Origin of the sequence: Veillonella sp. 3_1_44 (assembly GCF_000163715.1) — a bacterium.
Lineage (GTDB): Bacteria > Bacillota > Negativicutes > Veillonellales > Veillonellaceae > Veillonella > Veillonella parvula_A.
The window spans coordinates 57672-288357 of record NZ_GG770201.1 but is presented as its reverse complement, the minus strand read 5'-3'; the positions used below and the strand labels follow the sequence as shown (position 1 = coordinate 288357).

Annotated in this window: 199 protein-coding genes, 1 tRNA gene, 4 pseudogenes and 1 riboswitch (2 of these 205 only partly in view); of the genes and pseudogenes, 44 read left to right on the top strand and 160 right to left on the bottom strand. The window is 39.4% G+C overall.

Translation table 11 applies throughout. The annotated features are described in order from the left end of the window. A protein-coding gene (locus HMPREF0873_RS07900; protein WP_038125775.1) for a hypothetical protein crosses the window boundary here: on the top strand, nt 1–743 show its final stretch. Its footprint begins 778 nt before the window's first position; the window shows 743 of its 1521 coding nt (coding positions 779–1521); the start codon falls outside the window, past its left edge; its stop codon occupies nt 741–743. 119 nt (nt 744–862) lie between these two features. Here HMPREF0873_RS07900 and HMPREF0873_RS07895 read toward each other — a convergent pair whose 3' ends face one another. From HMPREF0873_RS07895 to HMPREF0873_RS07830, 14 genes are all read right to left on the bottom strand, one after another. After that, nucleotides 863–1975 (bottom strand): tetratricopeptide repeat protein, encoded by a 1113-nt coding sequence (locus HMPREF0873_RS07895; protein ID WP_008715374.1) that lies wholly within the window; start codon nt 1973–1975, stop codon nt 863–865. A gap of 244 nt (nt 1976–2219) precedes the next feature. Next, entirely contained in the window at nt 2220–2915 is a 696-nt protein-coding gene (locus HMPREF0873_RS07890; RefSeq protein WP_004697879.1) for an aspartate/glutamate racemase family protein, read from the bottom strand. Nucleotides 2916–3239: 324 nt separating this feature from the next. Then, a complete protein-coding gene (glmM, locus tag HMPREF0873_RS07885) occupies nt 3240–4592 on the bottom strand; it encodes a phosphoglucosamine mutase (protein WP_008602925.1) in 1353 nt (450 codons plus the stop codon). Nucleotides 4593–4778: 186 nt separating this feature from the next. Further along, on the bottom strand, nt 4779–6377 hold the full coding sequence (locus HMPREF0873_RS07880) for an NAD(P)/FAD-dependent oxidoreductase (protein WP_008715371.1): 1599 nt from the start codon (nt 6375–6377) through the stop codon (nt 4779–4781). Nucleotides 6378–6593: 216 nt separating this feature from the next. Then, nucleotides 6594–7520, bottom strand: a complete 927-nt coding sequence (locus HMPREF0873_RS07875) for a YbbR-like domain-containing protein (RefSeq protein WP_008715369.1) — start codon at nt 7518–7520, stop codon at nt 6594–6596. Then, nucleotides 7517–8329 carry a diadenylate cyclase CdaA gene (gene cdaA / locus HMPREF0873_RS07870; protein WP_004697909.1) on the bottom strand — a complete coding sequence of 271 codons (813 nt, stop codon included), beginning with the start codon at nt 8327–8329 and terminating at the stop codon, nt 7517–7519. The genes HMPREF0873_RS07875 and cdaA overlap by 4 nt, the downstream gene beginning before the upstream one ends. Nucleotides 8330–8446: 117 nt before the next feature. Continuing rightward, nucleotides 8447–8761: an XdhC family protein gene (locus tag HMPREF0873_RS07865; RefSeq protein ID WP_004693881.1), complete on the bottom strand. Its 315-nt coding sequence runs from the start codon at nt 8759–8761 to the stop codon at nt 8447–8449. Further along, nucleotides 8751–9479, bottom strand: a complete 729-nt coding sequence (locus tag HMPREF0873_RS07860; protein WP_008602931.1) for an XdhC family protein — start codon at nt 9477–9479, stop codon at nt 8751–8753. The genes HMPREF0873_RS07865 and HMPREF0873_RS07860 overlap by 11 nt, the downstream gene beginning before the upstream one ends. Further along, nucleotides 9463–10275: a selenium-dependent molybdenum cofactor biosynthesis protein YqeB gene (gene yqeB, locus HMPREF0873_RS07855; RefSeq protein ID WP_008602932.1), complete on the bottom strand. Its 813-nt coding sequence runs from the start codon at nt 10273–10275 to the stop codon at nt 9463–9465. Before yqeB ends, HMPREF0873_RS07860 begins: the two co-directional genes overlap by 17 nt. Beyond that, nucleotides 10272–10994, bottom strand: a complete 723-nt coding sequence (locus tag HMPREF0873_RS07850; protein ID WP_038125774.1) for an NTP transferase domain-containing protein — start codon at nt 10992–10994, stop codon at nt 10272–10274. The genes yqeB and HMPREF0873_RS07850 overlap by 4 nt, the downstream gene beginning before the upstream one ends. Nucleotides 10995–11000: 6 nt before the next feature. Continuing rightward, nucleotides 11001–11759 (bottom strand): selenium cofactor biosynthesis protein YqeC, encoded by a 759-nt coding sequence (gene yqeC / locus HMPREF0873_RS07845; RefSeq protein ID WP_008715366.1) that lies wholly within the window; start codon nt 11757–11759, stop codon nt 11001–11003. Between the two features lie 41 nt (nt 11760–11800). After that, nucleotides 11801–14098 carry a xanthine dehydrogenase family protein molybdopterin-binding subunit gene (locus HMPREF0873_RS07840; protein WP_008715364.1) on the bottom strand — a complete coding sequence of 766 codons (2298 nt, stop codon included), beginning with the start codon at nt 14096–14098 and terminating at the stop codon, nt 11801–11803. Further along, nucleotides 14098–14550: a (2Fe-2S)-binding protein gene (locus tag HMPREF0873_RS07835; protein ID WP_004693892.1), complete on the bottom strand. Its 453-nt coding sequence runs from the start codon at nt 14548–14550 to the stop codon at nt 14098–14100. Before HMPREF0873_RS07835 ends, HMPREF0873_RS07840 begins: the two co-directional genes overlap by 1 nt. Next, a complete protein-coding gene (locus HMPREF0873_RS07830) occupies nt 14550–15332 on the bottom strand; it encodes a xanthine dehydrogenase family protein subunit M (RefSeq protein ID WP_004693894.1) in 783 nt (260 codons plus the stop codon). Before HMPREF0873_RS07830 ends, HMPREF0873_RS07835 begins: the two co-directional genes overlap by 1 nt. A 155-nt stretch (nt 15333–15487) precedes the next feature. On the opposite strand from HMPREF0873_RS07830, the gene HMPREF0873_RS07825 reads away from it, so the two are divergent. Further along, entirely contained in the window at nt 15488–16372 is an 885-nt protein-coding gene (locus HMPREF0873_RS07825; protein WP_008715359.1) for an epoxyqueuosine reductase, read from the top strand. A 147-nt stretch (nt 16373–16519) separates the two neighbouring features. Here the strand turns inward: HMPREF0873_RS07825 and yfbR are convergent, their stop codons facing one another. The 3 genes from yfbR to HMPREF0873_RS07810 are packed head-to-tail and all read right to left on the bottom strand — an operon-like array spanning nt 16520 to nt 18948. Beyond that, a complete protein-coding gene (yfbR, locus tag HMPREF0873_RS07820) occupies nt 16520–17110 on the bottom strand; it encodes a 5'-deoxynucleotidase (RefSeq protein WP_038125773.1) in 591 nt (196 codons plus the stop codon). Between the two features lie 25 nt (nt 17111–17135). Then, nucleotides 17136–17993, bottom strand: a complete 858-nt coding sequence (locus tag HMPREF0873_RS07815) for a D-alanyl-D-alanine carboxypeptidase family protein (protein WP_050756202.1) — start codon at nt 17991–17993, stop codon at nt 17136–17138. A 25-nt stretch (nt 17994–18018) separates the two neighbouring features. Then, entirely contained in the window at nt 18019–18948 is a 930-nt protein-coding gene (locus HMPREF0873_RS07810) for a mechanosensitive ion channel family protein (protein WP_008602951.1), read from the bottom strand. A 175-nt stretch (nt 18949–19123) separates the two neighbouring features. Here HMPREF0873_RS07810 and HMPREF0873_RS07805 point away from each other — a divergent pair, with 175 nt between their 5' ends. After that, the gene (locus HMPREF0873_RS07805) at nt 19124–19900 is read left to right on the top strand and encodes an adenosylcobinamide amidohydrolase (RefSeq protein WP_004697710.1); all 777 of its coding nucleotides are present in this window, start codon (nt 19124–19126) and stop codon (nt 19898–19900) included. Nucleotides 19901–20175: 275 nt separating this feature from the next. Here the strand turns inward: HMPREF0873_RS07805 and HMPREF0873_RS07800 are convergent, their stop codons facing one another. The 3 genes from HMPREF0873_RS07800 to HMPREF0873_RS07790 all read right to left on the bottom strand — a co-directional run bounded on the left by HMPREF0873_RS07800 (nt 20176) and on the right by HMPREF0873_RS07790 (nt 23567). Beyond that, nucleotides 20176–21153 (bottom strand): asparaginase, encoded by a 978-nt coding sequence (locus HMPREF0873_RS07800; RefSeq protein ID WP_004697824.1) that lies wholly within the window; start codon nt 21151–21153, stop codon nt 20176–20178. A gap of 186 nt (nt 21154–21339) precedes the next feature. Beyond that, nucleotides 21340–22107 carry an NAD(+) synthase gene (gene nadE, locus HMPREF0873_RS07795; RefSeq protein WP_008715352.1) on the bottom strand — a complete coding sequence of 256 codons (768 nt, stop codon included), beginning with the start codon at nt 22105–22107 and terminating at the stop codon, nt 21340–21342. An 8-nt stretch (nt 22108–22115) separates the two neighbouring features. Then, entirely contained in the window at nt 22116–23567 is a 1452-nt protein-coding gene (locus HMPREF0873_RS07790) for a nicotinate phosphoribosyltransferase (RefSeq protein ID WP_008715350.1), read from the bottom strand. A gap of 301 nt (nt 23568–23868) precedes the next feature. On the opposite strand from HMPREF0873_RS07790, the gene HMPREF0873_RS07785 reads away from it, so the two are divergent. From HMPREF0873_RS07785 to HMPREF0873_RS07770, 4 genes are all read left to right on the top strand, one after another. Continuing rightward, nucleotides 23869–25317: an aminoacyl-histidine dipeptidase gene (locus HMPREF0873_RS07785; RefSeq protein WP_008715348.1), complete on the top strand. Its 1449-nt coding sequence runs from the start codon at nt 23869–23871 to the stop codon at nt 25315–25317. Between the two features lie 424 nt (nt 25318–25741). Beyond that, nucleotides 25742–26611: a GTP-binding protein gene (locus HMPREF0873_RS07780; protein WP_008602960.1), complete on the top strand. Its 870-nt coding sequence runs from the start codon at nt 25742–25744 to the stop codon at nt 26609–26611. Continuing rightward, a complete protein-coding gene (locus HMPREF0873_RS07775) occupies nt 26608–28143 on the top strand; it encodes a permease (RefSeq protein ID WP_021147704.1) in 1536 nt (511 codons plus the stop codon). The genes HMPREF0873_RS07780 and HMPREF0873_RS07775 overlap by 4 nt, the downstream gene beginning before the upstream one ends. Nucleotides 28144–28201: 58 nt before the next feature. After that, nucleotides 28202–28966: a TIGR03943 family protein gene (locus HMPREF0873_RS07770; RefSeq protein ID WP_008715346.1), complete on the top strand. Its 765-nt coding sequence runs from the start codon at nt 28202–28204 to the stop codon at nt 28964–28966. Between the two features lie 186 nt (nt 28967–29152). Here the strand turns inward: HMPREF0873_RS07770 and HMPREF0873_RS07765 are convergent, their stop codons facing one another. Further along, nucleotides 29153–29719, bottom strand: coding sequence for a biotin transporter BioY (locus HMPREF0873_RS07765; protein ID WP_008602966.1), 567 nt, complete (start codon nt 29717–29719; stop codon nt 29153–29155). 394 nt (nt 29720–30113) lie between these two features. Between HMPREF0873_RS07765 and HMPREF0873_RS07760 the strand changes: the two genes are divergently transcribed. Further along, nucleotides 30114–30701 (top strand): PepSY domain-containing protein, encoded by a 588-nt coding sequence (locus HMPREF0873_RS07760; protein ID WP_008602968.1) that lies wholly within the window; start codon nt 30114–30116, stop codon nt 30699–30701. Between the two features lie 481 nt (nt 30702–31182). Here HMPREF0873_RS07760 and HMPREF0873_RS07755 read toward each other — a convergent pair whose 3' ends face one another. The 7 genes from HMPREF0873_RS07755 to HMPREF0873_RS07725 all read right to left on the bottom strand — a co-directional run bounded on the left by HMPREF0873_RS07755 (nt 31183) and on the right by HMPREF0873_RS07725 (nt 39071). Then, on the bottom strand, nt 31183–32454 hold the full coding sequence (locus HMPREF0873_RS07755; RefSeq protein WP_008715345.1) for an O-acetylhomoserine aminocarboxypropyltransferase/cysteine synthase family protein: 1272 nt from the start codon (nt 32452–32454) through the stop codon (nt 31183–31185). Between the two features lie 289 nt (nt 32455–32743). Next, complete coding sequence (gene metA / locus HMPREF0873_RS07750; protein ID WP_004697897.1) at nt 32744–33703, bottom strand: homoserine O-succinyltransferase; 960 nt, start codon at nt 33701–33703, stop codon at nt 32744–32746. Between the two features lie 61 nt (nt 33704–33764). After that, nucleotides 33765–34949, bottom strand: coding sequence for a MalY/PatB family protein (locus tag HMPREF0873_RS07745; protein ID WP_008715341.1), 1185 nt, complete (start codon nt 34947–34949; stop codon nt 33765–33767). Nucleotides 34950–34959: 10 nt separating this feature from the next. Further along, nucleotides 34960–36093 carry a PLP-dependent aspartate aminotransferase family protein gene (locus HMPREF0873_RS07740; protein ID WP_038125772.1) on the bottom strand — a complete coding sequence of 378 codons (1134 nt, stop codon included), beginning with the start codon at nt 36091–36093 and terminating at the stop codon, nt 34960–34962. 152 nt (nt 36094–36245) lie between these two features. Continuing rightward, nucleotides 36246–36749, bottom strand: a complete 504-nt coding sequence (locus HMPREF0873_RS07735) for a hypothetical protein (protein WP_008602979.1) — start codon at nt 36747–36749, stop codon at nt 36246–36248. A gap of 59 nt (nt 36750–36808) precedes the next feature. Beyond that, entirely contained in the window at nt 36809–37213 is a 405-nt protein-coding gene (locus HMPREF0873_RS07730) for a PACE efflux transporter (RefSeq protein WP_008715339.1), read from the bottom strand. Nucleotides 37214–37604: 391 nt separating this feature from the next. Next, nucleotides 37605–39071: a DASS family sodium-coupled anion symporter gene (locus tag HMPREF0873_RS07725; protein ID WP_038125771.1), complete on the bottom strand. Its 1467-nt coding sequence runs from the start codon at nt 39069–39071 to the stop codon at nt 37605–37607. Nucleotides 39072–39281: 210 nt separating this feature from the next. Here HMPREF0873_RS07725 and HMPREF0873_RS07720 point away from each other — a divergent pair, with 210 nt between their 5' ends. Further along, nucleotides 39282–41117 carry an ABC transporter ATP-binding protein gene (locus HMPREF0873_RS07720; RefSeq protein ID WP_008715335.1) on the top strand — a complete coding sequence of 612 codons (1836 nt, stop codon included), beginning with the start codon at nt 39282–39284 and terminating at the stop codon, nt 41115–41117. Further along, on the top strand, nt 41114–42937 hold the full coding sequence (locus HMPREF0873_RS07715; protein ID WP_008715333.1) for an ABC transporter ATP-binding protein: 1824 nt from the start codon (nt 41114–41116) through the stop codon (nt 42935–42937). Before HMPREF0873_RS07720 ends, HMPREF0873_RS07715 begins: the two co-directional genes overlap by 4 nt. Nucleotides 42938–43071: 134 nt before the next feature. Here the strand turns inward: HMPREF0873_RS07715 and HMPREF0873_RS07710 are convergent, their stop codons facing one another. The 6 genes and pseudogenes from HMPREF0873_RS07710 to HMPREF0873_RS07690 all read right to left on the bottom strand — a co-directional run bounded on the left by HMPREF0873_RS07710 (nt 43072) and on the right by HMPREF0873_RS07690 (nt 47777). Next, the gene (locus HMPREF0873_RS07710; protein WP_008715332.1) at nt 43072–43896 is read right to left on the bottom strand and encodes a MetQ/NlpA family ABC transporter substrate-binding protein; all 825 of its coding nucleotides are present in this window, start codon (nt 43894–43896) and stop codon (nt 43072–43074) included. Nucleotides 43897–43950: 54 nt separating this feature from the next. Then, on the bottom strand, nt 43951–44622 hold the full coding sequence (locus tag HMPREF0873_RS07705) for a methionine ABC transporter permease (protein ID WP_004693945.1): 672 nt from the start codon (nt 44620–44622) through the stop codon (nt 43951–43953). Then, nucleotides 44622–45644, bottom strand: a complete 1023-nt coding sequence (locus HMPREF0873_RS07700) for a methionine ABC transporter ATP-binding protein (RefSeq protein ID WP_008715329.1) — start codon at nt 45642–45644, stop codon at nt 44622–44624. Before HMPREF0873_RS07700 ends, HMPREF0873_RS07705 begins: the two co-directional genes overlap by 1 nt. Nucleotides 45645–45902: 258 nt before the next feature. Beyond that, a pseudogene (locus HMPREF0873_RS07695) lies at nt 45903–46756 on the bottom strand (DMT family transporter). Between the two features lie 328 nt (nt 46757–47084). Continuing rightward, complete coding sequence (locus tag HMPREF0873_RS10085) at nt 47085–47276, bottom strand: hypothetical protein (protein WP_008715328.1); 192 nt, start codon at nt 47274–47276, stop codon at nt 47085–47087. Nucleotides 47277–47282: 6 nt separating this feature from the next. Continuing rightward, complete coding sequence (locus tag HMPREF0873_RS07690) at nt 47283–47777, bottom strand: hypothetical protein (RefSeq protein ID WP_008715326.1); 495 nt, start codon at nt 47775–47777, stop codon at nt 47283–47285. Nucleotides 47778–48130: 353 nt separating this feature from the next. Between HMPREF0873_RS07690 and pflB the strand changes: the two genes are divergently transcribed. The 3 genes from pflB to pflA all read left to right on the top strand — a co-directional run bounded on the left by pflB (nt 48131) and on the right by pflA (nt 51349). Continuing rightward, on the top strand, nt 48131–50248 hold the full coding sequence (pflB, locus tag HMPREF0873_RS07685) for a formate C-acetyltransferase (RefSeq protein ID WP_038125770.1): 2118 nt from the start codon (nt 48131–48133) through the stop codon (nt 50246–50248). Between the two features lie 75 nt (nt 50249–50323). Next, nucleotides 50324–50560: an autonomous glycyl radical cofactor GrcA3 gene (grcA3, locus tag HMPREF0873_RS07680; protein ID WP_004693956.1), complete on the top strand. Its 237-nt coding sequence runs from the start codon at nt 50324–50326 to the stop codon at nt 50558–50560. A 12-nt stretch (nt 50561–50572) separates the two neighbouring features. Beyond that, nucleotides 50573–51349 (top strand): pyruvate formate-lyase-activating protein, encoded by a 777-nt coding sequence (gene pflA, locus HMPREF0873_RS07675; protein ID WP_008715324.1) that lies wholly within the window; start codon nt 50573–50575, stop codon nt 51347–51349. Nucleotides 51350–51468: 119 nt separating this feature from the next. On the opposite strand, the gene HMPREF0873_RS07670 is transcribed toward pflA, so the two are convergent. Further along, nucleotides 51469–53364, bottom strand: a complete 1896-nt coding sequence (locus HMPREF0873_RS07670; RefSeq protein ID WP_008715323.1) for a cation-translocating P-type ATPase — start codon at nt 53362–53364, stop codon at nt 51469–51471. A gap of 200 nt (nt 53365–53564) precedes the next feature. Between HMPREF0873_RS07670 and HMPREF0873_RS07665 the strand changes: the two genes are divergently transcribed. Beyond that, nucleotides 53565–54128, top strand: coding sequence for a TetR/AcrR family transcriptional regulator (locus HMPREF0873_RS07665; protein ID WP_004697862.1), 564 nt, complete (start codon nt 53565–53567; stop codon nt 54126–54128). A gap of 33 nt (nt 54129–54161) precedes the next feature. On the opposite strand, the pseudogene HMPREF0873_RS10155 reads toward HMPREF0873_RS07665, so the two are convergent. The 4 genes and pseudogenes from HMPREF0873_RS10155 to HMPREF0873_RS07645 all read right to left on the bottom strand — a co-directional run bounded on the left by HMPREF0873_RS10155 (nt 54162) and on the right by HMPREF0873_RS07645 (nt 58892). Then, a pseudogene (locus HMPREF0873_RS10155) lies at nt 54162–55485 on the bottom strand (ISL3 family transposase). A gap of 159 nt (nt 55486–55644) precedes the next feature. Continuing rightward, the gene (merA, locus tag HMPREF0873_RS07655; protein WP_001031935.1) at nt 55645–57285 is read right to left on the bottom strand and encodes a mercury(II) reductase; all 1641 of its coding nucleotides are present in this window, start codon (nt 57283–57285) and stop codon (nt 55645–55647) included. A gap of 28 nt (nt 57286–57313) precedes the next feature. Next, on the bottom strand, nt 57314–57706 hold the full coding sequence (gene merR, locus HMPREF0873_RS07650; RefSeq protein WP_001863748.1) for an Hg(II)-responsive transcriptional regulator: 393 nt from the start codon (nt 57704–57706) through the stop codon (nt 57314–57316). Nucleotides 57707–57941: 235 nt separating this feature from the next. After that, complete coding sequence (locus HMPREF0873_RS07645; RefSeq protein ID WP_008715300.1) at nt 57942–58892, bottom strand: 2-hydroxyacid dehydrogenase; 951 nt, start codon at nt 58890–58892, stop codon at nt 57942–57944. A 359-nt stretch (nt 58893–59251) separates the two neighbouring features. Between HMPREF0873_RS07645 and alr the strand changes: the two genes are divergently transcribed. Next, on the top strand, nt 59252–60364 hold the full coding sequence (gene alr, locus HMPREF0873_RS07640; protein WP_004697849.1) for an alanine racemase: 1113 nt from the start codon (nt 59252–59254) through the stop codon (nt 60362–60364). A gap of 420 nt (nt 60365–60784) precedes the next feature. Here the strand turns inward: alr and HMPREF0873_RS07635 are convergent, their stop codons facing one another. From HMPREF0873_RS07635 to HMPREF0873_RS07625, 3 genes are all read right to left on the bottom strand, one after another. Next, entirely contained in the window at nt 60785–61063 is a 279-nt protein-coding gene (locus HMPREF0873_RS07635; protein ID WP_004693966.1) for a PepSY domain-containing protein, read from the bottom strand. A gap of 158 nt (nt 61064–61221) precedes the next feature. Beyond that, a complete protein-coding gene (locus HMPREF0873_RS07630) occupies nt 61222–61842 on the bottom strand; it encodes a hypothetical protein (protein ID WP_008715299.1) in 621 nt (206 codons plus the stop codon). Nucleotides 61843–62357: 515 nt separating this feature from the next. Next, nucleotides 62358–62921, bottom strand: coding sequence for a PepSY domain-containing protein (locus tag HMPREF0873_RS07625; RefSeq protein ID WP_012863831.1), 564 nt, complete (start codon nt 62919–62921; stop codon nt 62358–62360). Between the two features lie 160 nt (nt 62922–63081). Here HMPREF0873_RS07625 and fliB point away from each other — a divergent pair, with 160 nt between their 5' ends. Next, nucleotides 63082–63993, top strand: a complete 912-nt coding sequence (fliB, locus tag HMPREF0873_RS07620; RefSeq protein ID WP_008715298.1) for a flagellin lysine-N-methylase — start codon at nt 63082–63084, stop codon at nt 63991–63993. A 54-nt stretch (nt 63994–64047) separates the two neighbouring features. Here fliB and HMPREF0873_RS07615 read toward each other — a convergent pair whose 3' ends face one another. From HMPREF0873_RS07615 to HMPREF0873_RS07600, 4 genes are all read right to left on the bottom strand, one after another. Then, nucleotides 64048–64677: a hypothetical protein gene (locus HMPREF0873_RS07615; protein WP_008715297.1), complete on the bottom strand. Its 630-nt coding sequence runs from the start codon at nt 64675–64677 to the stop codon at nt 64048–64050. Between the two features lie 72 nt (nt 64678–64749). Next, nucleotides 64750–65433 (bottom strand): hypothetical protein, encoded by a 684-nt coding sequence (locus tag HMPREF0873_RS07610; RefSeq protein ID WP_038125768.1) that lies wholly within the window; start codon nt 65431–65433, stop codon nt 64750–64752. A gap of 238 nt (nt 65434–65671) precedes the next feature. Continuing rightward, the gene (locus tag HMPREF0873_RS07605) at nt 65672–66343 is read right to left on the bottom strand and encodes a hypothetical protein (protein WP_038125767.1); all 672 of its coding nucleotides are present in this window, start codon (nt 66341–66343) and stop codon (nt 65672–65674) included. Between the two features lie 351 nt (nt 66344–66694). Continuing rightward, nucleotides 66695–67609 (bottom strand): metal ABC transporter substrate-binding protein, encoded by a 915-nt coding sequence (locus HMPREF0873_RS07600; protein WP_008603023.1) that lies wholly within the window; start codon nt 67607–67609, stop codon nt 66695–66697. A 147-nt stretch (nt 67610–67756) separates the two neighbouring features. Between HMPREF0873_RS07600 and HMPREF0873_RS07595 the strand changes: the two genes are divergently transcribed. From HMPREF0873_RS07595 to HMPREF0873_RS07585, 3 genes are all read left to right on the top strand, one after another. Then, nucleotides 67757–68548: a metal ABC transporter ATP-binding protein gene (locus HMPREF0873_RS07595; RefSeq protein ID WP_004693986.1), complete on the top strand. Its 792-nt coding sequence runs from the start codon at nt 67757–67759 to the stop codon at nt 68546–68548. Next, nucleotides 68541–69359 carry a metal ABC transporter permease gene (locus tag HMPREF0873_RS07590; protein WP_004693987.1) on the top strand — a complete coding sequence of 273 codons (819 nt, stop codon included), beginning with the start codon at nt 68541–68543 and terminating at the stop codon, nt 69357–69359. The genes HMPREF0873_RS07595 and HMPREF0873_RS07590 overlap by 8 nt, the downstream gene beginning before the upstream one ends. A gap of 230 nt (nt 69360–69589) precedes the next feature. Next, entirely contained in the window at nt 69590–70000 is a 411-nt protein-coding gene (locus HMPREF0873_RS07585) for a Fur family transcriptional regulator (protein WP_008715294.1), read from the top strand. A gap of 81 nt (nt 70001–70081) precedes the next feature. Here the strand turns inward: HMPREF0873_RS07585 and HMPREF0873_RS07580 are convergent, their stop codons facing one another. From HMPREF0873_RS07580 to HMPREF0873_RS07565, 4 genes are all read right to left on the bottom strand, one after another. Further along, nucleotides 70082–71422 (bottom strand): anaerobic C4-dicarboxylate transporter, encoded by a 1341-nt coding sequence (locus tag HMPREF0873_RS07580; RefSeq protein ID WP_008603031.1) that lies wholly within the window; start codon nt 71420–71422, stop codon nt 70082–70084. Nucleotides 71423–71609: 187 nt separating this feature from the next. Beyond that, nucleotides 71610–72998, bottom strand: a complete 1389-nt coding sequence (gene bioA / locus HMPREF0873_RS07575; protein WP_008715292.1) for an adenosylmethionine--8-amino-7-oxononanoate transaminase — start codon at nt 72996–72998, stop codon at nt 71610–71612. Between the two features lie 201 nt (nt 72999–73199). Further along, nucleotides 73200–73952 carry a dethiobiotin synthase gene (gene bioD / locus HMPREF0873_RS07570; protein ID WP_008715290.1) on the bottom strand — a complete coding sequence of 251 codons (753 nt, stop codon included), beginning with the start codon at nt 73950–73952 and terminating at the stop codon, nt 73200–73202. Nucleotides 73953–74505: 553 nt separating this feature from the next. After that, nucleotides 74506–75051 carry a carbonic anhydrase gene (locus HMPREF0873_RS07565; RefSeq protein WP_038125766.1) on the bottom strand — a complete coding sequence of 182 codons (546 nt, stop codon included), beginning with the start codon at nt 75049–75051 and terminating at the stop codon, nt 74506–74508. A 347-nt stretch (nt 75052–75398) separates the two neighbouring features. Between HMPREF0873_RS07565 and HMPREF0873_RS07560 the strand changes: the two genes are divergently transcribed. Beyond that, nucleotides 75399–76439: a YeiH family protein gene (locus HMPREF0873_RS07560; protein ID WP_008715286.1), complete on the top strand. Its 1041-nt coding sequence runs from the start codon at nt 75399–75401 to the stop codon at nt 76437–76439. Nucleotides 76440–76574: 135 nt separating this feature from the next. After that, on the top strand, nt 76575–77189 hold the full coding sequence (locus HMPREF0873_RS07555) for a LysE/ArgO family amino acid transporter (RefSeq protein ID WP_008715283.1): 615 nt from the start codon (nt 76575–76577) through the stop codon (nt 77187–77189). Between the two features lie 140 nt (nt 77190–77329). Here HMPREF0873_RS07555 and HMPREF0873_RS07550 read toward each other — a convergent pair whose 3' ends face one another. From HMPREF0873_RS07550 to HMPREF0873_RS07505, 10 genes are all read right to left on the bottom strand, one after another. Then, a complete protein-coding gene (locus HMPREF0873_RS07550) occupies nt 77330–78214 on the bottom strand; it encodes a LysR family transcriptional regulator (RefSeq protein WP_008715281.1) in 885 nt (294 codons plus the stop codon). A 174-nt stretch (nt 78215–78388) separates the two neighbouring features. Further along, nucleotides 78389–79594: an MFS transporter gene (locus tag HMPREF0873_RS07545; protein WP_008715280.1), complete on the bottom strand. Its 1206-nt coding sequence runs from the start codon at nt 79592–79594 to the stop codon at nt 78389–78391. Nucleotides 79595–79885: 291 nt separating this feature from the next. Further along, nucleotides 79886–80491, bottom strand: a complete 606-nt coding sequence (locus tag HMPREF0873_RS07540) for a hypothetical protein (RefSeq protein ID WP_008715278.1) — start codon at nt 80489–80491, stop codon at nt 79886–79888. A gap of 119 nt (nt 80492–80610) precedes the next feature. Continuing rightward, on the bottom strand, nt 80611–81882 hold the full coding sequence (locus tag HMPREF0873_RS07535) for a putative porin (RefSeq protein WP_004697905.1): 1272 nt from the start codon (nt 81880–81882) through the stop codon (nt 80611–80613). Nucleotides 81883–82133: 251 nt separating this feature from the next. Then, nucleotides 82134–82736 (bottom strand): hypothetical protein, encoded by a 603-nt coding sequence (locus tag HMPREF0873_RS07530; RefSeq protein WP_038125765.1) that lies wholly within the window; start codon nt 82734–82736, stop codon nt 82134–82136. A 324-nt stretch (nt 82737–83060) separates the two neighbouring features. Beyond that, on the bottom strand, nt 83061–83732 hold the full coding sequence (narI, locus tag HMPREF0873_RS07525; RefSeq protein WP_004694017.1) for a respiratory nitrate reductase subunit gamma: 672 nt from the start codon (nt 83730–83732) through the stop codon (nt 83061–83063). Next, nucleotides 83729–84253, bottom strand: coding sequence for a nitrate reductase molybdenum cofactor assembly chaperone (gene narJ, locus HMPREF0873_RS07520; protein WP_038125764.1), 525 nt, complete (start codon nt 84251–84253; stop codon nt 83729–83731). Before narJ ends, narI begins: the two co-directional genes overlap by 4 nt. Beyond that, complete coding sequence (narH, locus tag HMPREF0873_RS07515; RefSeq protein ID WP_038125763.1) at nt 84246–85679, bottom strand: nitrate reductase subunit beta; 1434 nt, start codon at nt 85677–85679, stop codon at nt 84246–84248. Before narH ends, narJ begins: the two co-directional genes overlap by 8 nt. Then, entirely contained in the window at nt 85669–89346 is a 3678-nt protein-coding gene (locus HMPREF0873_RS07510) for a nitrate reductase subunit alpha (RefSeq protein WP_008715274.1), read from the bottom strand. The genes narH and HMPREF0873_RS07510 overlap by 11 nt, the downstream gene beginning before the upstream one ends. 71 nt (nt 89347–89417) lie before the next feature. After that, nucleotides 89418–90104 (bottom strand): Crp/Fnr family transcriptional regulator, encoded by a 687-nt coding sequence (locus HMPREF0873_RS07505; RefSeq protein ID WP_038125761.1) that lies wholly within the window; start codon nt 90102–90104, stop codon nt 89418–89420. A gap of 358 nt (nt 90105–90462) precedes the next feature. On the opposite strand from HMPREF0873_RS07505, the gene HMPREF0873_RS07500 reads away from it, so the two are divergent. Next, on the top strand, nt 90463–91800 hold the full coding sequence (locus tag HMPREF0873_RS07500; protein WP_008715271.1) for an MFS transporter: 1338 nt from the start codon (nt 90463–90465) through the stop codon (nt 91798–91800). Between the two features lie 592 nt (nt 91801–92392). Here the strand turns inward: HMPREF0873_RS07500 and hemQ are convergent. The 6 genes from hemQ to HMPREF0873_RS07470 form a co-directional block, all read right to left on the bottom strand. Further along, nucleotides 92393–93124, bottom strand: coding sequence for a hydrogen peroxide-dependent heme synthase (gene hemQ, locus HMPREF0873_RS07495; protein WP_038125760.1), 732 nt, complete (start codon nt 93122–93124; stop codon nt 92393–92395). Between the two features lie 229 nt (nt 93125–93353). Then, on the bottom strand, nt 93354–94970 hold the full coding sequence (gene hemG / locus HMPREF0873_RS07490) for a protoporphyrinogen oxidase (RefSeq protein ID WP_008715265.1): 1617 nt from the start codon (nt 94968–94970) through the stop codon (nt 93354–93356). Continuing rightward, nucleotides 94967–95971, bottom strand: coding sequence for a ferrochelatase (locus HMPREF0873_RS07485; protein WP_008715262.1), 1005 nt, complete (start codon nt 95969–95971; stop codon nt 94967–94969). Before HMPREF0873_RS07485 ends, hemG begins: the two co-directional genes overlap by 4 nt. 4 nt (nt 95972–95975) lie before the next feature. Continuing rightward, nucleotides 95976–97019 (bottom strand): uroporphyrinogen decarboxylase, encoded by a 1044-nt coding sequence (gene hemE, locus HMPREF0873_RS07480; protein ID WP_038125759.1) that lies wholly within the window; start codon nt 97017–97019, stop codon nt 95976–95978. Nucleotides 97020–97181: 162 nt separating this feature from the next. Then, on the bottom strand, nt 97182–100076 hold the full coding sequence (locus HMPREF0873_RS07475; RefSeq protein ID WP_038125757.1) for an AAA family ATPase: 2895 nt from the start codon (nt 100074–100076) through the stop codon (nt 97182–97184). Continuing rightward, the gene (locus HMPREF0873_RS07470) at nt 100066–101337 is read right to left on the bottom strand and encodes a DNA repair exonuclease (RefSeq protein ID WP_008715259.1); all 1272 of its coding nucleotides are present in this window, start codon (nt 101335–101337) and stop codon (nt 100066–100068) included. The genes HMPREF0873_RS07475 and HMPREF0873_RS07470 overlap by 11 nt, the downstream gene beginning before the upstream one ends. 322 nt (nt 101338–101659) lie before the next feature. Between HMPREF0873_RS07470 and bioB the strand changes: the two genes are divergently transcribed. Further along, nucleotides 101660–102688, top strand: a complete 1029-nt coding sequence (gene bioB / locus HMPREF0873_RS07465; RefSeq protein WP_004694042.1) for a biotin synthase BioB — start codon at nt 101660–101662, stop codon at nt 102686–102688. 120 nt (nt 102689–102808) lie between these two features. Here the strand turns inward: bioB and HMPREF0873_RS07460 are convergent, their stop codons facing one another. Together HMPREF0873_RS07460 and HMPREF0873_RS07455 are read right to left on the bottom strand one after the other, a co-directional pair. After that, nucleotides 102809–103171 (bottom strand): hypothetical protein, encoded by a 363-nt coding sequence (locus HMPREF0873_RS07460; RefSeq protein WP_008603073.1) that lies wholly within the window; start codon nt 103169–103171, stop codon nt 102809–102811. Nucleotides 103172–103613: 442 nt separating this feature from the next. Next, nucleotides 103614–104213 (bottom strand): TetR/AcrR family transcriptional regulator, encoded by a 600-nt coding sequence (locus HMPREF0873_RS07455; protein WP_038125756.1) that lies wholly within the window; start codon nt 104211–104213, stop codon nt 103614–103616. A 161-nt stretch (nt 104214–104374) separates the two neighbouring features. Here HMPREF0873_RS07455 and HMPREF0873_RS07450 point away from each other — a divergent pair, with 161 nt between their 5' ends. Next, a complete protein-coding gene (locus tag HMPREF0873_RS07450; RefSeq protein ID WP_008715256.1) occupies nt 104375–105160 on the top strand; it encodes an MBL fold metallo-hydrolase in 786 nt (261 codons plus the stop codon). A 169-nt stretch (nt 105161–105329) separates the two neighbouring features. On the opposite strand, the gene cooS is transcribed toward HMPREF0873_RS07450, so the two are convergent. From cooS to HMPREF0873_RS07420, 6 genes are all read right to left on the bottom strand, one after another. Next, nucleotides 105330–107495 carry an anaerobic carbon-monoxide dehydrogenase catalytic subunit gene (gene cooS, locus HMPREF0873_RS07445; protein WP_008715254.1) on the bottom strand — a complete coding sequence of 722 codons (2166 nt, stop codon included), beginning with the start codon at nt 107493–107495 and terminating at the stop codon, nt 105330–105332. 409 nt (nt 107496–107904) lie between these two features. Then, nucleotides 107905–108810 carry a LysR family transcriptional regulator gene (locus HMPREF0873_RS07440; RefSeq protein WP_004697697.1) on the bottom strand — a complete coding sequence of 302 codons (906 nt, stop codon included), beginning with the start codon at nt 108808–108810 and terminating at the stop codon, nt 107905–107907. A 231-nt stretch (nt 108811–109041) separates the two neighbouring features. Continuing rightward, the gene (locus HMPREF0873_RS07435; protein WP_008715251.1) at nt 109042–110670 is read right to left on the bottom strand and encodes a phosphoenolpyruvate carboxykinase (ATP); all 1629 of its coding nucleotides are present in this window, start codon (nt 110668–110670) and stop codon (nt 109042–109044) included. 251 nt (nt 110671–110921) lie between these two features. After that, a complete protein-coding gene (locus HMPREF0873_RS07430; protein WP_004697795.1) occupies nt 110922–112538 on the bottom strand; it encodes a PAS domain-containing protein in 1617 nt (538 codons plus the stop codon). Nucleotides 112539–112766: 228 nt separating this feature from the next. Next, on the bottom strand, nt 112767–113114 hold the full coding sequence (locus HMPREF0873_RS07425) for an energy transducer TonB (RefSeq protein WP_004697914.1): 348 nt from the start codon (nt 113112–113114) through the stop codon (nt 112767–112769). A 10-nt stretch (nt 113115–113124) separates the two neighbouring features. Next, nucleotides 113125–113502 carry an energy transducer TonB gene (locus HMPREF0873_RS07420; RefSeq protein WP_004694057.1) on the bottom strand — a complete coding sequence of 126 codons (378 nt, stop codon included), beginning with the start codon at nt 113500–113502 and terminating at the stop codon, nt 113125–113127. A 463-nt stretch (nt 113503–113965) separates the two neighbouring features. Between HMPREF0873_RS07420 and HMPREF0873_RS07415 the strand changes: the two genes are divergently transcribed. The 4 genes from HMPREF0873_RS07415 to HMPREF0873_RS07400 all read left to right on the top strand — a co-directional run bounded on the left by HMPREF0873_RS07415 (nt 113966) and on the right by HMPREF0873_RS07400 (nt 117843). Beyond that, entirely contained in the window at nt 113966–114907 is a 942-nt protein-coding gene (locus HMPREF0873_RS07415; protein WP_008715246.1) for a metal ABC transporter solute-binding protein, Zn/Mn family, read from the top strand. Between the two features lie 145 nt (nt 114908–115052). Then, nucleotides 115053–115784, top strand: a complete 732-nt coding sequence (locus HMPREF0873_RS07410) for a metal ABC transporter ATP-binding protein (RefSeq protein ID WP_004697906.1) — start codon at nt 115053–115055, stop codon at nt 115782–115784. Further along, nucleotides 115781–116746: a metal ABC transporter permease gene (locus HMPREF0873_RS07405; RefSeq protein ID WP_008715244.1), complete on the top strand. Its 966-nt coding sequence runs from the start codon at nt 115781–115783 to the stop codon at nt 116744–116746. The genes HMPREF0873_RS07410 and HMPREF0873_RS07405 overlap by 4 nt, the downstream gene beginning before the upstream one ends. Continuing rightward, complete coding sequence (locus tag HMPREF0873_RS07400) at nt 116743–117843, top strand: metal ABC transporter permease (protein WP_008715242.1); 1101 nt, start codon at nt 116743–116745, stop codon at nt 117841–117843. Before HMPREF0873_RS07405 ends, HMPREF0873_RS07400 begins: the two co-directional genes overlap by 4 nt. Nucleotides 117844–118028: 185 nt before the next feature. On the opposite strand, the gene HMPREF0873_RS07395 is transcribed toward HMPREF0873_RS07400, so the two are convergent. The 22 genes and pseudogenes from HMPREF0873_RS07395 to HMPREF0873_RS07290 form a co-directional block, all read right to left on the bottom strand. Beyond that, nucleotides 118029–118808, bottom strand: coding sequence for an ABC transporter ATP-binding protein (locus HMPREF0873_RS07395; RefSeq protein ID WP_008715240.1), 780 nt, complete (start codon nt 118806–118808; stop codon nt 118029–118031). Beyond that, a complete protein-coding gene (locus HMPREF0873_RS07390) occupies nt 118805–119854 on the bottom strand; it encodes an iron ABC transporter permease (protein ID WP_008715237.1) in 1050 nt (349 codons plus the stop codon). The genes HMPREF0873_RS07395 and HMPREF0873_RS07390 overlap by 4 nt, the downstream gene beginning before the upstream one ends. A gap of 16 nt (nt 119855–119870) precedes the next feature. Next, nucleotides 119871–121043, bottom strand: a complete 1173-nt coding sequence (locus HMPREF0873_RS07385) for an ABC transporter substrate-binding protein (RefSeq protein WP_008715235.1) — start codon at nt 121041–121043, stop codon at nt 119871–119873. A gap of 101 nt (nt 121044–121144) precedes the next feature. Next, nucleotides 121145–122320, bottom strand: coding sequence for an ABC transporter substrate-binding protein (locus HMPREF0873_RS07380; protein WP_038125755.1), 1176 nt, complete (start codon nt 122318–122320; stop codon nt 121145–121147). A 203-nt stretch (nt 122321–122523) separates the two neighbouring features. Then, nucleotides 122524–122713: riboswitch (cobalamin riboswitch) on the bottom strand. 506 nt (nt 122714–123219) lie between these two features. After that, nucleotides 123220–124128 carry a DUF4062 domain-containing protein gene (locus HMPREF0873_RS07375; RefSeq protein WP_008715231.1) on the bottom strand — a complete coding sequence of 303 codons (909 nt, stop codon included), beginning with the start codon at nt 124126–124128 and terminating at the stop codon, nt 123220–123222. Between the two features lie 52 nt (nt 124129–124180). Further along, complete coding sequence (locus HMPREF0873_RS07370; RefSeq protein ID WP_008715228.1) at nt 124181–124663, bottom strand: GNAT family N-acetyltransferase; 483 nt, start codon at nt 124661–124663, stop codon at nt 124181–124183. 193 nt (nt 124664–124856) lie between these two features. Then, a complete protein-coding gene (locus HMPREF0873_RS07365) occupies nt 124857–125276 on the bottom strand; it encodes a GNAT family N-acetyltransferase (RefSeq protein ID WP_008715226.1) in 420 nt (139 codons plus the stop codon). Nucleotides 125277–125294: 18 nt separating this feature from the next. Further along, nucleotides 125295–125492: a hypothetical protein gene (locus HMPREF0873_RS07360; protein WP_232192018.1), complete on the bottom strand. Its 198-nt coding sequence runs from the start codon at nt 125490–125492 to the stop codon at nt 125295–125297. Nucleotides 125493–125599: 107 nt separating this feature from the next. After that, a complete protein-coding gene (locus HMPREF0873_RS07355) occupies nt 125600–125923 on the bottom strand; it encodes a hypothetical protein (RefSeq protein WP_038125754.1) in 324 nt (107 codons plus the stop codon). A gap of 142 nt (nt 125924–126065) precedes the next feature. Then, on the bottom strand, nt 126066–126575 hold the full coding sequence (locus HMPREF0873_RS07350; RefSeq protein WP_008715220.1) for a hypothetical protein: 510 nt from the start codon (nt 126573–126575) through the stop codon (nt 126066–126068). A 108-nt stretch (nt 126576–126683) separates the two neighbouring features. Then, nucleotides 126684–127100 (bottom strand): hypothetical protein, encoded by a 417-nt coding sequence (locus HMPREF0873_RS07345; protein WP_008715218.1) that lies wholly within the window; start codon nt 127098–127100, stop codon nt 126684–126686. A 138-nt stretch (nt 127101–127238) separates the two neighbouring features. Then, nucleotides 127239–127454, bottom strand: a pseudogene (locus tag HMPREF0873_RS07340) (GMP synthase (glutamine-hydrolyzing)); the annotation flags it as partial. Between the two features lie 54 nt (nt 127455–127508). Further along, complete coding sequence (locus HMPREF0873_RS09820; RefSeq protein ID WP_008715215.1) at nt 127509–128561, bottom strand: hypothetical protein; 1053 nt, start codon at nt 128559–128561, stop codon at nt 127509–127511. Between the two features lie 40 nt (nt 128562–128601). After that, nucleotides 128602–128763, bottom strand: coding sequence for an N-acetyltransferase (locus tag HMPREF0873_RS07330; RefSeq protein ID WP_008715213.1), 162 nt, complete (start codon nt 128761–128763; stop codon nt 128602–128604). Between the two features lie 327 nt (nt 128764–129090). Next, the gene (locus HMPREF0873_RS09965) at nt 129091–131265 is read right to left on the bottom strand and encodes an AAA family ATPase (protein ID WP_038125753.1); all 2175 of its coding nucleotides are present in this window, start codon (nt 131263–131265) and stop codon (nt 129091–129093) included. Between the two features lie 306 nt (nt 131266–131571). Continuing rightward, nucleotides 131572–134712, bottom strand: a complete 3141-nt coding sequence (locus tag HMPREF0873_RS07320; RefSeq protein WP_008715209.1) for a type I restriction endonuclease subunit R — start codon at nt 134710–134712, stop codon at nt 131572–131574. A gap of 146 nt (nt 134713–134858) precedes the next feature. Then, on the bottom strand, nt 134859–136079 hold the full coding sequence (locus tag HMPREF0873_RS09810; protein ID WP_008715207.1) for a restriction endonuclease subunit S: 1221 nt from the start codon (nt 136077–136079) through the stop codon (nt 134859–134861). Further along, complete coding sequence (locus tag HMPREF0873_RS07310; protein ID WP_008715205.1) at nt 136069–137601, bottom strand: class I SAM-dependent DNA methyltransferase; 1533 nt, start codon at nt 137599–137601, stop codon at nt 136069–136071. The genes HMPREF0873_RS09810 and HMPREF0873_RS07310 overlap by 11 nt, the downstream gene beginning before the upstream one ends. A gap of 307 nt (nt 137602–137908) precedes the next feature. Continuing rightward, nucleotides 137909–139444, bottom strand: coding sequence for a glutamine-hydrolyzing GMP synthase (gene guaA, locus HMPREF0873_RS07305; protein WP_008715203.1), 1536 nt, complete (start codon nt 139442–139444; stop codon nt 137909–137911). Between the two features lie 261 nt (nt 139445–139705). Then, complete coding sequence (locus HMPREF0873_RS07300; protein WP_008715202.1) at nt 139706–139903, bottom strand: 4Fe-4S binding protein; 198 nt, start codon at nt 139901–139903, stop codon at nt 139706–139708. 181 nt (nt 139904–140084) lie between these two features. Continuing rightward, nucleotides 140085–141236: an HAD hydrolase family protein gene (locus HMPREF0873_RS07295; protein ID WP_008715200.1), complete on the bottom strand. Its 1152-nt coding sequence runs from the start codon at nt 141234–141236 to the stop codon at nt 140085–140087. A gap of 56 nt (nt 141237–141292) precedes the next feature. Next, nucleotides 141293–142474: an amidohydrolase gene (locus HMPREF0873_RS07290; RefSeq protein ID WP_008603147.1), complete on the bottom strand. Its 1182-nt coding sequence runs from the start codon at nt 142472–142474 to the stop codon at nt 141293–141295. Between the two features lie 173 nt (nt 142475–142647). Between HMPREF0873_RS07290 and HMPREF0873_RS07285 the strand changes: the two genes are divergently transcribed. Both HMPREF0873_RS07285 and HMPREF0873_RS07280 read left to right on the top strand, forming a co-directional pair. Continuing rightward, nucleotides 142648–143430: a basic amino acid ABC transporter substrate-binding protein gene (locus HMPREF0873_RS07285; RefSeq protein ID WP_008603148.1), complete on the top strand. Its 783-nt coding sequence runs from the start codon at nt 142648–142650 to the stop codon at nt 143428–143430. 311 nt (nt 143431–143741) lie between these two features. Then, nucleotides 143742–146114 (top strand): tetratricopeptide repeat protein, encoded by a 2373-nt coding sequence (locus HMPREF0873_RS07280; protein ID WP_038125752.1) that lies wholly within the window; start codon nt 143742–143744, stop codon nt 146112–146114. 81 nt (nt 146115–146195) lie between these two features. On the opposite strand, the gene ileS is transcribed toward HMPREF0873_RS07280, so the two are convergent. The 5 genes from ileS to HMPREF0873_RS07255 form a co-directional block, all read right to left on the bottom strand. Beyond that, complete coding sequence (gene ileS, locus HMPREF0873_RS07275) at nt 146196–149030, bottom strand: isoleucine--tRNA ligase (RefSeq protein WP_008603150.1); 2835 nt, start codon at nt 149028–149030, stop codon at nt 146196–146198. Between the two features lie 466 nt (nt 149031–149496). Next, nucleotides 149497–149880: a DUF805 domain-containing protein gene (locus tag HMPREF0873_RS07270; protein ID WP_255324101.1), complete on the bottom strand. Its 384-nt coding sequence runs from the start codon at nt 149878–149880 to the stop codon at nt 149497–149499. A 127-nt stretch (nt 149881–150007) separates the two neighbouring features. After that, the gene (locus HMPREF0873_RS07265) at nt 150008–150643 is read right to left on the bottom strand and encodes a DUF805 domain-containing protein (RefSeq protein ID WP_038125751.1); all 636 of its coding nucleotides are present in this window, start codon (nt 150641–150643) and stop codon (nt 150008–150010) included. A 218-nt stretch (nt 150644–150861) separates the two neighbouring features. After that, the gene (locus tag HMPREF0873_RS07260) at nt 150862–151431 is read right to left on the bottom strand and encodes a DUF805 domain-containing protein (protein ID WP_008603157.1); all 570 of its coding nucleotides are present in this window, start codon (nt 151429–151431) and stop codon (nt 150862–150864) included. A 3-nt stretch (nt 151432–151434) separates the two neighbouring features. Then, nucleotides 151435–152322 carry a DUF805 domain-containing protein gene (locus tag HMPREF0873_RS07255; RefSeq protein ID WP_008715195.1) on the bottom strand — a complete coding sequence of 296 codons (888 nt, stop codon included), beginning with the start codon at nt 152320–152322 and terminating at the stop codon, nt 151435–151437. Between the two features lie 173 nt (nt 152323–152495). Here HMPREF0873_RS07255 and HMPREF0873_RS07250 point away from each other — a divergent pair, with 173 nt between their 5' ends. Next, nucleotides 152496–152792, top strand: coding sequence for a hypothetical protein (locus tag HMPREF0873_RS07250; RefSeq protein ID WP_038125750.1), 297 nt, complete (start codon nt 152496–152498; stop codon nt 152790–152792). Nucleotides 152793–152933: 141 nt separating this feature from the next. Here the strand turns inward: HMPREF0873_RS07250 and trpA are convergent, their stop codons facing one another. From trpA to HMPREF0873_RS07215, 6 genes are all read right to left on the bottom strand, one after another. Further along, nucleotides 152934–153725 carry a tryptophan synthase subunit alpha gene (gene trpA, locus HMPREF0873_RS07245; RefSeq protein WP_008603162.1) on the bottom strand — a complete coding sequence of 264 codons (792 nt, stop codon included), beginning with the start codon at nt 153723–153725 and terminating at the stop codon, nt 152934–152936. Beyond that, on the bottom strand, nt 153718–154911 hold the full coding sequence (gene trpB / locus HMPREF0873_RS07240; protein WP_008603164.1) for a tryptophan synthase subunit beta: 1194 nt from the start codon (nt 154909–154911) through the stop codon (nt 153718–153720). Before trpB ends, trpA begins: the two co-directional genes overlap by 8 nt. A 42-nt stretch (nt 154912–154953) precedes the next feature. Then, nucleotides 154954–156525: an indole-3-glycerol phosphate synthase TrpC gene (gene trpC, locus HMPREF0873_RS07235; protein ID WP_008603166.1), complete on the bottom strand. Its 1572-nt coding sequence runs from the start codon at nt 156523–156525 to the stop codon at nt 154954–154956. Nucleotides 156526–156528: 3 nt separating this feature from the next. Next, nucleotides 156529–157539, bottom strand: coding sequence for an anthranilate phosphoribosyltransferase (gene trpD, locus HMPREF0873_RS07230; RefSeq protein WP_008603168.1), 1011 nt, complete (start codon nt 157537–157539; stop codon nt 156529–156531). A gap of 580 nt (nt 157540–158119) precedes the next feature. Continuing rightward, nucleotides 158120–158686 carry an aminodeoxychorismate/anthranilate synthase component II gene (locus HMPREF0873_RS07220; RefSeq protein ID WP_008715185.1) on the bottom strand — a complete coding sequence of 189 codons (567 nt, stop codon included), beginning with the start codon at nt 158684–158686 and terminating at the stop codon, nt 158120–158122. Next, nucleotides 158686–160155 carry an anthranilate synthase component I gene (locus tag HMPREF0873_RS07215; RefSeq protein WP_008715183.1) on the bottom strand — a complete coding sequence of 490 codons (1470 nt, stop codon included), beginning with the start codon at nt 160153–160155 and terminating at the stop codon, nt 158686–158688. Before HMPREF0873_RS07215 ends, HMPREF0873_RS07220 begins: the two co-directional genes overlap by 1 nt. 591 nt (nt 160156–160746) lie before the next feature. On the opposite strand from HMPREF0873_RS07215, the gene HMPREF0873_RS07210 reads away from it, so the two are divergent. Both HMPREF0873_RS07210 and HMPREF0873_RS07205 read left to right on the top strand, forming a co-directional pair. Further along, complete coding sequence (locus HMPREF0873_RS07210) at nt 160747–162975, top strand: SEL1-like repeat protein (RefSeq protein WP_008603172.1); 2229 nt, start codon at nt 160747–160749, stop codon at nt 162973–162975. Between the two features lie 12 nt (nt 162976–162987). Further along, nucleotides 162988–164166, top strand: coding sequence for an MFS transporter (locus tag HMPREF0873_RS07205; protein WP_008603175.1), 1179 nt, complete (start codon nt 162988–162990; stop codon nt 164164–164166). A gap of 199 nt (nt 164167–164365) precedes the next feature. Here HMPREF0873_RS07205 and HMPREF0873_RS07200 read toward each other — a convergent pair whose 3' ends face one another. From HMPREF0873_RS07200 to HMPREF0873_RS07190, 3 genes are read right to left on the bottom strand one after another with little or no spacing between them, the layout of a single operon-like run. After that, on the bottom strand, nt 164366–165787 hold the full coding sequence (locus HMPREF0873_RS07200; RefSeq protein WP_008715181.1) for an anion permease: 1422 nt from the start codon (nt 165785–165787) through the stop codon (nt 164366–164368). A gap of 2 nt (nt 165788–165789) precedes the next feature. Then, nucleotides 165790–166929 (bottom strand): 2-methylaconitate cis-trans isomerase PrpF family protein, encoded by a 1140-nt coding sequence (locus tag HMPREF0873_RS07195; protein ID WP_008603178.1) that lies wholly within the window; start codon nt 166927–166929, stop codon nt 165790–165792. Nucleotides 166930–166953: 24 nt separating this feature from the next. Beyond that, nucleotides 166954–169251, bottom strand: a complete 2298-nt coding sequence (locus HMPREF0873_RS07190) for a hydratase (RefSeq protein WP_008603183.1) — start codon at nt 169249–169251, stop codon at nt 166954–166956. A gap of 198 nt (nt 169252–169449) precedes the next feature. On the opposite strand from HMPREF0873_RS07190, the gene HMPREF0873_RS07185 reads away from it, so the two are divergent. After that, on the top strand, nt 169450–170319 hold the full coding sequence (locus HMPREF0873_RS07185) for a LysR family transcriptional regulator (RefSeq protein ID WP_004697870.1): 870 nt from the start codon (nt 169450–169452) through the stop codon (nt 170317–170319). A 316-nt stretch (nt 170320–170635) separates the two neighbouring features. Here HMPREF0873_RS07185 and dcuC read toward each other — a convergent pair whose 3' ends face one another. The 19 genes and pseudogenes from dcuC to HMPREF0873_RS09890 all read right to left on the bottom strand — a co-directional run bounded on the left by dcuC (nt 170636) and on the right by HMPREF0873_RS09890 (nt 190483). Next, entirely contained in the window at nt 170636–171889 is a 1254-nt protein-coding gene (dcuC, locus tag HMPREF0873_RS07180) for a C4-dicarboxylate transporter DcuC (RefSeq protein WP_004697950.1), read from the bottom strand. Between the two features lie 231 nt (nt 171890–172120). Further along, nucleotides 172121–173365, bottom strand: a complete 1245-nt coding sequence (locus HMPREF0873_RS07175; protein ID WP_008603186.1) for a M20 family metallo-hydrolase — start codon at nt 173363–173365, stop codon at nt 172121–172123. Between the two features lie 63 nt (nt 173366–173428). Next, entirely contained in the window at nt 173429–174724 is a 1296-nt protein-coding gene (locus HMPREF0873_RS07170; RefSeq protein ID WP_008603188.1) for an amidohydrolase, read from the bottom strand. A 169-nt stretch (nt 174725–174893) separates the two neighbouring features. Next, nucleotides 174894–175834: pseudogene (locus tag HMPREF0873_RS07165) on the bottom strand (DMT family transporter). Continuing rightward, nucleotides 175807–176733, bottom strand: coding sequence for a DMT family transporter (locus HMPREF0873_RS07160; RefSeq protein ID WP_008715178.1), 927 nt, complete (start codon nt 176731–176733; stop codon nt 175807–175809). Before HMPREF0873_RS07160 ends, HMPREF0873_RS07165 begins: the two are co-directional and overlap by 28 nt. 1 nt (nt 176734) lies before the next feature. After that, a complete protein-coding gene (locus tag HMPREF0873_RS07155) occupies nt 176735–177211 on the bottom strand; it encodes a YhcH/YjgK/YiaL family protein (protein WP_008603192.1) in 477 nt (158 codons plus the stop codon). A gap of 282 nt (nt 177212–177493) precedes the next feature. Beyond that, the gene (gene fusA, locus HMPREF0873_RS07150) at nt 177494–179560 is read right to left on the bottom strand and encodes an elongation factor G (protein WP_008603194.1); all 2067 of its coding nucleotides are present in this window, start codon (nt 179558–179560) and stop codon (nt 177494–177496) included. Between the two features lie 379 nt (nt 179561–179939). After that, nucleotides 179940–181058 (bottom strand): [FeFe] hydrogenase H-cluster radical SAM maturase HydE, encoded by a 1119-nt coding sequence (gene hydE / locus HMPREF0873_RS07145; protein ID WP_008603196.1) that lies wholly within the window; start codon nt 181056–181058, stop codon nt 179940–179942. Between the two features lie 4 nt (nt 181059–181062). Further along, entirely contained in the window at nt 181063–181809 is a 747-nt protein-coding gene (locus tag HMPREF0873_RS07140) for a YaaA family protein (RefSeq protein ID WP_008603198.1), read from the bottom strand. Then, nucleotides 181787–182389 (bottom strand): hypothetical protein, encoded by a 603-nt coding sequence (locus tag HMPREF0873_RS07135; protein ID WP_008603200.1) that lies wholly within the window; start codon nt 182387–182389, stop codon nt 181787–181789. Before HMPREF0873_RS07135 ends, HMPREF0873_RS07140 begins: the two co-directional genes overlap by 23 nt. Before the next feature lie 306 nt (nt 182390–182695). Beyond that, nucleotides 182696–183955 carry an Nramp family divalent metal transporter gene (locus tag HMPREF0873_RS07130; protein WP_008603201.1) on the bottom strand — a complete coding sequence of 420 codons (1260 nt, stop codon included), beginning with the start codon at nt 183953–183955 and terminating at the stop codon, nt 182696–182698. 19 nt (nt 183956–183974) lie between these two features. After that, the gene (locus HMPREF0873_RS07125) at nt 183975–184724 is read right to left on the bottom strand and encodes a hypothetical protein (RefSeq protein ID WP_008603203.1); all 750 of its coding nucleotides are present in this window, start codon (nt 184722–184724) and stop codon (nt 183975–183977) included. A 210-nt stretch (nt 184725–184934) separates the two neighbouring features. Then, a tRNA-Ser gene (locus HMPREF0873_RS07120) sits at nt 184935–185025 on the bottom strand. Nucleotides 185026–185075: 50 nt separating this feature from the next. Further along, complete coding sequence (locus HMPREF0873_RS07115) at nt 185076–185510, bottom strand: DNA starvation/stationary phase protection protein (protein WP_008603204.1); 435 nt, start codon at nt 185508–185510, stop codon at nt 185076–185078. A 396-nt stretch (nt 185511–185906) separates the two neighbouring features. Then, nucleotides 185907–186518 (bottom strand): serine O-acetyltransferase EpsC, encoded by a 612-nt coding sequence (epsC, locus tag HMPREF0873_RS07110; protein ID WP_038125748.1) that lies wholly within the window; start codon nt 186516–186518, stop codon nt 185907–185909. A gap of 159 nt (nt 186519–186677) precedes the next feature. Next, complete coding sequence (cysK, locus tag HMPREF0873_RS07105) at nt 186678–187592, bottom strand: cysteine synthase A (protein ID WP_008603208.1); 915 nt, start codon at nt 187590–187592, stop codon at nt 186678–186680. A gap of 214 nt (nt 187593–187806) precedes the next feature. Further along, nucleotides 187807–188667, bottom strand: a complete 861-nt coding sequence (locus tag HMPREF0873_RS07100; protein WP_008603210.1) for a hypothetical protein — start codon at nt 188665–188667, stop codon at nt 187807–187809. 1 nt (nt 188668) lies between these two features. Further along, complete coding sequence (gene queF / locus HMPREF0873_RS07095; RefSeq protein ID WP_004697960.1) at nt 188669–189166, bottom strand: preQ(1) synthase; 498 nt, start codon at nt 189164–189166, stop codon at nt 188669–188671. A 1086-nt stretch (nt 189167–190252) separates the two neighbouring features. Further along, nucleotides 190253–190483: a helix-turn-helix domain-containing protein gene (locus HMPREF0873_RS09890; RefSeq protein WP_255324102.1), complete on the bottom strand. Its 231-nt coding sequence runs from the start codon at nt 190481–190483 to the stop codon at nt 190253–190255. Nucleotides 190484–190616: 133 nt separating this feature from the next. On the opposite strand from HMPREF0873_RS09890, the gene HMPREF0873_RS07085 reads away from it, so the two are divergent. Then, entirely contained in the window at nt 190617–191348 is a 732-nt protein-coding gene (locus HMPREF0873_RS07085) for a copper amine oxidase N-terminal domain-containing protein (protein ID WP_038125747.1), read from the top strand. Between the two features lie 167 nt (nt 191349–191515). On the opposite strand, the gene HMPREF0873_RS07080 is transcribed toward HMPREF0873_RS07085, so the two are convergent. The 18 genes from HMPREF0873_RS07080 to HMPREF0873_RS06995 form a co-directional block, all read right to left on the bottom strand. Next, nucleotides 191516–193141, bottom strand: a complete 1626-nt coding sequence (locus HMPREF0873_RS07080) for a membrane biogenesis protein AsmA (RefSeq protein ID WP_008603217.1) — start codon at nt 193139–193141, stop codon at nt 191516–191518. 223 nt (nt 193142–193364) lie between these two features. Further along, the gene (locus tag HMPREF0873_RS07075; protein ID WP_004694192.1) at nt 193365–195197 is read right to left on the bottom strand and encodes a carbon starvation protein A; all 1833 of its coding nucleotides are present in this window, start codon (nt 195195–195197) and stop codon (nt 193365–193367) included. Nucleotides 195198–195478: 281 nt separating this feature from the next. Then, on the bottom strand, nt 195479–196105 hold the full coding sequence (gene hisH, locus HMPREF0873_RS07070; RefSeq protein ID WP_008603219.1) for an imidazole glycerol phosphate synthase subunit HisH: 627 nt from the start codon (nt 196103–196105) through the stop codon (nt 195479–195481). Nucleotides 196106–196183: 78 nt separating this feature from the next. After that, nucleotides 196184–197260: a histidinol-phosphate transaminase gene (gene hisC, locus HMPREF0873_RS07065; RefSeq protein ID WP_008603220.1), complete on the bottom strand. Its 1077-nt coding sequence runs from the start codon at nt 197258–197260 to the stop codon at nt 196184–196186. An 89-nt stretch (nt 197261–197349) separates the two neighbouring features. Further along, entirely contained in the window at nt 197350–197676 is a 327-nt protein-coding gene (gene hisE / locus HMPREF0873_RS07060; RefSeq protein ID WP_008603221.1) for a phosphoribosyl-ATP diphosphatase, read from the bottom strand. A gap of 2 nt (nt 197677–197678) precedes the next feature. Then, nucleotides 197679–197996: a phosphoribosyl-AMP cyclohydrolase gene (gene hisI / locus HMPREF0873_RS07055; RefSeq protein ID WP_004694201.1), complete on the bottom strand. Its 318-nt coding sequence runs from the start codon at nt 197994–197996 to the stop codon at nt 197679–197681. Nucleotides 197997–198201: 205 nt separating this feature from the next. Then, a complete protein-coding gene (gene hisF / locus HMPREF0873_RS07050) occupies nt 198202–198960 on the bottom strand; it encodes an imidazole glycerol phosphate synthase subunit HisF (RefSeq protein ID WP_038125746.1) in 759 nt (252 codons plus the stop codon). Between the two features lie 84 nt (nt 198961–199044). Then, entirely contained in the window at nt 199045–199767 is a 723-nt protein-coding gene (gene hisA, locus HMPREF0873_RS07045) for a 1-(5-phosphoribosyl)-5-[(5-phosphoribosylamino)methylideneamino]imidazole-4-carboxamide isomerase (RefSeq protein WP_008603223.1), read from the bottom strand. Between the two features lie 13 nt (nt 199768–199780). Beyond that, nucleotides 199781–200371 carry an imidazoleglycerol-phosphate dehydratase HisB gene (gene hisB / locus HMPREF0873_RS07040; protein WP_008603224.1) on the bottom strand — a complete coding sequence of 197 codons (591 nt, stop codon included), beginning with the start codon at nt 200369–200371 and terminating at the stop codon, nt 199781–199783. 122 nt (nt 200372–200493) lie between these two features. Beyond that, entirely contained in the window at nt 200494–201771 is a 1278-nt protein-coding gene (gene hisD, locus HMPREF0873_RS07035) for a histidinol dehydrogenase (RefSeq protein ID WP_008603225.1), read from the bottom strand. A gap of 72 nt (nt 201772–201843) precedes the next feature. Beyond that, a complete protein-coding gene (hisG, locus tag HMPREF0873_RS07030; protein WP_024062603.1) occupies nt 201844–203448 on the bottom strand; it encodes an ATP phosphoribosyltransferase in 1605 nt (534 codons plus the stop codon). A gap of 243 nt (nt 203449–203691) precedes the next feature. Further along, on the bottom strand, nt 203692–204555 hold the full coding sequence (gene hisJ, locus HMPREF0873_RS07025; RefSeq protein WP_038125744.1) for a histidinol-phosphatase HisJ: 864 nt from the start codon (nt 204553–204555) through the stop codon (nt 203692–203694). 100 nt (nt 204556–204655) lie between these two features. Further along, nucleotides 204656–205156, bottom strand: a complete 501-nt coding sequence (locus tag HMPREF0873_RS07020) for a GNAT family N-acetyltransferase (RefSeq protein WP_008603228.1) — start codon at nt 205154–205156, stop codon at nt 204656–204658. A gap of 354 nt (nt 205157–205510) precedes the next feature. After that, nucleotides 205511–206179: an energy-coupling factor transporter transmembrane protein EcfT gene (locus tag HMPREF0873_RS07015; RefSeq protein ID WP_008603229.1), complete on the bottom strand. Its 669-nt coding sequence runs from the start codon at nt 206177–206179 to the stop codon at nt 205511–205513. A 9-nt stretch (nt 206180–206188) separates the two neighbouring features. Next, nucleotides 206189–207001, bottom strand: a complete 813-nt coding sequence (locus HMPREF0873_RS07010) for an energy-coupling factor ABC transporter ATP-binding protein (RefSeq protein ID WP_024062592.1) — start codon at nt 206999–207001, stop codon at nt 206189–206191. Further along, complete coding sequence (locus HMPREF0873_RS07005) at nt 206994–208619, bottom strand: tryptophan transporter (protein ID WP_008603235.1); 1626 nt, start codon at nt 208617–208619, stop codon at nt 206994–206996. Before HMPREF0873_RS07005 ends, HMPREF0873_RS07010 begins: the two co-directional genes overlap by 8 nt. 140 nt (nt 208620–208759) lie before the next feature. After that, on the bottom strand, nt 208760–209080 hold the full coding sequence (locus HMPREF0873_RS07000) for a type II toxin-antitoxin system RelE/ParE family toxin (RefSeq protein WP_008715166.1): 321 nt from the start codon (nt 209078–209080) through the stop codon (nt 208760–208762). 2 nt (nt 209081–209082) lie between these two features. Next, the gene (locus HMPREF0873_RS06995) at nt 209083–209328 is read right to left on the bottom strand and encodes a type II toxin-antitoxin system prevent-host-death family antitoxin (protein WP_021147581.1); all 246 of its coding nucleotides are present in this window, start codon (nt 209326–209328) and stop codon (nt 209083–209085) included. Nucleotides 209329–209611: 283 nt separating this feature from the next. Between HMPREF0873_RS06995 and HMPREF0873_RS06990 the strand changes: the two genes are divergently transcribed. The 9 genes from HMPREF0873_RS06990 to rbsB all read left to right on the top strand — a co-directional run bounded on the left by HMPREF0873_RS06990 (nt 209612) and on the right by rbsB (nt 217004). Continuing rightward, nucleotides 209612–210133, top strand: a complete 522-nt coding sequence (locus HMPREF0873_RS06990) for a cysteine hydrolase family protein (RefSeq protein ID WP_008715162.1) — start codon at nt 209612–209614, stop codon at nt 210131–210133. Nucleotides 210134–210241: 108 nt separating this feature from the next. Then, nucleotides 210242–210898, top strand: coding sequence for an NAD(P)H-binding protein (locus tag HMPREF0873_RS06985; protein ID WP_004694229.1), 657 nt, complete (start codon nt 210242–210244; stop codon nt 210896–210898). Between the two features lie 237 nt (nt 210899–211135). Next, nucleotides 211136–211417: a type II toxin-antitoxin system Phd/YefM family antitoxin gene (locus HMPREF0873_RS06980; RefSeq protein WP_004694230.1), complete on the top strand. Its 282-nt coding sequence runs from the start codon at nt 211136–211138 to the stop codon at nt 211415–211417. A gap of 4 nt (nt 211418–211421) precedes the next feature. Beyond that, complete coding sequence (locus HMPREF0873_RS06975; protein WP_004694233.1) at nt 211422–211748, top strand: type II toxin-antitoxin system RelE/ParE family toxin; 327 nt, start codon at nt 211422–211424, stop codon at nt 211746–211748. A gap of 340 nt (nt 211749–212088) precedes the next feature. Further along, nucleotides 212089–212979, top strand: a complete 891-nt coding sequence (rbsK, locus tag HMPREF0873_RS06970; protein WP_004694236.1) for a ribokinase — start codon at nt 212089–212091, stop codon at nt 212977–212979. A gap of 129 nt (nt 212980–213108) precedes the next feature. Continuing rightward, complete coding sequence (gene rbsD / locus HMPREF0873_RS06965; RefSeq protein ID WP_004694238.1) at nt 213109–213522, top strand: D-ribose pyranase; 414 nt, start codon at nt 213109–213111, stop codon at nt 213520–213522. A gap of 153 nt (nt 213523–213675) precedes the next feature. Next, nucleotides 213676–215157, top strand: coding sequence for a sugar ABC transporter ATP-binding protein (locus HMPREF0873_RS06960; protein ID WP_008715160.1), 1482 nt, complete (start codon nt 213676–213678; stop codon nt 215155–215157). Next, nucleotides 215157–216092 (top strand): ABC transporter permease, encoded by a 936-nt coding sequence (locus HMPREF0873_RS06955; RefSeq protein WP_008715159.1) that lies wholly within the window; start codon nt 215157–215159, stop codon nt 216090–216092. The genes HMPREF0873_RS06960 and HMPREF0873_RS06955 overlap by 1 nt, the downstream gene beginning before the upstream one ends. Nucleotides 216093–216101: 9 nt before the next feature. Next, the gene (gene rbsB / locus HMPREF0873_RS06950; protein WP_008715158.1) at nt 216102–217004 is read left to right on the top strand and encodes a ribose ABC transporter substrate-binding protein RbsB; all 903 of its coding nucleotides are present in this window, start codon (nt 216102–216104) and stop codon (nt 217002–217004) included. 54 nt (nt 217005–217058) lie between these two features. Here rbsB and HMPREF0873_RS06945 read toward each other — a convergent pair whose 3' ends face one another. The 13 genes from HMPREF0873_RS06945 to HMPREF0873_RS06885 all read right to left on the bottom strand — a co-directional run. Then, nucleotides 217059–217457 (bottom strand): hypothetical protein, encoded by a 399-nt coding sequence (locus tag HMPREF0873_RS06945; RefSeq protein ID WP_038125741.1) that lies wholly within the window; start codon nt 217455–217457, stop codon nt 217059–217061. A gap of 199 nt (nt 217458–217656) precedes the next feature. Beyond that, on the bottom strand, nt 217657–218139 hold the full coding sequence (locus HMPREF0873_RS06940; RefSeq protein WP_008715156.1) for a GNAT family N-acetyltransferase: 483 nt from the start codon (nt 218137–218139) through the stop codon (nt 217657–217659). Between the two features lie 129 nt (nt 218140–218268). Further along, nucleotides 218269–219042: an amino acid ABC transporter ATP-binding protein gene (locus tag HMPREF0873_RS06935; RefSeq protein WP_004694249.1), complete on the bottom strand. Its 774-nt coding sequence runs from the start codon at nt 219040–219042 to the stop codon at nt 218269–218271. After that, nucleotides 219039–219755 (bottom strand): amino acid ABC transporter permease, encoded by a 717-nt coding sequence (locus HMPREF0873_RS06930; protein WP_004694252.1) that lies wholly within the window; start codon nt 219753–219755, stop codon nt 219039–219041. Before HMPREF0873_RS06930 ends, HMPREF0873_RS06935 begins: the two co-directional genes overlap by 4 nt. Nucleotides 219756–219761: 6 nt before the next feature. After that, nucleotides 219762–220478, bottom strand: a complete 717-nt coding sequence (locus HMPREF0873_RS06925) for an amino acid ABC transporter permease (RefSeq protein ID WP_004697693.1) — start codon at nt 220476–220478, stop codon at nt 219762–219764. Between the two features lie 55 nt (nt 220479–220533). After that, nucleotides 220534–221373, bottom strand: a complete 840-nt coding sequence (locus HMPREF0873_RS06920) for a transporter substrate-binding domain-containing protein (RefSeq protein WP_008715149.1) — start codon at nt 221371–221373, stop codon at nt 220534–220536. Continuing rightward, nucleotides 221366–222769, bottom strand: coding sequence for an MmgE/PrpD family protein (locus HMPREF0873_RS06915; protein ID WP_008715148.1), 1404 nt, complete (start codon nt 222767–222769; stop codon nt 221366–221368). The genes HMPREF0873_RS06920 and HMPREF0873_RS06915 overlap by 8 nt, the downstream gene beginning before the upstream one ends. Nucleotides 222770–222800: 31 nt before the next feature. Continuing rightward, on the bottom strand, nt 222801–223916 hold the full coding sequence (locus tag HMPREF0873_RS06910; protein ID WP_024062820.1) for a glutathione S-transferase C-terminal domain-containing protein: 1116 nt from the start codon (nt 223914–223916) through the stop codon (nt 222801–222803). A gap of 264 nt (nt 223917–224180) precedes the next feature. Next, the gene (pcp, locus tag HMPREF0873_RS06905) at nt 224181–224834 is read right to left on the bottom strand and encodes a pyroglutamyl-peptidase I (RefSeq protein WP_008715146.1); all 654 of its coding nucleotides are present in this window, start codon (nt 224832–224834) and stop codon (nt 224181–224183) included. Nucleotides 224835–224947: 113 nt separating this feature from the next. Beyond that, nucleotides 224948–225877, bottom strand: coding sequence for a DUF979 domain-containing protein (locus tag HMPREF0873_RS06900; protein ID WP_008715139.1), 930 nt, complete (start codon nt 225875–225877; stop codon nt 224948–224950). Between the two features lies 1 nt (nt 225878). Then, nucleotides 225879–226628: a DUF969 domain-containing protein gene (locus HMPREF0873_RS06895; RefSeq protein WP_008715137.1), complete on the bottom strand. Its 750-nt coding sequence runs from the start codon at nt 226626–226628 to the stop codon at nt 225879–225881. Nucleotides 226629–226836: 208 nt separating this feature from the next. Then, complete coding sequence (locus HMPREF0873_RS06890; protein WP_004694271.1) at nt 226837–227322, bottom strand: GNAT family N-acetyltransferase; 486 nt, start codon at nt 227320–227322, stop codon at nt 226837–226839. Nucleotides 227323–227840: 518 nt separating this feature from the next. Beyond that, nucleotides 227841–230686: the 3' portion of an ESPR-type extended signal peptide-containing protein gene (locus HMPREF0873_RS06885; protein WP_008715136.1), read on the bottom strand. Its footprint extends 2113 nt past the window's final position; 2846 of the gene's 4959 nt are visible here — the last part of the coding sequence; its start codon lies beyond the right edge, outside the window; its stop codon occupies nt 227841–227843.

Here is a 230686-nt window from a genome sequence, read left to right as displayed (position 1 = left end):
ACCTAACTATCACTACTGAAGGGGCTCACTCCGCTACACTTGCTACAGATCGCGGAGAAGGCACTATCACCGCAGAAGCAGCAAAACTCACCACATCTGGCGAAGGCAGTCCTGTTATCTACTCCACGGGTAATATTATGGTAAACAATGTCAACGGCATAGCGAATAACAGTGAAATTGGCGTCGTAGAAGGTAAAAACTCCATAACCCTTACAAACTCCAATGTAACAGGCTACAAAGATAATGGCTTCATGCTATATCAAAGCTTCTCTGGTGATGCTGAAAGCGGTATTGCTCGTCTGAAAGCAGAGAATAACACACTCACAACTCACGCTACAGGTGCGTTCCTCTATGTAAACAACACCACTGCTGAAGTAGACCTTTCTAACAATGCAATCTCTATGCCGAACACATCTACCCTAGTGAAAGCAGCTGCTGACTCCCGTTGGGGAAAAACTGGTGAGAACGGCGGTCACCTCACACTCCGCACATCTAATCAAGAACTAAGCGGTAATATTATGGCCGATTCAATCAGTACCATCGCTCTTGACATGACAAATGGATCTAGCCTTGTAGGTGCTGTAAACACAGACAATACGGCTAAAGAAGTAACAGTGAAACTCAGCAAAGACTCCAATTGGATACTCACTGGCGACAGCTATGTAAAATCCTTGAGCAACGAAGACACAACCGGCAGTAACATTCAATTGAATGGATATAAACTTGTTGTGGCTGATAAATAATATCAAAAGCACTACTCTAAATAATTGCAATTCAAAGTAGTGCTTTTAATTTGTTAAACTTACTTGTATATCAGTTTAAATATATAAATCATCTTTATATAAATCTACCAATAAGCAGATTAAAAATTATGAGTTAAACAGTCTATTAAATAGCAACCATATATTGGCCATAGTTTTAGTTCAACTGTAGGTTTAAAGTTTTCATCTTTAATTTTATGTTCCAACAAATTTAGATTTTCTAAATCATCTTCCCAACTATTGATATATTCCTGCTTTTCTTCTTCACTATCAAAGTCTTCGTCCATTTTTGCATCTTCAATGCATGTCAATATTTCATTTCGCTGCTTGTCCACTTCACGATGGAACATATCATGTTGATTCATAATCCAAAGACCAAAGTAATAAGGGCCATCACTTAAATCACAGTGCTCTTTAGCCTTTTCACATTCGTCTAAGAATAGGCTGTACTCATCTAATATAAAATAGACGTCAATGATATCAAACTCAAAAACTTCATCGTTACTTAAATGATATGCTACATCACCTCCAAGCTTAATTTGCTTCAAACGATCAAGGTCTTGCTTTTTATTACCTAAATACACATCACAATAAACAATACAAACTAGTAATTTCATTCTATTGGGATAGCTTTTTAATAACTCTTCAAAAATGGCCCTTGCTTTCTCATATTTCTTAAGCTCAAACAAACACACTGCATAGCCAAAGTTCATTTCATAATCGTTGGATACTATTCTTCCCTTTTCAAAGGCACATAAACTTTTCTTCAACGCCTCTATTGAACCCTTATCTGCATAAGAGGAAAAATGATATAAAGCCAGCCCTCTGTAAGTCTCTATATATGGAGAATCTAACTTTACAGCTGCTGATAGATAGTCATATTCTTTTATACTCCCCTCATCGTTATAATAAAAAGCCAAATTAGTGTAAATTCTCGCTTTATCAGTATCACTAAGTTCATTAGTATAAGCTTCAAGGAACCCTTCCAATAGTTCTATTGAATTTTTCTCATCCCTCAACACCTGTTCAACAGTTGCTAAAGTACAGACCACATCCACATCATTAGAATACTCACACATCAAAGTAATTAAATACGTTCTAAAACGCTCTGCGTATTGCTTTAGCACATCATAATCACTAAATATAGACGCATTATATGTAGCTTCATATTCTACTTTAAGATTTTCCCAATACTCTTTTATAGCAACTTTCATATTACACCTTTACTATCATCGAACAGGTTTTAGACCATATGTTTATAATAACATAAGTTATTACTTATATACTGTTGTACCTATAATAACGCCGCTCATATAAATTCAAACTATACAAAAAGATTTCCTTTAGCCTCTATCTAATTCTAATTGCATAAAAATAACCCTCTATTAAATATTCTAAAAATGAATAAAATATCTAATAGAGAGTTATGTTGCTTGAACAAAATAAAACCTAACTATATTATGCTCTATCAATAGAAATTAAAGCCGCATTTTTTGCATGTATCAATGTAGTATCAAATAAAGGTATATCCGTATCATCTTGTTTAATAAGTAGCCCAATTTCAGTACAGCCTAAGATAACACCTTGTACACCAGATTTTACCAAATCACCAATAATATCTAAGTATTGTTGTTTAGATTCATTAGAAATAACACCTAAACACAATTCATTATATATAATATCATTCACAAGTTCGACTTGATCTTCGTTAGGTATAACAACATGAATCCCCCGATTTTCCAAGATACATTTATAAAAATCTTGTTGCATCGTGTACTTGGTACCGAGTAGACCTACCTTTGTAATACCTGATTTTTCCAACTCTACTGCAGTCATTTCCGCAATATGAAGAAGTGGAATGTGAATATGTCTTTTTATTTCATCCGCTACTTTATGCATTGTATTCGTACATATAACAATATAATCAGCACCAGCCTTTTCTAAAGATTGAGCAGCATCGGATAAAATTTCAGCACTTCTGACCCAATCTCCATTTGCTTGACACTTTTCTATCTCTTCAAAATCGACACTATATAAAATACATTTTGCTGAATGTAAGCCGCCCAAAACTTGCTTAATAGTTTCATTCAAGACTTGGTAATACGTAATCGTACTTTCCCAGCTCATTCCCCCAATTAAACCTATTGTTTTCATAATTTCATCCTCTAAGCTTAGAATAAACCAAAATAAAAAGATTATTCATTATGATTATTCAATTTTAAATATCACTCATCTCTAAACCTCCTATATATGTTCCTGCAGCAACTTTACGTAGGACGGAGCAAAGGGACATATATAGGAGGGGATACCTTTAATATCAAATTGTAGAATGGATTCACAATTATTAAAATTCATAGGATTAATCTCAGTAAAGATGGTTCCTCGCAGTGGATTTTGCTTCGCAAAATCTTACGCTCGGAACAAAGTGATATGTGGGCTTCATCGTCGCAAGCTCCTCTGCCGCCTCACACCCTACTTTTATTCAGCCAACCCTTGTTCTCTACCGATAATATCAGCAATTTCTTGGCACAGGGATTGTAGTTCTTCTTGATTAGGACCTTCAGCCATGACACGAATGAGTGGTTCTGTCCCGGATGCACGTACCAAGACGCGACCTTCGTCACCAAGTTCTCCTTCAGCTGTTACGATAGCAGCTTTGATGAGGTCATTGTCTTCCCAGCCAGTTTTTGTAGCTACACGAACATTTACAAGAACTTGTGGGTATTTTGTCATAATGCCGGCCAATTCAGAAAGAGGTTGCTTTTTCTCCTTCATAAGAGCTGCCACTTGAACAGCTGTTAACATGCCGTCACCAGTGGTGTTGTGATCTAAAAAGATTACGTGACCAGATTGTTCACCACCAACGGAAAGATTATGTTCACGCATGTATTCCAATACATATCGATCACCAACAGCAGTGGAAACTGTTTTCATACCAAGTTCTTCTGCTGCTTTATGGAATCCAATATTACTCATAACGGTACCAACTATGGTATCACCTTTAAGTTTTCCTTCTTCTTTCAACTTAAGGGCGCATAGCAACATGATTTGATCGCCATCGAGGACTTGACCTTTTTCATCAACCAATAAACAGCGGTCAGCATCGCCATCATTAGCAATACCAAGGTCTGCATTATGTTGTTGTACGGCTACTTGTAAGCCTTCAATATGTGTGGAACCACAATGATGATTGATATTCAAACCATCTGGATTCACGTTAATATTGATGACTTTAGCCCCTAGTCCAGACAAAATTTCCGGACCTACACTGGAAGCTGCGCCATTGGCACCATCATAAACGATAGTCAACCCTTCAAGGGACGTATCGATTGTGTGACGTACAAAATGAGCATATAAATGAGCCAAGTTACTATTGAACTCAATTTTACCAATACCATCACCTGTAGGACGTGCCAATTCATTATCTGCACTTTGACGAACATATTTTTCCAATTCATCTTCCACTTCATCAGGTAATTTATAGCCATTACCATCAAAGAATTTAATGCCATTATCTGGATATGGGTTGTGGGATGCAGAAATAACAGCACCCGCATCAAAACCTTGTTGCCGTACAAGGTACGCTACTGCTGGTGTTGGGATAACGCCTGCAATTACTACATTACCACCAACAGAGCAAATGCCCGCCGCTAATGCACTTTCAAGCATAGAACCAGAAATTCGCGTATCGCGACCAATCAAGAACGTAGGGTGATCCTTTTTCTTACCAAAATGCGTTCCTGCCGCACGACCTAAATGATAGGCTAATTCCGGCGTTAAAAACTCATTAACAACACCACGTACACCATCTGTACCAAATAAACGAGCCATAATTATCCTCCTCTAAGGATTTGTGAAAGTTTCACAAGTCTATATATCTACCGTGTGTATCTTTTCAATAATTACTGTTGTGTATTATATCATAATATAGAAAGCATACCTACTATAAAGTCACATCTATATTACATAAATAGTATGAATCTATACTGTAATTCAATTCATCAGTATAATTCCCCACTAATTAGGTTTTGCGTATTTTGCCATACATAAAATGGCCGTTTCCGCACCATCAAGGGCAGCACTCATAATTCCCCCTGCATAGCCAGCCCCCTCACCCATAGGATAAAAACCTCCTACAGTAGGAGAAATGCGTTCTTCATTGCGTCCCATACGAAGCGGCGCAGAGGTACGCGTTTCAACGCCTGTCATACACACCGCAGGATCATCAAACCCTCGGATGCGACGCCCCCAGTATGGCAAGGCCCGCTCTAATACGGATGTGACGAATGATGGCAAGCAATCATGTAAATCGCAATTTACAACACCTGGCTCGTAGCTATATATACTATTTTGTACGCTAGGTGCTTGTGAAAGTCCTAAAAACTGTCCTACAGTTTGTGCAGGCGCATGGAAGTTAGAACCGCCCAACTCATAGGCCTTGCGTTCCCATTCTCGTTGAAATGCGACGCCATCTAATGGATGAGTACCAAAGTCATCTGGACCTACGTTGACTACGATAGCACTATTAGCAACACCGCTATCCCGAGCGTATAAACTCATGCCATTTACAACAACTCCACCATCTTCAGAGGCAGATGCTACTACTTGACCTCCTGGGCACATACAGAAGCTATATGCAGTACGGCCTGATTCTTTATCGTGGTATACGAGAGAATATTCTGCTGCACCGAGGCCCAAACTAGATGGTTCTACACCATATTGAGACTCATCAATTACAGACTGATCATGCTCAATACGAACACCGATAGCAAATGGTTTTGCCATCATTTCCACATTGCGTTTATAGAGCATTTCATATGTGTCACGTGCACTATGGCCTACGCCAGACAAAACAACAGTCGTATCAATACGCTCACTACCATTAACTTCAACGCCTACGATACGGTCATTTTCAATAAATAAATCCGTTACCTTAGAACCAAAGCGGACTTCACCGCCCCATTCGATGATGCGCTCACGCATGGCTTTTACCATGGTACGCAATTTATCAGTACCTACATGAGGTTTATGTTTATATAAGATTTCTTCAGGCGCACCGAACTCTACAAAGTATTTAGATATTTCATGTAAACGCGGATGGGTAATACGAGTTGTCAACTTACCATCGGAAAAAGTTCCTGCGCCGCCTTCCCCAAATTGTACGTTGGATTCAGGTTTAAATATGCCCTTTTTCCAAAATGTTTCTACATCATGACTACGTGTATCTACATCTTGACCGCGTTCAAGCACGATTGGGCGATATCCTTCACGAGCTAAGTAAAAGGCTGCCAGCATCCCCGCAGGGCCAAAGCCCATAACTACAGGACGATGAGCTAATGGTACGGACCCAAAAACAATAGGTTCTGGATCTTCTGCAGCAAATACAGATATATCCTTTTCTTTACCAAGCTTTTTCATGACTTGAGCTTCATTATGAACCTCAATGAATAGGGTATATACAAAAACAATGTTTGGCTTCTTACGGGCATCTACGGCACGTCGAACAACATGAATCGTTTCGATAGCACCACGTAACGGGGGATATTTCTTTTCTACAATACTTTTGATATCCGACTTAACCATAACAGCCACGCGGAGATTTATTATTCTAATCATATCTTTCCTATTAAAGCCTCCCTTTTAGGTGAGCCTACTTCTTTAATCTTTGACCAAAATTCTTTACCACTTGACCAGTAAGAAAATAGTCATACATCTTTATTATACAACACTACTATAAAAGCTAATATATAAATCATAAAAAGGCCCTAATAGAGAAATATTCACTCTATTAGGGTCTTTGTCGCAAGATTTCAAAGCCTCACAAAAAACTTATCATCCATTAAGTACTTTCTTTTGTATTTCTACTTTCACCCGTACCGTTGTGGTATTGCTATTAACTCCATTCGGTAATACTAAATTATAGTTACCCTGTACAGTTTCAGTAGCACCCGATACATCGATAGGTTCCGTTTGTATTTCTGTAACGGAATCAATCATTTCTTCACGACCTGTAACTGTTAGTTGCGTTGGTGTAGCAGACGTGGATTTAACTTCATAACCTTCTGCTACTGTACCAACAGTCGGAACAGTAATAGGAACCGCCTTTTCTTTACGTAATAAGTTGAGTTCGTATTGTGCTTGGCCTTGGTTTGGATTAATATGTACATCCAGTACATTACCTACCGCATCCCAAGCTTCTAAAGTACTAACAGCGCTAAAATTCTTCGTTTGACCAGCCACATTGACTTTCATCACAACCTTGCTCACTGCATTAACTTGTTGCTTACGACCAGAAACAGTTACCTCTTTCGGCACAATCGTTACCGATTTCAAAGCAATATCATCAGAGAACTTGCCGATTGGAACTATTTCAACAGGAATCGTTTTCTCTGCATATTCATCAACATTGATGATGATGTTATCTGGTTTAACCTCCACAAGATTCATCCCTGCCGGAGGCGTAAAATTAATAGTTACATTATTTTGACCTGGTTTTACACCAGATGCATCAATATAAGCCCGTAAATTATCTGATTTCATAGACATAATGGTATCACGTGGACCAGCCAGAACAACACGGACCACATCTGGTGCATCTTCTATGATATAGCCAGAATTGAGATTTTGAACCTGAACAGGTATTGTATAGGTTACTTCCATCACAGGGTTCTGATCGCGCATAATAAAGAACCACATGACGATAGCCGCTAGCAAGGATAATAATTTAGCAGGCCAATTGCGTTTCAAATGAATCATCATTTATTTGCCCTCCATTTCCACATACTAGTAATGGTTTGACGAGGGCGTTCCATAAAGGTGCGCAATGCCTCTTTAATTTGATCCTCTGGTAAATGGCGATAAATATGACCGCCATATGTATAAGAAATGGTCCCTGTTTCCTCACTGACAACGACTACAACAGCGTCAGTTTGCTCAGACAAGCCAATAGCTGCACGGTGACGTGTACCTAGTTCAGTACTCAATGTGCGGTCCTCAGTCAACGGCAACAAGCAGCCCGCTGCACGGATTCGCCCATCACGAATAATCAAGGCCCCATCATGAAGTGGTGTACTAGGAACAAAGATATTTTTAATCAACTCGCGGCTCAATACAGCATCGATAAGAATACCAGTATCTACAAAGTCATTGAGACCTACTTCACGTTCAAAAACGATAAGTGCCCCCGTATGTTCACGAGACATAACGCGAGCCGCAGCCATCACTTCATTAATGGCCATATCCATTTCTTCTTCGTTTACATTTTGTGCCTTGCTGAAAATTCGGCCACGCCCCAATTGTTCTAGAGCACGACGCAATTCTGGTTGGAATACAACGGGTAACGCAAAGAGAAGAACGGTCATACTTTGTTGCAAAATCCAGTTGATAACGTATAGATTTAACAGATGACTCAATAAATTTAAAATTGCCAACATAACGAGACCTTTTAAAAGAGAAACGGCCCGTGTATCTTTAAGCAATTTATATAAATAGTAAATACCAATAGCAACGATTATGATATCAACGATATCAAGAAGCCTAAAGGTATGTATAAGTGCGTCAATATGCATAAAAATAGCTCCTTATACAAAATAATAAGGTACAATCAATTCTTTGACTGTACCTTATATTTTAACTCATTTTGAGAGTACTGTAAATTTATAAACAAACGCTGAATGAGATTTTTATTAGATGTTTTGTGTTTCAATCCAAACATCCATTTGGCCCCCACAAACCATGCCTTCTTTAACAGCTACGTCATCATCGAGATGAACATCGATACGACGGTGAGCTTCTTTTTTATTCAAAGAGTCCACCGCACTTAGGCGGATTTCATTTTCCGCACGGCCACCGCCGATAGTACCAAAAATAGATCCATCAGGAAATACAACCATAGATGTACCAGCTTTACGAGGTGTGGATCCACAGGTATATAAAATAGTGGCTACTGCTAAGGTTTCGTTTTTACGTTCACTAAGGTATTCAATAAACTCACGATTCATGGATCACTCTACCTTTCCGCAATGAGCCGCCTTTTTTACCACGCACCACTGCCAAATATTCACTAACGATAGATAATGCAATTTCCTCAGGCGTTTGAGCTCCTAAATCTAGCCCAATAGGCGCATATACCATATCTAACTCATCTTGAGTCCATCCTTGCTCACGCAACACTTCAAAAGCGTGATGGATGCGTTTTTGGCTGCCCATAACGCCCATATAGGTAGGCAAGTACCCTCGTAATTGTTCTAAGCATATATTATCGTACTCATGAGCACGTGTCACAATGATAAAACCAGTATATTCATCAAGAGGTAAATCGTTCTTGAAGTTTTCTAAAGGCAAGCATTTACGTATGACACGTTCATCAAAGAATTCAGGAACTACATATTCTGGACGGTCATCTACGACTGTAACACGACATCCAATAAACAACAGCAAATCTGTAATAGCTCGGCTAACATGACCTGCGCCTAATACGAGAACTGACGGATCATTTTCTACAGGTTGTACGAAACACTCCATTTCGCCTACCATGCATAGAGAATTTAGCTTTGCTTTATCTACAGTAAACCCTTCAATAGGAGTTCCGTATAGAACCCTTCCATCTTCAGCATAAATAGTCTTATCCCCTTGACGAGGACCGGATAGAACAGTAACCATCACAGTAGTTTCAGTAACCTGTAGACGATCTTTCATCACATCATAAATTGTTTCCATCTAGATTCCTTTCATAATCCCAAGCGGTAACAGCCTCTAATACACCTCCACCGACAGCAAGGGATTTATCTGAAATACTATAGCAATGAGACTCTTCACAACGAGCATCCACATCAGCCAACTTAAAATGATCTGATACGATGAGCCCACTTTTTAAAATGCCTCGTAGAATACCTGTAATTTTTGCTCTTACTGGTTCTTCATCAACATAACCAATTACTTCATTAGCTTGTACAGAATCCCCAATATGACGTTTTGCTGTAAATAGTCCAGCCTTTGGAGAATGAATAACACGCTCATGAGTGTAGCCACCTACATTTCCAGGGATACCTGTATTAGGTTGAGCTGGTCCATCATAGATACAGCGACCTAATGAATGACCACGCATCGTTTCAATGACTACATCTACATCTTCTCCAGCAATAAATCCAGGGCCCACACCGATAACGAGATCTGCATCATCCCGTTTTGTACCAAGATTCTTTTTACTCAAAATAGCATCGACTACAATCTCTGGTTTTAAAGTGTCCAATAATTCCTCATATGAGCTAGTGACAACGGGGATGATTTCCTGTGCCAATGTATCCTTCACTTCACTAAGAGACACATGACGAGCAACAAAACGTTCCAAAATCATTTCTCCACGATGAACCGCATTACCGTAACATACTTCGCGGCGAATCATGGTAGGAATCGCTATTTCACTAATTACAACGGGATAGCCCGCCCGTCTCAATCTATATACAGCGCCGGAAGCAATGTCTCCGCCTCCACGCATAAGTACCAATGGTTTCATAATGCCTCACTTTCACGATGTTTCAAACGCTCAAAATCATCGGGTGTATCGATATCGTCGCCAATATCATCACTAATCCATAATTTCACGACATGGGCTTTACCATCACCATGAATAATGGTCTTACCCCCTTGATCCCCTTGAATCTGTTGTAAATAATCAAACCAATGAGAACCAAAGAGAACGGGATTTCCCGAGTGATAATTTGCCCCATAATGTGGAACGACGATAGTTTCCGGATGAAAGTTTTCATTAAATGCACGAATGACCTCGTGTACAACAGCACTCGTCAGAAGTGGTTGATCTCCTACTGAACAGAGAATACCGTCTAGCGGTATGGGTGACGTATTCATCAAATGACGTACTCCCATCGCTATGGATACTCCTTGCCCCAGTTCAGGATGGTCATTTCGAATGGCTTCAAAACCATAGTTTGTGACAATTGGTTCTAATTTCTCATGATCATCACCAGTAACCGCCACAAAAGGTAGCATACACGATACAGTAGAAGCTACCTGTCCACCCCATCCACCTTGAAGAGCCCCACAGACCGCATCTAGAACAGTCTTACCACGCCAGGGCAAGAGTTGCTTATTACATCCCATACGCTTGGATTGTCCTCCCACAAGGAGTACAATGCCAATATGCAAAGGATGACGGTCTATGGGGTCTCTCATGGGACTAAAAGCGGTGTTACAATTTGCTTTCATAATAGTCATGAGTACCTACCGACATTGAATAATGCGACGGATTTCACAACTTGCTTTATATCCATCAGCCAAAATGATAGCCGTAATATCACTATCAACAATATGATCAATAAAATCATCGATAATGCGATGTTGCACTGTTTCATAACCAGTACAGAATAGTATTTTCTTACCTTTACTGTATTGGAATAAACCTTGCCTATGCAAAACAAGATCAGCCAACATACGAGGAGTTACAATAGCCCCCATATCGCGTTTTACAATATCTTGAACCAGCTCGATATTATGTACGTGTTCATCATCTAACGGGGCCCCTAGCATTTGTAGATTCACGAGGCCAATCGTAGTCTTTGTAAGAGATGGAATGACAGGTTCGGTCATCTTAGGTGCCTTGAGCCATTTTTCCTTCGCCCCATCTGCTTCTACAACAATTTGCCAATTGGGATGTAACTTGGATAAACCATCGATGAGATCACAATCTAAGGAGTCTACTTTTGTTCCTGTAATTCCAGCGAACCACGCACCACAATAGCCACGTAAAAGTCGGTCAGTACAATACTCATCAGCTTCATTAATATTACGAGTATAAATCGGTTCATAATGAGCCACCTGAGACTCATAAAGTCGAGTCGTAGTCGTAACTACGATGGGCTGACCTTTCAGCCGTCCATATTCTACTAGTTTTGAAAGCACAGTCGTTTTACCGCCTGCCCCAACAAGGGCAACGATTCCCGGCTGAATCAATCGATTCCAATAGGATGTTTGTGATGTCATAGAACCAGGCCTCCTTAGAAAGTAAAAAGAACTAGAAATCTCTATACTTTATATTTCTCGTCCATAGCCATAAATACCTTCTCAGGTGTCATAGGTAATGTACGAATATCCGCACCAACTGCATTTTTAATGGCATGTTGGATAGCAGGGCACCCCGTATTGATGACAACCTCACCAATAGATTTAGCTCCGAAGCCACCTGTAGGCTCGTAAGATTCTACAAAGTCTGTATGTAATTCACCAATATCCTGACGGGTTGGGATTTTATAAGTCATAAGATTGTTTGTTTCCAAACGACCATTGTTGGAATAGCGTACATCTTCATATAAAGCCATGCCGATAGCTTGTACTACACCACCCTCAACTTGAACGCGAGCCAATTTAGGATTGATAACAGTACCACAATCAACGCAAGAATAGAAATGAAGAGGAATAACCTTACCTGTTTGTTTATCTACCTTCACCTCAGCAATAGATGCCATAAATGGAGGTGGGGATGTATGACTGCCCCATGTAGCAAAACCAGACAATTGCTCCGCATTAACACCAACTAATAATTTTGGTGCCAATTGATGGATATCCATTGTTTTAGCACCATCTTTTGTGGTAGCTACAACGCCGTCAAAGTCAACGTTTTCAACGTCAGTTTCAAAGAATTGAGCGAATTTAGCAATAATCTTAGTGCGCAATTCTTCTGCCGCCATCTTAGCAGCAGTACCTGTTACATAGGTTGTACTAGATGCGTAAGACCCTGGATCGAATGGTACGATATCTGTATCTGATTCAATAACAGTCATATATTCCATAGGACAGCCGATTACTTCACAGGCCATTTGAGTCAATACGGTATTAGACCCCATGCCCATATCAGAAGACCCAGTATACAATGTATAATTACCATCGTCACCAAGGCGAATTTCAACAGATGCCACATCGATATTTGCGACACCAGAGCCTTGTAATGCTAAAGCCATGCCAAGTCCACCGCGATAGCGCTCATCGATATCCCAAGAATGAGGGCGTTCATCCCAACGAGCCATTTCTTTTACGCGATTTACGGTATCTTGGAAAAGACCAGAATCAAGATATTCATCTGGAGCATATACTAAGCTTTGTTCACCTTCCGCTATTAAGTTCTTCTCACGTAACTCAGCTGGATCAATCCCCATCTTATCAGCTAACTGGTTTACTGCACATTCTAATGGCCACAATGCTTCTGTTGCACCATACCCACGGAAAGCACCACCAGGAGTTTGGTTAGTATACACACCCTCTGTACCATAATGAACAGCAGTCGCTTTGTTGTACAAAGGTACAGATTTATGTTCGCCAGCCGTTGTAGTAGTGAAGCAATGAGTTGCATGTGCACCAGCGGCTGTGATGGAGTCCATATCAATAACTTTAATAATGCCATCTTTTGTAGCACCTACACGGATTTTCCATTCACGAGCATGACGTGTAGTAGAGCAAGTTTGTGCTTCTGTACGATCGTATAAGAGATAACAAGGTTTTTTCAATGTCCACGCTACAAAGGCCGTCATAATTTCTGTACAAGCCGTTTGTTTAGAGCCGAAACCGCCGCCGATACGAGGTTTAATAACACGGACTTTTGTGGCCGGAATACCGAGTGCACGAGCGATGTGACGACGTACATGGAATACGATTTGCGTAGAGGATACGATAACTACACGACCTAGCGCATCTATATATCCAAAGCTTTGGAATGGTTCCATCGCTGTTTGGCGTGTGGCCTGGTCAAAATATGTACCTTCTGCCACGTAATCACATTTAGCAAGTTCTGCTTCCACATCTCCTACCCGTTTGTGATAGGATACGCAAATATTACGTTTGTAATCTTGACCTACAGGGATATTGTTATGAATATCATCTTCAGGATGTACTATAGTTTCATGATCGATAGCAGTGTGCATATCAAGTACAGGTTTCTGTACTTCGTATTCAACTTTGATAAGCGGCATTGCTTTAAGCGCTGTAGCTTCATCTTTTGCTACGATAAGAGCTACTTCGTCTCCAACATAGCGAACTACAGGGTCCAAAATGAGCGCATCATAAGCGGATGGCTCTGGATATGTTTGGCCTGCTAATGTGAATCGCGTATTAGGCACATCTTCATAAGTAAAAATAGCTTCTACGCCAGGAATCAATTTAGCTTTAGATGTATCAATAGATTTGATGCGCGCCTGAGCATGAGGGCTACGAAGAGCCTTAATAACGAGCGCATCTTTGGGAACAAAATCGCCAGTATAAGACGGTTTACCAGACAAAATACCTTTGGAGTCAACTTTGTCATAGGATTTTCCAATATGCTTATTCATCATTATAGGCCTCCTTCTAAGAATTTACGAACTCCTCGAAGTTGTGATTCATAACCAGTACAGCGACACAAGTTACCTATGAGGTATTCGCGAATCTCATCATCGCTAGCCTTTGGATTTTTGCGTTTCAAATTAATAGCACTCATCATCATGCCAGTTGTACAAAAACCACACTGATCTGCGCCTTCACTTGCGATACAAGCCGCTAATAATTCAGCTTCCTCTTGTAAGCCTTCTAATGTAGTAATTTTATGGCCTGGCGCACGAAATGTAGGGTATGCACAGGACAAAATAATTTCGTCATCCACCCATACAGTGCAAAGGCCACAGTTTGTAGTGTCACAGCCACAGCGGACACTGTAATAGCCAAGATTACGCAATGTATCTAGCAACATCTCATCAGTTGGCACATTAACAGTTACATTTTTGTTATTAATATTAAGTACGAGTTCCATTATTGTGCCACCTCCTTAGCTAAGCGTTGAACCATTGCTTTTACCATTTCCATGCGATATTCTTTGGACGCATGAGAGTTAGATTGATACACCAGTTCTTCAGATGCCAATTGACCTGCCTCTTTTGCGGCAGATAATCCTTTTTCTGAAAGCAAGGCACTTGCTTTAACAGCTAATTGAGGTACACCAGGTCTTGTACCGATATACAATTCAACCCCTTTTTCATCATGGCGAAGAGCACCTGTCAATAACGGGAAATCACCACGAGAAATGCGAAGGGCTTCAACAGCTACAGGTACATCTACCTTAGGGATGCGAATCTCCATGAGAATATCACGTTCTCTATATGCCATATAATCTTGCATGGACATACGACCGCCTTTGAAGGTAACGATGTCTGCATGCACTGCCAATAGCGCAGGGATGATATCAGAGAAGCCAAACTTACTTGCTACAGAACCGCCCATGGTAGCAGTATTTCTAAATTGAACGCCAAGAATCTCCTTAACGCCTTTAACTACGGCACCGCCGCAGAATTGTTGTAAAGGCTCAAAGCGTTCCACATCTCCTTGTGTCGCCATAGCGCCAATTACAAACTCCTTATCTTCTTCACGAACATAACGCAAATCAAGACTCGCCATATCAATCACTGATGGCCAAGTACGTCGTCCTAGACGCAGCCAACAGCCGCCTGCTAGCATAGGAGCAGTTTTGTTCTTTGTGGCTAATTCATAAGCCTCTTCCACCGTCTTCGGTTGTAATACTTTCATAAATGCTAACATAATCTGTCCTCTCAATGGTATACTAATACTAACAGAATTACGGTGCTAACTATAAAAATACAGTTCTCACCAAACTACAAACTTAACAAAAAACTATAAAATCTCGTGCATTTCTTATACTTTTATTTTACCAATTATTTACCACTAAATCTACGATGAAAGATATAAATTTACAGGAAATTTGCAAAGAATTACATATTTATGAATTTGGAATTGCCTCATGGCCACTACCTGAACAGGCCAAAACTATTTTATTTGAAAGCAATCCATGCCCCTTTACTACGGAAGATGTGGAGGCAAGACTACTAGGAACGACTCAGTTTATGCCCAAAAGTGCCATCGTTTGTCTATTCCCGTACCATGTACAACACAAAGGCCATGCCAATCTATCGCGCTATACATGGTCAACAGATTATCACCTGGTCATTAATGAATATTTAGAACGTCTTATTGAAAGATTACAAATAATTGATGACTCGGCTCAGTTCTCCATTCATTGTGACACCTCGCCTTTAGCAGATCGGTACATGGCCTACTTAGCAGGTCTCGGCTTTTACGGAAAGAACAACTGTTTTATCAGCCCTAAATGGGGTTCTTATGTCGTTATTGGTACGATTTTAACAACACTAGAACTCAAACCAAATGCCCCTCTTGAGCAGTCCTGTATAGGATGTAATCGTTGTATTACAGCATGCTTAGGCCAATGTTTGGGCCATGACGAATTTAAATTCGCGACTTGTAAAAGCTACTTAACTCAGAAAAAAGGAGAACTCACCGATGAAGAGGAGCAGATTCTCGCTAAAACACCACTCGTATTTGGTTGTGATGTGTGCCAAGAGGTGTGTCCTCACAACAAAGATATTCCAACTACGCCCATCCCAGAATTCCAACAGATAGAACCGTATATTAATATAGACGAACTAGAAACACTAACGAACAAAGAATTCAAAGCAAAATACGGTCATCGAGCCTTCTCGTGGCGAGGTAAAAAAATACTAATGAGAAATCAAGAGATTATAGATAGAAAAAATAAACTATAATTATTACACGATATGCTGCTAATGGTCACACAAGTAGATTGTCATTAATACTCACATAAGCAAACTGTTACTAATAGGCACATAAGTAGAAGAATCTATAATTACATAAAACTAAAAAAGACGACCTCTGGTCGTCTCTTTTAGTAATTATTTAATTTCGTAATAGTTCAACTCATCCAAACTCTTACCAAGAGCAGGGATATATAATTCAATAAACATATCTACCTCAGGCATATTTAGAGTTTTCAACTTAGCTAAGATAGAATCATGTGCCTCTTTAAACTCATCATTCCCTGCCTTGAGCTCTTTGACGCATTTCATATAGGCTGAAATTGTATCGGCAGCCTTAACGAGAGGCCATTCTGGACTAGTCTCTGCATCAACAAGTATAGGCTTATAAACAGATTGTAACCGGTCTGGCAAGGTTGATAGCATTTTTTCTTGCGCCAAAGTTTCAACCTCACCATACAGTTCACGCAACTTTGGATCAAAATACTTGATTGGTGTCGGCATATCTCCTGTAAAGATTTCACTCACCTCATGATACATAGCTATGACAGCTACCTTATTAATATCTACATTTCCACCGAAGTATTCATTTTTTATAGCTCCCAAATTGTGGGCTACCATAGCCACTTCAAGGCTATGTTCTTGAATATTTTCTATTTCCGTATTTCGCATGAGGCTCCATCGATTGATAAAGCGCATGCGTTTTAAAAATGCAAAAAATGAACTCATATATCCCCCATTACACAACAGGTCCTTAAATTACCCCACGAAGTTTAAAGCCATAATCAAGGAATTGTACCGCTTCATCCCAACGATTATCATCGTTTAACATGACTACAATCATAGTATGGCCATTACGTGTGGCAGACGCAATCAAACATTCTCCTGCTGCATTTGTAAAACCTGTTTTCAAGCCATTTGCACCAGGATATTTGTTGCGAATGAAGTGGTTTGTAGTACGAATTGTTTCTGGTGCACGGTTTTGGTACGGCACCTTATAGTAATCATTGGCAACTTTGTCACGGAACATTTGGTATTTCATGCCATATGCGGCAATCATCGCTAAATCACGAGCCGTAGAATGGTGACCCTTTTGTGTTAATCCATGAGGATTCAAGAACACACTATTCTTTGCCCCCGCTTTTGCAGCAATGCGAGTCATATCCTTAGCAAATTTATCCACAGAACCACTTACATTTTCGGCTACTACAACGGCCGCATCATTACCACTAGCAACCATCATACCTTCAAGAACACCTTCCAATGTAATCTGATCGCCTACGCGAACCCCAAGGTTTGATTCTTCCATGCTCGTTGCATAGCTACTTATAGTAGCTAATTCATCAAGCTGTGTGCCCTTTAATTCTAAGGCAGTTAACAAGGTGACCATTTTTGTAGTACTAGCTGGATGCATCCACTTATCTGGGTTCTTTGCAAATAAAATTTCTTTTGTATCTGCATCAATTAGGACTACGGCCTCACCAACAGTAGAAGGAGGTGTAATGTATGCAGCTTGAGCAACACTAGCACCTATAAATATGATTCCTATAAAAGTTATGGCCAATACCAATTTCTTATAAAACATATGAATATTCGTCGTTAAAAGTGTCATCACTCTCGTTCTACCTTCCAGTATCTTAACTTTCAAGACTATCATCTAGTGCTACATTTGTAGTAGTTGCTTTCTTTTTTGTCCCTTTAATTTCACCTGTCGATGTATCTACATTTTGAATATATACTACACGTTGAGGATATGGAATATCGATACCATATTTATCAAAGGCATCTTTTACATCAGACATGATGCTATATTGAACATCGAGAAAATCATTCGACTTAACACGAGCATAAGCAGCAATTCGTACAGAATTATCTCCAAATTCAGAAATACCTATTTCCATATTCTTCGGATTAAGGACACGTTTATCTGCTGCAAAAATATTTTTTAAGATTTTTATTGCCTCATGATGATCATTATTATAACCAATGTCAAACGTAAATGGGATAACCCGTTCTGTAGTATAAACAATGTTAGTTACAGCTTGTGATGTAAGAAGAGAGTTAGGTATGTATACATTCTTTTGATCTTTTGTAGTAATAACTGTATACATAAATTGGATTGATTTAACACTGCCGACTACATCACCCACCTGAATAACGTGACCCGCTCTAAAAGGTTTGAAGATAAGAATTAATAAACCAGATGCTAAGTTAGAAAGGTTATTCTGTAAGGCGAGACCAATACCTAAACCAAAAGCACCAAAAGCAGCTATAAAGGATGTTGTAGGAATACCGATTTGGTTTAAGCAAATCAATACTAACCCTACTAGCAAGGCATAATTAATAATTTGAGTGATAAAGCTCATTGCTGCTGAGTCATAGGAAGCTTTTGTCATAATGCGCACTGCAAAAGCTTTTACCCATTTAATAGCATATCGCCCTATCCAAAATAAAATTAGTGCTAATAAGATATTTCCAGCTTGTGCAAAAAACCAGTCCCTTATTTGAATTAATATATTAGCGTCTTTAAAAAGAAATTCAGAAACAGCACTTAAGAAATTAGCCATAGTAACCATCCATAATATAAATCTATACAATCACAAATATCTATCACAACATAATAGCAATATAATAACGGTAAATATATATGCTATAATTTTACATATGCATTTGCAATACGATAATAAAGATATTATATCGTTATATTCCATATATAACAATCATAAAACTAGGGAGACTTACATGTTCAAAAATCTATACGAAGCACCCCAAGAGCTCGCTACTGGAGGCTATGTAACTAGAGAGTTACACTCCGTTACGGTACACTTTGACGATATCCACTATTCTCTTTCGAGCGGACAATTAAATGGTGGCTATCACCATACGCTAGCGGTACGCAACCAACAGCTAACATATCAAATCGAAACAGAAAAAGATTTACCCGGTGGCTCTGTAGCCGATTATTTGGCTCAAGAATTTGAACATATTGATACTCCTGTTCATTTTAGTACAGCACTTCTCACGTCTGCCACAATGCATCTACACGCCTATGCCAAAGTTGAAGAACATGATACTATTGTGGAAACTATCGTGACTGCAGGCTATGAAAAAACGGCACATCGCGCAGGTACAGGCTATTGTTACGAAGAGCGTGATGGAGACTTCATAGTGCCAGGCACAATCAATATCCTCGTATTTACAAATAAAGCTTTAACAGATAGCGCTATGGTAAAAGCTGTTATGACAATTACCGAAGCAAAAACCGCAGCCCTTCAAGATTGGAATGTTGAAAGCGTACGCCTCCATCCGTTTATTAATGAAGATATTCCTGATGCAATTACAAAAGAACGAAAAACATCTGCCACAGGTACCTCTACAGATGGTATCATTCTCACCATTGATACAAATGGAGATATCTTAACAGATGCTGGTTCCTTTTCACTATTTGGAGACACCTTAGCCAAGGCCGTCTATGTAGGCGTACAAAGAGCACTAGAAAATGCTATCGGCGCTGAATAATCCTATTTTGTAATATACAAAAATATCTAGAATGATACCCCAAAAATTATTATTCAATACCCCACTCATATATGAAAAATATAATACAAATGAAAAACCGCACATCCTAGGCGATCGGAATGTGCGGTTTATTGCATATAAAACTGTTACATATAGTATAATTTTTGAAAATGAATATCAAATTAAAATTTGAGATATTTTCTCAAATTTTTCAAATTAATTATTAGATTCAAAGAATTATTATGTTTCATATGTTCCATGAGTATTATGTGCCTTTAATATTCATGGAAGAATTGTTGTAACTTTTTAAGATTTTTAGTTTTTGTAAGCCCTAGCATCAATAAAATACGCGCTTTTTGTGGACTTAAAGTATCACATACTAGATAGTTTGCCAGTGCATCTTGTGGCACTGCAGATACCATACCACTACCGGTACGAGAAGCACGTACCGTTGGAAACTTTGTATTCTGTGTGATTTGACGTACGTTTTGTGGGATTGTACCATGACCAAGACCTGTTAAAATTAAACCGTCAGGATTTGTAGCAACTACACTCATAGGCACCATATCATCCATACCACCATAGCAGGTCATTATAACTACACGAGGTAACTCAGACAATTTACTCACATCAAATACAGAGTCTTGAGTATGACGTCGAGTAGACACTTTATAATAGTGGGCAACACCATCTTGTACAATACCAAGATGCCCCACTAATGGACTATCAAAAGTCGCTACATTAGTAGTGTTGCATTTAGATACATCCCTTGCCCCATCAATGTAGCCATTTAATACGACTATCACACCTTTACCTACAGACGATGGTGTTCTCGCTACTTGGATAGCTTGCAATAAATTAATTGGCCCGTCTGCACTAATAGCACCTGCGGGTCTCATAGATCCAGTAATAACAATTGGCTTGTCTGTATGAACTGTCAGATTCAGAAAATATGCCGTCTCCTCCATGCTATCTGTGCCATGAGTAATAACAACACCACCGATATCATCTCGATTAACCAATTTTTGCACCAACTTAGAAAGTTCTAACCAGTGATTTACGGTAATATCGGAGCTTTCAATATTACTAAACTGAGTATATGTATAAGGACCATACGGTTTTGTACCAGGTACGGAGGCTAAGATTTTGTCAAGTCCTAACACCCCTGCCGTATAGCCTGTTAAATCAGTATTTGAAGTACCTTTTCCTGCAATAGTTCCTCCAGTACCAATCAAAGCAATTTTTGTATCCATATTACCTCCACTATAAAACTATAAAATAATTATTGTTATTAAATTTAAACTAAGTACGATTCAATAAGGCTGGTCAATAATGGCCAGCCTTATTATATTCTAAAAAATTATTTTATCTTATTTTATGGCTTCGCCCCTATAGATTCATGGATTCATCTCTATAAATCGAGATTTCTGCCTTATCAATTAAAGCTTTGGGTCAAATGATGGCATCAACTCCAATTTATGTTTATTAATTCGATTCAGATAGTCGATTCGCTCTTTTGTTGGCTGATCTTCAATTTCACCAGTTCTGATATAACGATCCAGTATAGCATAGGTAAATCCCAATTTATCCTCATCGGACTGACCACTAAGACCATCACTTGGCACCTTATCAACTAGGTGCAATGGAATATCAAGAAGTTTTCCTATTTGACGAACTTCTTCTACTACGAGTTGTGCGAGAGGGCTAAAATCACCTGCACTATCTCCGTATTTTGTAGAGTATCCTACGTAGTCTTCAGATCCATTACAAGTATTTGCTACACGAGCACCATTTGGTAAATTTTGTCCTACTGCATAGAGAGTTGCCATCCGGAGACGAGGCGGGGTATTAATGGCAGCATCTTTAGATAAATCGGTTCTCCCCGTTACAACATCATACCCCTTAGCCTGAACGATAGCATGAGTTAGCGCCTCATAGGCAGCACCAATATTGACCGTCATGTGCGGAATTCCTAAATGATTTACCACTGCCTGAGCATCATCAATATCCGATTGCACTCCATTTGGCATAAGAACACCAACTACGCGATCTGCACCGAGAGCTTCTTTGCAAAGAGCTGCCACGATAGTCGAGTCCTTACCACCTGAAATACCAACTACAGCACTACAGTTAGGACCATTTTTACCAAAATAATCTCGAATCCATTGAATGAGGGCATCCTTTGTAACTTGTGGATTTTCTAACATAGGCCCTCCTACTTTTTCCGATAAATACGGTTCAATAAATCCATCTTCAATTGATAGTAGCTAGGACTCATATCAAGGTAGTGACGATGTGGATTTTCAAAGCGTTGCTCTTCAGGCCAAATTTCATTAGCTAATTGATCTTGCACATATGCTCGAATTTCCTCTAGTGTTGGTAAGTCCACAACTAATTTACCATCCTTGATAATAAGCTGCTTCATCTCTTTAAAAGTACAATTTTCAAAATATAATTCACGCCAAGGTTGCTCAGGATCGATATAACGATATGGTTCCTCTGTATCAGGTACCTCTCTCAACAATGTTAATAGATCTGCAATCGCACGACCTTTATCATTATAAACACGATATACCTTTTTAAGACCTGGATTAGTAATTTTTTCTACACTTTCAGAAATCTTGATACGAGGTTCCCACATACCATCTTTCTCGATGCTAGCAATTTTATATACCGCACCAAATACGGGGTCACTCTTAGAGGTAATGAGGCGTTCCCCTACACCAAAAATATCAATAGGGCCACCTTGTATGAGCAAAGATGTGATTGTATACTCATCTAGACTATTAGATGCCATAATTTTACAATCTTCTAAGCCTGCATCATCTAGCATGCGCCGCGCTTTTTTCGCCAAATACGCAAGGTCACCAGAATCTAGGCGAATTCCTTTTAAGCGTTTCCCCATTGGCTCTAATACATCCTTTGCTACCTTAATAGCATTGGGCACGCCAGAGTTTAACACATCATAAGTATCAACAAGGAATACTGCATTATCTGGATACACTTCAGCATAGGCTTTGAAAGCATCGTATTCAGAGCCATAGTACATGACCCAACTATGCGCCATAGTACCGCTGACAGGAATGCCAAATTGTTGCCCTGCTAAAACGGTTGCAGTGGACTGAACACCACCAATATAAGCGGCTCTTGCACCGTATACGGCTGCGTCTACATTATGTGCACGACGAGCACCAAAGTCAGCCACAATACGCCCATCCGCAGCGCGAACGATGCGATTAGCTTTTGTGGCGATAAGAGATTGATGGTTCATCATAGTAAGCACTGCAGTTTCTATGATTTGTGCATCTATGAGAGGCGCCACAATTGTAATTACGGGTTCATTAGGATAGATGATAGAACCTTCTGGGAAGGCATATACATCACCGGTGAAAGAGAAATCTTTTAGATATTCTAAAAATTCTTCACTAAAAATACCCTGACTCCGTAAATAAGAGATATCACTTTCATCAAAGTGTAAATTTAAAATGTACTCAACGATTTGTTCAAGACCACCAAAAATAGCAAAACCGCCCTTGTCTGGATTACGTCTAAAGAAAACATCAAATGCGACGCGATCCACATTTTTTAATTTTGTAAAGTAGCCATGTGCCATAGTCATCTCATAAAAATCCATAAGCATGCTAATATTGCGGCTTTCATGTTGCATTAGTTCACCAACCTTCTAAGATCTATAGAAATTTAGTTAATTGTTATTCGTTATTCGTATACCCTCATTATACAATATTATTCCTATATAGCTAGCACCTAGCATAAGCTATCCTAATAATCCTTATTGTGATATAACTATATATATACAATAATAATTTATATAGTTCGTATGTATGAAAGAAGCTAGTCTAGACTGTAAAACAAGCGACCATTACGCTATAATATTTTATTTTATATTGTTTTAAAAGCTTTCAATAATACATACATATCTATTTTACATGAGAATGAAAGGTACCATTATGGAAACAATCGTTCAAGCAAAACGCGTATTAGAAATTTTTAAAGAAATGAGCCAAATCCCTCGTGAGTCCGGCAATGAAAAAGGCATCAGCGATTACATCGTGAACTTTGCTAAAAATTTAGGTCTTGAAGTTCATCAAGACGAAATCTTTAATGTAGTTATCAAAAAAGCTGCATCTCCAGGTTATGAAAACCGTCCATCCATCATTTTACAAGGTCATATTGATATGGTTTGTGTTAAAGACCATGACTCTAACCACGACTTCTCTAAAGATCCAATTGCTAATATCATCGAAGGCGAATGGATGCACGCAGACCATACAACATTAGGTGCTGATAATGGCATGGGTGCTGCTATGATGCTTGCTCTCCTTGAAGATGAAAACCAACAACATGGACCAATGCAATTATTATTCACTACCAACGAAGAAACTGGTATGGATGGTGCCTTTGCCATTAAAGAAGGTCAAGTAACTGGTGACTACTTACTCAACCTGGATACAGAGGTAGAACATGACTTCACCGTTAGTTGTGCTGGCGGTTGCCACGTACATGTAAAAATTCCATTGTTACGCGAAAACAATTTACCAGGCTATGATGCGGGCTTATCCATTACAGTAACCGGTCTTAAAGGGGGGCACTCCGGCATCGAAATCAACGAGCAACGAGCTAATGCAAACCAAGTACTAACCCGTGTACTCTATGATATTCAACAACAATATCCTATTAGCTTAGCGTCTTTCGAAGGTGGCGTAAAACATAATGCAATCCCGTCTAAGGCAGTAGCTGTACTATCCGTACGCTCTGAAGATGTGGCAGCCATTAAAACATTGCTCGCATACCAAGAAAAACAATACCAACACGAATATAGCGTACAGGATCCAGGCCTTACATTTGTAGTTGAAGATGTTCCTACTCCTGAAATAGTATATGCAGAAGACACAACAGAAGCACTTATTACATATATCTATCTTGCACAAGATGGGGTTCATTCTGTAAGTAAGTCTATCCCAAACCTTGTAGAAACATCTAATAATATTGCTATCGTACGTGAAAATCAACATACCATTGAAATACTCATTTCTATTCGTAGTTCCAATAGCAATAGTCTTGAATTCTTAACGAAAAAAATGATGCTTCTTGCAAAAGCACTTGGCGTAGCTGCAGAGCGTACAGGTGGATATCCAGCATGGGAATACGACAAAGGCTCAAAATTGGAAGAACAAGCGATTTCCTTGCATAACGAAATGTTCGATACACCAGCTAATGTAAATGCTATTCACGCAGGTCTCGAATGTGGTTTGTTAAAAGGCGTATTGCCAAATACACAAATGATTAGCTTTGGGCCTACTATCGTAAGTCCTCATACACCATCAGAACGCGTTCATTTACCTTCTGTTGAAAATGTATATGTGTACCTCAAAGCATTATTAGCAAAATTACAATAAAATAAATAATTACTATATTTTTGATGTATAATTTGTTATACTATAAGCAAATAACACATCAAGTTACGAGACCCATGTAATAGTGACTCTCCAACCCTCCTACAAGTAATTCAGCCATCTCTCCAACTGAATTATCTTGTAGGAGGGATTTTTTTCATAAAAATTTTTCAACTACATAAATAAATATTTATTCATACAGGAGTATTCTTTCATATATGAACAACATGGAATGCATCGTTTTATTTATAAATAATTATGAATATCAACTACATGTGCCAGTATACTCATATATAGTATATAATCTATAAATTTCAGAGAAGGCTGTTAAACTCTGATAAACTTGCTAGTTTCCATATACCCCATAGAGTATTTTCTGTGTTATCCTATAGGTGTATACTGTGTTTACATTACGCAGGAGGTATATATGATTCCAATAGTTATCATATCCGGATTTCTAGGTTCTGGAAAAACAACATTCTTACAACATATACTAAAAGAACATACATCGAAAGATAAAATTCTTATTATAGAAAACGATTTTGGTGAAACTAGCCTCGATGCTGCTAATCTTGCAAAAACAGGGGCCACAGTCCGTGAAGTAACATCTGGCTGTATTTGCTGTAGCTTACAAGGAAATTTCCAACAAGCACTACTTGATATTCTGCAAAATTACAAAATCGATATGATCTACATCGAGCCATCAGGTGTTAGCAAGCTCAGTGAAATCATCCATACTTGTAACGACGAGGACATTGCAAAATCTGCTTACATTCACGCATCAATAACGACTGTCGATGCTATGCAAGCACCAATGTTTATCAAAAATTTTGGTCTTTTCTTCAAGGATCAAATCACTCATAGTGATGCAATTTTTTTGAGCCATACAGAAGATATTCAACAGACAAGCATTACAAAACGTATGATTCGCGACCTCGCGCCACATACACCAATTCATGAAGAAGCATGGGATACCATTGGTTTGCGTGATTACATCAAGCGCCTGTATCATTGTCATGATGATCACTGCTTACACGATGAACATTTATTTATGAGTCATACCTTTAAGGATTTGCGCACCCTTAGTCTTGCACAATGGAAAACCATTTTAGAAGGCATGCCTGATACAGTGCTTCGTGCCAAAGGGATTGTACCAACCACGGAAGGTCCTCACGAACTCCAATACGGCACTCATTACTGTTCGCTTTCACCTAGTGAAACTAATGACTATAGTTTAGTCGTTATCGGCACAGATTTTAATGTACCAATGGTACATAACGAAGTGTGTCAATCATGATACCAGTTTATATCGTTACAGGGTTTATTGGATCCGGTAAAAGCACGTTCATAAACGAACAATTACAATACCGTAAAAAGCTAGGCGGTACCGCAATAATCAGCGCCGAAGAAGGCAGTGAACCTCTCATCAAAGAGCCCTTACAACTCAATGCGGATGAACTCAGTGCCATTGTTCCTAGCGATATCAAGTCTTACGAATTGATAGCCTGTAAAATCGGGGATTATTTAAAACGACTACAGCCAAAAGAGCTATGGATTGAGTGGAATGGCATGGTAAGCTTTCATCAACTAGAAGCCTTACTATATAGCGATATATTAAGCCACCTATTACAAGTAGAAAAGGTATTGTATATTTGTACCGATCAATTTGTTTCAACCATACTCCCTGGTTTAGGTAATGATGTAATGAGTCAATTGTATAGTGCAGATTGTATTATCACAGAATCCAATACACATCACGCTTTACTACGTACCTACAACGGAGAGGCTAAAATTATAACAGCTCCTACACCAGAAAAAGTAGAACAACTGTGCCGGAATTCCACATGGGGACTCATTCCTAATCTATTAGTTATTGGTATTACAACCTATATACTGTTGGTCACAGCTTTTCGCCATGACATCCCCTATTCCATTCACCAATGCTTCGCCATAATCACGGGCCTCATCATCGAGGCCATTCCATTCCTTTTATTAGGCACGGTAGGCTCAACGATTATTCGCTATTTCGTACCACAACGAGTATTACTAAAACTGTTAGGTGACCATTCTTTGAAAAGCTATGGGGCTGCTATGGTCAGTGGCTTTGCCTTGCCAATTTGTGACTGTGCCATCATCCCCTTATTCAAGGCGCTAATAGATCGAGGCATCCCTTTATCAGTAGCTCTTTTATTTATGCTCGCTAGCCCGATTATCAACCCTATCACCATTCTTTCTACATGGTATGCGTTTCCTGACAATCCCATGCTCTCCGTATGGCGTATCGTTTTAGGACTAGGTGTTGCCTTGTTAGTAGCCCTATCGTTCCGATTTTGGCCTCCAGCCACATCTATTTTGAAAGCAAGAACACCACAGAATCTTAGCTACGAAGAAATCGTTTTAGAAACAACTAAAACTAAACATATCGATAAAAAAAGATTGTTAGTCCATATGGAACGAGAGTTTTCTCAACTCTTATTCTATTTTTCCATGGCGGCAACTGTACTATCTATAGTTCAAGTGTATGGCAAGCCTTGGCTTCTCAACGCAGGATTAACCTTGCCAGAATTTACAGCCATTCCAATTTTGCTGATGTTAGCATTCTTCTTTTCAATCTGCTCTACATCAGATGCCATCATCGGTAAATCCTTGAGCACCTTATTTCCTATTAGTTCCGTAATGGGCTTTCTCATCTTAGGTCCGATGTTAGATATCAAAAACGTATATATATTAAAACAATATATGCCTACCTCATTTATCATACGATTAAGTATAACGATTGCCGTTATGTCCTATATAGCAGCATTAGTATTCAAATTCTTTCTTAGCTAATTTACAAATTTTTATAATCATTATCTCAGTTCTTAATTAATTAAAAGGAGATGATTTCATGACATTAGGACTGAAAGATCGCTTTTCTATCGTGAAAGGTCTATTGTATCTCATCTTAGGTATCTGTTGTATTTACCTCATTGTGACAGGTCGTTATTTGAACTATATTGCACCGCGTTATGAACTTTTACTAGGTATTAGTGGCGTTGCCCTTATTTTAGGTGGTCTAGCGACGATTATTTGGGCACCGTCAAAATACTACAAGCATAACTGGAAATCTATCGTTCCGATTATTATTCCTATTATGTTGCTCATCGTTCCTCCCGTTCTTGTACCCTCAACAGGCGTTCATGGTGCCACTCGTGTAAACGATGATACTAACAATTTTGACTTTACAAACGATGCTATTGGAGAGGTTGTCACTGTTAACAGTGAAAGCAAAGAGCCAGGAATTTCCAAGGACAAAAAAGAAATCGTTTTGAACTCAGACAATTTCTATCAAACCATTGTAAAAGTTGGATCTAATGCTGATCAATATAAAGACTACACAGTTTATATGACAGGCTATGTGAACCGCGAAGATAATACATTAAAATCTAACGAATTTACTATTTCTCGTATGGCTATGGCTTGTTGTATTGCTGACGTTGCCCCTATTGGCATGACAGCCTATAAAACAGATGGTGATAGCTTACAAAATGAACAATGGGTATCGATTGAAGGAAAGGTTTCTACCCGAGACTTCCACGGTCGTAAACAACCATATGTAGAGATTACAAAAATCAAATCTGCAGAACCTATTTTAGGCTATGTATACCCTTAAGAATTACATAAAAAACGAGGCTTAACGCCTCGTTTTTAATAGGAATGATTCTGTTAAATAAAATAACGTATATTTCATAATTCAATGTCTATATGAATCTACAACAGATTGACGCCTTATAATAGTTATAATAGTTATTCTAGTTATTCTAGTTATTCTAATTATAATAGTTATTAAAACGTCCTATTAGTGCTGTAATTCTTTAATAATTCTCTTGCCGAGAGATGCTGCTACAGCGCACAAGAAAATATCTGGGCCAACTGGGATTAGGAAGCAAGTAATAATGACAGCTTCCACACCAATCGGCTTACCTAAATACAGATTCATAATAAAGTATAGGTACACCATGCCAAGACCATATACAATAAATAGATTTAATATGGATCCGGCTAGCAAACGTTTAAACGATAGTGTATCCATTGTCTCTGCAATGCGTCCTACTGCATACGCACCAACCATAAAACCAATTAAATAACCAAAGGTAGGTTGCAAAATATAACTAGGACCACCACCAGATGTAAAAATAGGAACCCCAACAAGACCTAGTACAATATAAATGCCAACACTAGCGGCACCTAAACGACTACCTAAAACAATGCCCGCTAATGTAGTAAATAAGATTTGCAATGTAAACGGACAATTCGGTAATGGGACCCGTATAAAAGCACCAACCGCGATTAGCGCCACAAAGAGTGCTGTCATCGTTAACTGACGGGTGGTAATGCGAGTTTGTTTTGATACAGTAGAGCTCATGGTATACCTCCATTCATAACAGACCTAAGCAGGAATTTGTGCTATCAATGGAGAATAAAAGTCCAAGATAACACGGAAACAAACTACTAACTATCTAAATTAAAGCACTTGTATTTTTAATTGTCAACTATAATGGTTGACTTTTAGTTTACTATATAGTCTAATACTATATATACTATGTTTTTAGTACTTTTTAATTTTGACTATAGCTAATAGTTATTATCAATAGTTCATAATAACTAAAAGATATACTCATCTTCATACAAAAACCATCTAATTTCACCTTATTTTCATACAACAAGATTAAATTATACATAAGTAGATTGAGTAAAATCTACTTTCACAAAATCGTAACTAAACGAAAATTATAATTTGGTATCAGGAAGCATTGCTTATGAAAAATGTTAAGAAAGTATCCAAAGTACTATGTGCATTTGGCGTTAGTACAGTATTATTAGCAGGTGTAGTTGGTGCAGCTAGCAACCATGGTTACAACAACCATAGCAACTGGAATGGTGTTGGTAGCGTTGCTCCATCCGCACAAGCTAACTATTCTGTTGACTATATGGGCGCTGTTACAGTATTCCAACAACAATTCCCTGGCGCTACTGTAAAATCTATTTCCTATGATGCAAAACATAATCCTTACTATGAAGTAGAAGGTTATTATGGCAACCGTGAAGTAGAGCTTAAAGTAGACGAAGCATCTGGTCAAATCGTTGGTAAAGAAGTAAAAGGTTACTCCAAAGCTTCTAAAACAATTAACGTTCAAAACATCATCATTCCTGAAGTAGCTGAAACAAAAGCTATGGAAAAAGTTGGTTCTGATTTCCAAACTATGGATTGGACTGTTGAACGTGAAAACGGCAGAGTTGTATATGAATTTGATATGACAACTGGCGGCGGTAAAAATGCTGAAGTTAAAGTAGACGCTACATCCGGCAAAGTTATTAGCGCTAAAGTTAAAAACACAAAATACTAAGATTCTCATTTCATCAAGTGAAACCCTATCCTAACCCACTTAGATGACACACTACACATATAACACACATACTATACACACTGTATCCTTTGGATACACTCTCTAACACACTCTCAGAGAGTCCGTAACACTAACCACGGACTCCCTAAATCCTATCTCACACAATAGGAAAACGGTCTGTGCTCACACACCACAGACCAAACGTTACACACACTATACTCCCTTAAAGGCCTTGGATCATTAAATCCAAGGTCTTTTTATGCCCATTCTATCAAGGTTGTATTACACCTACACAACATTTCATTCTTATAAAGACAACACACACTAATAACAAAAAAGCCTCCCAGTGGGAGGCCTTTTGCATAAGTTTTATAGGTTTGATAGTTATGTGTTCTATTTCTTAAGCAAAATTCAGCTTAAGGATGTCATTTGTAAGTTTTGAAGGTTTGATCTATAGTTTTCCAAACAAGAGGTACGAAAATTATGCTTTATCTAAAGCTTGTGCCAAGTCTTCGATGATATCATCGATATTTTCAAGGCCGATGGATACACGGATCATATCTGGTGTTACGCCAGCAGATTTTTGTTGTTCTTCGTTAAGTTGTGCATGTGTTGTGGATGCAGGATGGATAACAAGAGATTTAGCATCTGCTACATTGGCAAGGTTGGAGAAGATTTCCAAGGAGTCAACAAGTTTAATACCTGCTTCTTTACCACCTTTTACACCGAATGTGAATACTGCACCAACACCTTTAGGGAAGTATTTATCAGCTAATGCTTTGTATTTGCTGTCTTCTAATTCTGGATAGCTTACCCATGCTACTTTAGGATGTTTGCTCAAGAAATCTACTACTTTACGAGCATTTTCTACGTGACGTTCTACGCGCAAGGACAATGTTTCAATACCTTGCAATATTTGCCATGCTGCAAGTGGAGTAATGCATGCACCAGTATCGCGAAGTAATTGAGCACGAATTTTTACAGTGAATGGGATTGGCAAATCACCAAATACTAAACCATTGTAGTGTTCGTCACCTTCGGAGAAGCCAGGGTATTTACCAGAACCTTTATAGTCGAATTTACCAGATTCTACAACTACGCCAGCCAATGTTGTACCGTGACCACCAAGGTATTTAGTAGCAGAGTGTACAACTACGTCAGCACCATGTTCTAATGGACGGAATAAGTATGGAGATGCAAATGTGTTATCTACGATCAAGATGATATTGTGCTTATGTGCAATATCAGCTATAGCTTGTACATCGATAAGATTAATACCAGGGTTACCAATAGATTCGATATAAACGGCTTTAGTCTTTTCATCGATAGCTGCTTCAAATTCTTCCAAATGATCCGGATTTACGAATTTAGTTTGAATCCCCAAGCGAGGCAATGTAGCAGTAAACAAATTATAAGTACCACCATACAATGTGGATGCAGCAACAATATTATCACCAGCATCTGCTACATTTAAAATAGAGTACGTAACCGCTGCAGAACCAGATGCTACTGCAATACCAGCAGCACCGCCTTCAAGTTCTGCCACTCGAGCATCTAATACATCTGTAGTAGGATTGCCAAGGCGAGAGTAAATACCACCAGGATTAGTCAATGCAAAACGACCTGCGGCTTCCTCAGCATCTTTAAATACGAAAGATGTAGTTTGATAAATCGGTACTGCACGAGAACCTGTTGGATCCACCGTATGACCAGCATGTAATTGTAATGTTTCAAATCTGTATTGTTTACTCATTATAATAACTCCTTTATATTAACTATATTTTAAGTTCGTTCTTTATGCCTAGTATAGTACTATGTTTTAAAAAATATGTCTACTATTTTTTATATTCTTTTCTCCATAACTTTAAACTATGGTGGACAAAGGAGGATAAAAGCTTTTACCAAAACCGCTAAAGCGAACTAAGTCATTTATGAGAAATAAAATCCCCTAATTACTTCCAAAGAACTAGCTCCCTTGAGAGATGTTAGAAGTAATTAGGGGTACATAGTACTATCAATAGATTAGAAATAAGTACTTACATTTAGATGTAAGCGCCTAAATTTTTATCCCGTTCAAATTTCATTTTTTGGATTTGTTCAATAATGTACGGTGTTTCTTGGTATACATAGTAGTTTAACCAGTTTGTAAATAAAAGTGTACTTACAGAGCGCCAGCGCACGATGGGACGTTGTTTCGGATCATTATCTGGGAAGTAGTTTTCAGGAACTGCAATATCCATACCTTTTTTGATATCCCGCACGTACTCACGGTTAAGTGTATCCCAATCGTATTCGGCATGACCAAATACAAAGATATGTTTATTATCTAAACTACGAACGATAGCGGCTCCTGTTGGTTCAGACCCAGCCAAGAGTTCCAAGTCACGATTTTCCTTAATTTGTTGCAACGAAACTGTGGTGTGCCGTGAGTGTGGCATCCAAAACTTTTCATCAAATCCACGCATGAGCACTGGTCGATCATTATAAATATCGTGTTCGTAAACACCAAATAATTTCTCATCCATAATCGATTTATTAATGCCAAAGTGATGATATAAGCCAGCTTGAGCACCCCAACAGATATAAAACGTAGAGTAAACATGCTCTTCGCCCCAGTTCATGATTTCTACGAGTTCAGACCAATAGTCTACCTCTTCAAAAGGCATTAACTCTACAGGAGCACCGGTAATAATCATGCCGTCAAAGAACTGGTCTTTTACTTCATCAAAGGTGCGGTAGAAGGTTTCTAAATATTGTTCATCTGTATTTTTAGCCTTACGAGATGCGGTATGCAAAAGAGTCAAATTAACTTGCAATGGGCTATTACTAAGAGCACGTAAAATCTGAGTTTCCGTCACTTCTTTAGTAGGCATCAAATTGACAAGCAAAATTTGCAAGGGTCGGATTTGTTGATTTTCCGCCCGTTCAGTATCCATAACGAAAATATTCTCTTGAGCTAATTTCGTTATGGCCGGTAAATTTTTTATTACTTTAATAGGCATAGTGTCACCTCTACATATTCTACAATTTGATAACCTAATCTAAACAATTTAAATAAGCTAATTAAAAGCCTTTAGCCTCGTAAGCACGTCTCCAAGCTTCGAGCCCTTCTTCTAATACCTTACGAGGGCAAGCGACATTAATACGTTCAAAGTCTTCCCCATCGACACCAAACATAGAACCCGTATCGAGCCATAGCTTAGCATCATTGATGATCCATTCATCTCGCTCTTTAGGGCTAAGCGGCAATTGAGAGCAGTCCAGCCACATGAGATAGGTCCCTTCAGGACGATATGCATGAATCTTTGGCATATATTTTGCTACATAGTCGATGGTGAATTGAATATTGTCTTGAATATATTCTTTCAATTCATCAAGCCAAGGAGCCCCCACTTTGTAGGCTCCTTCACAGCCAACGATCCCCATCGTATTCAACTGGCTATAACCAGCACGATCTATTTCTTTGATAAAACGGCGGCGTAAGGAATCATTGGGAATGAAAATATTACTTACTTGTAAGCCTGCAATGTTGAAGGTCTTACTAGGTGCTGTACATACAATACAGTGTTCTGCATAGCTTTCACCAAGGTCCGCAAATACCTTGTGCGTATGCCCTTTCCATACAAAATCCGCATGAATTTCATCGCTCACGATGAGCACATTGTGTTTAATACAAATATCGCCGAGGCGTTTTAACTCGTCTTCAGTCCACACGCGCCCTACTGGATTATGGGGGTTACACAAGAGGAATAATGTTATATTCTCCTCAATGATTGCACGCTCGATGCCTTCAAAATCGATAGTGTATTTTTCTTCGCCTTTGATGAGTGGCACATTGATAAGACGCCGATTGTTGTCATCAATAACCATGCTAAATGGGTAGTACACCGGTTGGTTGATGAGCACACCTTCCCCCTCCTTGGTGAAAGCTCGAACCGCCATCGCCAAAGAAAATACGATACCAGGCGTTTTAACAAGCCATTTTTGTTCTGGAGTCCAATTAAAACGTGTAGTAAACCAATTCTTTAACACATCGAAATACTCATCATCAGATTCGGTATAACCAAATACGCCATGGTTTACGCGGTCCAATAAAATTTGCTTTAATTCAGGGGGAATTTCAAAATCCATATCCGCTACCCAGAATGGTAACACATCAGCTGGTTTACCGCGCTTAACAGCAAAATCATATTTTAAAGATTTCGTGTGCGTTCTATCTAAAATTTGATCAAAGTTATATTGTCCCATAGGAACTCCTTTATTTATTAAAAGCTTGTTCCAAGTCTGCAATCAAGTCTTCTGTATCTTCAATCCCTACAGATAAACGCAACAAACGACGTGTAATACCTTTACGTTCTGCATCTTCAGGTTTTAAATCTGGATGTGTTTGCGTTACAGGATATGTCAACAAGGATTCTGTACCACCAAGACTTTCAGCGAATTGAATAAGCTTAATACCTTCTAATACTTGTTTAGCCGTTTCTTCGCTGTCTACTTCAAAGGATAGCATGCCTCCAAAGCCTGTTGTTTGAGCTTTATTGATTTCATAACCAGGATGTTCTGGAAGGCCTGGGAACAAAACTTTAGTTACTTTTGGTTGTTTTTTTAGCCATTCAGCAAGAGCAATGGCATTCTTTTGATGTTGCTCCATGCGTAGAGCCAATGTTTTTACACCGCGAATAACGAGCCAGCTATCCATAGCAGATAAACATGCACCTACGGTTTTATATGTTAAACGCAATTTTGCAGCGATTTCTTCGTCTTTTACAATAGTAAAACCAGAAATTACATCGTGATGACCACCGATGAATTTTGTACCACTATGAACAACAATATCGGCACCCAAGGTCAATGGTTTTTGGAAGTATGGGCTCAAGAAGGTATTGTCGATGATTACTAGCGCATTGCGTTCGTGAGCCAATGCACAAAGTGCACGAATATCGGTTATCTCCATCATAGGATTTGTTGGTGTTTCAATATATACAGCCTTTGTATTCGGTTTAAAAGCCGCTTTCACCGCATCAAGATCAGAAGTGCCTACATACGTAAACTCGATACCATTTTGCTCGTAAATATTCGTGAACATGCGGATAGAGCCACCATACAAATCATCACCCAAGATGATATGATCCCCAGGGGAGAATAGATGGAATACTGCGTCCACAGCTGCCATACCGGAGGAAAATGCCAATGCATCTGTACCTTCTTCAAGGCCAGCTATCAATTGTTCCAAACGGTCGCGCGTTGGATTAGACTCGCGCGAATATTGATAACCTGTTGTATCCCCCAACTTTGGATGGGAAAATGTACTAGACATATAGATTGCAGGGGAAATGGCACCAGTGCTATCTGGTTTGCCACTGCCGTGAACACATTTTGTATTAAATTTCATTCCTATCAACTCCTCATATTTGTATACAATATATTAATTATAAAAGTAGACAATGATTACGGTCAACAAAAATGGGCACTCATAGGTCTTGAGTGCCCTTAAAAGGTCATATATATTTTGAATGGGTTGTCATAACTATAAGTTAAGTTCACCTAATATTTAGTGCGTTTTGTAATAAGTAATGCCAAAATTATACCTAATGACGAAGTTACCAATTGCGGCCAACTAGATACGAAAAGCATGGTATTTACAATCTTTGGTGGAAATTGGAACAAGGAGAAGAACAAGGAATACCCTCCAAAGAGTACGCCGGCTTTTACCAAAGCAGCCACAATGATAAGCAATGCCTTTGGTTTATGTTGTAACCAGTGAGCTACGAATACATACGCAGTCGTACCAAGAGCCGTAATCAAAATAAATGGTGGCAACGGCAACATACCTTGTAAATGCGCTACTACTGGAGCAATCCAAGCGATGACGAGTCCATTCTTCCAACCATAGCGCCACGTTGCAAGCACAAATGTAGCAGATGTAATGGAACCGATGAGGAACATACTCACCTGGTTTGGAATAAATGGAAACATGAGGCGCAAGCTTTGCGCCAATAAGGCAACGGCCAACAAGAGACCTGTACCTGTAATAGATTTTGTAGACATAAGAACCTCCTACTATACGATATAGATTTTTCAAGAGGTACCTACCTCATATATTAAAACTAAGCTTCTACAAATAATAAACGTGCCCGATCATATACCCAATTATAAACATACGTATAACCTAATATGACTAATGTCATCGTTATATCTGTAACAAAGGCCATCCAAAAGCTCATATGCATCATGTACATAATAATCGGTACTGTAGCAAGCATAAACAAACCTTCAAACAACACCGCATGAACTGTACGGATTACAGGACCTCGTGCTAATCGATCACCTGGTACTAGTTTATCAAATATCCAGTTAAACACAAAATTCCAAACCATAGCCAGTAAGGAAAAAATAACCATCAAAGCAAGAGGCTGACCCTCATGAGGAACAAACTGCATCACCGACCAGCCAATCATAACACAGCCCACCTCATATAAAATCGACTGTACAACACGCTCTGTAGCAGACATAATAATAAACCACCTCCATCAGAAAACCCAAAAAAGATATTTACTATCACGTCAATATTATATTTATTTTTTTAGATTTGTCGAGTATTGCCATTTTAAGATAGAAGAAGCCGCCATATGTCTGTCCAGCGACTTGCCCGCCCGAAGTGAGTTATGCCATTTTCGGATATAAGGAAAGCCCCTCGTAGTGTTCTGTAAGCTCGACTTGCTTTTTCCAAAGTGAGTATTGCCATTTCAGGATAAAAAAGCCGCCATATGTCTGTCCAGCGACTTGCCCTCCCGAAGTGAGTTATGCCATTTTCGGATATAAGGAAAGCCCCTCGTAGCGTTCTGTAAGCTCGACTTGCAAGGGATGGAGAGCGAGCAGAATGCTACGAGGGGCACTATTTAATTATCCTAAAAGTGGCATTACGAACTGAATCCATGGAATCCCCACCACAATGAATATAGCAAGGTAGATAATCCCAAAGATAGCACCTAGTTTCCAAAATTCAGGACCTTTATTATAGCCACTAGCAAACCAAATCGGGCTATGACCAGTACCATAAGGGGTAAGAATCCCCATAATCCCCATTGGTACTAAAAGAATCAACATAACTTGAGCTGGATCAACACCAGGAATCTGAAGAATTAAAGTAGCAAACAAACCTACCATAGCTGTTACATAAGCGGTGCCAGAAGCAAAGAAGTAACGAAGTAAGCAAAATGCTAATAACAAGCCAAGAACAGCCATTGTTGGATCTAAAGAAACTAAAGAACCACCTGCAGATTTAGCAAGCCATTCCAAGAATCCTACATTTTTAAGCCCCGAAGCCATAGGCACAAGTGTGGCAAACCAAGTCAACACATTCCATGCTGGTTTGTTAGCAAGGAAATCTTGCCAAGTCATAATCTTAGTAAAAATCATCAAGATAATAACAATTAAAGCCGTTGTAGTTGGGTTGATTTTAAATGTAGAAGCACCAATCCACAATACGAGAGCCAATACAGAAATCAAGGCCATGAAGATTTCACTGCGTGTCATGGAGCCTAATTTCTTATATTCATCCTTTGCCCATGCTGCAATTTCAGGGGAACCTTTTACCTCTGGTTTGCAGAATACATACGTCAACAATGGTGTAATGATAAATAGAATAATACCTACTGGCAAGAATGCTAAGAACCATGTACCCCAGTTGGCAGCTACGATACCCGACTTAGCAGACAATTCAAGAGCCAATGGATTTGGCGCCGCACCAGTCAAGAAAATAGAACTAGATACACAAGTTGTTGCCAATGCTACCCAGTTCAAATAGGAACCAATTTTACGAGGATTCTTGTCTGGATAAGAATCGAACATCGGACAAATACTAGATACAATTGGATAAATCGTACCACCAGAACGAGCCGCATTACTAGGAATAAATGGAGCCAACACAAGGTCAGTAATAGCAATGGCATAACCAAGGCCTAAAGAGGACTTTCCAAGTTTGGCTACGAGGAACAATGCAATACGTCGACCAAGACCAGAATTTTCATAACCGATACCGATCATAAATGCTGCGAATATCAACCACACGATGGCATTAGAGAAACCGCTAAGCCCCCAGCTGATAGCTTGAGCATCCGTAATAGCCTTTGCTACACCAGTTGCTTTGTCTACAATAGGTGCTGGACCAACCTTAAATAACATAGATACGGTAACAGCAATGATACCGATAAAAGCGGGTGGGATTGGTTCTAAAATCAACCCCACCACGAGGCCTGCAAAAATACTTACATAAATCCAAGAATTTGGACTAAGGCCTTCAGGCGCACCGATGAGCCATACAAGAATAGCTACTACAAGCGGTGCGAATAATTTCCAATTCAACTTCATTAGGAACACTCCTTACTAAAAATAAAACTACAAAATTGCAAATACAGTATAGCAGAATATTTTTAGTGAAAATATAATATTCGTCATAATACTTATTGATTGATACTAAACTTTTAGTAATAGTTTTTACTAGATATTTTTGGTTTTATACAATATAATATAAACATCGAAAATTACTAATATATCGAAAGATATGTCGAAAGGATTGAAATGAAGTTAATTTCTAGTTATATAAAACCTTTATGGTTCTCTATTATCATTGTGTCACTTCTTTCGTTACTCAATGTAGCAGGCACTTTATATATACCAACCTTAACAGCTACCATCATCAATGACGGTGTCCTCCATGGTGATTTAGAGATGATTACTAACTCTAGTGCAACGATGCTTATCGTTGCACTATTAACAGTATCGTCTGCTATCCTAGGTGTTGCTATGAGCGCTCATATTTCAGCCTCTATAGGCAAAGTATTGCGCGACAATTTGGTGAAAGCTATACAAGCCTTTTCACTACGCGACTTTACACACTTTGGTACAGGCACCATACTCATGCGGACCAGTCGAGACGTTGAGAAAATTCAATCAGTTCTAGGAGAAGGTTTAAATATGATTCTCCCTATGCCTCTCATGATATGTATTGGTCTAGGACTAACCTTCTATAAGAGCTGGCAACTAGGTCTCGTCATCCTCGCTGTTATGGCATTCATGATACTGACCATAATTTTTATTGAAAGCCGCGCCTTACCTATTATTAAAGCGTTACAACTAAAACTAGATACTATTACCGATATGGTACGTGATCATATTGTGGGCATGCCTGTTATACGAGCTTTCAATAGAAGACATTACGAAAATACTAAAGAAATAGAAATTTTTACAGAAACAGCTCAACTAAATAAAAGATTACGCCAAACCTTTGCTATTGGTTTACCGACTATATTAATTCTCTTTAACATGAGTACCGTTGCTATCCTTTGGCTCGGAGGCTATAACGTAAGCATAGGTTCCCTACAAATAGGTGACATTATGGCCGTTATTGAATACGCTAACCTTATCCTCTTAAGTATGCTCATGGCTATTTTCGTCATCATAGATATACCCGAAGCTATCGTATGTTACACCCGCATTCAAGAGTTATTGGAACACGAAAACTCAGATACATTTCCTGAACCATATAATAAAAATACAAATTTAAACACCCATTATATAGTTGGCCAAGAAGATAGCAGAAAATTTGTAGATTTGGCATCGGCATCGGCATCGGCATCGGCATCGGCATCGGCAAACGATGATACTCCACTTCTGGAATTTCGCAATGTTACGTTCCGTTACGATAATGCAGAATCGCCGGCTTTAGAAAATATTTCCTTTACCGTTCATCACGGTGAAACATTGGCTATTATGGGTGACATTGGTTCTGGTAAAAGTACGATTACAAACCTAATCCCTCGCCTATTCTCCATTGAGTCTGGAGACATTCTCTTCAAAGGCAAATCCATCTATGAATGGAATGTAGATGACTTACGCTCACGCATCGGTTATGTCCCACAAAAAGCCTACTTATTTACAGGGACTGTAGAAATGAACATCCGTTACGGTGCTGCACCAAACCAAAATATTTCAGTTCAAGATATAGAAAATGCATGCCGATTATCTAAGGCGGATGAATTTATTAGTCGTCTTGAAGGTGGTTACCAATATATCGTCTCCCAAGGTGGTACTAATCTATCTGGAGGTCAACGCCAACGTCTTGCCATGGCTAGAGCGCTCGTGCGCAAACCAGATTTATTTATATTCGATGATAGTTTCTCTGCTCTCGACGGCACCACAGAGCGTGCCGTTCGCACCGTATTACACGAGGAATTGCAAAAGGACAATCGCCCCGCTCTCATCTCTGTAGAGCAAAAGGTAAGTGCTGCAAAAAAAGCAGACCACATCTTAATCATCAACAGAGGTCAAGTGGCAGGGTATGGCACTCATGATGAATTAGCTGAAAACTCTACCGTATATAAACAAATTTTAGCATCTCAGGAGGTGACAGAATGAGCCCATTACGTCGTTTCCTAATCGATTCTAAAAGCCAATGGGGTTGGCTGGCACTACTCATCTTAGCCCTTATCACAGCAGCTATGTTTGAGGTATCAGCTCCAGTATTACTTGGCAAGGTCGTAGATGCTATTATTAGCGGATTACAAACAAACCAAGACATTAATACCATATTCGCCTCTATTGATACAATCATCCTCTGGCTTATTGCCATCTATGGAGGTCATGCTTTATTCACGTACTTCGGCGAATACATGATGGCCTCCATTGGATCAAAAACAGTGCTCGCCTTGCGTACACGCATGAGTACTCACCTATACTCATTGCCTATCGAATACTTTCACGATCACCAACGTGGCGATCTTCTAAGCCGTCTAACCTCTGATTTGGATGCTGTCGCAGAAACGATAGGTGAAGGTGTGCCCGGTCTCGTATCCGCCATTATCGGAATCATCGGCGCCACTGCAATGATGCTCTGGATCAGTCCAATTTTGGGAACATCCATTATCGTCATCATACTGATTGGTATTATATGCTTAACGTGGCTATCTAAACGAGCTCGCCGCGTGTATCTTAGAAATCAGAATGCATTAGGAGCTTTCAACAGTGGCATAGAAGAAATCGTTGTAGGCAAGCCAATTATTCAAACCTTTGGTCTAGAAGAGACTACAACTCGCCAAGTAAATATACTGAATGACAATCTATTTAAAAGTATGAGAAGTGCTACTTTCACCAGTCAGCTTGTAGAGCCTCTCGTAAAATTTTTAAATCAATTTACCTATTGCCTCGTCGCTATTCAAGGCGGTCTTATGGTATTACGTGGGTCCATTTCCATTGGGGATATTCAGGCATTCTTCCTCTATGTGGGTCAGGTATCCGCCCCCCTATCTCGTAGTTCCTATATTATGACAAAATTTCAAGAAACCGCTGCAGCCTTAGGCCGTATTTATGAGGTAATTGATGTCCCATCTGAAATTGATGATGGAAAATTGACATTATCCAACAGCTCATCAAAAACTGATAGAGACGCTATTAGTACTAACACATCTATGACGGCCAATCAACCAAGTAATCAAGCTCATACGGGGACAATTGATTTTGAACATGTTGATTTTGGTTATACACCGTCCAATGTGTTTATGAAGGATATTAATATTCACATTCCAGCTGGCTCTATGGTAGCCATCGTAGGCCCTACCGGAGCTGGTAAATCTACATTAGTGAATCTCATCATGCGCTTCTATGACATTAAAAATGGTCGCATCACTATTGACGATGTAGATATTCGGGATTTGTCTCGTGAAAGCTTACATAATACGGTAGGAATGGTATTGCAAGACGCTTGGATTTTCACGGGTACTATCGCCGATAACATTGGCTACGGCAAACCAAATGCTACACGTGAAGAAATCGAGTATGTCGCAAGGCTTGCCATGGCAGATCACTTTATTCGTACATTACCCAATGGATATGATACGATGCTCAACCGAGGTGGTGATGATCTCTCCCAAGGTCAACGACAATTAATTACCATCGCTCGGGCCTTCTTAGCCGATCCTAACATTCTCATCCTCGATGAAGCAACGGCTAACGTAGATACCCGAACCGAAGTAGAGGTTCAAAAAGCGATGAACACACTCCTCAAAGGTCGAACCAGTATCGTAATCGCCCATCGCTTATCCACAATAAAAAATGCGGACTTCCTACTAGTGGTAGAAAACGGTACCATTGTAGAACAAGGGACACATGATGAACTCATGGCACTTAACGGATACTATAAAAAACTATATGAAAACTATGCTGTAGGAATGACGGTATAGAATAATAATTTTAACAATCTTACGCATGGAAATCTCCTGAGATCATTCCGTAAACGGCAAAATAACCGCTGATAAGTTACTACTTGTCAGCGGTTATTTTATTTGTGCACATATATAGTACGTTTTTCTATTAATTATTCACCTTTTGGTACAAACCATAAACCGTTATTATTTTTTTCCATGTAATCCTTAAATTCTTGAGAATGATAAGCTGCTACAATGTCTTTTGCCCATTGAGCCTCTTTGTTTTTCTCGTTTACTACAAGTTGTAATAACCATTGTGGCAATACATCTTCATTTGCCAATGCAGATTTAGGGTCAATTTTTGCATTATAAATGATAGCTCCTGTAATAACAATATAATCAAAATCAGTACGTACAGAAGGAATTGTAAGAGACTTCATTTCTGTAAATTTAAGATGTTTAGGATTTTCAATAATATCTGCTTGTGTGACTGTCGCTAAGTCTTTATTAGGATCAAGTTTAATCCAACCGATTTTTTGCAACAACGCATAGGCACGAGCCATGTTAGACGCATCATTAGGAACTGCAATAGTATCGCCATCAGCTACTTGATCTAAAGATGTCTTAGAACCACTAAAGATACCAGCTGGCACTGTTGGAATTGGGGTCAATGCTACAAGATGACCATTTTGTTTTTCGTTGAAGTTTTTCATATATGCTATATGTTGTTCAACATTAAAATCAACTTCACCATCACTCAATACTTGGTCTGCTTGTACCAAGTCAGACATATCTACACCTTTGAAGGTATAGCCTTGTTTTTCTAAAATTGGTTTTACACCTTTTTCAAACAATTCAGAATAAGGGCCTTGAGATTTACTATAGGTTAATTCTTTTTTAGCACCATTATCGCTATTATTAGAGCCGCAACCTGCGATAAAAGCTACGCTAAATACTAATGCCATACCAAGGGCAAGGAATTTTTTAAATTTCATAGTACATTCTCCTATACTTTCACAATCCATATAACTAAAATCTATTTCATCAAATTAGGAACGACGCGCACGACGTGCAAAGTAGTTACCTATTGTTTGAATAATTTGAACAAAAATAATTAAAATAACAACGGTAAATAACATCAATGGAAAGTTCAACCGTTCATAACCATAGGTAAGGGCCAAATCACCTACACCACCAGCACCAATGGCACCAGCCATAGCAGTAGCACCGATAAGACCTATGGTACCTGTTGTAATAGATAGAATAAGCGAACCCTTTGCCTCTGGTAAAAGGAAATGCCAAATCACTTCAAAATGAGAGGCCCCCATCGACTGTGCAGCCTCGATAATGCCTTTATTGACCTCTAAAATAGAGTTTTCAAAGAGTCGAGCAAGATAAGGCGCAATGAATATAACAAGCGGTACGATGGCCGCTGTTGTACCAACACGAGTACCAACAATCATCTTTGTTAATGGCAAGATAAACACCATCAAGATGATAAATGGTACAGAGCGCACGATATTAACAATTGTATTTGTTATGGTATAAACTACACTATTTTTAATGATGCCATTAGGATTTGTCACCACTAGTGTAACTGCGATAATTAGACCTAGTACGGTACCAATGAATAAAGACAGGAACACCATATATAATGTCTGTTCTGCAGCTAGTACTAACTGCGAACCGGGAACTCCAAGTTCTTGCATAAAGAAGTCCATTATAGTGTCACCTCCTGCCATTCGATGCCTTGCGCTACAAGATACTCTTTTACCTTGCCCACTTCCAGATCATCACCAATAAACTGAACAATAAAAATACCAAGTACCGTATGCTCTAATTCCGTTACCGTAGCAAATAATACACTCGTTTCTAAATCAAAGGTTTTATTAATATGATATAGCACATTATCAGTTGTATTATTTCCTAAGAAGTGCATTTTAAGTATTGTGTAAGGCCTTTTATCACAAGCCAAGGTATGTTTCACTGTAGATGGGATTTCATCAGGAATAACAGTCCTAACAAATCGTTTTGTTGTTTCATGCTTAGGTTTACTAAACACCTCAAGTACAGAACCTCTCTCGATAAGCTTCCCATGTTCCATAACTACAACGCGATTACATATCTTTTGGATTACATCTATCTCATGAGTTACGATAACGACTGTTACCCCTAGTTCACGATTAACGCGTTCTAATAATTGAAGAATAGACTCTGTTGTATCTGGATCAAGAGCACTTGTTGCTTCATCGCAAAGCAGAATTGATGGATCTGTAGCCAACGCACGAGCAATACCAACGCGCTGCTTTTGACCACCAGATAATTCTCCTGGATAGGCATTTGCTTTATCACCTAAATCAACAAAGTCTAACAAGGTTTTAACCTTGTTATCAATCTCTGATTTAGAAACTTTATTTAGAATTAATGGAATCGCCACATTATCATACACAGATTTAGCATTCAATAAATTGAACTGTTGAAATACCATGCCGATGCGCTTACGAACCTTTCTGAGCTCGTTAAAACTTAATCCATTGATATTCACACCATCTATTTCAACATGACCAGAGGTAGGTACCTCTAAAGCATTAATCATGCGTAACAGTGTAGATTTACCGGCTCCACTAAAGCCAATAATGCCAAATATGTCGCCTTTTTCTATGGTAAAGTTTACATCAGATAATGCAGTAACCTTTTGCTTATTAACATCAAACTCTTTCGTTACATTTCGTATAGCAATCACTGTACCGCCTCTTTTTTCCTTCAATTTAGTAGGAGTTAAATTTAAATTTAAAACATATCTATAAAGTATGATTTAATTATGTACTTAGATTACTACAATTTATAAGGACTGTCAAACCAAAAAGAACCTCACCAATTAAAAGGTTGAGGTTCTTTTATTATATAGCTCTTATCTTATAAGTAAGGGTTTACATCCCTATTCATCTAATTATATATTTTTTACATCAAACCAAAGCGATTCAGACACTAACAAAATAACTTATCTATATTGATTAAAAAGGTATAAAGATCCTAGTATAATAGGCGCCCCTATATAGAGCCCCATATTAGGTATTTCTCCCAATAAAAATGCTGCTACAATAGCTGCCACTATGGGAGAGATATACATAAAATTAGTTACATCAGAAACCTTTTCAGCATGTTCCAAAGCATAGCTCCAGAATACAAAACCTAACGCACTAGATAGGCCATAGCAAACTTTGCGCTAATCGGCGATACTACAATCATTTCCAGGGCATGTTCTGCAAAGGGCAATGCCATAATAGCTCCTGTAAACATAGACCACATGGCAATGGTAATAGGCTTATATCCTTTTAAACTAAGTCCACGATTTAGAATATTATACACTGCAAAGAGTATCATCCCTAACAAAGTCCACAAGGCTCCTACAGGAATAGTAAGTGCGGAATTCCATAGAATGATTATGGCTACACCAATAAAAGCCGTTATTGTAAATACCCATCCTATGGGACGAATTTTATCTTTATAAACAATCATGGCCATCAGTGCCGTCGTCATCGGCGTCAAGGCCATAATAATACTGGATGTAGCCGCTGGAATTGTGCGCAAGCCTTCATTAAAAACAACTTGGTAAAGAAAATTCCCTGTAGCACCTAACAGAATATATAGTCCCCACTCACGCCATGTTGTCGGTATATGTAGCCCTTTTACAACACCGATTACCAGCATAAGCAAAGCGCCACCCATGACCCTTGCCACAGACAATGTCAACGAATCTACTGACTGTAATGCGATTTTACTGAAAGGAAATGCAGTAGCCCACACCGCAATAGTAGCAGAAGCACCTAAAAGTGCTTTCTTTCGATTTGTCATTACCAGCCACCTTTCAACAGCATTCGCCTATACAATCTTATAATCCACTTTGATTAACGTATATTCTATCCAAATTATTTCTATCTTGATTCATTCTACCAAGATCATGTTATCTCCATGTTTTATAGCTTAATAACACTATCTCAATAGTACCATAATATACCCCTAACACTACAATAAATTAAATCATACTTTTTATTCCTATGAAGGGGATGATTTCTTCCTTATGGGTCCTACAAAATGTGTAACAAAGTCGTTGGAACAAGTAATAACGCTTTATGAAAACTATGTAGCAGATATGTCTATGTAGTTAATACAACTATTCACTTCACTTGACTATTGTAAGTTCACTATTGATTCCATTAATTTCAATTTGATTTTCTGATTCAGACACAGAAAAATCATCTACAAGATGTCCACGATTTTCAAAGAACAATTTAGTGCGAATACCTTTTTTCACCGCTTTGAAAGCATACTCGTGAGGGACATGCAGCCGAGATTTCGCCGATATCTGATTCACATCAATTCACCCCGTATAATCCGCTACATATATCTCCATTGGAGAGTTGTTATCCAGCTCTATATGACTGTTACCGCCGGCAATATAAATTTCTTTAGCCGCTCCGTCTAGCTCAAACTTTTCACTAATAATATCAAACAGCTCTAGCTTTTCACAATGGGTCGCTAGCTCCGTATCTCCCATATATTTTTCAGGCAAATTTATAAAAATCGACAAATGTTCTTTTACAAGCTTTTCAGATAAGGATTTGGAACGATTTACATCCACATCGATACGCCTTTTGATATCATCGATTTTTACTTTCACCAGTTCCGTCAAATTTTCAATAGTATCACTGACCAGTTGAACCTTTATCTTCTCACCCTCTCCAGCTCTCATTTTTACGTGATTAACAGAATCCAGTTTAATGTCGAAATGTTTTATCTCATCGATATCGTATTCTACGATACTTTCATAAGGATATCGAGGTTTAACCGCTTCTTCTGAAAGCAATTCATCCACAGAGACATTTAATACACCTGAAAGGGCCTTTAAATTTGAAATATCCGATCATACTATTGAATAATCCGCCTTCATCCTCTTTAATGAAATTTTTATTCCCTTTATTAATATTGATATGCAATTTCATATTATTATGTATACATCAAGTGAGATCACAAAAAGAAAAAACTTATATAATCCTCTATATACAAGCAAACGTCAACAATTCAGCTTATGGAATTTTATGAGATACTTCACAAAATCGCATAGTATGTATTGAAAATCTATATCATCTATTCATTGTAGAATTGCTACAAACATTGTACACTATAGGCATAGAAATCTATAGTTATATCCTTTTATGGAGGTGCAAAATGCAACATACTGCATGGAAAGATTTTAACACAGGTGTGTGGGATAAAGCCGTTGATGTACGCGACTTTATTCAAAGAAACTATATCCCCTATGAAGGGGACGATTCCTTCCTTGCTGGTCCTACAGAACGAACAACAAAATTGTGGGAACAAGTAATGAAGCTTTATGAAGAAGAACGTGAAAAAGGCGGCATGCTCGATGCTGATACTTCCGTGGCCACACACATTACTGCCCATGCGCCAGGATATATCGACAAAGAACGTGAAACAATCGTTGGTTTGCAAACTGACAAACCTTTAAAACGCGCTATGTTCCCATATGGTGGCTTGCGCACAGCAAAATCCGCTATTGAAGAATACGGCTTCAAAATGGATCCGCAAACAGAGGACTTCTTTAAGAAACATCGCAAAACTCACAATGATGGCGTATTTGATGTATATACTCCAGAAATGCGAGCTGCACGTACAGCTCACATTGTAACTGGTTTACCAGATGCGTATAGCCGTGGTCGTATTATCGGTGACTATCGTCGTATCGCTCTTTACGGTGTTGATTATCTCATTGAAGATAAAAAAGAACAATTTAGCATTACAATGGGTGACATGCTAGAAGATGTTATTCGCGACCGTGAGGAAATACAAGATCAAATCCGCTCTTTGAAAGAATTGAAAGAGATGGCAGCATCCTATGGCTATGATATTTCCAAACCAGCTAAGGATGTTCGTGAAGCTATGCAATGGATTTACTTCGGCTATCTTGGTGCTATTAAAGAGCAAAACGGTGCTGCTATGTCCATTGGTCGTAACTCCACATTCCTCGATATCTATGCGGAACGAGACCTTCGCAACGGCACATACACAGAGGAACAAATCCAAGAATTCGTAGACCATTTCATTATGAAATTGCGCATGGTTCGCTTCGCACGTATCCACGAATACAACAATTTGTTCACAGGTGACCCTGTTTGGACCACTGAATCCATCGGTGGTATGGGTACTGACGGCCGTACATTGGTTTCTAAGATGTCCTTCCGTTACCTACATACATTGACTAACCTTGGCCCTGCTCCAGAGCCAAACCTCACTGTATTATGGTCCCCTCGCATGCCTATCGGTTTCCGCCGTTTCTGTGCGAAATTATCCATTGAAACATCTTCCATTCAATACGAAAATGACGAATTGATGCGTCCTAACTCTGGTGATGACTACGCCATCGCATGTTGCGTATCCCCAATGCGTATCGGTAAAGAAATGCAATTCTTTGGTGCTCGTTCCAACTTGGCGAAATGCTTGCTTTACGCTATCAACGGTGGCGTTGACGAAAAGTTGAAGAAACAAATTGGTCCTAAATACCGCCCTATCACTTCCGAATACTTAGAATTTGACGAAGTATGGGAAAAATTCGACGACATGATGGAATGGTTGGCAGGCGTATATGTAAATGCCTTGAACATCATTCACTACATGCACGATAAATATGCTTATGAAAAACTAGAAATGGCATTGCATGACCGCAAGGTAACTCGTTGGTTTGCAACTGGTATCGCTGGTTTATCCGTAGTAGCAGACTCCTTATCCGCTATTAAATATGCTAAGGTAAAACCTATCCGTGACGAAAATGGCATCGCTGTTGATTTCGAAATCGAAGGTGACTTCCCTAAATATGGTAACGATGATGACCGTGTAGATAGCTTGGCAGCAAAGGTTGTTTCCACATTTATGAACAAGATTCGTAAACATCCTACATATCGTCAATCCGTTCCAACTATGAGCTTGTTAACAATTACTTCCAACGTAGTATATGGTACTGCTACAGGTTCTACTCCAGATGGCCGTAAAGCTGGCGAAGCTTTCGCTCCTGGCGCGAACCCAATGCACGGTCGTGATTCTCACGGTGCTGTATCCTCGTTGGCATCCGTAGCTAAAATGCCATGGCGTGATTGCTCCGATGGTATTTCTAATACCTTCTCTATCATTCCGGACGCATTAGGTAAATCTGGTGAAACATTTGTTTCCGTCAGCGATTTTGATATTGAGTTAGACCCTTCTCAATTGCCTAACAGCAATACAAACTTCGCATGCAGCGAACCAAATGTTACTATAAAGGAAGATAAATAAAATCTTCCACAGTATCGGACTGCTTTCACCGGCACCGATACGAGTGTTAGTCTTGGTTGAAAGGAGGTTATACCCATGAGCAACCAACAAGTTGATAACTTGGTAGAGTTATTGGATGGTTATTCCCAAAAGGGCGGCCATCATTTGAACGTTAACGTGTTTACTCGTGAAACATTGTTAGACGCTCAAAAACATCCTGAGTTGTACCCTCAATTGACGATTCGTGTATCCGGTTATGCGGTGCACTTCAACAAATTGACAAAACAACAACAGGACGAAGTTATTTCCCGTACATTCCATCAACGTATCTAATCGAGGTTTCCTATGACTGGACGTATTCATTCGGTTGAAACGATGGGTACGGTTGATGGTCCAGGCATGCGCATGGTGGTATTTCTTCAAGGATGCCCCATGCGCTGTGCTTATTGCCATAATCCTGATACATGGGATGAAACTAGCGATAATGCTAAATTCATGACCGTAAAGGAATTATGGGACCAGTACGAACGTAACCGCCAATTTTATACTAATGGTGGTATCACCGTCACAGGTGGGGAAGCTCTTATGCAAATCGACTTTGTTATTGAGCTTTTCACATATTTCCGTGAAAGAAACGTCCATACCTGTTTAGATACAAGTGGAATTTGTTTTGACCCCCACCAAGAGGTGGCATACCGTAAATTACTCAGTGTAACTAGTCTCGTCATCCTAGACATTAAGGAAATCGATCCAGCCAAGCATTTATGGTTAACGGGTAAACCGTTAGAGCCCATTCTCGGGTTTGCTCGATTGACGGCAGACGTGGAAGTTCCGATTTGGGTTCGTCACGTAGTAGTCCCTACGATTACAGATAATGCCGATCGTCACTATCGTCTAGGCTTTTTCCTAGGATCTCTGAAAAATTTACAAGCCGTTGACTGCTTACCATATCACGTTATGGGTACCGCCAAATATAAGGAGTTAGGTATTCCCTATCGCCTAGAGGGCATCCCCGCTGCAACGAAAGATATTGCAGCCAAAGCGACAAGAACCGTGGTGGAAGGCATCAAGGCCTATAGACGCCATTGGTGGAGTCCCATCAAAACACAACATCAATCATAATCAAGTTTGAGGATAACTACCTCCCTTGATATATATAAATATATATACCAAGACTTGATCTATGATAGCCCTAATCAATAGAGCCGCCCCCATACAACCGGGGACGGCTCTTATTGCATTTAAATAAACTTTCTATCATACAAACGGGCTGCAATGAGGACAACCAAACAGGACCCCACATTATGAACTAACGCACCGGTAGTAGGTGTCAAAACCTCAAGTAATGACAGAATAATAGCGATACAGTTAATGGCCATTGATAAAGCAATACTAAATTTAATAGTTCTAATCGTAGCATCTGATAGTCGCTTAATATAAGGAATTTTGCTAAGATCTTCACTCATCAATGCAATATCAGCTGTTTCTATGGCAATATCACTACCGATACTCCCCATTGCAATACTCACATCGGAAGTCTTCATAGCTGGTGCATCATTAATTCCATCACCAACCATACAAACCTTGTGGTGTTTTCCTTGCAACTCTTCAATAATACTCACTTTTTCTCCAGGTAAAAGCTCCGCATGTATTTCAGAAATACCTGCTTTTTTGCCAATATATGTAGCCGTTTCTTTACTATCCCCCGTAAGAAGTACTGTTTTTATAGCTAGACTAGAGATTGCAGACAACATATCTGCCGTATCTCGTCGCATTGTATCAGATAAAGTAATAATACCTATAATATGATCTTTATCTGCAATAATGATAGATACCTTTCCTTCACTTCGATATGTATTAACGTTTTGTTGAACCCTTTCATCAACAATAATATTATGTTCCTCAAGAAAACGTTCATGACCACAATATAATGTAACACCGTTTATTATGGCAATAACGCCCCTTCCTACGGACATCGTAAACGAAGTAGTATCAAGTATTTCTAAATCTTGATGTATGGCATGAGAAACGATAGCCTTGCCAATAGGATGCTCGCTCTTAGCCTCTGCAGATGCAGCTAATTGAAGAATATCGACCTCACTATAATCTGTATCAACGACCAAAATAGATTGAACCGATAACTGGCCACGTGTTAATGTGCCGGTTTTATCAAATGCCATGGTATCCACTTTTCCCATAGTTTCAAGAATTTCACCAGATTTAATAATAACGCCATGTTTAGTAGCTTGACCAATAGCGGCCATAACCGCAGTAGGTGTAGCAAGCACCAATGCACAAGGACAAAATACTACCAACACAGTAACACCGACGATAATATTTCCAGTTACTAGATAGCCTATGCAAGCAATCATCAATGCAATAGGAACCAATCGACTAGCAACAGTATCAGCTATGCGCTGAATCGGAGCCTGTTTCTGTTCCGCATTTCTAATAAGCTGAATCATTTTTTGAATAGAACTATCTTCGCCCACTTTAGTAGCTATAATATCTATGGCACCAAAACAATTAATAGTTCCACCAAATACATCATCATCAATTGTTTTATCAACAGGTATAGACTCTCCTGTCATAATGGATTGGTCTACCGTTGTTTCACCTTTAATGATTCGACCATCTACAGGTATTGTTTCGCCCGGAAGGATTCGCAAGTAATCACCACTTTGTATAGACTCTATGGAAATCATTATTTCTTTGTTATCTTGTATTTTACGACCCTTAACAGGTGCTAACGAAATTAACTTTTTTAACCCTTTTTTTGCTCGCTCGGTAGTTGATTCTTCAAGGAGAGCGCCTAAAGCCATAATAAACGCTACCTCACCAGCCGCAAATATATCTCCGATGGCAACGGCTGCAAACATAGCCATGGAAATCAATAGAGCTGATGAGATTTTACTAATTCCCTTATTATATACGATTTTTCGAATAGATAAATACACAAGAGGAAAACCACAAATAATAACGGTAACCCAAGAAGGCTCAAAAGGGAATATATTTTGAAACGGACTCTGTCCACCAAACTCCTCTATCAAATGCGGAATCCCATCAAGCAGTAAAAATAGCCCTGCTAAAATCGTCATATATAAACCAGATAATATATCATGTATTCGATGTACCATACAGCAATCCCCTTATCAGACTTTCACTATCAATATGAATTGAATTATAACTATACTTACAGTACAATAATTACGATAGCGAACACTTTGTTCACTTTAATTGTATCAACCTATGGTTTTAATACAATATATAAAACATCATATATGTTCATTACGGAACATATATGATGTTTTGTACTAAAAGTATGACAGGAGTTAATATGGATCGTAGACAGAAAAGGACTCGTAAAGCCATATTTATAGCTTTTAACGACTTATTATCTAATAAGGCATATGACAAAATCACCGTTCAGGAAATCATTAGTGCTGCAGATATTGGACGCACCACATTTTATGCTCATTTCGACACAAAAGAGGCATTACTAGAAGCCCTCTGCGAAGACTTGTTTTTACATATAAAAGATAGTATTAATCATTTACCTCATGCTCATGGTCTTTATCAACAAAGTGTTTACCCCGTCTCAGTATTTGGTCATTTATTACAACATTTACAGCAAAATGAAAATAAAATCCTCGAACTACTAGCTAGTGATAATAACGAAATCTTTTTGCGCTATTTTAGAGATCATCTAAATGAGTTGGTGCAAGGATATTTCATCAATCAAGACCGTAAAGCAAATACAAATCTACCGGATGACTTTATTATCAATCATATTTCAGGTAGTTTTGTCGAAATGGTGTTATGGTGGGTAAAAAACGGCATGAAAGAATCACCTACAAAATTAGACAATTACTTTCATGCCGTTATAGAACCTATTATATAATTAGGGTATTCGGATTTTATGGTGGAAAAGGGCTTATAAATCACCCTTCTCCAAATTCTTAATAAGTGTGGAAAAATCGACACCTAAGTTGTCTGTAATGTCGTGATCATTCACTTCATACCAATTGAAAGTATCGTATAACATAGCTTTATTGAAAGCACTTGAATTAAATCGTGGCTTACGCTTTTTATGGAGCTTCTCATTGAAAAGGATTTTGGCTCGTAAGGCATCAAACGAGTAACCTCTACCCATTCGCTCTACCTGCCTAATAATGCTGTTAATTGACTCCGTATAAGCATTAGTTAGCCTTTTATCAAAGTAGTTGAATATTTCAACATGCCAGTTGTCTACGGCTCTCACGAGGTCTTTATATGCGTCTTTAGAGTTGCTGGACATACAACGGTGTCTCCATTGACTATAACGAAGATGACCTTCATCTGGATCAGGAGTATCCCATATCCAGTAAAACTCTTCTTTGAGTTCATAGGCTTCTTTTAAAGCAGGAAGATTACCTAACCAAGTATCTAAGAGGAATGATTCACGTTCATTTAGATCGTGTTTACGCTTTAGAAGGATAAACCTTTCACGCATAAGGGTACGTCTTTCTTTTTGGCTCATATGGGCTTTCAAAGACTTTCTGACGTTATCTCTAAGGCTTGATTAGCCATTCTAACTACATGAAACTTATCTACGACAACTTTAGCGTGTGGAAGGATAGTGTTCACTGCGTCTTTGTAGGGCTTCCACATATCCATTGTGACGTACTCAATGTAAGTCCTGTCACTGATTTCTGAAAGACGTTGGATGACTGTTTCCTTGTTACGGTTAGGCTTGATGTCATAAATAGTCCTGCGTTCAATATTAGTCAATACAAGCCGAGGTCTACGGATAATATGTATCTCGTCTATCCCAAGCCACTTAGGAGTTTCAAACTGGTATTCACGTTCTTTGAGTGCCACATAGTCCTTAAAAACGTTCCTAATGGTTTTCTCGTCAACACCAACGCTTTCTGCGACTTCTACAAAGGTCTTAGACATGGATTGCTCTTGAATGGACTTTAAAAGCCTTTTGGTCATACTACGCTTTTCATCTACAGATATAGGCGTTCCCAGAAGGTAGATCCGCATTTACGACACTTGTATCGTCTACGGTTCAATTGTAAGCCCACTCGCTTTAAACGAATGGGCAAATCCATAATTAGTTGATTTCTTGAACTGTGTTTGTACAACTTGTCAAAACCACATTCAGGACAACGTTCAGGTGGTCCGACTGCTTCAACTTTAAACGTCATATCGGTTTCATTTTTTTGTGGCGGTTCTATTGTTTTAATGTCTGGTAGGGATAATAAGTCTGACATATTATTCATCCTTTATTACTCAGCGGTGTTAAGGTATCAATTATAGATTTGATGTCGAAATCATCAGTGTTAAATTATTTTTGTGACCACAAATGCACTTAGAAAATCCCTTAAAGCATTAGCTGGTTCACTTGAATAGGGAGTTGTAAAAAAGTTCCCTTAGCCTGCACAACAAGATAATTTCGAAATATCTTTATCGAACGTAAGTGCAACTAATTTTAGCCCTTCAGCCATTGTTAAATATGGTGCTAGGGTTTCTGTTAAATCTTCTATCGTTAAGCCAAATTTAACAGCTAATGATGCTGCATAGATGACATCTCCTGCATTTTCAGATACAATATGAACCCCTAATACTTTTAGTGTTTCTGCATCTGCTACTAGTTTAAATACACCGGTTGTTTCACGGTTTACAATTGCTCTTGGAACAGCATCTAAAGGTAATACAGATGTCTTCACATCATACCCTTTCTCTTTTGCTTGTTCTTCTGTTAAACCAACCGTTGCAACCGTCGGATTCGTAAACGTAACAGCAGGAACTACCGATAAATCTATTTTTTTGTTTAATCCACCAATAGCATTATCAGTAATAATTCCACCTTCATAGGCTGCTACATATACAAATTGTGGTCCTAAAGTCACATCTCCTGCTGCATAAATCTTTTCATTACTTGTTTGACCAAAATCATTGATCAGGATTTCATTATTTTTTCCAGTTTCAACACCTGCTGCACTTAAATTTAAAGAATCCGTATTTGGTTTTCTTCCAGTGGCAACAAGTAACTGATCTGATTCAATGACTTCTCTACTGCCATTTACTGTTACGTAAACCCTTTTTATCTCTCCACTTTGTTCAACACGCTCAAAAGTTGCCCCTTTGACAAGGTTTATACCCTGTTCAATTAACGCTTTTTCAACTGACTCTGAAATCTCAGGATCATACTCCTTTAAAAGTCGCTCACTTCTTTGCATAAGCGTTATTTCTGAACCTAAATGATGAAATAGTTGTCCAAGCTCCATTCCAATGTATCCTGAACCAATTACAGTTAATCGTTTTGGTATTTTCTTTAACTCAAGAAGTGTTGTACTAGTTAAATAGTCCATTTTTTCAAGTCCTGAAATTTGGGGCAACGAAGGCGATGCACCTGTTGCAATTAAAAAGCGTTTTGCAGATAACTTTGCCCCATTGACCTCAACCGTACTAGCATCAACGAATTTTGCTTCACCTTTAATTAAATCAAAATTATATTCATCAATTAAATCCATATATTTTTGATTCCGAAGTTCGCTCACCAATTTATCCTTTTGCGTGATTAAACTAGCTAAATCCACTTCTCCAGCGGATGTTTGTAAACCTATAAACGGATTGTCTTTTGATAAATGATTGATTTCCCCTGCCCTAAGAAGAGTTTTTGACGGAACACAGCCAATATTCACACAGGTTCCCCCAACCGTTCCACGCTCAATCATTCCAACTTTTGCACCGTATTCTATAGCTTTAATTGCCGAAGAAAAGGCAGCAGCACCAGAACCAATAATAAGAAGGTCATAATTGTCTTCATTAATTAACGCCACGTTTTCTAGTGATGATACTTCTTCAATTTCTCCGGCTTGGTAATTTGCTTCATCAATCGCCTTTATTGCACTTTCAACCTCAATATCATCGGGCAGTTCAAATACTGCTTCACCACGACGATAACTAGACTCAATATTTTTAGCACCTATCTTTTCAAGTGCTGATTCTACGTGTTTTTCACAACCCGTACAAGTCATTCCTGAAATGTTTACCTTAAATTTATTCATAAAAAAGCTCCTTTCGTTAATTAATCTCTCATGTTAATGTTTCTATTATTGGACACGAATGTAATTGCTTTTCATCTGGACATCGTTGTTTTAAGTCGTCTAACATAGTTTCAATTCGTTTTAAATCCTCTATTTGTTTTTGCACTTCCTTTTGTTTTTTAGAAACAAATTCGAACATATCTTGACAACGAACTTCATCTTTATCTACAACACCAAGTAATTTATAAATCTCGCTTAAAGAGAAACCAAGTTCCTGTATTCGTTTAATAAACCCAACACGCTTAACGTCATCATATGAATATATCCGATAACCAGCTTCCGTTCGGTGAGGTTCTTGTAATAAATTTTTTCGCTCGTAATATCTGATCGTTTCTTTATTAACTCCACATTTATCTGCAAACTCACTAATGCGATAAATCATCTTATTTCACCCCCTGAATATTATAAACCATGTACCATAGTACACGGTCAAGTAAATTGGACTATTTTATTTTTTCCCCAAAGTATCACTCGTATGTGATTGATACTTTTATATAATACTATTGATTATCCTAACATCCCACCAGAAAATCCGATTTAAACACCAGTTGTTTTTAAACTATTAAGAAAGTAATTCCACTATATATTCCGAAGACCCTATAATTATTAAAATTCTATCAAGATACAACATTGATTGGTTCACCCTTAAAGAAGGCTTGTACATTGTCACGAATGATTCCTACCAAGCGTTGACGTGTTTCAAGGCCTTTCCAACTCATGTGTGGAGTAATGATAACATTATCTAGGGTATAAAGAGGGCTATCCTCAACTGGTGGTTCTACCTCTTGTACATCGAGACCTGCACCTGCAATGCGTTTGGCTGCTAATGCTTTACAAAGGTCTGCTTCATTAATAAGAGGACCACGCCCCGTATTCACGATAACTGCATTAGGCTTCATCTTACCAATTGTTTCTTTATTAATAAAATGTTTAGTTTGGTCATTCAATGGGCAATGCAATGTAATATAATCACTATTTTCAAGTAATTCATCAAGACTTACATAACGAATACCATCCCCATCAGCTTTTGGTGTACGTGTATGAACCAAGATATTCATGCCAAGTGCTTTTGCTACTTTGATAACTTCCATTCCGATGTGACCAGCACCAACAACACCTAATGTTTTGCCATTCACTTCTGTATGACTCACTTGCAAATATTTTGTAAAGTTACTACGATCACCTTTAGCAAGCATACCAATTTGTTGTTGCATAGTGGACGCAAAATTAAGAATCATCATGATTACCGTATGTGCTACACGCTCTGTACTGTATGCTGGAATGTTGCACACAGTGATACCCTTTGCCTTTGCTGCATTGAGGTCGATATTATTATAGCCTGTGCCGGCTTCTACGATGAGCTTTACTGTATCTGGAAATTGTGAAAGTAACTCAGCAGTAACAGAAATCTCTTTTGTTACTACTACGCGAGCACCCTGAATGCGTTCGATAAGCTCAGTATTTGTACTGTTATCATAAACCTGTACATCATTAGATAATATGGAGAAATCTAATGCATGGTCATAATTCATTTTACTTGCGTTTACAACTACTACACGTTCACTCATGAGAACCTCCTAAACAACTAAAAAAATAAGAAAAAGTTTACTCAATTACTTTTATAGATATATATCAAATATATAAAGAATTTATCCATATAAATTATACTATTATCTATAGAATTGGTACAAATATCTATAGAATCAAAAACATCATTTGTATAAATAATACTATAATATATAGCCTAAATAACACATCTAACCATATTAATTAGTATTCTTTCACAATTATTGTATATAATATATGCAGAAGAGCTATAAAATTAAAAATATAACTAATTTTTCTGTATAAAACTTTCACAAAAGTATTGTGTAATTCCCCAAAAGTTATAAAATAAGAGTAATGTTATATAGAATTGAGGAATACCATGAGACCCACCTATTTGACCATAAATACAAGTCTCGTTCGCGAGAATTTGCGTAAAATTAAAGATAGTTTGCCTGAGTGGAGCACATCTACAGCTGTTATCAAGGCCAATGGCTACGGCCACGGCAGCGTTATGATGGGCCGTATTGCTGTGGAGGAAGGTTACGAATCCTTAGCCGTTGCTATTCCAGAAGAATCCGTACCACTTCGCAATGCAGGTATTATGGTGCCTATTTATTTATTAGGACTCACAAGGCCACAATCCTTTGAACTTGTGGCAGACACTAATTCGATTCCTGCCGTTTGTGAATCTACCGACTTGGAATCACTCAATAAAGTAGCCGATAATCACGACATGATTATTCGCGTTGCTGTTGCCGTTGATACAGGCATGCATCGCATCGGTATCAAGCCTGAGGATGCCATTGAGTTTATCAAACGCATTGAGTCCTACGAAAATTTGGAAATAGACGGATTCTTCTCCCACATGAGCAATGCTGATGCGGCGGATCAATCACACGCCCATAGCCAAACGCAAAAATTTCATCGCATGGTGGATGAAATACGAGCATTCCGTCCAGAAGCAGATTACCGTTTCTCCCTCGCCAACAGTGCAGGTCTTTTATCTGTCAAAGATAGTCTATTCACAGATGCTCGTCCTGGTATTATTCAATACGGTATCATGCCATCTCTTGATGTGCCAAATCGATTGGGCTTAAAACCTGTTTTATCCTTCCATAGTGAAGTTGTTCATGTACAACATATCCCTGCTGGCGAAGGCATTGGATATGGATCTACCTATATCACAACTGAGCCAATGACAATTGCTACTATCCCTGTAGGCTATGCGGATGGCTATCCTCGTAGTTTATCCAATCGGGGCACCGTACTGATTCATGGCACTCGTTGTCCCGTAGTAGGCCGTATTTGTATGGATCAATTCATGGTTTCTGTTCCAGATACAATCACGGTAAAGCCTGGCGATAAGGTGGTGCTTCTAGGGTCTCAAGGTCATGAAAGCATTTCTGCTTTAGAAATTGCAGCCCTTGCTTCCACAATTCCTTATGAGATCTTTTGTGGATTCTCAGAGCGCGTACCACGACAATATATTTAACCTATGTAAAATAAAGAAAGCCCGTATCACATGTAGAAGTCTACATGTGATACGGGCTTTCTTGCTCTCCTATACCCAGCGTGCTGTAAAGCAGTTACGTTCTTATTGTGAGAGAGAGTATATATACCAAGTATATAATCTTATGATTCGGAGGGAACCACAATTCATAAGGGGCCCTCTGAATGATAGACGGCATAGGAGAGAGTCAATGTTTATCTATCCAATCCAGAGGGCTGTGTGTAATTGTTTATTGTGTGTGTTGTTTATTGTGTGTGTTGTTTATTGTGTAGTGTTTTTGTGTGTTTTATGTGTTGTGTATGTGTGTGTAAGTGTACTTATGTTATGTGTGTATAGTTTTGAGTGCTTAGTGTTCGTTTTTGAAAGGGTTTACTTTACAGCGCTATAGAATAGGAGATCAACTTATTTTGCTACCGTCCCTGTTTTAGCATCCAATACAACGGATATCGGTTTATTTTGTGCATCATGGAACTCTATGGTATATAGTGATTTTCCATTTTGATTAGCAAGAGACCACGCATTAATACCAGTCGCTACCTTGCCAGACTGTACGAAAGCTGCATTAATTGCCACATGTGGAGGTATGACTGTTCCGGCATCAATAGCACTAGCTTCCATAGATGCATCATATGCTTTAGGAGTACCATCGGTTACATTACCAGTAGCCACATCTAGAGTCATAGAATGAGCACCACTAGTATTAAAACCAGCTACTTCATAGATGGCAGTTTTACCTTGAATTTTGAAGGATACATTAGTGATTTTGGAGTTTCCAAATTTACTTTCGAATTGGTCAATTAAATAATTAGCACCAACTACGAAAATACTATTTTGGTCTACTACGCCTTCTTGCTGGTTGGTTGTGCTAGGTTGTGATTTTCTACTTTTAGAGTTTTTTTTTCCTCTTTAGTAGGCTCTTCTTTATCAGCTTTTTTTTCGTCTTTCACAACTTTTACTTTAGGCGCTTTATCTACTGCAGCTTTTTTAGTATTTTTAACTTCTTTACCATGCTTCGCTACAGAATCAGATTTTTTATCACCACTGCGTACTACTCTTGGTTCACTAGGAGCTTTAGCTACAGATGCAGTTTCAATAGAAGGGACCGCTGCTGCAGGATTTTCTGTACTAGGCACTACAGTTTCTTGAGCTACTGGTGTTTTAACATCTTGTGTAGCTGTTGGAACTGGTGTAGTATTACGAACTGCTGTACCTACTTGATTAGCTTCTGCTACAGGAGCTACCGGAGTTTTAGGTGCAACTGCAGTAGTATCCACATCTGGAGCCACCGCTACAGTAGGAACTACTGGATCAGTAACTGGTTGTGCTGGAGTCGCTGTACTCGCTGTTTCTTGCGTAACAGGCATTGGAGTTACTGGTTCAGCTGCTGTTACAGCTACAGTGGCACCAAATACGCCAGCCACTGCTAAAGCAATACTACTTTTTAAAATAGATTTTTTCATATTGTCCTCCTTATTAATTCATATACATGCAACTTTACGCATGTATATTTCCAGTCAACTCAATGTCATCATGTAAGTTCCAAAACATATATCTAGCATGGACTTGTAGATATATAGTTTGGAAATTTCAGATATAGTTGAGTTTGTCTTTCGACTGGTACACATACTATCGATAGTCTATGAAGTCAAAATGTAGAAGAACCATTAAATGCTTATTTTATAGTGAGTTTAGAATGAATTTATATATAATTCCTATAAAATCCTATGGGATTTACTTTATACTTAAAAATTCCATGAATAACATGTCAAAAGCCGTTTACCCCATATATAAGGGATAAACGGCTTCAAAATACACGTGTTGATATCTAAAAATTCATATTCATGAGCAAACTTTCACAAAAAATACTTCAATACTAGTTATTTTTTTAAGAAAAACAGTATTAATCTATTTAATTATTATATTCAGAATAAAATAACTAGGCACTATTAAGATATAATAACTAGTCAATCATATATTAGTCATCAAATTTAACAGATAGCAATTTACCGTTCATTGCATCCATACGTACATGTACCTCTTTATTATCTTCTGTACCAAAGCTAACTTTGTACACGATTTTACCTTTATCATAGCGCACAGCCCATTCGTTGAGACTCACAGCTTTGCCTTTTGTTTGGGCATAAGCAAAGTTCACCACTGCTGCAGGAGGTAAAATTTCTCGTGGATCAAAAGATTTTTTCTTTAACGATTTATGGAAGTCCCCTTCGCGTTTTTCAAAGATTTGATTAGTAGCATAGATATACGTTAACTCATATTTGCCAGTTTCATCAAAACCTTCTACATCATACTTAATTTGACCTCCATCCGCATCAAAGGCGATTTCCGTAATTCCAGCATTTGGATGATTTTGGATAAAGGCATTTAATAAACCATTAGCGCCTACAATCGCCGCATGGTTGCCATCAACAACTGCCACAGTTGGCTCTACAGCTACTAAAGGGGCTGCACTTGCATTTGGCATGCCAAATGCCGCTGCCAAGGCCAATACAAGGCTACCTTTTACAAAAAATGATCTCATTGGTTCCTCCATATCTCAAACAGTTATCATAACAATATATATACAATTATACACTAAATCAACGCGGTTTATAATCTTTATTTATATAATTAGTGCATGTACCTACGCCCTATGATACAATGCACATAGATTCATTTTTGTAACTACATGTGAGCTAACTATGATTTCAATTTACCCCACTATATATCACGAATTTCAATGCAAGGCCGATCAATGCGAAAATACATGTTGTCAGCTGTGGACCATCGATATAGATGAGCCTACTGCTGAACGTTATCATTCCATGACAGGTTCTCTTGGTGAAAGCTTACGCCAAGCCATCACTGTTGATGATGAAGGCAGTCATTTTATCTTTTCTAAAGCACAACCTATGTGTCCCTTACTCAATGAAAAAGGTCTATGCAAAGTAGTTCTTGAATTAGGAGAAGAAGGACTTTGTGACACCTGTCATATGCATCCACGCTTTTATAAATACATTGAAGACTTAGAACTATGTGGCGTTGGATTATCTTGTGAAGCATCGGTTGAACTATTAGCCCAACAAGAACCAATGGACTTACTCCTCTTTACAATTGAAGATGACCATAATGAATTCAATTCTAAGGAGCGATTAACACTCCACAATATTTTTGAATTATTAGCCTTTGATTTAGATCCTAATCTATTCCAATATGCGCCAAATCCCACAAAGCAGTCTTTCAAAGAATTATTAGACCTATATAAAAAAACGGAACCCATCGATGAAAATTGGACTGCACAGGTTAATACATTATCTAGTAAACTAGACCAACTCACCGCATCCGTACAGACCTATATACAGCAAGAGGATATGAGCCTATTTAACAAAGTGTACCAATATATATTGTATCGCCAAATTGATATGCTATCAGACTATTCCTTGGAATCTATCTTGGCCTATGCAAAGGATGGTACTGACTATATACTTATAGCCAGCGCCTTAGAGGGACAACCATTAAAACAAATTGCTAGATGGTCACAACAAATCGAATACGACGAAGATAATGTGGCGCTATTATTACAACACTACGAAGCCCAACTTATTATAGAGTGAACAAAAACCGCAAGAATTTTATCTTGCGGTTTTTTTAAGTCTTATTATAATACATCATTTGAAGAGAGTATGAACAAAGCGAATCCATTGAGGTAATACAGAGACAGATAATAATGCCACAATAAAGATAACAATATAGGTTTTAATGATACCTAATTCAACATAACGTCTCATTAATTGGGCTACAATGAACACGGCATAATACTGGCTGAACATCGTAATAAGATAAGCCATATCCCCTACATATTTTTGAAGAGACAAAGAGAAAAAAATAATCCCTAGTATATGAATTAATACTAAGACAACCGTGCGAAGTGCATTTGTATAAGCTAATCCATATATATAATTGCGCAATACCCCACCATAAGTACCACGACCACCTAATAAAACAAGTAAGCGCCATATAACAAATGAACCGATGATAATTTGAAAAATTAAAAATACAGAACTTGCTAAAATACTAATTACATCAAAATGAGTTAACCCAGTAATCCGTTTAATTCCGAGCATTGGAGATATAACTTTCACCATAAACGGTAAGCTATAGGTCATTATATATAATACAATAGTAGATACGACTAGATTCAGAATGGCTCTTGTATGAGCTCCATAATTGATAATATTCTGAAAAGATTGTTCGCTAAGCTTGGTAAATAAATGCAATATATCCTTATACCATGTCATAAATGCTCCTTTTAGTTTAAAACTAGTAAAAAAGGACGAGCCATGTCTCGTCCTAGATATATCATATGTATTTTATCGAGTCAACATATAAATCCATTCAAACACGTGTACCAGCAAAAGAGCAATCAACATTAGAATCAAACCTTCATAAGGGGTCCCATTAATACATGCTCCCACAATACGTCCCATAGTTTGTAACAATAATACGGTACTTAAAACACATAGCACAATCATACAGAAGCCAATGATTGCTTGCAGTATTAATGGTACCGAAGTTAAAATCAGCATAATCCCTGCTGTAAAAGTAATCAATGCCACAACAAGTTGAGCAAATGACATGATATGCAAAATACCGGTTGTAACAGTTCGAACATAAAATTTACGCTGTTGAGCAACCGCATAAACTATAATGATACATGCCATGAAAATAACTTTTCCGATTACCCATGCAAAGCGCCCCATATTCCAAAATTCTCTAGGACTACCCATCTGTTCCAAAAAAAGTTGTATTTCATGTTGACCTACTGGAAGAGATAGCGATTCCCACCTTACTAATAACGAAGAATTGCGTATAAACGCACGTATAGCATCTAAATATACGCCTTCACCTACAATAGTAAATTGATAACATATGAGTGTTAATAGCAACATGCCTATGAGTTGCCCATAGGCAATATCAAAGTGATACATACGAGGATTATTCTCTTCAATAGGGTTTAATAAACGATAGATAAACTGCATTAAACCCACCATCATAGGTATCACCACCTTTTACACAATATACATACACAACATTTAAGTTTGAATACTATAACATACAATACACAATAAGGAACTATAAAAAATAGTTCCTTTTCATTTTCCGTTCATCATTATAACACAAAAGAGCCTATAAAAGAATGTGGTTTTACTATATTCTAATTGCGGTTCCTTTAAAAAATAAAAAAGGGGACTGTTTTGTTACAGCCCCTTTCATATTTTTCATGTTATGTAATTATCTGGAAGTAGCAAGTACTACCATACCAATCAAGACACCTAAAATGATTACAGGAATTAAACTCGTAATAATAGAAATGCCAAAAGTTGCTAAACGGGATTTATTAATTTGGCGACTCAATAATGTTAAGCATACCCAGAATGTATAAACTGCAAAAGCTATCGTTGCGAATATAATAATAGTTATCCATACAATACTACCTACTGTAGAATCAGGATGAGAGCCTAGTAGCAGCAAAAATGGCAATGATAGTAATAGGAATCCAATGAAATAAACTAGCCCCATAATCTGATTATAAGCTTGTTCATACCACATAATTTTTAACACAGACTCATATGTAGTATTGGCATCAAATTTATTAGCGACCCAAGAAAAAATAGCAGAATAAATAGCAATACCAATAAAAGCAAATAGCAAGCCAACCGCTAGACCTAATAAGCCAACCCCAGAAAGAGCTGCCGCACCAGTAAGTGCAACATTAAGTTTATCCACAAATATCATACTCAGAAAAGCCGGTAGAATATTTGAAAATACGAATGACGTCAATGCCAAAGCTACTGTAGCATAGAACCCTTTGCGACAAGATCCATGCTCTACAATCTGTGGAATACCACGTTTAAAGGGAGCTACTATAAGCTGCCAAATATCTGAATACCATTTTGTTTCCATAAATCCTCCAAAACACCTATATTTCTCTAATTGTAACACAAACTATATTTAAACCGTCATGGACAACATTATACCTCCCACACCAAAGATGAAGGATATTATGTAAAAAGAAATACCCGTTATCCAAAGATTTAGACCAAATTGCTTATAGGTAACTTGCCCCTTCAAAATAATAACTATGGTCAAGCCCTTTCATCAGCAACCCCTGATTTATTAATGATAACCATATTAGGTTTCCTTTTTATTTCATCTATTAATATATTATACTATATAATTCAAATTTTAAGACATTATTCTAACCTATTATAACACAAAAAAGCAGCCCCACTAGGGGCTGCCTTTTCGTTTATCTTATTGCAAAGATGCTGCAATTTTTGTAAGGTTTTCATCCATACGTTCTAAGTATGTTTTATTATCTTCGTTGCTTTCGATAGTATAAATAGTTTCTACCTTAGCACCTACTTCTTGTGCCAAAGTTTTGGATACTTCTGGGCTAGCCATTTCTTCTGCAAAGATAGTAGTAATATGGTTTTCTTTAGCGTATTCGATAAGTTTAGCCAATTGTGCTGCATTAGGTTCACCTTCAGCAAATACATCTTCCACACTGTTTTGTTCTAAACCAAAATCACGGCATAGGTACGCAAATGCTGCATGGCCTGTAACAAAGTTTTTATGCGGAGCTTTAGCGAATTGCTCTTCATATTTTTTAATCATTGCATCTAATTTAGCAACGTATTCAGTATAATTCTTTTCATAATAATCCTTGTTTGCTGGGTCAACTTTTACAAGGGCATCCTTGATATTTTTCACTTCAATTTTAGCATTTTTCAAAGATAACCATGCATGAGGATCTTCTGCACCATGTTCTTTAATTTCTTCTGGGTCAGTATTTTTAATAGCTTCAACACCTTCAGTAGCTACAACAGATACGAGTTTATCATTTTTAGCTGCTTCGATAGCTTGTTTTGCCCAAGGCTCCATACCAAAACCGTTATACACAAATACTTGAGCTGTTGCCAATTGTTTCATATTTTCAGGCTTCAATTCGAAATCATGTGGTTCTACGCCATCTGGTATAATAGTAGATACCTCTACCTTGTCACCACCAATAGCCTTAGTAAACTCAGCCATTGCATTAAAGCTTGTTACCACTTGGATTTTTTTACCTGCTTGTTCCTTCTGTGCATTCGGTGCATCGTTGCCACAACCTGCAAATAAAGCAGCCATCATAATACCTACAACTAACAAAATCAGTTTCTTGATCATCGTAGTCCTCCTTTGTAAAAACCTGATCGCTATGCCTATACAGAATATAAACCATTCTTTAGTTGCAGTTGCGACTCAGTTGCATTTGTAATATAGTTATAGTATAAACTTACTTAGAATTTTGTCAATCAGAAATGTGGTTTTCATATGTTATCAATAGAACATCTTTATTTTTCCTATCAAGGTCAACCGCCTTATGTGTTAAATGACCTTAATTTACATATTCACAGTGGTGATTATATATCCATCGTTGGGGATAATGGGTGTGGTAAAAGTACCTTGCTCCGTCTCATTTTAGGTTTTCTTACCCCTGTAAAGGGCTCTATCAAGCGAAGCACCAATAATATTCGGTATGTGTCTCAAAAAAATGACTTCTCTCACGCAGGATTTCCTATTACGGTAAAAGAAATCCTCGATTCCTACCGCAAACTTTTAAAGATTAAAGATAAACAGGAAGTCAATCGCGTATTAGAGCTTACCCATATGACGGAATTTAAAGACCGTCTCATCAGCAAACTTTCAGGTGGACAAGCTCAGCGTGTATCTATCGCCCGCGCCCTCATCGGTAAGCCTGACCTCATCATCCTCGATGAGCCTTCAACAGGTATCGATAGAAAAAGCCAAGAGGGCATCTATGCTCTACTTCGAAATTTGAACCAAGAGCACCATATTACGATTATCTCTGTTGAGCACAATATCGAAATGGCTCTCGCCAACTCTACCAATATCTACCATATTGCAAATGGTCAAGGTCACCTTTGCTCCCCTGAGCAATATGCTAGTGAAATCATGCACAGTACAGGTCGCAATCCAATAGATCACAAAAACTGCTCCTGTTTCACAGATGTAACAATAGAAGCTCAGGCTCAGGCTCAGGCTCAGGCTCAGGCTCAGGCTCAGGCCGATGATACCACAGTTGAGGAGGTGCGCCATGTTTAGTTATGATTTTATGCAAAATGCCTTCTTCGTAGCAATTTGTATTTCTCTTTTATGTCCATGTATTGGTATCTTCATGGTGCTACGCCGTTCCAGTATGATTGGCGATACCATGAGTCACGCATCACTAGCAGGTATTACACTAGGTTTATTAACGAATACTAATCCAATTTTAGGAGCCTTTATCTTCACTGCCATCTGCGGTGCACTCATCGAGTTCTTGCGAAAATATTTTTCACACCATCTCGATCTTATTCTTACTATCATCTTATCCCTCAGCATCGGTACAGCTATTACACTTATTAGCTCAGGCAAACTAAAGGCTAACGCAAATGTATTCTTCTTTGGTAGCATCCTAACGGTAAACGCAACCGATATGATTAGCATTGCAGTGCTCACCATTTTATCAGTATTAACGCTATACTTTTTGTATAACTCCTTACTCTACATCGCTTACGATGAAGAAGCGGCTCGTGTAGCAGGTGTTAAAGTAGATTTTATCAACTATATCTTTGCTATCTTAATGGCTGCCGCCGTATCCATTTCTATTAAAATCGTTGGTGTTCTCGTATTGAGTGCCATGATTGCACTACCAGTAGCATCTGCATTACAATTAGAAAAAGGATTTAAAATAACTTTATTATGCTCCATTGGATTTAGCTTACTTGCCATGATCATCGGACTTTTTGGATCCTACTTCCTTAACGTAGCACCTGGTGGCTTCGTGTCCCTAACATCGGTAGGTATTTTACTGGTAGTGTTAGTCATTAAAAATATTCGCACCATTATACGACGCTTTCAGTTTAGTAGATAAGCTAAAACAATAATTTATATATTTAGGCATAAATATTATAGCTAGTTAGAGTAATATAACTAGTTAGAGTCAAATAATATAGCTAGTAGATTAAAAAATATAACTAGTTAAATATAAAAATATATCTAACCAAATGCGATAGCATATTTGATATTCTATTAGCCATATAAGTCATTTAACTATACAGGTGTATAGCATGTTTAGTATTAAAATAGAATCGAAAGAGAGCTATGAATACAACAACTTGGCCAGAAGGCATAAAAAAGACCAAACAGCGCGAAGCCATTTGGTCTGTATTAACAACTACAGATAAACCCATAACTGCTATGGAAATCGCAGAGCGATTAGGCGATGGTAGCACGACATGGATGTCTACTATTTACCGTACCCTTGAGCTGTTAGAAACAAAAGATATTGTTACCCGTACAACACTCATGGGTAGCGATATGGCATATTATGAAATCACCCCTCATACACACCGCCACTATGCTGTATGTACGAGCTGTGGTGCTATGATACCACTCCATACCTGTCCTGTCGTAGAAATGCCTAAAGAACTCAGCAAAGCAGGATTTACTGTGACGGAACATCACTTAGAGATTGCTGGAATCTGTAGAAACTGTAAGGATAAAAATAAATAACAAAAAGGACGTAACACTGTAGTTACGTCCTTTAACGTTTTAGCGTATACTTTGGAATTAACCGTATTTAGCTTTCACCAATTACAGCATCAACGGAGCCACTAAGAAACCGAGTGCTACGGAGATGGCAATAGCAAGTACGCCAGGTATGAAGAACGGATGGTTAAATACGAGTTTACCAATTCGTGTAGAGCCCGTATCGTCCATTTGTACAGCCCCCAAAAGTGTTGGATATGTAGGCAATACAAAGAGTGCAGATACAGCTGCAAAGGATGCGATAATAATATAAACGGATCCTGTGTTCTCTGGTGTAATACCGAGAGCTAGAATTACAGCTGGTACCAAAGCTTGCGTAGTTGCCGCTTGACTATACAACAATGTACTTGCAAAGAAGAACGCTACCGCCAATAGGAACGGATATGCTGTTACCATGCTAGAAGCGAGCGCTTTGATTTCAGGGATATGACCTTTTACAAAGGTATCACCCAACCATGCTACGCCTAGTACACAGACACAAGCGGATAAGCCGGATTTGAATGTACTTGTATTAACAAGTTCTGCTGTATCAAGCTTACAGAAGAATGTGATAGCAGCCGCAATAATCATCATAAAGCCGATGATAGCATCATTTCGACCAAAGATAACTGGTTTAATAATACCAATGTTTTTGGAAATTGCTGTTGCGTAGAATACGATACAAATGATACCAATCAAGAAAATCAATACTGAAGTTTTTGCACCAGGTTTTAAGTGGAAATCAGTGCTTTTTTCACGAGGTGGCGCCACGTGACCTGCCGCCAAACGTTCTTGATACACTGGATCAGAAGATAAATCATTATTCGCAAAGGTAGACATGATAAATGCCGTAATCATAACCCCTACAAATGTTGTGGAAATACAGATGGCGAGCAATGTAGGATAGTTAACACCATATGGCTCAAGGAACCCACTCATAGCAACTACTGCTGCCGATACAGGACTCGCTGTGATACCAATTTGGCTTGCTACAACGGCGATAGATAATGGCACAGATGGCTTAATGTTTTCACTTTTCGCCACCTCTACGATTACTGGAATCATAGAGAATGCTGTATGACCAGTACCCGCTAGAATAGTTAAGAAATACGTAACAGTTGGTGCCAAATAGTTGATATGCTTAGGATTTTTACGCAAAATACTTTCAGCAATGCGCACCAAATAATCAAGACCGCCGGCTAACTGTAAGGCACAGATGGCTGCGATAGCAGACATGATAATCAGAATTACATCCCATGGAATCTGTCCCGGAAACATCCCCATACCAAGGCTTAACAACACAACCCCAAGGCCGCCAGCGTAACCGATGCCCATGCCACCTAGGCGAACACCGAGGAAGATGGCACCAAATAAAATAATAACTTGCATAATTACATAAATGTCCATACGATGACCTCCTTTATACATATATAGTATCATAGATATGCTAAATAATCATCGAATTTTGGCAATGTATAGTCTATAGTTTAAAATATGACGAAATTTCGATATGTTATGCAAAAAAACTACACCCCATTGCCTTAAACTACTAACAAAAGACAATAGGTGTAGCTTTTCAATAATTAATTTAGCATTATAAAATAATTGGGCGCATATCTTCAAGTATCCCCTCTTCCTCAGTTGCACGTTGGATACTTTCACCTACAATACGAACCATGTCCTCTAATTGTTCCACAGTCGATGCCAATGGAGGCATAAGGATAACCACGTCGCCAATAGGGCGGCAAATAAGACCTTGTTCACGGGCAAGGATTGCCACCTTAGCACCTACCGCATCATTTGGGCGATACGCTTCGTGGGTGGACACATCTTTTTCAAGTTCAATACCTACGATGAGACCCCGCTGACGAACCTCTTTCACATGCTTCAAAGATTTAATAGGTTCTAAGGCCTTTGTGAAAGCTTCTACTTTAGCAGGCAATTGTTCAATTACCTTTTCATCACGGAATACTTTCAAAGAAGCCAACGCAACGGCACAGGCCAAGGCATTACCAGTATAGGAGTGACCATGATAGAAGGTTTTCTTTTCTTCAAAAGTGCCGAGGAATGCATCGAATACGCGTTGTGTAGTCAATGTTGCTGCTAATGGAAGGTACCCACCAGTGATGCCTTTGGATAAGGTCATAAAATCTGGAGATACTCCTTCATGTTCGCAAGCAAAGAATTTGCCAGTTCGGCCAAAGCCAGTAGCTACTTCGTCAACGATGAGGAATACATCGTGTTGTTCTGTTAACTCACGAACCCGTTTCAAATAACCGTGAGGCATTACGAGCATGCCTGCCGCTGCTTGCACCAATGGTTCCATAACAAGAGCTGTAATTTCATCACCTTCTTCGTTAAGGATACGTTCCAATTCAGTCAACGACTCTTCAAAAGCTTTATCTCGATCTGCCAAATCTCTATACACACCAGGGCTTGGCAATGTTAATGGTTTAAATAATAGATTATGGAATACTTGGTGAAATAATTGAATACCACCTACGGATACGGTGCCTAATGTATCCCCATGATAGCCTGCATTGAGGGCGATAAACTTAGTTTTCTTAGTTTGGCCCACTTGCTGACGATATTGATATGCCATCTTAATAGCCACTTCGATAGCTGTACTGCCATCATCGGACAAAAATACTTTATCGAGGCCTTTTGGAGCAAGCTCTACAAGTTCTTTACACAATTGTGCAGACGGAGGACTTACGAGACCTAATAATGTGCTATGCGCAATTTTATCGGTTTGATCCTTCAATGCTTGGTTCAATACAGGATGGTTGTGACCATGAATATTAACCCACAACGAAGATACGCCATCGTAATACTTTTTACCGTTCTCATCGATGAGGTATACCCCCTCACCGCGTTCAATTACTACTGGCTCTTGTGCTAGCCAATCTTGCATTTGTGTAAATGGATGCCATACAAACTCGTGGTCCCATTGTGCTGCTTGTGAAAGCTGTTTTTCTGCCATTTCGTCACCTCATACTTACTAAGTTTTACAAACTATAACTCTCTATGACTATAAATAAACTATAACTATAAATAATGTAAGTTAAATTACTCTATATAATGTAAGTTAAATTACTGTGCATATCTAACTACGCCAAATTGATGTATATAACTTATGCTAAGTTTCCATCACTAATATATGCTAAAGTATCGCATCTAAACTTTATAGACCTAATACTGTGTTCCATAATTCCTTAGAATCAATAAAGGAACGAGCCCAGCCAAGTTGAACCTTGTGAATATCTGGGCCTTGGTATGGCGGTACTACAGCTACTACAGGAACACCTGCGTAACGCTCCATATCTGCCACATTTGTTTTCAACAAGAACAAATCTACAGCTGTCGTATCATTTACGATAATAGCTTTCACCTCGATACCATGCAATTTAGCATATTCGCAAGTCAAAACAGCACGATTAATTGATCCAAGACGACCATCTGCTACAACAATAGCTGGTAATTTGATATCTTTCATAAAATCCGTGAAAGTTTTATCTCCATAGAGAGGGGTCGTAATACCGCCAGCACCTTCTACAAAGGTTATGTCATAGCGACTCACTACATCTAATGTATGTTCTACAAGGCCATCATAGTCAATCTCGATACCAGCCAATTCCGCTGCAAGGCGGGGAGAAAAATCACCGGCAATAGCATAAGGATTCACTTCATGACGACGAGATTCAGGAATACCTGCCGAGCGCATCAAATGTGTCGCATCTTTACTCTCAAGGCCGATATTATAATTATCCTCATCCATCGTCACACATTCAGGGAAAGGAACTGCACTAGAAGACACAGGTTTCACCATACCAACAGCAAAGCCATCGTCTACAGCCATCGCCCCCAATAACCCTGTCACAAACGTCTTACCTACATCTGTATCTGTACCAATTATAGAAATACCTAACTGCTTCATACAAAGCTCCTCTCAAGCGAATACTTACTGCCGCATAGGTTAACTAATTTATATGATTAAGTTTACAATCTAATTACAATATACAGCGAAAAGGAATATATAGTCAACCTATTATTACTGTTCAAGTTTACGATACTATGACTCTATGGGGCCCGAATACATCGCTACATTTTAGCTAAAAAGCTGTGTCCCTAACCTCCGCGCTCCATAGTAAACTAAGTCGCACTTCGCTTAGGAACACAGCTTTTTATAACATTATCGCAGTATTAGTCCCATAGAGTCACAGACCGCTACTTTGAATACGATAATAATAGGTTGGCTATATAGAGAGCGAGAAAAGGGAATGGCTAAGCCATTCCCTTTCTCTTTTGATACAGTGAATTTTGTTTTATTGATTTATGGATAGACTCGATGGGACGAGTTCACAAATACAGTTATAAAAAGAGTGATGACTAACCGATTAGCGACTTAGCTCGCTTTGGAGCGTAGAGGTTAGTCATCACTCTTTTTTACCTAAATGTAGTTATCTAACGGGGCCCCATCGAGGCCACCGCTAAATCTCAATATAACGAAATTCGCCTGTATCAGGATCCATCATGCCCCCATAGAAACCCATCCCTTTTGGAAATAGTGGATGGTGGCGTAGGAAGTTAACTGTATAAATTACATTGTCTTCAGAGATATGGAATCGATCCATCCAGTCGATAAGGCCCGGTTCGATCATGCGAATAGCATCTTCACTGATACCTTTTGCTTTCATAGATTCCATGAATGTAGTAGCAGAAAAATCAATCATACCGCAGTTTTCATGACCGATGATTAGCACATCTTCAATTTCCATACCATAGGTAGCAACGAGCAAGCTTTGCACAATGTTATCGATAGGTTGTGTTACACTATTTCCTGCAGTTTTGATGACAATTATCTCACCTCGATTAAAGCCTAGTGCTTCTTCTAGCATACCTACTAAGCGGGTATCCATACAAGTTACGATGCCTAACTTTTTTGTAGGATGGCTTGTTAATCTTGCCTTTGGTAGCTCAGGGTGTTGTTTCACATATTCTTTATTGGTTTCAATTATTTTTGTAATATCAATCATAAGGGTCCTCACTTTATATACTCTATTCCCACCTGAAATAGATTCTATTCATTATATACACCTTATTCATCACAAAACAAGTTTAAATTACAACTTATAAATTATTATTATGAATTTTACGATTATACAAAATCTTTAACTCAATAATATCAACTCCTATCTTATAATTTGTTTTTATTTATATCAATCATATAAAAACTTCAAAAATGCGATGAATATTCTGTATAATTCTGACATATATAGTAGATTTAAAAACCCTTCCTATGGTACTATTAACACTATAGAAAGCAAACGCCACATGATACCGCATATGACGTGAACTGTATGTACAGTAAGGAGGTTTTATAATGGGTATCAATCCAAAAACGTTGCCAGGCATTTTGCTCTGTGCCATTCTCGCTATTCCTTGTTGGCTACTAGGACAGCAATTTCATCTAGTAGGTAGTCCAATCTTTGCCATCATTTTAGGTATAATTATCGGTTCTATCTTCACCTCTTGGAAACGAGAAAAAACAGGTGCTGGCATTGGATTTACATCCAAAAAGATTTTACAGTGGGCCGTTATTTTGTTGGGCTTTGGTCTTAACATTACACAGATTCTACATGTAGGTTGGATTTCTTTACCTGTCATCATTTCTACCATCGCTACATCGTTAATCGTATCCTATGTTATTTATCGATTAACCCATATTGACTCTAACTCAGCTGTTCTCATCGGTGTTGGTTCATCCATTTGTGGTGGTTCCGCTATTGCTGCAGCGGCACCAGTTATTAAAGCAGAGGATCATGATATTGCACAAGCAATCTCTGTTGTATTCTTCTTCAATGTAGTAGCCGCCTTCGTATTTCCTCAATTAGGCGACGCCATTGGACTCTCTAACATGGGCTTTGGATTGTTCGCTGGTACTGCAGTTAACGATACTTCTTCTGTAACAGCAACAGCTGCTGTATGGGATAGTATGAAAGGTACGGGCACTCAAGTTTTGGAATATGCTACTATCGTAAAGCTAACACGTACCCTAGCTATTATTCCTATATGTTTAGGCCTCGCTAGTTATCAAGTATACAAAGCCAAGAAAAATGCCTCTCAGACAGATGGTGCAAACGTTAGTATTGCTAAGATTTTCCCAAGATTCGTTTTATACTTTGTACTTTGCTCCCTTATTACAACAGCATTATCCTATGCTAATGTAGATATTCAATTCTTGAGTATCTTCAAAACAATTTCCAAATACTTTATTACAATGGCCATGGTAGCAATCGGCCTTAATACAAATATTGTAAAATTATTAAAATCCGGCGGCTCTGCCCTAGCCTTAGGCGCTTGTTGCTGGATTGCTATCTCCGCCGTAAGCCTTATGGCACAACATATGATAGGTTTATGGTAGAAAATATACATATATTGTATATTATGTTATAATTATATATGAATAGAATAGTAAGGACCCCTCCAGTAATGGAGGGGTTTCGTGCTACTATTCACCTTATTAGTACTTTATCATACCATAGTCAGGAGGGTTAATATGTACTTCTTACAAGGACTTCTTGTCGGTCTCGCTACGTTTGCCCCTGTTGGCATGCAAAACCTCTTCATTATTAATACGGCCTTGGTGCAACCTGTCCGTCGCATTATATTGACGCTAATCATACTAGCGTTTTTTGACATGAGTTTAAGTGCTGCCGCCTTCTATGGTATTGGTGCCGTTCTTGAAATGTGGCCACTCACAAAGCTCATAGTTCTCCTCTTTGGGGGCCTCCTCATTGTTTATATGGGCTTTAATATATTTAAAACTGAACCAGACATGCGCAATGTGGACACACATATTCCAATTAGAAAAATTATTGTCTCAGCCATTGCGGTATCATGGGGCAATCCTCAAGCCATTCTAGATGCGACAATGATGCTCGGTGCTTTTCAAGCTAATATTCCAAAAGAAAGCATCTACCACTTCTTCACTGGTTTCTTAGTTATGACACCAATTTGGTTTGGTTCTCTAGCTACTACAATGCATCTACTAGCTAAAAAAATTAAAATTACTCATATGGCATGGATTAACCGTTTCTGTGGTTCAGTTCTTGTCATTTATGGTATCAAATTATGTATTGATGGCTTCATGATGTTAAGAGACTTTTTGTAAGATTATACTCATAGATACAAAGAAAAGTCTAAATCACTAATACCATCATAACTATATAAGAAAAATACAAATAGATGATGTACAGAAAAAGAAAAAAGTCGTTAGCAAGTTGCTAACGACTTTTTCATTTATAATCTCATTTATAATTCTTCAAGTACCTGCCGGAACATATCTCTAAGAGCTACAATATACGAATTATTTTGATTTCGTTGCGATATAAAGTAGTAGTGGCGTTCCATAGGTTTACCATGATTCGTCAACACCTTACGTTCGATACCTGGCATAGGATCTGTTAAATATTTAAAACAATCTAATAGTAATAGCCCTTGCTGCCCTGCAACCAAGTATCGTGCTTCTTCTAACGTGCGAGCATAAGCGAAAGCACCATTATAACCTATAGCTTTGCGATAATGTTCCTCTTCAGACAAGGTATATTTCCCGCGACACAATAAAATAAGTGGTAAATCATCGATATGCTTTAGTTCTACACAATCTTCATTAGTATATCCTTGTGGTACCTCTATAAATGTAGTGGATTTATCAATTAAATGACTTTCAAAATCATCAGATAAAATTTGCCATTGATCATTAAATACTACATCTACACGACGATCACTAAGCATGCCATATAGCTCTTCATGGCTGCCGCTGTACATACGAATATCTAAATTTTTATAACGCTTTGCCATGTGAATCACAGTTTGCTGCATAGCAATCCCACTATAACGGTTCAAATAGCCAATGCGCAAACTCACCCGTGCATCTGTACCAATGCGCGTCGTTTCTACCTTAATATCATGGAACCGTTCTAATAACTTCTTACCAGATCGATATAAATATTGTCCTGCTGGTGTTAGATGAAAGCTTCGTTTCTCTCGAACCATTAATTCAACACCAAGGCTATTTTCAAGAGCCTTGATTTGCTGAGATATAGCAGATTGAGATACATATTGCTCTGTTGCAGCTTGTGTAAAACTGTTATTATCTACTACACATACAAAATACTCTAATTGTTTTAATAACATAACGATGCACTCTCATCTCTCTTACGGATTAGACAAATCAATACCTTTGAAACATTTCGCAACATACGGCCCCATATTGAAGTTTGCCATACGTTTTCTCTACATAGTATTTATAGATTCTATACATACTACTAAATATATTTAACTATGTCTAAAACGGTGAAAGCAAATCAGCTATGCCGATTGACTTTCACTGGGAATAACTAAACTACGATAAATAAACAGCGCCGCTACAAAGAATATAGCTGCTGTAGACCAAAAGACCGCCCCGTACCCAAAGGCACGAGCAATCATGCCACTAAGGACAGGCCCCAATACATTTCCCATCATGGCCACACTAGACACCGCACCAAACACGATACCTCGTCGCTCAATAGGAACCGCCTTGGATATGAGCGTATTGGCAATCGGTGTAATAAAACCCATGAAGAATCCTGCAATGGCACGGAATATGCCAAGACCCCATATACTAGGCATTATATATTGAAGTATAAACAAAGTCCCTACGGCCCATGTAGCAGTAAAAACAATACGAGGCATGGTTAAACGTTCTGTTATCTTGCCAATGGAGATTGAAGCTAAAGCACTAAACAAACCGGCGCCAAAGATGATTATACCAACAATAGTGGCTACAAACTCATCATTCATATGCATATAGTGCTTAATGTATAGTGGTAAAATGGGACCAATACCAGTAATACCAAAATTACATAAGAACAATAATCCTACCAAGAGGCGAACTCGAGGTATGACCAAAAAGGATTTAATTAGAGACAGCTGCGACTCTCTAGCATCTACCTTATGCTCAAACTGTAGATTAGGCATGAATAGATAAATTCCCAACATACAAAGCCCTGTTAAGGCTGAGAACATAACAAATGGTGCACGATAACCTAATAAGTCCGCCACCAAACCACCCATGAGTGGTCCAAAAACGAGACCCATAACCATGGAGGCTTGATATAAACCCATTGCCCAAGGTACCTTATTTTCAGGGGTTACGAGAATAATAATAGCCAATCCTATTGGAACATAGCCCCCTACCACACCTTGCAATATACGTAACATTAATAACTGCCATGGTGTTTGTGTAAAAGCACAGGCGCCAACAGTCACCATCAGGGTAAACAAGATGAACATCATCACCTTACGCGGACCAAGCTGATTAGCCTTACGCGACCAATAGGGTGCACTCAGTGCCACCATACAAGGCGTTACACCTGATACAAGGCCTGCCCACATGGCGGCTTCTCCTGGATCATGAAGACCTAGCTCAGCTAAAAATAACGGAAGAAAGGATAATACACCAATAATTGTTATACCCCCACCAACCTGTATAGTACAGATTAGGTATATAATTCGTTTCCAAGAAGAATCCATAATATCCTTCTTTCTTATTTAAAATTACCTATAAAGGTAGTAATATACATATCGATATGAGCTAAAGAATACTATAATACAAAAGAAATGTTTATAGAACAGATTTTTAATCTTACCTCAAAAGAATGCAACAGCATATATTTACATAAATCCATAGAATATATACTTATAATTCTATTGTATCGCAAACAACCTAAAAAGACCATCGCTTATACCCATAAGGGTCAGCGATGGTCTTTTTTATCGTGTGATTCTCCTACTTTTACCAAAGAAAGAGATGCCTACGATATATTATTTTTGTTTGAACATCCAATAAATATAGTAAATAACAAGCGCATAAGTCACTACGTCAAACACAGGTAAGAATGGCACCATTTTAGATAAACGTCCAAATCCATGAACATGGATATTTGCCGCAATAATAGCAACAAGATTCAAGCGATGAATCCAGATTGCTTTTCTACGAGATACAGATTTTGCCATATTCCCTACCCAAGGTGTTAAGTATAATACCGCAAAGATAAGAGCAATAAACATAGCCACAAGGGAGATATAACCACCCCAGAAGCCTAAGAAGGATTTCAAAGCTTTCAAGAAGTATACATACCAGTGTGCACATACGAGAACCACACTAACAATACCTACGATGCGATGAATTTCAAACATTTCTTTTGGATTGTATCGTTTGATAAACCATTTTGGTTTTGTTGCAATGTATGTTAATACAAGCCATGCCACATAAGGAATAAGGCCTAAATGAACCTTCCAATTGCCGAATGGTCTACCACCTGTTACATAACCATATTCCACCATCCCCATAAATATTAAGGATAAAACTGCAATCCAAATTAAAATATGGTATTTACTCTTAAACTGTTTTTTTACAACTTCTGCCATAATAAACCTCTCTATGTCTTATACAATCTACAAGTATACATCTAGTTTGGCCTAATGTAGCATGCTAATAAAACACTCTCACCCTATAGCATTCTACTTAGAACTAATTACTGATTAAATTAGAATTTAAAGTTAAGATCCGCACGATAGTAATCATTTACGCGATTACCCTCTTGTGTCTTAGCATTGAAACCGTAGTATGCATTAATGCCGATATTTTTCTCTGGTGCGTAGGATGCACCTAATTGCCATGCTTTATAGCCTTCATACCGTGTTTTCTTTAATAAATCATTAGATTCATATTTTTGTGTTTTAAATACAGGTGCATTCTTAGCTTGATCAAAGTAATCTAATCGGATAGTCCAAGAGTTCTTCTTATTAATTTTATAGTCGCCCCATTTAACGCCAACGTTCCAAATATCGGAATCACTCAAGCCAGATGCTTTTACCCACTCGCCATCAATACCGAATTTACCAATATTATACTTAGCATTAAATCCATATATATTATCGAATTCGTTATTTTTCTTGCCATTACCCATACGTACATTCGTTGTACCTACATGAGCAAACATACCACCAAAACCAAAGCGATCATTAACAGCTACATTAGCATTGATAAGACCTACATCACCATTATCAGCTTTACTAGTCTTAGCAAAACGACCTGCTGTCATGTAACCATAAGCGCCATTTAATGTAACTTTATCACCAAGCTTAGCTGTAGCGCCTACCCCATCAAAGTTAGAGCTATAAATCAAGCCACCACCAAATTTTTGAGTATAGCGACCCGCATCGACCACAACATTTTTACCGAATTTGTGTTCTACGTATGCCAAATCCCAATTAGCTTGTGCCTCTTTAGAGCTATCACCTAGCTCAATAGAACCTGATGTAATACGTGCTTTGACAGAGGTATTTTTATTAACCTTTGCGTCGAGACCTAGACGTACACGAGCTGTGATCTTATCTTCGTAATCATAACCATCGCCACCCTCTTTACCGATGTAATTGATACGAGCATCACCAGTAACTTTTACATTGCCTACGCGGTCTTCCAATTTAGCTACACGCACACCAAGTGTATTCAATTCATTGGAAAATTCATCCGCCAAGCGATTTAACATAGCTTGTTGTTCCGCATTTGCCCGATCTTGATTAGCCATACCTTTCGCAATCATTTGAGCCATTTCATAACGCGTAATATTATTTTGCCCTTTGAAAGTACCATCAGGATATCCATTGATAATACCAGCTGTAGCCAATTGATCTACTGCTTGATAAGCCCAACTATCAGAAGGAACATCAGAAAATGGGTTAACAGCAAAAGCTGTAGCCACACCCATCATGGCAGCCACTGCAAAAGCACTGGTCATTTTACGTTTAATCATACTAAACCTCACACAATAAAAATAACAAGAATAAAAATGAATAAATAATGAATCTGTGAACCTAATTATCATTATCATGTTTAACATACAGATAATAACAATTTTCATTATATGAGTAAAGAGAAAATGTATATCAATCTCATAATCATTTATGACTCAAACTGATAATATCCTATGTTAATTTACTAGAAACTATAAATGTAACGAAAAATCCCTTCTGCATGATACAGAAGGGATTCTAGTAATTCATATTATTTCTTTTTAAACATCAAGTAAATGCAGTAAAGAACGAGACCGTATGTAATGATATCAAACACTTGTAAGAATGGCACCATTTTAGAAATACGATTAAAACCATGAATATGGATATCTGCAGCAACAAGTGCTACAAGATTTAATCGATGTAACCAAATACCTACATTACGACCAGATGGTGTAACCTTTCTAAGTTTTGGAGTTAAGAACGCAAGGCCAGAGATTGTAGCAATACCAAAGGAGGTAAGAGCCACATATCCGCCCCACCAACCAAGGATGGATTTAGCCGCTTTACCAAAATAGAGATATAAATGGAATGCAATAACAGCTACAGTGGCAATACCTAATGCACGGTGTACCTTATACATGTCACCTAAATTATAGCGGCTTGTAAACCATTTAGGGCGAGTCGCTAAATAGGTCATGATGATCCATACACACCATGGCACAAGACCCGTATACACTTTATAATTACCAAAGGCACGACCACCGGCCATGTAGCCCCACTCTAATAAACCGATCATAACTAAGGAGAAAATAGCAATCCATACAAAGATATGGTAAATACTTTTTTTCTGTTTTGTTTCAACTTGATTCATCATATACCTCTCGAAAATAATACCTAAAAAATTCAATCTATATGATATAGTTTATCATTTAAATCGAATTTTGTAGATTACTTATATTAGATACATAGTATATATTATAAGAATAATTCTAAATTAAAATACCTATTATAGTCATTCTAAGCTTATTACAATGAATAAATTTCTTCTCTACAGGGAATACATTGTAATCTACTAATACAGAATCGGTAAATAAAAAGCCCCTCATAGTTGTGAGCATAAGCTTTCACCACTACAAGGGGCCATAGATTAATGAATCCTATTATATATAGGCATACAAATTAATCATCATCCTAATTATTTTTGATCCCGTTTACGATATACGATAAACGGACGTGTTAAGTAGTTGAGTGGAACACTCAAGCAGTGTACCAAACGGCTGAATGGGAAGATAATAGCCACTACCATCCAAGCCAACATGTGGAATTTAAACATGAATGGTACGCCTTCCATCAAGGATGGATCAGGCATAAAGGATAGCAAGCTACGGAACCATGGACCGATGGATACACGGTAATCAAAGAAGCCGGATGCATTAAGTAATGTACCGGCCATACCACTAAAGATAGCCAATGTTAAGAATAAATATAGCCATTTATCAAAGCCAGATGTATTTACTTTCATAGCAGGTACAGTAAAGCGGCGTTTCATCAAGAGCAAGAAACCAACGATAAAGATGATACCCGCTACAGCACCCATATACAATGCACCTTCATGGTACATATGGTCATTAATACCCATAGCTGCAGTCCAAGTTTTAGGTACTAATACACCTACTACGTGACCGCCGATAACGCATAGCAAACCAAAGTGGAACAATGGATTGGCAATACGTAATTGTTTTTTCTCTAAAAATTCACTTGATTTTGTAGTCCAGTTTCTTTCAAAGTAGAAGAAACGAACAAGTGTGCCTACGATTAAGAAGGTAAACGCAATATATGGCAAAGCGCCCCATAAAAATAGATTCATCGTGCACCGTCCTCCAATCCATTTGCAACCGACAATATGATATCAAATAAGAATGCATAGGTCAGTTTTGCTTCGATCAATCGATCCCTAATATATTCTAACTTTGGTTTACAATAATCATACACTTCACGAGCCTTTTCAGGTTCGATAACTGCACATAACTCTAAAATAGCTGGAATATAGTCAGGCATCTCCTTTGGTAAATCATAGCCATTTTCTAGAAAGAAGGCTTTATATTTAACGAGTTCCTCTGCTTGTTCCCCTGTACCTTGCAATTCGTAAGTCGATAAGTACATCGTCGTATTACGGCTGAAGTCAAAGATACGTACGTATTGGTCTTCAAAGGCCTTACGATCCGTTTCTTCAATGTAATCAAAGAACTCTAGCAATCCTTGGCGAAGCTGAGGATGCTCAACAGAGTAAGTATCCTCTTTCCATTCACCAAGTTCATTGTACCAAGATTCATCTGGATACCGAAGCAAAAAAGAAGCAATGAGAGCTATTTTTTGTGCATCATCCATTATGGCAACCCCCTGTCGGGCATGCAAAACCACGATTGTGTTGCATTTCTAAGCGACCTTCGCGAGATACATTAACATCGGATGGGATAACAAAACGATCATTATATTTAGACAAGGCTAACAATTTGTACATAGCATACATTTGCTCTTCTGTAAGATCTACTTCATGAGCGATTGCTTCATCACCTGTTTCACGGCGACGCATGTATTCACGCATATCGAGAATGCGTTGTAATACACGAGCTAAAATATCTGTATTACCAGCAGTAAACATATTAGCTAAGTATTGTACAGGCACGCGCATTTCATGTGCATCTGGCAAGTATACATCAGATGTAACACGTTGTAAGATTGGGCTGAGCGGTGGCACATACCAAACCATTGGCAATGTGCGATACTCTGGATGCAATGGCAATGCAACGCCCCATTCTTTTACAAGCTTGTAAACAGGAGATTTTTTAGCTGCTTTCAAGAATGCTTCAGAGATACCTGCTTCGCGAGCGGCTTTAATAACCTCTGGGTCATTAGGATCCAAGATCAAATCTACTGTATTTTGGTAAATTTCTTGTTCATCCTTCGTAGCTGCCATTTCTTGAACTTTGTCCATATCGTATAAAACTACACCAACATAGCGCATACGACCTACACATGTTTCAGCGCAAATTTGAGGCAAGCCATTTTCCAAACGAGGGTAACAGAATACACATTTTTCAGCTTTATTTGTTTCCCAGTTATAGAAGATTTTTTTGTATGGGCAAGATGGAACGCAATGTCTCCAACCACGGCATACATCTTGAGAAACAAGTACAACACCATCTTCATCACGCTTGTAGATAGCACCGGATGGACATGCTGCTACACATGCAGGATTCAAACAATGGTTACAAAGACGTGGTAAATAACGCATGAATACTTCTTCGTAGTCAAATACGATATCATCACCCATCTTAGCCAAATTCACATCTTCCCGTGCATGATGACCACCAGCCAAATCATCATCCCAGTTAGGGCCCCATGTTACTTCCATTTTTTGCTTTGTTAACAAAGAACGAGGACGTGCTACAGGTTGATTATTTTTACGACCGGTATGAATTAATGTTTCATAATCGTATGTCCAAGGTTCAAAGTAATCCGTAATTTCTGGTTGTTCTGGATGATAGAACAACTTCATCAATCGAGAGCCTTTAGAGCCTGTGGAAAGCGCCAAATTACCGCTTTTATCGAGAGTCCAGCCACCCTTCCATTTCTCTTGGTTTTCCCAATTACGTGGGTAACCCACGCCAGGGCGGGTTTCCACGTTATTAAAGTACATATATTCCGCGCCTTCGCGGTTCGTCCATGTATTTTTACAAGTAATAGAGCATGTATGACAGCCTAAACACTTGTCCAAATTTAGGACCATGGATACTTGAGCTTTAATCTTCAAGCCAATCCACCTCCTTCAACTTACGAGCCACAATTGTCATATCACGTTGGTTACCAGTTGGGCCATAGTAGTTAAAGCCATAGCTCAATTGACCATAACCGCCAATCATATGTGTCGGTTTCATGTAAATATGAGTTGGTGCATTGTGTGTACCACCGCGACGGTCTTTCTTAACTTGCGTACCAGGAACGTTGATGTGACGATCTTGAGAGTGATGCATATAGGAAATGCCACGAGGAATACGTGGAGATACAACTGCACGAGCTGCCACAACACCATTTTTATTGAAAGCTTCTACCCAGTCATTATCTTTAACGCCAATTTCTGCTGCATCATCTTCGTTGAGCCAAATAGTTTGGCCACCACGGAACAATGTCAACATTTGTTGGCTATCGAAGTACATACTATGTGTAGACCACTTATTATGTGGTGTTAAGTATTTCAATGTAATTTCTGGAATGCCTTTTTGTTTGTAGTCACCTTGTACTGGTTTATAGGCCAATACAGGTTTGTACAACGCCATAGCTTCACCGTAATCGCGCATCATTTCATGATCACAATAGAAGGATTGACGACCCGTTACAGTACGGAATGGTACTTTATCCTCTGTAGATGTAGTAAATGGAGAATAACGACGGTTTTTATCGTTCTTACCAGTACTTGTTACAGAGCTAATGATGAAGCGTGGTTGGCGAACCATGTCATCAAAGGTAATTTTTTCTTGTTCGCGACCTTTTGCGTTCTTTTCAAGACCAGAAAGACCTGTTTTTTCTTCCATCGCTTTCCAAGAGCGAACAGCCAATTTACCATTTGTACAAGAAGATAATGTTAATACAGCATTACAAGCTTCTTTACATTCGTAAATGCTTGGACGACCATGAGAAATAAAGTCTGGGTTATCAATTGTACCATTTTGTGCATACAATGTTTGATATTCATCAGATACATCCCAAGCCAAGCCATGGGCACCCATTTTGTTTTCGATGTTAGGTCCCAAAGCAATGTATTTTTCAAAGATTTGGCTATAGTCGCGTTTTACATGAACAAGGTTAGGCATTGTTTTACCAGGAATTGGTTCACATTCGCCTTTGCTCCAGTCGAGAACCTTACCTTCTGGTTGAGCCACTTCACCTGGGCTATCATGACCAAGAGGCAATGCTACGATATCTTCGTATTCTGTGAAGCCAGACTCTTTTGCTACGCGAGAAACTGTTTCTGCAAGGGTACGGAATGTATCCCAGTCAGATTTAGTTTCCCATGCGCAATCAACAGCTGCTTGGAATACATGTACATATGGATGCATATCAGTAGAAGACAAGTCTTCTTTTTCATACCATGTAGCTGCAGGGAATACGATATCAGAGTACAAGCCTGTAGATGCCATGCGGAAATCGATGTCGATGAGAAGGTCGAGTTTACCTGCCCCATCAGCTTCACGCCATTTGATTTCTTCTGGACGTGTAGCTGCGTCATCATCTTCTAATACTGCATTTTTAGTGCCTAATAAATGCTTCAAGAAGTATTCGTGGCCCTTAGAAGAAGAACCGATAAGGTTTGCACGCCATACAAACAAGTTGCGTGGGTGATTTTCTTTAGCTGCTGGATCTTCTACACAGAATTGTAATTCTTTATTTTTCAAAGCTTGCGCCACATATTGGTTAATTTCTGCTTCTGTACCAGCACCAGCTGCACGAGCATCGTTAATCAATTCTTGGCTGCCTTTATTGAAAGTAGGATACGATGGTAACCAACCTAAACGAGCCGCTAATACGTTATAATCACCAGGGTGACGATAACGAGGCTTAGCTAATTTAGATACGCGGTCTGCCAAGTCGATGCAATCAGAACGATATTGTTCTGTAGCAAAATAGAACCAAGATGTACTATTTTGCAAACGAGGAGCTTTACTCCAGTCGTTAGCTGTCATGATACCGCCCCAACCTTCAATAGGACGAAGTTTTTCTTGACCTACGTAGTGAGCCCAACCACCACCGTTAACACCTTCTGTACCACAGAACATGATAAGGTTCAAGATTGTACGGTAAATAATATCCGCATGATACCAGTGGTTGATACCGCCACCCATGATAATCATGGAGCGACCTTTAGTTTTTTCTGCATTGTCTGCAAATTCACGAGCTGTAGCAATAGCGATTTCTGCTTTTACGCCAGTAATTTTTTCTTGCCATGTAGGTGTGTATGGAGTGTCATCAGTGTAAGCTTTAGCCACTTCACCGCCGATACCACGGTCGATACCATAGTTAGCAAGAATGAGGTCATATACGGTAGTTACTTTTACAGGACCATCTGCAGTTTGTACCGTAATGGTAGGAATAGCACGTTCAATAACGCCTTCGTGTTCTTCATCACCAAAGTATGGCAACTTAACAACAGTCACTTCTTCGCGTTGATCAAACACGGATAGGCGAGGGTCGATTTTAGCTCCTGTATCGCGGTTTTCAAGGCGTAAGTTCCATTTTTCAGGGTTTGTGTGACGATCTCCCATTGTACCATTAGGAACAACGATTTCATTAGTTGTATCATCGATCAATACCATTTGGAAGTCAGAGCCTTCCTCTTGGCGACCTAAATCCTTAGCATTCAAGAAACGGCCTGGTTGTACAGTACCATTGATATCTTCAACGCGTACAAGGAATGGCATATCTGTAAACTCTTTAGCATACTCTTTGAAGTATGGAGTTTCCTTGTCGATGTAGTATTCTTTTAAGATTACGTGGCCCATTGCCATAGCAAGAGCCGCATCAGTACCGGCTTTTACATTGAGCCAAGCATCGGAAGAAGTTGTAGATTCCGCATAGTCAGGGGATACGGATACAACTTTAGTACCTTTGTAGCGTACCTCTGTTAAGAAATGAGCATCTGGCGTACGAGTCAACGGTACGTTAGAACCCCAAGTCATGATGTAACCAGCATTATACCAGTCACCAGATTCAGGAGTATCTGTTTGTTCACCCCAAACTTGAGGGCTAGAAGGTGGTAAATCGGCATACCAGTCATAGAAAGACAATGGTGAGCCACCCATTAAGTTAAGGAAACGAGCACCTGATGCATAGGACAACATGGACATCGCTGGAATTACAGAGAAACCTGCATTGCGGTCAGGGCCGTATGTTTTTGCTGTATATAATAAGGATGCTGCTGTAATTTCTGTCGCTTCATCCCATGTGGAGCGCACAAAGCCACCCATACCACGGGCAGACTTATATTTTTTCGCTTTTTCAGGATCTTCTACGATAGATTTCCAAGCTTCGATTGGGTTCTTAGCATTCTTCTTTGCTTCTCTCCAAAGCTCAGCCAATTCGCCACGTACATAAGGATATTTTACGCGCAAAGGGCTATAGAGATACCAAGAGAAGGTCGCACCACGAGGGCACCCACGTGGTTCGTAATCCGGCATATCATCTGGTGTTTCAGGGTAATCAGTTGCTTGATTTTCCCAAGCTACAACACCATTTTTAACATAAATGTTCCAGCTACAAGAACCAGTACAGTTTACACCATGAGTCGTACGGACTACTTTATCGTAGGACCAACGGTCACGATAAAAATTTTCCCACTCGCGACCACCATCTTCTGTGATTTGATGACCACTTGGAGATACTTCCTTCTTACGAAGAAACTTAAACTTTTGAGACAACAAGCTCATCTCGTGTCCTCCTTCAAAACTACAAAAAAATCCCTTGTGCTAGATGTGCTAACACAAGGGAGAAAATCCTGTTATTCGATATTACTAATATTAGGGTCGATACCATCAACCTCTAAATCAAGTAATCCGATTAAAGCGTCAAAATCACAGATTACTAGATGGTGTTTGTCATAGGCTACATAGCCTAACTTACGTAACTCACTTAACATGCGATTTAAACTTTCTCTTGATGTGGCAGCAAACTCAGCCAATTCTTGATTTGTTAGGGCAATATCAATAAAGATACCATCCTCGCGCTTTACACCATAACTATTGGCTAAGCGCAACAAGGTAGAATAGAATGCTCCCTTCTTGCCGTAAAGTAGCAAGTCCCGGTATTTTGCCTGTTGACGACGCATATGCAAAGTGTAGATTTTCATCATTGCAATAGCCAATGAATGGTCTTTTGCAATAGCCCCTTCCAACACATCATAGCGTATACAATAAACAGAGCAATCCTCCCGAGCAATGGCGTTGAACACATATGTTCTAGTGTTCTCCTCATACAACGGAACCTCACCAATTACATTATTCGGCCCTACTAAACGCAACGCAAAAATGTGTCCGCTAGCTTCGAACTTCTTAATGCTCATTCTACCTTTTACTACTACGTAAAAGTATTCTGCCTTGTCCCCCTCACGGAAGAGAAAATCACCTTTTTTAAGATGTAGTTCCTCACCCGGCAAAGCAAGCAATTGGTTAATTAATTTTTGATCCATACCATTATCACTCCACAGTACTTTTATAACAAAATCCATTAGTTATACTAATCTATTTATAGTAAAAGTACGTATACTATATACTTTTTCGTATATATATGATTATTATAACTTATTAATTTCAGAATATGTGTGTTTTACATCACATTCACAAAAAAAATTACACTATATAATATATCTGTGATGTAAGACATTGAAAAATATTAATGCTACAATAATTATAACGCAATTTGTAAGTAAATCGAATGCTTTCTATGGAAATTCTTTAGATTTTACTATTTATATATATATACTATATATAATCTTATATATTTTTCTTGTCTACGTGTATAGTTGTTACAGTAAGGAGAAGTTCAAAATGAACGAACTAAAAATGCCTCAAGTAGGTGCAAGCCGCAGCGAAATCGTGGCTAATTGGCAACCGGAGAATCCGGAATTTTGGGAAAAGTTTGGCAAAAAAATTGCTAAACAAAACCTCGTTATATCCACTATTGCCTTAACACTTTCATTCTGTGTTTGGTACTTATGGGCAACCATTGCGGCTCAGCTAAATAGCGCTGGATTTAACTTTACTACTGATCAATTATTTACATTGGCTGCCTTACCAGGCCTAGTAGGTGCCACATTGCGATTTGTATACACATACATGCCAGCACTGTTAGGCGGTAAAAACTGGACATTTATTTCCACAATTATCTTATTAGTTCCTGTTGTGTGGCTCGGCTTTGCTGTACAAGATACAACAACTTCTTATGCGACATTTATGATTTTAACAGCCCTTATCGGTTTAGCAGGTGCCAACTTCTCATCCTCTATGGCATACATTGGTAACTTCTTCCCTAAATCTGAAAAAGGCACAGCTCTTGGTATCAACGGTGGCGTTGGTAATCTTGGCATTTCTGTAATCTACTTCCTAGCTCCATTTGCTATGGGATCTGCGGCTTTAGGTAGTGTATTTGGTGTAACGCCAACAATTATTAAGGGCAACGCAGTATATCTAGCTAATGCAGCTTTCATGTGGGTTGTACCTCTTGTTGTTATCCTTGCATTGATGACTCGCTTCATGGATAACCTACCTCTAGAAAAACCAAATCCTAAAAACCTCGTACAAATCTTTGGTAACAAGCACACATGGGCGCTAACATTGCTCTATACATGTTCTTTCGGTGCATTCTCTGGTTACGCAGCAGCACTTGGTCTATTAGTAGGCAAAGAATTCCCTGAAATTCCATTTGCTTCTATCGCATTTGTAGGTCCACTCGTAGCAGGTGCCCTTCGTCCTGTGGGTGGTTGGTTAGCAGATAAAATCAATAGTGGTACAAAAGTTACCTTTATTAGTCTTATCGGCTTATGTGCATCAACCGCATTAATTGCAGTTGGTGTAGATATGCACAACTTCCCATTCTTCTTTGCAATGTCCGTATTAACTTTTGTATGCTGTGGTTTTGCTACCGGCGCAACATTCCGTATGATTCCACACGTATTTGGCAATCCATTGCTCTCCTCTTTAATTACAGGTTTCGTAGCCGCTGTAGCTGCATATGGTGCCTTCATTACTCCTAAAATCTTCGGCTTTGTATATTCCATGTTCGGCAATATTCACCCAGCCTTTGCTGTATTACTTGCGTTCAACCTTGTAACTGTAGCAGTATGCTACTGGTTCTATGTGCGTAAAGGTGCAAACATGAACGTATAATTTTCTGGAACAGAAAATTTACGTTCACTGAACAGTACAACAAAATATAATTCACTTTTCTATACTAAGTGATAAAAGAAACCCCGCATCTCTCCTCCATACTTATCAGGTCTGCGGCCTAGGGCCTTGACCTCGTAAGTCGGATCGATGCGGGGTTCTCTTTTATGAGAATATAGTTGCGAGTGCGATACTCATATATTGTGAATTATATTTTACGAAGTATAGTGCGTATATTAACTTTTCTCCCCTCAAAATTATAGCCTTCATTTTGAGGGGAGAAAAATGGACTGCAAGGCAGTCCATTCATTCTAATTTGACGATATATACCTTTATCTCTATAATATAAATAGATAGTCAGACGAGTAGGAACGTCAGGCGCATCTCAAAAACTAATTATCTAGGAAATGGCCTTTCTGTTTATCTAATTACACTGGGTAACGGAGGGCTATTTGCTTTTTGAGAGACCCAACCTCGCCGACTACCTTAAGAACATTATAAATCGAACGAAATATACGATACAATAAGCAGTTATTTATCGATATATATGAATTAAATAATAACAAAAAGGGACTGCAACGCAGTCCCTTTTTTATTATCCAAAGATTTCTTCTAGTAGTGCATCATCGATGATGGTACCAACGTAGAAGTCGCTGAAGATACCATATTTTGCACTGGCAACTTCAAAGCGCATATCATATACAATTTTTTTGAATTGGATGTCGTCGTTGCTGAAAATGGTAATGCCCCATTCCCAGTCGTCTAGGCCACAGCCCCCAGTAGTGAATTCAGATAATACATCCAAGTATGTTTTACCAAGTTCACCATGAGCTTTCATCAAAGCACCGCGTTCTTGCGGTGGTAACATGAACCAATTGTCATCACCTTCGCGTTTTTTACTCATATTATAAAAACAGATATATTTATCGCGAGGTACATGAGGATATAATTTTTGATTAACCTCCTCTGTATCTAACTTGGCCTTAACATAGGTGCTTACTTCTGTTACAGAAGTATAAGAATAAGTTTGCACCAACACGCTTGCAATAGCTAAACGACGGAATTTACGTTCTACTTGAGCCAAGTATTCAAGGGATGGGCCGAGAATCCATAGAATTAAATCCCCTTTTGCTCCATTACAATCATAGAATGCATAGCTACCTTCTTTAGCTTGATGTTTAGCTTCAAGGTCAGCTAAGAATGCTTTTAATTCATTGCGCGCTGCTACTTTTTCATCCTCTGTAAAACAGTTCCATGCGCTGAAATCCATGGCGAATACCATGTGTTGGCTATGCCAACCTTCTACTGTAGGGATTGCTTTTCCCATTATGATCACTCCTATCTATGGTGATTATATCAAAATAATAATGTATATCTATAATTACGGAAATCAAAAGACTCCACTTACTATTATAGCATATAGAGTCTTTTCAATTTAGTTTCTATTGAGATTTTTTATTAGTATATTCTTTAGTTAAGACTAAACTACTGCTTTTAGGCTAAGATAATCCTATGCCTCTTAATACTATACTAACTCTTTTAAGCAAGTCACTATCTTACTTGTCATTCACAAGTTTTTCTACGAGTTCTTTTGCTTGTTTTACACCATCAGGAATACCAATGCCATCAAATGGCGTACCGATGAGGTGTAAATTTGGATAATGTTCCGCCACATGTTCACGGACTGCTTTAATCCCTGCACGATGGCCTACATTATATTGCGGCATGCAGTGAATGAGACGATTGATACGTACCCATTCAGGTTTGACAGAAAAACCCATGATATGTTGAATTTCTTTGACTGCCAATTCTGAAAGTTCCTCTTCGCTGAGTCGTTCTACCACATCATTACCAGGCTTACCGATGAAGACGCGCAACACTACCTTATCATCAGGCGTAGTTTGTGGCCATTTTTGATTAAGAATGGTACACGCTGTAAGAGGTGTATTCGTGTTACGAGTAATGAGAAGACCTGATCCCTTTAAATCACCATCAAAGGTGCTTTTATCAAAAGACATGATAGCAATGGCGCAACTAGATTGCTCCATAGAACGCAAGAAATCAAAACCCGCATCATCCTTGAACCATTGAGTATATGTTGCCGGCGGCGTACTGATAATCACATGTTCTGCCGTAGATTGACAGCCACAAGAATCGTTACACGACTTCGCTACATCTATTGCATATACACCATCAACATACCGAATATCAGAAACTAGTGCACCTGTATGCAACTGTACATTACTAGGCATGGCCTCAACGATAGCGGTAATAACGCTTTCAAGGCCGCCTGTCAATTGACGGAACATACCAGATTGAGCAGCAGTACCCTTTCTACTTTCCATATCCGCTTGCGCCTTTGCAGACTGATGATTAGAACTAGTCTTTGTCACATGGCTAGAGCCGTTTACACTATTACCAGCAGAAGTATCTTGACTAGTCTTAGCTTCGTGACTTTCAAATTGACGGTCCGTCATGGTTCCTTTACCAGCTCGAGGCACATCACCTTCAGTAACAGCCCCTTTGGCGGCCTTAGAGACACCCGCTTTGGAGTGACTCATCTTAGCAGCCATCATACCTTTTACCATGTTTCCATATTTTTGTTCTACTTGAATAAAATGAGGGAATGTCGACAATAGGCTAATTTTATAAATATCGCCACCATAGATGCCAGCTAATAGAGGCTCGATGAGTTTATCCATCATTTCTTGACCTAAGTGGTATTTGAAGAAATGACCAATGGATACATCCCCATTTTCATCGAGTTGGTATGGTTTCTTAAAATAATCTAAGCCAGCACGCAATTTACCAGGCCAGGAAATGAGCGTTGCTTTCACAAAGGGCATCATTTCCGTAGGAATGCCCATGATGGAGCCGCCCGGAATTGGGTGGATAGAGCCCTTATCATATACAAAGGCTTGACCTGTTTCATTAGACACAAGGGTATCACCTAGTCCAAGATCATGCACGAGATCTGTCATTTCTGTTTTACGCCCCAAATAGGAGTCAGGACCGAGTTCCACTACGAAGTCATCCACACGTTGCGTTTGTATTTTCCCACCAAATCGTGGTGCTTGTTCGTAAAGAGTAATGGTCCATTCCGGCTTTGCATGGCCTAAATAATAAGCCGCTGTTAGCCCTGTTAAGCCACCGCCCACAATTGTTACGTTCACGAATGAATCCTTTCTATTATTGCACTCGCCATTGCTTGTAAAAATGTTTCATTACAATTTGGCATGGGTGCACGCATATATGTTGCGCCCTTTGCTTCAACGAGTTCTTTACACTCCACATCATTATCGTACAGTACCTCAACGTGATTGCTTACAAATCCAAATGGTACAAAAGCAATGCGAGTAGCACCAGTTTGTAAAGCTTCATTGATTGCATCCTCTACAGTAGGGCCCAACCATTGGCCATGAGGAGCCGCACTTTGCCATGCCACAGTCCAATTCGGTAATTTACAATATTCAGCAATCTCTTTAGCACTTTCCTCTAACGCTAACGCGTACGAATCGCCACCATGATTATTAATGAGCGGTATACTGTGAGCACTAAAAATAGCGAATACATTTTTACCGTCCGCATCTAAGACTGTGCACTCTGATTTAGCACTATCTACATACGCTGATTTAACACTTTTCACACAATCAGCGTTAATACTATCTACACATTCTGATTTATCATTATTCACACACTTTGAAACTGCTTTTACCCAGTATTCCTTAAAAGTTGGTTGATCCCACCATGAACGGATAAAGTCGAATGTCACATTATCATAGTTTGAAATGGCTGCTTGCACTTGTTTTTCATAAGCTCCAGTACCGAGAGCGGTGAAGAATGGAGCTGTTACAATAGCGATAATATGCTCCACTCCTTGCTGGACTAAGCAGTCAACCGCATTTGCAATGGATGGTTTCATATGTAAAAAACCAATAGCGGAAGGCATAGTTGGCAACAGAGTAAGCAAGGTTTTATATTGGCACTCTGCCATAGTTTGGAGCTCAATATTTTCCCATTGACCGATTGTATCATAACGCTTAGTGAGATTTGTAATCTCTGCTTCCGTTGGTACACGGCCACGACGAATGCTCGTCATATAGGGTACTAAATCATCCTTACTTAAAGGGCTACCATAAGACAGGAATAATAATCCTTTTTTTTCTACTTTCACTAATTTACCTCTCTTGAGTCCAAATCTCACGACTACGTTCATGCACATAGTCCGTTAGCCAATGAAGTTTTTTAGGATCTGCCTCTGGGAATACGCCATGACCTAAATTAAAGATATGGCGCCCATAGCGAACGCCGTCGAGCAAGATGCGATCCACTTCGCGGGCCAATGTTTTTTCGTCTCCGAACAAATACGCCGGATCTAAGTTACCTTGTACCGTTTGTGTTACGCCGCGCTCGTTTGCCATAACGATGGAACTACGCCAATCAAGGGCAATGACATCTAAAGGCAAGTGAGACCAAATAGACACCAAATGATCCGTACCAACGCCATTCATGGCCATTGGCAAATGAGGATATTTAGCTTTCACAGTCTTTATGATCCGCTCCATATGAGGGTAAATTCCTTGTTTATACTGGTCTGCATTAACAGCACCTACCCAAGAGTCAAAGATTTGAAGTGCATTAGCACCCGCTTCGGCTTGCATGGACAAGTACGCAATGGACATGTCCGCTAGTTTTGTCATCAATGCATTCCACATATCTGGAGCACCGATGAGCATACCGCGAGTCTTATTGTAATTCTTTGTTGGACCCCCTTCGATAAGGTAGGACGCAATAGTAAACGGTGCCCCGCAGAAACCAATGAGCGGCACGTCGAGCATACCAGAAGTTAATAATGTAATCGTTTTCGCAATATAATCTACCTTTGTAGGATCAAAGGTTTCTAATTTATCCACATCAGCTATAGAGCGGATAGGCGTGCTAAATACAGGCCCCACACCAGCCTTGAGCTCTACATTTACATTCATAGCCACCATGGGGCTCATAATATCTTTGTAGAGAATCGCCGCATCGACGCCGTATTCCTTAACAGGTAATTCCGTAACGCGAGCACATAGCTCAGGTTCTTTTGTAATTTCAAATAAAGTATATTTTTCTTTGATTTTGCGGTATTCCGCTTGACTACGACCAGCTTGTCGCATATACCACACAGGCGTTACACCAGGGTTCTTTCCTTGGATCATGTCCAAATATGCTGTGTTCAAGTACCCAACCCCTTTCGTTCTAAATGTATACTAACACACTTGTGTAACTAAAACAGTTACTTTAGTTACAATCACTTACATTATTTATTCTTTAATAATCCCTAATAATCCCTGTGAAAGCATATGCCTCCACAGGGATTATTATTTCATTACCACTTTGATTTAACTACGACTCAATCTATGGCAATCGATGCCCATAATAGATTGAGCCATATCATATACGGAGCGTTGACAAGTAAAGAGCCAAATCTGTTGATTTTTCCCAAGCTCAGCCAATAATTCTAAAGCACTACGTTGACGATTTTCGTCAAAGCGCACAAGAATATCGTCCAAGATAATCGGTAAGGACTCCACTTGATAAGAGAATACCTTAGCTAGGGCGAGTCGTAATGACAAGTACACTTGATCAGCTAAGCCACTAGACCAAAATTTAAGTTCTAGTCGTTCCCCATTATTGTTGATAAGTGCTACCCCTTTATTAATGCCTAGAATATCAAGCGTATACCTCTCACCAGTTAGTTTTTCAACATAAGAGGAGGCAAGCTCTAACATATGAGGTTGTTTTTCTTGTTCATACGATTGTTGAGCCTTATCCATACAATGGCTTATCAATACTTGCGTAGCCCAATCTTCGAGAGCAGACTCTAATTCACTTTGTAAAGCCTCTCGTTCTTGCAACATTTGGTGTTGCTCCTGGTCAGATCCAAGTGTACGCATTGCTTCAACGATTTGACCACGGCGCTCGTACAAGGTAGCCAATTTATCTTCAATAGAGGCTATTTCACGCTCAGAGTGAGCCAATTCATCTAACCAGTTATCTTTGTTGCCTTCTCGCAAACGACGATAGAACAGGTCTTTATTCTCCGCATCAGGAGCAAGTAAATCCAACTGTACCTGACTTTGCTTGTAAATAGTTTGCCACTGTTTATATTGGTCCTCATCGATAAGATGTTGACGATACTCGTTGGAACTTTCCATACCAGCTTTATGGAGTAATTCTTTTTGGCGAAGGAGTAGTTCTTTTTCCTTGCGGTGCCAATTATCGTATTCATTGCGGAAGCTTTTACGTTGTGCTTCCTTTTGTTCCCATACAATTTTATTTTGTTGAAAGTTCTTATATTGATTATAAATACGTTTTAATTCCGTAGGAGATACTGGTGACTCTATTCCAAGGTTATACCACAAAGCCATCGCTTGGTCTTCAATAATGCGTAGACCTTCTTTATGCTCCGCTAAACGCTTTTCATAGCCTTCTATAGTACGTAGTTGCTCATGATATTGATCATATTCATGTTTGAGACCAAAGAAATCATCTTCATCGAGACTCTTAGCCGCCCCTCGGGGTAACCAGTTTTGCCATGCTGCGAGGGCTTCATCATAAATACCTTGTAAGGTATGCCCTTCCTGAATCCAACGCTCAAGATGTGCCTCTCCTTCTAAGGATGGTACAGGGCTCACTATAGGTGTAGCAGCCTTGATCAAAGCCTCTAGCTGATGTTCTACATCAGATTTACGGGAAGATAAAATTTGTAACTCATAGTTTAATTTAGACACATCAGAGTTACCATTATGAAGCCTCCAGGTAGCATACCAGAATAGCCCCATAGATAGAATCAAGAAAATAAAACCACCTATAGTATATAATGCAGATTCAAGAACCAACAGGCCTGCTAATACTACCAATACAGCTATAACAGCACCTATACCACTAATGCGTTGTAGCCATTTTGGCAGAATTGTGGGCTGTGCGTCTGAACCATAACTATTCCGTCTAGCCTCTAGTCTAGCCTCTACTTGATCTATATCCATTAAGATACGATCTAATTCACGTTCTAAATATTCTTTTTTAGCTAATTCTTCTTCACTAAAGTTAGGTAAAGTTGCACCTTCAAGGTTCGCCGTCGGCACCTCATCGGTAGCCTCTGCAGGTTTGCGGTCTTGCCAATGTAAAAGTTGTTCTTTTGCGGTGCGCAAACGACTTGCCAAACGTTCTCCATCAAACCAATTGATGTCTTCTGCCATTGGCTCATCGTGACGCCACGCAGAATGTAAGGTGCGTGAAAACTCTAATTGTTCTCTAACCTTACGGATGTACGCATCGCCTTCTTCGCACTCACGGCGTAATTGCTCCCATTTAGCACCTTGTTGAATAAGGTCTTCAATATCTTGGCCGTAAGTTCCAAATGGGCTATCAGGACTAAAGTTAGCGGGCATCAATGCCGCTTCCTTTTCCTGCCATAATTGCATATTGTCACGAGCCCGTTTTATTTCTTCATCAAGACGTAGGAACTCATCACGACTCAAGGCGAGCTCACTATTATACTGCTGCATGTGCATACGCGCCTCTTCACTGCGACGATATGTATCCCACGCACGCAATACTACATCGATACCATCCCGATATTCCTTCCATTCTTTCAACTGATTTTGCAATTCCATTTCGGTTTGCTCCGTACTGTGAAAGACGGTTTGTAATTCCACATATTGCGCTTCATGCTCCGCCAACTGACTCAACTTTTGACGGTTTTCTTTAAGCTCATCCATCAATACATTGATGCGACGTTTACCATTCGAGGATGCTACAAGTAGGTCTGTAGCCCCTTTTTCAACATCCTTAACAGCTCCACCTAAGTGTTCTCCCCCTTCGGCGCCAAAGAATCGAGAACGAACCTCTACCTCTTGTAATACATCAAGGCCTTGTAGATCGTCTAATGTTAACGCAAATATGCGGTTATATGTTTTTTTATCGATGCCATGCCACCAATGTTGAGCCGGCTCTTCATGGATGGCAGGATGACCAGGGCTGTAAAAGTCTAACTGCTTACCCTTACGACCGATATAGTAACTTTCACCATTACGGTCCACATCAAGGGCCCCCGTCATAGGGCCATAAGCCTTATGAGTACCGCCAAATAACAAGGTGCGCATCCCTTCGAGCAAGGATGTTTTACCACTTTCATTAGGGCCATACATGAGTTGAACCCCATTGTCACCCGTGGTGAAAGACCAGTCGCGATACGGGCCAAATTCATCAAATCGTATACGTTTAATGTTCATCATTAGCCCCCATCAACACAGTAACACCTTCAATTTCACAACGTTTCAAAGCTCGTGCCAATAATTCATCACTCAATAAATCGGCATATGCGCCTAAGCGCTTAAATTCAGGACGATCAGCCATGATTTGACGCGCAGTCTGTATCGCATCCCCATCTACCATATCGTCATAAGCACGCAAGTAATCACCTACTACATCTGTTAATAAACGTCGTTCAACTAGATTAATACTAGGTCGTGTATTAGAAATAATACGGTAAGGCATAACGAATATAGATTTGCCTTTCTCTTCATTTTGAGACTCTTGCAACCATAGTTTTCGAATCTCCTCTTGCGTACATAGGCGATGTAGAGGTCCCGTTCCGGACAAAACGAGGGATAGCAAGATGTTTTTCTTATGTTGCTTTCGCAAGTTTTCTTTTTTATGCCGCAAAATCTCTAAGAAATCTGTTTCATTTTGCATGCCAGCAATATCGATTTTGATTTCCTCAAATCGAACAGCACAGGTGTCGATAAATCTCAAATCACAATGACCATTATGAGATACGGATACAAGATAACATCCTTTAGGTCCATGTTCTTTACGATGCAATCCTTGCGAATTACCCGCATAAACTACGAGAGGTTCCTCGCTAAGAACTTGAGATTTATGAATATGGCCCAATGCCCAATAATCCATGGCAGCCTCTGTTAAATCAGTTAAGTTACAAGGTCCTGTTACATTATGATTTTCAGAGCCTACACTAGAACCTACAGTACCATGCATGACAGCAAGGGAAAACTCATCCCGTTCAAAAGCTCTGTATTGACGAGCATAGTTGTCGCTTTCATTACCATGACTACAGCTGATGCCATATACGCCACCAATTTCTATATTATTAACGATGAGCGGGAAACGCTGTACCTGTTCGCTAGAAAATATATGGACATTATCTGGCATCTGCAGTTGCGCTCTCCAGCTTTCAGCAGGATCATGATTACCTTGTACCATATAAACATCAATACGATGCTCAGCCAAGCGATACATGGCGCGCACAAAACGGACTTGAGCCTCTAAATTATGGTCTTCGCTATTATAAATATCCCCAGCTATTACGACAGCATGCACATGTTCTGTAATAGCAGTATCAATAATTTTATCTAAGGCTACATAAGTGGCTTCACTTACGGCGCGATCAACGGCATTGCTAATACCTGTAGCATATTGAAAGGGTGCCCCTAAATGCAGATCACCACAGTGTATAAATCGAAACGGCTGCATCTATATCCACTCCTCCATTAATATTCCTATTATAGTTATATATAGTAATTACAATAGTTTATTATACTACAAAACCTTAAAGATAAGTTAAAAATAACTATCATTTAGCATCAAAAAGATATAGTTAAACTAAACTTCTCTTAACTATTAATAAATATAAATTATAAGATAAGCACATATTCTTTCATCATAAGATATAAATCATAATATATTTTTTGTTAACCAATTCATGCATTAAGTTGACAATTTATGCGCGAACGTTTACAATCAAATTGTCAATATATTATGTTTTTATTAAGTTAACAATTTCCTGGAGGCTATTATGGCTTTGCCAATAGATCAACAACCATCCCAAGTGGGTACATACGAAAAAATACTTACCATTGCAAACCGCATCATGAACGGTGGCGAAATTACAAAAGAAGAAGCAATCGAGCTAATTCATACTTCAGATGATGATACTATGATTCTACTCGCTATGGCTGATAAAATTCGCCAACATTTCAATGATAATTCTGTGGATGTATGCGCCATTGTTAATGCTCGATCCGGCAAATGTCCTGAAAACTGTAAATTCTGTGCTCAATCCGCACACCACAACACAGGCGTTCAGGAGTATCCTTTCATGGATGAAGAAAGCATTCTCCAAGCAGCACGTAAAGCTAAAGAGGCTGGTGCCATTCGTTTTTCCATCGTAACAAGTGGTCGTAATACTAATAACCCTGATGAATTTGATCAAATCATCCACGTATTAGGCCGTATCAAAAACGAAATTGGTCTTGAAATCTGCTGTTCCCTTGGGTTGTTAACTTACGAACAAGCACTCAAATTAAAAGAAGTTGGCGTTACTCGATACCACTCCAATATCGAAACGGCACCTAGTCACTTCCCAGATATTTGTACAACACATTCCTACGAAGACAAAATGTTTACCATAGATAATGCACAAAAAGCAGGCATCCGTGTTTGCTCTGGCGGCATTCTTGGTCTTAACGAAACATTAGAACAACGCGTAGAAATGGCGTTCGAACTTAAACGTTTACATATTGACTCCGTGCCATTAAACATTTTGAATCCTGTTAAAGGGACTCCATTTGAAAGCAACGAAGCTTTACGTCCATTGGATATCTTACGTACCTTCGCTGTATTCCGTTTCATCTTGCCAAACGCATTGATACGGACTGCAGGCGGCCGCGAAGTAAATCTACGAGACTTACAAGCTTATGCTCTAAAAGGTGGCCTAAACGGTATCATGGTTGGTGGCTACTTAACTACTGGCGGTCGTTCACCTCAAGACGATCTCCAAATGATTCAAGACTTGGAGTTGACTCGCAATACAGCTCAAGTCTAAAAACCTCATATATACCATTCTCTACATCTAGAGGATGTAGTATATAAAATATTCCCTAATGCTTTATAAATATTTTACACATAAAAAGAACCATCTAGTTTGCTGTACTAGATGGTTCTTTTATTTCCATAATAAAATATAAATGGCTTGACCATTTGTGTTCCCTGCAATAGGCTCAGGATTCTCATTAAATTCTACATTCTCATACGGCGTCCCGTCTGACATGTACGCATCTACCTTCAATGTTTCCATGGTTCGATTATATCTACTGATATAAACTTTATATCGCAATTCGTCGCCACCCAGTTCATTAACTCGCAGCCACAAAAGCGCATCGTAATCACTCTTCTGTACACTGTCATTGTCAATAAATAATTGGTTTCCTGATGCATCTGGTCCAACATAGTACCAGTCCGTTGCGTTAGTAGTCCCCCCTATACTGAGTAGCCACAAAAGTGTTAATATGGTGAATATTTTACTCATATGACTGCCCCTCTCATGCTATCGAGCTGTATATTTTATAAAAGCTTAATGTGGATAAACCTTTATAAAATATACAACTTCTCCTTTATATAATACCAAAATTGTCCCATATTTATCAACAATAATTAAAATTAATTACCATGTTTTTTACAAATATAAGAATTTTAAAGAAATTTATTAAATTTCTTCATTTTTAACTCATTTACCATTCCTATAATGATAATGTCAAATGATAGATAGAGGTAACAATTCCCTGGTTGCCGTACGTGTATTTATCTCCCGACAAGTAATACTAACCCCAAACCTACTACTTGTTTAAATACATGTTTCATTTGATATTAATACTAACACTCCCCTTACATGAAAAAAGGACTCTATACAGAGTCCTTTTTTCGTTGTCTAAAAACTTCATAGAATACTAAAACATAAGCGGGTATGAATACTATTTACTTTGTAAACCACGATAAACGAGTTCAAAAATAATTTTCTGAGCTTCTAACCACTTATCGCTCTGAGACCACTTGTATTCTTTATTAATAGCGTATAGTCCATGTACTAAAAATACAAAAACGGATACACCCACATCAAATGAAATCCCAAGTGCTTCTGCCATAACGAGCCCTTGCCGATCTTTTTCACGCCGTATAATGCGTTGTAATACATATTCTGCAATTTGCTCATCTAGAAATAAAGGTAAATACTTTTTATGTCGTATAATACGCTGACATAACGGCAGTCTATCAAAAATAGAATCGTATGCTTCTCTCAATGACACAGAATCAGAAGCAGCTGATAAGGTTTTAGCTATAGTTTGTAAATTATTATTATCTACCATTCCTGGCTTTGAATAAGCGATTGCATCATCCACTAAATCATCAACAATTTCCATAATATTACTATAGTGTAAATAAAAAGTAGAACGAGTTATACCTGACGTTTTACACAACAATGTTACTGTTACAGACTCAAAAGAATGGTTCTCTAAACAACTAAGCAACCCTTCTTTTAACAACCTACGTGTCATTTCTTTTCGAGTTATCATAAAACCTCCAATATAGACACTTTTATACAATGTGTCTATTAATAAACATAGTGTTAATTATTGTTGAGACTAGTATAACAAAACAAGGTACACTAATTCTAGAGATTACAAATAATAATCTATTCAATTAAATCAATAATAATTCAATTAAGGAGATAACTATGACACAATATACTCACATTCGAAATGCAACGGGAAAATTAACAATAAAAAACACAACATTTCTTATTGATCCATTCTTAGCACCAAAAGATACTTATCCTGGCTTTGAAGGTACATTTAACTACCAACAAAGAATGCCTATGGTTGATTTGCCTGTATCAATGGATGAGCTATTAAACGATGTAACAGCAGTAGTAGTTACACATACACATCTTGATCATTGGGATGATACTGCAGTTAAATCTATTCCAAAATCACTTCCAATTTTTGTACAAAATACAGCGGACAAAGAACTTATTACTACTCAAGGTTTTAACGATGTACGCATCATTTTTGAAAGTCTAGAGTTTAATGGTATCACATTAAGAAAAACAGGTGGCTCACACGGCACTGTAGAAATGTATGCCAATCCAGTTCTCGCACCATTAGCAGGCGATGCGATGGGCGTTATTTTTGAAGCAGCAGACGAACCAACTGTGTACCTTGTAGGCGATACAGTTTGGACAAGTGATGTAGAGAAGGCCCTCCTTCGCTTCGACCCTAACGTTATTATTATGAACACTGGATATGCTCAAATTTTAGGCTTTGAAGATAGTATTATTATGGGTACAAAAGATATTGGCCGCATGGTGGTACGTAAACCAGAGGCTAAAATTATTGCGGTTCACATGGATACAGTTAATCATACTGCAACAAGTCGTAAGGATGTGCGCAAATTTATCAAAGGCACCAACATTGAAAGCCATGTAGCAGTACCTGAAGATGGTGAAACCATCACACTTTAATAGGTCTAAAACAATTAGTACATTATACTACGGCTAATACAAGACTAGTAAAAAATCTATCCACAAACAATAAAAAACACCCTCTTAATTCTAATAGTCATAATAACTATAAGATCTATAGAGGGTGTTTTTATACTTAACTACAAATTATAATCTACCAAAGGATAAACTATTTTACTTCAGCCCAACCTAAAGCAGCACGTTTTTCATCGATATCTGCCAAGATTTTCTCAGCTACTTTAGCAGGATCCGTATTTACATACATAACAGAGCCTAAGATATCCTTAGTATCTTCTTTAAGCCATTTTGTAACGGCATCAGAACCTTGTGTAGGTGGCTCAACGCAGTGGTAAGAGTTAATCCCCATCAAGCGGAAGCCAAGAGATGCATCGATACCTTTTTCGTTAGACCATTCAGGGCTAGACATAGCAAATGGCAATTGTGGTAAATTAAGGCCGAGCTCTGCAGCAATACCACCGAAGATGCCGGAGGAACGTGCATTATCTACACATTCGCCCACATGCCATACTGGTGGTTGATCATCGCCTAAGAACTCTTGCAATGCAGGGCTACATTTTTTGTTAGCATCTGTATTGCAATAGCCAAGTTTCATCAATGGGAAGGATGCACAACCGTTTGTAAGGATGATACAGCCATTTTTAATAAGTGTATCAACGATATCTACAGTTGCCTTTTCATAGATAACGCGAGGGTTAGAACAACCTACTACGTTAACGATACCGCGAACTTTACCAGATTTTAAAGCCTCTGCCAATGGTTTGAAGGAACCATAATGTTTAACAGTGGATTCTGGAGAGAAGCCAACTTCTGCTGTGATTTCGTATGGCGGAATGAATACAGGCATACCTTTACGCAATTCATGCGCTTCAAGAGCACGATCCAAGATTTTGCGAGCCAAATCTTTTGTTTCAGCCAAGTTAGTGTGATGATGATCGTAGCCGATGTGTTCAGCACCTGGTAAACGAGCTGCATCAGACGTAGTGATAACCTTTGTGTTGAAGCAACGTGCTACGTCCATGATAGCCGGAAATACGTCTTGAACGTCAGCTACCCAGCAATCAAGAGCGCCTGTACCAAGTACAAGTTCAGCACCGATAGCATTACACAATGGAATAACATTTTCATAACGGTACATACTGGATAAGCCAGAGCAGCAGATACCGTAGAATTGAATACCTTTAGCGCCGATAGCTTTTGCTTTTTCTAAATATTCTTCAGAGGCGCCAATTGTACAAATTTGGGATACCAATGTTGGTAAATGACCATGAACAGCGATGTTAACATACCCTTTTTTCAAGGCACCGATGTTAACTTTAGATGTACGGCGACCACCTTGTCCGAACAATGCATCTGTAGCGATATCTGCTGCCACTACACCTGTGAATGTGAAAGCAAGACCACAACGCAAGAATTGTTTCATATTGCTTTCCCAATCGCCATCTGTACCTACGGTTGTACGATGATATGCATCGAAGGCTTCATTGTACGCGGAAACAGGCAAGATATCCAAGTTTTTCCAAACTTCGCGACGCTCTGCAGGAGCCATAGCTGTAATTGTTTTATATTCACCTGGCAATGCACGGCTCAAATCTTCGAGCAATACATCTGCTAAATCATTAGCCACTTCTTTCAAGGAACGACCTTCTTCAGGGATGTTGAAAGCCTTACATACAGTACGGATTTTTTCTTCCCCTAAAATTGGAATGTCCAATTGGTCATTAGCAGCAGCTTTCAAAGAAATCAAGATTTCACGAGCATGTGCACCATGTTGAGTCAAACCACCTGCAGCAGCACGTGTCATATTACGAGCTACGATGAGGTCAGCATCCGCACCGCAGACACCACGAGGACTCTTAGGTGTAATTTTACAAGGGCCCATGAAACAGATACGACAACATATACCAGCAATACCAAATGTACATTGTGGTTGTTGTTTATCAAAACGGTCAAATACTGTATCACAACCGATTTGCTCCATGCGAAGAATCATTTCGCGTACCGCAGGATCTGGTGTTTGCTCGATAACATCTTGTTTGGTAGGCCATGTTTTACGATACTCAGCAACGGCTTTCATATAGTCGTTTACGCCATGTTCATGAGGTACCCCTGGTTCATGAGTGTGTGGCACCCATTTATCCGTCGGAAGAGCCTTTGCATGACCATGGTCATAATCGTGGTCATGTTGATGATCGTGGTCGTGACCATGATGATCATGACCGCCACAGTGGCAATGATGTTCATGATTATGGTCGTGACCATGTTGTTCACCATGATTGTGTTCATGGGTATTTTTATTTTCCACATCTTTACTCATTTGAAACCTCCTAGGGGCCTACATAGGCCAACCAATAAAAACAAAAAACATATTCTACTTTTAATTCACTTTAAATCCACTACAATGATGGGTTTTAAGTCCTATCTCCTAAATATGTTTTAAATCACTTTAAGTATATTTTCTGAAAAGACATTTGTCAATTAAAATTTGAGAAATTTTTGACGCATCTATATCTAAGAATATGATAATTACTATATTTATTAAATTCGATTTTTTCAGTTTCTTTTCATAAATAAAAAGAGACTAATTCCTAAGCTTTACAGGAATTAGTCTCTTTATTTTATTGATTAATTGATTGATTTACGTATTAATTTATGTATTAATTATTAATTTATTAATATGATCCACCCCTCAGGATATGCCACCTAAATATCTTTATACCTATGCACTACAAAAATTGCTGCATGATATGTGCTACTTCAGATAAATGGAAACGTTTTGCCCGATCAGACCTTGCCACAAGAACTAATTGGCGGAAACAAAGTTTCGATGCAAGAGGATAGAATTTAACCTTATCGTCATCCCCCTTGCTATTGAGCGTGCTCGGCAAGAATGTAATACCATAATCATCTTCTACCAAGGACCGGCATGAATCTAGAGTTTCAGAGCCAATGACGGCTTTGGGCACAAAGCATTCCGCTTGGCATAAACGGTTTACCAACGTCCGTAATTTGAGTCCTTCTCTTAGCAAAATAAACGGAAATGCACCAAAGGGTGCAATTTCTCGAATTCCATCACCAGTCATGAGAGAATCTGCAATGGCTATAGCCTTCTTATTTTCCACACTAATGGCCAATAAAATCTGCTCATCTAAAACGGGATAACTTTCAAGATCCTGAGAATAAATCGGCGTTGGGAATAACCCTACATCTACTAAACCATCACAAATTTGCTGTTCCAAGAAGTGAGATTCACCCTCTACAACATGGAACTCCCAAGACGGTTCAATCTGTTGAAAGCTTTTCAATGTTTTCCCGAGCATATGATGTCCATAAAATTGAGACAAGCCGATACGCACATGATAGGCTACATCTGTGCCTTGATTAATGATAGATTGCGTTAAAGCCTCCGCCTTTAAAACTAACGGCATGCCCTCTTTTGCAATTTGTAACGCCGCAGCCGTTGGCACGACTTTTGTACGATCACGAACAAACAACGTAACTCCTAGCTCTGCTTCAATACGACGAATTCCCTGACTCAACGCCGGCTGAGAAATATATAACTTTTTAGATGCCTTAGAAAATGATGCCATCTCAACGATGGTACTAATATATTTAATGTCTTTTATGTCCATATACGAGTCCTTATAACTATGTACATATACAAGTCTTATAATAAAACATTATTTCTATTATAACTATATATTACTAAAATATACGTTACATATACATGGGGAAAATAAAAAAATACCAAGAAATTTAGTGCCTTACAAACCTAAATTTCTTGGTATGTCTTATAAGTTAAAGGAACTACATATAGTATGCGGTAAAACCGCATTCTATTACAGCCCTTTTTAATTTTTAGATTACATTAAAGATTTAAGTACATCCAATACTTCTTGAGGTAATTCGTTTTTATGACCTTTAAGTTTTTCTACATAATCATAGCGGAACTCAAAAGCTTGGTGCAATTGGTGATGATACTCGCGTACTTCGAATGGAGGTTCAAAACCAGGAACCTCTACATAAGAAAGATTTTCGTATTCACAGAACGGTTTAAATTCTAATGTACCTTCTACTAAACGCTCTAACAAATCGAGAGTAACTTCTTTAGGAATTTTATTTTCCAAGAAGAAGCCGGTGTTCATGATATAGCACTCTACACCACATTTAGAGAATAATTTTTTATAACTTTCATAGTCACGAACCAATGGATATGTACGGAATGGATTTGCATATGGTTCGATAACAAGCGCATTTGGGTCGACGTGAGCATCAAGTTTTTCTGCTGTAGAACGACGAGTCGCAAGGGTTGCCCCCATTGTAGAAGCCAATACAGGATCGGAAATCTTAAGGATTGGTGGCAATGTTTTATCTTTCATAAGCCATACAATCGCATTAACAGGTTCACCTACGTAGTTTACGCGGTTATCTGTCCAGAATTGAGATTTAATAGCACGACCATTGCTGTTTCGCACATCTTCGGCCAGTACAACCTTACGTCCATCCTCATCCATCGTTACACCTACATTTTGTAGCGTCAACAAGAATTCGTTAGCAGGATGTTCCACAGGATAATCTTGCATTTTATCGAAGTACGTAGGTTCAAGAGCAATAGAACTCAAATCCTCAGTATTGATGATATATGCATCGTCATGCAGGATAGAGATATCATAACGACCATCATGTTTTTCATGAGTCAATGTGGATTTACCGGAACCAGATAAACCGAATACACCGATAGTGTAAGATTTACCACCTTCAAGGTTGTAACGTTTCATGCCACCGTGGCAAGCAACATAGTCGAAACGATTTGCCAAGGACCACGCAAGTGTAAGTGTACCTTTTTTATGCTCTCCAAAGTAGCGCATACCAAGAATCATAGCACAGTTATGCGCAGGGTCAAAAATAGCAAGACCGCCTGGATGACCTGGTACAACATAGTCAGGATCAGAGTAAATATAGATGTCGCCTTCTGGGATCTCTACACTGTCATTGTAGAATTCTTTTACAGCTGCATCAAAGAACTTGAAGTTCATGAGCCAAGAATACAAAATAGACGCGTGATCTTTTGGAATCATCAAATGAGCACGAGCTGTGAATTTTTTATCAAGACCAACGATAGATTCTGCAGAAATCCACTCTTTATTGCGGCTATCATACACAGCATCACGTGCAATATTCGCGAGTTCAACTTCATCGATGCCCTCGTCTCCAATAATACGACGAGCTTTAGCATAACGACCTGTAGTTTTACCATCATTTGTAACAAGGACCTTTGCATCAGCTGGCAAACCTTGTTCTAATGGTTTAAATACTGGCATATCGAGGACGATAACACCTGGCTCTTCAGAGGCTAGTTGATACGCTTGTGCCACAGATGTTACAGGAGTTACATTGTTCCCATAGAATGCAGTTTCAATTGTACTGCGCATCATAGAAAATAATGGATTTGTTTTGATTTCACTTTGCTTCCAAACGCGTCTTGTCGACATAGTATCTAGATCCTCACCTTTTAATAGTTAAGCAATTTCTCTTGTAAAAGTAATGTTATATATGAAAACACTGCTTACGCAAATACTTTCATTATGTTCTATTTTACCTTGTTCAATCAAATTTGTATACATAAAACAGATGATTTATAGGAAATTAATGTATGTTTATTTTGAATTAGTGCAACACATTTGGTCAGATAAAAGAGACGAGGTCCTAAGCCCTCGCCTCTTTTCAAGGTTTAAAAGTACAATTATTTCTTATCTTTATTGATAAATGCGTCGATTTTACTAATTAGATCATCTACCTCAAAATCGCCGCGCTCTGCCATCATCTTAATTGTTGCTACCTTAGCCATTACTTTTACCATAGGTGTTTTTAATTTCTCGAATTTAGGATTTAAAGAAATCAAATGATCTACAATTTCTGGGCATTGTTTAATTAGATTAGATAATGTCGTTTTCGCATCGATATGGAATCGACCATCCGCATCAGTTGTTAACGGCTCTTCTTCTACCTCTTCTGCAGCCTCTTGAGCCAAGGATTTTTCCTTACCACCATCGCCTACAAAATCAGTTTTATCCCAAGTCAATAATGTACGGGAACCTTCGAGCTCACGGATATGAGTGCAGTCTTGCATCATTTCCAATACGCCACGGAATTTACCATTTTCATCGCGTACGGCTGTGTAAATAACATAGATGAACAAGCCTGGTTTATTGATCCAAAACTCCGCTTGGCTTTGCTCGCCAGAACGGAACTTCTCTACGATTTCCTCTACTATATGAACAGATTTCGCTGGGTGGCAATTCTTCACTTCACGACCGATAACGTTCGCGCTGCGAGGGAAAATACGATGTGGTGTATCGCTGTAGAACTTAACTAGTTCATTTTCATCTACATAGGATAAATCTACAGGGAGATGACGGAATAACAAATTAATTTGCTCTAATGTCAATTTGCCGGTGGCTACATCGAGGACTGCGTCCTTACCAACGGGCGCACCTCCAACAGGACCTACATATTTAGATAACAAACCCGCTAAATCATTTAAGAATTCATTAGATACAGCACCACCTTGAGCTGAATTATTACCATTCAATTGCGCCGCAGAATCATTAATACCTGGCACTACATATAAACCTGGCGCTTGAATAATGGCATAACCAATTTCATGGTCATTTTTACTCATCCGCACAAACTCTTCGTCGCTCAACAATTTATAAGATGTGGGCAATAAGACTTCTAATTCTTTAGAATTCAAATCACGCAATTTTGCCAATGTTTCTGGCACAGATGCTAGGAATTCTTCGTATTTATCTTCTCGAAGCAATGCATAGGATGCAGAGATAGCATCGCGCACAGCATCATCAAAGGTCCACATAATACGCGTTGGACGGTCAAAGCCGTGGTCCTCAAGCATTGGATAAAGTTGATTTTGCTTACGAGACAGATGTGTTCTCCACTCTGCTAAGGAATCAAAAACGCCGAGCCACGGATTTTTGATAAACTTCTCTTGCTTTAATAACTCATCCGCTTCTAGTGCTACCTTCTCAACAGCGTTAATTTCTTCCAAGTATGCCCATAACGGATGATTTTCAGGGTACTCATTTTCGGCACGCACCAAAACGCCATCAAATAATTCTAAGAGATCATCCATTTTCTCTAGGATTTCTTCGTCCTTGTAAACACCTTTCAAGCTTTGCTCTGCGTAGGCAAATTCATCAGGTGTACAAGTGCCTAATTTTTCTTTTAAAATGCGATTGCCCTCTTCTAAGGACAATTTACCATCCAAATAATCTTCTTTAATGGACACGATAATTCTGTAACGTTCATTATTAATATCTAGCTTTTGTTTTAATGGATTCATATGCTTATACCTCCACGGGCTAATTTATTATTACAGTTTTATTATATCATTTTGAAAGTAATTTTCAGTTGCTACAGATACAATTTTGATTAATTTTTAAGATTTACGAATCCAATATTATGAAAATGAATAACCTTACTTTATTTTTTAGAATATTTTGGCATGCAAAAACTGCACCTCGAAATTGTGTCCAATTTTTGGAGTGCAGTTCTGTATGAGTGCCTTTGATTAGTTTTTAAAATCAATATATTCAGTTTTAGAAGATGCTACAGGTTTACCATTGGAATCTGTAGCAGGACTAAATCTCCATTTAGAAATAGTATCTACAATAGCCGCATCAAGAGCACTAGAGCCACTAGATGAAACAACTTCAACGTCCCCTACAGAACCATCTTCCTTGATGGTAAAACGTATATCCGCACCATGAGCTGCTTCACCATAGGCAGCGAGCAGTGCTCGGTCAATAGGTGGTGTAGCTATAGCTACTGGTGGGTCGTATGGAGCTGCCAACACAGAAGCTACCATACTCATTACAAACAATGAACTTAATATAATACAACGCAACACTTTATTCATCGTTTTCTCCTTATTTAGCTTTCACAGCTTGCTTAGGCAGAGTAATTGTCATCCCAATAATGGATTCGTGTGCCTTTTGATCTGTGCCAATAGCAGGTGTGAATTTCCACTGTAAAATTGCTTTTTTTACTGCTTCGTCAACTGGAGCATAGCCAGAAGAACGCTCAACGAAAACATTTTTAACATTACCTTTTTTATCAATCAAGAAGCGTACGCGCATATCAGGCGCTACCGTAGCGGTTTTAGGAATCTCAGGCAACTCAGGTTTTACAATAGTAACCTCACGTGGAGATTCTAAAAACTTCGCCGCATCGGCTGTATAATCACTTACCATGCCAAAAGATGCAACAAGTACACCTGCAGCAGCGTATCGGAATAATTTATTCATAAGAAGCCTCCTTATTAACCTTTTGTCTATGCATAATATCATACTAAATAAAGATGAATATTAAAAGAATAAATTCTTATTGATAAAATTTCTCATTTATGATATATTGAATTCAAGATAACTGTCCGGACTCACATATCTAGTTGATATGACAAAAAACTACACAAAGGAGGTTCATCATGAGACGTAGAAAGCGTATTCAAATGAAGGTCATGATGGTACTTGGTATTGTTGCCCTCGTTGGGCCTAACCATCTACAAGCACTTATTCCCTAGATTATTTTGACCTTAGCAGAAGACCGTATAACTGCCACTAGCCGCTACGTTAGTAGCGGCTAGTTTTCCGTTTAAATTCAGAGAGATATTTTCCTTCTTCAAATTATTTCATTATTAGAACAAAATATGTCCCTCAAACAAAGTCATTAATGTTTTTAAATTTAGTATCTATAAAAAGGAGACTTATTATGAAATTTAATCGAATTTTATTAGTCGTCGTATCATTAGCACTTATAGTATTTGCCCTTGCAGGCTGCGGAAAAGACACAGCCCAAGATAGTCAGAAAAAACTTAATGTCGTAGCTACAACGACGATGTTAACGGATTTAGTAAAAGAAATCGGCGGTGACCATGTAACCGTTCAAGGTCTCATGGGCCCAGGTGTAGACCCTCACCTATATCAAGCGAGTGCAGGCGATGTAACAGCTATGTCTAAGGCGGATGTTGTAGTATACAACGGCATTCACTTGGAAGGTAAAATGGGCTCCATTTTCGATAATCTAACAAAGCAAAATAAAGCGACCATCCGCGTATCTGATGCCATTGATCCATCTACATTGCTCGACTTTGACGAAGAAGATGGTGTAAAAACAAAAGACCCTCATATTTGGTTTGACGTTGCTAACTGGAAGCTGGCAGCAAAAGCAGTATACGAAGGTCTTGCTAAAGCCGATCCGGCTCATAAAGAAGATTACAAAAAACGCTATGACGCATATCTTACTAAGTTAGATGAAACTGATGCGTACGTTAAAGCTCAAGCAGAATCTATTCCGAAAGAATCTCGCGTACTTGTAACAGCTCATGATGCATTCCAATACTTCGCTCGCGCATACGGCTTTGAAGTAAAAGGTTTGCAAGGTGTAAGCACTGCCACAGAAGCAGGTACACAAGATATGAATAACCTCGTTCAATTCATCGTAGACCACAAGATCAAAGCTATCTTCGTAGAGTCTTCTGTACCTCACAAAACAATTGAAGCCGTTCAAGAAGCTTCTAAAGCTAAAGGTTGGAACGTCTCCATCGGCGGCGAATTATACTCCGACTCTCTCGGCTCCGAAGGCACTGAAGGCGGTACATATATCGGCATGGTAAAAGCCAATATTGATACAATTACCAAAGCACTTAAATAATCAATTGCTAGATTTTCTTAATTAAATAAGACAAATTAAATTTACGTATACTAACTTAAATAGACTCAAATTTACTTTGTTATTGTAAGTACATGTGCTACTAGCAATATTAGCTAGTGGCACGCATTAATACAAGGAGGTTTCCATGGAATGGGCCGTTGAAGTTGAAGATATGACCGTAGCATATACGACAAAACCCGTATTATGGGACGTAGATATGAAGGTACCCATCGGTTCCTTAGCGGCCATTGTCGGCCCTAATGGGGCCGGTAAGTCCACATTATTAAAGGCCATGCTTGGTCTACTAACAGTTATCTCAGGAAGTGTAAAATTTTATATCGATCACCACTTAGCGATGGACAAAAACGATTACAAAAAAATCGCCTACGTCCCTCAAAGTGGCAGCGTAGACTGGGACTTCCCTACCACAGTACTAGATGTAGTACTCATGGGCCGTTATGGTCATCTAGGTTGGTTTAAGCGTCCTAGCAAAAAGGATAAGGAACTCGCCCTCTCCATGATTGAAAAAATGGGCATGAGCGACTATGTGGACAGACAAATTCGCCAGCTTTCAGGGGGACAACAACAACGCGTCTTCCTCGCAAGAGCTCTCGTCCAAGAGGCAGATATTTACCTCATGGACGAACCCTTCAAGGGCGTCGATAAAACCACAGAGCATGCTATTATTTCGCTTTTACAAGAAATGAAAGCTCGAGGCAAAACGGTTATCGTCGTCCACCACGATTTAAATACGGTGCCCCAATATTTCGATTGGGTAACGATGGTAAACAAACAAACTGTCGCCTATGGCCCCGTAGCAGATACATTTACGGACGAAGCTATTGAGCGCACCTACGGCAAGGGGAGGATTGTATGACCATACTCCAATCCTATACGACGCAGATGGTACTGCTTGGCACGGCTCTATTAGGCCTCGCTAGTGGTATCGCTGGCACCTTTGCGGTACTTCGCAAGGAAAGCCTCATCGGTGACGGCCTATCACATGCGGCATTACCCGGTGTGGTCATAGCCTTCTTGCTGACAGGCATCAAGGACATCGAGGTTCTCATCGCCGGTGCTGCACTTTCATCGATTACTGCGGCTTGGCTCATTACCATTACCGTAGAAAACAGCAAAATAAAATTTGATGGCGCTTTAGCCACCATACTCTCCGCCTTCTTTGGGCTCGGTATGGTATTGCTCACCTATGTACAAAGCTTAAACAATGCTGGTCAGGCGGGGCTTTCAAAATTCATATTTGGACAGGCCGCCACCATATTAGCGCGCGACGTGTACATCACATCTGCAGCGGCGCTCATCATCATCGTGTTAACCGCATTATTCTGGAAGGAGTTAAAGCTCATCTCCTTCGATGTGGAATACGCCAAAACACTACAAATTCCCGTCACTTTCACCCTTATTTTATATCGTTCACTATTGATCATGACCATTATCATCGGCATTCAATCGGTAGGCGCTATCTTGATTAGCTCCCTCCTCATTGCACCCGCCGTAGGGGCAAGACAGTGGACGAACAAACTGGGCACCATGTGTATATTAGCAGGATGTTTCGGCATGATATCCGCCATCGGCGGTACTATCTGGAGTACAGCGGTTCCAAAATTACCGACAGGTCCAGCTATCATCGTCATTTTATCGATTCTCGTATTATTGAGCCTCATCTTTGCTCCTAACAGAGGTATGCTCTGGCAGTTCCGCAAAAATAGACGGTCAAAGCACGCATTATTGTTAGAAACCACAAGAGCTCCCAAATTCAAGGCACAGCAAAGTATTTACGTAGCAGAGGACGCACAACCTCGCATAGGAGGTGCCCCATGACAGTTCATACAGAGATATTACTCATTGCCATTGCGGTGTCCATCGCATGTGCCATCCCTGGGGTCTTCCTCGTATTGCGTCGCATGTCCATGATGGCCGATGCCATTACGCACACCGTATTCCTCGGCATCGTGCTCGCTTTCTTTATGACGGAAGATTTAAACTCTCCATTTCTACTCGTCGGGGCTACCTTAGTTGGTGTAGGCACCGTATGGCTTACGGAAATGATACACAATACGGGGCTTGTCAACGAAGATGCGTCTATCGGCATCATCTTCCCGCTTCTATTCTCTATCGCCATCATTCTAGTCAGCCTATACAGCGGTAACGCTCATCTCGATGTAGATACCGCATTACTCGGCGAAATAGCCTTTGCACCCTTTGATCGATGGATTGTGAACGGCACCGATCTAGGGCCTGTATCGCTATGGATTTCTCTAGGCGTGGCACTCATCAATTTAATATTAGTCATGCTGTTCTACAAGGAATTGCAATTATCTACCTTTGATCCGCTACTAGCGGGGCTCTTCGGCTTTATGCCAGCCCTCATCCACTATGTGCTAATGACCATGGTATCCCTCACCGTTGTGGCCTCGTTCCAAGCGGTAGGCGCCATTCTCGTCATCGGCCTCATGATAGGACCTGCGGTCATCGCTTATTTATGGACGGACTCTGTGAAAGCCATGCTTACTAGCAGTATCATCATCGGTATTATCTGTGCTGTCATTGGTACGGAAGTAGCTTTCACCATGGACGTGTCCATCGCTGGTTCCATTGCAACCACCATTGGTATCGCACTGATTATCGCTGTTATCGCAACACCGAAGACAGGCTATATCGCCACATACCGTCGTCAACGTCACTTACGTCGCCATTATCGGGAAACGATGATGTTGTACCATATTTATACACATATGGATACACCTATCGCGCACGTTGAAAACGGCATTGGTACCATTCATGAGCATTTGAACTGGAGACCTGATTATACTCATCAAGCTGCTTCACAGCTAAAGAAACAAGGTCTATTATATGTGACAAATGGACACTACGTGCTTACTGATAAGGGTATAGCACAAGTTAAAGAGATTATTTAAATACAATACCAATACTTTTCCCAACAAAAAGAAGCTGAAATCAATGCTGCTCTGCAAAGATTTCAGCCTCTTTTATTTTTAACTAATAGTCTTACATCCTATTAATAACTGGATTCACGTCAATGACTATCTATAACAAATAGTACCAACACTATAATAGATCAGTGCAATCACAAAGAATCCTATTAATTAATAATAGCTTCTAATGGAATAACATGAGGTAGCCCATTGTCATCCATATAAATTTTCGTTTTAACACGGTATACATCTTCCATCATGGCTTCTGTAAAGATGTCTTTCGGCGCGCCTTGAGCATATACTGTACCCTCTTTAAGCACGATGATTTCATCTGCGAACATAGCCGCCAGATCAAGATGATGCAATGTTACGAGCGTTGTAAAATCATTTTCTTGAGTCAGTTTTTTTAGCAATGTTAACAAGTCAAATTGCTTGTGCAAATCTAAAGCACTTGTCGGTTCATCAAGAATTAAGATTTTAGGTTCTTTTACAAGGGCTTGCGCCATGAACACAAGTTGGCGTTGACCACCGCTGAGCTCCATGATGCTGCGCGATGCAAAGCGCTGTAAGTTCAACCGTTCCAATACCTCTTGTGTGGCTGCAATATCCTCATCACTTACGCGGAAGGACATGGACCCCATGCGCCCTAGCATAACGACTTCAAAAACAGATAGATTGACTTTACAGTCATTATCTTGAGACAAATAGCTCACTGTACTACTAAAATCCTTTGTAGAATATTGAGATACAGGTTTACCATTAACGGAAATCTCGCCCTTTCCTTTCAAGATACCCATGATTGTTTTTAAAAGTGTAGATTTACCAGCACCGTTAGTACCAATGAGCGCAGTCAATTTACCTGTTTTAGCAGCAAAATCAACGCCCTTTAAGATCTGTCCGTCTTCCGTAGAGGAATAACCAAAGGTTAGATTATGAACTTCAATCATTTGAAATAGCTCCTTTTCCTAGTTAATACCAACGAGAAGAAGAAAGGTACACCGATGATTGCTGTCACAATACCGATTGGGAACATCGCCCCAGGAACGAGCATCTTACTCGCAATAGATGCGAGAGACAAAATCGCCATGCCACACACTGCAGATAACGGTAAGAAATACCGTTGATCCTCACCCACAAGCATACGTGCAATATGTGGTCCTACAATACCGATAAAACCAATGGTTCCAACGAAAGAAACGGCAACGGCTGTAATGATGGAGATGAAAGCAAACACTTTTACTCGTAAGCTTTCAACATTAACACCAAGACCAGAAGCCTTTTCATCGCCTAATTTTAATGCTGTTAAACGCCAAGATTCACGCATCATAAGCGGTAGCATGATTACTAGCACGATAAGAACAATAGAGATGTTCACCCAATTTGCCTTAGCTAAACTACCCATCGTCCAGAACACGATGTTTTGAAGGGCCTCAGGAGATGCCATATATTGCATCAAGGATTGAAGCGCTTGGAACAAGAACATCATGCCGATACCGGCGAGAATCATCGTTTCAGAGGAGAAGTTCTTAATCTTATTGATGGAATAGATAAAGAAACTCGTCAAACTAGCGAATACAAAGGCGCCAAATGGAACCATAAAGACACCTAAAAACTCTAATGCACTAGCGCCTACAACAACCATGAGAGATGCACCGAAGCCAGCCCCTGCGGATATACCAAGTGTATATGGGCTAGATAACGGGTTATCAAGAATAGTCTGCATGCCAGCACCAGCAATGCCCAAAGAAGCACCTACGAGCAATGCCATAATGGCCGTCGGAAGACGAATCGACCAAATGATAACATATGCGTTTTTGGATACCTCTGCTGGGTCTGTTAATGCGAGCCATACATCACTTAACGTAAGTGATGCAGGACCTACAATAATATCGGTAACAAAACTTACCGCACAAATGATCAGACCAATGATAATAAACATGAGCTTTTTATAGCTCTGTTTTTTATAATCGTACTGATTGTTAGTTTCCGTCACTATACAAAACCCCTTTTTAGTTCAACTGCATAAACCAAACGCCACCGTAAGAGAATGGAAGGAATTTGTCATAGAATTCCTTAAGTGTGCCTTCAGGATCTACATCCTTGAATTCCTCAGGATAGAATGTTTTAGCTAAGTATTCAAATACTGCAACGTCATATACTTCACGAGGTAAACCATGGTGAGTAGAAAAAACATTTTTAGATTGAACTGCTTTCAATTCAGGCCAGCCTTGACGTTCTGTAGTGAAAGCTTTCAACAATTCTTGAGATTTAGCTTCATTTGTATCAAAACCTAAACGCATGGAAGTCGGTTTCTTAGGCCAGTAAGAACCGATGATCATGATGATATCTGGGTTTCTTTCTAAAATAAATTCTGGGTTAACAGGGCCTGCTTTTTGAACTACATCTTTTGTAATAAGGTCGCCACCAACTTGCGTTGCTAATGCGCCCCATGCTACGTTTGCACTATACGCAAAACCTAAACCTTCTGGACCTTCGTTACCTGTTTCAATGTAAACAGTTGGTTTTGGTTTATTGATTTTGCTAATGCGGTCCATCACTCGTGTTAAACGGTCAGTATAGAACTTGTTGATTTCTGCTGCACGCTCTTCTTTACCCAATGCTTTACCGATAGCTTCGATAGATTTTTGGTGATTTTCAAGCTTTTCCGCATGGTAATCGATATAGATAGTAGGAATGCCAGCTGCATCGATTTTAGGTTTGTAATCAGCTTCATATTGATCTTTGAAATATAAAGGCATGAAGATAACATCTGGGTTTAAGGAAATTACTTTTTCCACATCAAATGTTTTATCATTTACGTTACCAATGAGAGGAATTTTTTCCAACTCTGGCACTTCAGATTTGTAGCGATCCCACATATCTGTACGCAATTTGCTTAAATAAGGGTCAATACCAACAATAGTCTTAGCCACATCTTTGCCTTGCAACGCAGCCATAGTCAAGAACGCACCACCAGAAGCACTCAATTGAACTACTACGCGTTCTGCGGGCTTTTTCAACGTAACCTTTTGACCTGTTACGTCTGTAATCTCAATTTGTTTGCCAGATTGTGCCGCATCCTTTTTCGTATCTGCTGGACCACCACAAGCTGTCATAATCATGCTCACAACTAGCAGGAGCACCGTGGCAAGATAAGCCATAAATTTCTTTTTCTTAACCATAGAATACCTCGATTCCAAACTTAATAAGTTCTAATAAACACAATATATAACAGCATTTATTTGGGTTTTACATCATCAGCTCCTTCACGCACAACACAACCCTAATTCATATGCATAAACCAGATGCCACTATAAGAGAATGGCAAGAATTTGTCATAGAACTCTTTAAGTGTAGCTTCAGGATCTACATCTTTAAACTCTTCAGGATAGAAGGTTTTTGCTAAATATTCGAATACGGCTGCATCAAAGACTTCACGTGGAAGACCGTGGTGCGCAGAGTAAACTTGTTTATTTTCAACAGCTTTTAATTCGCTCCAACCTTGACGTTCTGTGGTGAAAGCTTTCAACAACGCCTGAGACGAATCTTCAGTAGCTTCAAAACCTAAACGCATAGAAGTTGGTTTCTTAGGCCAGTAAGAACCCATAATCATAATGATGTCTGGATTCTTTTCCAATACAAACTCAGGATTAATTGGAGATGACTTTTTAATAGCATCTTTTGTGATTACATCAGCACCAGCCATGGTAGCTAATGCCCCCCAAGAGTAATTGCTACTAAAGGAATTACCAAATTCTTCCGGACCATTCATACCAACTTCAAGGTAAACAGTTGGTTTTGGTTTGTTAATTTTACTAACACGGTCGAGAACTCTTGTCACACGATCCGTATAGAACTTGCTAATTTCTGCAGCTCGTTCTTCTTTACCTAAAGCCTTGCCGATGGCTTCGATGGATTTTTGATGACTTTCAAGTTTTTCAGCATGGTAGTCGATATAAATCGTTTGTACACCTGCTGCATCTAGTTTTGGTTTAGCATCGGACTCATATTGTTCTTTCAAGTCAACAGGAATGAAAATAACATCTGGGTTCAAGGAAATAACTTGCTCCACGTTAAATGTTTTATCACCGACTGTACCCACTACTGGAATCTTAGCTAACTCAGGCATTTCAGCAGTAAAGTGCTTCCACATATCCGCTCTATAATCCTGCAAAGATGTATCCATGCCGGCAATAACCTTCGGCGTATCCTTGCCCATAAGTGCGGAAATCGTAAAGAATGGACCACCGGCACCACTCCACTGTAAGACAACTCTCTCTGCTGGCTTTTTAAGCGTTACCGTACGACCTGTTACGTCTGTGATTTCGATTGGCTTGTTATTTTGCGCCGTATCTTTTTTCGTTTCGCTAGAACCTCCACATGCAGCGATGAGCATACTAACAATTAGGAGGAAAACCGTGGCTATGTAAGCCATACATTTTCTTTTCTGTTTAACCATGAAATCCCTCTCTTCTCTCAAACTAAAACTATCACTATAAGTGCACATAAAAAGCCCGTCTCCCCACGAAGAGGAAACGGGCTGTCATCTCAGTTAGACTAACTACCACGCCTAATAAGCTAGCATATAGTATGAGCTTTCAACTATGCATAGCTAGTATAAATTCATCTATATCAATCCCCATCCCTGTCTCTCGCAGGTCAATTGGCAATTGTTAATTAGGCAGTTCTCCTGGCTCCAGTTCAACGTTACTTTGCGCCTTCCCAAAAACTTCAGTGACCGAGAGCATTTCACCCTCTATGCAAAGTACCTCGCTGTTACAGTGGCGTGACCGCTTTGGCTTGTACCAAATTCTCTATTAAGTCAATAGACACCTAACCCAATCATATGTGATTTTCCTCATCGTAGCATGAGGGGCATACCATGTCAATAAACACATAGGGGTACTGCTATATACGCATAAAGCTCTACATAATATAAAAAAAAGTGCTGCACTGCTAACTTTTAGCTTCTTATCATAACAATCATTTAAGACTATCACATATTCTATAATTTCTTTTTATGGATTAATTAAACACAGAATTATCATAATCCTTTTTCTAGATATGAGATATACTCTAATACATACTAGAAAAAATAACATAAATTCCATTACCATTGAGAATACTTTTCTCACTAAGAACTCATCTAATCGTAAAACTAATATATACATTGAAATGCTTTAATTTAGATATTTACAAGCACTTTATATCATATCGTAATTACAGCCTATCAACTCGAATGCGTTTCCAGCTCAACATCTATTTAATCTTCTATTTTCAATAAATACTTTGGTATTATTTTTTATATTAAAATAATCGTTACTAGTAGAAAATATTTTCCCTATTATGATTATTAATTTATGCATTTAATTTGTTCATAATCGATTTGCCTAAATTAGTTAATCTTATATATTCAATATTATCATCTCCTACATAACATTCTATAAGTTTCAAGTGCTCAAATTTATTTTTAACAATTAGTGCATCTTGTTCTTCAACTTCATACCCAGGTTTAAAAGCACTTATTGCATTTTCAAACGCTAATACTGTTTTAACACCTGTTAACCTTAATGAAACAAATTTAAACAGTTCAGATAAATTAACTTTAATGTTATCCGTGTCAACTCTAGTACTATCAGTAAAAATATATACCTTTTCTACAAAATGTAATTCTATCAACTTATTATAAAAATTACTTTCTAATTCAGTATTTTCAGCCTCTAAACAACAATTTTTCTCACTTAAAGTTTTTAGGCTATCATTTGAGCCTCTATGCCACCCTGGTCTCTTTATCTCAGTTTTTGCACGCATAATTGAAATTGCAACCTTTGCAATTAAATCAGACATATCCTGCCACACACTTGCTAAGCGATTATTCATAGCTCTCTTTTTGAATTCTGCTAATTTACCATTTTTTATAGGATCTTTCTCTATCTTTTCAGGATCAATTTCTGCCGAATCATCTATAGAAAATACCAAAACAGGAATACCTCTCTCTATTGCATAGTTATACTCCATTTCAGTATAACTAATTCCCGTTCTTGCATTTATTGAACCATAACGACGTCCTAGAATCAAAATGTAGTAATCACAAAGATCTATAACATTTTTAATAACATTAAATTGTTCATCATCTGTAGCAACAAAGTTTTCCATACCAGCTGGAATACAATCTGCCTTTAACAATACTTGTAATACTTGTTTTCTTTCTTCGATTAAATCTTTGTACGTCGAACTTATAAAAACCTGATATTTGATACAATTCATCTTATTATCTCCTTTTTATAAAAAATAAAACCGTCAATTTAACCGCTTAAAACTAAAGTACCTTTCGCATTTGATACCATTTAGCACCGCCATGATCAGATTCCGATTCACCTTCATTTACAATGCCAAACTTGGCATAATAGGGAATCTTTTCTTTTTTACAAGTTAAAATTACGCCCTTTCGCTTTTCTTCTCTCGCCAGCTCTATGAAAGCCTCAATCAGTCTGCCCCCTACGCCATGGTTCCGATACTCAGGCATTGTATTCAGACCAAATATCATCTGCCAAGCACCATTGGGATTATGTAAGGAAGCATCTGCGAACATCTCATCCGTTAAGATTTCATCATCAGACACAAAACCATCTATAAAACCAATAGGTGTGTCTCCATCAAAGGCAATCAAAAAATGACCTGCGTAATACTTTAACCGTTCCTTAAAAGCCTCACGAGGTGCAGCCTCGGCAGGAGGAAAGCATGTTGCTTCGATATGTGTAACTACATCTAAATCTGCGGTTGTCGCTTTTCGTATTAACATATTAATATCCTTCTTTATATACTTATGTACTTATTTGCTTATATACTTATGTATTTATATATTTGTATAGAACACATTTTAAAATGAGTCGGCTAAAATAAATCATTTTTAGTATAAACGCTTTACGCCATAAAGGCTACACGTAGAGATATTACATGTAGCCTTTTTCTGCTGAACCTTATATTTACTATATTTACTTTTTCGTATACTTAGGCACATTACGATATTGCATTGGTAAGGAGTTATCTTTTATCTTAAACCCATGCTTCTCGTAAAATGGTGCATTCTTGCTATCACCAATCATAACATTGATATACAAATAAGACTTGTAAGCCTCTTTCACCATTTCAAGCAAATGACCAGCAATACCTTGGCCCCGATAATCAGGATGAACCAGCACATAATTGATGAAACACACAAGTTCACTATCGTCCATAAGGCGAATAAGACCTATTAAACGATCTCCATTCCAAGCTGTAATCACACGAGATGAATTCATTAAAGCCTTATGTAATCGATCTGGATATTTACCTACCACCCAACGAACAGACAGAAACAACTCTGCTACTTGCTGGGGCGTAAAATTCTTTTCTTCGGTATACGTAATCGCCATAAAAGCTCCTTCAAATGATTACTTTAACTTTCGCATCTCACGGATAAACGCCTCTGCCTCTTGTAGATTCTTAGGGAACTCAAAATAAATACATTCTTCATATCCACAATAAGGATTACGGAAATCATAGCCACTCAACAACAAATACTCGATAATCTTCCATTCTTTATCATTAGATTTTTTAGGAGCCTTAAACTTCTCGTTCACAAGATACATTTTACCTTTGCACGTAGGGCAGGTTTTATTTCTGTTAAACAACTCGTAGTTTGTGCCCTCCGACAAGGAGATCCTACAGTTTACACATACATTTTTATAACCCATAGTTATTTACTCCCATACGGTTTATGTTGAAAGATTTCTTTTACAATCCCTTCACCAACAATATTGCCGCCTTCCATGATAAAGAACTCAGTACCTGCTTGTATAGCAGAATAATCTACGGTTTCATATACTGGTAAAGCGTTAGCTTGAATTGGTTTATCAAAGATGACATCTTCACCATCAATAAAGTTGATACCAAGATATTCCTCAGTACCTTTTATAACAAAATGAGGATAATACATTCCTTTATTTAAATTCGGTGGAATTCTCCTCTTCTTGCTGAAGAAAGTAACTGTACAGCAAATAGTAAAATCTAAATTGCTCATCTCAGGCCTCATTCAATTACATATACCATATCACCCTTAAAGTATATCCGAGGAAAAACTAAATTGCTCTATGTTAAGATTTTCTAATCAATCTAGAACCTTTTTAAAAATTTCCTTATCTTCTAAAACTATATTATATATTTTAACCAAAAAGACTTTTATAAAGCCCTTTAATTTCTCGTGCGTATTTCACTGCACCAGGAAGATGCATTCGTTTATAGTAATCTCCTAATATTTCTGTATGATTTTTCAAAATATCAAATTCAATCATATACATAGCAATACTCGTTATAGAATATTTTCCTATCTCAAGTATAGTTGATTTATCTTCTATATCTAATTCCTCGCCTTTTGGAAATTCACCATCAGAATATTCTTCCCAAGTTTCATCACTGTATTGCCAAAAGGCTTTACTCCAAAGAATCAGTTCTTTACGATTGTATTCTATTAATTGCTCGAAAAATTGCACTAACTCTTTCTCAGAATATAACTTGCAATTAAACCCTTCTAATAAGAATTGCCTTTGATTCAATCGATTTCTTAGTTCTTGAATTTCTATACTTTGTAGTTCTTTATTAAAGTTATCAGTCCCTAATTCCTCTATAATATCTAAATATATAGGGCTATCTAAAAATTCTTTTAAAGTTTTCATATTCTTACGTCCTTACAGAATTAACTCCGTTCATAATAAAGAACTCCGTATCTCCTTTTAGAATAAAGTAATTTACAATTTCAAAAACTAACAACATATTAACTCATATTAGGCCTCATCGATTACATATACCATTTTGCCTGTAAAGTATATGTTCATTATACAGTGAACAGGATTTCCTTCAGTCCATAGCCAGCCTTGGAATGCAGCACGTCCCCAATTATAGGTCTCCGTAATGACCTCAAACTCACTTTTACTATACTCCTGTTGATACTGAGGTAACTCAATTCTTTTACCTGTGAAAGTATCTAAAATTGTACTATTAAAGACGAGAATTTCTAAATCATCAATATCACACTTCTCAAATACAATCTTAGCCTTATGAGTCTGTTCAACACCGTTCTCATAGGAAAAAATATAATCAAAGGTAAAAGTTAAATTACCATCTGCGTATTCTATTTTTTGAACCCTTGCATCATGGAGAGAATATTTGAAATACTCTCCAAAAGACCTTGTTATATTCATAGCCCCTCTATTTTCAAACAACTGTTTAAATTAAAATCTATAACTTAAAATCAGTATACCAATTTTTGTACAAAATACAAAAGCCTCCCATCAAAAGATAGGAGGCTGATTTAGCTTAGTAATAACTATAGTTATTTCTTATTCCCACTCAATTGTAGCAGGTGGTTTAGATGTAATGTCGTACACGATACGGTTGATGTGTTGTACTTCGTTTACGATACAACGGGAGATTGTGTCCAATACGTCGTAAGGGATGCACGCCCAGTCAGCAGTCATGAAGTCTGTTGTTGTTACGCCACGCAATGCCAATGTGTAATCGTATGTACGGAAGTCCCCCATAACGCCTACAGTACGTGTAGATGTTCTGTATACGTAATCGCCATAAAAGCTCCTTTATATAATTCAAAATCACCAAGAATTTAATAACGTAGTAGATTTATCAAAAGTTAACGTACATAATGTAGGATTCGTCTTATCTAGATAAGCAATAAACACTATTTTAGCAAATATCTTTTCTTTCATATCCATTGCTTTTTCGAGATCATCTTTCATATATTTACAAAATAACTCAGGAAGAGTAAATCGTGCACTAAGACTTCTAATCTCATTACCATTATTATCTATTGGTACTATAACCCATTCATCACTATTTTCACGATTGAAATGTATTGAAATGTTTTGGTGTGGATTACTTTTTAGTAACTCATTAAAAGCTGCGTCTGCAAATAAGGGAATCATATTCACACTATTTATTGTAGCTAAAAATATATATTTACCCTTAATCTTTTCCCTTAAAGATAATATTGATTGTACTAATAATCTATTGCCAATACATTCAATAGCTTGTTTATAATTCCATTCATCAGTTTCCTCTGTGTGAATTAAGTGGGAAAAGCTTCTTTTGAATGTTTTAAACAAGTTCTTTTCTATATCGTTAGTGTCGAACATTAATATATCAACAATACTCTCAATAGAGTCTGTGATATATTTATATTCACGACCTGATAAATCAATTAAATGTATCTTATGTGCAATAGCATAACGTTGTGCATCATTAGAAAATCCAGACGTTGAAAAAATCGCATAATGATAGTTATACCTAGCAAGAAATAACTCGGACAATGTCATATTTACAGTTGAATAATTAGTATTAATATCATCAAGAATTCCCACTCCCATTCTGACTTTCTCAATGCCAACTGGTCTATCTGATGAATAAAACTTAGCTTCTACAAACAACCTTAATGGATAAATAAAAGGAGGGGTGACTCTAAACGTTCCTAGCGTATCAAACTGGTGATAACCACCACGTCCTTTAACTTTTAATCCATTACGACCACAACTTTTAAATTCATCAGTATTACCAATATTCTCATCTGTAATTACTTCATATCCATTTACTTCAATTAACTTTGATAACACTACCTCTAAAAGGTATCCTCTTACTTGCTGTTTATTCATGCTAGTACGCTCCTAAGTTATAAGTGCTAAACGTATTTTGTTACAATCTCTTACTCATATAAATAACATCGTCCATAGGATTATGATAATACGGCTCGCATTCAACAAAGCCATGCTTCTTATACAAAAGGATCGCTGCTTGCAACGGTTCAATTGTATCTAGCACCATTTCTTTATATCCAGAGGCCATAGCATGGTCCATAATACATTCAATTAGACGATTATCGAGAACATAATCATGATTGATCCACTGCGTATACTCTTAAGTTAACGCATTTACTTATTTTCAATTCAGTTTGCTATCAACTATTTTAATCATATAAACACCGATGGACTAATAACGGTACTCTTCCAATCTTTATCATTAGATTTTTTTAGGTACTTTAAACTTCTCGTTAACAAAGAACATTTTACCTTTACATATGAGACAGGTTTTATTTGTATAAAATAACTCGTAATTCATACCCTCTGACAAACGAATCCGGTAATTTATACTTATATTTTTATAACTCTTATCCTTAATCACACTCTATAAATCATTTATAAATGTCAAAATATCTGATTTTTCTTTTTCCAACATATAATCAGTAATATCAATTGCTGGTTGGAAGATACTCATATTGCCTTCAAAATGATTAAATTCATTCAGCAGGGTTTTCTTCGTTGTAAGAAAAACCCTATTTTTTATATCATCTTTATTTGAACTATTTTCAGGAAAAGCTTTTGAGATTATTTGTCCAAGTTGTTTAGCTCCTCCCCTGCTTTCAGTATCTATATTATATTTTGATACCAATTTTTTCTCTATCAATAATCTTAAAAATAAGTAAGTAAAAGAATGTATTAATGTCCGATTTAATAGAGGATATTTCTCCTTATTAACAATTTCCTGTCCATCAAAGCTTTTCGCCAAAATATCATTAACATTCACTAGATAACTATTTGGAAGTATATCATCCTTATTTCCAAATAAGTCAATATAACACTTTGCTATATCAACTGTATCTGTTTTATATCCATGCATCAATTGAGTTAGTCTCTCTTTGACAGTCAGATTATTAATAACAGTTGAGTATCCACGCATAAAAGGAATTAACGAAATTAAAAATAATTCTGTGTTTCGTATATAATCAAAAATTTTTTCTCTAAATGTATTTAACAACTCATCAAGGTTAATAAGCATATCACGCTCATCAGAACGCAATGATATGAACCCATTTTCTTCTCCTTGTGTATTATTAAATAAATATAATCTAAAGCATTTTTTAAATTGCCCATCTAGAAGCCTTAGTAAGTCTATATTATGAGTTAAAATGATTCTCTTTTTATTATGTAGCATTTTAACTATTGCATAAGCTATTTTATTTTTATAAATAGAATCAAAGCTAGAAATAGGATCATCTAATATTACAATTGATTTATTAGAGTTTTTAGCTTTTAAAAATTCAAATGTTAGTGAAAGAAAATTTTGTTCGCCGGAACTTAATGGAAGGTCCTCTCGTTTAACCCCAATAAAATCTTCATTTTCCAATACAATTTTGATGTTTCTCTTATCATCTCTAATTATCTGTAGTGCCTTACTCATATTACTACTAATAATCTGCTCAATGTATAAAAAATCTTCTTCCGTAATATCTGGCTTCTGACTTATCATAGTTTGATATTCTTCATTTTTTATTTTTATGTCAGAACTTTTATAAATCTCCACTAATTCCTTTATTACTTTATTTGCAAATATATTTTTATACTCTTCTATAGATGCTTTAAGGTTTAAAACCTCATTTAAATCTCCTGTTTCAATCGCCTCTAGCATAATATCTTTTATTCTAAATGGATCTTCTTCTCTTATATCATGAATTATTTGTTCAACAATTTTTTTAGTTTTTGCATCTAATGTCTTTTTTATATCTTCTATATTTTTAGTTTTTTTATCTAACAAATTATTAGAATCAATTCCTTCTGAATCGCAAACTATACACTGTTGTTTATAATTAAAACGCGAAAGTATCCTTATTGCTTCTGTATTTTCCTCAACCTCCTTAATATGAGAATTGTTAGCCAATTTACAAGCATCTATCGATTCAATTTCAACAATAAGGGAATTATTTTCTGATAAATCAGAAATAACATAATCTAACTTTTCCTGTTCAAAATCAGGAATAGTAATTTCAGTATACTTATCTAATTCCGATATATACTTCTCAACACCAGTTTTAGAACCTTTAGATTTGTTATTCATAAAATCTTTGATTATATCTTGAATACTTGCCAAAGCAGAAAAGCACTCTATAGATTTACTACGCCCCGAAGATATATTGTAATTATTTTTTAAAATAGAAATACTAGCAACGCACAATCTATTATATTCATCATCTATATACTTCTGTAGTTCAAATTCTTTTCTTATATTATCGCCCAGCAAAAAATCTTTTGTTTCCCCTTGTATGATATTTCTGTTATTTTGATCATTAATCACAAAGAATTGCGATCCATCTGTATATGATTTATCTCCATAAGTATACTTCACATTTGTTCCAGCCTCAGATGATAAGACCTTCACCAAACTTGTCTTACCAGTTCCATTAGGACCATAAAGTACCGCAATTTGGTCTTTAGAAAAATCTATTTCATTATTTTTAACAAAATTTTGATAATCTTCTCCAAAAATATCCTTATTTTTAATTTCCTCAAAAATAATTTTTTCCATTTTATTCTCCCCAGACTGATGTATTAGAACAAACTATCCTATGTAAATGACAATATAAGAATACAAAATAACATCTCTAAATAACTATTTATATATCACGTAAAAATTCCGCCTCTTAGAATTACTCACTAAATTATATAACCTTCCTATTAATCTTTTCTACAAATAAATGCTATTCTCCTCTATCATTTATTCTAATAATTGCTTCTAATCTTCCCTTCTGTCACATTTAACTGTTTACTACAATCTACTTACAAAAAGCCAACAAAGTTAGCACTTTGTTGGCTTAAAAATTTCATACCTATCTTACTTCCCTATATTATCAGCAACCAGGGATAACGGTTTCTCTGTTGGCATCGGATAGGAATAAACTTTGTGTTCTTTTTCCATATCATAATTATCCGTCCATAACTCACATTGTGTTATTACAGTCTGAACTGCATCATCCATTCCTTCTGGAGGGTATTTATGCTTTTTCAAAAGTTTTTTTATGATCATACGCATTTTGGCTCTTGCTGATTCACGTTTTTGCCAGTCTATTGTCCTATTTTTACGAAGTGTATCCGCCAATTCTTTCGTTATAGAAATCAGTTCTTCATTTTCATAAAAGTCTTTAATAGCCTGTGGTTTAACTAATGCATCATAAAAAGCCAACTCATCTGCTGTTAATCCAAGTTTTTCCCCTTCTTGTTTATCAGCTGCAATTTGTTTTGCCAATTTTAACATCTCAGCAATAACTTCTTCATTAGTTAGCATCCCATTTAAATACGCATTGAGAGAGCGTTGCATAATTTCACTAAATTTCTCAGACTTTACTACATTCGTTCTACGATAAACAGAAACTTGGTTGGAAATTAATCTTTTCAACAATTCAATTGCAAGATTCTTTTCCTTCATATTAGCAACATCTTGCAAGAATTTAGGATCAAATAAAGAGAACTCTTCTTTAATGTCAGAGAATAAATTAATTACACCATCACTCTTAATACTATGTTTTAAAAGTTCGTTTATTCTTGCGTTCATCTCTGGTAATGAAATCTTTTTACCAACGCCAGTATTAGTAAGTCTCAAAACAAGTACACGAACAGCTTCAAAGAATGCTGCTTCAAATCTATCGTCTTCATTAACTAACGACGAACAAAGAGAGAGGGCTTGATGAAGCATAAGGGATTCTTTTACAAATACCTCCTTATCCTCTGCCCGCTCTTTATCCATAATGAAATTCACTGCACCACTAATAGTTTTAGCTCTTTCAAGATCCGTACCACTTTTAAATTTAGAATAATCATATCCATGGAATATATCACGGCATATAGACAATTTTTCTAAGAATTTAGGATATGCGACCATAGAAACATCGGTGTCACCATAATTCTTTTTATCACGAGATGTATAATCGTTCATCGCCTGCTTCAAAGCAGTAGCAATACCCACATAATCAACAATAAGCCCGCCTTCTTTATCACGGAATACACGATTAACACGAGCAATAGCTTGCATTAGATTATGTCCAGTCATAGGCTTGTAAATATACATGGTAGCAAGAGAAGGAACATCAAAACCCGTTAGCCACATATCAACTACTATAGCAATTTTTAAAGGGCTATTATTATCCTTAAATTTCTTAGCAAGTTCGTTTTTATAATGCTTATTGCCAATAATTTGTCGCCACTCTTCTGGATCATTATTACCAGAAGTCATGACTACAGCAACTTTTTCTTCCCAATTTGGTCGAAGCTCTAGAATACGTTTATAGATTTTCATGGCAATAGAGCGAGAATAGGCAACAATCATTGCCTTACCGGTAAGTAAATACGCCCTATTATTTTCATAGTGATCAAGAATATCATGCACAAGAGAATCTAGAGTATTATCATTACCAAGAATGGCTTCCATCTGCCCTAGCTCATGTTTGCTTTTCTCTATAACTTCACTATCTGCATTCAAAGACATCAAATCATATTCAGCATCAATCAACCTCAATGTGGCTTGATCAAGATTCAATCTGATAACACGACTTTCATAGTAAACAGGTCGTGTTGCACCATCTTCAACAGACTGCGTCATATCATAGATATCGATATAATCGCCAAAGACCTCCCGCGTACTACGGTCTTTTGAAGAAATAGGTGTTCCTGTAAAACCAATATATGTAGCATTAGGCAATGTATTACGAATAAGTCTGGCTGTACCAATAACGCGTTTTGCTACTTCCTCACCAGATTCATTCTTTGTAATCTTAATTTTTTCAGCAAGCCCATATTGCCCTCTATGTGCTTCATCTGCCATAACTATAATATTATGACGTTCAGATAAAGGTTCATCCGATTCCTCAAACTTTTGCATCGTAGTGAAAATAATACCATTTGCCTGTCTCCCAGCAAGTAAGGTTTTAAGATTTTCTCTACTTTCTGCTTGTAACGGCTCTTGTCGTAAAAAGTCTTTACACTTTACAAACTGACTATAGAGTTGATCATCAAGGTCATTTCTATCAGTAAGAACAACAATAGTAGGGCTATCTAGAGCCTCCTGCAACAAATGGGCATAGAATACCATTGAAAGAGACTTACCACTACCTTGAGTATGCCAAAAAACTCCACCCTTACCATCAGTAACAGTAGCGTGCTTAGTCGATTCAATAGCCTTTTTCACTGCAAAATACTGATGATATCCAGCAAGAATTTTATAGCTATTTATTCCTTCATTTGAGAAACAAATAAAGTTCTTAATAATATCAAGTAATCGTTCTTTTTGGAATATTCCCTCAAAGAATGTATCAAACTGTGCATATTGGGTATTCTCATAATTACCGTCTTTTGTTTTCCATTCCATAAAACGGTCTTCACCTGAAGTAATTGTTCCCGCTTTAGAAATCAACTGATCACTCATAACACAAATAGCATTATAAATGAACATTGATGGAATCTCTTGCATATAGTTGCGAAGCTGTCTATATGCCTCAGAAGCATCTGTTTCTTCACGAGAAGGAGACTTAAGTTCCATTAATACTATTGGTAGACCATTTAGAAATAGAATGAGATCAGGGCGTTTATTACTGTTCTCAATGAAAGTCCATTGGTTAGCTACAACAAATGAATTATTTTCAGGGTTCTTATAATCTACAAGATAAACAATTGAAGAACGTTCTTCTCCATCAACAAAATACCTTACAGGAATACCATTCTGTAAGTAGTCCATAAAGATGGCATTCTTCTGTACAAGCTCCCCATTTTCAAAGTTTTTAAGTTTAAATAATGCATCCTGAATCGCATCATTAGTTGCACCATGATTTATACGAAATAAAGAATCAATTAAAACATCTTCATAAAAGGGACTATAAAAATCTCTTTCTATATCTGGGCCATACACATATTCATACTTTAAATCATTTTGAAATAATTCAATTAATGATTTTTCATAATCTTCCTCTCGAAAAAAATTTAGCATTATTTTACTCTCCACTTATTCCTTGTTATTAGTTATTATTTGCCTCTAAAATGCTATCAGCATTTTTATATTATTATAATTACAAAAATGATTTTCACTAAAAGTAATTCTTATGATACTAAAAAACTAAACAATAATTTAGTGGCTTAAAGTTCTATGCCTGAAACATCCAGATCGCCAGCCATCAACTTAGGTAATAATGCATCTCTAATATCAACAAGTCGTGAGTTTTCTGCTTCAAGCACTTCCTGCTGCTGGAAGATTGGAGTACAAAAGGCATTGAATTTATCGATAGTCTCGTTATCGGGAATTACAACAGGGACAGATTTCATCCCTGCACCTGATATTTCCTTAAAGGTTGAACCCGAAGCCATTCCCTCGATGGTCGGCAATAAAAATCTCAGAAGATAATACATAAAAGCTGTACCAACATTTTCATTTGGAACTACCGATTTGAATCCCTGATTAGTTGTTACTTCGTTGGCAGCAATGGCAATGTACCCAATAGGTGCTCTGGAACTAAACAGAACTGTTCCAGTTGGCATTTTGATTGCACTACTCTTGGAAAATCCTAATTCTGAAATATCAATTTCACCGTGAGAAATAAATTTTGACTTGTTAAGAGATAAATCCTTTGGAGTAATCCATGCTATGCCTTTTCTGGAGTAATATTCAGGCTTTGTTTTGGATGGGGTTCCACCGGCAACAACAGTTCCAAGGTCAGAAAGCACACCCTCTTTCCATATTGGATTGACATCCTCAACAAATAATGAATGAAAAAGAGCTTCTGCTTGCTGCTCTAAATTATTGTTTATCGAAGTATTGATTTGAATTTTATCGTCAATAGGCTTTAACACATCCACAATTTTTTTTTGCATTGTCAACGATGGTACTAATACACTCATTCTTTTTATATCAGCTATCGTGACATGACCTAATCCAGTAGTTTGCTTATTACTTGCAATTTGAGTAAACCAAGGCTTAAGATATTTCATCAAGAAATAGAAATAATCCCTATCAACTATTTCCTCATTGGGAGTTACTTTAAAAATATGCTGATTCAACCAACCTTCCTGTAATTGAAACTTAAAAATATCTATAGATGTTTGCGGATTTCCAGACCAAGAAAAGAGTAAATCTTCTTTTTTTAAATGAACATCGTCTGAAAATATCTGCTTGGTATACGATGTGTTTCCACTTATACCATTATTCAGCTCAGCAATTTTTATTACAGGAACACCAGTATCCGAGAAATGGATTTTTTTGAATGCAAGTCCATTTTTCCATAAGGCTAAATCATATAGTGGATATCTTTTACCGTTCAATTTTGAATAAATATTATATAGCGTACTTTCTTCAAATCTCATATCCTATCGCCCCCAACTTCCTTCTGATTTCGTCTTCTAATTTGTGGGACTTTTCAAACATGTCTGAAAGCTCCGAAGTCAATCTTGTCATTTTTTCTTCAAATGGTTCTCCATCACCTTCTTGTTCTTCAATGCCTACATACCGCCCCGGAGTTAATAAATAATCTTGTTTTGCAATATCTTCTATTGTAGCAATAGCGGAAAAGCCTTTTTTCTCTACTAGCATTCCACTTTGAAACTCTTCAAAGGTTTTTACTAATAAATCAATATCTCCAAGGCTTCCATCTTCCTGTATCCCTTCTGTAAAATCTCTATGTTTACGATCAACCATATATCCCATTTTTCTGGCATCAATAAATAGTGTCTTTCCTTTTTGCTTTTTGCACTTAGTAATAAACCACAAAGTTACAGGGATTGTTACACTATAAAATAACTGTGTAGGTAAAGCTACTATGCCTTCAATAAGATCGTCTTCTATTATTCTTCTTCTTATTTCTCCTTCCCCTGAAGATTGTGATGATAGTGCACCATTCGCTAAAACAAGACCTATTTTCCCATTTGGACCAAGATGATGAATCATATGTTGAATCCATGCATAGTTTGCATTACCTGCAGGCGGTAAACCATATTTCCAGCGGACATCATCCTTTAGCTTTTCCTGTCCCCAATTAGAGAGATTAAACGGCGGATTTGCCATAATAAAATCGGCTTTTAATGTTTTATGTAAGTCATTAAAGAATGTATCTGCCTGATATGGACCAAAGTTTGCATCGATACCACGAATTGCCATATTCATTTTTGCCATCTTCCAAGTGTCAGCATTAGATTCTTGACCATAAACAGAGATAGTTCCTCGGTTACCACTATGAGCTTGTACAAATTTCTCACTTTGCACAAACATGCCACCACTACCACAACAAGGATCATATACACGACAATTATTAAATGGTTTTAAAATAGAGACAATAGTTTTAACGATACTTGACGGTGTATAAAACTCGCCACCCTTAGTACCTTCATAAGAGGCAAACTGAGCAATACAATATTCATATGTTCTTCCTAATAAATCCTTGCTCGCTTCGGTACCGTCCATTTTGACTTCATTAGTAAAAAGGTCAACAACTTCTCCGAGAACTCTTTTATCTAAATCAGGACTAGCATAATTCTTAGGTAACACATTTTTAAGTGTTGTATTCTCTTTTTCAATAGCTCTCATCGCATTATCAATAACAAGTCCAATTTCAGGTGTATGTGCAGCAGATGCAATTGTGCTCCACCGAGCTTCTTCTGGAACAAAGAAAATATTTTCTTCTGCATATGCATCTCTATCATTTTCAAAGCCGTCTCCTTCTTTTATAAGCTCTTCATAGCGTCTCTCAAAAGCACTCGATATGTAACGAAGAAATATTAACCCTACAATTACTTTTCGATATTCTGCAGCAGGAATATGCCCCCAAAGAACACAAGCCGCATCCCATATTTGTTTTTCAAACCCAATATCTGTATTGTTTTTTGCTGCCATAACTTATATACCATCCTCATTAAAACTTGCAAATCAAGATTGTTTTTATGAAATCCGTATAATCTAGTAAATATACTATAAATACTAATATTTTTTATTATAACATCTCAGATAATCAGAATATATCTTTAATTCATTTATTTTTCATAGTGTAATGACATATGACACTTTTATTACTGTAATCTCTAAGACTAAATATCTATTAACCAGTAAAAAATGATATAAAAAAGTCATCCAAAGATAATCTCTTTGGATGACTAAATTGTATTATATATTTTTATATGTTAGCTATATTAAGCAAACCATATTATTCCCACTCAATTGTAGCAGGTGGTTTAGATGTAATATCGTACACGATACGGTTAATGTGTTGTACTTCGTTTACGATACGACGGGAGATTGTGTCCAATACGTCGTAAGGGATGCGTGCCCAGTCAGCAGTCATAAAGTCTGTTGTCGTTACGCCACGCAATGCCAATGTGTAATCGTATGTACGGAAGTCACCCATAACGCCTACGGTACGTGTAGATGTTAATACTGCAAAGTATTGGTTAATGCTACGATCAAGGCCAGCTTTTGCAATTTCGTCACGGAAAATGTAGTCCGCATCACGTAAGATATCGAGTTTATCTTTCGTAATTTCGCCCATGACACGGATAGCAAGACCAGGACCTGGGAATGGTTGACGCCATACAAGGTAATCAGCTAAACCTAATTCAGAACCAAGTTCACGCACTTCGTCTTTGAAGAGGTTGCGCAATGGTTCGATAAGGCCTTTGAAGTCTACCACTGCAGGCAAGCCGCCAACGTTGTGGTGAGATTTAATAACTTCTGCTTCACCAGTACCGGACTCGATAACGTCAGGGTAGATTGTACCTTGTGCCAAGAAGTCAACAGAACCAATTTTACGGCCTTCGTCTTCGAATACGCGGATAAATTCTTCACCGATAGCTTTACGTTTTGCTTCTGGATCTTCAAGTCCAGCCAATTTATCTAAGAAACGTTTTTCAGCATCTACACGGATGAAATGCATGCCGGAATCTTTGAAAGCTGCTTCTACTTCGTCACCTTCGTTTTTACGCATTAAACCATGGTCAACAAAGATACAAGTCAATTGGTCGCCTACAGCTTTAGAAATAAGAGCTGCTGCAACGGAGCTATCTACACCGCCAGACAATGCCAACAATACTTTTCCGTCACCAACGGTTTTGCGGATGTCTTCAATGGCAGATTTTGCATAGTTTGCCATTGTCCATGTGCCTGTGAAGCCACATACTTCGTACAAGAAGTTGTGAAGCATTTCTTTACCATGTTCAGTGTGCAACACTTCTGCATGGTATTGCATAGCATATAGTTTACGTTCTGTATTTTGCATGGATGCAACAGGGCAATCCTTAGTATGTGCTACGATTTCAAAGCCTTCAGGAACCTTTGCTACATAGTCAACATGGGACATCCAAACAACTTGGTCTTCTTCCAAGCCTTTGAACAATGGAGATGTAGTGTCCACTTTAGTAGGTGTTTTACCGAATTCACGGTTATCCGCAGACTTAACTTCGCCACCCAATGTATGCGCCATAAATTGCATACCATAGCACATGCCAAGAATAGGAATACCAAGTTCAAAAATCTCTTTCTCAATTTTCGGAGAGTTTTCTTCATACACGCTATTAGGACCGCCTGTAAAGATGATACCTTGCGGTTTCAATTCCTTAATTTTTTCCAGCGCTTTGTTGTATGGATATACTTCGCAGTATACGTGATTTTCACGAACACGGCGCGCGATCAATTGATTATATTGACCACCAAAGTCAACAACAATTACAAATTCCTTGTTTTCCATGCCTTCCTCCATATGCATCTATTTGTGAAAGTATATTCACGATTTGTTATGCCCATACATTTCTGTACTGGGGGCGCGTTTTTCCGAACTAAACGCTAATTTTTCATTACATTTTATTATACCATAGGAAGTATAACGACTCCATATATTCCGTATGTAAATTATAAATAAGAATCCAATGTTCGGATTTCTAGTTATCACCCTTTTGGAGCCCTCCGTATGTAAGTCAATTTACTGACAATGTTGAAAGATATCTAGCTATTACTTTTTAGGGGCCTCTCGCTTATACATTTTTACAGCCCCCACAGGACAGATGGAATAGCAATCACCACAACTGATACAGCCTTTCCCAATGATAAATCGAGTCTTACCTTCGGTGATGCATTGAACAGGACAATCCTCAGCACAAGCACCGCATTTAACGCAAGTATCGTCAATATTAAACTTTAGATTTCCCATTATACATCACCTCCTATGCATTCTTTATCTGTGCCAAACTTAACATTATCTACTTTTAAATAGTAGAATTCATATTTTAAATATATAAGATCACAAACATCACGCTAGCTCAAGAATATATTCAAAATATTTTAATACAAAAACAGCTATTATAAATTTAATTCAACAACAGTTATTATAATTATTTTTTCTTATTTAATTCACTATTATACGCAATAGCGGAATAGATTGCCTTTGCCACGCCTTGGTGGTTATTGTCTGTCGTTTCGTAATGTGCCGCTTCTTTAATGTTCGGCTTGCTATTGCCCATCGCTACACTAGCGCCCGCAAAGCGTAGCATAGATAAATCGTTTTCGCTATCCCCCAGTGTCATTACCTCGTCAGGACTTAAGCCCCAATGTTTTGCCAAGGCTTCTACGGCTGTGCCCTTTGTAGTATGAGGCAAGACAAATTCTAAATTACCTTCACTAGAGAGCAGCACATCATAGAAGCGTTCACGGCCTGTACCGTCGTGGGATAGACCTTGGTATTCATCGCGTAAGTCTTGCAAGATACGTTGACGCATTGGTTCATCACCATAGAAGATTTGAATCTTCTCAGGCCCTTCGTCTAAGGATTCCATATGAGCTAACAAATCACATACCATAGTCCGCGTAGCCAAGATAAATGGACGAATATTAGGTCTAAAGAAAAAATTAGATTGCTCTATTTCACATTCAGACATCTTTACCTTTGCGGCTTCATTACCTTCTGCCAACGCATAGTGATCGTACGTTGCACCTGGCAGACGAGTGTCCCCTATACCAAAAATCTGATTTTTAGTATTAGGCAGATGATTATCCATTATGCCATGTACAGTCTTTTTATCTTCCTCAGCACGCTCGCTAGCGCATACTCCTAAGCGTTCAGGTGTAATACATCTAGACGGAGGATACATGCCAAAGATTTGGTCTTTCACATAGGCCTCTACATAGACGCCATAGGTTAATAGTTTGCGCAATAAATGTAATGCTTGTTCTTTATCAAAACTTACGTGGAATAGACTGCGGTTTTCATCCTTATCCATCACGTAAGCGCCATTGGTGCACATGAAATAGCGCAAGCACGGCAGTTTTTCAATGACATCATTCATCTCATTCCAAGCACGGCCAGAAGCAATGGCTACGCGAATGCCACTTTCACGAGCAGCACGAATCGCCTCAATAGCATCCTCAGGAATCGCCTTTGCATCATTGACCAAGGTACCATCTACATCGGATGCGATAAATCGAATGGGCTTATCCCCTGTGAGGCCTATATAATTTTTTATTTCTAATGTTTCAGTCGTGGCCATACATCCTCCTTCTGTTCCTTCTATTCCCTTTATTCTTTCTATTCCTTTTATTCCTTCTATTTAGAATTATTAAATTCGGCTACGATTTCTTCTAAAATTTCTGGGTGTTCTACCAATCGCAATACTGTGCCACCAATGATGTTTGCACCGTCGATAATGGTTTGTTCAATAGTAGGCTCTAACATAGCAGCTGCAAATTCTTTAGAATGGCACACCTTCGGCTCGCCAGCGAGGCGCAATTTAGGATGGAATGCCGCACATTGATAGCTTACATTGCCAATATCTGAGCTACCTCCAAGGGCTGCTGGACCGGGCTCAAAATCGAGGCCCATATTGGCCATTACCTCTTCGATAAGCGCTGTGCCACGATTGTTTTGATTCATATCATCATAAGGATTTCCATAAAACTCTACATCCACAGTTGTGCCTGTACAAAGGGCAGCCCCTTCAAAGATTTTTTTGATTTGCTCAGATAAACCATTCAAATACTCACGCTCCGTATGACGCACGGTAACCTCTAATTCACCGAAGGCAGGAATCACATTGGATGCGGTGCCTCCCGCAATGATCCACGTGCCGATGCGCGTTTCAGGACGCACCTGTTGGCGCATCATATCCATAGCATGGATGGCAAGTTGCACACCGTTTACCGCATTGACACCATTCCAAGGTTCTCCTGCCGCATGGGCTGGCTTACCGTGATACTTAGCGCGGAAACAGTCGAGTGCCAAGAATTGTGAGTTAGGACGCGTTTCCTCGCCGTCGAGGTGGACCATAATGGCAAAATCGTATTCTTTGAACACCCCTGCGTTACACATGTCTACCTTGCAACCCATCGCTTCTTCGTCTGGTGTGCCGATAATATCGATGTCCATGTTGAAAGCTACGCCCTCTTGTTGCATTTTATGTAGTGTCAACGCCGCTAACACACTCATAGAGCCGCTAGCAGAGTGACCGCACGCATGGCCTACCTCTGGCAGTGCATCGTATTCACATAAAATCGCCAAACGACCTTGAGGGTTATCTACTTTCACAGCAGACGCCTTAAAGGCAGTCGGCAAACCACAGAATTCATAGGTTACGTCCATGCCATATTTTTCGAGAACAGCGCCTATGGTTTTGACGGACTCAAACTCCTGACTGGAAATCTCAGGATTCTTGGCTAATGTGTAATTAATGGCAAACGCATCAGGTGCGAAGCTTTTACAAAGATCAGCAAAAGTAGTTGTAAGGGACATATTGCCTCCATGTATATAACCACATTATTGTAAAGGATTATGATACTCTACAATAAAGAATAGAAAACTCGTTTACTCTTAATTATACAATGTTATTGCCTATTGGTGTAAAATTCCGTACAATATAAACAGAAATGTATAAACCATGTATATGGATGTTTGAGGAGGATACTATGTTTAAGTTCAAAAAATTGACAGCCATCGCCCTCGTAGCGATAGCAGCAATGGGTTTATTGGCTGGTTGTGGCAATGACAAACCAAAAATGACACAACAAGAAGGTGTATTGCGTGTAGGTTCTGAAACTACATTCCCACCATTCGAATTCACTGAAGGCGACAAATACGTTGGTTTCGACGTTGATTTGTCCGAAGCAATTGCTAAAAAACTTGGTTTAAAAATGGAATTCAAATCCATGGGCTTCGATGCTTTGATTCCAGCAGTTCAATCTGGCGATATCGACATGATCGCAGCAGGCATCAACGCTACACCTGAACGTGAAAAAGCATTGGACTTCTCCGATGTATACTTCGACCAAGGCGGTTTCATCACAGTTGTTCGTAAAGACAACACAACAATCCACAACATGGATGAATTAGCAGGTAAAACTGTAGGCGCTCAAATCGGTACAATCCCGGTTGAAATGGCTCAAAAAATTCCTGGTACAACAGTAAAACAAATCGATTCTAATGCTAATATCTTCATGGAATTGAAAGCTGGTACAATCGACGGTGCTATCATCGATAATGCAGTTGCTATGTACTACCTCAAACAAGGTGCTGATCAAGACCTTAAACTTGTAGGCGAACCTACACAATCTCCGGGCACAGTGCTTGGCGTGAAAAAAGGCAACAAAGCTTTACAAGAAGCTGTTAACAAAGCTCTTAAAGAACTTAAAGAAGACGGCACTTACCAAAAAATCTACGACAAATGGTTCGGCGATTACAACAAAAAATAATATGTATTGCTAAGAACTAGGATACATAATAACCCCTCTGAAAGATTGCAGACATCACATAAAATTTGTGACAACAGATTTTCTTCAGAGGGGATTTTTTTATCATTTAAATCCAATACATGCTGAAGATTCTGTATTATGCATAGATATAGAGTAAAAATAGGCTAGTATACTATAAAAGCAGGTAACCGATAGCAGTATGATATCAATGGAGAACATACAGATATACTAGTATTTTCTCTTTTACGGTACCTCGCGTTCGTTATATAATAAATATGTATTTACTGTATACATGTATAAAAGGAGGCCTAATGGCACAGTACTTTACGGAACGCCTGCAAAAGGTCTTCCACATGATTTTTACATCCTATAATCAAAACATGGCTCAAGAAGGGTTACGTCAATTAGAGCTCATCGTCAATAATCAGCAAAATCCTAGTCAACTAAAAGATAGAGCCTTACGAAACGACAAGACAAGCCGTCTTGAAAGTGATATAGACACTAAAGAGGATGCTCTCAAGATAGCCAATGATTCAGAGGCTCGAGAGCTAGGTGATGCGTATGCCCTCTTGGCGCGCGTCTATGCAGGGCCTCGCTTTACCTGGGAAGAGTCTAACTTCCCAGAGGACAATATGCGCACTTATCAGTGCTTACACGATAGCATTCGCCGTTGTAGCCCTATCGGTACATTACAAGCCTTGCGTATCAAAGGCTCCATCACGCCTACCGTGGAGAAGGATATGCAAATCTCCTTCGACGATGCTTTCCGCATTGTCTATGACCATGCGAATCGAGGCGATGCCTATTGCCAATATGTTATAGGCAATGTCTTTTTCTGGCGCGATGATAATCGCATCGACTCCGCTGAAGCTATGCTAACACCTCCGCCCATGAGCTGGACTAAACGCATTCAAAGAAGCCTTACAGCAAACTCTGTACGGGATCGTATCGCCGCCTTACAAGGCACCGTGCCAGACGAAAAATTGCAAAAAAATGCATCTAACCTGGCGAAAGAATGGTTTAATAAGGCTCTCGACAACGGTCTTGCCATGTTCCAAGGAAACTTGCGCAATATCTATATCGACGAAGCCGACTTTTCCAATGCGCGCCGCGTCGCCAAGACTGCGGCCGAGCTTGGCAACCCTGCCATGATGCTATATACAGGCCTCGACTGCCATGAAAACGGTAAATTCGAGGATGCTTTCACGTGGTTCACTAAAGGTGCCGCCTTAGGTCAATCTGAAAGCATCGCAGAATTAGCAGATTATTACTATCATTTCTATGATGCCAAAAATTTACGTTGTACTATCCCCTATGATCCGGTAAAAGCCATAGGTCTCTACCGCCGTGCGGCAACGAAAGAGTTTAGTGATGCAGGCTACACCGCCTTACAGGCGGCCTTTGGATATATCTTTCACATAGGCCACCTTTCTCTCGACTGGGGTCTCATTGCAGACTTAACGCATATGGCGGCCACAAAAGATCGCTTTATGTTCGCCTTGCCCTATATCGGTTACATGCGAATCCACGGTTTAGGGGTGACGAAAAACATTCGCTTCGGTGTACAATCGTTACTGCGTGTCTTAGATGAGGAGCAACGAGCCTTTGAAGAGGAGAATCGCGTTCTTTTCTACGATATTACGCGCGCTTTAACACGTGTTGCCTTGGGCTATGCCTACGAAAAAGGCTATGTAACAGGCAAACCAGATTTAGATCAAGCCGTATCCTATTACGAGCAATCCCATCAATATATCTTGTCTCACAAAGCCAATTTGGATCCAGAGATAAAAGATATTCCCATCGATGACGAAGCAGAAGAACGATTAGCGGCCTTTGAAGAGGTTGATGGTCACTGGCAATACAAAGAAGGCATTGCCGAATCCACTACTACGGTGCGCCCTGCACCTGCCGCCTGGCCTCAAGATGCGGCCCGTTTATCTGTGACCATGGACGACTTCCTGTGGGATACGACTTTGTACGACTGGCAAACCATTGAAACCGCCTTAGAGTCACAGGAAGAAATGAAGCTCAGCTTTTACAATCGTTTCCTATCCATTCCAGATGTATTGCGCAATATCTTTAAGCTCGATGTAACGCGGATGCTACGAAATCATTATCAAGTAAGACTGCACGGTTATGATCCAACAGAAGGACAGGAAATCGTCTATAAGGCCCTATTCAACAAAGAAAATACCTTAAGCCTATTAAAAGAGCTTTACCATAATCGTCACTTGCCTAGCCTCGAAGAGAACTGGTCCATCGAAAAGAATGAAGAAAAGCCGACCTGGCACTATGTGCTCGATGTTGATCAACAGCCATTCTTGTTAGAGGAATACGACGATGCGAACGCTATGATTCAGACTGCCTTGCAAGGGTTGAAAGAGAAAAAATACGAACAAATTAATATTCGCACCCATGACTTTGTGGGCCCATCCTATTTTATTTTTAAAGGCAATCAGTCGACCCCATTTAGAGTGCAGCTCTATCTGAAAGAGTCGGCCCGTCACACCATCGATGACGATGGAAACCAACGAGACACGCCTGGTAAGACCTACTTATTCGAACAATATGTAGGAAATGAAGTGTCCTTAAACTATTGGATTCAAAAAACAATAAATACCTTGGAAATACCTGAGCTAGATAATTGGAAACAATTAACGGTGCCAAAGGATTTACAAACATAAAAAGACCATCCCCAGTGAACTGCACCCCAAAAATTGGACACAATTTTTGGAAGTAAAGCTCAGGAGGATGGTCTTTTTTTATTATAGTGTTTTTACAACATCGGCACAGCGTGCACAAAGTGTAGGATGTTCGCTATTTTGGCCTACTGTATCGCGGTGGATCCAGCAGCGTTCACATTTTTCGAGATTAGATGCAACAACAACTGTCGCTACGCCTGTTTCTTCGTCTTTTACAGCCTCTGCCGGTGCAGCGCCGTTCACGATGTGAGCTTCGGATACGATAACGAGTTTAGCCAAGCCTTCTTCACCAAGAGCATTCAATGCATCAAATGCAGCGCCTTCAGCGTATACCGTAACGGATGCATCCAATGGGTGACCAATTGTTTTGTCTTGACGCGCAAGTTCCAAAGCTTTTTGTACGGATGTACGCAAGTCTAACAATTGGTTCCATTTGTCAGCCAATTCTTGATTGAAGTGTTCTGGATGACCTTGTGGCCAATCTTGAAGCATAACGGATTCGCGCATACCCTCTTCTTTAGGCATGTATTTCCAAACTTCTTCTGCTGTAAAGGAAAGCACTGGAGATACCATAGCTACCAATGTTTTCAAGATTTCATACATCGCTGTTTGAGCAGAACGACGAGCTACGTTGTTTTTGCTTTCAGCATACATAGTATCTTTCATTACATCAAGATAGATGGAGCTCAAGTCTACGGTGCAGAAGTTATGAATTGCATGGTATAACATGTGGAATTCATAATTTTCGTACGCATCAGTAACCTTTTGACGCACTTCTTCTAAGCGCAACAATGCCCATTTATCGAATTCGGACATAGCTGCGTAAGCCACTTTATCAGTATTTGGATTGAAGTCATCCAAGTTGCCGAGCAAGAAGCGGAATGTATTACGGATCTTACGATATACTTCAGATAATTGTTTTACGATGTCTTTGGACAAACGTACGTCTGCTTGGTAATCCGCAGAGGATACCCACAAACGCATAACATCAGCGCCGTATACGTCGATGATGTCGCTAGGTGCCACTGTATTACCTACAGATTTGGACATCTTGCGACCTTCGCCGTCCACAACGAAGCCGTGAGTCAATACGGAATTGTATGGTGCTTTACCAGTTGTTGCCACTGCAGTTAACAAGGAAGAGTTGAACCAGCCGCGATGTTGGTCGGAACCTTCAAGGTACATAGCGCATGGTACTTCAAGATCGTTAACTTCAAGTACACCAGCCCAAGAGGAACCAGAGTCAAACCATACGTCCATGATGTCAGTTTCTTTTTTGAACTCATCATGACCGCAATGAGGACATTTGAAACCCTCTGGTAACAATTCTTTTGCACTGTGAGCCCACCATGCATCGGAGCCTTCTAGGGCTACTTTTTCTTGTAATGCTTTGATAGTATCATCGTTGATGATGTGCTCGCCACAGCTTTCACAATAGTAAATAGGAATTGGTACGCCCCAAATACGTTGACGGGAAATTACCCAGTCACCGCGGTCGCGAACCATGTTGAAAATTCGGTCGTGGCCCCATTTAGGAATCCATTGCACTTGATTGTCGATTGCATCAAGTGCTTGTTGACGATATCCATCTACAGAGGAGAACCATTGTTCTGTAGCACGGTAGATTACAGGATTTTTACAACGCCAGCAGTGAGCGTATTGGTGACGCAAGCTAGATTTGTGAAGCAATGCATTATTGTGCGCCAAGATTTTGATTACAGGCACCTCTGCATCGTGGATTTCTACACCAGCCAATGGGAATTCGGTATCGCCATAACGGTTGTCGTCTACTTGTTTTGTGTAGTTACCAGTTTCATTAACAAGAGATACGATAGGAAGTTCAGTTTTGCCTTCCTTGTTATAACGCATAACGATGTTAAAGTCATCTTCACCGTGTGCAGGAGCTGTATGTACGCAACCAGTACCTGCTTCAAGCGTTACATGGTCGCCACATAAAACAGTAGATTTACGTTCTACGAATGGATGTTTAAATTCAGCCAATTCTAAGTCTGCCCCAGAGAAGCGATTTACGATTTCATAATCTTCGATGCCGATATCTTTCATAGCTGCATCAACGAGTTCAGTAGCCATCAAGTAGTATTCTTCGCCTACTTTTACCCAGCCATATTCAAGCTCAGGGTTAACGGAGATTGCTACGTTGGCAGGCATTGTCCAAGGAGTAGTTGTCCAGATAACGGAGTATGCTTGTTTTGGATCTACGCCAGCTGGCAATGTTACCTTTTTCTCGGATACGTAAGGGAATTTTACGTAAATGGAGAAGGATTTTTTCTCAGCGTATTCGATTTCTGCTTCTGCCAATGCAGTTTCGCAGTGTGTACACCAGTATACAGTTTTAAGGCCTTTATAGATGTGGCCGCGTTTTGCCATTTCGCCGAAGATACCAAGTTGTTTTACTTCGAACTCAGGGCGCAATGTCAAATACGGACGATCCCATTCGCCTAATACACCAAAACGAATGAAGTCTTGTTTTTGTGTTTCTACACACTCCAATGCATATTCCTTACATTTATTGCGCAAGTCCAATGGAGCCATTTCATGACGGTTAAGACCTGTGTTTTTGATAACCGCATGCTCGATTGGCAAACCATGCGTATCCCAACCTGGGATATAACGCGTATAGTGACCGGTCATAGTCTTGTATTTCATGATGATGTCCTTCAACGTTTTGTTGAGGGCATGACCAATGTGCAATTTACCGTTCGCATATGGAGGGCCATCATGCAAAATGAATGGCTTTGCGTCTTTACGCAATTCCAAACGTTTTTGATAAATCTTGTTATCTTCCCAGAATTTTAAGATTTCTGGTTCGCGCTTAGGCAAATTGCCGCGCATTGGGAATTCTGTTTCAGGCAAATGTAACGTCTTACCGTAATCCATGATGTGCTCCTTTTACATAAAAAAAATCGCCCGCCCCCCGAAGGGACGGACGTCATATCCGTGGTACCACCCTACTGACTCTCGTTACTTGTGAAAGCTAACGCCACCGCATTTCTGCGATTGTCACACCATGCTAGCACATGATTGTAACACATAAGACGCAACTCATCTCTCATATTGTGAAAGCCACTTAGACATATAACGGTGTTCACCGGCGGCGTTGCCGCTTGCTCCAAAGTGATCCGCACATCTCTAGATTTCCAAACCTTTCAGCCCATGAGTTTGGTCTCTACTAAATCCGTCTGAGACATGCCGTCTTTTTCAACGCAATATTCATATAATAGATAATTATAGGACTCACGAGGGAGAATTGTCAAATACTTTATTTCTAAGTTTAACAAAACTTTTTTCCCCATTAAGCAAAAGAAAAAGCCTACTTATGTAGGCTTTATTGTAGATACAATTATTAGATTGCACTCATGAGAATTAATTCAAGAATAATAATTGCAATGCACACGTACATGAATTTACGATCCATGTCATCAGTTGGAGTTTCTTTAAGACCAGTGCGAGCAGCTTCTTCAGCAGTGACAACTTCATAGCTCATTGGAGATCCGTATTGATTATCACCTTCATCACCCTTTTGAGCAAGTAGATAAATAACATAGATAATACCAAATGGAATCAGGCTAATCAAAAGCATCCAACCACTTTTACCAATGTCATGTAGACGACGAGCAGCAAGACCAATGGAAGGTAATAAAATTGCTAGATTATATACTACAGAAATAAGCCCTACAACACTTGCTAGCGCAGTATCCATTACAAGGGCACTTAATACATTGAAGATACCAGCAATAACAAATAAATTCTACTTGAAAATATTATATCATTACTGTTGACGATTTTGAAAATCAATGTCTATATGTTTTGAGAATAACCTATGCATTATATTTCATTATAGGATACATCATAGCCTACATCGCACTAGTCATAAGTAGTTTATCTACCAAGAACCAAAGCACAAAGATAGCGCAGAATAGTCCTGCAGTTAGTCCCATAGATGGCGTAGTATCAATAAGACCTAATTCACGGGCCATTTGTTTTGTTACAACCACTTGACCTGTAGGGGAACCAAAGCGATTTGATTGGCTTTCACCAGGTAGAGCCATAAGGATCAACAGAATAATGGTCCCTACCGCCGGGATGAATCCAATAAATACAAGTCCGCCTGATCGGCCTTGATCGTGTAAGCGTCGTACTGAAACGGCCACGCCAGGAATAACCATAATCACGGACAAAAGAACAAGAATGACCAAGCCAAAACCTACGCCTACTACACTAGACAGTGGGCTAATATAGCTCAAAAAAGCACAAGTAAATAGAATGGCCACAAACAACAATTGATAGACTAACAAGAAATGCCAATATTCACTACGACTTGCACGACCATCAAAATCAGCATATTTATAAACCAAACATTGTTTAAAGTTTTCAATCAAGCCTAGATTGTATTTATCTAACGAGATTTGTGGTCTACTAACATGCCCACATTCTGGGCAGTAACAATCTGTTTTCAACACTGCATGTCCACAATAGGGACAAGATTTCATAATAAACTCCTTCTAGCTACAAACAGGAATCAGCAAAGATTACGAGGTCCTGCTGTACTTAACACATATAACAACTTAGATATTTTTTATTTATTAATATCTATATTTTTGAATTCATCTTAAATTCATTTTACTACAAAGTGTTATATTGTCTATAAAGGAGATGTTAAACTTTTATAAAATAAAATAATGAGATTGTTAATAAATACAGGTATCTATTACATGTATCCATTCCCATTAATACCATACCATAATATCTCTCTAATGATATCAGCAATAATAATAGATTGGATAATAAAGATGGCAATCCCCATCGCCCAATCTTGATGACGGGATGGAGTTTCTTCTAGTCCTGTAGCCTTGCTAACCTCAGGAGTAATAGGTGTATAGCCGGTTCTTTCACCATATGAATTCTCTCTTTCATCGCCACGACGCAATTCGTAAACGAGGAATATAAAGAAGCCTATAACAGGAATAAATGAGATTAACTGCGTCCAACCACTCCGGCCAATATCATGCATACGCCGTGTTGTGATAGCTATATTGGGAACTATAAAGAAAAGGGATACCCCTACAGTAACATTATCGATAAGCGCTTCATAATTAGGAAAGCCCAAGTTACTACATAGTAAAGCCAAAATCCCAAGTAATCCTTGTATCAACGTAACGCCTGCCACGAATCGCCAATATTCACTACGACTAGCACGACCATTAAAATTAGCATAGTTTCTAATGCCTAATTTGAAGGCATCGGTATAATTCAAATCATATATATTTATGGTTGACATAACCTAATCCTCCTCCGCGGCTTCAATAGCAACAATGCCCCAGCCTTTGCCTTCATTATGCAAACGAACTAATACGGGCTCTAGATTATCTTCAAAGGTAATGGTAAAGCCCATATAGTTTACAACAATATCATCATCTTGGTCTTGGGAAACATAGTCAAGCTGTATCGCTTTCACCTTAGGAACCTCTTCCTTAGTCATGGCTTGTTCCCATAGTTCAAAGGTACCATATCGCTCCATAGCACGAGCACTCAAATAACGATATGCACCATGATAATCCTTTTTGTTGAGGGCTTCATAATAATTACTTACCACAGTACGCCCCTCTGTTGTAGCCGTTTCACTTTGTAAAAGACGATTTGCTTGTTTCGTTAACGAACTAGGTTCCAAATTGCCATAAGCAGTCTCTTCTACCATAAAATTATGATTAATCATTGTACTACCTGCACTAGTGGCTAGGCATCCTAATACTAATATGGACACAATAAAGAGGCCCGAAACGGAACGTTTTTCCTCTAATTCATTAGATACAGGCGATGTGCGCTTACAGAATAGATACAATAATGCAAGCCAGCCTAAAATAGGAACCAATAGTAAAATCATCAACGTTGGATCATTATTAGAATCTCGTAACCGTCTTGCCATTAACATAATCTTCGGCAAGCATAACAGGATGGACAATACAAATAATACGCCGCCACCGATAGAGACAGCATAAAGAAATCCATACGGTATGTAGGTTGCAAGACCTGTAATACATATAATTAAGCCATATACAAAGGATATAGCACTTATGGTGAGCCAAAAATCGGCTGTATTGGTACGTCCCTTACTGTTCGCATAGTTTTCCACTAGCTCACGATAGAGGATTTCGTATACTCTCTGTTTCATAAAGCTCCTACTATAATCTTAGATAATATTAAATAATAAACATATATAGATATTCCTATTATACTATGATTTATCAACTTAGTTGATTCATTTTTTGTTCATGAAATCTACCTATACTACAGACATATTTCTTACAACTAAAATTCGTGCAATTAATTATGCAGGAGATAATTATGAAAGCTAAATTAATTAAAGCAGTAGCCTTGGCCAGTTTAGGTGTCTTCTTAACAGTTGGTATTAGTGCCAATGTATCCCAAGCCAAAGATTATCACTTCAAAATCGGTGAAAACCATCGCATGGTAAAAAATGATGATGGCACAGTAGATAGCAGCGATCATCCATGGTACAAAGTAAATGATAAAAAGAAAAAGCACAGAAAGTATAGAATATCTGAACGTGAAAAGCATGATAAAAATACAACAGCAAAACGCAGCGAACGACACCAACGTTCTGAATCCTCTAATGACTAAGCCTTGCGCATAATACATATTACTAGCCCTAAAAACACAAAACTAAATTAACCAACCAATGAAAAGGACGTTATACATTGTATAACGTCCTTTTGTGTTATCCCCTATATAATTTTTCCCAAGGCTATATGAGTTATTATGTTATGCGCCAGCCTTTAGAACAGCTTGTTTCATGGATTGTACGTAATCAAACAACGCTTGATCCGCATGTTCACCGTGTTCTGCCACGATTTTAACGATGGCAGAGCCTACGATAGCACCGTCGGATACGCGCGCCATAGCTTCCGCTTGTTCTGGCTTAGAGATACCAAAACCAACAGCTACCGGGATATCCGTATATTTGCGAATCATTTCAACAATGGATTTAATATCCGTCTTGATTTCACTGCGCATGCCTGTAACGCCAAGTGAGGATACACAGTATACAAAGCCTTCTGCGTCTTTCGCGATCATTTCGATGCGGTTTTCAGATGTTGGCGCAATTAAGGATACAACTTCAACACCATGCTTATGAGCCACACTAGCGAGCTCGCCTTTTTCTTCAAATGGCATGTCTGGTACGATAACACCAGAGATTCCCACCTCTTCACAGAGGGTAAAGAATTTTTCACGACCAAATACATAAATAGGATTCAAATAGGTCATGAATACGAGCGGTATAGTCACCGCATCATCACCTGTACGCAGACGACGCACCATATCGAAGATATCATTGATTTTTACGCCTGTAGATAATGCGCGTGTACTTGCTTCTTGGATAACTGGGCCTTCCGCTGTGGGATCGGAGAAAGGAATACCGATTTCCACCATGTCTGCACCGGCTTTCACCATAATGCGAATATAACGTTCTGTATTTTCAATACCGTGGTCACCAGCACTAATGAACGGGATGAATGCCTTGCCCTTTGTGAAAGCGTCTTTAATGTTACTCATGAAGATCCACCCCTCTATATTTCGCCATAGCCGCTACGTCTTTGTCACCGCGACCAGATAAACAAATAATAATGATGTCGTCCTTGCTCATAGTAGGAGCAATTTTACGTGCATGTGCCACCGCATGAGCACTTTCAATCGCAGGAATAATACCTTCCAAGCGAGATAAATATTCAAAGGCATCTACTGCTTCGTCATCTGTAACAGGCACATATTCAGCACGCCCGCTATCGTGCAAGTACGCATGTTCAGGACCGATGCCAGGGTAATCAAGACCTGCAGAAATAGAATATACTGGAGCAATTTGGCCATCTTCATCTTGGCAGAAGTAAGATTTCATACCGTGGAAAATACCAACAGACCCCTTCGCGATTGTTGCTGCATGTTCCTCTGTATCGATGCCGCGACCTGCTGCTTCACAACCGATGAGACGAACCCCTTCATCTGGAATGAAGTGATAGAACATGCCCATCGCATTGGAGCCACCGCCTACGCAAGCCATAACAGCTGTTGGCAATTTGCCTTCTGCTTCGAGGATTTGTTCACGCGCTTCACGACTGATAATAGATTGGAAATCACGAACGATCATAGGGAATGGATGAGCACCCATAACGGAGCCCAATACATAGTGCGTATCGGACATGCGGTTTGTCCATTCGCGCAACGCTTCGGAAACCGCATCTTTCAATGTACTAGTCCCTGTTGTTACTGGATGCACCTTAGCGCCTAGCAATTCCATACGATATACGTTAAGCGCCTGACGTTCACAGTCCTCTGCACCCATGTATACTTCGCATTCCATGCCCATCAATGCAGCGATAGTAGCCGTTGCCACGCCGTGTTGACCTGCGCCGGTTTCAGCAATAACGCGTGTTTTACCCATCCGTTTTGCCAATAACATTTGACCGATTACATTATTCAACTTGTGGGAACCCGTATGGTTCAAGTCTTCCCGTTTTAAATAGATTTTGGCACCCCCAAGATCCTTTGTCATACGTTCTGCATAGTATAAAAGGGATGGGCGACCTGTATATTTTTTATGTAAATCCTCAAGTTCGCGTACGAAATCAGGATCATCTTTGTACTTGTTGTACGCCTCTTCCAATTCGATGACTGCATTCATCAATGTTTCTGGCATAAATTGGCCACCAAAGGAGCCAAAATAGCCATGTCTTTGTTCACTCATATAACTTACCTTTCTATATACCATTCCTGCTAGCACGCCATACTATGGCATTGCTATTGTTCTCACAATGTTAGTGAAAGCTTTTATCTTCTCATCGTCCTTCACGCCTTCTGTTTCAATGCCGCTACTGATATCGATGCCGTACGGTCGAACCGTACGAATGGCACGCGCCACATTGGTGCTATCGATACCACCAGCCAGCATAAATGGTCGTTCAAACTCGTCTAAGCAAGACCAATCGAACACTTCCCCCGTACCTCCGCGCTCGTCTTTGTGGTACGCATCAAATAATAGCATATCCGCACTGCTATCGATCCACGCCTCTGCATCTGCAGCGCTACGGATTTGAACAGCCTTCCAAACCTCTACATTAGTACGTCCTTTTAAGGATTGGATGAAAGCTTCATCTTCATCGCCATGCAATTGCACCGCATCAAGATTTACTTCTGTGGCAATCGTAACGAGATTATCTAGCGTTTCATTGACAAAAATGCCTACCGTTTTAATAAATTCTTGATGTATAAGTGTCGGACTTATATTTTCTGTACTAGTCAGTGTCCCTTCATGCGCATCACCAGTTGCTGTTTCTTCTTGCAATGCGTTAATTATTGTTCCATCTTGTACTACATCATTACTGTATTGTTCTGCGTTTCTGTTATATCGATTTGCGTACTGTTTATGTAGTTCTTCAACTAAGGTTTTTGCTTGGTCAACAGTGACTTGACGTTTGCTTGGTGCAAATACAAGGCCCATATAATCAGGCTTTGCCTCTACTACAGCAGGGATAGTCTCCACCTTAGAGATACCGCACATCTTAATCTTAGGTGTATAGTATGTCGGTCCATAAAGATAGGCTAATTTTTCAACCTTATTAGGAGAACGCATGAAGGTTTCACCCATCAAGGCTACACCGATATTGTTATCGCGCAATACTTGAATATCCTCCGGCGTTTCAAGGCCACTTTCAGATACAAAGATTACATCGTCTTCAACGAGATTGCGCAAGCGCACACTATTTTGTACATCTACAGTGAAGTCCTTGAGGTTACGATTGTTAACTCCAATAATGCGGGCACCGCAATCGATGGCCATTTGCACTTCTGCTTCGTCATGGGCCTCTACCAAAGAGGATAAGCCAAGAGAATCAGCTAACTCACGGAACTTTGTCAGCGTAGGCACATCGAGGCATGCACAGATTAATAGGATTGCACTAGCGCCCCATACCTTTGCTTGGTAGATTTGGTATTCATCGATGATAAAGTCTTTACGAAGCACAGGAATTTTTACGGTGCTTGCAATTTCTTGCAAATATTTTTTATCACCCTTAAAGAAATCTGGCTCCGTCAAAACAGAGATAGCCGCAGCACCAGCCACTTCATATTCTTTGGCGATGTCTAAATATGGGAAGTGCTCAGCGATGATGCCTTTTGATGGAGATGCCTTTTTCACTTCACAAATGAAATTGAAATCTTGCTGACGAAGGGCCGCTTCAAAAGGAAATCCTGTATCAGATGGTAATGCTAAAGCCACTGCTTTCACAGACTCTGGAAATTCCACCTGTTTTTCTTGGGCTACCCGAATTTTGGTCGCCTCTATAATCTTATCTAAAATCAATGGTCATACCTCTTGGGTTGCTTTCACAAACTGTTCCATTGTCGCAAGCGCCTTGCCAGAGTCGATTATATGTTTCGCCTCTTCGATACCCTCTGCCAATGTAATGCCGTCTTTCGCAAGGTAAATCGCCATGCCAGCATTGAGAAGAACTGCTGTGCGTTTACCACCTTGCTCACCACCGAGAACGCGACGTGTAATCTCAGCATTTACCGTAGCATCGCCACCTTCAAGCTCAGTTTTATCAGCGTATTCGAAACCATATTCCTTAGGATCGAATTCGTAGTTTGTGAACGTCCCATTATTAATTTCACATACGTACGTTTTATTGGTAGCCGTAATCTCATCAAGGCCGTCGAAGCCATGTACCACGGCACCGCGTTTAACACCAAGATTAGCCAATACGCGAGCCAACGGTTCTACCAGAGATTTATCGTACACACCCATCAACTCCACAGTAGCACCTGCTGGATTTGCCAAAGGGCCAAGGATGTTAAACACCGTACGAACACCCAACGCCTTACGTACAGGGCCAGCATACTTCATGGCTTGGTGATATACAGGAGCAAACATAAAGCACATATTGGCTTTGTTAAGAACCGCTTCGTTTTGCTCGCCGTTAAGCTCTAATTTAGCGCCCAACGCTTCAATCAAATCTGCAGCGCCACATTTACTAGATACACTGCGGTTACCATGTTTCGCTACAGGAATACCTGCTGCAGAAATGATAAAACCAGATGTGGTAGAAATGTTGAATGTATTAGCTTCATCACCGCCAGTACCTACGATTTCTATAACAGTGCCTTCGTGAGAAACAGAACCGGCCTTTTCGCGCATAACCTCAGCAAACGCCGTAACCTCATCTACAGTAGGGCCCTTCGCTGCAAGAGCACACAAGAAACCAGCCATAGGAACCTCGGCTACATCGCCGCTCATAATCTTGTTCATTGTATCTTTAGCAAGGTCGTAGGATAAATCTTGACCATGCGTTACTGCATATAATGCGTCTTTAATCATTTTATAGCTCCTTACTTGTTGTTCATTTTCTTTGGTTCAACGTTAATAGGGCATATACCTACTTTAATGCTACATGTGATTCACGTGGACCTATGCCCTCCACTGGCCGGGTCTGACTACGGCCTGCGGCCTTCGCAGGGCCAAAGTCGGGCCTAGAACCCCGTGAACTCACATAAACACTAGAACACTTAATCTTTTATATGCCCTACTCACTGTCACACGCACAATAAAATGAACAACAATTTAATATCTCTTAAATGATCCTGCGCATTATATGGAGTAACGCACAGGTCATTTCTTTATAGGGTGGTGGGAATAGTGGTGCTTTGCACCACCTCTTTCTATATTAGAGGTTCTGATTCGCATATTTCTTTAGGAAAGTATGGCTATAGTTTACGATATGTATTGTAGAGGGGCTATTATAGGTACTGCCAAGATTGAGTTGGCAGGAAATAAGGTCTTAAGGAACGACTTGGCGGCCCCACGTAGTGGGGCATTGTCCACTTGGAGTTCCGAGAGATCTTATTTCTGCCCTATCGTTCAAGGACTTATAAATAGCCCATCGAATACACAACAGTGATTATTTTTCTAAGAAATTGCGAATCATTTGTTCCCCGTTCGGTGTCATGATGGATTCCGGATGGAATTGTACGCCGTAGATTGGGTAGTCTTTGTGTTCTACGCTCATTACTTCGCCGTCGTCTGTAACGGATGTAACGATGAGTTCGCTTGGGATTGTTTCGTCTACAATCGCCAAGGAGTGGTAGCGTGCCACTTCAAATTGTTCTGGTACGCCTTTAAGGATTTTGGATGGGTGTACTTGTTTGGCTACGCTTTGTTTACCGTGCATCACTTGTTTTGCGTAAGATACGGTGCCACCGAATACTTCACCGATGGCTTGGTGACCAAGGCATACGCCGAGAATTGGGAATTCACCTTTGCATTCGCGCAATAGGTCTTCGTATACGCCCGCATCAGCTGGTCTGCCAGGGCCTGGTGAAAGTATCACGTAATCTGGTTTCAACGCACGAATTTCTTCAACTGTTAATTCATCGCTGCGGATGACTTTAATATCTGAATCGATAGAGCCTACTAATTGGTATAAGTTAAAGGAGAAGCTATCGTAATTATCTATAAGGAGTACCATTATTCTACCTCCTGTGCATCTGTAATTGCGGAAATCATGGATTGGCCTTTGATTAAGGTTTCGTTGTATTCGCTTGCAGGAACACTATCGCGAACAATACCAGCGCCAGCTCGAACGTAAACCTTGCCACCTTTATTCATGGCCATGCGGATACCGATACATACGTCCATGTTACCGGAGAAATCGATGTAACCTACAGCGCCGCCGTATACACCGCGCGGGCTTTTTTCTAGTTCGTGTAAGATTTCGATGGCACGAATTTTAGGGGCTCCGGACAAAGTACCTGCTGGCAATGTAGCACCGATAGCATCGAGTGCATCTTTACCGTCTTGAATGTCACCGCTCACAGTAGATGTAATGTGAATAACATGGGAGAAACGTTGCAACATGTGTAACGCCTCTACTTTTACGGAACCGAATTTAGAAATTTTACCTAAGTCGTTACGACCAAGGTCAACGAGCATGTTATGTTCAGCCAACTCTTTTTCGTCATTAATGAGTTTTTCCTCAATAGCGAGGTCCTCTGCTTCGTTTTTACCGCGGCGCATAGTGCCTGCAATTGGGAAGGTATACATTTTGCCGTCCGTTAATTTTACCAATGTTTCTGGAGAGGCACCTGTAAGCTCTACATCGCCACCAGATAAATAGAACATATATGGAGATGGGTTCAACGTACGCAATACGCGGTATGCATTTAACAAGCTACCTTCAAACTCAGCTTCACGGCGGTTAGATACAACACATTGGAAGATATCCCCTTCCTTGATGTAGTGCTGTGTCTTTTTAACAACTGCTTCAAACTCATCCTTTGTAAACTCAGAGGTAAACTCTGTTTTAAGGATGCCTTTTGGAATGTCTGCCTCTTTGCCGTTTACTACGAGATCAGCTAGTGCTTTCAACTCAAGCTCAGCCTTGTTGTAGTTGCGTTCTAAATCATTTGTGCTGATGTTAGCAATCAAGTAGATTTTATTTTTGTAATGGTCAAAAGCGATTACCTTATCAAAGAGCATAAGGTCTACATCGTTTACCATCGCAGAGTTATCATCTGGCGTTGGGAAATCCAATGTTGGCTCGATATAGCGGATGTATTCACAAGCAAAGTAGCCTACAAAGCCGCCTGTGAAGGTTGGTAATTCTTCTAAGCGAGGGCTTTTGTATTGGCTCAAAATATTGCGAATTTCTGTAGCTGGGTCAGAGCATTCAAAGGTACGCGTTGTACCATCTTTGATAGTCATTTTATGGTTTTTGCAGAAGAGCTCAATCTTAGGATCATAGCCCAAGAAGGAGTAACGGCCCCAATGGTTACTATTATCCGCACTTTCAAGCAAGTACGTATGACTGCTCACTTGTTTTAATGCTTTCAACACACTAATCGGTGTGCGTACGTCGGATAAAATTTCCATATATACAGGCACGATATCGTAGCCTGGTGCGATAGCTTTCACACGGTCAAGACTAGGGAAAATCATGAGAACCTCCATCTGGCATTTGCCAATAAAAAAACTCGCCCATGACAATGTAACGTCAAGGACGAGTCTATAGTTCTATTTTTACAAGAGTATTAGAAAATACTTGTATTATGCTATAAATCGCGGTACCACCTTGTTTGAATGCAACGCATTCCCCTTTCGCAGGATACTAACATATCCCTCACGACTAACGCTCGTGTGACGTCGCACCATACTAGGAATGAAATTCATTCTTTTCCATGCGCCCTCGGTGGTCCATTTAATAAGCTGCGTACTACGGGTTCTCAGCTAATCCCGCTCTCTGTGAGTGCATTTCCTATTTTTATCTCCACCTCATCGGTTTCTTTAGGCGAGTATAAAATTATAATCTGATTATAATGTTTCTATAGAATGAAAGTCAAGGAAAATCTTAACTTTCACCTTATCCTTAGATTCATCAACCATATAATATCGCTACTTGTGATTAAATAATATATCCCTATTCACCTTAGCAAATTCAGAATATTTATATTGTTTTCCTCTAAACACTAATAGTATACTGAAATTACATATGTTGTCAGCTTCTACTGATTATTATGCGGAGGAGAGAGAATGAGTTTTTATTTTACTGATCAAATACAGCAGTCTTTCAATAAAATATTCCATCAATGTAATAAAGATATTGCTTGGGCGGGCAAGGCTGAGCTTGATGCCCTTGTGAAATTGGACGAGGAAGGTCAAAAGATTCCAGGTATCGGCGATGTGTACGCTATTTTGGCGCGCGTCTATTCTGGACCTCAGTTCACGTGGATTGAAGCAGGCTTCCCTGAGGATGACACAAAGGCGTATAGTTATTTACATACGGCTATTCGCAAAGGCAGTGCCATCGCTATTTTACAAGCTATGCGTACCTCTGGTGCCCTTACACCAACTATTGAAAAAGAGTTGCCTATGACGAAGGACCAAGCATTCCAGCGCGTCTATGAGGGCGCCCAAAAGGGTTGTTCCTACTGTGCCTACGCCATTGCCAATGTATACCAATGGGGGGATTACCACATCTTACCATCGGCTCGAAAGGTGGCTAACGAAGGTGAACCATCTACCTTTGTCCGTTTCTTAAAAAGCTTATTTGTACAAGCAGATCAACGTAGATCGACCAATAAAATAAATGCTATTGCTCAACAATGGTTGCGTAAATCTGCCGATGCAGGCCTTGTTATTGCATACCGAAACTTGCGCATTACCTATGTAGAGCAAGATAATAGGGCAATGGAAGAACAAGTCATTTTTGAAGGTGCCAAAGCAGGTTTGCCACTCATGATGTATTTAGCAGGCGATATTTGTAAGTCTCGCGGGGAGCATGAACGAGCTCTCGAATATTTTGAGCGTGGTGCGGCCATGAATAATGGCATGTGTTTGCGTGAAGCTGCCGAGTACTATGCAAAACCATGTGAGTCTAACAAAAGAATTCCTCAGAATATTCAAAAGGCCCTCAAATACTATGAGCGTGCTGCTATAAGCCCAGATTATTTAGACTTTAACGACCACGCTTATGCTACCATGCAAGCCATCATTCTTCGCACCTTGAATATCGATGGTCAGTCTCAAGACTGGTCTCGCATCGCTCACTTATTGCAACAACCAGCTATTTACACGCTCGATGCTATTTGGCCGTATCTCGCTTATGTATTTACTTTCAAAAAAGGTAATACCCCTGCTATAAGAACCGCCATAGAGTGCGTCAATCAGGCTAGCAAATGTTTCGATAGATACGGTAGTTATGACTATGCGGACCATCTATGGCAACTGGCCGCCGGCTATTGCTACGAAATTGGTGCCATTACAAAAGAACCTGATTTAGACCAAGCCGTTACGTTCTACGAGCATGCTCGTGAAAGCATCAAACGTCTCAACACAAGAAACGATAATTGGTTAGGTACTGGTGAGCCGTTGGCAATTCCTGACGAAGCCTCTGAGCGATTAGAGGCCTTTGAACTCGTTGATGGACATTATCAGTACAAAGAAGGGATAACGCAATCTTCTACAACATGTAACCCTATGCCACCTGCATGGCCGCAAAACTCTGTCGATGTATTAGAAATCTTCGAGAATTCTACTACTGGTTGGCGCACGAATAAATACGACTGGAATTTCATTCAACGGGAATGGGATACACAAAAATATCTCAGCTTTATCATCTATGATAATCGTCAATCCATAGAAAACATCATTTACGATGTGTACAGTATCGTTATGTTCCACAATGAAGACAAAAACTCTTGTACTATCTATCTATACGGCTACATTGAGGAGCCTAGCGAACTAGATGAAAACGTGGATCCTAGGGTATATGAAATAAGATACTTTAAAGAAATGTCCATTCCTGCAGGTCTCGCTTTAATTAAAGACTTCTATGATAATGCTACATTGCCTGTGATTGATGAAAGCTGGGAGAAACAGTACAAAAATACTACGCCTCCTAGAGAATATGTATTAACTTGTGACAACGATATCTTCTACCTCAATCAATATGAACTTTCCAATCAAATGATTAAGGATGCCTTAGAAGGCGTAGCCAATGGCAAGTACGATATCATTGCGGTTCGCCCATCTAACCTCGACGATCCGGGTATTAGCTACTTCATCGAGCGCGGAAAAGGTAAAAACTTACATATTTCTCTCTATATCACTATAGAAGACGACGTAGAAGATGACATCGTATATGGCTTTAAACGGGAATCTAGCAACTTAACCTCCATTAATTACTGGATCCAAGAATCTATAGCAAGCAATAAACTTCCGGACTTAAGCGATTGGGAAGAAGTTAAAAAGAAAGACTAAAGGAGGGATACTTTGGAAACGTGGAAACGAACGGTGTACATTTGCGCATTCTGCATATTCTTCATGTCCCTCGGGATTAGTCAGGTAAGCCCTATTCTCCCTCTATACTTCCATGAAATGGGCTTAAGCGATACAGGATCGATAGCACAATGGTCCGGTGCCTCCATGGGCATCACCTTCCTCATTGTCTGCTTAGCAGCTCCCTTCTGGGGCCGATTAGCAGACCGTAAGGGACGTAAGATTACCCTCATACGCTCTAGTCTTGGTATGGCTATATGTAGTATATTATTGGGCTTTCAGACTACACCAGAAGGTGTGTTCCTCGTTCGTACATTGCAAGGGTTAGTAAGCGGTTTTTACCCCGCATCGGTAACACTTATCGCGTCAGAAACACCGCAAAACCATACAGGTTGGGCTCTAGGGATTATAGGATCCTTTAGCCTTGCAGGCTCACTAGCCGGTCCGCTTGTAGGAGGGTATCTCAGTGATGTAGTAGGTATTCGAAATGACTTCTTTATCATCGGGGCCCTTATGCTTATCTCCTTTGGCTTGACGGCAATGCTGGTACATGAAAACTATGTTCCAAAGCCACTTGTTGAGAAGCAAACCTTTAGAAATCTAAAAACTCACTTACCTGAGTTTTCTAGTTTAGTCGCTTTATCTGCAACCTCCTTCCTGTATGCCATTTCGGTTACCGCCATCTCCCCCATTATGACGGTTTACATTAAAGGAATGCTACCAAGCAATACGGAAAATATAGCCTTCATATCTGGTGCTGTGTTCTCTGCCATGGGTATCGCCCAATTCTTTAGTAGCTCTCCACTCGGGAAATTAGTAGACCGTATAGGCCCTAGAAAGGTGCTCATCTACTCGATGATCTATGTAGGTCTACTCAATATACCGCAAGCCTATGTGGACTCTGTGTATGTACTTGGGTTTATCCGTTTCTTGCAAGGTTTTGGGCTAGGTGGTATGTTACCTGCGCTCAATACCTATTTAGCATCAAAAACACCTAAGGAATATACGGGACAAGTATTCTCGTACAATCAGTCTTGTTTGTCTATGGGTTACTTTCTAGGCTCCTTTGGTGGTTCCATCGTAGCCGCTCAATTTGGCTTCACAACCCTTTTCTGGGCATGTAGCCTTACCTTTATCGGCGCTGCCCTATGGGTTGCGTTAAAACTAAAGTAACGCCGTAATACAACGAAAATAGTGCAAATGCATTAAAGAAACTATATAAACAAATAAAAAGAGCTGTTCTCAGAACTCAGATGTGTACTGATTCCGAAACAGCTCTTTTATTATATTTTTTGTAAAAGTTTAGAAAATTTCACTAGCTAGGGGATGATCATTCTATATGTATAGAATAACTATTGTCTCTAGTTAGGTATTATAGGATACCGAGGATTTCCCACCATGCGTAGCCCACTGTAAGGTTTACGATGAAGCACATGATAGCGAAGATACCGCCGATAATCCACCAGCTCTTAACTGTGTTGTAACCTGCACCGAATACGATTGGAGCCGCTGCACCGCCGTAGTGAGTCAACGCACCACCGTAGGAGTTTGTAGCAGCTAGTAACAAGGACAACGCCATTGGGTTTACACCCGCTACTTTACCTACAGTAAGGAATACTGGAAGCATGGCTACAACGTACGCACTACCAGAGGCGAACAAGTAACGAACAGCGATACTGATAGCGCCGATGATAATAAGAGCCAGCATTGGGTTGTCGCCGAAGTTGAAGTGTGTGCCCATAAAGTCAGCTAGCCATTCAAAGAATTTAACCTTGGACAACGCACTGGACATACCGATGATACCACCGAACCAGATCAATGTGTTCCAAGCACCTTTGGATTCAAGCATATCTTCCCATTTGATTACGCCTGTTACAAGAGCTGCTACCATGGCTACGATAGCTACTGCTGTTGCATCAAGGGAGAATTTAATGCCAAAGCCTTGCGTCAAGATGGAAGGCAACGCCCAACCAACTAAGGCAAGGATAAAGATAGCAATAAGAGATTTCTCGCGACCAGACATAGGTCCAAGTTCTTTCAAACCTTCATCAGCAATCGCATGAGAGTCGATGTGTTGAATAGATGGTTTGTCTAAGTAGTATACCAAAGCAGGTGTAATGAGAAGCATCACAAGACCTGGTACTACGAGTGCTAATGCCCAAAGGCCCCAGTTGATATCTACGCCGAGGATTTTGTTCATGTAGTCAGCAGCCAATAAGTTTGGTGCCATTGCTGTAGCGAACATCAAGCTTGTTACCTTAGTCACCATGTATGTGTTAACCATGAGGTAAGAACCAGCTTTTTTAGCGCTTTCACCAGGCTCAGAACCTAACGCTTTTGCTACAGAGTTCATGATTGGGAACACGATACCGCCACAACGTGCTGTGTTGGAAGGTGTTACTGGAGAAATAATAAGGTCTAATAAAGCAGTTACATAGCCAAGACGCAATGTAGTGTGACCTAAGGATTTAATCAATAGGTACGCAATACGACGGCCAAGGCCTGTTTTTACGAACGCCACACTGAGGGAGAACGCAGAGAATACTAACCATACTGTGGTAGATGCATAACCAGACAATACGTTTTTCGTAGCATTCAAGAAAATTGCAGAATCTGCAATAGATAATAACAAGATAATTGGTGCTGGCCAAGGTTTAACAACAAGACCAACGATAGCCATTAAATAGAAACCTAGCAGTCGCCAAGCTCCAACGCTCAAACCTTCTGGTGGTGTAATGAACCACATTGCCAGAGGAATGGCAAACATAATTGCAATTTTAAGTAGCTTATTCATTCTTACTCTCCTTTTACATAAGCTATGCCTTTCATGATCGGTCGCGCTGTTCTAGCGACGCCCGCCTTCTCCACATGCCAACCCTTATCTTTGGTTAGGCATATTTCGAAATCAAATTTCCCTGATGGATGCGCTAAAGTAACTTGATTCGTTTCTTTAGCACGTTCGCTCACTACTTCGTTCGCCACAGTCCCCGTAATAAGCGCTGCTGTAGCTGTACAAATACCACCTGTAACAGCATACGCTTTATGCATTACAGCGAGTGCCTTTGTACGAGCCACGATGTCTATACTATTCCCCTCGATAGTTCGACCATCGCTTGCCACGTAGGTTTGTGGTGCGGACACCATGCATACCTTTGGAACTGCAGGACTAGCAGCCTCTTTCGATGGAGCAAGTCCCATCATTACAGCTGCAGTAGTGCGAATATCTTCAAGTGTATTGAGTAATACACCGCCATCCGTTTCTGTGAAAGCCGGTAACTCCGTGCCTTCATAACCAAGGTCTGTAGCCTTTACAAATACAGCTGGATTAGCTGCATCTACGAGACTGACTTGGATTGTGCGCCCATCAGCCAATGTAATTGTATCTTGTACATTGCCTGTTGGTAGTAGCTTACCCGTCTTAGAACCGCTAGGCTCCAAGAAATATAATGTAATACGAGCACCTGTACCAGGCACGCCATCGATAGCAAAATCACCGTCAATAACAGGTTTACCATCTCGTACTGGCACATGTGCTTCAATAACCTTATTTGTATTTGTGTTAAAGATACGAACCACTGTTTCTGGTTCTATGGCTTTCACAAAGCCTTCCATAATAGCAAATACCCCTGCACCAGCAGAAATATTGCCACAATTACCTTCGTAATCTACCACCGCATCAGCGATACCGACATAACCAAAGGTGTAGTCGATATCCGCATCATCGCGGTCAGAAGAATTTACGATAGCCACCTTGCTCGTCAATGGATCAGCACCACCGATACCATTAATTTGACGCGCATCGGGAGAGCCATATAAATCTAAAATCATACGATCCCGAGCAGCTTGGTCAGTTGGAAGCGTATCTTTTAACAGATACGCCCCTTTACTAGTACCGCCGCGCATATAGGTAACAGGAATTTCTTTATACCCGTTCATAACTTACTCCTTTATGTTCACCACTTACGCTTTGCTATTTGCATAGTAGTTGATGAGACAACCTGCTGCGATAATATCTTTTTCTTCATCGCTGAGGTGCCCTAAATGTAATGTGATTTCTGCTTTCTTCGCACCTCCACTGATAACATATGCTGTGTAATCATCGGAGTCAGAGAATAATTGGTCACGCACATTTGGCACATATACATAGTCGCCTACGACCATAGTTTTAGAGTCTTCTTCGCTAGTTACGAACGGTAACATGCCCCAGTTAATTACATTGCTGCGATAACGTTTTGTAGCATATTCAATAGCGATATTAGCACCGCCACCCAATACACGTTGACAGGATGCTGCTTGCTCACGAGCAGAGCCATCACCCGGACGATTAGCATATACCATGCTGGAAACAGCTGTAGACTTAGCCATATCTTCTACAGATTCTGACAAGCCAAGAGCTTGCTTAACCTCTTCGTATGCAGCGACTAACTCTACTGTACTTTCACCTTCTTGACGAGATTTTTCCCAATCGCGAACGGTTTTAGCACGACCTACATATTCAGGAACCTTACGGCTCAAGGCAAATTCAGACAATGCATATGGATCTGAACGGAAGGAAGATGTTTCACCAGATGGAATCAACTCATCCGTAGTCGTTACAGGGTCATCGATATAGGCAACTACTTTGAGCAATACATTTGGGGTCAATTCTTTAATAGCTGGCCAAGGTTTAATGGATGGTCCATAAATGAGTTCAGTATTTTTTTTAGGCTCATTGAAGCCGCTATATACTTTGCTTTCATAAGGTTTATCATCATAGTGGTAAGCTGGTACTACATCATCATAATCGATATCAGTAGCCGCAGTTAATGCACCACCGTTAATAGCAGTAGCCGCTACGGAACGGGAGTCGAGAAGTGCAACGGAAGAAATTTGTCCGTTACCAGGTTTAGAACCTTCGCGATTCGGGAAGTTTCGTGTCGCATGACGACCACTGAGTCCAGTATTGTTAGGTGTATCACCTGCACCAAAGCATGGCCCGCAGAAAGCTGTACGCACGATGGCACCAGCACTCATAAGATCTACAAGAGCACCATTTTTCATAAGTTCTAAGTAAATTGGTTGGCTAGAAGGATAAACGCTAAATGCGAAACGACCGGAACCTACGCTCTTACCGCGTACGATGTTAGCCGCTTGCATAATGTTTTCATATAAACCACCAGAGCACCCTACGATGATACCTTGATCTAAATGCAATTTGCCGTCAAAATGTTTTTCAGGCAATTGTAAAGACAAGGATTTATTATCTAATTGCTCTACCGCTTGACGTTCGATTTCTGCTAATAAATCGCGACCACCTTCGTTGATTTCTTTAATTGTATATACATTGCTTGGATGGAATGGCATAGCAATCATACTTTCCACTTCCCTAAGATTAACTTTTACTAGGCCATCATAATAAGCTACATCACCAGGGTTAAGCTCTTTGTACGCATCACCGCGACCATGAAGTGTCAAGAATTCTTTCGTTGTACTATCTGTTCTCCAAATAGTTGTAAGGCATGTAGTCTCTGTAGTCATTACATCGATGCCGTTACGGAAGTCCATGGATAAATGTTCAATACCAGGGCCTACGAATTCCATTACTTTATTTTTCACAAAGCCGTTTGCGAATACAGCTTTTTCAATAGCGAGTGCCACGTCTTGTGGACCTACGCCGTGTTTAGGTTTTCCATCGAGGTAAATAGCGATAACTTCTGGACGTTGTACATCATACGTACGGCCAAGCAATTGTTTTACAAGCTCTGGACCGCCCTCACCAATCGCCATAGTACCAAGAGCACCGTAACGAGTATGACTGTCGGAACCGAGAATCATTTTGCCACAGCCTGCCATTGTTTCACGCATATATTGGTGAATAACTGCAAGATGAGGAGGTACATACACGCCGCCGAAGCGTTGAACTGCGGATAAGCCGAATACATGGTCGTCTTCGTTAATCGTGCCCCCTACTGCTGCCAAGCTATTATGACAGTTTGTCAAAATGTAAGGAATTGGAAATTTATCAAGACCACTGGCAATCGCCGTTTGAATGATGCCAACATAGGTAATATCGTGAGATGTTAAGGCATCGAATTTGATGCGTAAATCTTGATCACCTTCATGTTGTTGGTGGTCCATTAAAATACGGTACGCCATCGTTTCCTTATAGGCGCGCTCTTTATTAAAAACTTCTTGTTGATCAAGGGCTGTACTAGAATCTGCAGGAACGATATCCGTACCGTGATATAAAAATACACCATTTGAAATTAACTTAACCATGACTTACTCCTTTATTACTTTCAGGCATGTGTAAACCTTTACAAACACTATATTTTCACCATGTTTATTGGTGAAAGTTCCATTCCTCTTACTAGTACCTAGTCTTTAGTTATATCTAATCTGTATAGCCCTAGCGTCCCCTCGTCTGTACCAACTCTATGGGATAGAGTACAATAATACATATGTAAAGGAGAGTTTATGGATACGAAAGATTGTACAATTTTAAAAACCTTAGCAGAGGAAAATAATATTACTTATGCGGCGCGTCGTCTATTTATGACGCAACCTGCATTGAGTGAGCGCATAAAAAAATTAGAAAAGGAATTTAACTGTCCCATCATCAACCGACAAACTCGTGGTGTAGAGTTTACCTATCAAGGTCAACGCCTTGTACGATACGCCGAAGATTTGCTCAATTCCTATACTTCGGTACGCCAAGAGCTATTAGCTATGGGTAGTGAACCACGCGGTACATTAAACCTAGGATGCTCAAATGTATTCGCAAAGTATCATATCCCCCATATCTTATCCACCTTTAAAGAAACCTATCCACACATCGATATCATCATGTATACTGGACTCAGCTATAAGCTGTACCACGACTTCCTCGAAGGTCACCTACATGCTGCCATCATCCGCGGTGCCCACACTTGGGCAGAGTCGAAAGAACATATCTGGTCTGAACCATTTTGTTTCTTCAACAAAACACCATGTGCTGTAGAGGATTTACCTCGCTTGCCATATATTCACTATCAGACAGATCCGAATCTACAGCAGACCATTGATGATTGGTGGTATTCCCACTACTCACAACCTCCAATGCGCACCATTGAGGTGAACGACATCGATACATGTATGAAGCTCGTCAACCAAGGACTTGGTTTTACCATCCTCACCCAAAGCTGTGGTAATGATTACCCTAACCTATTTAAGGAAACCATGAAAGCTCTTGATGGTCATATCATGACTCGGGATACGTGGATGTACACCCGTCATAGTGCCCTTGAGTCCAAGCCAGTACAGGCTTTTTACTCATTTATGAAAACATGGGCTGACACAAAGGTATAGTAACTATTCCTTTAATACATATAATATATTATGAAAATGCAATAAAAACAAATTGCGTTTTTCTTTGGTATCCATAAATATTACTTATATCTCAACTTTCAATATATGCGTAAAAATCATATAATTAGCCGCTTACATATAATCAATTGATTAGTCTCTTATATACAATCATCTTGATTACCATGCTAGTTTAAATCATATGAATTGGTGCTTTGATACAAATATATTGATTGGCTATTAAAAGTTATAACAAAGAAAACCCGTCATGATCACAACAATCATGACGGGTTTTCTTTTACAATATAGTTTTATTGAACTAGAGTAACAATAGCATGATGACTACAGTCGCAATAATACATGGGACGGCATTGCGTTTCGCCATTTCCATAGGGTTGATACCTGCAAGTCCCGCAATGATGATACCTGCTCCTGCTACAGGACTCATACTTCGACCGATACCAGCACCGATTTGAGCCATGGATCCAAGTTGCATAATACCATAACCAAAGTCTGCTGCATGCGGTGTTACAGCACCGTTAAAGGCAAGAGCTGCCGCATTACCAGAACCAGAAATAACCGCCAATAAGAACGGACCAAAGGCTGCCCCGATTTGGGCGATTTGTTGAGAGTTCTTCATTCCATCAATAAGGGCACTTGTAAGTCCAATGAGTTGCATCCCTGCTGTAAAGCATGCTGCTGCAGCCATAAGGCCCACTACATCACACATACCATCTCCAGTACCACGGAAGAACTTCTTAACAGCTTCTGCCACATTAGGACGCACGGCAATGATACCAATAGCAGTACCGATGAGCATAGATACAGGAACGGAGATTTCTGGAATCACCGCTACCTGTTTACTACCTAATACAAGTAAAACAAGAGGAATAATTGGAATGATTGCATAGAAATAATTTACTTTGAACTCTTTGCCTTCCTCTACAGTATCGTTTTTCATTACATACCCTGTATGCTCCTTCTTAACGATAGCTACAATATTAAGCAAAATAGCGGCTACTACGATACCGATAATTGCTTGCATGGAGAAGCTGGCAATAACTGTCATTACGTCTACCCCCGCCAGTTGTGCCACTTGAGGGTTAAACATAAGGCCTGGACTCAAGGAGCTGCCCCATGTGCCTAAAAAAATAGCAGAACCAGCCATTGCTGGATGTACTCCAGAACGAATGAGGGCAGGAATTAAGAGTGCACCTACAGCCGCAGCACAACCTGCCGCTGTAGGTAGTGCAATGTTGATTAAGAATGTAATAATAACGGCACCTGGGATGATGATTTTAGTCATCTTTTTAAGCCCTGCAGAAATGAAATACACCATATGCTCCGTACATTTTGTATATTCCATAACATAGCTAAAACCTAACACCGTACAGATTGTAGGCACAAGGCCTGGATTTGTAAGTTCTTTCACAAAGGCCGTCGTACCAGCGCCAAGCTGCCCACCAATAAAGCACATTAATAAGCCTGATAATAATAAAACGAGCCGCGTTTCAAACTGTTTAATAATAGCGATAAACGTCGCTACTACGATAACAATACCTGTAATAACCATAACTCTCCTATCCGTGTACATAGGATGCAAGATAGCTATATCCCCTCTATAAACACTTTACACCCAATACACAACTAACAACACTAAATACAATAATCCTATCTATGTCTTACACCTAATAGGCCTAACAATAGTAAAAGTAATCACTTAATTATATTCAGTATAATCATATAACTATATAACTACTTATCTACATAACTACATAACTACATAACTACATAAAGAAGTATATTAAACAAGCTTTGTTTCTTCCAAGCTAAGTTTTCTAAGCACCTTATCAAGCACCGCTGCACCCGTTACGATATCATCCATTTCAGCAAATTCTGCAGGATTATGACTGATGCCGTCACGGCATGGAATAAAGATCATTCCCGTCGGAACTACCTCCGCCCAATGCATCGCATCATGACCGGCACCGCTAGGCATTGTCATGTACTCCACACCAACAGACTTAACAGCCTCTTCGATTTCTCGAATCATCGCTGGGTGCATCTCCACTGGATAGTCCTGTGCAATTGTTTCAATTGTATACGATAATCCACGTTTCTCGGCAGTAATGTCAATAAATTCTTTAACAAGAGTAACTACAGAATTACGAGCTGCCTTAGATATGCTACGAATGTCTACCCCTAGCTTTACAGCACCAGGAATGACATTCATCGCCCCTGGTGTAACCTCCACAACGCCAACAGTTCCCACCACGGGTGGTTCCTCTTGCATAGATGCAATCTCCTCGATGCCGAGGATGATTTTTGAGGCTCCACATAGGGCATCATGGCGTAAATTCATCGGCGTAGCGCCACTATGATCGGCATTGCCCCGAATGGTCACATAGAATCGCTCTGGCGCTGCAATACCAGTCACAATGCCAATCGTTTTCTGTTCGTGCTCCAGTACCTTTCCTTGTTCTATATGAATTTCTGTGAAAGACTTTACAGGTCGTTTATATTCCATTGCTTCAATCCCATCGGGATTTAAGTTGCGACCTTTCAATGCTTCGTATAAGGAAATTCCTTGTTTATCTACCAATCGGTGTAAGTCTTGTAATCTTAATTCACCACGCATGGCCTTACTACCTAGTGTAGCATCCCCAAAGCGACCGGACTCTTCGCACATGAAGGATACCACAGCGATGGTATGGTCATGTTCATAACCATCGTCAATCATACTACGAATTACTTCAAGGGCAGATAACACGCCCACCACACCATCGTAATTGCCTCCATTGGGTACGCTATCTGTATGAGACCCTACCATGACAACTGGTAAATCTGGTTTCTTACCAATCTTATAGCCAATGATATTACCAAAATCGTCTATTTCAACGGATAAACCCGCATCAATCATGCGATCTATAATATATTGACGCCCCTCCCAGTCTGCATCGGTGAAAGCAAGGCGATTAATGCCCTCACCAGGTGCTGTCAATTGGGCCATAGCATCAAAATCTTTAACTAATCGCTCTCGTTGAATCATATAACACCTCACAATCCACTACATCATTTACCGACAAACTATATGGTGGCTAGTCAGTAAACCTTATTTTAAATAGTGAGCCGCAATAGTACCCAATGCGACAATACCATTTAACATATCCTCTTCATCGATATCAAAGAGTGGATTGTGATGTGGCGCTTTAATAGCAGAACCTACTACCATGTAGGTTGCTCTACCGCCGCGATCAATGACACGGTTCAAGAAGTACGCACAGTCTTCACTTCCCCCACCGCTGTAATCGAATGGAACCTCTTTAAAGATACCAAGTGGCTCCACGATAGCTTGCACCTCACGAGCTAAATCATCGCTGATGCGACCTGCAGGAGTTTCACCTTGTTTTGTGATTTCAAAGGTACAATCGTGCATTTCTGCAGCACCTTTAATGATAGTCTTTGCTCGTTCAATCATGTAGTCATTGATTTCCGTAGTAGCTCCACGAGTTTCCAGTTTAAGAACTGCCACATCAGGCGTCACATTGCGACCTGTACCGCTTTCAAAAACACCTACATTCATGCGAGAGGCCCCTTGACTATGACGAGCGATAGCTTGTAAGTTAAGCACCGCAGTACAACCTGCGAGCATTGCATTTTGTGCTTTTTCTGGAGAGCCCCCAGCATGAGCAGAATAACCGTGGAACACCGCATCAAGTTTTGTTGTCGCTAAGAAGCCATGATCGCTACATGCAAAACAATTGGATAGATTTTCATTAAACCCAATATGCATGCCGAACATCAAATCTACATCATCCACAACGCCCGCTTCCGCCATCGCTTTAGCACCGCGCACGCCTTCCTCCGCTGGTTGGAAGATGAGTTTGATAGTGCCTTTGAATTCATCCTTATGAGCAGCCAAGTATTCCGCTAAGCCTAGCCCCATCGTCATATGTGCATCATGACCACAGGCGTGCATCGCCTTATCGTGACAAGAACGGAATCCTTCCTTTGTAGGCACATGGCTATCCTCTTTAGCTTCGATAACATCGTTAGAGTCCATGTCTACACGAAATGCTACTACAGGGCCTTCGCCGCCGAACTTCATAGTTGCAACAATGGCCGTTTTACCGTAGCCCATCTTTTCTACAAGCTCAGGATTAGCACCTTCTTTGATGGCGCGATCCATAGCGGCTTTCATAACCTCATCACTAGGCAAGCCCATACGAGAATCTAAATCGAGTACATCTGCGCCTAACGCCACATCATAGCCCAAAGAAATAAGCCTATCCGCCACTTTTGCAGCAGAGCGATACTCAAGCCAAGCAGGCTCAGGGTACATATGAAAGTCGCGACGCATAGCGATTAACGCATCGCGCCGTTGTTGCACGAAATCTTTTACAGACATAAATACCTCCGTAACAAACTAATAATCACGTATATATTTACTATATGAATAGATAGGTAAATAGTCAACTAAATGGCGCATGTATACAGTATCTAAAATATACTGTATGTTATAACAAAAAACACATATACCACGAAATGATTTCTGTGATATATGTGTGCTTATCAATTTATTCTAATATTGTTTTATTCAGTTTTGTCAGTACCTCTCGTTTAATAGTTCGTTGTCTATCCCAAGCGATGATGAATACGGTGGCAAGGATACATATCATACCGAAAATACCGATAACGGTAAACTCATTCCCTAGGAGAGCCCAACCGAATAAAGCCGCAGAGATGGGTTCTAGTGATGAAAGAATGGATCCTTGTACGGCCCCAATGAGCCTTACTCCTTCCATGTAGGCATTAAAGGATACTACGGTGCCCAAAATTATGATAGCAAAGAGCCCCAATAAGGTCATACTGTCTACAACGGCTTCTGAATCAAATTGTTGGAACATGATAACAGATAAGATGCCACAGATAAACATAGCAAAGCCTACAATAGCGGTGGTGCCATATGTTTTTAATAGCTCAATAGGTTGAATGTATATACACAAATGCTAGCTGCCGATACAAGGCCCCAAAATAAAGCTTTTTCATTAAAGGATGAAATATCCAGCCCTTTTTGCATGACAATACAGATTGTGCCCACCAAAGCAAGTAGTATACAAAATAACTCTGGCGTAGATGGCTTTTTAAAATACCGTAAAAACAAATAAATAATAATCATCGTAGGCGCTACGTATTGAAGCACTGTAGCAACTCCTACCCCTGAAATGGCGATGGCTCTAAAGTATGTATATTGAGCCAAAGCGATTCCTAGTACGCCAAATATTAATAACTTGCCTATATCTTTAGGTGCTTTAAAAATAGAGAAAATACGTTTTCCCTCTCGCAGATAAGCAAGGCCAATGGTTAATATCCCTGCTACAAGCAAACGCACCTCTAGTAACCACTCTACATTAATATGCTTTGCACTTTCAAGAAATTGTACAGATGTGCCTGAAAGTCCCCAAAACAAGGCCCCCATAATGGCTAGGCTCATGCCCTTCCATTGCTTTTCTTCCATGTGCCCCTCCCGCTCTCTAATGCAATGATAACAACGGTAGCAATAATCATAGCCATACCAATTAGCCCTAATAGACTAAATTCATTTCCTAAAAAAGCCCACCCAAAGAAAGCCGCCGAAATAGGTTCAATAGATGACAAAATAGATCCTGGTACGGCCCCAATTCGTTTAACCCCTTCTAAATAGGCATTGAAAGATACTATCGTCCCGAGGAATATGACATTGAAACAACCAATAATAGTCCATGCGTCCCACACTGCATATGAATTCGGTTGATGGAATAATATAGCGGCTACAATACCACTAATGAACATCCCGAATCCCACAATAGGCAACGTGCCATATTTGTAGAGTAAATCAACAGGAGAAATACTATATACGGCTACACCGACAGCAGATAAAAGCCCCCATACGAGAACCGCCATCGGGAAGCTTTTAATAGAAAGACCATCACCATTCCCCATCAAACAAATGGTCCCCACTAAGGCAAGTATAACAGAAACCGTCTCCCCCTTGGATGGTCGTTTACCATAGCGAACCAGCAGGTAAATAATAATCATAGACGGCGCCAGATATTGTAAAACCGTTGCAATGCCAGCTCCAGCTAAAGCAATGGATCTAAAGTATGTATATTGGCATAATGCCATTCCAAATACGCCAAAAATAATGAGTCCTAGCGTATCCTTTACACTATGAAATACATTAAAGATAGAATTTCCAAATCTAAACCATGCATAAATAACAGTTAGTAAACCTGCTGTAATCAATCGCATAGTTACTAGCCATTCCAAATTCATATCTCTAAAATTGCTTAAGAACTGTACGGATGCACCTGATACACCCCATAAAACAGCGCCTAATAAAGTTATAATAACACCAATAACTTCATATTGTTTCATGCTAGTCACCGAGCAAAGATACGTGAACTTTCACAACCACCTTACGGATTTTGATGGGTTTATCGTTTACAGCAAGCAAGGGCCGATGAACATCAGAGGGGAAGAATACGGTGTAGTACCCTTCTGGGCAATGGATTTGCCCTTCATCAACCGCTTCATTAGGATAGAAATAGCAATCTCGATCTGGATAGGACTCCACAGGTTTAACGAGACCTTTATCTACGAAAAAGCCCATGTTTTCCTCGCCGCTCACCATAAATTGGATATCTACATAATTACGATGCGATTCTGGTTTTGTAGCTTCAAATAGTTTTGTTTCTACATCATCTACGTTAGCATACATCATGTCACCCTCGATGGCATGACGCCCTCCAGGCAACGCTTTCAAATCTGTGTTTTTCAAGAAATCCAAAGCGCGCACGATGGCTTTAGGATAGCCCATTTTTGTATAATCTGCGGTAATATTAGAGAAAAACATACACAATCCTTTCACAATATCTATGGATATGGCACCACAATAAACCAATTATATTACCTTTTATGTTAGCACATATATACATAAAGAACTAGCTATTCTCTTATGTAAAAGCCCTCCATACGCTACATATATGGAGGGCCTCAGTAAAATACTATTCAAATTTATGACTTACGTCAATCATTACACTATGAAATTGTTACAGTATTAAATTGTTACATTATGCAATTGTCTATTCAGTTGTAGTGATTCAAACTGTATTAAATACAGCATGTGGCCATTACCTTATTCTTGGGTTTTATGAGCAGCGATAATTTCTTCCGCTTGCTTATGTGGAACCTCTTCATAGGTATAGAACTGACGGTTAAATACGCCTTGTCCTTGTGTAATGGAGCGCAATGCAGTCACATAATCGGACATTTCAGCCAATGGTACTTGTGCTTTAACAACGGAAATACCGGTTCTTTCACTTTGTTCCATGCCTAATACACGACCTCGACGGCTATTCAAATCACCCATAATGTCGCCCATGAAAGCATCTGGTGCAAACACGTTGACTTCATAGATTGGTTCTAATAGTACTGGTTTCGCCTTAGGAATCACATCCTTGATAGCCTGTGACGTAGCTACTTTAAATGCTAACTCTGAGGAGTCTACGCTGTGGTAAGATCCATCCAAGAGTGTCACTTGCACGCCAATCATAGGATATCCTGCAATTAGGCCTTTATCTAGGGTTTCTTTGGCACCCTTTTCCACTGCTGGTATGTATTGCTTAGGTACAGCACCACCAAAAATTTTGTCTACGAATGCAAATTCGCTACCATCATATAATGGATCCACTTGAATCTTAACGTGACCATATTGACCATGACCGCCACTTTGTTTCTTATACTTAGACTCGGTTTCAGCAGAGCCTTTAATGGTTTCGCGGTATGGAATATATGGAGCCACAAGTTTAGCTTGTACGCCGTATTTACGGTCCATTTTGTTGAGGATATGCTCAAGATGTACTTCGCCCATACAATCGATTTGTAATTGGCGAGCTTCAGCATTTTTCACTACTACGCAAGTAGGATCTTCTTCTGCCACTTTAAGAACAGCACTAGCTAATTTTTCCTCCTCACCTTTTTTCACTGGCTCCATAGCCACTGTATATAGAGGTTGAGGGAAACGAATAGCATCGTATGTTACTTTAAAGTCAGGAGCCGTTAATGTATCGCCGGTCTTAGCATTGGCCAATTTCGGTATCACTACGATATCGCCAGCTTTAGCAGCAGATACAGGGATTTGTTGCTTCCCGATAAGGGTAACCATCTTGCCCCATTTTTCTTCTACACCTTGGTTTACATCATAAAGGCGATCGCCTTCTTTCAGTTCACCAGAGAAGATACGTACAAAGCTTTGTTTGCCTGCGAATGGGTCTAACAATGTTTTAAATACGAATGCAGTTAATGGTTTATCTACATGTACAACACATTGTTCGCCGGTTTCCGCATCAGTTGCGGTCATCACTTTTTTAGTTGCATCCGGCATGTAACGGATCATACGATCCAATACTTGATCTAAGCCAATACGAGATGTGGCACTGCCACACATGATTGGGCACACACGGCCACTAATCATCCCTTCACGCAAGCCTTGGCGGATTTCCTCTAAGGATAATTCTTCGCCTTCTAAATATTTTTCCAACAACTCATCGCTACCTTCAGCCGCGGCTTCTACGGTCATTTCCCGAATTTCTTGAGCCTTTTCGATAAGGTGAGCTGGTACAGCGACCTCTGTTGGTTGGCCGTCCTTATAAGTAAACGCAGTCATTTTCGCTACGTCTACAACGCCTTCAAAATCGGCACCTTCACCGATAGGAATCTGCAATGGCATAATGCCTTTGCCAAATAATTCCCGCATTCTTTCAATAGTGCCAAAGAAGTCAGCACCATCAACATCCATTTTATTGATAAATGCCATGCGAGGCATTTGTAATTCAACTGCATAATCCCATGCGCGAACTGTGTCAGTTTCTACACCAGATGTGGAGGATAGCACCATCAACATACCATCACAAGCACGCAAAGCGGCACGAACTTCGCCATGGAATTCGTTATAGCCTGGAGTGTCTATGAAGTTAACCTTATGGTCATGCCACTCACATGGCGCCATGCCCAATTGAATAGTTACATTACGTTTAATTTCTTCCGGTTCAAAGTCCATAATATGTTTATTATCTTGACCTTTACCTACGAAATCAACCGCACCAGAAGTTAACAACAAGGATTCAACAAGAGCTGTTTTGCCCGCACCATCGTGGGAAACAACAGCAACGTTTCTAATTTTATCACTACTGTACTCTTTCATTGGAATCGCCTCCTTACTGGCAAATTACGGCTTTGCTAATACATTTCGACACTACAATAGAAAAATCCTCTTTTTCTGAGAAAAATTTCTCCAAAAAGAGGATTATATAATTTTAGTATTTCTATGTAGAGCCTAAGCTTAATTAAATTATTAATATAACCTTATCGGTATAACCTATATATAGATGGGACTAGTTCTCTCACAAAGTTATAAAAAAGACGGTCTGTACTTGTGCAGCGACATCAGGAACGAGGAGCAAGCAAGTATAGACCGTCTTTTTTAATTAAGTTGTCATTATGTAACGGGGTCCCATCTATATATAGGCAATACTAGTGGTAAATATATAATTCACTAAAAGATATAGGTAAATCATAGAATACTAAAATTCTCCCGTCCGTTTACCGTAGTGTTTGGAGTCCCCATTTTGTTTCCAACCTACTGTATCACCGATGGACATTACGCGGCGCGTCAGGCAGTCTTTACATTGTTCTGCATTGTCGTCCACGCAAGGTTTATTATCATATAGCAAATATTTTGCACGGTGTTCAGGAATGGTGATGATAGGCATTAGGATATTCGCCCCAGCCGCTAAACCTTTTTCACGGCCTAGTTTATCTAGTGCTTGTAAGGCAGTAGTTGCCGCAATGTTTACGTCTTTCAAGAATAAACGAGTTAGGGCAATCATCTTGAGGCCCAGTTGAACTCGTCGCAACTTACCCTCTTCATCATCAATGCCCATTGCCAATGCTTCTTGGCCCAGAGGCGTATCATGATGCACCACATAAGGGCCCATACCGATCATGTCGATATCCATATCGCGATAGAACAAGATATCATTTACGAGATCATCTTCTGTTTGCCCAGGTAGACCAATCATAACACCTGTGCCAACTTGGAAGCCTACGCGGCGCAAACGACGTAAGCATTCTACGCGCGTCTCAAAGGAATGTAATTCATCACGAGGATGAATCTTATGGTATAAATCTGTATTGGTTGTTTCAATGCGTAATAAATAACGACTCGCACCAGCTTCACGCATGCGACGGTACGCCTCTTCGCTTTGTTCCCCTACACACATCGTTATGCCAAGAGAACCATCACCAATGGCTTTAATATCGCGAATTAAATCCACAACATAGTCCACAAAGGCATCATCACAGCGTTCACCAGATTGGAGTGTAATGGAACCATATTCATGATCGTACGCCCACTGTGCCATCTTGATGATATCTTCGCGATTCATATCAAAGCGTTCCGCCTTATCGTTTTCTCGGCGGATACCGCAGTAATTACAATTCTTAATGCATCGGTTCGAGAACTCGATGAGGCCACGATAATACGCTACAGGCTTTACGTATTTTGCCTTCACTTCGTAGGCCTTTTTATATATCAACTGCAACTGCTCTTCATCAGTTACAGACATGAGAAATCTTAGTTCCTCCTCGGTCAGCCATTCATCACCGACAAGGTCTTTTGCAAGAATGTCTTGCACTTGCAAACAATCACTTCCTTTCGTAACGAATCGTCATCGATTCGCTTGGTATGGTAATGGATTCAATGTCAGAGACACAGGTAAATCCATTAATTTCGCGCGGCAAGTCCCGCACATGTTTCACTTGTCGTGTTAAACATTCGTGAGCCATCACACCTCGACTCATTTTGGAGGACGTACTCATCTGCTTAAACGTGTTGCCCCGTAATTCCCAAAATTCAATGGTTACCACCTTTGGATGGTTCACCATTTTTGCATATTCTTTAGATGCTAGGTTTAGGATCCAATCTTCCTTGTGAAAGTATGCATCCACTGCTTCACGCCATGTATCGTATAAATTAACGCCTACCTTATCAACCATATCGAGTCGATAGTTGCGCACCCCCATATTAGGTTCAACGACACCATACAACGCGGACATCACAACGAGGTGGCTTTCACCAAAGGTCTTGGCTTCATCAGATAAGTTCAACCAGTCTAAATATTTGAAAGCAATACCATCGTAGCTTTCACAAGCGATACCTACTGGATGGGACTCAAAGTCCTGGTAAAAATCAAAGACAGCCTGTGCCTTATCAGCCTTTAGCTTTAGCGCCTTTCCAAGAGCTGCTACATCAAGAGATTGTACATGATTTATAATCTTTTTCGTGATGTTCGGCTGAAATTGGCTGTCTCGGACTGCATGATGTACTGCCTCATCATTTCTAGCAACATCGGTAATCGTTTTTGTCTTACTAGGAGAGAGGACGATTTTCATGAGATAATTCCGCCTTAATAGATTCCTCTGTCAAATTATCGATCAATTCTGGGTTCCACAACATGAGAGGCACCGCCACTACGTGGCTTGCTTTCAATTCTTTACATAATTTAATGCATTCTTTGAGATAATTAGAATCTTCATCTACAAGGTCGCATACGATAACCACGTGACGCCCTTTAAGGTTTACACCTTCATAATCGATACTTTCAGCAGATACTGTAAGCATGCCTGTTTCCAAGCGGCCTTCGCTCATGTCGTTCAAACGAGACATCAATACATGCTCAAGCATAGTAGATACAGGTGTCACTACGCGGCCTATGCCAATAAGAGCCTCAGGTTGTGCATGAACGATAACCGTTTTCTTGCGTTTATCCGTTCTGAACTCAATAAGAGCTTTTTCTAAAGCGCCAAAAAATACGAATAACTGCCAAGGATCAAAAGAGCCTGTTTGGAACATATCGATAACAGAACCATCCTCATCCATATTGAGGCGCGTCAATAACTCTTCAGCAATGTCGTTAACCACAACACTAAAATCAGATTGTATTGTCTCTTGCACTTTGATTTCCTTTGCCATTAGGGCCTCCTAGTTTTCCATATATCACACTGCTAAGGAATATCCCCAACAGATATTATATTAATCTTAATTATACTATTTTTAATTGTACCATATTTTATACCCCTCTTGGGTATTCAAAGATACGCTTTTCACATAATAGATACGTTAGCAACATGACAAAAGGACCGCCATAGCGGTCCTTTGCATTTTAATTTTGTATTCTAATGTTGTACTCTAATATTATACTCTAATATTGTACTCTAATGCTGTATTCTAATTATGATTTTATAATAAACCTTTTGGTAACTAACAAAGAATGTTCTATTAGCCTACAATCAATAAGTAGATATTCATGATCGTAACGATGATACCTATGCTCCATAAGAGAATATTTGTAAATTTACGGTTCGCGTATTCTCCCATGACCTTGCGGCTACTTGTCATGTAAAGTTGCAAGAAGATGGTGATTGGTAATTGCAAGCTCAAGAACATTTGAGAGAACAATAATGCTTGGAAGGAATCTGTAATAAACACGATCAACAATAATGCTGGAACATATGTTAGTGCCAAGCCTAATCGCGTATGGAAGTCTTTCATATCGTAAGACTCGCCAAACATTCCTGCAAAGATACTTGCCCCCGCCATACCTGCTGTAGCGGATGAGGCAAAACCTGCAAATAACAATGCTATTGCAAAAATAATACCCGCTGCGGGTCCAATGAGTGGTCGCAACAACTCTTCAGCCTGTTCAAGCTCTGTTACTTCAATACCATGAGCAAAGAAGACAGCCGCCGCCAATATAATCATGGCAGAGTTAATCATCCACCCAATCCCCATAGATAACAAAGTATCGAGGAATTCATAGCGCAACTGCCGTTTCATAATCGCTGGGTCTTGTGTATTAAACTGGCGACTTTGGATGATTTCAGAGTGTAAAAACAAGTTATGAGGCATAATTACAGCCCCTAATATACTCAAAATAACGAGCATCGATTCATTAGGTATATTAGGATCCACCCAACCGATACCAGCCGTTGCCCAATCCACGTTGACCATATTTACCTCAACGAGGTACGCCAATGCGATGAGGGATACAAAGCCAGCAATGATTCGCTCTAATTTACGATAGGAGTTCGTAATGAGCATGACCGTACAGATAAGAGCCGTCAAAATGCTGCCTATCAAGATAGGAATACCAAAGAGCATCTTCAAGGCGATAGCGGCGCCAATAAACTCAGCCAAGGCCGTCGCTGCCGCCGCAATTCCTGCCGTGCTAAGCACAAAGCGAGATGCATAACGCGGTAAGAATTCATAGGCACATTCCGACAAGCATTGACCGCGTACAATGCCTAAATGTGCCACATTATGCTGTAATAAAATGAGCATAATCGTAGATAGTGTGACTACCCACAATAATTCGTAACCATAACTGGCACCAGCTGCCAAGTTAGCAGCCCAGTTGCCCGGATCGATAAATCCAACGGTTACGATTATACCAGGTCCTATATATTTAAAGACCTCACTTACCTGCTGCTTACCATTTTGATGGACAGTAAACAACTGTTTCTTTAAAAAATCAATCATTATAACCCCTTACTAAGAGTTATAGAGTGAAGGTCATCTCCGTCTGCATACGAGCATCTGTTTTGGACTTTTTATCCTTGGAATCAGCGTAACGAATACGCACTTCATTATTTACCTTAACGCGAGAATCATCAATTTTGAATTTCTTCATTTTTTCTTTGATTTGTTCATCTGTTAAAGCGCGTTCTTCCGGTTTTGCTACTTCATCACCAGCCTTATCAAGAGCCTCTTGTTGATCCTTGGATACTTGATACATCTTACCAGATTTTTTAGCCTTTTCAGCACGCTTTTCATCTAGTTTTTGACGGCGCTCGTCAGTAACTTTTTTATCGCGAGCAATACGGTAATCCATTACATCACGCATATTTTCTTGGTAGATACGCAATGCATATTCCCGATCATTGTCGTTCATTTGCTCACGTTTTGTGACTACCTCATCGATAAGTGGCATAAGCTCATCCTTTGTGTAGCTAGCACCATCAAAAGTAAATCCGTGGGTATCTGTAATAGCACCATGTTTAATGAGTCTTTGTAACGCTGTATACGTCCAATCATTAGGCGTAATAACATCTGAGTTTACATGCTGTTGCCCTTTACTAGAACTACTAACAGTCTCTACATCAGCACTTACGCCATCCACCATAGGACGTGCACTTGGAATGGCAATACTTTCAGCATGACTAAAGCCAACAGACGCAACGAGGCATAATGTGCCAATGCCTAACGCTCGACGGATACGATTCATTTGACGTGTATGTTTTGTATTCATAAGAGTCTCCTTAAAATTACATTTTATACAATCTATTATATGAAACCCCTAGACATACGTCAACTCTATACCCTTACACACCTGTGTCATTCAATACTAATAAGGCCTTGGACTCACTCGAATCCTCACAAATTAGGCCTATATAAATAATATAATAAATTAATATATTATACAAAAAGACCCCACATCGAGTGATGTGGGGTCTTTACATGGCGGAGGATTAGGGATTCGAACCCTAGCGACGGTAACCCGCCCTAACGATTTAGCAAACCGTCCTCTTCAGCCTCTTGAGTAATCCTCCATGCTTTACTGGGTAATCATATCATACCCAATAAGGCATTGTCAATCGTCTTATTTCAGCATAGATTCGATGAACCAGATCTGTTTTACATAGTATGCAACGTGATCTTCCATCATGCTTACGAGCAAGAAATCACCTTCTTCATCAGCGGCTGCACGAATTGCTACAGCTTGATCATTCATGTATTTAAAATCTTTAAGAAGGATATCAATTACCTTTGCTTGAGGGATGTCTTCTTGACCAAGTTCTTCGATTTTAGTCAATTTTGTGTATTCTGCAGAATTTACCAATGGAAATTGACCTTGCATTTTCACATGTTCTGCTACGGCATCAAAGTATTCAAATGCTTCATCATAGATGGATTCCAAGTATTCATGGATGGATTTGAATTGCGGACCAGTTACATTGAAGTGTAAATTATGTAATTTTACATTCCATACGGAAAGATCTGCTAAATATTGATTTACTTGTTGTACGTTTTTCATAATAAAACTCCTTTTTTCACTTAATTCTCAATTATAGTTTATTCTAAAAGCAGAACAAACACAGTTGGTTTCTACGCCATCAATTCGTTTATTTAATTTATAATCAATATTGATTATGTTTATATTCTACCAATAATGATTTTCCATGTCAATACATGAGCAGATATTTTTGTATAAAAGTTTAATGAAAATATTATAACCATACTAAATCAAACTTATCCCCAATACAATACATACCAAATCTAAATCCAATAATTCGAAGAAACATGTTTCTTCGAATCATAAAAAACCCCTAACTACTAGTTAATCCAATAGTTAGAGGTTTGTATGATTCTTTGTATGATTCTTTGTATGATTCTATATTAAATATGATTATATATTAAATACGTTTCTATATTAAATATAGTATTCTATGTAATTATCAGGGATTTTTTTCTCCTCTGCTTGTGCAGCGGTTGCATTGCGACTAAGTTTACGAACATACATATTTTCTGGGTCTGTTTCAAAAATTACCATATCTTTAGGAATATCATGTTTGATAACGAGATTACAGCCAATCTTCGTGCGCGCCCCAATCGTAATATCCCCTAAGATTTTTGTACCCGTACCGATGAGTACATCATCTTCAATGGTCGGATGGCGCTTTACCTTTTTAGAAGACATCCCACCTAGTGTTACTTGATGGAACAAGGTTACATTATCGCCTACAATAGCCGTTTCACCAATAACAACCCCCATACCGTGATCAATAAAGAGGCCGCGACCAATCGTCGCACCTGGATGGATTTCAATGCCCGTTACATGACGAGAATGGAGAGCCACACGACGAGCCAAGATTGGCCACCCCGCCTTATATAAACGGTGGGCAAAGAAATGCCAGAACAAAGCCGTAATATGTGGATATGTCCATATAACCATCCATACACTTGTGGCAGCTGGGTCAGAATCCATTACGCGCTTAATATTATATTGAATTTTGCCCCATAAATCGCGCAAACCTTGCATCATAGTGACTCCATCTCAAATAACTCTACTTACATTCTACAGAAATATAGATATATCTAGTATACAACATATTTGGTCTATATTCCTATATATAAGGCTATATCTATATAGAACCTATTCTTTTATCATTCAAAATCTCGTATTTTATCTATCTAAAATCTATTATTTAACGTATTCATTATTGCCGAAGTCCAAAAGGGATAAATATTTCTCTACTCCATCAGGTGCAATAACAACGATGTTCGCCTTAGGTAATTCACGAGCCATGCGTTTTGCCGCTACAATGGCCGCCCCCGCGGAAAGACCAATAGAGATACCACTTTCACGCATAAAGGTTTGCACCTCGCTAAAAGCTTCTTCATCACTTACAGTTTGCACGCCGTCCATCAAGCTTTGGTCAAAGTTTTCAGGAATGAAACCAGCCCCAATACCTTGTATTTTGTGAGGGCCGCCCTTACCTTCGGTAATAGCAGGAGATCCCGCTGGCTCTACAGCAATGGCTTTTAGATTAGGATTATGTTCTTTCAATCGTCTTGTAACGCCTGTGAAAGTACCACCTGTACCGATACCCGCTATAAATACATCGACATTTGGCACTTGTTCTACAATTTCATTACCCGTCGTGCGGTAATGCATATCTGGATTTGCAGGATTTACGAATTGGCCCAAGGTGAAAGCATTTGGATACTTTGCTAAAATTTCATTTGCCCGCTCAAGAGCCCCCTTCATACCTGTTTCTTTTGGTGTTAAGATGAGCTGCGCCCCATACGCCTTAATAAGCTCACGGCGTTCTTTACTCATACTTTCAGGCATGATAATTACTGTTTTAATATGTAAAATAGCGCCTACCATAGCAAGAGCGATTCCCGTATTACCACTTGTGGCTTCTACAATGATGCTATCCTCATGGATGCGACCCTGCTCTTTTGCAGCCTGCAACATACCGAGTACGGCACGGTCTTTTACAGATCCACCTACATTATATTTCTCAAGCTTTACATAGATATTAGTATTTTGTAATTGATATACCGGTGTTTTACCGATAAGTTCAGTTGTTTGGTTTGTTACTATACTCATCTAATTCTCCCTCTAGCGATAGATGATAAAAATCGTCCTTAGGAACATCCCAAGGACGATATTATATTGCACCTTGTTATTCACCATACACGGGGTATAACCGTTTATGTATTCCAATTAATACAACCATACTCTAACATTTGAATCATTTCATTGTCAAGAGAATGAGAACGACTTTTAAAACCCTAAAAATACAGGAAATAACTAGCTTTATCTATTTTGTTGTAAGTGCATTAAGTACCCCATCCCATGTGATGGGTACCATTATAATGATGAGGGCCAATCCTATAAAGAAAACCGCTCCTACCAAAACTGTAAGACGAGGGATAAGATATATAGCCATGCTACTAGCTAAGTGCGATACTTTAGTTACATCATGATGTAATGCTACATGACCCCATAAGAAACCAGCAACTACATAGGTGATAATATATGGGTCGAAAATGATTAGGGTCGTCAATTCATTATCAGCATGCATAATTCGGTTAATACTCGGAGACACTAATACATTTACAAGTATAGCTAGGATTTTAAACCACACTAGGCACACGATATAAGGCCACATTGTTTTTATCGTCATTCTCAGCATATAGAGCAAACCCACCAAGCTCGCTCCAAGAAAGCCTCTTTGACTCCCCATGTACCGCTCCATCCAAGATGACTTCTGTTTACCCTCATCTACTTGGTCATAATAAAAGGATAAATCCCGTTCTCCATGAGCTAAATCAACGAGCCCTAACACTTGAAATAACACAAGCGAAAAGACTAGAATAACAACTATTTGAAAGCTTTCACTAAAGAACATGTCCATAGGATTGAAATCATGATAAACAATGTTCAAAAGATTACCATACACATCGTGAAACGCAATATATATACCATTCGTTACGAGCATATCTAACACAAATAGGAGCAACACAAACATGATATATCCGTTCCAGCGAGTCCATTTACTTTGTTCTCTTAAATGAGTGTGAGCCCCTACGATTATTGATGCAGGTTGTAAAGACAAGGTCACACCCATCATAAAACAAGTAATAAAGGATGCGACCATTGTTAAATATTCGTATGCCATATTAACGGTATGCTACGCGCTCTGGCTGCATGTCGTGGAAATGAAGGCGCTCTTTTGCCGTCTTTTCCCACTCTGTACCAGGCTTGCCGTAATTTGCGTATGGATCGATAGACAAGCCACCGCGCGGCGTAAACTTGCCCCATACCTCGATGTACTTAGGATCCATCAACTTCACAAGATCTTTCATGATAATGTTAATGCAGTCCTCGTGAAAGTCCCCATGATTGCGGAAACTAAACAGATACAACTTCAAGGACTTGGACTCAACCATTTTCTTATCTGGTACATAAGAAATGTAGATTGTGGCAAAGTCTGGTTGCCCTGTCATAGGACACAAGCTAGTGAACTCAGGACAGTTAAACTTAACGAAGTAATCATTGTCAGGATGCTTGTTATCAAACGCCTCTAACACCTGTGGTGCATAATCAGTTGGGTAATCGGTCTTGTGACCTAACATCGTTACCCCTTGTAACTCTTTTTCAGATCTGCCGGATGCCATAAGGAACCTCTTTCTATAAAATATAAATTCTGCGAAATCATTCAATATAAATAAATTATATCATACGTAGTGCTAAAAAAGTCCTCCCCCAGGTCTAGTTAAACTGTTAGTAGCAACTAATGCATCTAATAACATGCTCTCGAACATCAAATCCATAAAAACTAAAAGGACACTATGGCTCCAACCCATTCAGTAATACCGCTCACTGAAGATTAGACTATAGTGTCCTTTTTTAGATTCATATGCCTTATATTAGCATTATACGTTAATCAATAGATCCTGCTATATGTACGGTCAGCGTATCTAATAATAGGTCAAAATATATAAATATATGTATAAGGCTACTAGAAATAACCAAACATATACGCCTGCTTTAAAATTAAAATGATATTTTTCTACTTTATCACTTTCAAACTCATCATTTTTAAGCATAAAGTACATTCCAACTAAAGATATCCCCATACAAAATATCCACCAAAACAACATAGTAAATGGAGATATTAAATTACGTATGAAAAATATTCCACACCCGAGTACTAAGCTAAAAGTATAGATAATTCGAGCTAAACTAAGCTTACCTTTATGCGTAATAAGTTTGTATATGAAGAATATAATACCAAATATCATAATCAGATCTTGATACATTACTTATCTACATCCTTTTTCAAATTAAATTTAATTTCATATTTTGCGTAATTTCTAGCTTTCGTACCGACTATACCAACTACAAAAGAGCCGGCAGATCTTGCAACGTACTTTCTCAATATAGATTATATAAAAGCTACAAATCAACATTACTAAATATCTTTTCACACCTCAAATGAACGTATAAAAATGACCATAAACAAAATGCTGCTTTTAAAGAATTCGCTTACAGCCCCTTTTTTAATTATACTATCTTTCTAAACGTAGAGTTATAAAAATATCTAAACCGGATTCCACCATTAATAAATCATTTAATCTTGTCTTAAATTGTAATAAGTAATGCGACAAAATTAAATCAATTTTCTAATCTGGTGTTTTAAACTTAAGGCATTTCCTAGGTCAATTATTAATCAGCATTAGTGCTTCTGGAGACCAAGTTTGTTATAATCTGGATTTAATTAAAGCCGCTAATTGAGGTATTAAGTTTATTAGTCTTCCTTTATTAGCAGACTTACTAGTTGCTACCTGTTGTGCTTTAATCGTAGAGTATTCGTCTTTAACACGATTTAATTCTCTTACTACAGTAGAATGGTGAACACCAATTAAACTAGCAATTTTATGAACAGAGTACCTTTCTTTTCTTAAAATTTCTATTTGACTTCGTTTTTCTATAGCAAATCGATAAATTCATCCCTTCTTCTTTATTAGTTTTGTAAAATTAAAATTCATAATATAATATTCATATATCCATGTTATAGTACCCATTATGATTTATCGTTACGTTTTATACACAATGGAGGTTACCATGAAATTAAAACAACTGATTTTGTCCGGTATAGCCGTTGGGGCGCTAGCTTTCACAAGCGGAATGGTGCAACCTGCACAGGCAGCAGTCGGAGCGGAGACAGCTACAACGACACAGAGTTTAAAAAGACCTGCATCAGTAACGACACAGCATTATATCAATGTAGATGGCATATTATTAGAGCCCATAGATAATAAACCAAATGTCATCTATGTTGACGGTCAGCCACTCGTAGCGTTACGTCAAGTATCAGAAGCATTAGGTTATAAAGTATCTTGGGATGCCCCTACAAAAACGGCATTAATCGATATGAATATTGCTACCTTAGCGGTACAACCAGACTCTAAACAAGTCGTGCGCAAGGGTAAACTGCAAATCATCAACCTTGATACATCCGAATCTTTACTGCCTGCAGCACGTATGGTAGACGGAATTCTGTATGTAAGTCCGAACGTATTCAAACTCTTGTTAAATGATGTAACCATCAATAAAGACGAAATATACATCGTTCCACAACAAAGTCAATTGGCCACTGATTCAAACACGCAAAAAGGCAAACGAAACGGTATCGAAACATTTTTACCGGATCAAGGAGATAAAGTAATTCCATACGAAGAAGAGGAAACCAAAGAAAAGAAACCTCTTATTACGGTAAAACGAACTAACACCAAAACAGATACCAAAGACACAGAAAATACCGAATATGTACGCTCTAATGGATTAAACAGATAATAAAATCTTTCGTATAGCTACATATAATTTAGCACCTTATAACTAAAAGAAGGCAACTCATCACCATGATGAATTGCCTTCTTTTTTGATTTCTGCTAGTTTATTATTTCCGTTACTTTATATTATTACTTTATTGTTTCTTCTCACCCTTTACGGCTCAATACAGTTTATTGCTTACTGTTTTTTGACAGATTATCTAAACTATCTTTTGCCGTATCCATACTCCGTTTCAGATCCTTCATGGATTCTTTTATGTCCGGCGCTGTAAGCCCAGATTTGTCGATGCCTTTTGCAGAGTCAGAAGCACGCCTACTATTTTCCCTAGCTTGTTTCATATCGTCTTTAATGCGAGTCATATTTTCATCAATTTCATCAAATGACTCATCATACAGAATAAAATTACTGCCTCCGTGAGAAGTAATATTAAGGGGCCCCATCGTGAGCTGTCCATCATCGATACGCAGAGCATCCGTAGTGATAGTGGTGATTTTCGTATTTACTTTCACATCGCTAAAGGATAAATGTCGCCCTTTATTGTGAAAGTTTCCCGTAATACTTTGAATTGGAATCAGCATATAGTGCCCTTCACCAGACCAGAAGTTCCCCCATACCTCCATGTCTCGAGGTTGGCCTTCACTTTTAAAGTTCAAATTTGCCGATACAGGCACGAGGAACTCAGGAGCCTTGAGGGCTACACTACTGTCTAAATCCTTTGCTACGCCTGTAATCGTATAGGCTCGAGTGTCCAAATTATATACACCCTTAGCCTCCAATTTACCGCTGTATACATTGGCACTAACGTTTTCAAAATTCAAAATACCATCTTGGTACGTCACATCTCCTACTACATTCTCAAAGGTAAGTGCGGGGATGCGTAAAATAGGCATCGTCACACGACCTTTAGCAAAAGGACGGTTAAAATCACCTGTTACCTTTGTAAGCAAGGTCATGGCATCATGAATATTCTCACCAAAGCCTAGTGATGATGGATCCACCCCTTTCACATCAAATTGTAGATCCAGTTGAGGCATGCGATGCTTTAAAACATCCTTTAAATCTACACGACCTTTTAATACAAGACCATCCCCTATGGCGGTACCACCAAATTTGCCCGTCTCCATATCGATACGAATGGCCCTCTTACTATCAAGATCAATTTTTGAGTTTACATTCTTTATCACATAATGGCGATTTCTATTAAAGACCTCTAACTGACTATTTCTAAGTGTAATCTTAAGATCTAAATGTTGACCTTGCCAATTAAAGTTACGTACTTTCTTACCTAGTTCCTCTTGCCGTTCTTGTGTGGTCTTTTTAGGTGCTTTCGGACGAGGCTCTACCTCATTAATTGGTTTATTTACATCTGGAGATATGGGCGCGAAATCCAACCGATTATTATCGTCTAAATCAATAACTATAACCGCATCATCTAATTCAATGCCCTTGATAGCGGAGGACTTAAAATTACGTGTCACCACATCCCACATATTGACGCGGACTTTCCCACTTGGTGCATTGAGCAACTCATGCCCTTCTGGGTCCTTCCAAACAAGGCCTGTAAAAGTCAAAGTTCCCCACGGTGTAGCAGATAAACTTTCAACAGTAACCGTACCGCGCATCATAGTTTGTCGAGCCATAACCTCATTAAAAATAACGCCCATTCCACGACTAGCAATGGTTGCTAGTACAAAGACTATAATCGCTCCAATGGCAAGAAAGGCAGCAATGCCTTTTAGGCCTTTCTTATACAATTGTTTATATTTTGTCCAATAAGAACGTATATAATGTTTCATAGCCCTATTATAACATGTTCAAATCACAATATCCATGTGGTGTTGCCTGTATCAATCATATTGACCATAAGAAACTCTTTTCCATACAAAAAGCGCCTTGCTCACAGAAAACTCTGCATGCAAGGCGCCATTACCTAACTATTTTATAAAAAAGACAGCAAATTTATAGATTAAAAGTGCACCCACAAATGTGAGTGCACTTTATATATTGCAATAATCAATCTTATGCTTTTACTTCTTTACCGTATTTTACAAGGCTTTCAGCTTCGATTTCAGCTTGAGTCCGATAGTCTTGAGGAATGCTAGACAAGCGAATCCAACTACGTACGGCTTCTACCAATACGATAAGGATCATGAAGAACATAGCAGCACTAAATGCTACTAAAATCCATTTACCAGCAGGAATATAGCTGTAGAATACATTTTCATAGTCTGCAGCGATAGCCACGATAGCCATTAAGATACAAGGAATACCTGTTACCCAAGCATAGCGTTTGCGGCCAAGTCTCATAATAACTGTAGTACCTACGGCCAATGTCATGGTACCTAATAATTGGTTAGATACGCCGAATAGAGGCCAGATAATACCGATATTACCTTGTAGAACTAGGTAGCCCCACAAGATACAAATTAAAGCGGCACAACCATACACACCAGGAGCCCAGTGTTGGTCGTTGAATTTAGGATGGAAATGACCTAATAATTCTTGAAGTAAGTAACGACCTACACGAGTACCAGCATCGATTAATGTCATGATGAACAATGCTTCAAACATGATACAGAAGTGATACCAGTAACCCATCAAGTGAGCCATGTTAGGCAATCTGGAGAAGATATGAGCCATACCTACTGCAAGGGATACGGCGCCACCAGGACGGTGCATCAAGTCTTCACCAACCATTGCAGACAATGCTGGCAATTCATGGACTTGAAGGCCTAAAGCTTTGAAAGACTCAACTGTGGAGTTAATCGCAAAGTAATCATCTGGATGCAATGCAGTGGCAGCAATCAAGGCCATCATAGCGATGAAGCCTTCTGTTAACATCGCGCCATAACCGATAGGTAAAATTTCTTTTTCATTAGTAAGCATTTTAGGTGTTGTACCTGTAGCAATAACAGTATGGAAGCCAGATAACGCACCACATGCGATAGTAATGAAGATGTAAGGGAATACGGAACCTTTCAATACAGGACCGCCGCCCCAGATGTAAGGAGTTACAGCTGGCATTTGAATTTCAGGCATTACAATGATAATACCAAGAGCCAATGCACCGATTGTACCGATTTTAAGGTATGTGGACAAATAGTCACGAGGAGCAAGTAACAACCATACTGGCAATGCAGCCGCAAAGAAACCATACACAGCAAGCATAATTTCAATGGTTTGCAAGTCGTATGTGAACCAAGATGCATATTCGCTAGCCGCTACATTTGGACCGTAGATGATGGCTGCGAAGATTAAGGCTACCCCAATAATAGTCGCCTCTTGGATTTTACCAGGACGCAACCATTTCAAATAAATACCAATAAAAATAGCGATTGGAATGGTAGCAAATACGGAGAAGAATCCCCAAGGAGAGTTATGCAATGCGTTAGCTACTACTACGGCCATACCAGCAAGGGTAATGATCAATAGGAATAAGGTAGCGAGCATAGCACCAAAACCAGCAAGTTTACTGATTTCTTCACGAGCAATATCCGCAATCGATTTACCATCGTAACGAACGGAAGCAAACAAGATAACCATATCATGTACAGCACCGGCTAATACGGAACCAATTAGGATCCATAATGCCCCAGGCAAATATCCAAACTGTGCTGCGATAACAGGACCTACAAGTGGCCCTGCACCAGCAATTGCTGCAAAGTGATGACCAAAGGTTACCCATTTGTTGGTTGGCACGTAATCGTGACCATCATTGTGAACCATAGCTGGCGTTGGACGATATTGATCCAATGTCAGTACCTTAGCCGCTATAAAAGCCCCATAAAAGCGGTACGCTAAAATTAGAATACACGCGGAGGCAATAACTAAGTAAATACCATTCATAACCATATAAACACCTCCAATAATCACGTGACATGGAGTATATGAATATTACTGATAAAACTTATGTATCGTATCCATGCCACAATGGCTTCCTAAAATGTTAGTACTTACAACATTATTGTATAACTAATCAACAAGGTGTCAATTATTAATTTCTCATTTTGAAAGTTAAGTATAACTATAAAGCATAATAACGGCATTCTCTACCTATGAGATGCCGTTATTATCCTAGATATATTGGTTACTGAATGACTCATTCTTATCTGTAATAAAAGATAGCTATATCCCTATTCTCCTGCTTTCCTATAAGTTTTTGTAATAGTCCCAAATGTACGCAACAAATTTAGACCTACGACACCGCTTTTTTCAGGGTGGAATTGCATTCCATATACTCTACCTCGTTCTACAATGCCAGGTACATCGATACCATAATTTGCAGTAGATATGATATATTCAGGATCTGTATCCACATAATAGGAATGAACGAAATATGTATATTGATCATCTACATTGCTAAAAGCACTATGAGGCTGGTGTACTACATTTTTATTCCAACCCATATGAGGCACGCTAAGGCCAAGGTTGCGAGGAATTTCTTTTACCTTACCGGGAATAAGGCCTAAACCGGGCGTTGGGCCGTATTCTTCAGATTCTTCAAATAAAAGTTGCATCCCTAAACAAATACCTAATAAAGGTATTTCACGTTTTACTACTTCATAGATGACATCGACTAAACCACGTTCTTTTAGAACTGCCATCGCCGGTGCATATGCGCCTACACCTGGCAAGAGAACACTATCAGCATTTAATATAGTCGCCGAATCTGCCGTTAGCACTGCATCAATGCCAATGTAAGCTAAGGCTTTCTGGACATTGAAGGTATTCCCTGCATCATAATCTATAATGGCAATCATAATAAACTCCATTCTATAGGGTAAAACACGATAAGATTAAACAAAACGTATTACGAATTGTATGTTATTCTATACAAATCAATTCATGAAGTCTCTTAATATCTTACGCATAACATCCCCATCTTGAGGCATGGGAATCGTAAGACGTAACCATCCTTCTCGTTGACCTCGGCGCACTTGGTAACCTGATTTAAGCCAAGCATCTGCAAGACCCTCCGCATCAGGCGCTGCAAAGAAAATAAAATTAGCCTCACTCTTATAGTAGTGAATACCTAGCTCGTCAAAAAGGATTTCCCATTTTGACCGTTCCTCTGCATTTTGAGAGACCGTTCTCGCCACGAATTCTTGATCACCGAAAGCGGCTTCTGCAGCCACTTGAGATAAGGTATTCAAATTGTACGGCAAGCGAATGGTTTGCATATAATTTGCCAACTCTATAGGTGTCATCATGTAACCTACACGGTAATTGGCAAGGCCATAGGCTTTCGAGAAGGTACGCATGATAGCCACATTAGGGAATTCATCCAAGAGCGCACGTGCCGTAGGAACTGCTACGGAAGTGACAAAATCGATATACGCCTCGTCTATGATGACCAAGGTTTCCTTTGGTATAGCTGCTACAAATTTGCGGATATTTTCAACAGACTCATAGGTACCCGTTGGATTATTAGGATTACAAATCCACACGACCCGTGTCGTTTCATCTACAGCTTTCACAAGAGCAGAAAAATCATACTGTCCCGTTTCAAAATCAGCTGGCACCTCACGGATCTCAGCACCTTCCACGAGGCCATTCAAGGCATATTCCGAGAAGGCTGGCACGCTTACTACGATGGAGTCACCAGCGGTAATCAATGTTTTATTGACCATGGCGATGACCTCATCTAGACCCACGCCGATGACCAGTTGCTCAGGTTGTACCTGCCAGTAATTCGCTAATTTCATGCGCAAATCGGTGGCGTTGCCATCCGGATAGTAGTTGGCATCATTATGGGTTACATAGCTAAGGATAGCCTCCCGTACCAATGGCGATGTGCCGTATGGATTTTCATTCGCCGACAAGCGCACCAATCGCTCTACACCAAGGCGCTCTTTCACCGCTTCAGCCGACTCCTCAGGTATATAAGGTTTCAATGTGCGAATTATCTCTTTCATAGGCTATCCTTTCTATCTATTCCTTAACTCATATAACACATATGAACTCCACCAGAGCTCATATGTCCGAGCTCATAACAGGATATACATTATAAGTTTGTAATTTCTGGGCGATCCGTAGTCTTGCTAACAACCCCTTCGCGGCTCGCTAGCTCAGCTTCAATGGCTTCGTATGGGATATTTTTCTCTACTAATAACACGAGCAAGTGATATAACACGTCTGCTGTTTCGTAAATCAGCTCCTGTGGATCTTCATTTTTTGCGGCGATTACTACCTCTGTAGCCTCTTCACCAACTTTTTTCAAGATTTTATCGAGCCCTTTGTCGAATAAATAATTCGTATAAGAACCTTCCTTTGGCTGTACCTTGCGATTTTTAATAATTTCGTATAATTCGTTCAGTGTTTGCTGTGCCATGTTTAACTCCGTTCTACTTCATTAAAGAAACAGCTTGTGCGCCCTGTGTGACAGGCAGGACCTTCAGGCTTAACTTGAATGAGCAAAGTATCGCCATCACAATCTAGGGCCATGCTCACCACGTGCTGCACATTACCGCTAGTGCCACCCTTATGCCATAACTCTTCACGAGACCGAGACCAAAACCACGTTTCCCTTGTTTCTAGTGTTTTGTGAAAGCTTTCTTCGTTCATCCAAGCCACCATGAGGACGTCCTTAGTCTCCGCATCCTGCACAACCGTCGGCAACAAGCCATTTCCTTTTTCAAAATCCGGTTTCATATTCTATCCTTTATTAAAAGTAATCACCAATCTGTTATCCTATATTAGCTTGTATCTCTTTCTATTGCTATTGCTATTGCTATTTTCTGTTTATCTATCTATTGCTATTTCTATTCTGTTTATCTATAAACAAGCTATTTAACTAACTCTGAACATATAGACTAGTAAAGAACTTGCGAGAGATAATAATTTTTTTTAATCTGTTTTAGCGTACCGTAATTCCGTGAGCTCGTAGTTCTTGTTTGAGTTCAGGAATTTTAACTTCTCCGAAGTGGAATATAGATGCCGCCAGTGCACCGGTAACGCTAGTTTGCTTAAAGAGATCTACAAAATCCTCAACCTTACCTGCCCCTCCAGATGCAATGATAGGTACATTTACGACTGATTCTAGAGCCTTATATAATTCAATATCAAAGCCGGATTTTGTACCATCTTTACCCATGCTTGTCACTAACAACTCTCCTGCTCCACGATCTACGGCCTCTTTAGCCCAGTCGAGAGCTTTCCACTCTGTACGCTTGCGACCACCATGAGTGTAAGCATACCATTCACCAGTTTCTTCATCGGTTTTCACGTCGATGGCTACCACCATGCATTGATTGCCAAACTTTTGAGCCCCTTCTGTGATGAGCTCAGGATTAGCGAGAGCCGCAGAGTTCAAAGATATCTTGTCCGCACCAGCTTTCAACAAAGCCGTCATATCATCAACGCTCTTGATACCACCACCCACGGTGAGTGGCATAAATACTTGTGTGGAGATTTCTTGTACCACATCGCGCATAGTAGTCCGCGCATCAACGGTAGCCGTAATATCTAAAAATACAAGCTCATCAGCTTGTTGCTGCTCATAGGAGGCCGCAATGTCTACTGGACTGCCTACGTCTACGAGATTAACAAAGTTAACCCCTTTTTTTACGCGCCCATCATCTACATCTAGGCAAGGAATAATCCGTTTCGCTAACATAAAGCTCCTTTCCATCGAGTGTCAATCAATATATTCCATTGGTTACGGTCAATAATTAATTTGAGAACATCACAATCATTTCTATTATTTCTGCTGATTGTACTCGGCGATTTCCTCTAACGTAATAGTGCCCTCGTACAAGGCCTTACCAACGATACTATCCATAACACCTTTTTGTTCTAGGGATTTAATATCTGCTAAATTACGAACACCCCCAGAAGCAACGATGCGAGCTGTAGGAAATTCGTTTTGCAAATTTCCAAGTAACTCTTCATTGGCGCCCTGCATTGTACCGTCTCGGTCTACATCGGTAACGATGAAATACTTTGCCCCACCTTCAACCATGGCACCGATTAAATCGGTCATCGGCACGTCGGATTGGTCGAGCCAACCTTCAGCGGCGACCTTGCCATTTTTTCCATCTACACCGATAACGATGCGCTCCGCACCGTATTCAGCGATAACTTGCTTTGTAAGTTCCGGATTTTTAAGCGCTACAGATCCTAAGATAACCCGATCTACGCCCAAACTCAAATAGAGGTCAACAGCCTCTTTATCTCGGATGCCGCCTCCGATTTCAAGGATACCTGTGAAAGCTGCACGCACTGCTTTTACAATGTCTACATTTACAGGCTTGCCCGCCTTGGCACCATCTAAATCAACGAGGTGCAAGGCTCCAACCTTAGCTGCTTCATATTGTTTCGCTTGGTCTACTGGATCAGGGTTGATGACCGTCTCCTGTGCGAAGTCACCTTTATACAGGCGAACACTGCGCCCCTCTTGTAAATCTATAGCTGGAAAAATCATACATTCTCCTTTATTAAATAACTCCCTTTGTAGAGTTAACTCCTTGGATATCCGGATTGATAGTAACTGCTTTGCGCAATGCACGACCCGTTGCCTTAAACATACTTTCAATAATGTGATGTGTATTGCGACCATACAAATTGCGCACATGTAAGTTCATAGCAGCGCTCATCGCAAGAGCTTGGAAGAAGTCCTCCACCAGCTCTGTTTCAAAGTTGCCACCTAAAACCGGCGTACTCCATTCCCCTTGGAAAACGAGGTACGGGCGACCACTCAAATCGATGACAACTTGCGTCAATGCTTCATCCATAGGGACCCAAGCATCGCCATAGCGCTCGATACCAGCCTTATCGCCAAGGGCTTTCACCAAGGCCTGCCCTAAGGCAAGTCCAACGTCCTCAACTGTATGATGAGCATCCACATATGTATCTCCCTTTGCCTCTACCACAAGGCTAAAACGGCCGTGCTTCGCCAATAGCGTCAACATGTGGTCAAAGAAGCCTATTCCGGTCGAGATGGAGCTTGTTTGTGCCCCATCAAGGGTAATTTCTACTGTAATATCTGTTTCTTGAGTGGTGCGTTGCACCGTGCCTGTGCGTATCATAACGACCTCTATACTTCAAATCTATTTTTATAATCTATATTTCTAATCTATATTTTCACTGTATATTTTAAATACACATATAAATATAGATGCCAAATCTATTTTCTAATATTTTTTATAATCTATTTTTCAAATCGTACTTCGATGGCACGAGCATGCGCTTCGAGACCTTCCGTACGAGCCAATGTAGTAATGTGTTTTGCCACTTCTTCTAAACGTTCTTTTGTAAATTGTGTGAAAGATGTACGTTTCACGAAATCATATACGCCTAACGGAGACGAGAATCGCGCCGTACCACTAGTAGGCAATACGTGGTTTGTACCACCTACATAATCGCCCAACGGCTCAGACGCATAAGCGCCAAGGAATACAGAGCCTGCATTTTGAACGAGGCTCATATAGTTCATTGGATCCGGCAATTGGATTTCCAAATGCTCTGGCGCCACTTCGTTCATCACCGTGAACATGTCTTCAATGCTGTCCATAATAGCAATGTAACTGTTGTTTTCAATAGCTGGACGAGCGATGCTTTCACGAGGTAACAATTTAAGTTGACGTTCCACCTCATCAGATACGGCATTTGCTAAACTTTCACTAGTAGTCACCATAATAGCGCGTGCACGAGGATCATGTTCTGCTTGAGATAACAAGTCTGCTGCCAAATGAACTGGATTTGCGCTGTCATCGGCGATAACACCGATTTCACTTGGGCCCGCAATCATGTCGATATCGACTTGGCCAAATACTTGACGTTTCGCCGTAGCCACGTAAATATTGCCAGGACCTACAATTTTATCTACCTTTGGAATCGTTTCCGTACCATAAGCGAGGGCCGCCACACCTTGGGCACCGCCCACTTGATATACCGCATCAACGCCGGCAAGCTTTGCAGCACCTAATACGGCAGGATTAATGCCATCCTTTTGAGGCGGCGTAACCATGATGATTTCTTTTACGCCTGCAATCTTTGCGGGCAAAGCAGTCATGATAATGGTCGAAGGATACGCGGCTGTACCTCCAGGAACGTAAAGACCAACACGAGCCAAAGGAATGACCTTTTGACCACGGATGATACCCGGTGTATCCATATCCACAAAACCCTGCTCGATTTCACGGCTGTGGAATTCTGTAATATTCGCCTTTGCCTTTAATAATGCGGCTTTCAAATCATCAGATAAAGACTCATAAGCTGCGTCGATTTCCTCTTGAGGCACCTTGAAATCTTCAATGGAAACACCGTCAAATTTTTCAGAATACGATTTGAGCGCTGCATCACCGTTAGTGCGGACATCAGCAATGATATCGTACACCCGACGTTCAATCTCCATATCTGTGGTTTGCTGTGTGTAATTCCGTACGATAGCAAGCATCGCCTCTAATGATTCCTTATATATTTTCATCTGTCATCCTTCTTCCTACTTGAGCTATCCATATTGCTAGTTAAATATATGATTCACTCTACATCTTATTTATTAATTTTTATTAATTGCTTCTGAAAGCTGATCTATGAGTTTAAAAATGGTATTTCGCTTTTGTTTTAATGCTAATGGATTTGCTACTAAGCGTGTAGATATGGGCTGTAGCCAATCGAAGATTTCTAGATTGTTTTCACGCAAAGTGGTACCCGTTTCCGTAATATCTACGATAGCATCTGCTAGTCCTACAAGTGGGGCCAGCTCAACAGAGCCTTCAATCTTGATGATTTCCACATCTTGAGCTCCAAAGTACTGTTTTGTAATGGTTGGATATTTCGTACCAATTCGTTGACGACGACCTTCTTTAGGATCATAGCCCGCTAAGGACGCCAAGATGAATTGGCATTTACCCGTTTGTAAATCTAGCATTTCATAGCTCGTATCGTCTTGTTCATCGAGCACATCGCTACCGACGATGCCAAGATCAACCACGCCATTTTTCAAATACGTCGTTACATCTGGCCCCTTTGCAAGGATGATCTCCATAGAATCGCCTAAAGAGATAATGAGCTTACGCGCCTTATTATGTAATGGCTCGCAATCAACACCACATGCTTCTAGGAGTGGAATAAAATCCTTTTCTACGCGCCCCTTCGTAAGAGCGATACGCAATGTATCGTTATCTTGAGCTTTGCTTTCACCCTGCAAGGTAACATCAGTCAAGACGTCGATATTAAAAGCCATCCCTACTGCCGGCATCGGCGTACCATCAAAGCTAGATAGCAAGCCATCATAACGGCCGCCGCTGACGATGTATTGAGACACGCCGTCCACATAGCCTCTAAAAGTAAGACCTGTGTAATAGGATTGAAGTGGTTCCGTAGAAACATCAATGCGAACCCGTTGCCCCGTTGCTTCCACTTGATTTGCCATATCTACGAGATTATCTAAAATGCGCTGCGCCGCTGCAGGCAAGATAATTTGATTAAGCTCATCCTTTATATCTTGAACCGTACCAAACAAGCGAGGCCATACAGTTAAGAAAGGATATAGCGCACTATTTTTAAAGTCAGAAATCAACTCGTTATATCGTGGCAAGTATTTAGTGAATAACGCCTCTAAGAGCTCTGCCTTTTCATCATCACTGAGTCCAAGAGCATCGGTAATAGCACGAGAAAAACGAGCATCCCCAATTTCGAGCAACAAATGATTACCCAACTGAGCTTCGTTCACCTCTTTAATAATCTTGAAGCACTCTTGCTCAGCCTCAAGCCCTTCATAGCCTACCATCTCGATGCCACCTTGCGTCACTTGGTTGACATCGCCACGATGCTTTTTATTTTTCATAAATACATCGCCCAAGTAGTAGAACGTGCGAGGCAATTCAATATTTGTAGTCGCCAAGAAACGACCGATAGGCATGGTCAAATCCGGACGAATTACGACGGACACTTCAGAACTATCCATGAATTCGTACATATGTTGACCGCGCCCCATTGCATAGCCATTGAAAACATCTTTGTACTCTACGAGAGGCGTAGAGATCTTTGTGTATTGACGATTTCGACAAAGACCGAGTACATATTGACTCACATCATCCTTGCGCTCTGCTACGATCCCTATATCATCGCGGAAACCAGTAGGTAATTGCTGCTGTACCATCGTAAACATCCTTTCTATCAATTGATTCATATTATTTCTCACGCCTGTGAAAGCCATATTTCTGTACTATCATTGGGATTATGTGGCTATCCAATACACTATGAGAAAAAATTTACCTATATCGATACTTTTCTATTTTATCGCTTTAATTTATTAAAGTATGAAATCATAATATAACGGTTCTATAGAATTGTCAATAGAACCGTTAATATTTCATGTATTTACTATAATAATGATTTTATACTAGCCCCAAACGTTTTCTATATCTGCCACGCTATGTGCATCAGACCCCAATACAAATGGCACACCGATGATAGCCGCCATGCCTTGAATGAAGCGGCTTGGGTACATTTCACGACAATCTGGTTTGAAGAAGCCGCTCATGTTGTAGTCTAACTCGCGACCTTGGACGCGCATGATATGCAAAATATCGCTCACCACCTGCGCATTGCGACGATCTAAATGACGTTCAAAGCCAAAGTGATGTTGGTATTTCTTGATTAAATCAAAATGCCCTATCCGTTTAGGCGTATATTCACCGAGGTCAGCACGCACGGCTTGGCGCACTGTAGAATAATACTTGTAATATAACTCATATTGTTTTTCAATCCACGGCCCAAAGCCTTTCTCAAATTCTTCAGCACTGTAGTCTAAGCAGTAAAAGGCATTATTAACGCCTTCCATAAAGTGAACGGATAAAATATTATCATCCGTCAACGGACCATAGCGATCCAAGAACTCTTGAATGTCTGATTCAAAGCCTGGAATATAATCGACTTCAAAACCGAGAGAAATATCGATATGTGTGCCATAGGCACGTTGTAATTGACGACCCAACTCTAAGTAAGTATCAACTTCATTTAATTTCAAAGACGCTGTGTCATAGGCCTTTTTATCACCACCATATTCTGCAGCAAAAGCTGTTGGCAATGGTGCATGTTCTGTAAGGCATACCTTTTCGATACGCAACTCGATGGCCTTCTCAATCATCATCGCAGTTCGGTCCCCACTACCATGTGGACACAACTCCGTATGCACATGACCGTCCACGAGACGGCTACGATATTTACTATATCCAACGAACTGCCGTTCATCTTTCATGTTCATTCAATCACCCCTATTCGCCCTAACCCCTGGCGAATCCTTATCTATAATCTATACATCATTAGTATAACGTATTAATATTTATCTTTTACTATACTAATTATTATACCAATAATGCGTATGTTTCGGTATCCTGATATTTACCATGTTTGAATCCAACTTGAGGCGTTAAACCACAATAGGTAAAGCCAAATCGCGCGTGTAACTTGGTGCTGCCTTCATTGCCAGCCGTAATAACGGATACCACATTGTGCAATAACGGATCATTTTTTGCTATTTCTAAAATATGAGCCATCAGCTGTGTAGCGATTCCCCTACCACGATAATCTTGATGGATATAGATAGATAATTCGACGGTACTTTTGTAGGCCTCTTTAGGTCGATATGGTGAAAGCGATGCATAGCCTGCTACAATCCCATCAATGGTACCTACCACAATAGGATGGTGCTCATCGCTATGAGACTCATGCCACTCCTGCCACTCTGACAACGTGTGAGGTTCAAGATCAAGCGTGGCTACGCCGTTTACAACCTCATAGTTATAAATATCTAAACAAGGGGCTATATCACCTTTTGTAATTGGTCGTATTACTAATTCACTCATAAAGTATTCCTCAAAACTGTAGGTATCCTAAAAAATATTATTTCTATTTAACATAATATATAAAAATAGCCCACATACGCAAGAAAAAGGACGAACTATTCGTATAACATACCATTTCACTTTTATCCATCTTTTGAGGTAAGAATTACATATTTTACATCTATATCCCCAATACAACAAAACTGAGTGGTAAAAACAACGTTTTTTACCACTCAGCATATACGTTTTGAAGCATATATAAGTAAAAAGCTCTTATTTTACTTATATACTTTTATCATATTCTTTATTATGACTATTAAAGCTAATACATTTCTATAGGAGCAAAGTTATACTCTTACTTGATATATAAGAAAATTACACAATAACAAATAAAAGTATTGTAATAACAATTAAAGCACTAACAACAGTATAGTCAATTCTTTTCAATCCTACAGATGCAGCAAAGCTGTGTGTGGGACCACCGAATCCACGTAACTCCAAAGACAACGCCATTGTTTCGGATCGTCCCAAGGATTTTAGCAGCAATGGTTGGATAACAGATGCATAGGATTTGATACGCTTAATGAAGTTGCCTTCGAGAGATAAGCCGCGGCAAGCTTGCGCCTCTTGTACAGCATGGCTTTCAGCAATGAAGTCAGGCACGAAGCGCAGTGCAGCAGTGAACATAAATGCATATTCGTAAGGAATTTTGCATTGTGTTACGAGCGCTGCCGTAAGGTCTTGCAATTTTGTAGTTGCCAACAGGCCTATAAAAACAAGTGTCATAGCCAACATTCGTAAGCCGGATACAATGGCAGAGGTTACATCGCCACTGCCAAGGAATTGGATGAGTCCAAGAAATACAGCGAAGCTAGTTAATGCCAACACGGCTTTGCGTTGTTTGAATAACAAACCTGCCAAAAACAGTACACCGAGTTCTACTACGACTAATGCCAATAGCGATGCCCAGTCGCGCAACAGGATGGCCCACACGGATACAGCGAGGGTCATCAAGATTTTTGTTAACGGTACTAAACGTTCCATATGTCCCTCCTATTTTCCGCTCAACTGAGCCACTAACTTGGATTTCAATTCATCCATAGATTTGCAATAGCCTAAGGATGGTACCGCTAGTGAAAGTTCCACACTTGGCGGTTTTGTAAGGCCTAGGTCTTGCAATTCATCCGTAGATTTTTTGAATAATTCTTCTGGACTGCCGTCAAAGGCAACGGTTTGGTTGCCCATAATGATAGCACGGCTACATTCGCTAGCCATGATTTCCATATCATGGGTAATAAGAAGGATTGTGATACCTTCTGAATTAAGCTGACGCAATAGTGCTAATAGCTCTTTAGTTTCCTTACCATCTTGACCACTGGTTGGTTCGTCAAGTATGAGGATTTTAGACTGCATAGCCAGCGCAGAAGCAATGGCAACACGTTGCTTTTCACCGCGGCGCAATGTTGGAGGATAGGCTTCACGCAAATGACCGATGCCTGTGCGCGCCAATACTTCATCAACGATACGCTTCACTTCGGCTTTACTGCGCCCCAAGGACTCAGGTCCGAAGGCAACCTCTGTGGCTACGGTAGGTCTGAACATTTGGCGATCTGGCTGTTGAAATACGTAGCCGATAAATTGTCCCCGTTTAGACGGCGGCATGGACGTAATATCTCTGCCGTTATAATACATGTGGCCTTCCCTAGCCTTTTCTAGGCCGACAAGTAATCGCGTAATAGTCGTTTTGCCGCAACCATTACGACCACCGATAGCGATATATTCGCCTCCTTCGATGGTGAAAGTCACGTTTCGGAAAATATCTACGGATGGCACATAGCCAAAGCGGATGTTTTCAACCTTAAGCATGAGCTCCACCGTCCTTTCCTGGTACATCATCAACACGTTGAACTGGTTGTCTATTTTCTACTATATTAGATTGATCAACAAGATTATCTACTGTAATTCTTTGATTAGCTGGAGAGTTGCTTTTACCATGCACCTCGGTTTGAATAGCATGAGCCATTTCAATTTGGTGCAAGCCCTTGATAGCAGACTCGATGCTGAGCCAAGGTTCATCACTGTGGAAGCCGGCTTGTTCCAATTCCATATACGTAGTAAACACGGATGGCAATGCATCGACGTGAATGTTGTGCTCGTACATGTAACGAAGCGTAGTCGGTACATCGTCATCACAGGCGATAGAGCCATCTACCATGAGAGCCATGCGGTTAGCGTACGGCAATACGGCATGCAAATCATGGTCGATAACGACAACGGTGATACCGTGTTTTTGGTTCAAATCGCCTACGAGGCGATATAATTCTGCGGTCCCATCTGGATCGAGAGAGCTTGTCGGTTCGTCAAGAACAAGTACGGTTGGATTCGTAGCCAATACAGAAGCAATAGCCAAACGTTGGCGTTGACCACCAGATAAACTTGTAATCTTGCGATTTTCTAAGCCTACGAGGCCAACTTGCTTAAACACCTCTTCAGAACGAGCTTTAATAGTTTCACGGTCATAACCGCGGTTTTCCATAGCAAAGGCTACTTCTTCACGAACTGTCATCGTTACGAGCTGTGTATCGTAGTCGGCTAGAACTACACCGATATGGTTCGCTAGTTCTGGGATTTCCATTTGCGTAGTCGCATGACCATCTACGAAGACCATGCCTTCTAGCCGTCCACCATAGAATTTAGGCACCGCCCCTACCATCGCCATACAAAGGGTGCTTTTACCACAACCTGCAGGGCCTGTAACAACGAGGAAATCACCTTCATTTACATCGAGATTGATATTTTCAAGGGATGGTGTAGTCGCCTTTGGATGATAGTAATTTACGTGCTCAATGGATATTTTAGCTTGGCGCTCAGGCAAAATAGTCAAGCGACTATGATCAGATGTCAATTGATCTGCATTTGGCAACATGCCACGTTTAGAGAATAAACGTTGTGCCGGAATATACAAGATTGGTGTAATGGCACCATTCAAGGCCCCTACAATGAGTACCAATGGCCACATGCCGTACATGTACACATTATTTGGCAACCCAAGCACTTGCCACAAAATGGTAACAAAGATACCACCAGATACAACAGTTGCTAAAAAGCCAGACACGACAGGGGTTAAATCAAAACCACCAATTTTACGGAACTTCATGGACAACATAGCGCGCGTTACGAGAGCCGCCGTCAAAGCACCACCTGGCTCAGACAACAAATTGCCGTAAGGGAACGCTGATTTAGACGTCAATACATTGATGAGGGCCGCCACGAGTCCAATCCCCAAGGTTTGACTCAAACTAGGACGAGTCAATAAAATAGCTACGCAGTACGTAGCAATCGTCCAGTTCGGCGTTACCCCAGCCACACTAGGGCTCACCAAATGCAAAATCGTGCCCAATGCGAGCATCAATGTGCTAACAGTAACCCATCTAAACTGGCCACCCTGCACATGTGTGTACACAAGATCCTGAATCCGTTCCATAATAGCCTCATTTCTATAAAAATATATATGGATTTATTTTAACATTCTTCGAGAATTTGTGAAAGCCTAGAGGCTATCAAGGGACTTCAAGTAAAGTCCATAAAAAAAGCACCATCTATTAATGATAGTGCTTTTAAGAACTAATGTACTTCATCTAATAATATTCTAAGATAATTACGTCTACTGTTTAATATTCTATCAATATAGATAGTCCGATCTAAATAACGGTAAAAACTTAAATAATTATGACAAAGTAAATATCTGTATTCAATTTTACTTCCTAGATTAATCAATAATCGCTGCCCCATTTCTGGAAATATACTCAACGAATCATTCGCAGTTACTATATCCAAAACGGTTTTCTTAGCTAACTCAATATCACCGGTTTCTTCTTCTATAAAAGATTTTATTTCTAGCAAATCTTCTCGTGCTTTTGGTGCATAGCTAATTTGATTATTCATAATTAAATCCCCAATTCACTCTTTAGTTGCTCTGATGAAATCCAGCCTTGTTCTTCACCAGATTTACGACCTGTCTCTAAAGCGCCCATAAGTTTTATCGTAGCCATTAGACGTTCATAATCTTGAATATCCATAATTGCATATCGGCCTCTACCATTTTTAGTTAAGAATACGGGACTATCTATAGTAACATCACGTAAAACTTCAGAATAGTTTCGTAAATCTGAAATAGGTTTTATATTCGGCATACTATCACCTCCAGAGTACTTTAGTGATATACTACTCATTTTTCTAATATCTTATTACTATTGTAGTTAAATTATCGCGTAAATTCAACACTAAATTTTACAGCACCCTTTAAAATTACTATCAACATCTATGATACTTATATCTTCCTTTTCTTGTTATATACATATGATATAATGCGCATAGATACTTATTTACTAATAAATTGACATTTTTTATAACCGATATAATAAAATCTAATAGTTCTCACTTAAGAACAAATAATTTATTAAAAAAGGAAATATCATGGCACAAGCATTAATCGTAATCGATATTCAAGAAGGCTTAGTTAAGGAAAACCCTTACAATGCCAAAAACTTTATCTCAAATACAAAAGCAATCATTCAACATTTTAGAGATCAAAATATAGAAGTCATTTATATCAGACATTCTGAAAATGAGGGCTTATTAGCAACGGGCAGTGATAATTGGCAAATCTATCACGAATTAAAACCGCAAGAAAACGAAAAGATTTTCAATAAATATTACAATAGCATCTTCAAGGATACTGAATTAAAGGAATATTTAAACCGAAAAAATATTACCGATGTAACATTTGTAGGAATGCAAGTGGAATTTTGCATTGATACATCTGTGAAAGTAGGCTTTGAGTATGGTTATAATATCACCATCGTCGAAGATGCTATCTCAACCTTTGATAATGAGTATCTACCAGCCGGTACAATCCTATCCTTTTACAAAGAAAAGATTTGGCGGAATCGATTTGCACAGCTAAAAACAACAAATGAAATGTTAAGCATCAATTAAATTACGAAAATAATACAAAGATTTTTATAATTTTTTCTCACGTATTTGTCATATATGTATGTTAAAATTCCATTAAATATTTATGCCCGAACATAGGAGGTCTTTTTTATGTATAAGTATATTACGATTTTAGGAGCTGCGGGCCAAATAGCTCAAAAGTTGACTGCTACACTATTAACATATACAGATATGCACATTACATTATATGGTCGTCAGTTGAAAACACGTATACCTCCAGAGATTATCGACCATGAACGTGTTACAGTGATTGAAGGTTCGTTCCAAAATCCTGGTAAATTAGAACAAGCTGTAACAAATGCGGAGGTTGTATTTGTAGGTGCTATGGAGTCTGGCAGTGATATGGCTTCCATCGTGAAAGCATTGAGCCGCAAAAATATACGCCGTGTTATCGGTGTGTCCATGGCTGGACTTTCTGGTGAATTCCCTGTAGCACTTGAAAAATGGACCTTCGACAACTTACCGATTAGCTATGTTCAAGGTGAGCGCCAAGCACGCAATGTATTACGCGAATCCAACTTAAATTACACCATCTTGCGCCTCACATGGCTTTACAATGATCCAGAGAAAACCGATTACGAACTCATCCCTGAAGGGGCTCAATTCAACGATGCCCAAGTTTCACGCGAAGCTGTGGTAAAAGCCATTTTTGATATCTTACATGCTGCGGATGAAACGCCTTTCCATCGCACAAGCATCGGCGTAGGTGAACCAGGTACACACTATGACAAACCAAGCTTTCACTAATATATAAATAAATATTTTGTAAAAAAGAGAAAATACTATATACCAATACAAGACTATCTTCAATACGCTTGAAGATAGTCTTTTTATATATCATTTTATGATTAAAGTATCTAGTTAACCTCATTTGAATTAAATATCTCATATATATATTTGTATACTGCAATTATATCGTTTAAATGATATAATTACAGTATAAGAATGATGAACAAATACTTTTAAAACTATAAGGAGATAACTATGGGAATATTACGCGAAACAATTCGTCCATCCTCTGATTTACGAAATAAGTATCCTGAAATTTCTAAAACCTTACAACTTAAAGATGAGGCTGCCATTATTACTGTAAATGGTCGTGGAGATACTGTAAGTCTCGGCTATAATACATATAATATGTTAAAGTCAAAAATAGAATTATTATCCTCTCTTGTAGAAGGACAAAACGATATCATTCAAGGTCGCACCACTACACTTGATGAAGCTTTCAACAGTATCGATAAAATGCTAGATCAAATGGGGTAACTCTATGAAATCCCAACCCTACACAATCATTCCTACTGAAAAGTTCAATAAAGAGCTACATCAACAAATACTTTATATAGCTATGCAGTTTTCAAAAGAAACAGCTATACAAGTAAAAGAAAATATTCAAAATTCAATTTCAAATCTTATGAACCATCCATATATGGGGACTACACCTAAAATTAGAGCACTTAATGACAGTGACTTTCGAATGTTGATTTTAGAAAAGCTTATTATTTTCTACACAGTTGTAGAGGAAGCTAGAACTATTTATTTAATCTCTATACTTGATCAACGACAGGATTATGTAAATATACTAAACGGATTATAACATTTGAACTAAACCAGTGCTTCTTTAAAAATTAAATACCCTTCAAAGTGGTATATCCTAAATCTAATCGGTACATTTTTACTCATGTAACATAGATTTTGGGTATACCTTTTTTATTCCTACATTTTATAGATATTTATATAGATAAACTCACGTATTTACGCTATACTAATAAATGATTAATATACACTTATAGGTATGTGAAAGCAAATGCCTCTTAGATTATCAATTATATTTATATATACAGCTCGTTGTATAAAATACACAAGATTCTATGTATAAAAATAAATGATAGTCATTTTTAGTCCCAGTTAGGGCATAGGCTTATTAAGGAGTTATTATGAATCGCATTGTTGTTATTGGCAGTTGCAACATGGATATTGTAGTCCTCGCGAACAAACGCCCTACTGCAGGCGAAACAATCATGGGCAACGAATTGCACATCGCTCACGGTGGCAAGGGAGCAAACCAAGCGGTGGCTGCGGCTCATCTAGGTGCAGAGGTCACTATGGTCGGCTGTATCGGTGAAGATGCATACGGCCATATGATTATAGATAATTTAAAAGAAAATTTCATCAATACAGATTACATCGTTACGGTACCGAATACTACAACCGGTACAGCACACATTACATTAGCTGAAGGCGATAATAGCATCATCGTGATTGCAGGCGCTAATGCTAAGGTAGACCAGTCCGTAGTAGATAACGCTTGGTCTGCTATCGAGCAAGCCGATCTTGTAATGGTTCAAAACGAGATTCCTATTCCAACTATTGAATACATCGTTCGTCGTTGTCACGAGGCTAATGTGAAAGTCCTCTTAAATCCTGCTCCAGCAGCCGACCTCGATTCGGAATGGTTAGAATTAGCAACCTATATTACGCCAAACGAACACGAGTTATCTGCGCTCTACCCTAATCAATCTACAGAGGAGATTTTACTAGCTAACGAAAACAAAATCATCGTTACCCTTGGTAGCAAGGGTGTAGGATATGCCGATAACGGTGAAATTCACATTGTACCTGGCTTCAAGGTTGAGCCCGTAGATACAACAGGTGCTGGCGATACATTTAACGGTGCCTTTGCAACGGCTATCGTTAATGGTAAAAGCTTAGCCGACGCTCTACACTACGGCAATGCAGCAGCGGCCCTCTCCATCCAACGCTTGGGGGCTCAAGGTGGCATGCCAACAAAAGACGAGGTCGCTGCATTCTTAGCAGAACACGTATAGATTGAACCGGTCTTTCAATCCAAACTATACGTTCTTCAAGCAATGAATGCAACTGTCCTCTATATAACAAAGGGAGTTAATGACTAAGGCATTAAAGCCTTAGTCATCGGAATAGATAAGGAGTTATTTATGCAACGACACGGTATTTTAAATAGCCATATTGCTAAGGTTTTGGCAGATCTTGGTCACACAGATACAATTTGTATCTCTGATTGTGGCTTACCGGTACCTGAAGGGGTTCAAAAAATCGACTTAGCCTTGGATTTTGGTGTACCTAGCTTTGAGCAAGTAGTATCCATCATCGCTAAACATATGAAATCCGAAGCGATTCATGTGGCAACAGAAATTAAAGAAAATAATCCTAAGGCTTACGCCTTCTTAGAGTCTACCTTCCCATCTGATCAATACGAATGGATTGAAACGAGCCACGATGCTTTCAAAGAAGCCACGAAACAATGCAAATGCATTATTAGAACTGGTGAAACATCTCCGTATGCGAACATTATCTTACGTGCCGATTGTATTTTCAGCGATCGTCCCTAAAATAATAGATTAACCAACTAAGTTTATACGTTAAGGAACTGAACCTATAAATCAGTTTATGTAAATTAGATAGCTTAGTTTTCAAAGATTATCTAAACATCTAATCTATTACATATATCAAGAGATACTTTCATCAGTCATATAGGAGTAGTTATGGAAATTGTTATGTCAGGCATTGCGAAGGCATTTGGTACAAACCAAGTACTGCGCGATGTAAGTATTACCCTCAAGGAGGGCGAAGTTCACGCCTTGATGGGCGAAAACGGCGCCGGCAAATCTACGCTCATGAATATCCTCACCGGTATTCACAAGGCGGATGCTGGTACGATTACCATCGACGGCGTAAAGCGAACCTTCCCGAACCCGAGAGAGGCCGAGCTAAACGGTGTGGTCTTCATCCACCAAGAGCTTAACATTTGGCCAAATCTAACATTGTTAGAAAATCTATATTTAATGAGACCAAAGCGCAACAAATTTGGTATGCTCGACAAAAAGGCGATGCTCACTGAGGCTGAAAACACATGCCGCGAACTAGGCATCGAATTGCCACTCACAACAGAAGCAGGCCTTTGCTCCGTTGGTCACCAACAAATGACGGAAATTCTTCGTATCTTGATGTTAGATGCAAAGGTTGTCATCATGGACGAACCGACAGCAGCCCTCACAGAGCGTGAAACGGCGACATTGTTCAACATGATGCGCAAAATGAAAGCACGCGGCGTTGCTATCGTATATATCTCTCATCGTATGGAAGAGGTATTTAGCGAATGTGACACAATTACGGTTATGCGTGATGGTCACACAATTATCACTAAACCAACATCTGAGATTTCTGTAGACGAAGTGGTACGCCACATGGTAGGCCGTTCCATCGACGAGTTCTACCCTGCTCGCACTACAACACCGGGCGATGTGGTTATGAACGTGGATAACCTCAAACCAGAAGGTTTCGACAACGACATCTCCTTCTCCTTGCGCAAAGGCGAAATCCTCGGCGTAGCAGGTCTCATGGGTGCTGGCCGTACAGAAATTATGCGCGCCATTTTCGGTGTAGATAAACACAACGGCGGCACCGTAACAGTAAACGGCTCCGTCCTAAACTGTAAAAAACCAGAAGATGCCATCAAGGCTGGCATTGCTTTCATCACAGAAAATAGAAAGAGCGAAGGCTTGATTCTTGATTTCTCCATCGGTTCTAACATTACATTGCCTAATCTTGGCGAAATTTGCCCCTCTCATGTACTTGATAAGGGCAAACTCAATTCCTTTGCTGACGAATTGTCTAAAAAACTAGGCGTTAAAACACAATCTATTCACGAACCCGCATCATCCCTATCCGGTGGTAACCAACAAAAGGTGGTTATCGCGAAATGGGTCGGTAAAAAGCCATCTATTATCATCATGGACGAACCTACGCGCGGTATCGACATCGGCGCCAAGCGTGATATTTACGATTTAATGAACGAATTAACGAACGATGGTGTGTCCATTATCATGGTGTCCTCTGAGTTACCGGAAGTGCTCGGCATGAGCGACCGCGTTATGGTCATTCATGAAGGTCGCGTAGCAGGTATCTTGGACCGTAGCGATGCAACACCAGAATCGATTATGACATTAGCCACAGGAGGACAATAATGGACAGCAAAGCTCTACAATATGTAAAAAAATTAGGCCCCCTCATCGGCCTCATCCTATTATTTGTAATTATCTCTGTCATGAACGACAGTTTCCTTGAATTCTCTAACTTGCGTAACTTGTTGCGCCAAGTATCCATCAATGCAATTATCGCCTTCGGTATGACCTTCGTCATCTTAACTGGCGGTATCGACTTATCGGTTGGTTCCATCCTTGCCCTCTCTAGTGCAGTGATGGCAAACCTCATCGTAACTGGTACTGACCCTGTATTAGCTATCGTATTAGCCGCAGGTGCCGGCCTTGTATTGGGCGGTATTAACGGTCTCGTTATTACCTATGGCCGCGTAGCTCCATTTATCGCTACCTTGGCGACCATGACAATCTACCGTGGTGCGACGCTAGTATTCACAGACGGTAACCCAATCTCCGGTCTTACTCAAGATCCTCTATTCCACGGCTTTGGCCAAGGGGATATTGCAGGCCTTCCAGTTCCAGCGATCACAATGTTCCTAGCTTTCATCGCCCTTTGGTTCGTATTGAGCCGCACATCCTTAGGCCGTAAAACATACGCCGTAGGTGGTAGTGAAAAGGTAAGTTACATTGCTGGTATTAAGATTGACCGCGTTAAAATCTTCGTGTATGCCTTAACCGGTATGCTCTGTGGTATCGCGGGTGCAATCATCACCTCTCGTCTTAACTCTGCACAACCGACAGCAGGTGCAGGCTATGAACTTGACGCTATTGCAGCGGTGGTTCTTGGCGGCACAAGCCTTGCTGGTGGTCGTGGTCATATTGTTGGCACATTAATTGGTGCCCTCATTATCGGTACCCTCAACAACGGGTTAAATATTCTCGACGTTTCCAGTTTCTATCAACAAGTTGTAAAAGGTATTGTCATTTTATTGGCGGTTCTTGCAGACCGCAAGAAAGCCTAGGAGGTTCCTATGAAAAAACTATTGTTACTGTTGACGATGGCTATCATGGTTATCGGTCTTGTAGCAGGCTGTGGTAAAAGCGCTGATAATGGCGGCGACAAAAAATCCGGCACAATCGGCTTCTCTGTTTCCACATTGAACAACCCATTCTTCGTAACTATGAAGGAAGGCGTTGAGGCTCAAGCTAAAGCGCTTGGTCTTAAAGTTAAAATCGTTGATGCTCAAAATGACCCTGCAAAACAAGCAAACGATATTTCCGACTTACTTGAAAGCGGCGTTTCTGTATTGATCATCAACCCTGTAGACTCTGCAGCTATCTCTACTTCCGTAGAAGCAGCAAATGCTAAAAACATTCCTGTAATCACTGTTGACCGCTCTGCTGATAAAGGCAAAGTAGTAGCTCACATCGCTTCCGATAACGTAAAAGGCGGCGAAATGGCCGCTCAACTTATCGCTGAAAAAGTAGGCAAAGCTGCAAAAGTTGCAGAAATCGAAGGTATCCCTGGTGCTTCCGCCACACGTGAACGCGGCCAAGGTTTCCACAACGTAGCTGACAAAGACTTAACAGTAGTAGCAAAACAAAGTGCTGACTTCGACCGTACAAAAGGTTTAAACGTAGCAACAAACATTTTGCAAGCTAACCCTGATGTACAAGCTATCTTCGCTCATAACGACGAAATGGCATTAGGCGCTATCCAAGCAGCTAAATCCGCAGGCAAAACAATCTTCATCGTAGGCTTTGACGGTACTGCTGATGCAGACAAAGCTGTTAAAGACGGCACATTGGCTGCAACAATTGCGCAACAACCGGACCAAATGGGTAAAATCGCTATTGATACAGCTCAAAAAGTTATCAAAGGCGAAGCTGTAGAAGCTAAAATCCCTGTAGATCTTAAAGTTGTTACAAAATAATTGTAAATAGAAACTGGGTACAAAAAAGAGTCGCATCCTTTGATGCGACTCTTTTTATTTTGGCTCTCGTTCCAAAAATTCTTTGAAAAACTCAATAAACTTTGGCAAATATGTTTGATCTAAACTTTCAATTGTCATATTACATTTGTAATTATAAGTAGTACAGATAGTAACATCTATCGCCAATGCACCCTTTTGATCTAACGAGAATGTTAAGGTATCCCCTTCTCCAGTTAATACATGGGTAAAGGTTGCTTTGCCTTTACACTTCTCATACAAATCGACTAATTCTTGATAGCCTTTACGAATTCCGGACCAATCGCTAGGATCAATATAGCCAGAACAGATATTATAGCCTCGTTTAATATATACGCCAAACATACCAAATTCAGATAACTCTACATCCATATCAAAAGCTATTGTTAAATTTGGTTCATTTACGATTTCATACATACTATTCACACTCCACAAACAGTAACATTTTTATTTATTATAACATTACATGTATTAATGAAATAGTATCGATAATTTTTAAAAGCAACACTAATGCATGTAAAGTCTAGCATAACAATAACATATAAAAAATAGCGACTAGTTGGTTATCTTAACTAGTCGCTATTTGTATGGTAGGACTCCAAAATTAGAGTTCCCATTACAATATTTTCTTAAAGAATATGGTCGTATGTACCTTTCCAGGTAGTTGTGTTCGTTTATATTCTTTAAAGCCAAAGCCTTCATACATTTTGGCAAGCCATGGATGTTCTGCGGCTGTACCAAGGGTTACGGCTGGTGTTTTATATACGTTGCGCAATAGGTCTTCTGCTTCGGCGAGGACTTCACGAGCATAGCCCTGTCCCTTATGTTCAGGGGCCGTCACAAAGTGTGCAATGTGCGGATATACGTCTGGCGTAGCTTTGGGAATCCAAGGCATGCGGAATGAAATAGAGCATACTAAGGAACCATCTACGTAGAGACCAAATACAGGATATTTTAAGATCCACACCCGAGATTCTTCTGGGCTAAAGTTAATAGCATCGAAGGATATAGGGTAGTTCTTATTCTCCGCATATCCTGCAATTAACACCTCGTGATATTCAGCCGCATCATCTACGGTTAATTGTCTAAATTCTTTCATATGTACCTCGTTTAAAGCGACCTAATTCTAAAAATATTAGGTCGCCATGAATTTCTATATTACTAGGATAGCACGCATTATTATGCTCTGCATTATTTATAGAGCAGTATTTTTATAGAGCAGTACTATTTATAAAGCTGCACTATCTAGTGGCTGTTCGCTATCTAGTGTAAGGTAACGGCTCAAGAATTTGCGTGTTCGTTCTTCTGTTGGATGTTCAAGGACAACCTTAGGATCTCCTTGTTCTACGATGACGCCGCCTTCCATAAATACGACTTGGTCAGCCACTTCTTTGGCAAAGCCAATTTCGTGAGTTACGATAATCATCGTAACCTTGAGCTCTTTCGCAATCTTGCGTATAACAGCTAATACTTCACCTACGAGCTCTGGATCGAGGGCTGATGTAGGTTCGTCAAAGAGGATAACCTCTGGGTCCATCGCAAGGGCACGAGCGATGCCAATACGTTGTTGTTGACCACCGGAAAGTTGTACCGGATAGTAATCATCATAGCCTTCCATGCCTACTTCCTTGAGGAAGCGTTGTGCGATTTCACGGGCTTGAGATTTCTTCATCTTCTTAACCGTTACAAGGCCTTCCATAATATTTTCAATAACGGTCTTATTAGAGAACAAGTTATAAGATTGGAACACCATGGATGTGTTACGGCGTGCGTTTAAGATTTCCTTGTTAGACGCTTTATGGAGGTCTACAGAAATATCATTTAACTGCATTGTCCCTGCATCGGCCTTTTCAAGGAAGTTAAGCGTTCTAAGGAATGTCGTCTTACCACTACCGGATGGGCCAAGGATAACCGTTACAGACCCTGTTGGCACATGTAAGTCGATGCCCTTTAAAATTTCACGGTTCCCGAAGGATTTGTGAACTTGTTTAATATCTATCATAATGCATTACCTCGTTTATACTTGCTTGCATAGATTTCTAAACGATGGAAGATAAATTCAAATACAATCCCCATCACCCAGAATAGACCGGCCACCACGATGTAGGCCTCAAAATATTGTGAATTTTCCTCTGTATATAACTTTGCAGCGCCAAATAGTTCAATAACTGTGATGACAAATACGATACTCGTACTCTTCATGGTGTTAAGGAACTGATTTGTAAATAGTGGCAACGCAAAGACTGTAGCCTGTGGCAATACGATGCGACGGAACGCTTGGAACCAAGTCATACCGATGGCCTGAGCCGCTTCCATTTGCCCTTTCGGTACCGATTGTAAGGCAGCCCGGAAGATTTCACTCAAATAGGCTCCTGTGTGCAAGGTTAAACCTACAACGGCTACAAAGGTAGCTGGCACCTTTTCAAAGGGCACATGCACCCCTGTTTGATCCTCTAGCGCGAGGAATAGAATTGGTAAACCATAGTACACGAGGTATAAGAGAACCATGTTCGGAATACTACGGCACAATAATACATATAGGTAGCTGAGCTGACTGAGCACAGGCACTTTATTTTGTTGTAGCACGCAACTTAATAACCCTAGGATTGTACCCAAACCAACGCTGAGGAAGGTAATCATAAGGGTGACTTTCACATAAGGAATGACAGCAAAGAAGGTGCCATAAATATAGGTTGAATCGATTATATGTCCCATACGCCCCTACTCCTCACTGATCAAAATGCGTTGCGTTTCCTTGCCCGCAACGGTAAAACGTTTTTCAAGCAATCGGCCCAAGAGAGACACGATGATAATTAGAATACCATAAATGATGGCCGCATCGACGAATAGCTCAAGATAGCGCTGACTATTGCCGCCCATGAGGTCCGCCTTACGCATCATATCCACAACGCCGACGTTAAAAATGAGCGCCGTCCCTTTCAACATGCCGATAACGAGGTTCGTCAACGGTGGAATGCTCATGGTGAAAGCCTGCGGCAAGATGATGCGCACATAGCTTTGGAACTCGGTCATACCAAGACTTTTAGCGGCTTCCTTCTCACCAGGAGCCACCGCATCAATACTGGAGCGCATGATTTCAGCGCTGTAAGCTGCAATGTGCAATGTAAATACGGCGTATACGAATACGAGGCCTGGCACATTTTTCATGTTAAGCCCCATGTGGGACATGATTTCTGGTACCCCAAAGTAAATAAGGAAGAGCTGTACCAAGAACGGAGTGCCCCGCATAAAGGAGATAAATACGATAAATAATTGGTTTAATACTGGTACCTTCTTGAGGCGAATGATGGCTATGATAGAGCCCAAAATAACACCTAAGATGGCAGAAATAACGGTGATTAATACCGTTACATGCACATAATTCAAGAGCTGTGGAAACGCTTGGATCATGTAGGACACATCAAAATACTTGCCCACAGTAGCACCTCGCTTCTAGACATAATAGAATAAGGCCGCCAAGGCGGCCTATCCGTTATTTTTGTGTTGGATCGAATGTGTAATCCCCACCAAGATATTGTTCAGAAAGTTTTTTCAACGTACCATCTGCACGCATTTCTTTCATAGTTTTATCGATTTTTTCGTTTACTTGTTTCATGTCATCTGTACGTTTAGACAAGAAATAAGTTGGTACTACGGCCAATACATCGCCTACGGCTTTAAGTGGCAAGCCACGATCTTTAATGGCAGAATTAATAACGTATTCGTATTCACCGGCTGCATCAGCACGGCCTGTAGCAACAAGGTTCAACGTTTCAGCACCCGCTTTATCTGTATAGATAACCTCGATTTGAGGATTTGCTGTTTCGTTGAATTGTTTTACTAATTCGTTGAACTCAGAGGATGTGGTAACGGCGATTTTTTTGCCTTTCAAATCATCCAATTTAGAGATGTCGTTGCGATCGTTTTTAACTACTAATTTACGTGTAGAGTAGTTGTTAACCTCATTTGTGTAGTAGAATTTTGCTTCACGTGTCGGGTTGCGACGCATTTGGTTTGCAATCATGTCCACTTGGCCTGCATCCATTGCTACAAAGGCAGCATCAACGGCCATTGGCTTGAAGTTGAAGTGAAGGTCTGGATTACGACGCTCAATTTCTTTCAACAATTCTACGTCAAAACCAGTAAGGTTGCCATTATCATCTGTATAGGAATAGGGGCGAACTGTACCGCGTGTAGCTACGTTAATTACTTTAGCATCAGGATTTACCTTTGCATCCTTAGATGTATCGTCACCGCAACCAGCCACCACAAGCACGCCTAGTGCCAACGCGCCAATAGCAAATAATTTCGTCAATTTCTTTGTATTAAACATGTAAAACTCCTTCTTTTCGCAATGTTTGCAGGAATGGCTCAACCTCATCTGTATGGGTAAAAGCCTCAATGATTCTATCTATTTGGTCAGCCTTCAAGGTAAGGCCTAATTTTATGCGTATATCCTCCATAGTGAGAGGATTATTCGGTGATCCTTTCGGATTGTTCACCGTTTCTGTGAAAGTATCTCCATTTTTCAATATAACGGTTACTTTCGTAATCCGCTCTGTTTGGGATACCTTCGGTAAGTCATAAACACGCTCAATTCGTGACATATAGTCTCGTATTGATGAGTCTATGATATCTATCTTGAATAATTCATCCTGTACCGCCCCATACGCGAGAACTTGGTACACGATGTACTCTATGGAAAACTGCCCTTCTCGACCTGTTGTTGGCGATGTATAACGCAATGCCGCATCAGCACCAGGCGGGAAATGAACAGTCACTCGATCTATCTCATCCCAAAGGGAGAAATTGGGGGTGGTACATAATCTACATTGATCTTGTTCCTCTGTATCTGGTGAAAGGTAGTTGTGTTTAGACACATACGAAGAAGATGTATATAGTCTATGTGCCACGACTTCTGCCGCTTCAGCGCCACAAATAGCAGCCGAGCAATAGGGATGGACTTTCATCCACAAACCAGGATCAATGAGTTGCCCTGGTGCTAGCCAACGGCTAGCGATGTCATTTGATGTAACGGTAGTTTTACCGATAATTTTAAACCAACCCCGTTCAGGGTCAAATGGTTTTGTGCTTGTTTTAAGTGATGTATGTTGTAACAGTTCGTAAGCCCATACGCCATTGCGTGCTGCTAGTCCCGCATGGAGAGGCTTACCATCTGTACCACTTTGAAAGAACATGCCTGCCGATTGTGTGGCAGCCAAAGACAGGAGCTGAGCCAAGCTTTCACCATGAAGGCCTCGCAAAGCGCCTATAGCGGCCGCCGCCCCAATAACACCAACGGTCCCCGTAGAATGCCATCCTTGGGTCCGATGGGCAGGATTAATAAGGGAACCAATAATCCCCTCTAACTCGGCTCCGATGATATAGGCACGAAGGAAATCATGCCATGTATCATACGGCTCGAGCACTGCCAACAAAGCAGAATATAAAACAGTACTGAAATGACCTGCCAAATTTGCCTGGGCATCATCAAAATCAAGATAATGCGAAGCAAAACCATAATACAAAGCTTTATCGGCTTTAGATACGTTTTCTCCATTAGTCTCGATGAACCGAGCCAAATCTTGAACGGCCTGTTCCGTCTCAGCCGGCGCTAGAGATGCCAAATAATCTAGAAAAGCAATGCGAGCCACTGACAGGAGGTCCTCACGGTTCGTCACATCCGTTTGTTCTATGTGGTTCACAATCGTCTGTGTTACTAAATCCATGGGGCCCCCTTTCAGTTATCTATACAATCTATTATTTACCAAATTTTTCAGCACGGTCATTTGGTTCTAACCAAATGGAGTCGTCTGGACCTTTTGGAACGAGGCGTGGTAGGTCTTCAAATGGCGTATGGTCTACATAGTAGAAGCGTTTACGCATAGAGTCGAAGTCTGTAGTACCACCAAATGCTGGATTGGAGTACAAGTCCTTCGCATAGTTCCAAAGATTTGGATAGTCTACAAGACGTTTCTTATTCACCAAGTATTTTTGGTAGAATACAAGGTCAAAACGAGCCAATGTTGGGAAAATACGAATATCTGGGTCTGTGATTGTGTCGCCCATCAAGTAACGTTGCTTGCTAAGGCGTTCTTCAAGCCAGTCTAAGCGAGCAAAAATGCGGTCATAGTAATATTCGTAATCTTTTTGGTTCGTTACGAGGGCTGCTAGATTTACAGCCAAGTTGAAGTCAGCATAGATGATAACATTCAATGCATCGATGTCGGCACGCAATTCCTCAGGATAAATATCTGGTGCATCAGGGGACACAAAATCTTTAAAACCCAATGCCAATTCTGTAGTCAACGCATGGTAGTCATTATTTACAACAGCACCTGTTGTAACATCTACGATAGCTGGTACTGTGGAGCGTGCATCGTAGTTAGGGTCGCCTTTGCGGTACGCTTCACCTAAGGAGTGAATGCCCAATACAGGGTCCTTTTCATCCTTATCAAGGGTAAAGAACCAGTCTGCAATTACACCTGCAGGACGCAATGGATCAACCGTGCCTTTTGAAATCACTTTATCTAAGCCAAGTAAATCGATGGCAATTGCAATGCGATGGGCCCAAGGACAATGCTTAGACCATACAAGGCGGTAACGGTCCTTTTCTACAGGTAGAAACCCTGGTTCACTGCCAAAAGGTGTTGTGAATTGAGGTTCTTCGCTATCAGAATATTTTTGACGACGGTTAAAATTCGATGCATCTTTACCTTCATACTCCTTCTGCTCCCCTTGAGAACGAGGGTTACTAGATTGAAACTCAGAAAAATCGATGGGACAAGGATTCATAGCACGTTGGAACTCAACTTCTTTACGAGCCGCCGCAATGGTAGGATCCTTGATTTTACTTACATCTACGTGTTCACTCATTCTATACTCCTTATAAAGGTCATCCCCATTAGCTTTATTCCACTTTTCATGGTGAAAGCTTCTGTGATATTCCTCAATTATTCCTACTAACTTAATATGAATATAAGCCTATATTATATTATTTAAAAACCTATGTCAATAGTGGGTATTTAAAATTTATAATATCTATTACAAACAAAAATCTCAAGTTATATCGTTTCTAGATATAACTCGAGCTTTATTTAAATTATGTGTATTAAACAAACACTAGTATTGGTAATATTTTTATTCGTGAGGTGTTGTATAGTTAATATCTTGTGCCTTGTAACTTTCACCATGAGCTAATACATGAACGATGGTTTCCAATGTGGCACGTACAGTTTCAACAGCCATGCTTGGTTGATTTGGTTTATCCACCACTTGGGATGGCAAGTATGGAATGTGCATGAAGCCCGCCTTAATATTGCCTTTTTGTGCTGCATAATGACACACGCCATACATCAAGTGATTGCATACAAAGGTACCAGCTGTATTAGAAACCTTTGCAGGAATGCCATTTTGATGCAATGCGTTAACAATGTTTTTAATTGGCAACGTTGCAAAATAGGCACTAGGACCATCGGCTACAACAGGTTCATCTTCAGGTTGGTTGCCTCCATTGTCCGGAATGCGGAAGTCATCGCAGTTAATAGCAACGCGTTCCACTGTAATATCTGGGCGACCCCCTGCTTGACCTACACAGAGAATGAAATCTGGTTGGCACTCTTCAGCCGCTGCTTTTACAGTATCAACAGATTTATAACGAATAGTAGGAACCATTTGAGTCACTACCTTGTAGTCACCATCAGTATAACCATCCATTGTTTTTACCGCTTCCCAAGCGGGATTAATAGGTTCACCGCCGAATGGATCAAAGCCGGTAATTAAAATTGTTTTCATCACACTACCTCATAACGATATCTTATGGTTCATTAGAATAATCAAATATGATACATAATCTTAGAAGGATATATCATATAGTTTCATAAGCATATCGTACTTTCACAAAAGGGTTAAATAAAGTAATACATTAATAGAATATTCAATACGAGCATAATCAATGCAATTGGAAGTTGTGCTTTAATAACGCCGTATTGATCGCGCATTTCAAGGAGTGCTACCGGTACAATATTAAAGTTGGCCGCCATAGGTGTCATCAAAGTACCGCAATAGCCAGCAAGCATTGCAATAGCACCGACAGCTGCTGGGTTAGCACCATGAGCTACAACGAGCATTGGGATACCGATGGCACTTGTAATCATCGCAAATGCGGCAAACGCGTTACCCATAATCATTGTAAAGATAACCATACCGATGCAGTAAGCCACAACAACGAGGAATACATTATCTGCTGGTACTACACTTGCGACTGCACTGGAGATAAGTTTACCAACGCCAGCCAAATTAAATAGATACCCAAGAGCCGCTAATAACTGGGACAAAATAGCAGTCCAACTGATAGCATCGATAAGTCGACGGCCTTCATGGAAACCTTGGTTAAGTTCGCCCTTTGTAATATAAAGAGCAGCACACATAGCAATGATTGCGGCAATACCTAGACCAACAAGAGCTCCTAACTTAGTAAAGAAACCAATGAAGAATGTAATAATACCAACAAGTAACGCTGGTACGAAGATAACATTACCAATACGAACAGCTTCGCCTTTTTTGAATTCGATAGGAGATTCAAAGTAATGGCCTTTGCCGAGTTGTTTTACTAATACGATAGCTGCCATAGCAATTACAAGCCAGCCATTAATTTCCTTGGAGAGATAAGAACCAAAGATAAAGGATATGCTATATAAGAGCCAAAATAAGCCTGTACCAATGCGATATTTATGTTCTTTATCTAAAAATGATTGAATAGCAAAGATAAATAGAATAATCCCTACGAGAAGATATACATAATCTAAGGGCTGCATTTTATAGAATATTTCTAACATATTATTCAGCCTCCTTCTTCAATTCTTCTGGTGTAACAAGAATATTTAACTCATTAGGTACTAATTTACCAGCTTTCATATCCGCTTCGTCACGAGCTACAGAGGCTTGAATTGTTTTATCAAAGATAATAAAGCGAATAAAGTTAACGATATAAGCACAAACAGCAGTTGGCAATCCGTACAATACCATATCTGTTAACTCTACAGAATAACCTAATTGTTCCATAACGCCTTTGATGAGTAATAACCCACCAGCAGCAAGGAATAAGTTTTGACCGAAGAAGTTACCTATATTATCTGCAGAAGCAGCCACACCGCGCACCTTATCAAGCGTACGTTGAGATACTGGACGGCCTTGAGCTACCGCAGCTTCACTCATAGGAGCAATCAATGGACGAACCATAGCAACCATACCGGACATGTTAATGCCAAAGGCTACAGTTACTTGACGCACAAATAAGTAAATCATAAAGATACGACCTGCCGTAGCAGCGTTGATCTTGCCAATCAAAATTTCTGCCCGTTCACGCAAGCCGTGACGTTCCATAAGACCGATAACAGGTAAAATCAAAATAAATAATGACATATAACGATTTTTAACAAAGGCCTCTCCAATAGCACCAACGATATTGTTAATACTGAGACCACCTGCAAGGCCCGTTACAAAGCCTGCGGCTACGACAACTAACAAGGCATTAAAGCGCAGCATCAGACCGATGACCATCACTAAAATACCAGACAAAATCAACATATGGACACATCCTTTCTACAAATCATCCATAACACATATAACCATAAAGATACGTTATATGTATATATTATATACTGAATAGTCATAATCTTACACAAAAAAATACCTTGTATCTAAATTTAGTGAATGTCCCTGATCTGCGATCAGAGCATAAAACACTCAAATAGAGTACAAGGTAATTTACGTAATTAATATAACGCTTTCTTAATTAATTTAATTCTTTCTTGAATAATATAGTTGTATGCTGTTTTCCTCTAAAATGAACCTTATCATATGCCGTAAACCCAAAGGATTCATACATTTTAGGCAACCACGGATGTTCCTTAGCCGTTCCTAGTGTAACAATATGTGTTTTAAACTGTTCTTTTAAAAGCTCCTCTGCATAGCCCAAGACTTCCCGTGCATATCCTTTGCCTTTGAAAGCTGGTGCCGTTACAAAATGAGCAATATGCGGATATTTATCCGGCGTTGAGTATTTCACCCAAGGCATACAAAACGTAATAGAACTAACTAATTGCCCATCAATATACAAGCCGTATACAGGATAATTTTCAATCCATTCCTTAGATTCCTCTTCCGTAAAATCAATAGCGTCGAAGCTAATGGGATAGTCTTTTATAGCTGCGTAACCATCGATTAATACCTTATGATATTCTGCTGTGTCTGCAACTGTTAATTGTCTAAATTCTTTCATGGTCTTTCCCTCATATCTATATTTTTATTCACAAGCTACGAATATTAATTCACTTTGTGAAAGTAATTATACACCTATATGTATTTATTTGCAATACAATTACATAAATATTATATGAAATTATAATATCTATAAAGAGGATCTCATATGGAGTGCCATAATATATACACAGAAGAAACTAATAACAAGATAAAACTATTGAGACAAATAAGTTATCAACTACGCCATATTGATAGATTTATATTACGTATTCTATTTTTAATCAAAAAGAATGACACCAACCATAAAATGATTGGTGTCAAAAAATACTCATAAGATAAAATTGTAATATTTGACGGATAGCAAAAATAAATTATGTCTCCTTAATAATAGTATTATACATATAAGGAGACATAACTCAAAATCTTTTTAAAACACTTTTAAAAATATACGTTATAAATGATATATTTACGCCCTATCATTGGACATCCAATCACAATAAAACAGATTTTTTCTCATATGAAAATCTTTCGATTCTATTAACCGCGACCTTTAATAACGCGAACACGTTGAATATCAGGCGTACCATCTTTATGTTTAGAAATAGTATCTACTCTGATACGTTCAAGTTCTGGTTGGAATTCTTTAAGTGCTCTAACCATTTGATCATCGGCGACAGCACCGTTTTGAATAGCCCTGTAAATTAATGCAGCCATTTCATAACGAGTCATCATACGATCTCCACCAAATTTACCGTCTGGATAACCCACAATAATACCATTACCTGCTAATGTCGCCACATAGTCGTATGCCCAATGGTTTTCAGGTATATCTGGGAAAAGTTGCATCTTATCCAAATCCAAGGAGTTGAGCTGTTTCCCCTCAGAAACCTTCATGAGTATGCCCTTCACATTTTCAAGCTCAGCACGAAGATCTTTGATTTCTTTCGCCATTGCTACTCTAGAAGTAGACACATGATTGCCTTGACCGATTTTCATGCTAACACCAGCGTTCAACATATTTTCACCGCCGCCGAAGGAACCACCTACACTAAATAGAGTATCCTCATTTGGACGATAGAATGCACCGATTGAAGCTGCATGAGCATCTTTGTAGTTACCATAGCCTGCAGCGATATCCCATTTATCATCAGGATCGAAATCTAGAGGGTGAAGTGCTGCCAATGCGGCTGCCCCTGCACCAACCCTATTCATACGACTATCAATATTCTTGATATTTCCACCGATTTCTTTTAATTGACTTACATTAACGGCATCCGAATCAGACGTACCTGCTGCAACATTGGTGATTTTCTTATTACCTGCATTGATACCAGTTTCTGTGATGCTAGGACCATTCTTAATTGTCAAGCCATTATTGTTCATTATGGTATTACCAGTTGTTACAGATTTAAATGTCGGTGTATCGATTACAGATACTTTATAGTCTACACCACCAATTGCATTTGTCCCTTTAATTACGCTAATATTGTTACCTTCCGATACGGAAGAGTATTTACCTGCCCCATTAGCTACAGCCTTCAATTGGTCTTCTGTTGCCGCTTGACCACTAGTTATGTTAGCAGGGTCCCAGGTCTTATTAGTCAAATTATTCACTGTACCAGCTGTGCCATTAACAGTTACTTTACCTGCTTGTATTGTTCCTTCAGAACCCTTAATAGAAATTTGCTTATTAGGATCTGTTCCAAGAGTAATATCATCATTGAGGTTTACTTTATAAGTCTTAGATCCATCATTATTAGTTATGGAAGTTACTGTTGTATTTTTACCATTCTCTAGTTTTGTTGTAGCACCAGCTACCGCTTTACTCAATTGACTCACATTTACTGCATCTGTAACATCAGTACCGTCAGCGACATTAGTAATCTTCTTTCCACCCGCATCGATACCAGTCTTAACAATCTTGGGACCACCATTAATAGTCAATCCATCAGTATTCATAACAGTATCACCGGTAGTTACGCTGTTCAAACCTTTCAAGTCCTTAGCTAGACGAACTTTTAAGTTGCTATCACCATCGGATATAACACCGATATTGTCATCAGTAGTCAATTTACTTACATCGGTAATACCACCAACTACATTCACTTGTTCGTTAAGTTTCTTCTTGATAACAGCGCCTGTATCTCCGCCATACTTCATACCGTCATCTAAAGTTGCAACATCATGCTTGTCGCCATTCTTTTCTTCGATTACTAAGCGAGTAATATTTTTGCCATCAATACCAGATTTTCCGTCGCCCCCCTTGATAGAAATAGCGTTATTACCATCCTTGCCATTCAAACCAATAGATCCATCTTTACCATTGATAACAACAGCTGAACCATCTTTACCGTTAACTCCGATGGAACCGTCTTTGCCATCAATACCTTTCTTACCAAGGACTAGATCATCATTTACATTAACTTTGTAAGGATTAGCAGCTGAGCCATCACCTTCAACAGTTGTATTTTTACCATCTTTAAGAATAGTCTTACCTGCTGCAATAGCGTCTTTCAGTTGACCAACATTTACTGCATCCGTATTATCAGTACCAGCCGCTACATTAGTAATCTTCTTATTGCCTGCATCGATGCCGTTCTTAAGAATCTTAGGACCACCATTTATAGTCAAGCCATCCGTATTCATAACGGTATCGCCGGTAGTTACACTAGTCAGATTTTTCAATTCTTTTGCTAATTTAACATTAAGCGCACCATTTGCAGATACTACACCAATATTGTCATCAGACAATTTATTAGTATCGGCACCACCTTTGATATCTAACTGTTCACCTAATTGTTTATTGATAACAGTTGTATCGTCACCTTTGAAGTTTAAGCCTTTTACAATGGTTTTATTGATATTTGTAATATCATTTTTATTATTTTTTACACCGTCACTAACATATTTTAATTGGTCTTCTGTTGCTGCTTGACCATGTACAACTGTAGGATTATCGATATCCCATATACGGTTAGTCAATTCATTTACCGTACCGGCGCCAGTTATTTTAACTATTCCCGCCTTAATATCACCTGTTGTACCATGAATTGTAACCTTATTTCCAGCTGTAATCGTACCAGTAGTACCATCTATAACGACTTGTTTATCAGCATCTGAACCGAGAGTAATCTTATCGCCTAATCCAACTGTATATTCTTTACCGCCAGCAGCGTTAACTCCTTCTGTAACGGTTACGTTAGCATCTTTAGCTTTTACAGTTGTTGCTTTGGCTGTACCACCAATTGCGGCATTTAATTGATCCACATTGACAGCATCAGTTCCAGCAGTACCTGCTGCTACATTAGTAATTTTTTGACCACCCGCATTCAAACCATCTTTATTGACATAAGTCTTCCCATTGATAGCCAAGCTACCATCAG

Excerpts from the sequence above, each read along its gene's own strand:
- HMPREF0873_RS07160 (WP_008715178.1), bottom strand. The coding sequence starts at position 176,733 with ATGAAACAATATGAAGTTATTGGTGTTATTATAACTTTATTAGGCGCT.
- HMPREF0873_RS07250 (WP_038125750.1), top strand. The coding sequence starts at position 152,496 with ATGAAAGCTAAATTAATTAAAGCAGTAGCCTTGGCCAGTTTAGGTGTC.
- alr (WP_004697849.1), top strand. The coding sequence starts at position 59,252 with ATGAGACCCACCTATTTGACCATAAATACAAGTCTCGTTCGCGAGAAT.
- hisJ (WP_038125744.1), bottom strand. The coding sequence starts at position 204,555 with ATGAACATGAAAGATGAACGGCAGTTCGTTGGATATAGTAAATATCGT.
- bioD (WP_008715290.1), bottom strand. The coding sequence starts at position 73,952 with ATGAAGCAGTTAGGTATTTCTATAATTGGTACAGATACAGATGTAGGT.
- HMPREF0873_RS07290 (WP_008603147.1), bottom strand. The coding sequence starts at position 142,474 with ATGTCCCTTACAACTACTTTTGCTGATCTTTGTAAAAGCTTCGCACCT.
- epsC (WP_038125748.1), bottom strand. The coding sequence starts at position 186,518 with ATGATGCAAGGTTTGCGCGATTTATGGGGCAAAATTCAATATAATATT.
- HMPREF0873_RS07475 (WP_038125757.1), bottom strand. The coding sequence starts at position 100,076 with ATGAACATTAAACGTATACGATTTGATGAATTTGGCCCGTATCGCGAC.
- HMPREF0873_RS07435 (WP_008715251.1), bottom strand. The coding sequence starts at position 110,670 with ATGTCGACAAGACGCGTTTGGAAGCAAAGTGAAATCAAAACAAATCCA.
- rbsB (WP_008715158.1), top strand. The coding sequence starts at position 216,102 with ATGAAAAAACTATTGTTACTGTTGACGATGGCTATCATGGTTATCGGT.
- HMPREF0873_RS07785 (WP_008715348.1), top strand. The coding sequence starts at position 23,869 with ATGGAAACAATCGTTCAAGCAAAACGCGTATTAGAAATTTTTAAAGAA.
- rbsD (WP_004694238.1), top strand. The coding sequence starts at position 213,109 with ATGCAACGACACGGTATTTTAAATAGCCATATTGCTAAGGTTTTGGCA.
- HMPREF0873_RS07455 (WP_038125756.1), bottom strand. The coding sequence starts at position 104,213 with ATGATAACTCGAAAAGAAATGACACGTAGGTTGTTAAAAGAAGGGTTG.
- HMPREF0873_RS07710 (WP_008715332.1), bottom strand. The coding sequence starts at position 43,896 with ATGAAATTTAAAAAATTCCTTGCCCTTGGTATGGCATTAGTATTTAGC.
- HMPREF0873_RS07835 (WP_004693892.1), bottom strand. The coding sequence starts at position 14,550 with ATGGAACTCGTACTTAATATTAATAACAAAAATGTAACTGTTAATGTG.
- HMPREF0873_RS06990 (WP_008715162.1), top strand. The coding sequence starts at position 209,612 with ATGGCACAAGCATTAATCGTAATCGATATTCAAGAAGGCTTAGTTAAG.
- HMPREF0873_RS07800 (WP_004697824.1), bottom strand. The coding sequence starts at position 21,153 with ATGGATACAAAAATTGCTTTGATTGGTACTGGAGGAACTATTGCAGGA.
- HMPREF0873_RS06955 (WP_008715159.1), top strand. The coding sequence starts at position 215,157 with ATGGACAGCAAAGCTCTACAATATGTAAAAAAATTAGGCCCCCTCATC.
- dcuC (WP_004697950.1), bottom strand. The coding sequence starts at position 171,889 with ATGGTTATTACAGGTATTGTTATCGTAGTAGCGACGTTTATCGCTATT.
- HMPREF0873_RS07260 (WP_008603157.1), bottom strand. The coding sequence starts at position 151,431 with ATGTCAACCATAAATATATATGATTTGAATTATACCGATGCCTTCAAA.
- HMPREF0873_RS07000 (WP_008715166.1), bottom strand. The coding sequence starts at position 209,080 with ATGAATAATCAAATTAGCTATGCACCAAAAGCACGAGAAGATTTGCTA.
- HMPREF0873_RS07645 (WP_008715300.1), bottom strand. The coding sequence starts at position 58,892 with ATGAGTGAACGTGTAGTAGTTGTAAACGCAAGTAAAATGAATTATGAC.
- HMPREF0873_RS07200 (WP_008715181.1), bottom strand. The coding sequence starts at position 165,787 with ATGAATAAGCTACTTAAAATTGCAATTATGTTTGCCATTCCTCTGGCA.
- HMPREF0873_RS06915 (WP_008715148.1), bottom strand. The coding sequence starts at position 222,769 with ATGGATTTAGTAACACAGACGATTGTGAACCACATAGAACAAACGGAT.
- HMPREF0873_RS07380 (WP_038125755.1), bottom strand. The coding sequence starts at position 122,320 with ATGGTTAAACAGAAAAGAAAATGTATGGCTTACATAGCCACGGTTTTC.
- pcp (WP_008715146.1), bottom strand. The coding sequence starts at position 224,834 with ATGAAAACAATTTTAATTACCGGCTTTGATCCATTCGGCGGTGAACCT.
- cdaA (WP_004697909.1), bottom strand. The coding sequence starts at position 8,329 with ATGCATATTGACGCACTTATACATACCTTTAGGCTTCTTGATATCGTT.
- HMPREF0873_RS07665 (WP_004697862.1), top strand. The coding sequence starts at position 53,565 with ATGGATCGTAGACAGAAAAGGACTCGTAAAGCCATATTTATAGCTTTT.
- rbsK (WP_004694236.1), top strand. The coding sequence starts at position 212,089 with ATGAATCGCATTGTTGTTATTGGCAGTTGCAACATGGATATTGTAGTC.
- HMPREF0873_RS07630 (WP_008715299.1), bottom strand. The coding sequence starts at position 61,842 with ATGAAAAAATCTATTTTAAAAAGTAGTATTGCTTTAGCAGTGGCTGGC.
- HMPREF0873_RS07085 (WP_038125747.1), top strand. The coding sequence starts at position 190,617 with ATGAAATTAAAACAACTGATTTTGTCCGGTATAGCCGTTGGGGCGCTA.
- HMPREF0873_RS07430 (WP_004697795.1), bottom strand. The coding sequence starts at position 112,538 with ATGAATCCATTAAAACAAAAGCTAGATATTAATAATGAACGTTACAGA.
- HMPREF0873_RS07615 (WP_008715297.1), bottom strand. The coding sequence starts at position 64,677 with ATGACATGGTATAAGGATATATTGCATTTATTTACCAAGCTTAGCGAA.
- HMPREF0873_RS07425 (WP_004697914.1), bottom strand. The coding sequence starts at position 113,114 with ATGAATAAAGTGTTGCGTTGTATTATATTAAGTTCATTGTTTGTAATG.
- cooS (WP_008715254.1), bottom strand. The coding sequence starts at position 107,495 with ATGAGTAAAGATGTGGAAAATAAAAATACCCATGAACACAATCATGGT.
- HMPREF0873_RS07170 (WP_008603188.1), bottom strand. The coding sequence starts at position 174,724 with ATGTCTGTAAAAGATTTCGTGCAACAACGGCGCGATGCGTTAATCGCT.
- HMPREF0873_RS07560 (WP_008715286.1), top strand. The coding sequence starts at position 75,399 with ATGGGTATCAATCCAAAAACGTTGCCAGGCATTTTGCTCTGTGCCATT.
- HMPREF0873_RS07285 (WP_008603148.1), top strand. The coding sequence starts at position 142,648 with ATGTTTAAGTTCAAAAAATTGACAGCCATCGCCCTCGTAGCGATAGCA.
- fusA (WP_008603194.1), bottom strand. The coding sequence starts at position 179,560 with ATGAAAGAGTACAGTAGTGATAAAATTAGAAACGTTGCTGTTGTTTCC.
- HMPREF0873_RS07635 (WP_004693966.1), bottom strand. The coding sequence starts at position 61,063 with ATGACTCTAGATGTGGCTACTGGTAATGTAACCGATGGTACTCCTAAA.
- hisB (WP_008603224.1), bottom strand. The coding sequence starts at position 200,371 with ATGATACGCACAGGCACGGTGCAACGCACCACTCAAGAAACAGATATT.
- HMPREF0873_RS09810 (WP_008715207.1), bottom strand. The coding sequence starts at position 136,079 with ATGAGATTTGAAGAAAGTACGCTATATAATATTTATTCAAAATTGAAC.
- HMPREF0873_RS07405 (WP_008715244.1), top strand. The coding sequence starts at position 115,781 with ATGACCATACTCCAATCCTATACGACGCAGATGGTACTGCTTGGCACG.
- HMPREF0873_RS07550 (WP_008715281.1), bottom strand. The coding sequence starts at position 78,214 with ATGTTATTAAAACAATTAGAGTATTTTGTATGTGTAGTAGATAATAAC.
- HMPREF0873_RS07740 (WP_038125772.1), bottom strand. The coding sequence starts at position 36,093 with ATGAAATTTAATACAAAATGTGTTCACGGCAGTGGCAAACCAGATAGC.
- HMPREF0873_RS07815 (WP_050756202.1), bottom strand. The coding sequence starts at position 17,993 with ATGACACTTTTAACGACGAATATTCATATGTTTTATAAGAAATTGGTA.
- HMPREF0873_RS07375 (WP_008715231.1), bottom strand. The coding sequence starts at position 124,128 with ATGAATTGTATCAAATATCAGGTTTTTATAAGTTCGACGTACAAAGAT.
- HMPREF0873_RS07670 (WP_008715323.1), bottom strand. The coding sequence starts at position 53,364 with ATGGTACATCGAATACATGATATATTATCTGGTTTATATATGACGATT.
- hisE (WP_008603221.1), bottom strand. The coding sequence starts at position 197,676 with ATGGCACAGCAAACACTGAACGAATTATACGAAATTATTAAAAATCGC.
- HMPREF0873_RS07100 (WP_008603210.1), bottom strand. The coding sequence starts at position 188,667 with ATGGCATACGAATATTTAACAATGGTCGCATCCTTTATTACTTGTTTT.
- bioB (WP_004694042.1), top strand. The coding sequence starts at position 101,660 with ATGGCTTTGCCAATAGATCAACAACCATCCCAAGTGGGTACATACGAA.
- yqeB (WP_008602932.1), bottom strand. The coding sequence starts at position 10,275 with ATGAAACCATTGGTACTTATGCGTGGAGGCGGAGACATTGCTTCCGGC.
- nadE (WP_008715352.1), bottom strand. The coding sequence starts at position 22,107 with ATGTTAGAAAATCCACAAGTTACAAAGGATGCCCTCATTCAATGGATT.
- HMPREF0873_RS07720 (WP_008715335.1), top strand. The coding sequence starts at position 39,282 with ATGAAGTTAATTTCTAGTTATATAAAACCTTTATGGTTCTCTATTATC.
- HMPREF0873_RS07280 (WP_038125752.1), top strand. The coding sequence starts at position 143,742 with ATGGCACAGTACTTTACGGAACGCCTGCAAAAGGTCTTCCACATGATT.
- HMPREF0873_RS07585 (WP_008715294.1), top strand. The coding sequence starts at position 69,590 with ATGAATACAACAACTTGGCCAGAAGGCATAAAAAAGACCAAACAGCGC.
- HMPREF0873_RS07610 (WP_038125768.1), bottom strand. The coding sequence starts at position 65,433 with ATGATGGTGGGTTTAATGCAGTTTATCTATCGTTTATTAAACCCTATT.
- HMPREF0873_RS06895 (WP_008715137.1), bottom strand. The coding sequence starts at position 226,628 with ATGTTGATTTTGTCTGGTATTTTAGTGATGGTCATCGGTCTGATGCTG.
- HMPREF0873_RS06980 (WP_004694230.1), top strand. The coding sequence starts at position 211,136 with ATGGGAATATTACGCGAAACAATTCGTCCATCCTCTGATTTACGAAAT.
- HMPREF0873_RS07350 (WP_008715220.1), bottom strand. The coding sequence starts at position 126,575 with ATGAAAACTTTAAAAGAATTTTTAGATAGCCCTATATATTTAGATATT.
- HMPREF0873_RS07300 (WP_008715202.1), bottom strand. The coding sequence starts at position 139,903 with ATGGGAAATCTAAAGTTTAATATTGACGATACTTGCGTTAAATGCGGT.
- HMPREF0873_RS06930 (WP_004694252.1), bottom strand. The coding sequence starts at position 219,755 with ATGGGACATATAATCGATTCAACCTATATTTATGGCACCTTCTTTGCT.
- yqeC (WP_008715366.1), bottom strand. The coding sequence starts at position 11,759 with ATGACATCACAAACATCCTATTGGAATCGATTGATTCAGCCGGGAATC.
- ileS (WP_008603150.1), bottom strand. The coding sequence starts at position 149,030 with ATGGATTACGGTAAGACGTTACATTTGCCTGAAACAGAATTCCCAATG.
- hisC (WP_008603220.1), bottom strand. The coding sequence starts at position 197,260 with ATGAAAGAGATAATTCGCACATTGAAACCTTATATACCTGAGGAGTCG.
- HMPREF0873_RS06920 (WP_008715149.1), bottom strand. The coding sequence starts at position 221,373 with ATGTTTAATACAAAGAAATTGACGAAATTATTTGCTATTGGCGCGTTG.
- HMPREF0873_RS07220 (WP_008715185.1), bottom strand. The coding sequence starts at position 158,686 with ATGGTACTCCTTATAGATAATTACGATAGCTTCTCCTTTAACTTATAC.
- HMPREF0873_RS07565 (WP_038125766.1), bottom strand. The coding sequence starts at position 75,051 with ATGATTGATATTACAAAAATAATTGAAACCAATAAAGAATATGTGAAA.
- metA (WP_004697897.1), bottom strand. The coding sequence starts at position 33,703 with ATGCCTATTAAAGTAATAAAAAATTTACCGGCCATAACGAAATTAGCT.
- HMPREF0873_RS07215 (WP_008715183.1), bottom strand. The coding sequence starts at position 160,155 with ATGATTTTCCCTAGTCTTGACCGTGTGAAAGCTATCGCACCAGGCTAC.
- HMPREF0873_RS07330 (WP_008715213.1), bottom strand. The coding sequence starts at position 128,763 with ATGGACCATGCTATGGCCTCTGGATATAAAGAAATGGTGCTAGATACA.
- HMPREF0873_RS07500 (WP_008715271.1), top strand. The coding sequence starts at position 90,463 with ATGAACGAACTAAAAATGCCTCAAGTAGGTGCAAGCCGCAGCGAAATC.
- HMPREF0873_RS07460 (WP_008603073.1), bottom strand. The coding sequence starts at position 103,171 with ATGAGTAAAATATTCACCATATTAACACTTTTGTGGCTACTCAGTATA.
- HMPREF0873_RS07745 (WP_008715341.1), bottom strand. The coding sequence starts at position 34,949 with ATGGGACAATATAACTTTGATCAAATTTTAGATAGAACGCACACGAAA.
- HMPREF0873_RS07840 (WP_008715364.1), bottom strand. The coding sequence starts at position 14,098 with ATGATGAATAAGCATATTGGAAAATCCTATGACAAAGTTGACTCCAAA.
- HMPREF0873_RS07450 (WP_008715256.1), top strand. The coding sequence starts at position 104,375 with ATGACACAATATACTCACATTCGAAATGCAACGGGAAAATTAACAATA.
- glmM (WP_008602925.1), bottom strand. The coding sequence starts at position 4,592 with ATGGCTCGTTTATTTGGTACAGATGGTGTACGTGGTGTTGTTAATGAG.
- HMPREF0873_RS07625 (WP_012863831.1), bottom strand. The coding sequence starts at position 62,921 with ATGAGATCATTTTTTGTAAAAGGTAGCCTTGTATTGGCCTTGGCAGCG.
- HMPREF0873_RS07780 (WP_008602960.1), top strand. The coding sequence starts at position 25,742 with ATGATTCCAATAGTTATCATATCCGGATTTCTAGGTTCTGGAAAAACA.
- HMPREF0873_RS07365 (WP_008715226.1), bottom strand. The coding sequence starts at position 125,276 with ATGGCGATTACGTATACCGAAGAAAAGAATTTTACGCCCCAGCAAGTA.
- HMPREF0873_RS07715 (WP_008715333.1), top strand. The coding sequence starts at position 41,114 with ATGAGCCCATTACGTCGTTTCCTAATCGATTCTAAAAGCCAATGGGGT.
- HMPREF0873_RS07415 (WP_008715246.1), top strand. The coding sequence starts at position 113,966 with ATGAAATTTAATCGAATTTTATTAGTCGTCGTATCATTAGCACTTATA.
- HMPREF0873_RS07385 (WP_008715235.1), bottom strand. The coding sequence starts at position 121,043 with ATGGTTAAGAAAAAGAAATTTATGGCTTATCTTGCCACGGTGCTCCTG.
- merR (WP_001863748.1), bottom strand. The coding sequence starts at position 57,706 with ATGATTTATCGCATTAGTGAGTTTGCAGATAAATGTGGAGTTAATAAA.
- hisI (WP_004694201.1), bottom strand. The coding sequence starts at position 197,996 with ATGAAACCGGATTTTGAAAAAGGAAATGGCTTGTTGCCGACGGTTGTG.
- HMPREF0873_RS07080 (WP_008603217.1), bottom strand. The coding sequence starts at position 193,141 with ATGAAACATTATATACGTTCTTATTGGACAAAATATAAACAATTGTAT.
- HMPREF0873_RS07320 (WP_008715209.1), bottom strand. The coding sequence starts at position 134,712 with ATGCTAAATTTTTTTCGAGAGGAAGATTATGAAAAATCATTAATTGAA.
- HMPREF0873_RS06900 (WP_008715139.1), bottom strand. The coding sequence starts at position 225,877 with ATGTTAGAAATATTCTATAAAATGCAGCCCTTAGATTATGTATATCTT.
- HMPREF0873_RS06945 (WP_038125741.1), bottom strand. The coding sequence starts at position 217,457 with ATGTATGAAATCGTAAATGAACCAAATTTAACAATAGCTTTTGATATG.
- hisD (WP_008603225.1), bottom strand. The coding sequence starts at position 201,771 with ATGAAAATATATAAGGAATCATTAGAGGCGATGCTTGCTATCGTACGG.
- HMPREF0873_RS07255 (WP_008715195.1), bottom strand. The coding sequence starts at position 152,322 with ATGAAACAGAGAGTATACGAAATCCTCTATCGTGAGCTAGTGGAAAAC.
- HMPREF0873_RS06935 (WP_004694249.1), bottom strand. The coding sequence starts at position 219,042 with ATGATAGATATTAAACAAGTTCACAAATCCTTCGGGAACCGTGAAATT.
- HMPREF0873_RS06960 (WP_008715160.1), top strand. The coding sequence starts at position 213,676 with ATGGAAATTGTTATGTCAGGCATTGCGAAGGCATTTGGTACAAACCAA.
- HMPREF0873_RS07015 (WP_008603229.1), bottom strand. The coding sequence starts at position 206,179 with ATGGAACGTTTAGTACCGTTAACAAAAATCTTGATGACCCTCGCTGTA.
- HMPREF0873_RS07510 (WP_008715274.1), bottom strand. The coding sequence starts at position 89,346 with ATGAGCTTGTTGTCTCAAAAGTTTAAGTTTCTTCGTAAGAAGGAAGTA.
- HMPREF0873_RS07580 (WP_008603031.1), bottom strand. The coding sequence starts at position 71,422 with ATGGACATTTATGTAATTATGCAAGTTATTATTTTATTTGGTGCCATC.
- HMPREF0873_RS07605 (WP_038125767.1), bottom strand. The coding sequence starts at position 66,343 with ATGGAAACAAAATGGTATTCAGATATTTGGCAGCTTATAGTAGCTCCC.
- HMPREF0873_RS07805 (WP_004697710.1), top strand. The coding sequence starts at position 19,124 with ATGTTCAAAAATCTATACGAAGCACCCCAAGAGCTCGCTACTGGAGGC.
- HMPREF0873_RS07555 (WP_008715283.1), top strand. The coding sequence starts at position 76,575 with ATGTACTTCTTACAAGGACTTCTTGTCGGTCTCGCTACGTTTGCCCCT.
- pflB (WP_038125770.1), top strand. The coding sequence starts at position 48,131 with ATGCAACATACTGCATGGAAAGATTTTAACACAGGTGTGTGGGATAAA.
- yfbR (WP_038125773.1), bottom strand. The coding sequence starts at position 17,110 with ATGAGTTCATTTTTTGCATTTTTAAAACGCATGCGCTTTATCAATCGA.
- HMPREF0873_RS07595 (WP_004693986.1), top strand. The coding sequence starts at position 67,757 with ATGTTATCAATAGAACATCTTTATTTTTCCTATCAAGGTCAACCGCCT.
- HMPREF0873_RS07395 (WP_008715240.1), bottom strand. The coding sequence starts at position 118,808 with ATGATTGAAGTTCATAATCTAACCTTTGGTTATTCCTCTACGGAAGAC.
- HMPREF0873_RS07175 (WP_008603186.1), bottom strand. The coding sequence starts at position 173,365 with ATGATTCAACGAGAGCGATTAGTTAAAGATTTTGATGCTATGGCCCAA.
- grcA3 (WP_004693956.1), top strand. The coding sequence starts at position 50,324 with ATGAGCAACCAACAAGTTGATAACTTGGTAGAGTTATTGGATGGTTAT.
- HMPREF0873_RS07155 (WP_008603192.1), bottom strand. The coding sequence starts at position 177,211 with ATGTTTTTCTCTAATATTACCGCAGATTATACAAAAATGGGCTATCCT.
- HMPREF0873_RS07725 (WP_038125771.1), bottom strand. The coding sequence starts at position 39,071 with ATGAAGTTGAATTGGAAATTATTCGCACCGCTTGTAGTAGCTATTCTT.
- HMPREF0873_RS07860 (WP_008602931.1), bottom strand. The coding sequence starts at position 9,479 with ATGGAAACAATTTATGATGTGATGAAAGATCGTCTACAGGTTACTGAA.
- HMPREF0873_RS06940 (WP_008715156.1), bottom strand. The coding sequence starts at position 218,139 with ATGAAAGAATTTAGACAATTAACCGTAGATGATGCGGCTGAATATCAC.
- HMPREF0873_RS07535 (WP_004697905.1), bottom strand. The coding sequence starts at position 81,882 with ATGATTAAACGTAAAATGACCAGTGCTTTTGCAGTGGCTGCCATGATG.
- hisF (WP_038125746.1), bottom strand. The coding sequence starts at position 198,960 with ATGTTAGCGAAACGGATTATTCCTTGCCTAGATGTAGATGATGGGCGC.
- HMPREF0873_RS07420 (WP_004694057.1), bottom strand. The coding sequence starts at position 113,502 with ATGAATAAATTATTCCGATACGCTGCTGCAGGTGTACTTGTTGCATCT.
- HMPREF0873_RS06975 (WP_004694233.1), top strand. The coding sequence starts at position 211,422 with ATGAAATCCCAACCCTACACAATCATTCCTACTGAAAAGTTCAATAAA.
- HMPREF0873_RS07470 (WP_008715259.1), bottom strand. The coding sequence starts at position 101,337 with ATGCAGCCGTTTCGATTTATACACTGTGGTGATCTGCATTTAGGGGCA.
- HMPREF0873_RS07195 (WP_008603178.1), bottom strand. The coding sequence starts at position 166,929 with ATGAACGGGTATAAAGAAATTCCTGTTACCTATATGCGCGGCGGTACT.
- narI (WP_004694017.1), bottom strand. The coding sequence starts at position 83,732 with ATGAATCTATTTTTATGGGGCGCTTTGCCATATATTGCGTTTACCTTC.
- HMPREF0873_RS09820 (WP_008715215.1), bottom strand. The coding sequence starts at position 128,561 with ATGAATAAACAGCAAGTAAGAGGATACCTTTTAGAGGTAGTGTTATCA.
- HMPREF0873_RS07135 (WP_008603200.1), bottom strand. The coding sequence starts at position 182,389 with ATGGCAAAGGAAATCAAAGTGCAAGAGACAATACAATCTGATTTTAGT.
- HMPREF0873_RS07755 (WP_008715345.1), bottom strand. The coding sequence starts at position 32,454 with ATGAGTAAACAATACAGATTTGAAACATTACAATTACATGCTGGTCAT.
- HMPREF0873_RS07790 (WP_008715350.1), bottom strand. The coding sequence starts at position 23,567 with ATGCAACATGAAAGCCGCAATATTAGCATGCTTATGGATTTTTATGAG.
- hemQ (WP_038125760.1), bottom strand. The coding sequence starts at position 93,124 with ATGGGAAAAGCAATCCCTACAGTAGAAGGTTGGCATAGCCAACACATG.
- HMPREF0873_RS07880 (WP_008715371.1), bottom strand. The coding sequence starts at position 6,377 with ATGATTAGAATAATAAATCTCCGCGTGGCTGTTATGGTTAAGTCGGAT.
- trpA (WP_008603162.1), bottom strand. The coding sequence starts at position 153,725 with ATGAGTAACATTAAAGACGCTTTCACAAAGGGCAAGGCATTCATCCCG.
- HMPREF0873_RS07005 (WP_008603235.1), bottom strand. The coding sequence starts at position 208,619 with ATGGAACGGATTCAGGATCTTGTGTACACACATGTGCAGGGTGGCCAG.
- trpB (WP_008603164.1), bottom strand. The coding sequence starts at position 154,911 with ATGAGTGAACAAAGACATGGCTATTTTGGCTCCTTTGGTGGCCAATTT.
- HMPREF0873_RS07530 (WP_038125765.1), bottom strand. The coding sequence starts at position 82,736 with ATGAATCAAGTTGAAACAAAACAGAAAAAAAGTATTTACCATATCTTT.
- HMPREF0873_RS07875 (WP_008715369.1), bottom strand. The coding sequence starts at position 7,520 with ATGATGATTCATTTGAAACGCAATTGGCCTGCTAAATTATTATCCTTG.
- HMPREF0873_RS07020 (WP_008603228.1), bottom strand. The coding sequence starts at position 205,156 with ATGAGTGAATTAGTAATACGACCAATTACAAAAGGTGATATAGCCCCT.
- HMPREF0873_RS07760 (WP_008602968.1), top strand. The coding sequence starts at position 30,114 with ATGAAAAATGTTAAGAAAGTATCCAAAGTACTATGTGCATTTGGCGTT.
- cysK (WP_008603208.1), bottom strand. The coding sequence starts at position 187,592 with ATGAGTATAGTAACAAACCAAACAACTGAACTTATCGGTAAAACACCG.
- HMPREF0873_RS07360 (WP_232192018.1), bottom strand. The coding sequence starts at position 125,492 with ATGTATCTTGTGAACGAGAAGTTTAAGGCTCCTAAAAAATCTAATGAT.
- HMPREF0873_RS06910 (WP_024062820.1), bottom strand. The coding sequence starts at position 223,916 with ATGAGTGAACACGTAGATGTAAGTAAAATCAAGGATCCTACCATTGCG.
- HMPREF0873_RS07730 (WP_008715339.1), bottom strand. The coding sequence starts at position 37,213 with ATGTCTGCTACAGAGCGTGTTGTACAGTCGATTTTATATGAGGTGGGC.
- HMPREF0873_RS09965 (WP_038125753.1), bottom strand. The coding sequence starts at position 131,265 with ATGGAAAAAATTATTTTTGAGGAAATTAAAAATAAGGATATTTTTGGA.
- pflA (WP_008715324.1), top strand. The coding sequence starts at position 50,573 with ATGACTGGACGTATTCATTCGGTTGAAACGATGGGTACGGTTGATGGT.
- HMPREF0873_RS07410 (WP_004697906.1), top strand. The coding sequence starts at position 115,053 with ATGGAATGGGCCGTTGAAGTTGAAGATATGACCGTAGCATATACGACA.
- HMPREF0873_RS07345 (WP_008715218.1), bottom strand. The coding sequence starts at position 127,100 with ATGAATATAACAAGGTCTTTTGGAGAGTATTTCAAATATTCTCTCCAT.
- hisG (WP_024062603.1), bottom strand. The coding sequence starts at position 203,448 with ATGGTACAGCAGCAATTACCTACTGGTTTCCGCGATGATATAGGGATC.
- HMPREF0873_RS07705 (WP_004693945.1), bottom strand. The coding sequence starts at position 44,622 with ATGGACTTCTTTATGCAAGAACTTGGAGTTCCCGGTTCGCAGTTAGTA.
- HMPREF0873_RS07540 (WP_008715278.1), bottom strand. The coding sequence starts at position 80,491 with ATGGCAGAAGTTGTAAAAAAACAGTTTAAGAGTAAATACCATATTTTA.
- HMPREF0873_RS07010 (WP_024062592.1), bottom strand. The coding sequence starts at position 207,001 with ATGCTTAAGGTTGAAAACATCCGCTTTGGCTATGTGCCATCCGTAGAT.
- hisA (WP_008603223.1), bottom strand. The coding sequence starts at position 199,767 with ATGATTTTTCCAGCTATAGATTTACAAGAGGGGCGCAGTGTTCGCCTG.
- HMPREF0873_RS07775 (WP_021147704.1), top strand. The coding sequence starts at position 26,608 with ATGATACCAGTTTATATCGTTACAGGGTTTATTGGATCCGGTAAAAGC.
- fliB (WP_008715298.1), top strand. The coding sequence starts at position 63,082 with ATGATTTCAATTTACCCCACTATATATCACGAATTTCAATGCAAGGCC.
- HMPREF0873_RS07125 (WP_008603203.1), bottom strand. The coding sequence starts at position 184,724 with ATGAATACAAAACATACACGTCAAATGAATCGTATCCGTCGAGCGTTA.
- HMPREF0873_RS07865 (WP_004693881.1), bottom strand. The coding sequence starts at position 8,761 with ATGAATCGTGAGTTTATTGAATACCTTAGTGAACGTAAAAACGAAACC.
- HMPREF0873_RS07310 (WP_008715205.1), bottom strand. The coding sequence starts at position 137,601 with ATGGCAGCAAAAAACAATACAGATATTGGGTTTGAAAAACAAATATGG.
- HMPREF0873_RS07140 (WP_008603198.1), bottom strand. The coding sequence starts at position 181,809 with ATGAAAATCGTCCTCTCTCCTAGTAAGACAAAAACGATTACCGATGTT.
- HMPREF0873_RS07190 (WP_008603183.1), bottom strand. The coding sequence starts at position 169,251 with ATGGTTAAGTTAATTTCAAATGGTGTATTTTTATATCACGGTACGGAT.
- HMPREF0873_RS06995 (WP_021147581.1), bottom strand. The coding sequence starts at position 209,328 with ATGCCGAATATAAAACCTATTTCAGATTTACGAAACTATTCTGAAGTT.
- HMPREF0873_RS06985 (WP_004694229.1), top strand. The coding sequence starts at position 210,242 with ATGTATAAGTATATTACGATTTTAGGAGCTGCGGGCCAAATAGCTCAA.
- HMPREF0873_RS07890 (WP_004697879.1), bottom strand. The coding sequence starts at position 2,915 with ATGAAAACAATAGGTTTAATTGGGGGAATGAGCTGGGAAAGTACGATT.
- HMPREF0873_RS07505 (WP_038125761.1), bottom strand. The coding sequence starts at position 90,104 with ATGGATCAAAAATTAATTAACCAATTGCTTGCTTTGCCGGGTGAGGAA.
- queF (WP_004697960.1), bottom strand. The coding sequence starts at position 189,166 with ATGGCATCCGGCAGATCTGAAAAAGAGTTACAAGGGGTAACGATGTTA.
- HMPREF0873_RS07765 (WP_008602966.1), bottom strand. The coding sequence starts at position 29,719 with ATGAGCTCTACTGTATCAAAACAAACTCGCATTACCACCCGTCAGTTA.
- HMPREF0873_RS07830 (WP_004693894.1), bottom strand. The coding sequence starts at position 15,332 with ATGTTAGCATTTATGAAAGTATTACAACCGAAGACGGTGGAAGAGGCT.
- narJ (WP_038125764.1), bottom strand. The coding sequence starts at position 84,253 with ATGGATGATGCACAAAAAATAGCTCTCATTGCTTCTTTTTTGCTTCGG.
- merA (WP_001031935.1), bottom strand. The coding sequence starts at position 57,285 with ATGAATAAATTTAAGGTAAACATTTCAGGAATGACTTGTACGGGTTGT.
- HMPREF0873_RS07600 (WP_008603023.1), bottom strand. The coding sequence starts at position 67,609 with ATGATCAAGAAACTGATTTTGTTAGTTGTAGGTATTATGATGGCTGCT.
- HMPREF0873_RS07825 (WP_008715359.1), top strand. The coding sequence starts at position 15,488 with ATGAAAGATATAAATTTACAGGAAATTTGCAAAGAATTACATATTTAT.
- HMPREF0873_RS07265 (WP_038125751.1), bottom strand. The coding sequence starts at position 150,643 with ATGAAATCTTGTCCCTATTGTGGACATGCAGTGTTGAAAACAGATTGT.
- HMPREF0873_RS06890 (WP_004694271.1), bottom strand. The coding sequence starts at position 227,322 with ATGAAAGAATTTAGACAATTAACAGTTGCAGACACAGCAGAATATCAT.
- HMPREF0873_RS07735 (WP_008602979.1), bottom strand. The coding sequence starts at position 36,749 with ATGTCTACAAAATCTATTACAGGTACAGGTCTCTTGTTGGCCGTTGCC.
- trpD (WP_008603168.1), bottom strand. The coding sequence starts at position 157,539 with ATGATTAAAGACGCATTATATGCAGTAACGCATGGTCAAGATTTATCC.
- HMPREF0873_RS07370 (WP_008715228.1), bottom strand. The coding sequence starts at position 124,663 with ATGTTAATACGAAAAGCGACAACCGCAGATTTAGATGTAGTTACACAT.
- guaA (WP_008715203.1), bottom strand. The coding sequence starts at position 139,444 with ATGGAAAACAAGGAATTTGTAATTGTTGTTGACTTTGGTGGTCAATAT.
- HMPREF0873_RS07075 (WP_004694192.1), bottom strand. The coding sequence starts at position 195,197 with ATGGTTATGAATGGTATTTACTTAGTTATTGCCTCCGCGTGTATTCTA.
- HMPREF0873_RS07400 (WP_008715242.1), top strand. The coding sequence starts at position 116,743 with ATGACAGTTCATACAGAGATATTACTCATTGCCATTGCGGTGTCCATC.
- HMPREF0873_RS07895 (WP_008715374.1), bottom strand. The coding sequence starts at position 1,975 with ATGAAAGTTGCTATAAAAGAGTATTGGGAAAATCTTAAAGTAGAATAT.
- hisH (WP_008603219.1), bottom strand. The coding sequence starts at position 196,105 with ATGATTGCCATTATAGATTATGATGCAGGGAATACCTTCAATGTCCAG.
- HMPREF0873_RS07590 (WP_004693987.1), top strand. The coding sequence starts at position 68,541 with ATGTTTAGTTATGATTTTATGCAAAATGCCTTCTTCGTAGCAATTTGT.
- HMPREF0873_RS07810 (WP_008602951.1), bottom strand. The coding sequence starts at position 18,948 with ATGGCTAATTTCTTAAGTGCTGTTTCTGAATTTCTTTTTAAAGACGCT.
- HMPREF0873_RS07850 (WP_038125774.1), bottom strand. The coding sequence starts at position 10,994 with ATGACTATTATGAAAGCAAATTGTAACACCGCTTTTAGTCCCATGAGA.
- HMPREF0873_RS07185 (WP_004697870.1), top strand. The coding sequence starts at position 169,450 with ATGGATACGAAAGATTGTACAATTTTAAAAACCTTAGCAGAGGAAAAT.
- HMPREF0873_RS07545 (WP_008715280.1), bottom strand. The coding sequence starts at position 79,594 with ATGGATTCTTCTTGGAAACGAATTATATACCTAATCTGTACTATACAG.
- HMPREF0873_RS07130 (WP_008603201.1), bottom strand. The coding sequence starts at position 183,955 with ATGATTGATTTTTTAAAGAAACAGTTGTTTACTGTCCATCAAAATGGT.
- HMPREF0873_RS07210 (WP_008603172.1), top strand. The coding sequence starts at position 160,747 with ATGAGTTTTTATTTTACTGATCAAATACAGCAGTCTTTCAATAAAATA.
- HMPREF0873_RS07115 (WP_008603204.1), bottom strand. The coding sequence starts at position 185,510 with ATGAAAAACGTACAACAAGTAAATCAATATTTAGCAGATCTTTCCGTA.
- bioA (WP_008715292.1), bottom strand. The coding sequence starts at position 72,998 with ATGGCAGAAAAACAGCTTTCACAAGCAGCACAATGGGACCACGAGTTT.
- HMPREF0873_RS07295 (WP_008715200.1), bottom strand. The coding sequence starts at position 141,236 with ATGGCCACGACTGAAACATTAGAAATAAAAAATTATATAGGCCTCACA.
- HMPREF0873_RS07440 (WP_004697697.1), bottom strand. The coding sequence starts at position 108,810 with ATGGACATAAAAGACATTAAATATATTAGTACCATCGTTGAGATGGCA.
- HMPREF0873_RS07355 (WP_038125754.1), bottom strand. The coding sequence starts at position 125,923 with ATGAGCAATTTAGATTTTACTATTTGCTGTACAGTTACTTTCTTCAGC.
- HMPREF0873_RS07770 (WP_008715346.1), top strand. The coding sequence starts at position 28,202 with ATGACATTAGGACTGAAAGATCGCTTTTCTATCGTGAAAGGTCTATTG.